Annotated in this window: 211 protein-coding genes, 1 pseudogene and 1 riboswitch (2 of these 213 running past the window's edge); of the genes and pseudogenes, 118 read left to right on the top strand and 94 right to left on the bottom strand. The window is 70.7% G+C overall.

All coding sequences use genetic code 11. The annotated features are described in order from the left end of the window. The 7 genes from trxB to AC1DYG_RS05020 form a co-directional block, all read right to left on the bottom strand. Positions 1-406, bottom strand: the beginning of a protein-coding gene (gene trxB, locus AC1DYG_RS05050; protein ID WP_477638796.1) for a thioredoxin-disulfide reductase. 599 nt of this gene lie to the left of the window's left edge; only the first 406 of its 1,005 coding nucleotides appear in the window; its start codon is at positions 404-406; its stop codon lies beyond the left edge, outside the window. Positions 407-542: 136 nt separating this feature from the next. Beyond that, complete coding sequence (locus AC1DYG_RS05045; protein WP_477638795.1) at positions 543-1,331, bottom strand: hypothetical protein; 789 nt, start codon at positions 1,329-1,331, stop codon at positions 543-545. An 85-nt stretch (positions 1,332-1,416) separates the two neighbouring features. Next, positions 1,417-1,965 (bottom strand): RNA polymerase sigma factor SigM, encoded by a 549-nt coding sequence (gene sigM, locus AC1DYG_RS05040; RefSeq protein ID WP_477617749.1) that lies wholly within the window; start codon positions 1,963-1,965, stop codon positions 1,417-1,419. Positions 1,966-1,993: 28 nt separating this feature from the next. After that, on the bottom strand, positions 1,994-4,102 hold the full coding sequence (locus tag AC1DYG_RS05035; protein ID WP_477638794.1) for a hypothetical protein: 2,109 nt from the start codon (positions 4,100-4,102) through the stop codon (positions 1,994-1,996). A gap of 78 nt (positions 4,103-4,180) precedes the next feature. Beyond that, positions 4,181-5,824, bottom strand: coding sequence for a murein biosynthesis integral membrane protein MurJ (gene murJ, locus AC1DYG_RS05030; protein ID WP_477638793.1), 1,644 nt, complete (start codon positions 5,822-5,824; stop codon positions 4,181-4,183). Continuing rightward, a complete protein-coding gene (locus AC1DYG_RS05025; RefSeq protein ID WP_477638792.1) occupies positions 5,821-7,863 on the bottom strand; it encodes a DUF6049 family protein in 2,043 nt (680 codons plus the stop codon). Before AC1DYG_RS05025 ends, murJ begins: the two co-directional genes overlap by 4 nt. After that, the gene (locus AC1DYG_RS05020) at positions 7,863-8,357 is read right to left on the bottom strand and encodes an NUDIX hydrolase (protein ID WP_477638791.1); all 495 of its coding nucleotides are present in this window, start codon (positions 8,355-8,357) and stop codon (positions 7,863-7,865) included. Before AC1DYG_RS05020 ends, AC1DYG_RS05025 begins: the two co-directional genes overlap by 1 nt. A 110-nt stretch (positions 8,358-8,467) precedes the next feature. On the opposite strand from AC1DYG_RS05020, the gene AC1DYG_RS05015 reads away from it, so the two are divergent. The 15 genes from AC1DYG_RS05015 (at position 8,468) to AC1DYG_RS04945 (ending at position 33,988) form a co-directional block, all read left to right on the top strand. Continuing rightward, complete coding sequence (locus AC1DYG_RS05015; RefSeq protein ID WP_477638870.1) at positions 8,468-9,901, top strand: CCA tRNA nucleotidyltransferase; 1,434 nt, start codon at positions 8,468-8,470, stop codon at positions 9,899-9,901. 195 nt (positions 9,902-10,096) lie between these two features. Then, positions 10,097-10,570, top strand: coding sequence for a hypothetical protein (locus tag AC1DYG_RS05010; RefSeq protein WP_477638790.1), 474 nt, complete (start codon positions 10,097-10,099; stop codon positions 10,568-10,570). Next, a complete protein-coding gene (locus AC1DYG_RS05005; protein ID WP_477638789.1) occupies positions 10,567-11,388 on the top strand; it encodes a PP2C family protein-serine/threonine phosphatase in 822 nt (273 codons plus the stop codon). Before AC1DYG_RS05010 ends, AC1DYG_RS05005 begins: the two co-directional genes overlap by 4 nt. Continuing rightward, the gene (locus tag AC1DYG_RS05000; RefSeq protein ID WP_477638788.1) at positions 11,385-13,058 is read left to right on the top strand and encodes an FHA domain-containing protein; all 1,674 of its coding nucleotides are present in this window, start codon (positions 11,385-11,387) and stop codon (positions 13,056-13,058) included. Before AC1DYG_RS05005 ends, AC1DYG_RS05000 begins: the two co-directional genes overlap by 4 nt. Further along, positions 13,055-14,746, top strand: a complete 1,692-nt coding sequence (locus tag AC1DYG_RS04995) for a serine/threonine-protein kinase (protein ID WP_477638787.1) — start codon at positions 13,055-13,057, stop codon at positions 14,744-14,746. The genes AC1DYG_RS05000 and AC1DYG_RS04995 overlap by 4 nt, the downstream gene beginning before the upstream one ends. 28 nt (positions 14,747-14,774) lie before the next feature. After that, the gene (locus AC1DYG_RS04990; protein WP_477638786.1) at positions 14,775-15,533 is read left to right on the top strand and encodes a hypothetical protein; all 759 of its coding nucleotides are present in this window, start codon (positions 14,775-14,777) and stop codon (positions 15,531-15,533) included. A 15-nt stretch (positions 15,534-15,548) separates the two neighbouring features. Continuing rightward, on the top strand, positions 15,549-21,890 hold the full coding sequence (locus AC1DYG_RS04985) for an Ig-like domain-containing protein (RefSeq protein WP_477638785.1): 6,342 nt from the start codon (positions 15,549-15,551) through the stop codon (positions 21,888-21,890). Between the two features lie 56 nt (positions 21,891-21,946). After that, on the top strand, positions 21,947-22,915 hold the full coding sequence (locus AC1DYG_RS04980; protein ID WP_477638784.1) for an AAA family ATPase: 969 nt from the start codon (positions 21,947-21,949) through the stop codon (positions 22,913-22,915). 2 nt (positions 22,916-22,917) lie between these two features. Next, on the top strand, positions 22,918-24,444 hold the full coding sequence (locus tag AC1DYG_RS04975; RefSeq protein WP_477638783.1) for a DUF58 domain-containing protein: 1,527 nt from the start codon (positions 22,918-22,920) through the stop codon (positions 24,442-24,444). Continuing rightward, a complete protein-coding gene (locus AC1DYG_RS04970) occupies positions 24,441-26,870 on the top strand; it encodes a transglutaminase-like domain-containing protein (protein WP_477638782.1) in 2,430 nt (809 codons plus the stop codon). Before AC1DYG_RS04975 ends, AC1DYG_RS04970 begins: the two co-directional genes overlap by 4 nt. Continuing rightward, positions 26,867-31,363 (top strand): FtsK/SpoIIIE domain-containing protein, encoded by a 4,497-nt coding sequence (locus AC1DYG_RS04965; protein WP_477638781.1) that lies wholly within the window; start codon positions 26,867-26,869, stop codon positions 31,361-31,363. The genes AC1DYG_RS04970 and AC1DYG_RS04965 overlap by 4 nt, the downstream gene beginning before the upstream one ends. A gap of 113 nt (positions 31,364-31,476) precedes the next feature. Continuing rightward, positions 31,477-31,746: a hypothetical protein gene (locus AC1DYG_RS04960; protein ID WP_477638780.1), complete on the top strand. Its 270-nt coding sequence runs from the start codon at positions 31,477-31,479 to the stop codon at positions 31,744-31,746. 43 nt (positions 31,747-31,789) lie between these two features. After that, on the top strand, positions 31,790-32,095 hold the full coding sequence (locus AC1DYG_RS04955; RefSeq protein ID WP_477638779.1) for a WXG100 family type VII secretion target: 306 nt from the start codon (positions 31,790-31,792) through the stop codon (positions 32,093-32,095). Between the two features lie 104 nt (positions 32,096-32,199). Further along, positions 32,200-33,378 (top strand): hypothetical protein, encoded by a 1,179-nt coding sequence (locus tag AC1DYG_RS04950; protein WP_477638778.1) that lies wholly within the window; start codon positions 32,200-32,202, stop codon positions 33,376-33,378. Between the two features lie 133 nt (positions 33,379-33,511). Next, complete coding sequence (locus tag AC1DYG_RS04945) at positions 33,512-33,988, top strand: hypothetical protein (RefSeq protein WP_477638777.1); 477 nt, start codon at positions 33,512-33,514, stop codon at positions 33,986-33,988. A gap of 257 nt (positions 33,989-34,245) precedes the next feature. Here AC1DYG_RS04945 and AC1DYG_RS04940 read toward each other — a convergent pair whose 3' ends face one another. Together AC1DYG_RS04940 and AC1DYG_RS04935 are read right to left on the bottom strand one after the other, a co-directional pair. After that, positions 34,246-35,337: an inositol-3-phosphate synthase gene (locus AC1DYG_RS04940; protein ID WP_477638776.1), complete on the bottom strand. Its 1,092-nt coding sequence runs from the start codon at positions 35,335-35,337 to the stop codon at positions 34,246-34,248. Between the two features lie 12 nt (positions 35,338-35,349). Further along, the gene (locus AC1DYG_RS04935) at positions 35,350-36,009 is read right to left on the bottom strand and encodes a PadR family transcriptional regulator (protein ID WP_477638775.1); all 660 of its coding nucleotides are present in this window, start codon (positions 36,007-36,009) and stop codon (positions 35,350-35,352) included. A gap of 268 nt (positions 36,010-36,277) precedes the next feature. Here AC1DYG_RS04935 and AC1DYG_RS04930 point away from each other — a divergent pair, with 268 nt between their 5' ends. The 6 genes from AC1DYG_RS04930 (at position 36,278) to rplI (ending at position 42,056) form a co-directional block, all read left to right on the top strand. Next, entirely contained in the window at positions 36,278-38,473 is a 2,196-nt protein-coding gene (locus AC1DYG_RS04930; RefSeq protein ID WP_477638774.1) for a transglycosylase domain-containing protein, read from the top strand. Beyond that, positions 38,470-39,948 carry a glycosyltransferase 87 family protein gene (locus AC1DYG_RS04925; RefSeq protein WP_477638773.1) on the top strand — a complete coding sequence of 493 codons (1,479 nt, stop codon included), beginning with the start codon at positions 38,470-38,472 and terminating at the stop codon, positions 39,946-39,948. The genes AC1DYG_RS04930 and AC1DYG_RS04925 overlap by 4 nt, the downstream gene beginning before the upstream one ends. A 288-nt stretch (positions 39,949-40,236) precedes the next feature. Then, complete coding sequence (rpsF, locus tag AC1DYG_RS04920; RefSeq protein WP_056921396.1) at positions 40,237-40,524, top strand: 30S ribosomal protein S6; 288 nt, start codon at positions 40,237-40,239, stop codon at positions 40,522-40,524. A gap of 86 nt (positions 40,525-40,610) precedes the next feature. Further along, positions 40,611-41,174 carry a single-stranded DNA-binding protein gene (locus AC1DYG_RS04915; RefSeq protein WP_477638772.1) on the top strand — a complete coding sequence of 188 codons (564 nt, stop codon included), beginning with the start codon at positions 40,611-40,613 and terminating at the stop codon, positions 41,172-41,174. Between the two features lie 172 nt (positions 41,175-41,346). Then, on the top strand, positions 41,347-41,583 hold the full coding sequence (gene rpsR / locus AC1DYG_RS04910; RefSeq protein WP_056884210.1) for a 30S ribosomal protein S18: 237 nt from the start codon (positions 41,347-41,349) through the stop codon (positions 41,581-41,583). A 26-nt stretch (positions 41,584-41,609) separates the two neighbouring features. Next, positions 41,610-42,056, top strand: a complete 447-nt coding sequence (rplI, locus tag AC1DYG_RS04905) for a 50S ribosomal protein L9 (RefSeq protein WP_477638771.1) — start codon at positions 41,610-41,612, stop codon at positions 42,054-42,056. 70 nt (positions 42,057-42,126) lie between these two features. Here the strand turns inward: rplI and AC1DYG_RS04900 are convergent, their stop codons facing one another. Further along, on the bottom strand, positions 42,127-42,957 hold the full coding sequence (locus AC1DYG_RS04900; protein WP_477638770.1) for a M57 family metalloprotease: 831 nt from the start codon (positions 42,955-42,957) through the stop codon (positions 42,127-42,129). A gap of 271 nt (positions 42,958-43,228) precedes the next feature. On the opposite strand from AC1DYG_RS04900, the gene AC1DYG_RS04895 reads away from it, so the two are divergent. Then, entirely contained in the window at positions 43,229-44,752 is a 1,524-nt protein-coding gene (locus AC1DYG_RS04895) for a gamma-glutamyltransferase (RefSeq protein WP_477638769.1), read from the top strand. Between the two features lie 201 nt (positions 44,753-44,953). On the opposite strand, the gene AC1DYG_RS04890 is transcribed toward AC1DYG_RS04895, so the two are convergent. From AC1DYG_RS04890 to AC1DYG_RS04870, 5 genes are all read right to left on the bottom strand, one after another. Beyond that, positions 44,954-45,997: a hypothetical protein gene (locus AC1DYG_RS04890; RefSeq protein ID WP_477638768.1), complete on the bottom strand. Its 1,044-nt coding sequence runs from the start codon at positions 45,995-45,997 to the stop codon at positions 44,954-44,956. Next, a complete protein-coding gene (locus AC1DYG_RS04885; protein WP_477638767.1) occupies positions 45,994-46,326 on the bottom strand; it encodes a PadR family transcriptional regulator in 333 nt (110 codons plus the stop codon). Before AC1DYG_RS04885 ends, AC1DYG_RS04890 begins: the two co-directional genes overlap by 4 nt. 87 nt (positions 46,327-46,413) lie before the next feature. Then, positions 46,414-47,766: an MATE family efflux transporter gene (locus AC1DYG_RS04880; RefSeq protein WP_477638766.1), complete on the bottom strand. Its 1,353-nt coding sequence runs from the start codon at positions 47,764-47,766 to the stop codon at positions 46,414-46,416. Positions 47,767-47,794: 28 nt separating this feature from the next. Further along, a complete protein-coding gene (locus AC1DYG_RS04875; RefSeq protein ID WP_477638765.1) occupies positions 47,795-48,430 on the bottom strand; it encodes a TetR/AcrR family transcriptional regulator in 636 nt (211 codons plus the stop codon). 130 nt (positions 48,431-48,560) lie between these two features. After that, positions 48,561-51,038: a glycoside hydrolase family 3 protein gene (locus AC1DYG_RS04870; protein WP_477638764.1), complete on the bottom strand. Its 2,478-nt coding sequence runs from the start codon at positions 51,036-51,038 to the stop codon at positions 48,561-48,563. Positions 51,039-51,233: 195 nt separating this feature from the next. Here AC1DYG_RS04870 and AC1DYG_RS04865 point away from each other — a divergent pair, with 195 nt between their 5' ends. Both AC1DYG_RS04865 and AC1DYG_RS04860 read left to right on the top strand, forming a co-directional pair. Beyond that, a complete protein-coding gene (locus AC1DYG_RS04865; RefSeq protein WP_477638763.1) occupies positions 51,234-52,046 on the top strand; it encodes a PIG-L deacetylase family protein in 813 nt (270 codons plus the stop codon). Then, positions 52,039-53,241 (top strand): MFS transporter, encoded by a 1,203-nt coding sequence (locus AC1DYG_RS04860; protein ID WP_477638762.1) that lies wholly within the window; start codon positions 52,039-52,041, stop codon positions 53,239-53,241. The genes AC1DYG_RS04865 and AC1DYG_RS04860 overlap by 8 nt, the downstream gene beginning before the upstream one ends. Here AC1DYG_RS04860 and AC1DYG_RS04855 read toward each other — a convergent pair. The 3 genes from AC1DYG_RS04855 to AC1DYG_RS04845 all read right to left on the bottom strand — a co-directional run bounded on the left by AC1DYG_RS04855 (position 53,228) and on the right by AC1DYG_RS04845 (position 55,203). Continuing rightward, positions 53,228-53,917 carry a DNA alkylation repair protein gene (locus AC1DYG_RS04855; protein ID WP_477638761.1) on the bottom strand — a complete coding sequence of 230 codons (690 nt, stop codon included), beginning with the start codon at positions 53,915-53,917 and terminating at the stop codon, positions 53,228-53,230. The two genes, AC1DYG_RS04860 and AC1DYG_RS04855, sit on opposite strands and share 14 nt — an antisense overlap. Positions 53,918-53,967: 50 nt before the next feature. Continuing rightward, complete coding sequence (locus AC1DYG_RS04850) at positions 53,968-54,810, bottom strand: hypothetical protein (RefSeq protein WP_477638760.1); 843 nt, start codon at positions 54,808-54,810, stop codon at positions 53,968-53,970. A 120-nt stretch (positions 54,811-54,930) separates the two neighbouring features. Then, positions 54,931-55,203, bottom strand: coding sequence for a DUF2277 domain-containing protein (locus tag AC1DYG_RS04845; RefSeq protein ID WP_477638759.1), 273 nt, complete (start codon positions 55,201-55,203; stop codon positions 54,931-54,933). A gap of 459 nt (positions 55,204-55,662) precedes the next feature. On the opposite strand from AC1DYG_RS04845, the gene dnaB reads away from it, so the two are divergent. Next, positions 55,663-57,030 carry a replicative DNA helicase gene (gene dnaB, locus AC1DYG_RS04840; RefSeq protein ID WP_477614185.1) on the top strand — a complete coding sequence of 456 codons (1,368 nt, stop codon included), beginning with the start codon at positions 55,663-55,665 and terminating at the stop codon, positions 57,028-57,030. Positions 57,031-57,105: 75 nt separating this feature from the next. Beyond that, positions 57,106-57,798: a hypothetical protein gene (locus AC1DYG_RS04835; RefSeq protein ID WP_477638758.1), complete on the top strand. Its 693-nt coding sequence runs from the start codon at positions 57,106-57,108 to the stop codon at positions 57,796-57,798. Between the two features lie 99 nt (positions 57,799-57,897). On the opposite strand, the gene AC1DYG_RS04830 is transcribed toward AC1DYG_RS04835, so the two are convergent. Together AC1DYG_RS04830 and AC1DYG_RS04825 are read right to left on the bottom strand one after the other, a co-directional pair. After that, positions 57,898-58,809 (bottom strand): DUF429 domain-containing protein, encoded by a 912-nt coding sequence (locus tag AC1DYG_RS04830; protein WP_477638757.1) that lies wholly within the window; start codon positions 58,807-58,809, stop codon positions 57,898-57,900. Positions 58,810-58,905: 96 nt separating this feature from the next. Next, on the bottom strand, positions 58,906-59,940 hold the full coding sequence (locus tag AC1DYG_RS04825; RefSeq protein WP_477638756.1) for a phosphotransferase: 1,035 nt from the start codon (positions 59,938-59,940) through the stop codon (positions 58,906-58,908). A gap of 160 nt (positions 59,941-60,100) precedes the next feature. On the opposite strand from AC1DYG_RS04825, the gene AC1DYG_RS04820 reads away from it, so the two are divergent. After that, positions 60,101-61,138 (top strand): fatty acid desaturase family protein, encoded by a 1,038-nt coding sequence (locus tag AC1DYG_RS04820; protein WP_477638755.1) that lies wholly within the window; start codon positions 60,101-60,103, stop codon positions 61,136-61,138. Between the two features lie 43 nt (positions 61,139-61,181). On the opposite strand, the gene AC1DYG_RS04815 is transcribed toward AC1DYG_RS04820, so the two are convergent. Further along, entirely contained in the window at positions 61,182-62,288 is a 1,107-nt protein-coding gene (locus tag AC1DYG_RS04815; RefSeq protein ID WP_477638754.1) for a DNA glycosylase AlkZ-like family protein, read from the bottom strand. After that, entirely contained in the window at positions 62,288-63,019 is a 732-nt protein-coding gene (locus tag AC1DYG_RS04810; protein ID WP_477638753.1) for a serine hydrolase, read from the bottom strand. The genes AC1DYG_RS04815 and AC1DYG_RS04810 overlap by 1 nt, the downstream gene beginning before the upstream one ends. Here AC1DYG_RS04810 and AC1DYG_RS04805 point away from each other — a divergent pair. From AC1DYG_RS04805 to AC1DYG_RS04790, 4 genes are all read left to right on the top strand, one after another. Beyond that, positions 62,997-63,302 (top strand): hypothetical protein, encoded by a 306-nt coding sequence (locus AC1DYG_RS04805; protein ID WP_477638752.1) that lies wholly within the window; start codon positions 62,997-62,999, stop codon positions 63,300-63,302. The two genes, AC1DYG_RS04810 and AC1DYG_RS04805, sit on opposite strands and share 23 nt — an antisense overlap. Before the next feature lie 23 nt (positions 63,303-63,325). Further along, positions 63,326-63,889, top strand: a complete 564-nt coding sequence (locus tag AC1DYG_RS04800) for a DinB family protein (protein WP_477638751.1) — start codon at positions 63,326-63,328, stop codon at positions 63,887-63,889. 44 nt (positions 63,890-63,933) lie between these two features. Continuing rightward, a complete protein-coding gene (locus AC1DYG_RS04795) occupies positions 63,934-64,950 on the top strand; it encodes a GTP pyrophosphokinase (protein WP_477638750.1) in 1,017 nt (338 codons plus the stop codon). 178 nt (positions 64,951-65,128) lie between these two features. Beyond that, positions 65,129-65,551, top strand: coding sequence for a VOC family protein (locus AC1DYG_RS04790; RefSeq protein WP_477638749.1), 423 nt, complete (start codon positions 65,129-65,131; stop codon positions 65,549-65,551). Here the strand turns inward: AC1DYG_RS04790 and AC1DYG_RS04785 are convergent. From AC1DYG_RS04785 to AC1DYG_RS04775, 3 genes are all read right to left on the bottom strand, one after another. Further along, a complete protein-coding gene (locus tag AC1DYG_RS04785; RefSeq protein ID WP_477638748.1) occupies positions 65,548-67,188 on the bottom strand; it encodes a glycoside hydrolase family 13 protein in 1,641 nt (546 codons plus the stop codon). The two genes, AC1DYG_RS04790 and AC1DYG_RS04785, sit on opposite strands and share 4 nt — an antisense overlap. Before the next feature lie 182 nt (positions 67,189-67,370). After that, a complete protein-coding gene (locus AC1DYG_RS04780; protein ID WP_477638747.1) occupies positions 67,371-68,858 on the bottom strand; it encodes a DHA2 family efflux MFS transporter permease subunit in 1,488 nt (495 codons plus the stop codon). A 163-nt stretch (positions 68,859-69,021) separates the two neighbouring features. Continuing rightward, on the bottom strand, positions 69,022-69,492 hold the full coding sequence (locus AC1DYG_RS04775) for a VOC family protein (RefSeq protein WP_477638746.1): 471 nt from the start codon (positions 69,490-69,492) through the stop codon (positions 69,022-69,024). Positions 69,493-69,582: 90 nt separating this feature from the next. On the opposite strand from AC1DYG_RS04775, the gene AC1DYG_RS04770 reads away from it, so the two are divergent. Together AC1DYG_RS04770 and AC1DYG_RS04765 are read left to right on the top strand one after the other, a co-directional pair. Further along, on the top strand, positions 69,583-70,503 hold the full coding sequence (locus tag AC1DYG_RS04770; protein ID WP_477638745.1) for an amidohydrolase family protein: 921 nt from the start codon (positions 69,583-69,585) through the stop codon (positions 70,501-70,503). 10 nt (positions 70,504-70,513) lie between these two features. Then, entirely contained in the window at positions 70,514-71,440 is a 927-nt protein-coding gene (locus tag AC1DYG_RS04765; protein WP_477638744.1) for a hypothetical protein, read from the top strand. Between the two features lie 41 nt (positions 71,441-71,481). Here the strand turns inward: AC1DYG_RS04765 and AC1DYG_RS04760 are convergent, their stop codons facing one another. Continuing rightward, positions 71,482-71,979, bottom strand: coding sequence for a DUF427 domain-containing protein (locus AC1DYG_RS04760; RefSeq protein WP_477638743.1), 498 nt, complete (start codon positions 71,977-71,979; stop codon positions 71,482-71,484). A gap of 88 nt (positions 71,980-72,067) precedes the next feature. Here AC1DYG_RS04760 and AC1DYG_RS04755 point away from each other — a divergent pair, with 88 nt between their 5' ends. Further along, positions 72,068-72,418, top strand: a complete 351-nt coding sequence (locus AC1DYG_RS04755) for a UBP-type zinc finger domain-containing protein (RefSeq protein ID WP_477638742.1) — start codon at positions 72,068-72,070, stop codon at positions 72,416-72,418. Between the two features lie 139 nt (positions 72,419-72,557). Next, positions 72,558-73,667, top strand: a complete 1,110-nt coding sequence (locus AC1DYG_RS04750; protein ID WP_477638741.1) for a lysylphosphatidylglycerol synthase transmembrane domain-containing protein — start codon at positions 72,558-72,560, stop codon at positions 73,665-73,667. Between the two features lie 78 nt (positions 73,668-73,745). Here the strand turns inward: AC1DYG_RS04750 and AC1DYG_RS04745 are convergent, their stop codons facing one another. The 4 genes from AC1DYG_RS04745 to AC1DYG_RS04730 all read right to left on the bottom strand — a co-directional run bounded on the left by AC1DYG_RS04745 (position 73,746) and on the right by AC1DYG_RS04730 (position 77,935). Further along, entirely contained in the window at positions 73,746-75,941 is a 2,196-nt protein-coding gene (locus AC1DYG_RS04745; protein WP_477638869.1) for a heavy metal translocating P-type ATPase, read from the bottom strand. Positions 75,942-75,976: 35 nt separating this feature from the next. Then, entirely contained in the window at positions 75,977-76,195 is a 219-nt protein-coding gene (locus AC1DYG_RS04740; RefSeq protein ID WP_477638740.1) for a heavy-metal-associated domain-containing protein, read from the bottom strand. Between the two features lie 31 nt (positions 76,196-76,226). Continuing rightward, positions 76,227-76,526, bottom strand: coding sequence for a metal-sensitive transcriptional regulator (locus tag AC1DYG_RS04735; protein ID WP_477638739.1), 300 nt, complete (start codon positions 76,524-76,526; stop codon positions 76,227-76,229). Between the two features lie 140 nt (positions 76,527-76,666). Continuing rightward, positions 76,667-77,935, bottom strand: a complete 1,269-nt coding sequence (locus tag AC1DYG_RS04730) for an NAD(P)/FAD-dependent oxidoreductase (protein ID WP_477638738.1) — start codon at positions 77,933-77,935, stop codon at positions 76,667-76,669. 102 nt (positions 77,936-78,037) lie between these two features. On the opposite strand from AC1DYG_RS04730, the gene AC1DYG_RS04725 reads away from it, so the two are divergent. Then, complete coding sequence (locus AC1DYG_RS04725) at positions 78,038-79,618, top strand: PucR family transcriptional regulator (RefSeq protein ID WP_477638737.1); 1,581 nt, start codon at positions 78,038-78,040, stop codon at positions 79,616-79,618. On the opposite strand, the gene AC1DYG_RS04720 is transcribed toward AC1DYG_RS04725, so the two are convergent. The 8 genes from AC1DYG_RS04720 to AC1DYG_RS04685 all read right to left on the bottom strand — a co-directional run bounded on the left by AC1DYG_RS04720 (position 79,603) and on the right by AC1DYG_RS04685 (position 87,933). Continuing rightward, entirely contained in the window at positions 79,603-80,091 is a 489-nt protein-coding gene (locus AC1DYG_RS04720; RefSeq protein WP_477638736.1) for a cupin domain-containing protein, read from the bottom strand. The genes AC1DYG_RS04725 and AC1DYG_RS04720 overlap by 16 nt on opposite strands. Positions 80,092-80,127: 36 nt before the next feature. Then, on the bottom strand, positions 80,128-80,583 hold the full coding sequence (locus AC1DYG_RS04715) for a MarR family winged helix-turn-helix transcriptional regulator (RefSeq protein WP_477638735.1): 456 nt from the start codon (positions 80,581-80,583) through the stop codon (positions 80,128-80,130). Between the two features lie 157 nt (positions 80,584-80,740). Continuing rightward, on the bottom strand, positions 80,741-82,156 hold the full coding sequence (locus tag AC1DYG_RS04710) for a xylulokinase (protein ID WP_477638734.1): 1,416 nt from the start codon (positions 82,154-82,156) through the stop codon (positions 80,741-80,743). Positions 82,157-82,214: 58 nt separating this feature from the next. Then, entirely contained in the window at positions 82,215-83,237 is a 1,023-nt protein-coding gene (locus tag AC1DYG_RS04705) for an NAD(P)-dependent alcohol dehydrogenase (protein WP_477638733.1), read from the bottom strand. A 4-nt stretch (positions 83,238-83,241) separates the two neighbouring features. Beyond that, entirely contained in the window at positions 83,242-84,777 is a 1,536-nt protein-coding gene (locus AC1DYG_RS04700) for a mannitol dehydrogenase family protein (RefSeq protein WP_477638732.1), read from the bottom strand. Further along, the gene (locus AC1DYG_RS04695) at positions 84,774-85,628 is read right to left on the bottom strand and encodes a carbohydrate ABC transporter permease (RefSeq protein ID WP_477638731.1); all 855 of its coding nucleotides are present in this window, start codon (positions 85,626-85,628) and stop codon (positions 84,774-84,776) included. Before AC1DYG_RS04695 ends, AC1DYG_RS04700 begins: the two co-directional genes overlap by 4 nt. Then, on the bottom strand, positions 85,628-86,569 hold the full coding sequence (locus tag AC1DYG_RS04690) for a carbohydrate ABC transporter permease (RefSeq protein WP_477638730.1): 942 nt from the start codon (positions 86,567-86,569) through the stop codon (positions 85,628-85,630). The genes AC1DYG_RS04695 and AC1DYG_RS04690 overlap by 1 nt, the downstream gene beginning before the upstream one ends. Further along, the gene (locus AC1DYG_RS04685; RefSeq protein ID WP_477638729.1) at positions 86,569-87,933 is read right to left on the bottom strand and encodes an ABC transporter substrate-binding protein; all 1,365 of its coding nucleotides are present in this window, start codon (positions 87,931-87,933) and stop codon (positions 86,569-86,571) included. The genes AC1DYG_RS04690 and AC1DYG_RS04685 overlap by 1 nt, the downstream gene beginning before the upstream one ends. A gap of 125 nt (positions 87,934-88,058) precedes the next feature. Here AC1DYG_RS04685 and AC1DYG_RS04680 point away from each other — a divergent pair, with 125 nt between their 5' ends. The 11 genes from AC1DYG_RS04680 to AC1DYG_RS04630 all read left to right on the top strand — a co-directional run bounded on the left by AC1DYG_RS04680 (position 88,059) and on the right by AC1DYG_RS04630 (position 101,667). After that, positions 88,059-89,000 (top strand): sugar-binding transcriptional regulator, encoded by a 942-nt coding sequence (locus AC1DYG_RS04680; RefSeq protein ID WP_477638728.1) that lies wholly within the window; start codon positions 88,059-88,061, stop codon positions 88,998-89,000. 145 nt (positions 89,001-89,145) lie between these two features. Continuing rightward, positions 89,146-90,174: a LacI family DNA-binding transcriptional regulator gene (locus AC1DYG_RS04675; protein WP_477638727.1), complete on the top strand. Its 1,029-nt coding sequence runs from the start codon at positions 89,146-89,148 to the stop codon at positions 90,172-90,174. A gap of 83 nt (positions 90,175-90,257) precedes the next feature. Continuing rightward, on the top strand, positions 90,258-91,535 hold the full coding sequence (locus AC1DYG_RS04670; protein WP_477638726.1) for a sugar ABC transporter substrate-binding protein: 1,278 nt from the start codon (positions 90,258-90,260) through the stop codon (positions 91,533-91,535). A gap of 2 nt (positions 91,536-91,537) precedes the next feature. Further along, positions 91,538-92,494 carry a carbohydrate ABC transporter permease gene (locus tag AC1DYG_RS04665; RefSeq protein WP_477638725.1) on the top strand — a complete coding sequence of 319 codons (957 nt, stop codon included), beginning with the start codon at positions 91,538-91,540 and terminating at the stop codon, positions 92,492-92,494. Between the two features lie 7 nt (positions 92,495-92,501). Then, a complete protein-coding gene (locus AC1DYG_RS04660) occupies positions 92,502-93,326 on the top strand; it encodes a carbohydrate ABC transporter permease (RefSeq protein WP_477638724.1) in 825 nt (274 codons plus the stop codon). A gap of 104 nt (positions 93,327-93,430) precedes the next feature. Next, positions 93,431-95,068, top strand: a complete 1,638-nt coding sequence (locus tag AC1DYG_RS04655; protein WP_477638723.1) for a glucoamylase family protein — start codon at positions 93,431-93,433, stop codon at positions 95,066-95,068. A 49-nt stretch (positions 95,069-95,117) separates the two neighbouring features. Beyond that, positions 95,118-96,968, top strand: a complete 1,851-nt coding sequence (locus AC1DYG_RS04650; protein WP_477638722.1) for a glycoside hydrolase family 3 protein — start codon at positions 95,118-95,120, stop codon at positions 96,966-96,968. Between the two features lie 25 nt (positions 96,969-96,993). Then, a complete protein-coding gene (locus AC1DYG_RS04645) occupies positions 96,994-98,190 on the top strand; it encodes an ROK family transcriptional regulator (RefSeq protein WP_477638721.1) in 1,197 nt (398 codons plus the stop codon). Positions 98,191-98,281: 91 nt separating this feature from the next. Beyond that, a complete protein-coding gene (locus tag AC1DYG_RS04640) occupies positions 98,282-99,370 on the top strand; it encodes a substrate-binding domain-containing protein (protein ID WP_477638720.1) in 1,089 nt (362 codons plus the stop codon). Between the two features lie 144 nt (positions 99,371-99,514). Continuing rightward, positions 99,515-100,393, top strand: coding sequence for an ATP-binding cassette domain-containing protein (locus AC1DYG_RS04635; protein ID WP_477638719.1), 879 nt, complete (start codon positions 99,515-99,517; stop codon positions 100,391-100,393). After that, positions 100,390-101,667, top strand: coding sequence for a sugar ABC transporter permease (locus AC1DYG_RS04630; protein WP_477638718.1), 1,278 nt, complete (start codon positions 100,390-100,392; stop codon positions 101,665-101,667). Before AC1DYG_RS04635 ends, AC1DYG_RS04630 begins: the two co-directional genes overlap by 4 nt. A 159-nt stretch (positions 101,668-101,826) precedes the next feature. On the opposite strand, the gene AC1DYG_RS04625 is transcribed toward AC1DYG_RS04630, so the two are convergent. Further along, positions 101,827-102,876, bottom strand: a complete 1,050-nt coding sequence (locus tag AC1DYG_RS04625) for an SGNH/GDSL hydrolase family protein (protein WP_477638717.1) — start codon at positions 102,874-102,876, stop codon at positions 101,827-101,829. A 118-nt stretch (positions 102,877-102,994) separates the two neighbouring features. Beyond that, complete coding sequence (locus AC1DYG_RS04620) at positions 102,995-103,342, bottom strand: glyoxalase superfamily protein (RefSeq protein ID WP_477638716.1); 348 nt, start codon at positions 103,340-103,342, stop codon at positions 102,995-102,997. A gap of 289 nt (positions 103,343-103,631) precedes the next feature. On the opposite strand from AC1DYG_RS04620, the gene AC1DYG_RS04615 reads away from it, so the two are divergent. From AC1DYG_RS04615 to AC1DYG_RS04605, 3 genes are read left to right on the top strand one after another with little or no spacing between them, the layout of a single operon-like run. Beyond that, positions 103,632-103,889 carry a hypothetical protein gene (locus AC1DYG_RS04615; protein WP_477638715.1) on the top strand — a complete coding sequence of 86 codons (258 nt, stop codon included), beginning with the start codon at positions 103,632-103,634 and terminating at the stop codon, positions 103,887-103,889. A 28-nt stretch (positions 103,890-103,917) separates the two neighbouring features. Then, positions 103,918-105,159 carry a cupin domain-containing protein gene (locus tag AC1DYG_RS04610; protein ID WP_477638714.1) on the top strand — a complete coding sequence of 414 codons (1,242 nt, stop codon included), beginning with the start codon at positions 103,918-103,920 and terminating at the stop codon, positions 105,157-105,159. Beyond that, positions 105,156-106,058 (top strand): sucrase ferredoxin, encoded by a 903-nt coding sequence (locus AC1DYG_RS04605; protein WP_477638713.1) that lies wholly within the window; start codon positions 105,156-105,158, stop codon positions 106,056-106,058. Before AC1DYG_RS04610 ends, AC1DYG_RS04605 begins: the two co-directional genes overlap by 4 nt. 66 nt (positions 106,059-106,124) lie before the next feature. On the opposite strand, the gene AC1DYG_RS04600 is transcribed toward AC1DYG_RS04605, so the two are convergent. Next, on the bottom strand, positions 106,125-106,736 hold the full coding sequence (locus AC1DYG_RS04600) for a DUF5701 family protein (protein WP_477638712.1): 612 nt from the start codon (positions 106,734-106,736) through the stop codon (positions 106,125-106,127). 33 nt (positions 106,737-106,769) lie between these two features. Further along, complete coding sequence (locus tag AC1DYG_RS04595; RefSeq protein ID WP_477638711.1) at positions 106,770-108,440, bottom strand: metallophosphoesterase family protein; 1,671 nt, start codon at positions 108,438-108,440, stop codon at positions 106,770-106,772. A gap of 90 nt (positions 108,441-108,530) precedes the next feature. On the opposite strand from AC1DYG_RS04595, the gene AC1DYG_RS04590 reads away from it, so the two are divergent. The 3 genes from AC1DYG_RS04590 to AC1DYG_RS04580 all read left to right on the top strand — a co-directional run bounded on the left by AC1DYG_RS04590 (position 108,531) and on the right by AC1DYG_RS04580 (position 112,445). Beyond that, the gene (locus AC1DYG_RS04590) at positions 108,531-109,223 is read left to right on the top strand and encodes an HAD-IA family hydrolase (protein ID WP_477638710.1); all 693 of its coding nucleotides are present in this window, start codon (positions 108,531-108,533) and stop codon (positions 109,221-109,223) included. Between the two features lie 9 nt (positions 109,224-109,232). After that, positions 109,233-110,888, top strand: a complete 1,656-nt coding sequence (locus AC1DYG_RS04585) for an FAD-binding dehydrogenase (RefSeq protein WP_477638709.1) — start codon at positions 109,233-109,235, stop codon at positions 110,886-110,888. A 111-nt stretch (positions 110,889-110,999) separates the two neighbouring features. Continuing rightward, a complete protein-coding gene (locus AC1DYG_RS04580) occupies positions 111,000-112,445 on the top strand; it encodes an LVIVD repeat-containing protein (RefSeq protein ID WP_477638708.1) in 1,446 nt (481 codons plus the stop codon). A 34-nt stretch (positions 112,446-112,479) separates the two neighbouring features. On the opposite strand, the gene AC1DYG_RS04575 is transcribed toward AC1DYG_RS04580, so the two are convergent. The 12 genes from AC1DYG_RS04575 to mobA all read right to left on the bottom strand — a co-directional run bounded on the left by AC1DYG_RS04575 (position 112,480) and on the right by mobA (position 125,420). Beyond that, a complete protein-coding gene (locus AC1DYG_RS04575; protein ID WP_477638707.1) occupies positions 112,480-114,135 on the bottom strand; it encodes a DUF885 domain-containing protein in 1,656 nt (551 codons plus the stop codon). A 120-nt stretch (positions 114,136-114,255) separates the two neighbouring features. After that, positions 114,256-114,849, bottom strand: a complete 594-nt coding sequence (locus tag AC1DYG_RS04570; protein ID WP_477638706.1) for a bacterial proteasome activator family protein — start codon at positions 114,847-114,849, stop codon at positions 114,256-114,258. Between the two features lie 66 nt (positions 114,850-114,915). Then, positions 114,916-115,734, bottom strand: a complete 819-nt coding sequence (locus AC1DYG_RS04565; RefSeq protein WP_477638705.1) for an ABC transporter permease — start codon at positions 115,732-115,734, stop codon at positions 114,916-114,918. Between the two features lie 7 nt (positions 115,735-115,741). Next, the gene (locus AC1DYG_RS04560) at positions 115,742-116,554 is read right to left on the bottom strand and encodes an ABC transporter permease (RefSeq protein WP_477638704.1); all 813 of its coding nucleotides are present in this window, start codon (positions 116,552-116,554) and stop codon (positions 115,742-115,744) included. Positions 116,555-116,564: 10 nt separating this feature from the next. Further along, a complete protein-coding gene (locus AC1DYG_RS04555) occupies positions 116,565-117,773 on the bottom strand; it encodes an ABC transporter substrate-binding protein (protein WP_477638703.1) in 1,209 nt (402 codons plus the stop codon). A gap of 51 nt (positions 117,774-117,824) precedes the next feature. Then, on the bottom strand, positions 117,825-118,862 hold the full coding sequence (locus tag AC1DYG_RS04550) for an ABC transporter ATP-binding protein (protein WP_477638702.1): 1,038 nt from the start codon (positions 118,860-118,862) through the stop codon (positions 117,825-117,827). A 101-nt stretch (positions 118,863-118,963) separates the two neighbouring features. Further along, positions 118,964-121,828: an ABC transporter permease gene (locus AC1DYG_RS04545; protein ID WP_477638701.1), complete on the bottom strand. Its 2,865-nt coding sequence runs from the start codon at positions 121,826-121,828 to the stop codon at positions 118,964-118,966. Positions 121,829-121,836: 8 nt separating this feature from the next. After that, a complete protein-coding gene (locus AC1DYG_RS04540) occupies positions 121,837-122,598 on the bottom strand; it encodes an ABC transporter ATP-binding protein (protein WP_477638700.1) in 762 nt (253 codons plus the stop codon). After that, on the bottom strand, positions 122,595-123,293 hold the full coding sequence (locus tag AC1DYG_RS04535; RefSeq protein WP_477638699.1) for a PadR family transcriptional regulator: 699 nt from the start codon (positions 123,291-123,293) through the stop codon (positions 122,595-122,597). Before AC1DYG_RS04535 ends, AC1DYG_RS04540 begins: the two co-directional genes overlap by 4 nt. Before the next feature lie 126 nt (positions 123,294-123,419). Beyond that, complete coding sequence (locus AC1DYG_RS04530) at positions 123,420-123,782, bottom strand: DUF1304 domain-containing protein (protein WP_477638698.1); 363 nt, start codon at positions 123,780-123,782, stop codon at positions 123,420-123,422. Positions 123,783-123,849: 67 nt separating this feature from the next. After that, entirely contained in the window at positions 123,850-124,827 is a 978-nt protein-coding gene (locus tag AC1DYG_RS04525) for an NAD(P)H-quinone oxidoreductase (RefSeq protein ID WP_477638697.1), read from the bottom strand. Further along, positions 124,824-125,420, bottom strand: coding sequence for a molybdenum cofactor guanylyltransferase (gene mobA / locus AC1DYG_RS04520; protein ID WP_477638696.1), 597 nt, complete (start codon positions 125,418-125,420; stop codon positions 124,824-124,826). The genes AC1DYG_RS04525 and mobA overlap by 4 nt, the downstream gene beginning before the upstream one ends. 100 nt (positions 125,421-125,520) lie before the next feature. Here mobA and AC1DYG_RS04515 point away from each other — a divergent pair, with 100 nt between their 5' ends. Continuing rightward, positions 125,521-126,987 carry a PhoX family protein gene (locus AC1DYG_RS04515; RefSeq protein ID WP_477638695.1) on the top strand — a complete coding sequence of 489 codons (1,467 nt, stop codon included), beginning with the start codon at positions 125,521-125,523 and terminating at the stop codon, positions 126,985-126,987. Positions 126,988-127,149: 162 nt separating this feature from the next. Here the strand turns inward: AC1DYG_RS04515 and AC1DYG_RS04510 are convergent, their stop codons facing one another. The 6 genes from AC1DYG_RS04510 to AC1DYG_RS04485 all read right to left on the bottom strand — a co-directional run bounded on the left by AC1DYG_RS04510 (position 127,150) and on the right by AC1DYG_RS04485 (position 131,984). Then, the gene (locus AC1DYG_RS04510) at positions 127,150-127,911 is read right to left on the bottom strand and encodes an IclR family transcriptional regulator (protein ID WP_477638694.1); all 762 of its coding nucleotides are present in this window, start codon (positions 127,909-127,911) and stop codon (positions 127,150-127,152) included. 126 nt (positions 127,912-128,037) lie between these two features. Beyond that, the gene (gene rraA / locus AC1DYG_RS04505) at positions 128,038-128,511 is read right to left on the bottom strand and encodes a ribonuclease E activity regulator RraA (RefSeq protein ID WP_477638693.1); all 474 of its coding nucleotides are present in this window, start codon (positions 128,509-128,511) and stop codon (positions 128,038-128,040) included. Continuing rightward, complete coding sequence (locus AC1DYG_RS04500; RefSeq protein WP_477638692.1) at positions 128,511-128,909, bottom strand: universal stress protein; 399 nt, start codon at positions 128,907-128,909, stop codon at positions 128,511-128,513. The genes rraA and AC1DYG_RS04500 overlap by 1 nt, the downstream gene beginning before the upstream one ends. Positions 128,910-128,911: 2 nt before the next feature. Next, the gene (locus tag AC1DYG_RS04495) at positions 128,912-130,474 is read right to left on the bottom strand and encodes a tripartite tricarboxylate transporter permease (protein ID WP_477638691.1); all 1,563 of its coding nucleotides are present in this window, start codon (positions 130,472-130,474) and stop codon (positions 128,912-128,914) included. Further along, a complete protein-coding gene (locus AC1DYG_RS04490) occupies positions 130,474-130,980 on the bottom strand; it encodes a tripartite tricarboxylate transporter TctB family protein (protein ID WP_477638690.1) in 507 nt (168 codons plus the stop codon). Before AC1DYG_RS04490 ends, AC1DYG_RS04495 begins: the two co-directional genes overlap by 1 nt. Continuing rightward, entirely contained in the window at positions 130,980-131,984 is a 1,005-nt protein-coding gene (locus tag AC1DYG_RS04485) for a Bug family tripartite tricarboxylate transporter substrate binding protein (protein ID WP_477638689.1), read from the bottom strand. Before AC1DYG_RS04485 ends, AC1DYG_RS04490 begins: the two co-directional genes overlap by 1 nt. 144 nt (positions 131,985-132,128) lie before the next feature. Here AC1DYG_RS04485 and AC1DYG_RS04480 point away from each other — a divergent pair, with 144 nt between their 5' ends. After that, on the top strand, positions 132,129-133,763 hold the full coding sequence (locus tag AC1DYG_RS04480; protein ID WP_477638688.1) for a sensor histidine kinase: 1,635 nt from the start codon (positions 132,129-132,131) through the stop codon (positions 133,761-133,763). Next, a complete protein-coding gene (locus AC1DYG_RS04475; protein WP_477638687.1) occupies positions 133,760-134,434 on the top strand; it encodes a response regulator transcription factor in 675 nt (224 codons plus the stop codon). Before AC1DYG_RS04480 ends, AC1DYG_RS04475 begins: the two co-directional genes overlap by 4 nt. Positions 134,435-134,442: 8 nt before the next feature. On the opposite strand, the gene AC1DYG_RS04470 is transcribed toward AC1DYG_RS04475, so the two are convergent. Continuing rightward, the gene (locus tag AC1DYG_RS04470) at positions 134,443-135,120 is read right to left on the bottom strand and encodes a GntR family transcriptional regulator (protein ID WP_477638686.1); all 678 of its coding nucleotides are present in this window, start codon (positions 135,118-135,120) and stop codon (positions 134,443-134,445) included. A gap of 68 nt (positions 135,121-135,188) precedes the next feature. On the opposite strand from AC1DYG_RS04470, the gene AC1DYG_RS04465 reads away from it, so the two are divergent. The 7 genes from AC1DYG_RS04465 to hutU are packed head-to-tail and all read left to right on the top strand — an operon-like array spanning position 135,189 to position 143,003. Next, positions 135,189-136,331 (top strand): Ldh family oxidoreductase, encoded by a 1,143-nt coding sequence (locus tag AC1DYG_RS04465; protein ID WP_477638685.1) that lies wholly within the window; start codon positions 135,189-135,191, stop codon positions 136,329-136,331. Further along, the gene (locus AC1DYG_RS04460; protein ID WP_477638684.1) at positions 136,328-136,642 is read left to right on the top strand and encodes a putative quinol monooxygenase; all 315 of its coding nucleotides are present in this window, start codon (positions 136,328-136,330) and stop codon (positions 136,640-136,642) included. The genes AC1DYG_RS04465 and AC1DYG_RS04460 overlap by 4 nt, the downstream gene beginning before the upstream one ends. Next, positions 136,639-137,796: an isocitrate/isopropylmalate dehydrogenase family protein gene (locus AC1DYG_RS04455; protein ID WP_477638683.1), complete on the top strand. Its 1,158-nt coding sequence runs from the start codon at positions 136,639-136,641 to the stop codon at positions 137,794-137,796. Before AC1DYG_RS04460 ends, AC1DYG_RS04455 begins: the two co-directional genes overlap by 4 nt. Further along, positions 137,789-138,223: a cupin domain-containing protein gene (locus tag AC1DYG_RS04450; protein ID WP_477638682.1), complete on the top strand. Its 435-nt coding sequence runs from the start codon at positions 137,789-137,791 to the stop codon at positions 138,221-138,223. The genes AC1DYG_RS04455 and AC1DYG_RS04450 overlap by 8 nt, the downstream gene beginning before the upstream one ends. Continuing rightward, positions 138,220-139,725, top strand: coding sequence for an aldehyde dehydrogenase family protein (locus AC1DYG_RS04445; protein ID WP_477638681.1), 1,506 nt, complete (start codon positions 138,220-138,222; stop codon positions 139,723-139,725). The genes AC1DYG_RS04450 and AC1DYG_RS04445 overlap by 4 nt, the downstream gene beginning before the upstream one ends. Continuing rightward, positions 139,722-141,287 carry a histidine ammonia-lyase gene (gene hutH / locus AC1DYG_RS04440; protein ID WP_477638680.1) on the top strand — a complete coding sequence of 522 codons (1,566 nt, stop codon included), beginning with the start codon at positions 139,722-139,724 and terminating at the stop codon, positions 141,285-141,287. The genes AC1DYG_RS04445 and hutH overlap by 4 nt, the downstream gene beginning before the upstream one ends. A 60-nt stretch (positions 141,288-141,347) precedes the next feature. After that, positions 141,348-143,003 (top strand): urocanate hydratase, encoded by a 1,656-nt coding sequence (hutU, locus tag AC1DYG_RS04435; protein ID WP_477638679.1) that lies wholly within the window; start codon positions 141,348-141,350, stop codon positions 143,001-143,003. 117 nt (positions 143,004-143,120) lie between these two features. Here hutU and AC1DYG_RS04430 read toward each other — a convergent pair whose 3' ends face one another. Next, positions 143,121-143,618, bottom strand: coding sequence for an aminoacyl-tRNA deacylase (locus tag AC1DYG_RS04430; RefSeq protein ID WP_477638678.1), 498 nt, complete (start codon positions 143,616-143,618; stop codon positions 143,121-143,123). A 155-nt stretch (positions 143,619-143,773) separates the two neighbouring features. Here AC1DYG_RS04430 and AC1DYG_RS04425 point away from each other — a divergent pair, with 155 nt between their 5' ends. Genes AC1DYG_RS04425 through hutI form a run of 3 tightly spaced genes read left to right on the top strand, consistent with a single transcriptional unit; the run spans position 143,774 to position 147,497 of the window. Then, a complete protein-coding gene (locus AC1DYG_RS04425) occupies positions 143,774-144,982 on the top strand; it encodes an allantoate amidohydrolase (RefSeq protein WP_477638677.1) in 1,209 nt (402 codons plus the stop codon). After that, on the top strand, positions 144,979-146,331 hold the full coding sequence (locus tag AC1DYG_RS04420) for a formimidoylglutamate deiminase (protein ID WP_477638676.1): 1,353 nt from the start codon (positions 144,979-144,981) through the stop codon (positions 146,329-146,331). The genes AC1DYG_RS04425 and AC1DYG_RS04420 overlap by 4 nt, the downstream gene beginning before the upstream one ends. Further along, complete coding sequence (hutI, locus tag AC1DYG_RS04415; protein WP_477638675.1) at positions 146,328-147,497, top strand: imidazolonepropionase; 1,170 nt, start codon at positions 146,328-146,330, stop codon at positions 147,495-147,497. The genes AC1DYG_RS04420 and hutI overlap by 4 nt, the downstream gene beginning before the upstream one ends. 4 nt (positions 147,498-147,501) lie before the next feature. On the opposite strand, the gene AC1DYG_RS04410 is transcribed toward hutI, so the two are convergent. Next, on the bottom strand, positions 147,502-147,780 hold the full coding sequence (locus tag AC1DYG_RS04410) for a DUF4235 domain-containing protein (protein ID WP_477624497.1): 279 nt from the start codon (positions 147,778-147,780) through the stop codon (positions 147,502-147,504). A gap of 117 nt (positions 147,781-147,897) precedes the next feature. Then, a riboswitch (TPP riboswitch) is annotated at positions 147,898-148,000 on the top strand. 89 nt (positions 148,001-148,089) lie between these two features. Here AC1DYG_RS04410 and AC1DYG_RS04405 point away from each other — a divergent pair. The 3 genes from AC1DYG_RS04405 to AC1DYG_RS04395 are packed head-to-tail and all read left to right on the top strand — an operon-like array spanning position 148,090 to position 153,219. Next, entirely contained in the window at positions 148,090-148,797 is a 708-nt protein-coding gene (locus AC1DYG_RS04405) for an ECF transporter S component (protein WP_477638674.1), read from the top strand. Positions 148,798-148,822: 25 nt separating this feature from the next. Beyond that, on the top strand, positions 148,823-151,072 hold the full coding sequence (locus AC1DYG_RS04400; protein WP_477638673.1) for an ATP-binding cassette domain-containing protein: 2,250 nt from the start codon (positions 148,823-148,825) through the stop codon (positions 151,070-151,072). 53 nt (positions 151,073-151,125) lie between these two features. Next, positions 151,126-153,219 carry an elongation factor G-like protein EF-G2 gene (locus AC1DYG_RS04395; RefSeq protein ID WP_477638672.1) on the top strand — a complete coding sequence of 698 codons (2,094 nt, stop codon included), beginning with the start codon at positions 151,126-151,128 and terminating at the stop codon, positions 153,217-153,219. A gap of 1 nt (position 153,220) precedes the next feature. On the opposite strand, the gene AC1DYG_RS04390 is transcribed toward AC1DYG_RS04395, so the two are convergent. From AC1DYG_RS04390 to AC1DYG_RS04370, 5 genes are read right to left on the bottom strand one after another with little or no spacing between them, the layout of a single operon-like run. Next, complete coding sequence (locus AC1DYG_RS04390; protein WP_477638671.1) at positions 153,221-153,550, bottom strand: type II toxin-antitoxin system PemK/MazF family toxin; 330 nt, start codon at positions 153,548-153,550, stop codon at positions 153,221-153,223. Beyond that, positions 153,547-153,795, bottom strand: a complete 249-nt coding sequence (locus tag AC1DYG_RS04385; protein ID WP_477638670.1) for an antitoxin MazE5 — start codon at positions 153,793-153,795, stop codon at positions 153,547-153,549. Before AC1DYG_RS04385 ends, AC1DYG_RS04390 begins: the two co-directional genes overlap by 4 nt. A 56-nt stretch (positions 153,796-153,851) precedes the next feature. Next, on the bottom strand, positions 153,852-154,493 hold the full coding sequence (locus AC1DYG_RS04380) for a DNA-3-methyladenine glycosylase family protein (RefSeq protein ID WP_477638669.1): 642 nt from the start codon (positions 154,491-154,493) through the stop codon (positions 153,852-153,854). Next, complete coding sequence (locus AC1DYG_RS04375; RefSeq protein WP_477638668.1) at positions 154,454-155,623, bottom strand: glycosyltransferase family 4 protein; 1,170 nt, start codon at positions 155,621-155,623, stop codon at positions 154,454-154,456. Before AC1DYG_RS04375 ends, AC1DYG_RS04380 begins: the two co-directional genes overlap by 40 nt. Further along, positions 155,620-156,678 (bottom strand): lysylphosphatidylglycerol synthase domain-containing protein, encoded by a 1,059-nt coding sequence (locus AC1DYG_RS04370; RefSeq protein WP_477638667.1) that lies wholly within the window; start codon positions 156,676-156,678, stop codon positions 155,620-155,622. Before AC1DYG_RS04370 ends, AC1DYG_RS04375 begins: the two co-directional genes overlap by 4 nt. Positions 156,679-156,861: 183 nt before the next feature. On the opposite strand from AC1DYG_RS04370, the gene AC1DYG_RS04365 reads away from it, so the two are divergent. Together AC1DYG_RS04365 and AC1DYG_RS04360 are read left to right on the top strand one after the other, a co-directional pair. After that, positions 156,862-157,653, top strand: coding sequence for a phosphatase PAP2 family protein (locus AC1DYG_RS04365; RefSeq protein ID WP_477638666.1), 792 nt, complete (start codon positions 156,862-156,864; stop codon positions 157,651-157,653). Further along, on the top strand, positions 157,634-158,335 hold the full coding sequence (locus AC1DYG_RS04360) for a response regulator transcription factor (protein ID WP_477638665.1): 702 nt from the start codon (positions 157,634-157,636) through the stop codon (positions 158,333-158,335). The genes AC1DYG_RS04365 and AC1DYG_RS04360 overlap by 20 nt, the downstream gene beginning before the upstream one ends. On the opposite strand, the gene AC1DYG_RS04355 is transcribed toward AC1DYG_RS04360, so the two are convergent. After that, on the bottom strand, positions 158,301-159,668 hold the full coding sequence (locus tag AC1DYG_RS04355; RefSeq protein ID WP_477638664.1) for a sensor histidine kinase: 1,368 nt from the start codon (positions 159,666-159,668) through the stop codon (positions 158,301-158,303). The genes AC1DYG_RS04360 and AC1DYG_RS04355 overlap by 35 nt on opposite strands. A gap of 289 nt (positions 159,669-159,957) precedes the next feature. Here AC1DYG_RS04355 and dnaK point away from each other — a divergent pair, with 289 nt between their 5' ends. The 4 genes from dnaK (at position 159,958) to AC1DYG_RS04335 (ending at position 164,106) form a co-directional block, all read left to right on the top strand. Beyond that, positions 159,958-161,865 carry a molecular chaperone DnaK gene (gene dnaK, locus AC1DYG_RS04350; RefSeq protein ID WP_477638663.1) on the top strand — a complete coding sequence of 636 codons (1,908 nt, stop codon included), beginning with the start codon at positions 159,958-159,960 and terminating at the stop codon, positions 161,863-161,865. Then, positions 161,862-162,509 (top strand): nucleotide exchange factor GrpE, encoded by a 648-nt coding sequence (gene grpE, locus AC1DYG_RS04345; RefSeq protein WP_477638662.1) that lies wholly within the window; start codon positions 161,862-161,864, stop codon positions 162,507-162,509. Before dnaK ends, grpE begins: the two co-directional genes overlap by 4 nt. Before the next feature lie 95 nt (positions 162,510-162,604). After that, a complete protein-coding gene (locus AC1DYG_RS04340) occupies positions 162,605-163,630 on the top strand; it encodes a DnaJ C-terminal domain-containing protein (protein WP_477638661.1) in 1,026 nt (341 codons plus the stop codon). 20 nt (positions 163,631-163,650) lie between these two features. After that, positions 163,651-164,106: a heat shock protein transcriptional repressor HspR gene (locus AC1DYG_RS04335; protein ID WP_477638660.1), complete on the top strand. Its 456-nt coding sequence runs from the start codon at positions 163,651-163,653 to the stop codon at positions 164,104-164,106. Between the two features lie 140 nt (positions 164,107-164,246). On the opposite strand, the gene AC1DYG_RS04330 is transcribed toward AC1DYG_RS04335, so the two are convergent. After that, the gene (locus tag AC1DYG_RS04330; protein ID WP_477638659.1) at positions 164,247-164,549 is read right to left on the bottom strand and encodes a helix-turn-helix domain-containing protein; all 303 of its coding nucleotides are present in this window, start codon (positions 164,547-164,549) and stop codon (positions 164,247-164,249) included. A gap of 147 nt (positions 164,550-164,696) precedes the next feature. Between AC1DYG_RS04330 and AC1DYG_RS04325 the strand changes: the two genes are divergently transcribed. From AC1DYG_RS04325 to AC1DYG_RS04315, 3 genes are all read left to right on the top strand, one after another. Next, positions 164,697-165,065, top strand: a complete 369-nt coding sequence (locus AC1DYG_RS04325; protein WP_477638658.1) for a helix-turn-helix domain-containing protein — start codon at positions 164,697-164,699, stop codon at positions 165,063-165,065. Further along, positions 165,031-165,483, top strand: a complete 453-nt coding sequence (locus tag AC1DYG_RS04320) for a hypothetical protein (protein WP_477638657.1) — start codon at positions 165,031-165,033, stop codon at positions 165,481-165,483. Before AC1DYG_RS04325 ends, AC1DYG_RS04320 begins: the two co-directional genes overlap by 35 nt. 85 nt (positions 165,484-165,568) lie before the next feature. Continuing rightward, positions 165,569-165,841, top strand: a complete 273-nt coding sequence (locus AC1DYG_RS04315) for a ribonuclease E inhibitor RraB (RefSeq protein ID WP_477638656.1) — start codon at positions 165,569-165,571, stop codon at positions 165,839-165,841. A 20-nt stretch (positions 165,842-165,861) separates the two neighbouring features. Here the strand turns inward: AC1DYG_RS04315 and AC1DYG_RS04310 are convergent, their stop codons facing one another. Further along, positions 165,862-166,383: a nitroreductase family deazaflavin-dependent oxidoreductase gene (locus AC1DYG_RS04310; RefSeq protein WP_477638655.1), complete on the bottom strand. Its 522-nt coding sequence runs from the start codon at positions 166,381-166,383 to the stop codon at positions 165,862-165,864. A gap of 26 nt (positions 166,384-166,409) precedes the next feature. Between AC1DYG_RS04310 and clpB the strand changes: the two genes are divergently transcribed. After that, positions 166,410-168,974, top strand: a complete 2,565-nt coding sequence (clpB, locus tag AC1DYG_RS04305; RefSeq protein ID WP_477638654.1) for an ATP-dependent chaperone ClpB — start codon at positions 166,410-166,412, stop codon at positions 168,972-168,974. On the opposite strand, the gene AC1DYG_RS04300 is transcribed toward clpB, so the two are convergent. Further along, entirely contained in the window at positions 168,961-169,806 is an 846-nt protein-coding gene (locus AC1DYG_RS04300) for an NlpC/P60 family protein (RefSeq protein WP_477638653.1), read from the bottom strand. The genes clpB and AC1DYG_RS04300 overlap by 14 nt on opposite strands. A 106-nt stretch (positions 169,807-169,912) precedes the next feature. Here AC1DYG_RS04300 and AC1DYG_RS04295 point away from each other — a divergent pair, with 106 nt between their 5' ends. The 3 genes from AC1DYG_RS04295 to AC1DYG_RS04285 are packed head-to-tail and all read left to right on the top strand — an operon-like array spanning position 169,913 to position 172,687. Next, positions 169,913-170,602, top strand: coding sequence for an LppX_LprAFG lipoprotein (locus AC1DYG_RS04295; RefSeq protein WP_477638652.1), 690 nt, complete (start codon positions 169,913-169,915; stop codon positions 170,600-170,602). After that, positions 170,583-172,238, top strand: coding sequence for an MFS transporter (locus tag AC1DYG_RS04290; RefSeq protein ID WP_477638651.1), 1,656 nt, complete (start codon positions 170,583-170,585; stop codon positions 172,236-172,238). The genes AC1DYG_RS04295 and AC1DYG_RS04290 overlap by 20 nt, the downstream gene beginning before the upstream one ends. After that, a complete protein-coding gene (locus AC1DYG_RS04285; protein WP_477638650.1) occupies positions 172,235-172,687 on the top strand; it encodes a hypothetical protein in 453 nt (150 codons plus the stop codon). The genes AC1DYG_RS04290 and AC1DYG_RS04285 overlap by 4 nt, the downstream gene beginning before the upstream one ends. Here AC1DYG_RS04285 and AC1DYG_RS04280 read toward each other — a convergent pair. Beyond that, entirely contained in the window at positions 172,659-173,531 is an 873-nt protein-coding gene (locus AC1DYG_RS04280; protein ID WP_477638649.1) for an alpha/beta fold hydrolase, read from the bottom strand. The genes AC1DYG_RS04285 and AC1DYG_RS04280 overlap by 29 nt on opposite strands. Before the next feature lie 4 nt (positions 173,532-173,535). After that, the gene (locus tag AC1DYG_RS04275) at positions 173,536-174,321 is read right to left on the bottom strand and encodes an exodeoxyribonuclease III (protein WP_477638648.1); all 786 of its coding nucleotides are present in this window, start codon (positions 174,319-174,321) and stop codon (positions 173,536-173,538) included. Positions 174,322-174,359: 38 nt separating this feature from the next. Here AC1DYG_RS04275 and AC1DYG_RS04270 point away from each other — a divergent pair, with 38 nt between their 5' ends. The 9 genes from AC1DYG_RS04270 (at position 174,360) to AC1DYG_RS04230 (ending at position 182,552) form a co-directional block, all read left to right on the top strand. Then, positions 174,360-175,127 (top strand): SDR family NAD(P)-dependent oxidoreductase, encoded by a 768-nt coding sequence (locus tag AC1DYG_RS04270; protein WP_477638647.1) that lies wholly within the window; start codon positions 174,360-174,362, stop codon positions 175,125-175,127. Between the two features lie 142 nt (positions 175,128-175,269). Next, positions 175,270-175,824 carry an orotate phosphoribosyltransferase gene (gene pyrE, locus AC1DYG_RS04265; protein WP_477638646.1) on the top strand — a complete coding sequence of 185 codons (555 nt, stop codon included), beginning with the start codon at positions 175,270-175,272 and terminating at the stop codon, positions 175,822-175,824. Positions 175,825-175,899: 75 nt separating this feature from the next. Then, a complete protein-coding gene (locus tag AC1DYG_RS04260) occupies positions 175,900-176,571 on the top strand; it encodes a LemA family protein (RefSeq protein WP_477638645.1) in 672 nt (223 codons plus the stop codon). Positions 176,572-176,722: 151 nt separating this feature from the next. Next, on the top strand, positions 176,723-177,619 hold the full coding sequence (locus AC1DYG_RS04255) for an ABC transporter ATP-binding protein (protein ID WP_477638644.1): 897 nt from the start codon (positions 176,723-176,725) through the stop codon (positions 177,617-177,619). After that, a complete protein-coding gene (locus AC1DYG_RS04250; RefSeq protein ID WP_477638643.1) occupies positions 177,616-178,419 on the top strand; it encodes an ABC transporter permease in 804 nt (267 codons plus the stop codon). Before AC1DYG_RS04255 ends, AC1DYG_RS04250 begins: the two co-directional genes overlap by 4 nt. Positions 178,420-178,426: 7 nt before the next feature. Further along, complete coding sequence (locus AC1DYG_RS04245; RefSeq protein WP_477638642.1) at positions 178,427-179,695, top strand: sensor histidine kinase; 1,269 nt, start codon at positions 178,427-178,429, stop codon at positions 179,693-179,695. 17 nt (positions 179,696-179,712) lie between these two features. Beyond that, on the top strand, positions 179,713-180,387 hold the full coding sequence (locus tag AC1DYG_RS04240; RefSeq protein WP_477638641.1) for a response regulator: 675 nt from the start codon (positions 179,713-179,715) through the stop codon (positions 180,385-180,387). A 199-nt stretch (positions 180,388-180,586) separates the two neighbouring features. Next, positions 180,587-181,072 (top strand): hypothetical protein, encoded by a 486-nt coding sequence (locus AC1DYG_RS04235; protein ID WP_477638640.1) that lies wholly within the window; start codon positions 180,587-180,589, stop codon positions 181,070-181,072. After that, on the top strand, positions 181,062-182,552 hold the full coding sequence (locus tag AC1DYG_RS04230) for a multicopper oxidase family protein (RefSeq protein ID WP_477638639.1): 1,491 nt from the start codon (positions 181,062-181,064) through the stop codon (positions 182,550-182,552). The genes AC1DYG_RS04235 and AC1DYG_RS04230 overlap by 11 nt, the downstream gene beginning before the upstream one ends. A gap of 22 nt (positions 182,553-182,574) precedes the next feature. Here AC1DYG_RS04230 and AC1DYG_RS04225 read toward each other — a convergent pair whose 3' ends face one another. After that, entirely contained in the window at positions 182,575-183,261 is a 687-nt protein-coding gene (locus AC1DYG_RS04225; protein WP_477638638.1) for a DedA family protein, read from the bottom strand. Positions 183,262-183,430: 169 nt separating this feature from the next. On the opposite strand from AC1DYG_RS04225, the gene AC1DYG_RS04220 reads away from it, so the two are divergent. The 10 genes and pseudogenes from AC1DYG_RS04220 (at position 183,431) to AC1DYG_RS04175 (ending at position 190,885) form a co-directional block, all read left to right on the top strand. Then, positions 183,431-184,099 carry a TrmH family RNA methyltransferase gene (locus AC1DYG_RS04220; RefSeq protein ID WP_477638637.1) on the top strand — a complete coding sequence of 223 codons (669 nt, stop codon included), beginning with the start codon at positions 183,431-183,433 and terminating at the stop codon, positions 184,097-184,099. A gap of 54 nt (positions 184,100-184,153) precedes the next feature. After that, positions 184,154-184,516, top strand: a complete 363-nt coding sequence (locus AC1DYG_RS04215; RefSeq protein ID WP_477638636.1) for a YciI family protein — start codon at positions 184,154-184,156, stop codon at positions 184,514-184,516. Between the two features lie 10 nt (positions 184,517-184,526). After that, entirely contained in the window at positions 184,527-184,889 is a 363-nt protein-coding gene (locus AC1DYG_RS04210) for a YciI family protein (protein WP_477638635.1), read from the top strand. Further along, on the top strand, positions 184,886-185,245 hold the full coding sequence (locus AC1DYG_RS04205) for a YciI family protein (protein ID WP_477638634.1): 360 nt from the start codon (positions 184,886-184,888) through the stop codon (positions 185,243-185,245). Before AC1DYG_RS04210 ends, AC1DYG_RS04205 begins: the two co-directional genes overlap by 4 nt. Before the next feature lie 230 nt (positions 185,246-185,475). Next, positions 185,476-186,024, top strand: a pseudogene (locus AC1DYG_RS04200) (DUF6596 domain-containing protein); the annotation flags it as partial. A 505-nt stretch (positions 186,025-186,529) separates the two neighbouring features. Beyond that, positions 186,530-187,558, top strand: a complete 1,029-nt coding sequence (gene fbaA, locus AC1DYG_RS04195; RefSeq protein WP_477638633.1) for a class II fructose-bisphosphate aldolase — start codon at positions 186,530-186,532, stop codon at positions 187,556-187,558. Beyond that, positions 187,555-187,959: a DUF3151 domain-containing protein gene (locus AC1DYG_RS04190; RefSeq protein ID WP_477638632.1), complete on the top strand. Its 405-nt coding sequence runs from the start codon at positions 187,555-187,557 to the stop codon at positions 187,957-187,959. The genes fbaA and AC1DYG_RS04190 overlap by 4 nt, the downstream gene beginning before the upstream one ends. Positions 187,960-188,241: 282 nt before the next feature. Next, on the top strand, positions 188,242-189,042 hold the full coding sequence (locus AC1DYG_RS04185) for a hypothetical protein (protein WP_477638631.1): 801 nt from the start codon (positions 188,242-188,244) through the stop codon (positions 189,040-189,042). Between the two features lie 97 nt (positions 189,043-189,139). Then, positions 189,140-190,441: an adenylosuccinate synthase gene (locus tag AC1DYG_RS04180; RefSeq protein WP_477638630.1), complete on the top strand. Its 1,302-nt coding sequence runs from the start codon at positions 189,140-189,142 to the stop codon at positions 190,439-190,441. A 30-nt stretch (positions 190,442-190,471) separates the two neighbouring features. Further along, positions 190,472-190,885, top strand: a complete 414-nt coding sequence (locus AC1DYG_RS04175) for a DUF402 domain-containing protein (RefSeq protein WP_477638629.1) — start codon at positions 190,472-190,474, stop codon at positions 190,883-190,885. 63 nt (positions 190,886-190,948) lie between these two features. On the opposite strand, the gene AC1DYG_RS04170 is transcribed toward AC1DYG_RS04175, so the two are convergent. From AC1DYG_RS04170 to AC1DYG_RS04160, 3 genes are all read right to left on the bottom strand, one after another. Next, the gene (locus tag AC1DYG_RS04170) at positions 190,949-192,463 is read right to left on the bottom strand and encodes a hypothetical protein (protein ID WP_477638628.1); all 1,515 of its coding nucleotides are present in this window, start codon (positions 192,461-192,463) and stop codon (positions 190,949-190,951) included. 240 nt (positions 192,464-192,703) lie between these two features. Further along, positions 192,704-194,926 (bottom strand): HelD family protein, encoded by a 2,223-nt coding sequence (locus tag AC1DYG_RS04165; RefSeq protein ID WP_477638627.1) that lies wholly within the window; start codon positions 194,924-194,926, stop codon positions 192,704-192,706. Between the two features lie 133 nt (positions 194,927-195,059). Continuing rightward, positions 195,060-196,157, bottom strand: coding sequence for a helix-turn-helix transcriptional regulator (locus AC1DYG_RS04160; RefSeq protein ID WP_477638626.1), 1,098 nt, complete (start codon positions 196,155-196,157; stop codon positions 195,060-195,062). 239 nt (positions 196,158-196,396) lie between these two features. Between AC1DYG_RS04160 and purD the strand changes: the two genes are divergently transcribed. Both purD and AC1DYG_RS04150 read left to right on the top strand, forming a co-directional pair. Continuing rightward, positions 196,397-197,680, top strand: a complete 1,284-nt coding sequence (gene purD, locus AC1DYG_RS04155; protein WP_477638625.1) for a phosphoribosylamine--glycine ligase — start codon at positions 196,397-196,399, stop codon at positions 197,678-197,680. A gap of 125 nt (positions 197,681-197,805) precedes the next feature. After that, positions 197,806-198,726: a phosphoribosylaminoimidazolesuccinocarboxamide synthase gene (locus AC1DYG_RS04150; RefSeq protein ID WP_477638624.1), complete on the top strand. Its 921-nt coding sequence runs from the start codon at positions 197,806-197,808 to the stop codon at positions 198,724-198,726. A gap of 12 nt (positions 198,727-198,738) precedes the next feature. On the opposite strand, the gene AC1DYG_RS04145 is transcribed toward AC1DYG_RS04150, so the two are convergent. The 3 genes from AC1DYG_RS04145 to AC1DYG_RS04135 form a co-directional block, all read right to left on the bottom strand. Further along, a complete protein-coding gene (locus AC1DYG_RS04145) occupies positions 198,739-198,990 on the bottom strand; it encodes a DUF4242 domain-containing protein (protein WP_477614057.1) in 252 nt (83 codons plus the stop codon). Between the two features lie 86 nt (positions 198,991-199,076). Next, positions 199,077-201,719 (bottom strand): ATP-binding protein, encoded by a 2,643-nt coding sequence (locus AC1DYG_RS04140; RefSeq protein WP_477638623.1) that lies wholly within the window; start codon positions 201,717-201,719, stop codon positions 199,077-199,079. A 52-nt stretch (positions 201,720-201,771) separates the two neighbouring features. Further along, the gene (locus AC1DYG_RS04135) at positions 201,772-202,185 is read right to left on the bottom strand and encodes a nitroreductase/quinone reductase family protein (protein WP_477638868.1); all 414 of its coding nucleotides are present in this window, start codon (positions 202,183-202,185) and stop codon (positions 201,772-201,774) included. Positions 202,186-202,355: 170 nt separating this feature from the next. Here AC1DYG_RS04135 and purS point away from each other — a divergent pair, with 170 nt between their 5' ends. The 4 genes from purS (at position 202,356) to AC1DYG_RS04115 (ending at position 206,212) form a co-directional block, all read left to right on the top strand. Then, positions 202,356-202,619: a phosphoribosylformylglycinamidine synthase subunit PurS gene (gene purS, locus AC1DYG_RS04130; protein WP_477638622.1), complete on the top strand. Its 264-nt coding sequence runs from the start codon at positions 202,356-202,358 to the stop codon at positions 202,617-202,619. Continuing rightward, on the top strand, positions 202,616-203,287 hold the full coding sequence (gene purQ, locus AC1DYG_RS04125) for a phosphoribosylformylglycinamidine synthase subunit PurQ (RefSeq protein ID WP_477638621.1): 672 nt from the start codon (positions 202,616-202,618) through the stop codon (positions 203,285-203,287). Before purS ends, purQ begins: the two co-directional genes overlap by 4 nt. Continuing rightward, positions 203,284-205,599: a phosphoribosylformylglycinamidine synthase subunit PurL gene (gene purL / locus AC1DYG_RS04120; RefSeq protein WP_477638620.1), complete on the top strand. Its 2,316-nt coding sequence runs from the start codon at positions 203,284-203,286 to the stop codon at positions 205,597-205,599. The genes purQ and purL overlap by 4 nt, the downstream gene beginning before the upstream one ends. 250 nt (positions 205,600-205,849) lie before the next feature. Continuing rightward, a complete protein-coding gene (locus AC1DYG_RS04115) occupies positions 205,850-206,212 on the top strand; it encodes a sterol carrier family protein (RefSeq protein WP_477638619.1) in 363 nt (120 codons plus the stop codon). A 32-nt stretch (positions 206,213-206,244) separates the two neighbouring features. Here AC1DYG_RS04115 and AC1DYG_RS04110 read toward each other — a convergent pair whose 3' ends face one another. From AC1DYG_RS04110 to AC1DYG_RS04100, 3 genes are all read right to left on the bottom strand, one after another. Next, positions 206,245-207,270: a Gfo/Idh/MocA family protein gene (locus AC1DYG_RS04110; RefSeq protein ID WP_477638867.1), complete on the bottom strand. Its 1,026-nt coding sequence runs from the start codon at positions 207,268-207,270 to the stop codon at positions 206,245-206,247. 90 nt (positions 207,271-207,360) lie between these two features. Next, positions 207,361-208,164 carry a spermidine synthase gene (locus tag AC1DYG_RS04105; protein WP_477638618.1) on the bottom strand — a complete coding sequence of 268 codons (804 nt, stop codon included), beginning with the start codon at positions 208,162-208,164 and terminating at the stop codon, positions 207,361-207,363. A gap of 56 nt (positions 208,165-208,220) precedes the next feature. Beyond that, positions 208,221-209,267 (bottom strand): zinc-dependent alcohol dehydrogenase family protein, encoded by a 1,047-nt coding sequence (locus AC1DYG_RS04100; protein WP_477638617.1) that lies wholly within the window; start codon positions 209,265-209,267, stop codon positions 208,221-208,223. Positions 209,268-209,335: 68 nt separating this feature from the next. Between AC1DYG_RS04100 and AC1DYG_RS04095 the strand changes: the two genes are divergently transcribed. Next, the gene (locus tag AC1DYG_RS04095) at positions 209,336-210,199 is read left to right on the top strand and encodes an LLM class flavin-dependent oxidoreductase (protein ID WP_477638616.1); all 864 of its coding nucleotides are present in this window, start codon (positions 209,336-209,338) and stop codon (positions 210,197-210,199) included. A gap of 93 nt (positions 210,200-210,292) precedes the next feature. On the opposite strand, the gene AC1DYG_RS04090 is transcribed toward AC1DYG_RS04095, so the two are convergent. From AC1DYG_RS04090 to AC1DYG_RS04075, 4 genes are all read right to left on the bottom strand, one after another. Further along, entirely contained in the window at positions 210,293-211,078 is a 786-nt protein-coding gene (locus AC1DYG_RS04090; RefSeq protein WP_477638615.1) for an anti-sigma factor, read from the bottom strand. Continuing rightward, positions 211,075-211,671 carry an ECF RNA polymerase sigma factor SigK gene (gene sigK / locus AC1DYG_RS04085; RefSeq protein WP_477617218.1) on the bottom strand — a complete coding sequence of 199 codons (597 nt, stop codon included), beginning with the start codon at positions 211,669-211,671 and terminating at the stop codon, positions 211,075-211,077. The genes AC1DYG_RS04090 and sigK overlap by 4 nt, the downstream gene beginning before the upstream one ends. Before the next feature lie 24 nt (positions 211,672-211,695). Beyond that, on the bottom strand, positions 211,696-212,325 hold the full coding sequence (locus AC1DYG_RS04080) for a fasciclin domain-containing protein (RefSeq protein ID WP_477638614.1): 630 nt from the start codon (positions 212,323-212,325) through the stop codon (positions 211,696-211,698). 155 nt (positions 212,326-212,480) lie between these two features. Beyond that, positions 212,481-214,094, bottom strand: a complete 1,614-nt coding sequence (locus tag AC1DYG_RS04075; protein WP_477638613.1) for a molybdopterin-dependent oxidoreductase — start codon at positions 214,092-214,094, stop codon at positions 212,481-212,483. A gap of 80 nt (positions 214,095-214,174) precedes the next feature. Here AC1DYG_RS04075 and AC1DYG_RS04070 point away from each other — a divergent pair, with 80 nt between their 5' ends. Continuing rightward, entirely contained in the window at positions 214,175-214,399 is a 225-nt protein-coding gene (locus AC1DYG_RS04070; RefSeq protein ID WP_477638612.1) for a hypothetical protein, read from the top strand. A 64-nt stretch (positions 214,400-214,463) separates the two neighbouring features. Then, the gene (gene purF / locus AC1DYG_RS04065) at positions 214,464-216,026 is read left to right on the top strand and encodes an amidophosphoribosyltransferase (RefSeq protein ID WP_477638611.1); all 1,563 of its coding nucleotides are present in this window, start codon (positions 214,464-214,466) and stop codon (positions 216,024-216,026) included. A 401-nt stretch (positions 216,027-216,427) separates the two neighbouring features. Here the strand turns inward: purF and AC1DYG_RS04060 are convergent, their stop codons facing one another. After that, positions 216,428-217,297: a hypothetical protein gene (locus AC1DYG_RS04060; protein WP_477638610.1), complete on the bottom strand. Its 870-nt coding sequence runs from the start codon at positions 217,295-217,297 to the stop codon at positions 216,428-216,430. A 99-nt stretch (positions 217,298-217,396) separates the two neighbouring features. Between AC1DYG_RS04060 and purM the strand changes: the two genes are divergently transcribed. From purM to AC1DYG_RS04035, 5 genes are all read left to right on the top strand, one after another. Next, positions 217,397-218,512 carry a phosphoribosylformylglycinamidine cyclo-ligase gene (purM, locus tag AC1DYG_RS04055; protein WP_477638609.1) on the top strand — a complete coding sequence of 372 codons (1,116 nt, stop codon included), beginning with the start codon at positions 217,397-217,399 and terminating at the stop codon, positions 218,510-218,512. A gap of 49 nt (positions 218,513-218,561) precedes the next feature. After that, complete coding sequence (locus AC1DYG_RS04050) at positions 218,562-218,915, top strand: hypothetical protein (protein ID WP_477638608.1); 354 nt, start codon at positions 218,562-218,564, stop codon at positions 218,913-218,915. Between the two features lie 106 nt (positions 218,916-219,021). Next, on the top strand, positions 219,022-219,513 hold the full coding sequence (locus AC1DYG_RS04045) for a hypothetical protein (protein WP_477638607.1): 492 nt from the start codon (positions 219,022-219,024) through the stop codon (positions 219,511-219,513). Between the two features lie 95 nt (positions 219,514-219,608). Then, a complete protein-coding gene (locus tag AC1DYG_RS04040) occupies positions 219,609-220,097 on the top strand; it encodes a hypothetical protein (RefSeq protein WP_477638606.1) in 489 nt (162 codons plus the stop codon). 28 nt (positions 220,098-220,125) lie between these two features. Continuing rightward, complete coding sequence (locus tag AC1DYG_RS04035) at positions 220,126-220,617, top strand: hypothetical protein (protein ID WP_477638605.1); 492 nt, start codon at positions 220,126-220,128, stop codon at positions 220,615-220,617. Here the strand turns inward: AC1DYG_RS04035 and AC1DYG_RS04030 are convergent. From AC1DYG_RS04030 to AC1DYG_RS04015, 4 genes are all read right to left on the bottom strand, one after another. Further along, positions 220,614-221,162, bottom strand: a complete 549-nt coding sequence (locus AC1DYG_RS04030) for a cysteine hydrolase family protein (protein ID WP_477638604.1) — start codon at positions 221,160-221,162, stop codon at positions 220,614-220,616. The genes AC1DYG_RS04035 and AC1DYG_RS04030 overlap by 4 nt on opposite strands. Continuing rightward, on the bottom strand, positions 221,159-222,622 hold the full coding sequence (locus tag AC1DYG_RS04025) for a purine-cytosine permease family protein (RefSeq protein WP_477638603.1): 1,464 nt from the start codon (positions 222,620-222,622) through the stop codon (positions 221,159-221,161). Before AC1DYG_RS04025 ends, AC1DYG_RS04030 begins: the two co-directional genes overlap by 4 nt. Positions 222,623-222,796: 174 nt before the next feature. Next, positions 222,797-222,994, bottom strand: coding sequence for a DUF3073 domain-containing protein (locus tag AC1DYG_RS04020; RefSeq protein ID WP_140739237.1), 198 nt, complete (start codon positions 222,992-222,994; stop codon positions 222,797-222,799). A gap of 208 nt (positions 222,995-223,202) precedes the next feature. Beyond that, positions 223,203-224,309, bottom strand: a complete 1,107-nt coding sequence (locus AC1DYG_RS04015; protein WP_477638602.1) for a Glu/Leu/Phe/Val dehydrogenase dimerization domain-containing protein — start codon at positions 224,307-224,309, stop codon at positions 223,203-223,205. A gap of 200 nt (positions 224,310-224,509) precedes the next feature. Here AC1DYG_RS04015 and AC1DYG_RS04010 point away from each other — a divergent pair, with 200 nt between their 5' ends. From AC1DYG_RS04010 to AC1DYG_RS04000, 3 genes are all read left to right on the top strand, one after another. Then, a complete protein-coding gene (locus AC1DYG_RS04010) occupies positions 224,510-224,698 on the top strand; it encodes a BldC family transcriptional regulator (protein WP_179421480.1) in 189 nt (62 codons plus the stop codon). A 67-nt stretch (positions 224,699-224,765) separates the two neighbouring features. Continuing rightward, a complete protein-coding gene (locus tag AC1DYG_RS04005; RefSeq protein ID WP_477638601.1) occupies positions 224,766-225,881 on the top strand; it encodes a CaiB/BaiF CoA transferase family protein in 1,116 nt (371 codons plus the stop codon). 120 nt (positions 225,882-226,001) lie between these two features. Beyond that, positions 226,002-226,394, top strand: a complete 393-nt coding sequence (locus AC1DYG_RS04000; RefSeq protein ID WP_477638600.1) for a hypothetical protein — start codon at positions 226,002-226,004, stop codon at positions 226,392-226,394. 171 nt (positions 226,395-226,565) lie between these two features. Here the strand turns inward: AC1DYG_RS04000 and AC1DYG_RS03995 are convergent, their stop codons facing one another. Then, on the bottom strand, positions 226,566-226,706 hold the final stretch of the coding sequence (locus AC1DYG_RS03995) for a response regulator (RefSeq protein WP_477638599.1). Its footprint extends 3,264 nt past the window's final position; 141 of the gene's 3,405 nt are visible here — the last part of the coding sequence; its start codon lies off the right edge, out of view; the stop codon is at positions 226,566-226,568.

The raw sequence follows: 226,706 nt of genomic DNA, 5'->3' as shown, positions 1-226,706 counted from the left end.
GGCCGGAGAGCCGCTTCTCGTCGGGCAGCCCGAGCTCGCGGTAGGCCGAACCCATCGCGAGGATCACGGCGTGCGCACGGTAGGTGTTGCCCTCGGCGTCGACGACCGTCTTGACCTCGCCCTCGAGGTCGACCGACTCGACGTCGTCGGTGATGATCTCGGCGCCGAACCGCTCGGCCTGGGCGCGCATGTTCTCCATCAGGTCCGGGCCCATGATGCCGTCGCGGAAGCCGGGGAAGTTCTCGACGTCGGTGGTGTTCATCAACGCGCCACCAGCGGTGACAGCGCCCTCGAACAGCAGCGGCTGGAGGTTGGCGCGGGCCGCGTAGACGGCGGCGGTGTAGCCCGCTGGACCGGAGCCGATGATGATCAGACTGCGGATGTCGGCAGGTGCGGTGGTGCTCACGCGGTTACAGCCCCTTGTGGTCGAGAAGGCGGTGCACCGCTACATACGGTGCCTGTGTCTGCAACCGATCGTAGGCCCTCGATGTTCCCCACCGGTGCGCTGTGCCACGACGCGCCGTGGGGCGCTGCACGCACGCTCAGCGGACGGCGAGCGGCCCGGCCAGCACGAGGGGGTGCGCGGCGTCACAGGCCGGGGAGACGGCATACACGGTCCGTCCGGTGTCGCTGCTGACCACGGCCACTACCGCGGGGGCGCCGTCGAGGGTCGCGAGGTCGCCGCGCACGGGCATCCAGGCCTGCACGCCGATCGCGGTGAGGCACGCGCGCAGTCCGCTCTCGGTGTCCGCGGCCCCGCGGCTGGCCTTGGGAGCCGCAACGCTGTCGTGGGCGGCGTAGGGCGCGGCGGCTGCCTGGGTGGCCAGCGCTGCCGCGGTGTATGCCGTGCCGCTGGCCGCCAGCGAGACCTGGCCGAGCGACCCGCTGACCCGCTGGTCCGCGCTGGGGGACGGCTGCGTGCGTGGTGCCACGCCCGGCCCGGAGTTCGCCTCCGACCCGCCGTCGGCCCCGCCTGCGGCACTGCTCGCGCTGTCTGCGGCGGATCCGCCGCTGAGGGACGCCATCACGTCGCCGGGACCCGTGCCGGTGAGCAGGGCGGGGAGGCCGAAACCGAGGATCGCGGCAGCGGCGGCGGCGACTCCCACGTGCTGCCAGCCCCAGCGGCGCGGCCGCAGGGGCAAGACGGTGGCCCCACCAGTGGTCGACTGCTCGCGGGCGGACTGCTCGGCGGCGATGGAGGCGTTGATCCGGGAGACGAGGTCGGCAGGCATGGGGCCGGGGTCCGGCAGGGCCGACAGCAGCTCGCGGATGCCGGTGGGGTCGTGCTCGGGGGCCCCCTTGTCCGCGGGGGGCACGGGTGGGGTGCTCACCACGAGAACCTCCAGACGTCGGGGACCAGCTTTCGGGACGCGCAGATGCCGGTGGACACACGGCAGGGGCGACATGTGTACGACGTCACGGCTGCCCCGATGGTTCCCTGAGCAGCTCGGCCATGGCATCACGGCCCCGGCTGCAACGCGACTTCACGGTGCCCTCGGCGACCTCCAGGACCGCGGCGGCCTCGGCCACGGACAGGCCGTGCATGTCGACGAGGATGAGCGCCATCCGCTGACCCTCCGGCAGCCGGTCGAGCGCCTCCCGCACGTCGAGCCTGGTGTCGACCGAGGCCTGGGCGTCGCGCTTGTCGGACAGCTCGTACTCGGGCAGCTGGCTGGTCGGCTTGTCGCGCCGCAGCCGGTCGAGGCAGGCGTTCACGACGATGCGGTGCAGCCACGTCGTCACCGCTGCGTCGCCCCGGTAGGACTCGGCCCTCCGGAACGCCGAGATGAAGGCGTCCTGCACGCAGTCCGAGGCCAGCTCGCGGTTGCGCGTGGTGCGCAGCGCCACCGCCCACATCCGGTCGCGGTGCCGGCGGAACAGCTCACCGAAGGCGTCCGGATCGCCCGCGATGTGGGCGCGGAGCAGGTCGCGGTCGTCGCGCTCGCGCAGCGGGAGGGTGCTCATGGGTATGCCGCCCTGCCGACCTTCCGGGTCAGCTGACCGTGACCTCGGCCAGCGTGGCGCGGAAACGCCCGTCGCTGACCTGGGTCACGCTCGTGAACCAGACGAAGACGAACTGGCCCTTGACCGGGGCCGGGGCGGTCAGCGTGATGGCCCCGTCCTTGTCCTTCGAGGACCCCACCTGTTGCGCCGCGCCCAGGTTGTCGCGGTCGTCGCCGACGTAGACCGTCACGTCGGAGGCGTTGGGCAGGACCAGCTTGACCGTGGACACGTCGCGGTTCTGGCCGAGGTCGAGCCGCACGCCGACGCCCTTCTTGAGGCCACCGAGGTTGGCCGACGCATAGCCCTCCGAGCTCCAGAAGGTGTTGTCCTTGCCGTCGAACACCCGGGCGGCTTCGCCGTTGCGCTCCGCACCGTCGCCCTCGGGGTCGAAGCCGGTGGCACTGAGGACGGCGAAGCTCTGGCTGCCGGAGTCGTCCGGCTGGGTCGGGGTGACGGTCACGGCAGGCGCGGTCACCTTGACGGTGCCCTTGGGCGTGGGGGGAGTACCGAGACCGAGGTCGGTGTTGGAACCGATCTTCGACGCTCCGTAGAAGCCAACCACGATGGCCAGGATGAGGAACGCCGCCACGACGGCCAGGACGAATTTCGACTGGTCGCGGGTGGGGGCCGCGCCGGTGTCGGCCGGGAGCATGGGCAGGGGAGGGCCCAGGGGCTCCTGTCCCTCCACCAGGGCCTGGTCGAGGGAGATTCGACGGTCTTCGGCCCGCTCCTCGGCAGCCTGGCGCTGCGCCCGCCGCGCCGCGGCCTTGTCCGCCGCGGCCCGAGCGAAACTGCCGACCCTGTGGGCGGCGGCGCCGGCCGCCTGGCCGGCTGCCTGGCCGGCGGTGCCGAGAGCGGATCCGACCGCGCTCGCGGCCGCCGCGGCCTGGGCGGCTGCCGCCGCGCCGGCGCCCGGCTCGCCAGGATCGGCTGACCCCTCTGCGGGGGAGGTGGCGCGAGCCGGGTCGAACCGCGTCGTGGTCGGGGTCGTCGCCGGGCTGCCGCCGCCTGCTGGACGAGGACCACCCGCGACCGGGAGCAGGGCCGTGTCCACGTCCGCACCGGTCCCCTGGTCCTGCCCGTCCGACGGGTCCTCAGGGCCGGTCGGCAGGGCGGCGGTGGCCGGGGTGGCCGGGGTGGCCGGGGTGGCCTGGGTGGCGTGGCTGCTCGGACTCGTCGGCGACGCCGTGGCGGGCCCCGATGCGGTGGCGGGCCCCGATGCGGGGGGCACCGGAGGGAGGGGCACCCCGGCGAGCTCGGCGCGCAGCTGGTCCATGGCCAGCGGGATGGTGCGGGTCGTGCCGTCGTCGACCGGGGTCGTCCCGCCGAGACCACTGACCTGCGCCATGGCCCACGGCGCGATCTGGGAGGCGAAGTCACCGGGGGTGAGTGGGCCCTGGTCCTCGTTGAGGGTGAGGCGGCACAGGGCGTCGAGGTCACCGGGGACACCGGCCGCGATCTCGGACGGGGCGGGGACACCCCCGACGACGTGCGGCGCGGACTCCAGGCCGGCGACCGAACCGGGCAGCGGCCAGCGGCTGGTCAACGCGGCATACGTCAGGGCCACGACGCCCACGGCGTCGAGGCGGGCAGCCTGCGTGGCGTCGAGGTCGTCCTCGGCAGCCATGGCGGCGAGGGTGGCCACCCCCCGGACCTTGATGGTGCCGTCGTGGGCGCGCAGGACCGAGTGCGGGGTGAGGCGCAGGTGGTGCAGCCCCCGGCCACGCGCGGCTTCGAGGCCGGTGGCGGTCTCGCCGACGACCCGGCGGACCTCCTCGGCGGGCAGTCCGCCCTGCTCGAGGATCTGGGCGAGGGAGTGGGCGTCGTGGATGGCTTCCTCGACGAAGAACGCGATCCCCTCGGACCGGCCGACGTCGAGCACGCGGACGAGGCGGTGGTTGTCGAGCCCGGCGACCCGACGGGCGGCGTCGAGGGTGGCATCGGCGTGCGACTCGTGCTCCGAGAAGCACACGATGACGACGTCGCGCTCGAGCGTCGTGTCGTGGGCTGACCAGCGTTCGGCCTTCGGCAGCTGCTCGAGCCGACGCTGCACGGCATAGCGGCCGCCCAGCACCGTCGATGGGCCTACCCCGTGCACGCTGCCTCCTACGGTGTCGATGGACGCGTCGCCCCTATTGCACCAGCTCGGTGCGGGCTCATCCTAGGGCGTGCCCGCTCAGGACGGGCGGCGCCGCAGACGCCGCAGCACAGGGTCGAACAGCTGGCCGACCTCCTCCACGCGCAGGAGGTGGGCGGTCCCGAAGCACAGGACGAGGAACAACACCCCACCCAGCACCATCTCGACGAGGGCCCCGGACCAGCGCTCGCCGTCGATGCCGAAACCCTCGAGGCCGACGAGCATGAAGGCCGTGGCACCCGCGGCGAGGATCGCCGCCAGCGCGAGCCTGACGTAGGTGCGGATGCTCGATCCGAGCCGCAGCAGACCCAGCCGTCGGCGCAGCAGCAGGAAGCCCAGCAGGGCCGCGGCGAGGTTGCTCACCGTCTGGCCCACTCCGACGACGATGCCGGCCCGCCCCGGATCGACGGTGAGTGCCGCGACGTTCACCGCGGTGGCGACGACCGTCACCACCACCTGCAGCAGGAACGGCGTTCTGGCGTCCTCGTAGGCGTAGAACACGCGCTGGACGAGGTACAGCCAGCCGAACGGCACCAGTCCCAGCATCATCGCCATCATCACGTGCGCGATCGCCAGGCTCTCGGCGTGGTCGTTGCCGGGGAAGGCGACGCGGACGGCCTGGGCACCGAGGACGAGCGCGAGGAAGGTGCCGGGGACCAGGAGCACCGCGGGCATCCGGATGCCGCGGCCGAGGTCGGCGACCACCTCGTCGGTGTCATCGCGGTGCGCCGCCTGCGAGAGCCGGGTGAACAGCGCGGTGACGAGGGAGACCGTGATGAGGGAGTGGGGGAGCATGAACAGCAGGAACGCCAGCCCGTAGGCCGTGACGCCTGCGCCGACCTGGCCGCGCTCGTCGAGCAGGTCACCGGCCCTGGTCATGACCTTCGAGGTGACGATGAACCCGAGCTGGCTGACGGCCACCGCCGCGAAGGTCCACAGCGCGACCTTGGAGGCCGACCGCAGCCCCACACCGCGAAAGCCCCACACGGGCCGGTAGCGGAAGCCGCTGCGGTGGAGCGGGAACCACAGCGCCAGGGCCTGGGCGGCGACGCCCAGGGTCGCGGTGCCGGCCAGCAGCCAGACCATCGCGCCCGACCAGTTCTCGACGCGAATGTCCTTGCCGTAGGCCGCACCGAACCAGAGCAGGCCGCCGATGGCGACCACGTTGGCCAGGGCAGGCGCCCACATGTATGCCGCGAACTGACCTCGCGCGTTGAGCACCTGTCCGAACAGGGTGTAGATGCCGTAGAAGAAGACCTGGGGAAGGCAGATGAAGGCGAAGGCGGTGGCCAGCCCCAGGGTCGTGTCGTCCCAGCGGTTGGAGAACAGCCGGACGAGCAGTGGCGCGGCCGCCGTGACGATGACGGTGGCGCCGATCAGCAGGGCGATCGAGAGGGTGAGCAGCCGGTTGACGAACTCGTGACCGCCGTCGTCGTGGCTGGCGGCCTTCGTGATCTGGGGGACCAGGACGGCGTTCAGGACCCCGCCGGCCAGCAACAGGTAGAACTGGTTGGGCAGGGTGTTGGCGACCTGGAAGGTGTCGGCCGCCAGGGCGATGCCCACGGTGGCCGCGAGCATCGAGGCCCGCGCGAACCCGAGCAGTCGCGAGGCAACCGTGCCGGCGGCCATGACGGCGCTGGAGCGGGCAAGGCTGCGCTCGGAGCCGGTGGTGGCGTCGCTCATGCGGGGATGGCCTCTCGGGGGAGCCGGGCGCCGGGGCGACGTCGGACGGTGCGCACGATACCGAGCAGCAGGATCAGGCCACCCACCCCGGCGAGCCCCCAGTAGACCCAGTTGCCCGTGGGCGTGACGCGGACCTGCACGTCGGCACCCTGTCCGATGACGGTGCCGTCCGGCGTGGTCAGGGTGGTCCGCAGCGGCACCGGGCCGGCGGCGAGCGCCGTGACGCTGACGGACACGGTGGCCCTGCTCTTGGGACCGATCCGCAGGATGGGTGGCTGGCTGTCGATCCGCAGGCGCGGGTTGGACGCCTCCACGGTGAGCTTGACGTTCTCGACCGGCACGGCCAGGTCGTTCGTCACGGTGATCTGCAGCCGACCCGAGTCGGCCAGGAAGTTGATCGTGCTGGCCGACACCTTGACCGACGTGGTCGTCTGCTTGGCGGCCTCGGTGACCCGGCCGCTCAGGGTGTCCCAGGCGGTCGGGGCGGCGCGCCAGCGGGTGGAGGCGAGCTGCTCGGCCGCCCGGGTCCAGGTGCGCAGGAACTCGTCACCGTCGTCGCGGATCTGGGCGACCCCCCGCACGGTGCGCACGGTCTGCTCCAGCTGCCTGATGCGGGCACTGGTGAGGACTGCCCGACCACCGCTCGGCGCGACCGTGGGACGGGTCACCAGGGCGGCTGGCGTGCCCACGGCCCGCCGGGCCCTAGCCAGCACGGCGTCGGTCGTCGTCGGGGTGAGCCACGGGATGCTGCCCGCGGCGGCGAAGAAGGCCCGGGCGGCAGTCGGGTCGGGGTTGAAGGAGCGGGGAGCCGCCACGAGGACACTGCGACCCTGCGTGCCGGGGAGCTCGTTGAGCAGCGCCACCGAGTCGGCGACGAACTGCTGGGTGCTCAGGACCCCTTCCGGTGCCGAGGTGGTCCGCCGCAGGAGGGTGCTCAAGGCGTCGTCGTAGGCCAGCAGCGGCAGCCCGGTCGTGCTGCGTTGCGCCGAACCCGGGGTCGTGGCGGCCCCCGGAGTGCTGAGCACCGCGGCCGAGGTGACCTGCCCTGCGAGCGCCGGCACGCGGAAGACCCTGCGCAGGGCCGTCTCGCGGCTCGCGGTGTAGCCGCCGTCGGCCGGCCACGCCACGTCCGCGCGGCCCCCCACCTTCTCGGCCACCGCCTTCGAGCGCCCCACCAGGGTGCGCATCAGGGACTGCCCCGTGCTGGCTCCGGCGACTGCCGCGAGGTCGGCGTCGGTGTCGGGCAACACCCACGGGGTATGCCGCGCGGCCGCCGTGGTGATGCGGGACTGGGTCGCGGCGCGCAGCGCCGTCTCCTGGTCCCCCTGGGTGGAGCCGTCACCGAGGTCGACGCCCTCGGGCAGCAGCCCGGGCAGGAGGGTCGGGTCGATGGCCCAGGTGACCGGCGCGTCCAGGGTGGCGTCGAGGATTCGGTTGACCCGGGAGCCCTCGGCGAGGGCCTCGCCCCAGGCGGTCTCGCGGCTCGCACCTCGGCCGCCGAAGAGGTTGGGGTCGGGGTCGAGGGTCAGCGGCACCGCCCAGCTGATCGACATCGGCTCGTACTGCTTGGTCCGCTGGTAGCCGGCGAAGGTCCGCACGCTCGACGTGCCGGTCTGGATGCTGAGCGGGATGGCGCCGTAGGCCGCGCCTCCCAGGGAGGCCAGCCGCGGCACCCTGATCGAGAACGACGCGGTCCCTCCCGCTGGGACCGCACCCGTCAGCCGCGTCTGACCGACGACGGTGCCCTCGGCCGGGCCGGTCGCCGTCGCCCAGCTCTGGACCGCTTCGCGGGTCGACCTCAGGGCGGTGTCGGCGGTGGGCATGACCACGGCCACGGTGGGCCGGTTCAGCGGCGCGGTGCCGTCGTTGTGCACCGTGCCCGTGACGACGAGGTCCTGGCCGGCCATCGCGACGGCGGGGGTCACGGCTGCGAGGGTGAGGTCGACGCCCGCGGCCGACGCCGGCCCCGACCCCGCCGCCCACGCGGGCAGCGCGAGCGCGGCCGCGGCGAGCACGCGGCATACGGATGCGCGGTGCATCACCCGTCTCCGGCCAGTCGCTGCCAGGCCTGCCGCGCGATGCGCCGTTCGTTGGGGAAGGTGAGGTGCTCGTGGGCCTCCCGCAACGGCAGCCAGGCGACGTCGATCGCCTCGTGGTCGGGGTCGTTCTCGATGGTGAGGCGACCGCCGGTGGCCTCGAGGAGGTAGTGGTGGACGAACTTGTGCACCCTGCGCTGGTCGGTCGCGAACCAGTAGTCGATGGTGCCGAGCTCGGTGAGGACGCGGCCCTCGATGCCGGTCTCCTCCTCGACCTCGCGGGCGGCGGCCTGCTGGAGGGTCTCGTCGTTCTCGAGGTGTCCCTTGGGCAGGCACCACTCGATGCGGCCGGCGCGGTTGCGCCGGGCGATCACGGCGATCCGGGCGATGCCCTCGTGCACGTCGACGACGATCCCCCCCGCCGAGCGCTCCTCGACCGCGGGCAGCCGGGGCCGGTTGGGCACCAGCCTTTCGGGGTCGCGAGCGGGGGAGGTCACCGTGCCACTCTAACGAGCGCCTACCCTTGTTCTCCGTGTCCACCGCCGATCCCCGCGAGCCGCAGACCGGCCCTCCCCCCGAGACCCGGGCACCGCTGCTGCCCGAGCTCATGCGCCGGGCCACTGCCCACCTCGCGCCGGTGGTGCCGCTGCTGACCGAGCTCGGCGACCTGTTCGTGGCGCAGGGTCACGAGCTGGCCCTGGTCGGCGGCCCGGTGCGCGACGCGTTCCTCGGCCGCCTGTCGCCGGACCTGGACTTCACGACCAGTGCCACTCCCGACCAGACTCTGGCGATCCTCAAGCCCTGGGCCGATGCCCACTGGGACATCGGACGCGAGTTCGGCACCATCGGCGCGCGTCACGGCGAGCACACGGTCGAGGTGACGAGCTACCGGGCGGACGCCTACGACGGCCAGACCCGCAAGCCCGTCGTGGCGTTCGGCGACAACCTCGAGGACGACCTCGTGCGGCGTGACTTCACCGTCAACGCGATGGCGATGCGGCTCCCCTCGATGGAGTTCGTCGACCCGTATGCCGGGTTGGCCGATCTCGCGGCCCGCCGCCTGCGCACGCCGGGGCCGCCCGAGGTGTCGTTCGGCGACGACCCCCTGCGGATGATGCGGGCCTGCCGGTTCGCGGCGCAGCTCGGCGTCGACGTCGCCCCGGAGGTGCGCGAGGCCATGTCGGCGATGGCCGGATCGATCGAGATCGTGTCGGCCGAGCGGATCCGCGACGAGCTGAGCAAGCTGGTGCTGGCTCCGGCACCCCGCGCGGGGCTGCGGCTGCTCGTCGAGTCCGGGCTGGCCGACCACGTGCTGCCCGAGCTCCCGGCGCTCAAGCTCGAGGTCGACGAGCACCACCGCCACAAGGACGTCTACGAGCACTCGCTGACCGTCCTCGACCAGGCGATCGCGCTCGAGGGACCGCCCGACGGACCCGAGTCCTCGGTGCCCGGCCCCGACCTGGTGCTGCGCCTGGCCGCCCTGCTGCACGACATCGGCAAGCCGGCGACCCGCAGGTTCGAGGCCGGCGGCGGGGTGTCCTTCCACCACCACGAGGTGGTCGGCGCCAAGCTCACCGGCAAGCGCCTCAAGGCCCTGCGCTACGACAAGGACACCGTCAAGGCGGTGTCGCGCCTCGTCGAGCTGCACCTGCGGTTCCACGGCTACGGCGACGGCGCCTGGACCGACTCCGCCGTGCGTCGCTACGTCAACGACGCCGGGCCGCTGCTGCAGCGCCTGCACCGGCTGACCCGCTCCGACTCCACCACGCGCAACGCCCGCAAGGCAGCGCGCCTCTCGCAGACCTACGACGCCCTCGAGGTCCGGATCGAGGCCCTGATGGAGGCCGAGGAGCTGGCCAAGGTGCGGCCCGAGCTCGACGGCAACGAGATCGCGGAGGTGCTGGGCATCCGTCCCGGCCCGGTGCTCGGCCGCGCCTACTCCTTCCTGCTCGAGCTGCGGCTCGACCGGGGGATGATCGGCCGCGATGCGGCGGTGGCTGCGCTGCGGGAGTGGTGGGTGCAGCAGCCCGAGTCCACCTAGCCGACGTGTTGTTGCGGCGCACGGGACGAGGGGTTTCGCCCGTTTGCCCACTTGTGGGAGTGTTGCCCTGACTGAGCCGACCAGGGGGTTGGCGGGGTGGGCGTAGGGGAGTGCTCCCCATTGGTCGCGGTCACCATCCGGCCTAGCCTTCGTCGGTGCACCCCCGGTTGTCGTGAGGTTCCCCGAAAGGTCCCGATGCCCACCCTGAAGTACCCCAGCGAGCAGTTCCCCGGCCCGCCGTCGGTCACCGTCGACATCCCCGAGGGCTGGTCCCCCGTGCGCGTGCCCGGCACCCTGCTCGCCGCCCGCCGCAGCGACACCGGCGGCCGGTTCGCCCCCAACGTCGTGGTGCGCGGCTTCACCCGCTCGGGCGACTTCACCATCGGTCGGGCGCTCGCGGAGCTGAAGGCCTACGTCGGTGAGCGCACCGACGGCGAGATGGATGCGCCCTTCACGCTCGAGATCGAGTCCGTGCCGTTCGTCGGGGTCAACGTCTCGTGGACCGACAAGGCGGTCGGTGACGTGGTGCAGGCGCACCTGTTCGCCGGGGCCCGGCGTGGGCAGGTCGTCGACCTGCTCCAGGTGACCGGATCGGTCGGCGGCGAGCAGGTGGACGTCGAGTACGACTCCCTGCAGCAGCTCATGCAGACCGTCCGGGTCACCCGGTGACCGCGCCCGCGGCCCCTCCGGGCGGCGGCCTGACCGTCCGGGCCGGTGCGGCCACGGACGTCGGACGGGTGCGGCAGCACAACGAGGACAGCCTCCTGGCCGACCGCACGATCTTCGTCGTCGCGGACGGCATGGGCGGTCATGCCGCCGGCGAGATCGCCAGTGGCATCGTGACGGCCACCCTGGGGGAGCTCGCCTCGGCGCCGCACCGACGCCGCGAGGACCTCGTCGAAGCCCTGGCCCTGGCCAACCGTCGCATCCTCGAGTCGGTCGCCCAGCACCCCGAGCAGACCGGCATGGGCACGACGGCTGCGGGCCTGGCCGTCGTCACGGCCGGGGGCTCGGACCACTGGGCGGTCTTCAACGTGGGCGACTCCCGGGTCTACCGCTTCCTCGACGGCCAGCTGCGGCTGGTGACCGTGGACCACTCCGAGGTCCGCGAGCTCATCGACGCCGGGTTGATCACCGAGGAGGAGTCGACGCGGCACCCGCTGCGCAACGTCGTCACGCGCTCCATGGGGTCCGAGGCGCAGCCGACACCCGACATCTGGGTCTTCCCTCCGCACGCGGGCGAGCGCTTCGTCATCTGTTCCGACGGCCTGTCCAACGAGCTGAGCACGGACCGCATCAGTCAGCTCGTCGCCGAGCACGACGACCCCCAGGCCTGCGCCGAAGCCCTCGTCACCGCGGGCGTCGAGTCCGGCGGCCGTGACAACGTGTCGGTGATCGTGGTCGCGCTCGACTCCGGTGACGAGGACCTCGACGACATCGACACCGCTCCGCGCGGCAGCGCCGCAGCGTCGGGCGGACGCGGATGACGGCGGTCCCCGTCGAGCTGCCCGACGAGCCGGGATGGTCGACGCTGTCGGTCGGCCGCATCCACGTCCTCGTCCGCGCCGGCGGCGCCCTCGTGGAACGCGTCCGTGCCGCTGCCGGCGACGGCGACCTCGACGAGGTGCTCGACGCGCTGTCCGCCGACGGGGTGCGCGCGACCCCTGATTTCGTGGCAGTGCTCGAGGGGTCGCCGCTGCGGGTGGTCACCCGTGGCAGCGCGTATGCCGTGGGCTCGGCTCCCGATGGTCCCTCCGAGCTGCGCGCCACCGGGCGCGGTCCCTGGGCCGACCAGGACGCCGAGCCGGAGGTCACCGCCCTCGTGCTGTGCACCGGGTCGCAGGCCGTTGCGGCTCCTTCGGCTCAGACGCCTCCGGCGGTCCCCGAGGCCCCCGAGGCCCCCGAGGCCACGACGCCACCCCCGGCCGAGCCGACGGCGAGCGGCGGGGGCGCCGGGTGGAGGTTGCCCAGCGTGTTCGGTCGCACCCGTGACCAGGGGGTACCCGAGGCCCAGCCCTCCCAGCCTGCCCCCACGGTTCAGCCCACTCAGCCTGCTCAGCCCGCTCAGCCCGCGGCGACCGTCGCAGAGGTGGGTGACGAGGTGGGTGATGGGGGTGATGGGGGTGAGGTGGAGGAGCTGCCGAGCTATGACCACCTTTTCGGCGCCACCCAGCACGACCGGCCGGCCTACATCGAGAAGCACGACACCCAGGGCATCCTCGAACCGCCCATCGGCCACGCCCCCATCGAGTCGGCCGGCGGCTTCGATCCCCGCGACGCCGTCGAGCAGCAGCCCGCTCAGCGCCACCCCGACCACACGCTCGCTCCGCCTGCCGACACCGGGCGCCCTACTCCTGCACCACCACAGGGCGGCCTGATCAGCTCGGTGCCGTGGCGCAGCGGTGGCTCCGCCGTTCCCGCCGCCGTTCCCGCCCCCGCGCCACCTACCGAACCCGCCCCGGCGCCCCGTAGCGAACCCGCCGCGGCCGCTCCACTTACCGAACCCGCCGCGCTCGCGCCACCAGCCGCACCTGCCGCACCTGCCCCGTCGCCCGCCCCGCTCCTGCCCGCCCCGCCGGTCACCCCCGCCGTCGATGCCAGCAGGGGCAGCTCCGACGACCCAGACACCGGCGGCGACTCGGACGCCACCGTCGACCGCAGTGCCCTCCTCGCTGGACGCGCCGCGGTGAGCGGTCCGACCGTGCTCGCCGTTCTCTGCCCGGCGGGCCACTCCAGCCCGCCGCACTCGGGCGTCTGCCGCCTGTGTGGGCGTGAGGTCCCGCCGCAGCAGCCGTTCCAGACGGCCCGTCCGCCGCTCGGTCTGCTCCGCCTCGCGTCCGGCGACGTGGTGCAGCTCGACCGAGGAGTCCTGCTCGGGCGCTCACCCAAGGTCAACGCGGAGCTCGGTGCCGCCGACCGACCGCACCTCGTCCGGGTGGCCTCGGCCCAGAACGACATCTCGCGCAACCACGTCGAGATCGTCCTCGAGGGATGGCACGTCCTGATCCGCGACCTGGGCTCCACCAACGGCACCACCGTCGCGCTGCCCGGACAGCACCCTGTCCGCCTGCGTCCCAGCGACCAGCAGGTGATCGAGCCGGGCACCGTCATCACCCTCGCCGACGAGGTCAGCCTGACCTACGAGGTCGGCTCGTGAGCACGTCCACGCCACCGGAGATTCCCGGCCTCGTCTACGTCCAGCCGGTTGGCTCGGGCGGGTACGCCGACGTCTTCCTCTACGAGCAGCAGATGCCCCGGATGAACGTCGCGGTCAAGGTCCTCAAGGGCGAGGGTCTGACCCCGGCCATCCGGCGCCAGTTCGCCGACGAGGCCGACACCATGGCCCAGCTGGCCGACCACCCCTACATCGTCCAGGTGTTCCGCGCCGAGACCGCCGCGGACGGTCGGCCCTACCTCGTCATGAAGTACTACCCGCCGCCCAACATGGCGGTCCGGGCACGGTCGGAGCGGTTCACGGTCGAAGAGGTCCTGCGCATCGGGATCCAGCTGGCCAGCGCCGTCGAGACGGCCCACCGGGCGGGCATCACGCACCGGGACATCAAGCCGGCCAACGTGCTCGTCAGCCAGTACGGCGCCCCAGGCCTGACCGACTTCGGCATCGCCGGCCGGGGTGGGGCCGCCGCCGAGGAGGAGGCCGACGACGTCGGGGTCTCGGTGCCCTGGGCCCCGCCGGAGGTCCTGTTCGGACAGTCCAACGGTGATGCCCGCGCCGACGTCTACAGCCTGGCCGCAACCCTCTGGCAGCTGCTCGTCGGTCGGTCGCCGTTCGAGGTCGCCGGTGGCGACAACTCGGCCTACGCCCTGATGCCCCGGATCCGCTCCAACCCGGTGCCGAGCACCGGTCGGGCCGATGTGCCGGTCTCGCTCGAACGGCTTCTGGGGCAGTCGATGGCCAAGGACGCCGGCAACCGCCCGGCCACCGCCCTCGCGTTCGCCCGGGCGCTGCAGGAGATCGAGCAGGAGCAACGTTTCCCGCGCACGGCGATCGTCGTCCTCGACGAGCAGGGCCAGACGACGCTGGCCGACCAGACGCCCTCCCCGGTCGACGACGACGAGGAGGACCGCACCCGGGTCCGCAGCCCTCAGGCGGTGCGCAGCGCCCAGGTCCTGCCGCAGCCGCGTCCGGCGCCCACGGCATACCCGTCGGTGCGGGGCTCCACCTCGATCCCGGCGGCGGGGCAGACCACCGTGAGCTCCTCCCGCGCCGGCGTGGCAGGCGCGGGCGCGGCGGTGGGTGCCGGGATCCCCGACGACCTCGCCGAGGAGGGGACGGTGCGGGTCGACCGTTCGCGCGATGTCGCGCACTCGCCCCATCACTCGCCCACGGCGACGTCGGCAGGCGCCCCCGCCACCGTCCCCGTGGACCGCGACGGTGGCAGCGACGGCCGGCACGAGATCAGCCCGGCGGCGTTGCTGACCCTCGTCGGGGTGGTCGTGGCGCTGCTCGCCGCGGTGGCGCTGTGGGCGGTCTTCGGTCGCAGCGACGGCGACGCCGCCACGCCGACGACCGCCAGGACGGTGGCCGGCCCGGGCGACGACAGCCCGCTCGACGCCCCGGAAGTCCCCACGATGAGCGTGAAACCGGTCGTCGGAGGGGTGGCCTTCTCGTGGAGCTACCCCGGTGCCCAGAAGGGCGACACGTTCAAATTCCGCTCCGCCGCGACCGTGGACGCAGTCTCCGAGGCCGGCCCGTCCCCGTCACTTCCGACCTCGACCAGGGTCATCAAGGGTGCCAAGGGGACCCAGGTGTGTGGTGAGGCGCGTGTCGTCAGGGGCGGTGCGGAGTCCAACTGGTCCGCTCCGACGTGTGAGAGGGCGGGCTAGTGATGGGCGAGATGACGTGGGGGATGAGATGGCGGGACCTGACATGGGGGTGACCGTGGACTTCTGCGGTGAGTTGTTCGTGGCGCAGGGGTCGGGTCCGCTCACCATCGGCCGGGTGGGGCACATCGAGATCGACGACAACCCCTACCTGCACCGCAACTTCCTCCAGATCGTCGAGGAGGGCGGGCTCTGGTGGCTGGCCAACGTCGGCACCACGCTCACGGCCACGGTGGCCGACAAGAAGGGGCTGTTCCAGGCCTGGCTCAACCCGGGCGCGCGGATCCCGCTGGCCCTCGAACGGCTCACCGTCTGGTTCACCGCCGGGCCGACGACCTATGACTTCGACATCCTCGTGGACTCGCCCGCCTTCACGTCCACAGGCACCGAGGACCGGGCGGACGACGACGCGACCGGCGAGACCACCGTGGGGCGGGTGTCGTTCACGCCGGACCAGAAGCTGTTGATCGTGGCCCTCGCCGAGCCGTTCCTGCGCCGGGGACAGGCCGGAACGGCCCAGATCCCCTCGTCGGCCGATGCCGCCGCGCGGCTGGGCTGGAAGGTCACGAAGTTCAACCGAAAACTGGACAATGTATGCCAGAAGGTCGCTGATGCTGGTACACGTGGACTGCACGGGGGACCGGGGAAGCTGGCCAGCAACCGCAAGGCCAGGCTCGTCGAGCACGCCTTGTCGACCCGTCTGGTGACCGACTCCGACCTGGTGCTGCTCGACGGCAGCACAGAAGGCACGGACGGCACGGACGGCAACACGGGGAACCAGGGGGAGTAGATAGTGGTGAGTCCGATGTCGACTCGACGGGTGGGGGTGGCGTCCGGTCTCGTGGTGGCGCTTGCCGCGACGAGCCTGACGTTCTTCGCGGTCACGTCCAAGGGCGAGACGGTGCACGAGACCGAGCTCAGCGACGGCGGGGTCTGGGTGTCGTCTGCCAAGGACGCCCGGTTCGCGCGGGTCAACAAGGCCGTGGGGCAGTTCGACGGTGGCGTTGCCGCCTCGAGTGGTTCCGGCGAGCCCGTCGACATCCTCCAGGACGACAACGCCGTGGCCGGCCTGGTCGTGGGGTCCGGGTCGCTCACCCCGATCGAGCCCAAGTCGGGTCGGCTCGAGGAGGGCACGGGGGTGTCCGCTCCTGCTGCGCAGGTCGGCACCAACCTGCAGGTGTTCGTTCCCCGCACCGTCGACCTGCGCGGCGGCACGGTCGCCATGGTCGACCCCAAGAGCGGCAAGGTCTGGGCCCAGACCTACGACGCCAAGGCGGGCCTGGTCACGCTCGAGGGCCTGACCACCGGGGCCAAGCCGTTGGCGACGGTGGGCGCTGTCGCGGCGGTCGCGGTGGACGTCAAGGGTGGCGTCCACGCGGTCTCCGGCGCGACGGGCAAGGTCGTGTCGATCGCCCGCACCGCAACGGGTTTCGCCAAGCCGGTGGTCGAGTCGGTCACGCTCAAGGACGCCAAGGTCGTCGACATCACCGCCGTGGGCACCCGCTGGGTCGTCTACAGCGCGGGAGAAGACAAGCTCTGGACCCAGGGCAGCGACAAGGCCGTCGACGGCGGCACCGCGCGCGCCGAGGGACAGCCTGCGTATGCCGCGTTGCAGCAGCCCGGTCCCGACGCCGACTCCGTGGGTCTCCAGGACTCGACGACGTTGCGGCTGATCGGCATGGGCGGCGAGGGCGCCGGCGGGGGTGTCCAGGTCACCATCGGCGACAACGAGACGCCGCCGCTGCCGTCACGTCCCCTGCGCACCGGTGCCTGCATCCACGCGGCCTGGGCCAGCGTGGTCAACAACTACTACGGCAAGGACTGCGGCTCCGGCCGGCCGAGTCCGGCCGTGACCATCGTGCGCGAGACCAAGGAAGCCGTGCGGTCGGGCGTCTCCCTGCGCACCAACCACGGACTCGTCGTGCTCAACGACCTCGACGGCGGTGAGGTCTGGGACCTCGACAGCAAGCCCAAGAAGCTCGACGAGTGGGACTCGCTCATCCCGCCGCCGCAGACCGACAAGACCACCAAGAAGAAGGACCCCAACCTCATCGACGAGACGTCGGTGGCCCAACCCCCGCAAGCCAAGCCCGACAACCTCAAGGCCCGTCCGGGTCGTACGTCCAAGCTGCACGTCCTCGACAACGACACCGACGCGGCCGGCTCGGTGCTGTCGATCGACCCGGCAGACCTGAGCCGCCCGGATCTGGGCGGGGTCTCGGCCAGCGTGGCCGCCGATGGTCAGAGCATCGACGTGGCGATCCCGGCGAGGCCGGAGCGCCAGTCGTTCACCTTCAGCTACAAGATCAACAACGGCAAGGCGCCCCAGAAGTCGGAGGCCAAGGTCACCGTGACCCTGGTCCCCGACGAGGTCAACAGCCCGCCGACGTTGCGACCGGGCACGGCGAACCTGTCCCGCACCGTCTATCCGGTCATCCGGGGCAAGCTGCTGCCCGTGCAGGTCATCGGCGACTGGCGCGACCCCGAGAGCGACTCCCTCAGCCTCGAGGCGGCGGCGGACGGTTCGTCGGTCGACGGCCTCGGCCGGCTCAACGTGCTGGCGCCGATGAAGCCGGGCACCCAGGGGGTGGAGTACTCCGTCAACGACGGGCGCGACAGCACCAAGGGCAGCGTGACGGTCAAGGTGATGGGTCCCGACGAACCGCTCCAGAAGCCGAAGACGCAGCCCGACGTCGTGCGCGGTGTCGTCGGCAAGCCGCTGCAGCTCGAGCCGCTCGGCAATGACATCCCGGGGGCCGACCCCACCGAGCCCGACGCCAGGATGCGCCTGAGCCGCCAACTCCAGTCCAGCACCGTGGACGTCACCACGAACCTGGACACCGGCGTCGTCACGGTCACCGGTGCGAGCGCCGGGACCTTCGAGCTGAGCTACGGCGCCCAGGTGGGCGGCGGCATCGCCGCGGGTCGGGTGCGCGTCGACCTGATCGCCGACCCGAGCCCCGACGCACCTCCCGTGGCGGTGCCCGACTCGGCGACCTTGCGCGACCAGACGCCGGTGCTCACCGACGTCCTGGCCAACGACTACAGCCCGCGGGCCGACGTGCTCGTCACCCGCTCGGTCACGGTCACCTCGGCCAACGCCTGGCTGCGCCCCTCGATCTACCAGGGCCGCTGGGTGCGGATCGAGGCCCTCGACCCCGCCAGCCCGGGCGGACGTCCCCGGACGGGCACCGTCTCCTACACGATCAGCGACGGCGTGAAGTCGACCACCGGCCAGGTCGCCGTGTCGCAGTTCCCGGCCAACGACCGCAACGTGCCGGTGGTCGGCGACGACCAGGCCGTGGTCCGCGCCCAGGACACCGTGACGGTGCCCGTGATGGACAACGACAGCATGGCGGACGGCATACCTCTGGTGCTCGACCCCGCCAGCGTCACGGTCATCAGCGGCGCCGGCGACGCGTTCGCCTCCGGCAACGTCGTGCGCTTCGTCCCCCGGAACCGCAGTCCCAAGGTCCAGGAGACGGTGACGGTCGAGTACGCCGTCTACCCCATCGGGGACAAGCAGAAGGCGACGACAGGTCGGATCGCCATCACCGTCATGCCACTTCCCTCCACCGGCACACCCAACCAGCCGCCGGTCGCGCGCAGCTTCTCCACCAGTGTCACCGCCGGCGACCCGCTCACGATCACGGTGCCCTCGTCCGGCGTCGACCCGGACGGCGACAGCGTGACCGTCGTGGGTCTGGTCGGGGACGACGGCGGCGCCGTCGACCTGCGGTACGGCCGGGTCACGGGGTTCGGCCCGTCGACGATCAAGTACGAGGCCTACCCCACGGCCGCGGGCACCGAGGTCCTGAACTACGAGGTCCGTGACCGGTTCGGCGCGACCAGCCGGGGCTTCGTGCGCATCGGGGTCGTGCAGCCCGGCGACCCGCAGCCACCGGTGGCCGTGGAGGACGAGGTCCGCGCCAAGCCGGGCAGGAGTGTCACGGTCGACGCCACCCTCAACGACCTCATCGCGCGGGGCGACAGCGTCGAGCTCGAGTACAAGGCGCCGCTGAACCCCGAGTCCGAGCTGGCCAAGTGGAAGGTCGACGAGGCCAACACCTACTTCACGACCAAGGTCCCCGACGTCAAGGCCGGGGTTCAGCACCTGACCTACGGCATCGGCAACGGCCTCTTCGACCCGTCGCGGTCGACGATCGCGGTCGTTCCCGACCCCACCGCCAAGAACCCGCCCGTCGCCGTCGACGACACGGCCAAGCCGACCCAGGGCGAGACGAGTGCCGTCGTCGACGTGCTCGCGAACGACCGCGACATCGATGGGAGCCGGGACTCCCTCAAGGTGTCGGCGGTGCTGTCGCCGGACGGCGCCATCGAGGGCAGGCAGGTCCGCGTCAACGTCAAGCCGTTCCCCTACACCGTGCCCTACGTCATCACCGACGAGGACGGCCTCACGGCGATGGCGCTGATCTACGTCCCCACGGGTGGGTCCGGGGTCCCGTTCGTCGTCTCCGGCGCGCTGATCGAGATGGACAAGGACTCGACCAGGTCCGTCACGCTGTCCGACTACGTGAAGTCGCCGCGCGCCCGGGTCGTCAGCATCACCACGGGCGACAACCTCAGCGCCTCGCCCAGGGACCGGCTGCGGGTCGAGGCCGACGGCCGCTCGGGACTGACGCTCACCTCCTCGGGTGGCTACATCGGGCCGGGCGCCGTGATGCTCGAGGTGAGCGACCAGGAGACCGTCGACCAGAAGGACTTCAAGACCGCGTACGTCTCGATCCCTGTGCAGATCGGTCCCAAGATCCCCCTGCTGCGCTGCCCTGACTATGCGGTGTCGCTCAACGCCGGGGGTCTGGCGCGCACCGTCGACATCCCCACCCTGTGCCACGCGTGGGTCCCGATCGGGATGACCCTCGACGACGTCGCGTTCGAGAGCTCCTGGCGGCCCGAACCCCGGGGGGTCGACCTGACCCGCAGCGGTTCGGGAGACCGGACCATCGGGCTGAAGGCGCGCAAGGACGCGCCGAGCAGCATCGACGGGCGGCTCGTCGTCAAGGCTCGGGGCGGCCCGGAATCCGTCGTCAAGGTGTCCGTCGTCGGGTTTGCCGAGGGCACCGTGGGCACCGACGCCAACGGGAACCCCCTTGCCAACCTGGGGCCGCCCCGGCTGCGTCCGTTCGCGATCGCGGGGCTGAAGGCCGGTTCGTCCCAGACGATCAGCCTCCGGTCCTACATCGACTCCCCGCTGGAGAAGCCCGAGTGCTCGATCTCGTCGGCCACCGTGCCGGCGGGTTCCGGCCTGACGGTGAGCTACTCCGGCTGCGACCTGACGGTCACGGCTGCGGCCACGGCCCGGGGGCAGGCGTCGGTGAACGTCTCGGTCGCCGACGGTCCGGGGCGCTTTGCCGCGGGCCGGGGGACCATCGAGATCCTCGGCAAGCCGGACGCGCCGACCGGCGTCGCCGCCGAGGCCGACCGGGTCAGCGGAGGCTTCGCCCGGGTGCGCTGGCTCCCCCCGGCCATCGACGGCGGTAGCCCCATCACGGGCTACCTCGTCGTCATCGCCGGCCCGGGAGGTCGCGAGCAGAGCTGCTCGGCCTCGCCGTGCACCATCACCGGGCTCCAGGACGGCGAGTCCTACACGTTCACGGTGTCCGCGGTGAACGCCATCGGCCGCAGTCCCGAGAGCGCGACCAGCAACGCCGTGGTCCCCGACACCCTGCCCAACCCGGTGACGGGTGTGCGCATGGCCGGCAGGGGTGACGGTTCGCTCGACATCGCCTGGAGCGCGCCGGCCAAGAAGGGCAGCGACGTCACGGCCTATGACGTCCGCGTCACCGACACCACCAGCGGCACGGTCAGGTCGCAGGCCGTCGCGGCGCCGACCCTGCAGGCCACTGTCGCCGGCTTGGTCAACGACAACGAGCAGACCGTCCAGGTGCGAGCCAAGAACAAGCTGGGCTACGGACCGTTCGGCCCGGCGGTCAGCATGCAGTCGGCCGGCACCCCACCGGCGGTCGCCGCGCCGAGCGTCTCCAACGCGGGCACCGGTCCGGCCGCAGGCTCGTCGAGGCTGACCATCTCGTGGTCGGCCGTGAGTCCCAACGGTCCGCCGCTGACCAAGTACACCGTCTACGAGAGCCGCAATGGCGGCGCGTGGGCAGCGATCGGCACCACCTCGCCCAGCACCCGGTCGCTCGGCCACACGACGGTGTATGACGGTGCGAGCTACCGCTACGTCGTGACGGCCACCAACGGTGCCGACATCGAGGGCCCCAAGGCCAACTCCACGCCGTTCTCGTCGGTCGGGATCCCGGAGGTTCCGGGTTCTCCCACGGTGACCACTCCCAACCCGAACCGCGACGCAGTGGTCCGGGTCAGCGTGGGCGACTCCAGGTCCACGGGGTTCACGCAGCTGCAGTGGCGCAGCAGCAACGGGCCCACCGGCACCGTCGCGTGCGCTTGTCCGGAGGGATCGACCAAGACGTTCACGCTGACCGCCCTGGGCACCTCCGTCGACCAGACCCTCTCGGTGCGGGCCTACAACGGCACCAGCTGGTCCAACTGGTCGGGGGCGAGCAACAACTTCCGGCCCTATGGCTCGACGCCGCGACCGACCGGCCTGAGCGGCACCCGCAGCGGCAACGACATCACCTGGCGGTGGAACAACCAGACCGACGGGCGGGCCATCACCGACGTCGAGGTCTCTCTCAACAACGGCGGGTGGCAGTCGCTCGGCGGCGCCCGAGAGGTCTTCACCGTCACCAACCGGCAGCCGGGCCGCTACCAGCTGGAGGTGCGGACGATCGCCAACCAGCGGTCGGGCGACGCCAACTCACCGAACTGGTGGACCAGCCCCGTCGCCGGTCCCGATGCGGTGACCATCCCCGACCCGACTCCCACCATCGGAGGCATCAGTCGCGGCCAGCTCCGGACCAGTGCCTGCGGCAACTGCCGCGAGATCAACTGGACGGCCCAGGACGTCAAGCCCGGCGGCTACACCATGCACTGCTACTACAACGGCGGCAGCGAGTTCTACAGCGGAGCCGTCACGGTCAACGCCAACGGCAGCCACAGCGGTGCCTGGTGTGCCGTCGACCCCAACCTGGCCAACACCGTCAAGATCACGATCACCGGCGGTCCGTCGGGGACGGCCACGTCCGGCTTCGTGAACTTCTGACCACGCGGCATACCCCCCATGAACCCCACACGAACACACCAAAGGAACAGGCACCGATGACCGTCACCAATGACCAGGCCCAGTGGTTCGCCCAGGCGTTCACCCAGATGGTCGAGAACGTCGACAAGGCCGTCCTGGGCAAGCAGCACGTCATCCGGCTGGCGCTGACCTGCATGCTGTCCGAGGGGCACCTGCTGCTCGAGGACTTCCCGGGCACGGGCAAGACCCAGCTCGCGCGGGCGATGGCCAGCACGGTGCAGGGCACCAACAGCCGGGTGCAGTTCACGCCCGACCTGCTGCCCAGCGACGTGACCGGGGTGACGATCTACGACCCGGCCAAGCAGACGTTCGACTTCCACCCCGGTCCGATCTTCGCCAACATCGTGCTGGCCGACGAGATCAACCGCGCCTCGCCCAAGACCCAGTCGGCGCTGCTCGAGGTGATGGAGGAGGGCCGGGTCACGGTCGACGGCGTGCCGCACCCGGTGGGCGAGCCGTTCATGGTCATCGCGACCCAGAACCCGATCGAGCAGGCCGGCACCTACCGGCTGCCCGAGGCGCAGCTCGACCGGTTCCTCATGAAGACGAGCCTGGGCTACCCCGACCACGAGGCGACCGTCGCCGTCCTCGCGGACGCCAAGACCCGGGACCGCACCAAGGCCCTCGAACCCGTCGTCACGAGCAACGTCGTCACCGACATGGCCGCGCTGGCCGACGAGGTGCACGTCGACCCGGCGATCCTGGCCTACATCTCGCGCATCGCCGAGGAGTCCCGTCGCCACGTGTCGATCAAGCTCGGCCTGTCGGTCCGCGGCTGCCTCGCCTTCGTGCGCTGCGCCAAGACCTGGGCGGCCAGCCAGGGACGCACCCACGTCATCCCCGACGACGTGAAGCTGATCAGCCACCCGATCCTGTGCCACCGCCTGCTGCTCACCGCCGAGGCGCAGTTCGCCAACATCACGGTCGACCAGGTCATCACCCAGATCCTGTCCGAGGTCGCGCCGCCCGCCGAGCGAGTCGCCTGAGCATGACGGTGCAGAAGCCAGGGCCGGCTCCGGGGCCGGACGCCCCGGAGCTCCCGGAGGACGTGGGCCACACGACCCGCCGAGCCGACCTCAAGCGGGGTCGGCGGACCGGACCTGCCCAGGCGCCTGCCTCGCCGTTGGTGACGCCGTCGCCGTTGGCGCCTCCTCCGTATGCCGGGTCGCCCGCTCAGTCGGGCGGTCGGCCAGCTGCGAGCGGTATTCGTCCCCGCCGGCTGCCCACGCTGCCCTCCATCACCGTGACCCGGCCCAAGCTGCCGACGTCGCTCACCCGTGCGGGGGCGCGTGCCTCGGGCGCGCTGGCGGGGCGCACCGAAGGGATCCGCAGCGCCACCCGACCCGGGTGGGCCCCCGTGGCGGCCTTCCTGGGGTGGGTGTCCTCGCTGGGCTGGAGCATCCTCTCGCTGGGACTGGCGTGCTGGCTGGTGGCTGCCCTGACCGACTGGGACGAGTGGGCCATGATCGGTGCGGCGGCGATCGCCCTCGTGGTGTGTTGTGCCTTGATGGCCGTGGGGCGCACCCGCGTGCGGATCGACACCGAGGTCGACCCGTTGCGCGTCACCGTCGGCGAGCCGGCCACAGGCCGCATCTCGGTCACCAACGAGTCCAGGCGCGGCATGCTGCCCCTGCTGGTCGAGCTGCCCGTGGGGATCACGGCGGCCCGCTTCACGCTGCCGCCCCTGGGGTCGGGCAAGGCCCACGAGGAGCTGTTCGTCGTCCCGACGGAGCGCCGTGGCGTCATCCCGGTCGGGCCGGCCTCGACCATCCAGGGTGACCCGCTGGGCATCGTGCGACGGGCCCTGCGCTGGACCGACGTCACCGAGCTCTTCGTGCATCCCCGGACGGTGTCGCTGGAGAGCCTCGGCGCGGGGCTGCTGCGCGACCTCGAGGGTGAGACCACCCAGGAGATGTCGATGTCCGACCTGGCCTTCCACGCCCTGCGCGAGTACCAGCCGGGCGACGACCGGCGCTACATCCACTGGCGCTCGTCGGCCAAGGCGGGTCGCCTGCTGGTGCGCCAGTTCCTCGACACCCGCCGCTCGCACCTGACGATCGTCGTCGACGTCGATCCCGAGAAGTACGCCGCCGGTGAGGAGGACGCCGAGACCGCGATCTCGGTGGCGGCCTCGGTGGGCAAGCGCGCCCACATGGACGAGCAGGACTTCACCATCGTCTGCCGCGACTCCACCGCCTCCCGCACGAGCGCGCCCCTGGCCATGGATGCGCTCGCGCGCGTCGAGCTCGGCCGCAGCGACCTCTACGCCATGGCCGGCGAAGGCCTGTCCCTCGCCCCCGACACCTCCATGGTCGTGCTCGTCACCGGATCGGCCACCCCGTTCATCCAGGTCCAGCGAGCCCTGGGCCGGTTCGAGACGGAGGTCCTGCGGGTGGCCTTGACCATCGACCGCGACCAGCGCGTCGGGGTCAAGAACGTCGGAGGCATCACCCTCATGAACATCCACGGCCTGGCCGACCTGCCTGCCGTCCTGATGGGGGTGATGGCGGCATGAGTGCCAACCCCCTCGCCCCTCCCCGCGAGTCGATGCTGCCCACCGAGCGCACCGGCGCCGACCGCCGGGCCAGCCTGCGCGCGACCCTGCTCCCCTCGCGTGACGACCTCGTCGACCTCGGGTTCACGGCGCTGCTGGTCGCCTTGGCGCTGTGGGGTTTCCGCACCGTGTTCTTCGGCTGGGAGTGGCTCCTCGCGGCCGTCGGCGGCCTGCTGCTCGGCCTGCTCGTCGCCCACGTGGTGACGGCCTTCCGGCTGCCGGCGGTGGTCACCATGCTCGGTCTCGCCGCGGCATACCTCGTCCTGGGCGGGCCGCTCGCGGTCCGTGACCACCTCGCCCTCGGGGTGTTCCCCACGGGGCGCACGGTCCACGACCTCGCAGCGGCCGCGGTGCACGGGTGGAAGCGCCTGCTGACCCTGCTCCCGCCGGTCGATGCCACCGTCACCCTGCTCGCCCTCCCGCTCATCGTCGGCCTGGTCGGCGCGGCCGTCACCTACACCGTGGCTCGCCGCCGCAGCCACGGGTATGCCGTCGTGCTGCCTCCGCTGGCCGCCCTCGCCCTGACCATCGCGCTCGGCACCCTCGAGCCCGCTTCCCTGGTCGCGCAGGGGGCCGCCTTCGGGCTGGCCGCGATCGGCTGGATGATCGTGCGCAGCACCCGGTCGCGCCCGCCCCTGCAGAACGGCGCGGGGCGCGGGGCCCGGCTGGGCATCGGCACCGGGCTGCTCGCCCTGGCCGCGGTCGCGGGACTGGTCGCGGGTCCGCACCTGCCGGGCACCGACGGGGAGCTGCGCCGGGTCGCCCGCACCGAGGTGGTGCCGCCGTTCGACATCGCTGCCTTCCCGAGTCCCCTGGCCGGCTTCCGCAAGTACACCGAGCCCAACGAGGCCAAGCTCTGGGACACCGCGCTGATGCGCATCACCGGAGCCCCCGCCGGGACCCCGGTGCGGTTCGCCACGCTCGACAACTACGACGGCAGCGTGTGGGGCGCCGGCTCGCGGGCCGGCGAGGACTCGCCCGATCCGGGCACCGCGTTCCAGCAGGTGGGGGAGCGGGTGAGCGCCCAGGGTGAGGGCACGCCGGCCACGTTGCGGGTGACCATCCCCGAGGGTGGTTACTCCGACGTCTGGCTGCCCACGGTGGGTCAGGTGACGGGGGTGCAGTTCGGCGGCGTCCGGGCCGACCTGCTGGCGTCGCGGTTGTGGCTCAACACCGACACCAGCACCGCGATCGTGCCCGACCGGGTCAGCCCTGGCGACCGCTACACGATGGACGTGCTGCTGCCGACCGAGGTCGTGCGCGACAAGCTCCCCGAGAGTCTGTCGCCTGCCAGCGGCAACCTCGCGCAGAGCCAGGAGCTCGGGTTCCTCGACTCCAAGATCGACGCCTGGACCGGCAATGCCGCGAGCCCGTGGGAGGAGCTGCGGGCGGTCGCCACCGCCATGCGGGGCGACGGGGCCTACACCGACGGAGGCACCAAGAACTCGGTCGAGAGCTACTACCTGCCCGGGCACTCCCGCGGACGCCTCGCCCGCTTCGTCGGTGCGACCCAGCTGGCCGGCAACGACGAGCAGTACGCCGCGACGCTCGCGCTGGTGGCCAACCGCTTCGACATCCCGACCCGCGTGGTCATGGGTGCCGAACTGCCCGAGGGCGGCGTCGTCAGGGGCCGCGACGTCCACGCCTGGGTGGAGGTGCAGGACAACACCGGTGTGTGGATCCCGTTGCTGTCCAAGACCTTCCTGCCCGACCGCAACCAGAAGCCCAACCAGCTGCAGTCCAAGACCGAGGAGCAGAAGGTCGGTGCGCTCGTGCCACCACCGGCAGGGGTCAACCCACCGAGCGTGCTGCAGGGTCCCGACCAGGCCCAGAACGCCGTCAACCTCAAGAAGCCCCCGAAGAAGCTGTTCGACCCCTCGGCCTGGCCGTCCTGGCTGCGGTTCCTGGTCTTCTACGTCGTGCTGCCGCTCCTGGTCCTCGTCGCGCTCTACGGAGGGATCCGCGGGGCCAAGGCCTGGCGCCGGCGCCGGCACGCCACCCGGGGCACCGCGACCGCGCGGGTCGCGTGGGCGTGGGACGACCTGATGAACTCGGCCAAGTCCTTCGGCCACTCCCTGCCACAGCGGTCGACCCGACTCGAGCAGGCCGCTGCCCTCCACCGACTGCCGACCGCGAACGCCCTTGCCGTGCAGGCGAATGCGTTGATCTTCGGCCCCGGCACCCCCGAGGTCGCCGATGCCGAGGGCTACTGGACCGCGACCAACCAGGCCCGCCGTGACCTGCGGGCCAACTGCGACTTCTGGCGACGCCTGCGCTCCGATGTCGACCCCCGTCCGCTGCTCGCCCGCGGGCCGGAGATCCCCGGCGCGGGCAGACGCTCGCTCCCGACGTTCGCCACCCTGACCCGGAGGACTGCCACCCCGTGAAGCTGAAGTTCACCCTGCGATCCCCCGGCGACGTCGACACCGACCTCGTGGCCACCGTCGACGGCACCACCACGGTGGGGCAGCTCGCCGAGTACCTCGTCCTCTCCGACCCGTCACGCGCAGCCGACGCCGCGGTGCCGGGTCAGGGGCATGGTCAGGGGCAGGGCCTCGGTGACCTCACCCTGTCCCACGTGGCCGACGGCTACCGCGCCGTCGACGCGCGCGCCACCATCGCCGAGAGCGGACTGCGCTCCGGCGCCCACGTCGCGGTCACCCGACGCACCGAGGGATATGCCGACCGCGGCCAGTCCGTGGCCACCGCCGTGATCGTGGCGGGGCCGGACGCCGGCCGCGAGGTCCCGCTCGGTGCCGGCACGGCATACCTCGGTCGCGGTCGCGGCTGCGAGATCCAGCTGGGCGACGCCCAGGTGTCGCGCCGCCACGCGCGGCTGCTGGTGACCGACATCGTCGAGGTCATCGACCTCGGCTCCTCCAACGGCGTGCAGGTGCAGGGGCAGCAGGTCGACCGGGCCGTGCTGCGCAGTGGCGACCGGTTCACGATCGGCGAGACCGAGGTCGAGGTGCGCATCGCCGGTGGCAACACCGGCCTGGCGGCCGCGCGGGGCACCTCCCTTCCGTTCTCGCGCTCGCCGCGGATCGCGCCGCTCTACGTCGGCCACGAGTTCCCGGTGCCGGCGCTGCCCGAGCGGCCCAAGCCGGAGCGACCCCCGTGGATCGCGGCCGCGGTGCCGATGCTCATGGGCGTGGCCCTGGCGGTGGCACTGACGAACCCGATGTTCCTGCTGTTCATCCTGCTCACCCCCGCGATGCTGTTCGGCCACTACCTCGAGGCCCGCCGCACCGCCCGCAAGGACTACGAGCAGGCCCTGGTCGAGTTCCGCGAGGACCTCGGGATCATGGTCGAGCGGCTCACGGAGGAGCAGGAGCGCGAGGTGGTCGGGCGGCAGGCCGAACACCCGGCGAGCAGCGAGGCGGTCGAGGCGGTCGGCAGCGCCTCGAGCCTGCTGTGGACGAGGCGCCCGGGTGACCCCGGGTTCTGCGAGTTCCGCCTCGGCCTGGGCGCCCTGCCCTCGCGCAACACGCTCAAGCTGCCCGAGCTGGGCCGCTCACGGGCCGAGGCGTGGCTCGAGGCGTCGCGCGCCGTCGAGGGCAGGGGTGCCGTCGACCCGGTCCCGGTCGTCGCCGAGCCGCTGCGCAGCGGCTCCATCGGCATCTCTGGTCCGCGCCAGCGGGCTCTCGAAGCCGCCAGGGCCGTCGTCGTCCAGGCCGTGGCCCTGCACTCCCCGGCCGACCTGGTCGTGGCGGCGGTCGGATCCCCTGCCACGGCCCGCGACTGGGACTGGCTCAAGTGGGTGCCCCACACCGCGTCACCGCACAGCCCGGTCGACGCTCGGCACCTGGCGAACACCGGCCCCGCGAGCCTGTCCCTCGTCACCGAGCTCGAGGAGCTGATCGCGACCACCGAGCCGGCCCGCGAGCTGGAGGACGACGCGACCGGCCCGGTGCAGGGTGCGTTCAAGCCGCCGCGCCTGCCGGTCGGGCGGCCGGTCATCCTCCTCATCGTCGAGGACGACGCCCCGGTCGAGCGCAGCCGGCTGGTCCAGCTGGCCGAGCGCGGCTGGCGCCACGGCATCGTCGTCCTCTGGCTGTCGCCGACGACCGCGACGCTGCCGGCGGCCTGCCGGACGTTCGTCGAGCAGGGTCCCGAGCCGGGCGACGCCGTCGTCGGCTACGTCGGCGAGGCTGTGGTGCGCCTGCCCGTCACTGCCGACGCCGTGGTGGCGGAGGAGGTCGAGCGACTCGGCCGTCAGTTGGCGCCGCTCATCGACTCCGGGGTCCCCGTGGAGGACGAGAGCGACCTGCCCAGGTCGGTGTCGTTCCTCGCCGTCGTCGGCCAGGAGCTCGCCGAGGCCCCCGGGCCGGTCATCGAGCGGTGGGGGGAGAGCAGGTCGATCCTCACCGGCCCCTACGCCGCAGCCCCCGTCGCCCGCCCGAAGCCGGGGAACCTCCGCGCCGTGATCGGCCAGTCGGCCGCCGGCACCTTCTCGATCGACCTGCGTGCCGACGGCCCGCACGCGCTGGTCGGTGGCACCACAGGTGCGGGCAAGTCCGAGCTGCTCCAGGCCTGGATCCTCGGCATGGCCGTGGCCCACTCCCCGCAGCGGCTCACCTTCCTGCTCGTCGACTACAAGGGCGGTTCGGCCTTCCGCGACTGCGTCAACCTGCCGCACACCGTCGGCCTGGTCACCGACCTCTCGCCGCACCTCGTGCGTCGCGCGCTCGCCTCCCTGTCGGCCGAGCTCAAGCACCGCGAGCACATCCTGGCCCAGCACAAGGCGAAGGACCTCGCCGAGCTCGAGCGCCGCGGTGAGGTGGCCGCTCCGCCGAGCCTGGTCATCGTGGTCGACGAGTTCGCCGCCCTGGCCCAGGAGGTGCCCGAGTTCGTCGACGGGGTCGTCAACGTCGCGCAGCGCGGACGCTCCCTCGGGCTGCACCTCATCCTGGCCACGCAGCGCCCCGCGGGCGTCATCAAGGACAACCTGCGCGCCAACACCAACCTGCGGATGGCGCTGCGGATGGCCGACGAAGCCGACAGCGACGACGTGCTCGGCACGCCCGTGGCCGCCTGGTTCGACCCCGCGCTCCCCGGGCGCGCCGTGTCCAAGTCCGGTCCGGGACGGCTCACGCCCTTCCAGACGGGGTATGCCGGTGGGTGGACCACCGGCGAAGCGCCGCCTGCGTCCCTGGACGTCGAGACGCTCGGTTTCGGGATCGGCACCTCGTGGGAGCTCCCGGTGGCGGAGGACTCACACGACGTGGTCCAGGAGGACCTCGGGCCCACGGACATCCAGCGCATCGTGGCCCAGATCGGCGCCGCGCGGGAGGCCGCCGAGATCCCGGCCCCGCGCAAGCCGTGGCTGCCCGAGATGGCGCCGGTCTACGAGCTGGCCGACCTGCCGACGAGGCGACGCGACGACGAGCTCGTCATCGGCATCAGCGACGACCCGGACAACCAGACGCAGCCGCCGATCAGCTTCCGGCCCGACATCGAGGGCAACCTCGCGGTGTTCGGCGCCTCCGGTGCGGGCAAGAGTGCCTTCCTGCGCACGGTCGCCGTCGCCGCCGGCTTCACCGTCCGCGGCGGACCGTGCCACGTCTACGGCCTCGACTTCGGCAACCGCGGGCTGGCGATGCTCGAGCCGCTGCCCCACGTCGGGAGCGTCATCTACGCGAGCGACCACGAGCGGGTCGTCCGGCTGCTGACGATGCTGCGCGAGACGATCGACGAGCGCGCGCTGCGGTACTCCGCCGTCAACGCCGCCACGATCACCGACTTCCGCCGTCTCGCCGACGCGCCGGACGAGCCCCGCATCCTGGTGCTGGTGGACGGCCTCACCAGCTTCCAGGCGGCCTACGACAGCCATGCGGGACAGCGGTGGCTCGACCTGTTCACCTCGTTGGCCGGCGACGGCCGACCCGTCGGCGTCCACTTCGTGGTGACGGCGGACCAGCGCAACGGTCTCTGGGGTGGCCTCTCCTCGGCGATCCAGAGCCGGGTCGTGCTGCGCATGGCGACGGTCGACGACTACCTGTCGCTCGACGTCGCCCCGGACGTGCTCTCCCTCCACTCCGCCCCCGGACGGGCCATCGTCCACGGCCGGGAGGTCCAGATCGCGGTGCTCGGCGGCTCCGCAGACTCCACCGTGCAGGCGCGGGCCATCAACGGCTTCGCCGAAGGGGTCCGCAGGGCCGGAGTGCCGCAGGCGCCGCCGATCCTGTCGCTGCCCGAGTCGTTGTCGCTGTCCTCACTGCCGGCCACCGACGAGTCCGGCCGTCCCGCCATCGGTCTGTCGTCCACGACGATGCGCCCGATCGGCTTCGACCTGCGCGGCAGCCAGATCGTCCTGGGGCCCTCGGGCAGCGGGCGCACCACCGCCGTCCTCACGATGGCGCAGGCCGCCCTGCGGGCCCAGCTGGGGCTGCGGTGCTGGCTGTTCAGCCCGCGTCGGTCGCTGCTCACCAGGGCGACGGGACTGTGGACCGAGACCGCGGTCGGCGTCGACGAATGCCGGGCCCTGGCCAAGCGGCTCAAGGACGCGGTCGTCGAAGCCGGACCGGGTGGAGCCTCCATGCTGGTCGTCGTCGAGCGCACCCAGGACTTCGACGGGTCGATGGCCGAGGACGAGCTGGTCGAGCTGTTCAAGGCACTCATCAACTCTGAGCAATGCGTTGTGACAGAGGCGGACTCGGGCTTCTACAACTCCAACTACGGCATGGCCGGCTCGCTCAAGACCTCTCGTTCCGGGCTGTCGCTGCAACCCAGTGGCGACGAGGCGTCGGCCTTCGCCACCGACTACCGCGGGGTCAGCCGGGACCAGCTCCTGGAGGGCCGTGGCTTCCTGGTCCGGCGGGGGAACCCGGGACTTCTGCAGGTGGCCCTGCCGCTGTCGGTGGGGAGTCCTCCCCATTGAGCCCACTGACGATCCACCCATAGTTTGTGCGCACCAAGGCTTTTCGCATCACCACCACATCACACACGACGGCGAGCGCAGCAGGCACTCGCACCGAGAAGAGGGGAACTGACATGGCTGAACTGTCCATGCAGACGGGCGTCGCCCGCACGCAGGCCGGCGTCCTTGACGACTCCGCGCAGAAGATCAAGAAGGCGAAGACCGAGATCGACGACCTGATCGGCCAGCTCAAGAGCAGCTGGTGGGGTGAGGACCAGAAGAAGTTCGAGACCAAGTGGAACGGCGCGTATGCCGCGGACCTCACCAAGGCCTCGACCGGCCTGAGCAAGGCCGCGGACCAGATCCGCACCGAGGCCAAGCAGCAGGACCAGACCTCCAACTGAACCAGCCCTGACCAACCACGAACTTCGTAGAAGGAGAACAACCATGCTTCCCACTCCCGATGGTGGCAGCGGCGGCGGCGGCGGCGAGAAGAAGGGAATGGACCCGGCCAAGGTCCAGGACATCGCTTCGCGCCTCGGCAAGGCCAAGGCCGACCTGCAGCACGCCAAGCAGGACGCCGACCAGGCGGCCAACAAGCTGCACAGCGCCTGGCACGGCCCGGACTCCAACCGGTTCCAGTCCTCGTGGAAGTCGGACTCGAACAACATCGACCAGTGCGTCCTCGACGTCACCGAGATGCACAAGCGGCTGCAGGCCGAGCTCGCCGAGCAGAAGGCCACCTCGAACTAGAGCCACGCACCCGGTGGCCGCCCCTTGGTTCACAGGGGTGGCCGCCGGCGTGACCTCGACCCACCACGTGCCCCACACGGCACCTCGCGCAAAGGCAGAGCACCATGGGCGGCACGGACAAGAAGGGCATGGAGAACCAGAAGGTTCGCTCCATCGCCGAACAGCTGTCTCGAGTGCACCGCGACCTGACCGACGCCACTGCCAACGCCGAGAAGGCCGTGCGACAGCTGCGCTGGGTGTGGGAGGGCGACGACGCGACCACGTTCTTCAACGCCTGGCCCACGACCAGGAACACCTTGGACCTCAGCACCGGGGGCGTCGACGAGCTCGCCAAGAAGCTGCGTGAGGAGGTCGGCGAGCAAGAGCTGACCTCTGGAGTCGCGGGCACCGGCGGCGACAGCGACGGTGACGGCATCCCCGACCGCGACGACCGCGACGACGACAACGACGGTGTCCCCGACGAGCGGGACGACGACGGCGACAACGACGGGGTCCCCGACGAGGAGGATCCCGACTTCCACGACTTCGACGGCGACCCCGACGTGGTGCCGGGCGAGGGTCACCCGCTCCCCGGCGACGAGGACGGTGGCGTTCCCTACAGCGGCGACCCGCTCGACGAGGACGGCGACGGCACTCCCGACACCGAGGACACCGACGACGACAACGACGGCATCCCCGACGAGGACGACCCGGAGCACCGGGACGACACGCCGAGTCCGTTCGACGCGGTCGAGGTGAACGTCGGCATGACGCTCGCCGAGGGCGACCAGGAGCTGTGGGACGAACAGCTCGCCGGTCACACCTGGGGCGACGAGGACGGAAACCACCTCTCCGTCGAGGCGCTGGGCACCGACGCCAGCGCGGACTACCAGGCCGGCTTCTCGCAGGACGGGCTCGTGCTCGCTGGCGGCGTCACGGCCGGCGCCTACGTCGCCAAGGTCAGTGGTGCCTACTCGAACAGCTACGGCACCGCCGCCGAGGGCAAGGCCTTCGTCGGTGCGGAGGGCAACGCTGACGCCGGCTTCACGCTGGGCGCCGACGGGGCCAAGGCCACCCTGGGTGGCGAGGCCTTCGCCGGCGGCAAGGCCGAGGGGTCCGTGAGCCAGGACCTCGGCCCGGTCGATGTCGGAGTCGGGGGCGAGATCTCCTACGGCATCGGTGCCCACGCGGAGGCTGACGCCGAGTTCAGCAGCGACAACATCGGTGTCTCGGTGGACATCGGAGCCACCCTCGGCCTCGGTGGTGGCATCAAGCTCGACATCGGGTTCGACCCGCCGTGGTAGCCCCACCCGCACGATGTGATGGCATGGCAGCACCCGCCCGGCAGACCCCACTCCTCACCCTGCGGTACGCAACACTCTCCCCCTGCGGTACGCAACACTCTCCCTGCGGTACGCAACGAAAGGTCCCGACGAGATGACCACCCTGACCTACCCCTCCGAGCGTTTCCCCGCACCCCCGTCGGTCAGCCTCGACGTCCCGGACACCTGGGAGCCGGTCTCGGTCCCCGCCGTAGCCCTCGCGGCACGGCAGGCCGAGCAGAACGCCGACTTCACGCCCAACGTCATCGTGCGCCTGGGGACCCGGCCGGCTCTCGACCAGGTCTCCGACGCGGTCATGGAGCTGCGGGCCAGCACCGAGAACCGGCCGGGGGCCCAGATCGCCGAGGCGCGGCCGATCCAGCTCGACGGGCTGGAGTTCCACCGCGTCGACCTGTCGTGGACCGATGCGCAGTTCGGCGTGATCCACCAGGTGCACGCGTTCGCCAGCCTCCAGCGCGACGAGGCCGTCCAGGACTTCGTGCACATCACCGGGTCGGCGGGCGGTCAGGGCGGCGAGACCGACCTGGCCCTCGTGGAGCAGGTCATCGCGTCCGCCCGCGTCACCCGCTGACCCGACCGCTCGCGACTTGTTGCGTCCTGCTGGTCACCCGACCCGCATTTGCGGGGTCCCGTGACAATCTGCGGGCAACAAGTCGAAGAGGGTCGGGACTTGTTGCCTCCTGCTGGTCACCCGACCCGCATTTGCGGGGTCCCGTGACAATCCGCGGGCAACAAGTCGCGGCAGCATGGTGCCCCCGCGGCATACGAAAGGGGCACCTCCCGCGTGGTGCGGAAGGTGCCCCTTTCGTATGCCGTGAGGCGCTGGGGTCAGCGCTCTTCGGTGCCGGCGATGAAGGCCTCGAGCTTGGTGCGGCCCTCGGTGTCCTCGCGCTGCACGGGCGGGGACTTCATGAGGTAGGACGAGGCGCTGATGAGCGCGCCGCCGATGCCACGGTCCTTCGCGATCTTGGCCGCACGGATGGCGTCGATGATGATGCCGGCCGAGTTGGGGGAGTCCCAGACCTCGAGCTTGTACTCGAGGTTCAGCGGCACGTCGCCGAACGCGCGACCCTCGAGGCGGACGTAGGCCCACTTGCGGTCGTCGAGCCACGCGACGTAGTCGGACGGGCCGATGTGGACGTTGCGGCTGTCGGTCAGACCCGCGAGGGCGCCCGTCAGGTTGGACGTGACGGCCTGGGTCTTGGAGACCTTCTTGGACTCCAGGCGCTCGCGCTCGAGCATGTTCTTGAAGTCCATGTTGCCGCCGACGTTGAGCTGGTAGGTGCGGTCCAGCGTGACGCCGCGGTCCTCGAACAGCTTGGCCATCACGCGGTGCGTGATGGTGGCGCCGACCTGCGACTTGATGTCGTCACCGATGACCGGGACGCCAGCGGCCTCGAACTTCGCGGCCCACTCGGGGTCGGAGGCGATGAAGACGGGCAGGGCGTTGACGAAGGCCACGCCCGCGTCGATCGCGCACTGCGCGTAGAACTTGTCAGCGACCTCGGAGCCCACCGGGAGGTAGGAGACGAGCACGTCGGCCTTGGTGTCCTTGAGGACCTGGACGATGTCCACGGGCTCGGCGTCGGACTGCTCGATGGTCTGGGCGTAGTACTTGCCGATGCCGTCGTAGGTGTGACCGCGCTGCACGGTGACGCCAGTGGGCGGCACGTCGGCGATGCGGATGGTGTTGTTCTCGGAGTTGCCGATGGCCTCGGAGAGGTCGAAGCCGACCTTCTTGGCGTCCACGTCGAAGGCGGCGACGAACTCGACGTCCTTGACGTGGTACTCACCGAACGTGACGTGCATGAGCCCGGGGACGTTGCCTGCCGGGTCGGCGTCCTTGTAGTACTCGACACCCTGAACCAGCGAGCTGGCGCAGTTGCCGACGCCAACGATGGCGACGCGAACGGATCCCATGGGAATACTCCTTCAGTTGTTAGAGGTGATGCTCGAGGGTGGTGCTAGGGGGGTTTGGGGCAGTGGTGCTTGGTCGAGAGATGGTGCAGGTGCAGCGGTATGCAGCGTGGTCGCCGAGGCGGGGACGTTGCGCTCGGCGGTGATCAGCTCGTTGAGCCAACGGACCTCGCGCTCGGCGGAGTCCAGTCCGTGCCGCTCGAGGGCGGTGGTGTAGGTGTCGAAGCGCTCGCGGTTCTTGGCCGAGCTGGTGCGGATGTTGTCCAACCGCTCCTCCAGCCGGCTGCGGCGTCCCTCGAGGATGCGCAGCCGGACCTCGGCCTCGGTGCGGGCGAAGAAGGCCAGGTGGACGTCGAAGGTGTCGTCCTCCCACGCGGTCGGCCCGGCTTCCTTGACCAGCTCCTGGAAGTGCTCCTTGCCGTCCGCGGTGAGCTCGTAGACGATGCGTGCCCGCCGGGAGCCGGAGGTGGCCGCCGCGTGCTGGGTGCCCGTCGCCTCGGCGATCAGTCCCTGGTCGGTCAGCCCGCGCAGGCACGGGTAGAGCGTGCCGTAGGACAGGGCGCGGAAGACGCCGAGCGCCGCGTTGAGGCGCTTGCGCAGCTCGTAGCCGTGCATGGGGCTCTCGTGCAGCAGCCCGAGGACGGCGAACTCGAGGAGTTCGGATCGACGGCTCATGACTGGTCAGCACCTCCCCTTCGCGATCGGCAGACGGACCTCGTCCGTGGTGGTCACCGGGTGTTCGACGACAGGGACAGCGTACACCAGATATATCGAGCCGATATATCTGGGGAACGCTCCGCGCCGAGCGGGCCCCGCGGCATACCCGGGGCACCGAATGCACGATTCAGATCGGCGGCAGTCATACTGAGGGCCACTTGACTGCGCGCAAGGGCGGCCCGAGGGCCGTGGCCTGCGCCAGCTGTATGCCGATCGGGAAGGTCACATGAGTACCTCACGTCCGAAGACGCGAGCCCAGGCCAAGGCCGGCCAGGCCCGCCGCGCCAAGGCAGCCAAGGCGGCCCAGCCCAAGGGTGGCGCCGGCAAGCGGTGGGCCAAATGGCTCGGCATCACGGCGCTGGCGGGGTTCCTGCTCCTCGCGATCGGCTTCTTCGTCGCCTACTCGATGATCGACGCACCCAAGCCGAACGACCTGGCGGCTGCCCAGGCCTCGATCATCTACTACGCCGACGGCAAGACCGAGATCGACCGGATCAGTGAGGTCAACCGCGAGTCCGTGCTGCTCAAGCAGGTGCCCAAGGCAGTGCAGGAGGCCCACCTGGCTGCGGAGGACCGCAACTTCTACCAGAACTCCGGGATCAGCCCGACCGGCATCCTCCGTGGTGCGTGGACGACCCTGCGCGGCGGCACCGCCCAGAGCGGGTCGACGATCACGCAGCAGTACGTCAAGAACTACTTCCTGACCCAGGACCAGACCCTGTCGCGCAAGGGCAGGGAGATCATCATCTCCATCAAGATCGCCAAGCAGCAGTCCAAGGACCAGATCCTCGAGAACTACCTCAACACGATCTACTACGGCCGCGGGGCGTTCGGCATCCAGACGGCGTCGAAGGCCTACTTCAACAAGGACGTCTCCAAGCTGACCCCGTCCGAGGGCGCACTGCTCGCGTCGGTCGTCAAGGGACCGTCCTTCTTCGACCCCGGTCTCGGGGACTCCCAGAAGGCCAACGCCGAGGCCCGCTGGAAGTACGTCATGGACGGCATGGTCACCGAGGGCTGGCTGACGCCTCAGGCGCGGGCCGAGGCGACGTTCCCGAGCAAGTCCTTGGTGAAGTACGCGCCCAACAAGAATGCTGCCGGACCCAACGGCTTCATCACCGACGCCGTCAAGCGTGAGCTGAAGGCCAAGCTCAAGCTCACCGACACCGACATCGACAAGGGTGGCTACCGCATCGTCACCACGATCGACCAGAAGGCGCAGAAAGCCGCGGTCGACGCCGTCAAGGCCCGGATGCCCAAGGGCAAGGGCACGTCCTCGCTGCGGGTCGGGCTGACCTCGATCAAGCCCGGCGACGGAGCCGTGGTCGCGATGTACGGCGGTGCGGACTACCAGAAGGAACAGTTCAACACCGCCACCCAGGCCACCATGCAGGCTGGGTCGACGTTCAAGATCTTCAGCCTGCTGGCCGCCCTGTCCCAGGACAAGCCGATCAGCACCAAGACCAAGTTCGACGGCCGGAGCCCGCAGTACTTCAAGGAATTCGAGGACTCCAAGGCCAAGACCGATTTCCTGCGCCGCGGGGGTGTCCGCAACTTCGGGCCGGGCTCGGGCGAGCAGTTCGGCAACATCGACCTGCGCACGGCCACCGGCCACTCCGTCAACACCGTCTACGCGCAGCTCAACATCAAGGTCGGGCCCAAGGCCACGCGCGACGCCGCGGTCGCAGCGGGTCTCCCGGAGAAGGGCCTGGGAACCAACTACGCCAACGTCCTCGGCACGTCGCACGTGACGGTGACGGACATGGCCAACGCGTACGCGACGATCGCGTCGCAGGGCACCAGGGTGACGCCGTACTACATCCGCACCGTGAAGGGTGGACCCGGCGACCTGAGCTACAAGGCCAAGCCGGTCAAGAAGGCGGCCTTCGACAAGGACGTCATGGCCGACACCGTCGATGCGATGGAGCAGGTCGTCAAGGACGGCACCGCCGTCTATGCCCAGAACCTCGGCCGCCCGGTTGCCGGCAAGACCGGCACCACGACCGACAACAAGGCGGCCTGGTTCGACGGGTTCACCCCGCAGCTGGCCACCGCGGTCGGCATCTACAGCACCGGCCCCAAGGGCGAGGAGCTGTCGATGAACGACGTCCCCGGCGTCGGGGAGCTCACTGGCGCGACCGTGCCGCTGCACATCTGGACCGACTTCATGACCGCAGCGCTCAAGGGCCAGAAGGTCGTCGACTTCCCCAAGCGCGCCGGCCTCGGTGACGACCAGGTGCCTACCCCGACACCGACGACCACGACCACGACGACGACCACCACCACGACGACCCCGCCGACGACCACGACGACGACGCCCACCCAGACCAAGACCAACGGCACCGGCAAGCCGACGGCCACCATTCCGGCGCCGACGACGATCACGCTCGGCGCCGGCGGACCACCCCCGACGACACAGTGACCGGGCCGTACGACCAGGCGCCGGCCGTCGCGTCGACGTCGGACCTGTTGCCCAGTGGTGCGCTGGCGGTCGCCGGCGGGCCACTGGGCCGGCACGCCTCGGCCCGGGCGGTCTCGTGGGCCGCCACCGTCGTGCCGCTGCTCGTCGCCACGGCTGCGACCATGGCGCTATCGGTGGCGGAGCGCGCCCACTGCATCCAAAAGGGCTGGAGCGGCTCGGACCAGTTCTGGCACGCCTGCTTCTCCGACCTGCCGGCGCTCTACCAGCTGGGCAACCTCGACGACGGCCTGGCGTCCTACCTCGGTGGCGACGGCGCACGGGCCGACCACCCGGTGCTCACGGGTTCGGTAATGGCCTGGGTGGGAGGTCTGGTGCCGGACGGGTCGTTCCTCGACCAGACCCGGTGGTACTTCGCCCTGTGGGCACTGCTCGGCACGGCCCTCGCCGTCGCCATCGTCTACCTCACCGCCGCCTCCCGGCCGCTGCACTCGACGAACGCGGCGCAGGTCGCGCTCAGCCCCGTGCTGCTGCTCACGGCGATGCTGTCGCCCGACATCTTCGGCGTGGCCCTGGCCAGCGCCGGCATCTGGGCCTGGAGCCGGCGCCGCCCCGCGCTGGCCGGCGCCCTGCTGGGTCTGGCTGTCGCCGCCCGCACCTACCCCGCCCTCATCCTCCTCGCGCTGGTCGTCCTGGGGCTGCGCACCGGTCGCCTCGAGGCGGTCGGCCGGACCCTGGTGGCCGCGGCCGGGGCCGTTGGCGTGGTCCTGCTGCCGTTCCTGGTCGCGAACCCGGGCGCCATCGTGGTCCCGTACGAGAGGTGGTGGGACAGCGCGGCCGGTCTGGGCTCCGTGTGGATGGTGCCCGATCTGGTCGGTCATCCCCTGCCGAACGGAGCCAGCACCCTGCTCGCGGTGGTCGGCCTGGTGCTGGCGGTGCTGACCGGCGCGCTGTTCGCGCTGAGCACCCGACGTCGGCCCACGCTGGCCGAGGTCGCCCTCGTCCTCGTCGCCCTCGCCCTCCTGTCAGGCAAGACCTTCCCGGTGCAGTCCTCGCTGTGGCTGCTGCCGCTGGTGGCGCTGTGCGGGCTGCGCTGGCGGGACCACCTGCTGTGGGCAGGGGCCGAGGCCCTCCACTTCGTCGCCGTCTGGCTCTACGTCGGCGGCCTGTCCAAGCCCGACCGGGGTCTCCCGGCCGGGTGGTATGCCGTGGCCCTCGCCTTGCGCGTCGTCGCCGTCGGCTACCTCGTCTGGCGGGTCTGGCACACCGCCGCCCAGCGCGCCGAAGCCCCCGAGCCCTCCCCCGAACTGGCGCCTGACGCGGCATACCCCGACGCCGGGAGTCTGAAGGATCACCCGGGTCTGGGTGCGGACGATCCTTCAGAGTCGGCGGGCAACGAGGACTCTGACGCGGTGGTGGACGAGCTCGCGGGCGACTTCACCGACGCCCCCGACCAGCTGCTCGTCCGCCTCGCCTAGCGGGCCGACGACGACATATTCGCTGCGCTGCGACGAAGGAGTGGCGCAGGGAGGAGTGGGCCCAAACCAGGCGGGCCGACCTGCAACCTGAGCACCCCAGGGGGCGCCCAGGTTGCAAGAGAAGTAGTGCCTGTGGATGACGATTCGGCGTTGTCCGTGCGGGCCGGTACTCTTTGTCAGGTTCCCCAGCGGCGCGCCTCGACGGTGCTTTCGCAGGGGATCGCACTGCAACCCTCCTGTCACGGAAACGCCGTGACCGCCATAGACCAAAGGAGGCGGGTTATCAGCATGCGTCAGTACGAACTCATGGTCATCCTCGACCCCGAGCTCGACGACCGGACCGTCGCGCCGTCGCTCGACAAGTTCCTCACCGTCGTCACCAAGGACAAGGGCACCGTCGACAACATCGACATCTGGGGCCGCCGTCGCTTGGCGTTCGAGATCAAGAAGAAGGCCGAGGGCATCTACGCCGTCGTCAACTTCACCGCAGAGCCGGCCACGGCCAAGGAGCTGGACCGTCAGCTCGGCCTCAACGAGTCGGTCATGCGCACCAAGCTCCTGCGCCCCGGCGCCTGAGCTGCACCGATCTGAATCTGTTCACTGAACTGAATTCGTTCCACTAGCTCCACCGACCTGACCCAAACGAACAGGGGACCTGCTCCATGGCTGGCGACACCATCATCACCGTCATCGGCAACATCACCGGCGACCCTGAGCTGCGCTTCACCCCCTCGGGTGCTGCCGTCGCGAACTTCACCGTGGCCTCGACGCCGCGGCAGTTCGACCGGCAGTCCAACGAGTGGAAGGACGGCGAAACGCTGTTCATGCGCTGCTCGGTGTGGCGTGACGCGGCGGAGAACGTCGCCGAGTCGCTGCAGCGGGGCACTCGCGTGCTCGTCACCGGTCGCCTGAAGTCTCGCTCGTACGACACCAAAGAGGGCGAGAAGCGCACCGTCATGGAGCTCGAGGTCGACGAGGTCGGCCCCTCCCTGCGCTACGCCACGGCGAAGGTCAACAAGACCCAGCGCGGCGGAGCAGGCGGCGGCGGCTTCGGCGGCTCCGGTGGCGGCCAGGGTGGTGGCCAGGGTGGCTCGCAGGAGGACCCGTGGGCGACCGGTCCGTCCGGTGGCCAGCAGTCCGCTCCGCAGTCGGCACCCCAGGGTGGCGGCCAGCAGGGTGGCGGGTGGGGCGGCGGCGCGCCGTCCTACGACGAGCCCCCGTTCTGATCAGTCACAGACACAGATCACTCGGTATACCGGGTGGTGAGCTTCCGCAGGGGAGCCGGCCACGCGGCATACCCACCGCTTGAACAGCTTTTTCTTTGAAGACGTGAAACACACCATCCCTGGGAGACCAGGGCTCATCCGCTGAGACTCTCAGCAGAAGGAGAGCACCACGATGGCCAAGCCCGTTGTGCGCAAGCCCAAGAAGAAGGCCAACCCGCTGAAGGCGGCGAAGGTCGAGAACATCGACTACAAGGACACTGCGCTGTTGCGCAAGTTCATCTCCGACCGCGGCAAGATCCGCGCGCGTCGGGTGACCGGTGTGTCCGTCCAGGAGCAGCGACTCATCGCCACCGCGGTCAAGAACGCCCGCGAGATGGCGCTGCTGCCCTACTCGAGCTCGTCCCGCTGAGCTCGGGCGCTAGGAGGATCTGAACCATGAAGGTGATTCTGACGCACGAGGTCTCGAGCCTCGGCAACCCCGGTGACGTCGTCGACGTCAAGGACGGCTACGCCCGCAACTTCCTGTTCCGCCGTGGCTTGGCCACCGCGTGGACCAAGGGTGGGCAGAAGCAGGTCGACTCGATCAACAAGGGCCGTGAGGTCCGTGCGATCAACTCCCTCGAGGAGGCCAAGTCGATCAAGGGCAACCTCGAGAACAAGGCCGTCAAGGTCGTGGCCCACGCTGGTGACTCCGGTCGCCTGTTCGGTGCCATCTCGACCGCCGACATCGCCGCTGCCGTGAAGGCGGCCGGTGGCCCGGAGCTCGACAAGCGCAAGATCGAGGTCACGACCCCGATCAAGTCCGTCGGCAGCCACGAGGCGCTCATCCGCCTGCACCCCGAGGTGCAGGCCAAGGTGACGCTCGACGTCGTCGCCGGCTGACCCAGCCGCTCAATCACGAAGGCCCGGCTCCCGCTGCACGCGGGGCSGGGCCTTCGTCATGCTGGAGGTGTCAGCTGCCGTATAGTGCGCGAACGCCGGCGCCGTCGCTGGCCTGGAACTGCAGGTTGGTCGAGCCGCCGTTGCACTGCGGGTAGTGCATGATCGAGGAGCTGTCGTACGGCGTCAGGGGACGCCAGTTGTTGTCCTCGAAGCAGGTGCCGGCCTCGGGGCGGGTGTGCTCGTGCCGGAAGCCGAGGGTGTGGCCGAGTTCGTGGCCGAGGATGTTGGCCGGGGTCCAGGTGCCGGACGTCCAGATCGAGTCGTCGACGAGCACGTTGCGCGAGCGCTTGGCGGTGCTGGGGAAGAAGGCGCGCGCGATGTACTGCGTGGTCGACACGGGCTCCACCGAGAACAGCACCGAGTTGTTGCGGGTGTTGCAGTTGCCGTCCTGGGCCGGCACGTAGACGAAGTTCACCTTCGAGGAGGCTGCCTCCCACAGGCCGGCGCCACCGGCCATGGCCTGGACGATGCCGCTGTGGTTGGTCCCGAACTTCGTGCTCACGCAGTAGGTCAGGTTGGCGACCTGCGACGCGCTCCACTTGTCGTCGGCTCCGCCCACCGTGTTGACGATGAGCGAGTCGGAGTCGGTCCTCGGGGCCTTGGGGTCGACCATGCCGTCGTAGAACTTGCGCATCCCGCCGTTGCTGGCCTCGGGCTCGTCACCGTTGACGATGTACTGGCCGTCCAGGTCGACGTAGCTCGAGCCGAGGAACTCCTGGAAGGACGGGACCGCACCGGTCGTGGCGTCCAGAGGTGCACCGGAGGCCGAGGTGATGGCTCCGGTCATGGCGAACGCGGCGGCGGCGGCCGCCGCAGTCATGCGAAGTGGAGTGCGAGTCATGGGGTTTCTCCTCTTGGGCGTGCGGGCCCATGGTGGGGTTCGCTGCGGTGGCAGCCCGGCCAACGCTAGGAATCGGTGCCCCGGCACGGGGCCAGCGGATGCCCCCAAATCGGCATAGTTCCGGCCAAGGGGTGGTCAAGCGGGCTGACCAGGGGGCCTGTGGAAGCGGCCGCGACCGGGACTGGATGACGAGAACGACGGGCGCGTCGGGGCTGACTGCCGGACGCCGGGCGCGATGGCACCCCCAGGGGCGATGGGACAGAATCGGCGCATGACACCACGCGTGGCGATCGCGGCGACCGGACCGGCGTCTGCCGAGGCCGGCCTTGCCGCCGCCGCAGCCGGGGGCAATGCCGTCGACGCGGCTATCGCGGCCATGGTCTCGGCGATGACGACGGAGCCAGGGATCGTGTCGGCCGCGGGTGGTGCGTTCGTCAGTGTCTGGCCCGCCGGGGGCGACCCCGAGGTGATCGACGGCAACGTCGAGATGCCCGGGCGTGGGTTGGACCCGTCGCGGTTCGGGGAGGGGTTGCGTGAGGTCACCACCTCCTACGGCGGCGGCCTCACCTTGTATGCCGGCCACGGCTCGGTCGCGACGCCCGGCGCCTTCGCGGCCCTGGGGGTCGCCCACGACCGGCATGGCGCGGCGACGTGGCGAGACGTGCTGGCCCCCAGCGTCGCCGCGGCCAGGACGGGCTTCGTCATCGGTGGCGCGGCGGCGAGCTATCTCGCCATCACCGGGGAGGCGGTCTTCGGGTGGGATGAACACACGCGTCCGCTCGTGAGGGGAGCCGACGGCACCATCGTCATCGCCGGACAGCAAGCGACGAATCCCGACCTGGCCGACACGCTCGAGCAGATCGGCGCGGAGGGGGCTCGTTCGCTCTACACCGGCGACCTGGCCGCCCGGATTGCGGAGGACAGTGAAGCGCGCGGTGGCCTGGTCACCGCGGCCGACCTCGCGGCCTACCGGGCGGTGGTCCGCACGCCGTTGCGGCTCACCCTCGGTGAGTGGGACCTGGCGCTCAACCCCCCGCCCTCGGTGGGCGGACCCATGCTCGCGGTGATGCTGCGCGAGCTCGCCGCGGGCGGCTGGGACTGGTCGCGCATCGTCGAGATCCAGCGGCGCGTGCTGTCCTACCGCCACCAGGTGCACGACCTGTCCACCGATCTGGAGGAGGACGGCTACGCGCTGCTCGAGTCGGTCGACCGCAACGGGCTGGCCAGCCTGCCGACCTCGTCGTCGACGGCGCACATCTCGGCGGTCGACAGCGACGGCACGTTGTGCGCGATCACGGCGTCGAGCGGATACGGTTCCGGCGCAACGGTTCCCGGCACCGGCCTCATGCTCAACAACTGTCTCGGGGAGCCCGAGCTCAACCGGCTGGGGCTGCACGCGCTGGCGCCCGGCACGCGGCTCGCGTCCAACATGTCCCCGTCCGTCGCTCGTTCGCTGTCCGGCGGAGCGCTCGCGATCGGCAGCCCCGGCGCCGACCGGATCACGACGGCCCTGATGCAGGTGCTGGGTCGCTACTGCCTCGAGGGACTGCCGATGCAGGAGGCCATCGACGCGACCCGCGTGCACGTGCGCATCCTCGAGGACGGCACCGCCCGCGTGGATCACGAGGACGACGACGCCGTGTCAGCTGCGGTCGAAAGCCTTGGGCTGCAGTCGTTCTCGCACGGTTCGAGGTCGATGTTCTTCGGTGGCGTGGGAGCAGCTCGCCGGCTCCCGGATGGCACCCTCGACGCGGCCGGCGACCCCCGCCGTGAGGCAGCGACGCGCGTCTCCTGAGTCGGCCTGCCACGCGCCAGCCCTCGGACTTGTTGCGCGCAGATCGTCACTGGACCCCCTCAACAGAGGTCGCGTGACCACCAGCCGGCAACAAGTCGGGGCGCCCCGGACTTGTTGCGCCGAGATCGTCACTGGACCCCCGAACCAGGCGTCACGTGACCAATAGCCGGCAACAAGTCGGGGGGCAGCGGGCCAGGCCGCTCACGCAGCGTCGGGCGACCCCGCACGACTCAGGACTCGGCGGCCTGCCTGACGTCCGGCCAGCCACACCAGACCCAGCACCGTCGCCCCCGCGAACAGCGCGACGGCCTCATGCAGTCCGGCCCAGGCGGTGTTGCCCACCCCCGCGAGGAGAGCGAACAGCGCCCACGCAAGCCCGACGACGAGTGCTGGGCCGGTCCACGCCCGCAGCGATCGACGCGTGGCCAGGAGGACGACGACAAGCACCGCTGGAGCGATGGCCCAGAGCAAACCGGCACCCATGGCACTCACACCCAGCTCGTAGGACCGGTAATAGGCGTAGCCGGGTTCACCGAACATCACGGCCTTGTCCGGGCGGGCGAGCACTCCCAGGGCGACGGCGAGGGCAACGGTCGCGCCAGCCGCTCCGAGGGCGCTCCGCGAGGACTGGTGGATCGGGGTGTTCGCGGCGAGCAGTGCGAACAGAACCAGGACGGCCTTGAAGTAGAGCGGTGGCTCGAGCGTCTCAGTGAATGACGCCAGCAGCGGGCTGCTGGCGGCGAACACGGCGCAACCGAGGATCAGGCCCCGAGCGATCCGGCCCCCAGCGATCCGGCCGCGGCCGATCAGGACCAGCAGGCAGGCGCTCAGCCACAGTGCGTAGAGACCTACCCCGGTTCCCGGTGAGGGTGGCAGACGGGGCGACTCGTCGGGGGACGTGATCAGATCCGGCGCGAGAGCCGGTGCCACCCACGGGAGGAGCTCGCCGAGCACCAGGCTGGTCAGCGCCAGGGCTGCTCCCGACCACAGGGCGAGCACTGCCGTGCGCCGACGACCAGACTCGGACACCAGCTGGGACAACCGGGTCGCCAGTGCGTGCCTGGCCAGGTCCCAGGCTTCGGGCCCGGTCGGGTGCGTGCGCCCCTCCTCGAACGCCCCCTCCATCAGGACAGCGAGCACCTCCTCCTCGCGGTGCTCGCGCCAGCTGCGCGGGTAGCGGCTCAGCAGCCTGCGGTAACTGGCTTCCAGCGCGTCCACACTCGCCCGGTCAACGTTGGCGGTCATGCCGTCACCCCTCGCGCCCGAAGGGCACGGGCCGCGTTGTCAGCGTTGGCCCGCAGCCGGCGGGTCTCCTGCGCGAGAGTCTGCAGACCCTGGTCGGTCAGGTCGTAGTAGCGGCGCAGTCTCCCGTCGACCACCTCCTCGCCCGATGCCCGGACCAGCCCCTCGGCCTGCAGCCGGTCCAGGGCTGCGTACAACGTCCCGGCCCGCAGGGTCACCCGTCCGTCGGACCCTTCCGACACGGCGCGCGTCACGGCATACCCGTGCTTGGGACCTTCGGCGAGGGCGGCGAGGACGAGGAAGGTGGGTTCACGCATCGCGGATGTCGTCATGGAGCGTGACTATAGTACGACCATCGGTATATATAGAGGACTTGAGCAAGCTGGCGTCGGGCTGTGCAACGGCGCCAGCGCCCGGGGTCAGCGGGCGGCGCCGGTCACGGCCCACGCATCGCCGCGGATCCGCCACCAGAAGAAGCACGCCCTGATCGCCATGAACGCGGTGAAGACGACCCACAGGACGGTCACCGCCCGCGGCGCGCCGTGCGCCAGCAGCTCGTCACTCGTCGCGTGCACCCAGACGGCCAGCGGCAGGTAGAGCGCCAGCGTCGTCGCCATCGCCCCGGCCAGCCAGCGTCCGTCGCCGGCGCCGATGAGGACGCCGTCCACGACGAAGACGTAGCCGGCCAGGGGTTGACCGAGTGCGACCACCACGAGCGCGGCGGACAACGCCGACCGCACCGCGGGGTCGCTGGTGAACAGCGCGGGCAGCAGCGAGTGCACCGCCAGGACGACCAGCCCGAGGAGTGCTCCTCCCCAGATGCCCCACCGGATCATCGTGGTCGTCGCGGCGCGCGCCGCAGCGACGTCGCCGGCACCGAGCGCTTTGCCCGTGAGTGCCTGGGCCGCGATGGCCAGGGCGTCGAGGGCGAACGCGAGGAAGCTCCACACCGTCGCCGCCACCTGGTGCGAGGCCAGGGGGACGTCACCCAGGCCGGCCGCGACCCAAGTGGTGACGAGCAGGATCGCGCGCAGTGCCAGGGTGCGCACGAGCAGGGGTATGCCGGTCAGCGCGGCGCGCAGCACGCGTCCAGGATGCGCGTGGAGAGTGGCCCCCGCCTCGCGCGCGTGGCGCACCAGGACGGTCACGAGTCCGATCGCCATGCCGGTCTGCGCGATGACCGTGCCCCACGCGGATCCCGCTATGCCCCAGCCGAATCCGTAGACGAACAGGAGGTTGAGCACGACGTTGGAGGAGAACCCGGCGACCGATGCCACCAACGGTGTCCGGGTGTCCTGCAGCCCTCGCAGCACTCCGGTGGCGGCCAACGCCACGAGCATCGCGGGGATGCCGAGCGCCGAGATGCGAAGGTACGTCACGGCATACCCGATGGCGTCGTCGGAGGCACCGAAGAGGCGGCAGAGCGGCTCGGCACTGAAGGCGACGGCGACGGCGGTGGCCGCACCGAGGACGACCGCGAGCCAGGTGCCGTCGATGCCCGCTTCCAGGGCCCCCCTCTCACTGCCCGCGCCGATCTGGCGCGAGACGATCGACGTGGTGCCGTAGGCGAGGAAGACGAAGATGTTGGCAGCGGTGATGAGCGTGGCGCTCGCGACTCCGAGGCCGGCGAGCTGAGCGGTGCCGAGGTGTCCGATGATCGCGGAGTCGGCCAGCAGGAACAGCGGTTCGGCGACGAGGGCGAGGAACGCAGGGACTGCGAGGCGCAGGATGTCGCGGCTCTGCCCCGACCGTGCTCCCAGGTCCCTGCTCACCGCGCCACGCTAACGGTTGGCCGCCGGCCTATTCGGAGGTGGTCGCCCAGCGGTCGCGCACCCCGGCGACATAGGACTCGGCGTCGGCAGCCATGTCCACGTCGGCGGGCGCCATCAGCCACTGCAGCTGGAGCCCGTCCATCAGGGCGACGAACTGCCGCGCGATGGTCGCCGCGGGCAGGTCGGGTGCTGCGGTGCCGTCGGCCACCGCGTCCGACAGGGCGCGGGTGAGCGATTCGACGGCACTCGCGTGGTGCCGCCGGAGCCAGTCGTGGCCCGGGTGGCCGGCGTCGATCGCCTCGCCGGCCAGGCTGGTGAACAGACGGACCATCGCTTCCCGGCCGGCGTTGAGCCGCACCAGCTCCACCATGTCGTCGAGGACCTCCCAGCCCCGGGCGGGCGTCCCACGTCGGGCCGACAGGCTCGCGAGGTCGCGGAGATCACGCTCCTCCAGCACTGCCGCGAGCAGGTCCTCCTTGGTGGCGAAGTGGTGCAGCAGGCCGGTCTGGCTCAGGCCCGAGGCCGTCGCGATGGCGGTCATCGGCGTCGCGTGGAAGCCGCGCTCGGCGAACAGCTCAGCCGCAGACGCGACGATCCGTTCGCGAGTCTCGCCCGTTCCGGCCGCACCCTTGGGCCGGCCCCGCCCCCGCCGTGCGGTGCTCACCAGCGCGCCCTCGGTCGCGACCGCCCTGCCCCCGCAACACGGCGGTTGCTCGACGAAACGGGGTCTACAGCCCCCGTCTCGTCGAGCAACGACCATTTTGCGAGAGGGGGGTGGGGGCGTGGCAAGCTGGTCACGCGAGGGGGAGTCGGGTGCGGATGTCGCCCAGACCACGGGCGACGAGCAGCTCGCCACCCGCGAGCGGACTGCCCCACTCGCCGGCCGCGGTGTCCCACCGGCGCCACAGCCGCGCGTCCGTCGCGATCTCCACGTCGGCACTCTCACCCGCGGCCACCGTGGCCGAGCCCCAGCCGACGAGCCGGACCGGCTGGTCGGAGTCGGCGGGCTGGAAGTACGCCTGCACGACCTCGCGGGACGTCCGGTCACTGGTGTTGCGCACCGTGACCCGCACACCGGTCTCGGTGAGCTCGGCCGACTCGTAGTCCCACGATCCGTACCCGTCGCCAGCGCCGAGCCAGTGGGCTGGGGCATCCGCGTGGCCGGCGTGGAAGCCGCGATAGCCGACGAACAGCCCGTCGGTGTAGTCGAGCTGCAGGTCGGTGGGCTCGACGTCCCACGCCGGTGCCGCGCCGTCCTGCGCCGGCCACGATGTCACGAGTCGACCGGCGGGCTCGCGCAGTCCGAGCAGGGCATCGGCCACGGCGTGGCCACCCTCCTGACCGGGCAACCCGACGACGAGGATCGCATCGACCTCGCCGGCCCACGGCATCAGCACGGGGGTGGCGGCGTTGACGACGACGACCGTGCGGGGGGCCGCGGCGGCGACGGCGGTCACCAGCCGGTCCTGCTCGCCCGGCAGCGCGAGGGTGGACTTGTCGGTGCCCTCGGTCTCCTGCTCCGGGGTGAGCCCGACGACGACCACGGCGACCTCGGCGCTGCGCGCGGCCTCGACCGCCGCCTCGATCACGTCGTCTGCCGACGGAGGCACCGGACCGGCGACGAGTGACTTGACGCCCATGCCGGAGGCGAGGACGTGGGACAGCGTGCTCAGCTTGCCGTCTGGGCCTGGCTGGGGCTCGGACCGCAGGATGGTCAGCACGGCCTCGACCAACGCGCCCGGCGCGGCGTCGACCTCCGTCGTCCAGAGCGGTGGCTTGAACATGCCCTCGCCCGGGTCGGCGCCACTGGCGGCGAGGTCTCCTCCGCCGAGCTCGACACCGTCGAGGCTGACTGTCCACCGGCCTGTGCCGAGGACACCGAGGCGCACGTGACCGCCCTCGACCAGGCGGGCGCGCAGCCGCAGCTGGTCGGTCGGGCGCGGCAGGGTCTCGTCCCAGCCCGTCGTCACGTCGGCGCCGTCCACGTGTTCGGCGAGCATGACCACGCCGTCGGCGTCGACGTGCTCGACCTGCATGCCGGGTGCGCCGCTGGCGGGGTCGCTGATCGCCGTGGGCGATGCGGGAAGCGGCCGCTGGCGGACCTCGACGCCATCGAGCACCGTCAGCCGGTCTCCGATCGTGGCACCCAGTCCTTCGGCGATGGAGACCTGGTAGGGCGGGTTGACCTGGGCCGAGCCACCACCCATGCAGACGGTTTCCACGGCGTGCCGCCCGATCAGCGCGACCGTGCCCGGGCCAGCCAGCGGCAGGACACCGCCCTCGTTGCGCAGGACGACCATCCCGTCGGTGGCCAGGCGCCGCAGCTGCTCGCGGCGTGAAGGTGCGTCCGGCGCCGGCGAGTCCGTCGGCCACGCCCGGTGCCCATCGGAACCACCGGGGCCGTCGGAACCACCCAGGGCGCCGACCCGCTCCGCGAGCCGGAGCAGCCGGCATACGTGCTCGTCGATGACGGACTCGGGCACGGCACCTGACTCGACGTCGGCCACCAGCGCCTCGCCCCAGGGTCCGTCCGGGCCTGGCATGACGAGGTCGAGGCCACCGAGGGCAGCCGGGGCGGAGGTCTTGGTGGCGAACCAGTCGCTCATGAGCAGGCCGTCCCAGCCCCACTCACCCTTGACGACCTCGTTGTTGACGTGGTCCTGCTCGGTGGCCGCGGCGCCGTTGACGTCGTTGTAGGCCGCCATGATCGACCATGGCTGCGACTCCTCGACGGCGATCTCGAACGGCAGGAGGTAGACCTCGCGCAGCGCCTCCTCGCTCACGATCGAGTTCATGTAGTTGCGCAGCGTCTCGGACTCGTTGGCCACGAGGTGCTTGAGACAGGCACCGATTCCCTTGCCCTGCAAGCCCTTGACGTATGCCGCCGCGAGACGACCTGTGAGCAGCGGGTCCTCGGAGTAGGCCTCGAAGAGCCGACCGCCCAAGGGTGACCTGTGCAGGTTGATGGTCGGCCCGAGCACGACGTGGATCTGCTGGCGCTCGGCCTCCTCGGCCAGCATCTCGCCGACCTCCTGAGCGGTGTCCTCGTTCCAGGCGCTCGCCAGCAGGGTGGCATTGGGGAACAGCGCCACGTGGTCGCCACCGGTGAACTTGAGGCCGCGGACCCCGGTGGGGCCGTCGGAGAAGGCCATCGGCGCGAGCCCGATCGAGTCCTCGCCGTGCAGGGTGAAGGAGGTGGCGCCGGTGAGCAGGCGCACCTTGGTGGGGAGGTCGAGCGTGGCGACGAGGGCGCTGAAGTCGGTGGAGGTCACGCCTCCCAGTGCAGCGGAGTGTCGGCAGGCAGTAAATAGTTAGAGCTAACTATTTCGCGGACTGAGACACCCACCCCCGCAAAACGGCCGTTGCGACGCAACACGGGGGTTGCAACTCCCGTGTCGCAGCGCAACGGCCGTTTTGCCGGGAAGGACCGTGTGCGCACCGTCGGTCGGCGTTGGCATGATGGCGACGTGTCCACGATCGTCTTCCTCCACGCCCACCCCGACGACGAGGCGTCCCAGACCGCCGGCGCGATGGCCCGCGCGGTCGCTGAGGGCCATCGTGTCGTCACCGTCTTCGCCACCAACGGCGACCACGGTGAGCTCCCGTCCGGCGGACTGCCCGAGGGCGAGACCCTGGTCCACTGGCGTCGTCGCGAGGCCCAAGCCAGCGCCGACGCCCTGGGCGTCCAGCGGATCGCGTGGCTGGGCTATCGCGACTCGGGCATGACCGGCTGGGCCCAGAACTCCGAGGAGGGCGCCTTCACGGGAGCCGACGTCGACGAGGCGGCCGGCCGGCTCGTTGCGGTCCTCGACGAGGAGGAGGCCGACGTCCTGGTGGGCTACGACTGGCACGGCGGCTACGGCCACCCCGACCATGTCAAGGTCCACGCAGTGGTCCACCGCGCAGCCGAGCTGGCCGCCCGCCGTCCGCGACTGCTCGAGTCCACGATGAACCGTGACGTCGTGCGGGGCGCCTTCCAGGCGGCCGTCGCCGCGGGGGCCGGTGACCAGGCCTTCGACCCCGACAGCCCGATGGACGACGGCAACCCGCTCGGCACCCCGGAGGCCGAGATCACCTGGCAGGTCGACGTGGGCGACTACCTCGACCAACGGCGGGCCTCCCTCGAGGCGCACCGCAGCCAGGCGACCGACATCGAGGGGATGCTCTCGATGCCCCCGGACTTCTTCGCAGTCTTCTTCGGGCTCGAGCACTACCTCGAGCCCGGCGTCGACCGTGCCCAGCACCCACAGATGCAGGTGGGCTGGCCGTTCGGTGACTGACGCCGCTCCTGAAGCCTCGTCGTCGCTCAGCCCCGCCGCCCTGCTCAGACTGCCCCAGGTCGCGCGCCTGCTGTTCTCCGCGCTGGTCGGACGCCTGCCCAACGGCATGGTGCCGCTCGCCCTGGTGCTCTTCGCCCGCGACGCCGGCAGCGGCTACGGCCGAGCCGGGCTGCTCACCGCGGCATACTCCCTCGGGTGTTGCCTGGGCGGGCCTGCCCTGTCGCGCGTGATGGACCTGCGTGGGCAACGTGCCGCGCTTGTCCTGGGCGGGCTGGTCTCCTCGTTCGCGCTCGCAGTGCTGCCGTGGGTGCCCTCCGCGGGCGCGCTGGTCGTGGCGCTGGTCGCGGGGCTCGCGACGCCGCCACTGGAGCCCGCGCTGCGCACCCTGTGGCCGTCCGTGCTGTCGCCGCGCCAGGTGCCGTCGGCGTTTGCGCTCGACGCGGCTGCCCAGGAGCTGATCTTCGTCCTGGGCCCGCTGGTCGTCCTGGTCGCCCAGTTGTTCGGCGGTGGGGGCGGGCTGGTCGCGGCCGGGGTCATCGGGTTGGCGGGCACGGCCTGGTTCGTCGCGTCGCGAGCGTCGGGTGCGTGGACGCCACCGGTGCACGAGGACCGGCACTGGCTGGGACCACTGCGTTCCCGTCGCCTGTGTGTCCTCTACGCCGCGGTCGCGCTGGTGGGGCTGACGATCGGGGTGCCGGCGGTCGCGCTGGTGGCCTACGCCGAGTCCACCGGCGACCGCGGGCTGGCGCCGTGGCTCGTCGCCGCCAATGCCCTCGGGGCCCTCGTCGGCGGGGTCGCCTACAGCCCGCGCGCGCCGCACCGCGATCCGCGCCGTGACCTGCTGCTCGGGCTGGGTGTGATCGCGCTGACGTATGCCGCCCTGGCCTGGGTGCCGTCGAACGCCCTGGTGATGGGGCTGCTCACCGTGGCGAGTGGGCTCGGGCTGCCGCCGGTGCTCACGTGTGTCTTCCAGCTGGTCGACCGGTTGGCGCCGCCCGGCACGACGACCGAGGCCTTCGCGTGGCTCATCTCGGCGTTCCTCGTCGGCTCGTCGGCAGGTGCCGCGGCCGCGGGGGCGTTGTCGGACTCCGGCCGGATCGGTGGCGCCTTCCTCGTGGCCGCGGGGTCCGCGCTGGCCGCCTTGGCGGTGGCGCGGTTCGTGGTCCGCCCGCACCGGTCGCTCAGAGGTGCTTGAGGGCCTCACGCCGGCTCAGCCCGCTCAGCCTGTCGCCGTACTCGGCCACCGCCGCGCGCACCCAGTCCGCGTCGGTCCGGGCGTGCTGACGCAACGCCCACCCGATCGCCTTGCGGATCCAGAAGCTGGTGTCCGCGAGGTTGGGCTCGATGGCGTCACGCAGCAGCGCGAGGTCGGTCTGCTCCTTGAACGTCAGCTGGCAGATGATCGCGGTCCGCCGCAGCCACAGGTCCTCGTCCGTCGCCCAGGCGCGCACGATCGGGGTCATGGTCGCCTTGTGGGACAACAGGATCGGGCCGATCCGGTTGCTCGCGACCTCGTCGACGTGGTCCCACCAGGCGCCGGTGACGACCAGGTGTCGATAGAGCGGCACCGCGTCCGGGTCCTGCCACTCGCGGTAGGCGCGGTGTCCCGTGAGCGCCGTCGCGGCATACCGCTCCTCACGGTGGGTGGCGCCGTCCCAGAGCTCACGCACCGCGAGCTCCCAGTCGTCGCGCTCCTCGAACCCGTAGGCCGGGTCGGCCAGGATCGGTCGCAGCAGCGCCTTGAGCTCGGGAGAGGTGAGGCCGCGGTAGGGCATCGACGACTTCATGTAGGCCTGCTGGCTGATCGCGCGCTGGGGGTCGCCTGCACCGGCGAGCGCGGTCCGGACGGCATCGATGACGGGGTGTGTCACGGAGCCAGCATGCCGTCCAGCTCGGACAGCGGCGCGGGACCACGCAGGGGTCACCCTCCGGTGGCGAGCACTTCGTCGCGTCGCGCCACGAGCGAGGCCCGCGTCGACCCGAGCAACGCGTCGGGCCGACCGGTCGGCCGCAGTCGTGGCGCGCCCGGTGGTGCCACCACCTGGTCGGCGCCGGGCGCCAGCCGGTCCAGCAGGGCGGCACCGCGCCCGGCGGCGGATGGTGCGACGCCCAGACGCGTCCACAGGTCGCGCGCCAGCAGGTGACCGGTGGGCCCGATCAGTGCGTTGGCCTGGGCCGCTGCCCACACCAAGGCCCCCATCGCGGTGTCGTCACGGGTGCTGCGCAGCAGCATGGCGGGGTCGGCGGTCAACGCCGCGGCGAGCAGGTGGCGCAGCGCCGCCACCAGCTCCTCGAGCCCGAACGCCTCGACCGCCAGCCGGTCGCACTCGGTACTGATCGCCCGCGCCCTGACCTGCAGGTCGATGGGCAGGTCAGGCAGGTCGAGCGGTCGCGTGACCAGGGGCTGGGCGTCGAGGTCGAGCAGCGCCCGGCGACCCCCGACGAGGCAGTCCAGCCACCGCAGCTCGCGGTCGCGGTGGTCGGTCGCCGTGCTCAGCGCCGGGCCGCGTCGTCGCCCCGGCCGGGAATTCCGCCGACTGTCGCTGCCGTCCTCGACCCAGTGGTCGGCCGGCAGTCCGTCGACGAGCACCAGGTGGGTGACACGCGGCCCCGGCTGTCGCGTCAGCGCGGTGACCCCGTCCGCCATGGCGTCGACCTCGTCGGACCACCGGGTGGACCAGTCCTCGACGTCCGTCGTGGGAATCGCGGCGACCGTGAGCGCGGGTGCCTCCGGGTGGATCGGCGAAGGAGGTAAGGACGTCATGCCCCCACGATGGCAGCGATCTCGGGACCTCCCCGGAGATATCCACAGCCCCGGCCGGGCGGCGCACCTGCTCGCCGGGGCGAGCACGCGGCATACCCCTCCGTTGGTATGCCGCGTGGGTCAGGCCGCGCCGTACCGCGCCTGGGCGCGGACCCTGGCCTTGGCTGCCTCGGTCTCGCGGTCCTTCGGTGGTGCCGTCGTGGTGAGGTGTTCGAGCAGGTGCTGGGTCGCGTGGGCGACCTCCGCGACGGCCTCGTCGAAGGCGGCCTGGTTGGCGGCGCTGGGCTTGGTGCTGCCGCTGACCTTGCGGACGTACTGGAGCGCTGCGGCGCGGACCTCGTCTGAGGTGGCGGCGGGCTCGAAGTTGTGCAGCTGGCGGATGTTTCGGCACATAAGGTCAGGCTACGTCGAGGCGGCCGAGTGTGTCGCGCGTCATGTGGATGAGCCACAGCATGGACACGCCCGAAAGTTTCCTGGGTCCACACCCGGTGGATCACGAACCTGCAGGTCAAGGCCTTGTTTTGGGACGGAGCGTCGCGAAATCCACAGGGTTATCCCCCGACTGTGCACAAGCAGGTCGGGCGTTGCGCACACGTTGTCCCCACCCTGTCCACAGGGACGGTTTGAGGTGTGGGGCGGGCGGCCATACGTTGTGCCGGGTCACGGGTTTCTGGTGTCGCAGACGCGCGATGTCGGTGGACGCTGGTGTACTCGAATCACACCGGTGGAAGTCGCGGCCGGGTGGGCGTCGGAGGCGGTGCCCGTGGAACGCGGTGACTGTGAAAAGCATGGTGGATGCGGTTCAGGTCGAACTGAAATGACAGGGGAGTTGCGCGAGTGTCTCTTGCGGAGTTGAGCACGAGTGCGTTCGGCACCGGGGGCGACGGGCCACCGCCGAGCGACGAGCGTGTCCCCCCGCAGGACCTGCACGCCGAGCAGTCCGTCCTCGGCGGCATGTTGCTGTCCAAGGACGCCATCGCCGACTGCGTCGAGGGACTGCGCGGCACGGACTTCTACCGACCCGCGCACGAGCTGATCTACGACGCGATCCTCGACCTCTATGGGCGGGGTGAGCCTGCCGACGCGATCACCGTCTCGGACGAGCTGTCCAAGCGCGGCGACCTGCAGCGGATCGGCGGCCAGGCCTACCTGCACACTCTCATCCAGGCTGTCCCGACGGCCGCGAACGCCGGCTACTACGCCGAGATCGTCAGTGAGCGAGCGGTGCTGCGCCGCCTCGTCGAGGCCGGCACCCGCATCGTGCAGCTCGGCTACCAGCAGGGCAACGGCGACGTCGAGGACATCGTCAACGCCGCCCAGGCCGAGGTCTACGCAGTGGCCGACAAGCGCGGTGGGGAGGATTACCACGCGCTCGGCGACATCCTCGAGGAGACGCTCAACGAGATCGAGGTCGCCGCGGGCCGCGACGCCAGCGAGATGCTCGGCGTGCCGACCGGGTTCATCGAGCTCGACGAGCTGACGCACGGCCTGCACCCGGGCCAGATGATCGTCCTCGCGGCCCGACCGGCAGTCGGCAAGTCGACGATGGGCCTGGACATTGCCCGGTCGGCCGCGATCAAGCACAAGATGGCGACCGCCGTCTTCTCGCTCGAGATGAGCCGCTCCGAGATCACGATGCGTGTGCTCTCGGCCGAGGCGCAGATCCAGCTGCAGGACCTGCGCAAGGGCACGATCGGTGACGCGGGCTGGAAGAAGCTCGCCCGCATCATGGGCCAGATCTCGGATTCCCCTCTGTTCATTGACGATTCGCCCAACATGTCGCTGATGGAGATCCGCGCCAAATGCCGCCGCCTCAAGCAGCAGCACAACCTCAAGCTCGTCGTCATCGACTACCTCCAGCTGATGAGCTCGGGCAAGAAGGTCGAGTCGCGCCAGCAGGAGGTGTCGGAGTTCTCGCGTGCGCTCAAGCTGCTCGCCAAGGAGCTCGAGGTGCCGGTCATCGCGATCAGCCAGCTGAACCGTGGTCCCGAGCAACGCACCGACAAGCGCCCGCAGATGTCCGACCTGCGTGAGTCCGGCTCGATCGAGCAGGACGCCGACATGGTGATCCTGCTGCACCGCGACAAGGCTGACCCAGGGCGTGAGGGCGAGGCCGACGTGATCGTGGCCAAGCACCGTAACGGTCCGACCAAGGACATCGTGCTGGCCTTCCAGGGCCACTACTCCCGCTTCGCCAACATGGCCCGCGACGGCTTCTGATCCCTCCTCTGTCGGCCCCGTGACGGTGGAACCGGCCGTGCCATATCGGCGTCCAGTGAACATGTCGGTGCCCTCATGACCAAGCCACTCGCACACGTGAACGACCGCTTCGTCTCGAGGCTGTGGGATGCGACCGACGGCGCCCGCGGCTGGCTGGTGGCGTTCGGCATCGTGGCCGCGTTCGGTCTCGGGTTGGGCTGCACCGACCTCCACGACCGCAACGTCGCTCGCGACGTTGTGCGTGACGGCTCCTGGGTCACTGTGTCCGACGTTCGGGTCCATGTGGACCACGAGCCAGCGAAGGGTGGCGGCTGGTACGAGGTGGACGGTGTCCGGGCGCGACTGCCTGGCAGCGACGGACTGGTCGATCTCGAGGCGGTCGCCAATGCCGGGACTCTGCCCGACACCATGGACTGGCAGGAGGGATGGCAGGAGCCGACCGCGACCACCGGCTACGACGGCACCCTGCGCGTGCGCGTCCAGACCGACGGTGAGGGCGCCGTCCGTCACGCGGTCGCCGAACCCGACGTGACCTACTGGACAGGCGACAACATCGACCCCGAGATCGGCATCGGCATCGGGCTCAGCTTCCTCGCGCTGATGGCGCTGACCATCCTCATCAACGTGCTTCGCCTCCGTCGACTTCGCGCTCTACGCATGAGCGGGAGCTATCCCGGCAGTACGCGCAGCGAACGCCGCGACGCCCGGGACCGCGATGTCACGGGCGCCTGGTCGGCAGGCAAGGGAAGGCGCCGGCAAGGGACGTGAGCAGGCCGCTATGCACTGCCCCACCCTTGTGGGGCAGTGCATAGCGGCCCCAGAAGACCATTCCGGCGCCCGACGGACCAGGAGCGCACGCCGAGGGCGTCAGACCCAGATCGCTGCGGGTATGCCGTCGGAGAAGGTTTCCGGTGACTCCGGCAGGGATCGTGCGACTCCGGTCGTGCGACGCGCTGCCGTCCACGCAGCCGCACAGGCGTCGAGGACGTCGTCCGCGGCATACCCGTCGCCTTTGAGCACCGATGGTGGGGCGATGCCGGCGGCGGCGAGGGCGGCGAGGCGGGCGGTGCGTCCCTCGTCGGTCTTCTTGGCGGCGAGCAGCGGTGCTCCGGCCATGACCGCGAAGCTGAGCTCGGGGTGCACCTCGAAGACGGCCACGGTCGGCCGGCTGCGCACCCACGCGTCGACCTCGAGGATCTTGTCGCGCAGCCCGAAGGCCTGCGCGCCCACTCCTTGACCGGACCGCGCCCGGTTGGCCGCATCCGCCGCCGCCCGGGTCTCCTCCTCGTAAGCCGCACGGGTCAGGGTGGTGAAGACCGAGGAAGCCTTGCCCTTCAACGCGTTTCGCGTCAGGACGTCCGCTTGTCGCGTGCTGTCGTCGGGGAGTCCGATGGGGATGTCGATCGCCACAGCCTGGAGGTCGAGGGTCTGGCGCACGGTCTCGACGAGCGCGGCGATGGTGGCCGCGACGGCGATGCGCGGGCGGGGCGCACCGGGGTCGAGGATGGCCCCCACCCACCCGGCCGAGCAGGCGTCGACGCCGAGCACGGGCACGGTCACGTCCACCGGCGGCGCTGGCGTCGGACCGCGGGGTGTCACCACCGGATCCGTGGGCCGAGTGGCGAGGCCGTCGACATCCACACCGAGCGCCACACCGAGGCGTCGCAGCGTGTCGGCGATCTCAGCCACCGCCTCCGCCGCGGCCACCTCGCCAAGTCGGCCCCCTCCGTCGAGCCGCTTCGCCAGGCTCGCGGCCTGCAAGGACAGCTCGATGGCCACGTCGTGCGCTCTCGGATCCTGCGCCATGTCTGCTCACCGCCCTTCGGGTCGTCTCCACCGTGCGCCAGCGTGCCACGACTCGCCCCGAACGTCGGATCAGGGTGTGCCTGAGCCTGCTCGAGCTGGAGCGGTGGGCCAGCACGAGCTGTGCCTGCGCGAACGCCTGGAGTCCGAGCTCTCGGAGCTCCCCAGCGCGACCCCGCACTCGCGGGCTGGCTCCGCACCCCGACCATCCTCGTGACCTTTGATGGCCAGCACAGCAAGGCGGTGTCCCGCCACGCTAGTCCGTCTCGGCGACGCGTCCGCGATCATCTGGTGACCGTGCACCTCGAACGCCTCGTCGCCGACCTGGTGGGCCCACACCGCTGTGCCGACGGCCTCGCGCACCCGGTTGCGCCGCCACGCGGCCGGATCCCGTGGGTCAGAGCCATAACCGTCGAGGAACGCCGCCTCGAGGGCAGCGTCACGGAGGAACTCCCGCGCCGCCATGCGCGCGAAGTCCGACATCGCAGGCCGCAGGGCAGCCCGGCCGAAGTCGATGACGCTGACCTGGCCCTCGTTCACGATCCAGTTGCGGGGCTGCCAGTCGCCGTGGGTCGGCACGAGCAGCATGGGCGCCACCGGCCACGTCGCGATCTCGGCCCGCAGCGCGTCCTCGACGTCCCGGTCGATCCGGTGCGGCTTGTCGAGCCAGGCCAGCGACTTCGCGTTCTCCGCAGCCTCGTAGGCGTCATCCCTCACGGACGTCTGCGAGTGCAGCAGAGCGAGCAGCTCACCAGCCTGCCGGTATGCCGCGGGGTCTGCTTCTTTGTCGGTCCCCTCGACGAGGTGGCCGGGCAGGAAGTGGGTCACCAGGAGGTTCACGGCCGCGTCGTGGTGGGCGAGCAGCGGGGCCCGCCCGCGCGAGGTCCACGGCTGCAACCAGTTCAGGTGAGCCTTCAGCTCGCGGGCCATGTGGTGATCGTCCGTCCCCCCGGCCTTGACGATGAAGCGGTGCGCCCCGTGGGTCACCTCCAGCACGACCCGGTCGACCAGGCCCCAGCTGTGGTCGCGCTCGACGACCGCGCCAGGCAACCACTGGTCGAGCAGCGCCCGCTGGTCGGGAGTCAGATTCTCGAAGCCGGATGCCATCAGCTGATCGTAGACAAGGGCGGCTGGCACGCCTCGGACACCATCGCGGCGCCGATTTGTCACCTGTCTGCGTCGCTGCTTCGCGCGTAGACTCGGGCGAGCAAGGCTGCCCCGGACCCGGTGGCGTACCACCACGGCGCATCACCACCGGGAGTCCGTCATGAGCACCCTTCCCAGCCCCGTCACCTCGACGGCGGACGTCCCTCGACGGTTGTACGCCGACGTCAACGCGGCGGTACGCGCTGCCGGACTGATGGATCGGCGGCTCGGGTCCTACGCCGGCCACTTCGCGTTCAACCTGCTCGGCCTCCTCGCCGTGGTGGCCGCGATGGTGCTCTGGCGCAACTCGTGGTGGCTGATCGCGTGGGCGGGGGTGCTGGCCGTGGTGTCGGTGCAGATCGGTTTCCTCGGTCACGACATCGCACACCGTCAGGTCTCGCGCCGGGCCAAGACGGCCACCCTGCTCGGCCTGCTCCACGCGAACCTGCTCAGCGGCCTCAGCTATGGCTGGTGGGTCGACAAGCACAACGCCCACCACGCGCACCCCAACGACCTCGACACCGACCCCGACGTGCGGGCCGGCGCACTCATCTTCGACGTCAGCCAGGCGATCGACCGCCGGGGGCTGGCCGCGACGGTCACGAGGTACCAGGCGTGGCTCTTCTTCCCCATGCTCACCTTCGAGGCAGCGAACCTCTATCTCGCCGGCATCCGAACGCTGGTCCGCTCGGGTTTCCGCCACCGCTCGACCGAGCTGCTGCTGATCGGCTTCCACACGGTGGCCTACGTCTCGCTCGTGGTGGTCACGATGACGTGGGTGCAGGGCCTTGTCTTCGTCGCGGTCCACCAAGGGCTTCGCGGCCTCTACCTCGGGGTGTCCTTCGCCCCCAACCACAAGGGCATGCCCGTGCTCTCCAAGGCCGACGAAGCCGACCCGTTCCTGCGCCAGGTGCTCACGTCCCGCAACATCCGCGGTGGCCCGGTGGTCGACTGGGCCCTCGGTGGGCTGAACTACCAGATCGAGCACCACCTCTTTCCGAGTATGCCGCGGGCGAACCTTCCGCGGGCGCAGGTGATCGTGCGCTCGTTCTGCGACCGCAACGGTGTGAACTACGTCGAGGCGTCGGCGCCGTCCTCGTACGCCGACGTGGTCCGCCACCTGCACGCCGTCGGCGCGCCCCTTCGTCTTCGCGGGTGACAGCGTCTTCGCGGGTGACGGGGCGTCAGCGGGTGACCCGGCCTCAGCGGGCGACGGCCAGGCCGAGCCAGTCCGCGAGATCCTCGATCTCGGCGTCGACCGCGGCCCGCAGCGCGGCAGGGAATGGCGCATCCTCGTGAACCGCAGCCACCCGCAAGACCCCGGCCGTCAGGTCGGCCGTCGCGTCGACCTTCCCGACGAGCCGGTCCTCGTGCAGGATCGGCAGCGCCCAGTAGCCCCATCGGCGCTTCTCAGCGGGCTTGTACATCTCGAGCTGGTACTCGAACTCGAAGATCTCGGCCATCCGCTTGCGGTCGAACACCAGCCGGTCCAAGGGGGACAGCAACACCGTGCGCCCGACGAACGGCTCGTCCAGCCGCTCCAGCTGCAGCGGGTCGACCCGCCACGCCCCACGCAGTCCCTCCACGACCGCCACCTCGCCGACCTGCCCCACGTCGTTCGGCTCACCGGGGGCCTCGACCGACTTCTCGCGAGCCAGCCCGAGCGCCGCCAGTCGCCGCTGGGCGCGCTCGACGAGTGCCTCGTCCACGGGCACGGCCTTGGTGTCGGGGAAGACCCGGCTGGCCAGGTCCCACTGCCGTTCGCGCCCCTCGCGACTCACGACGGCCACCTCACCGCGGGCCTCCATGAAGTCGAGCATCCGCTGGGTGTTCTTGTTGTTGGTCCAGCCGCTCGACCGCCACGGGACCACGCACGAGTCGGGCAGGCGTCGCGCCGACAGGGGCGCCTCGGACTCCAGCTGCTCGAGGATGTCGAGGCGACAGTCGTCATTGGCCGACACCCACTCGGCGACGTCCATCTGCCAGTCGCGCAGCGGTTCGGGGCCGGGCCACTGGTCCATCTCCGCGCGGAAGAGCGAGATGTCCTCGGCGGGCCGCAGGAAGCCCCTCAGCTCGACCACCGCCCGCTCCTGGAACAGCTCGTCAAGATCGCCCAGCGCGTAGCTTGCGCCCAGCCGGCTCCAGCACACGAGGTCCGCGCTCGGCGCGACCGCCGCCGTCAGGTCGACCTGGACCGCGCCCAGGCGTCGCACCACGTCGAGCAGGTCCGTGGGCCGCGGCGCGTCGAGCAGCTGCGCCCGCACCGCGATGCGTCGCGCTTCCGCGCGGGACAGCACGACGTCGCCCATCAGCCCCGGCCGGACTCCAGGGCCAGTCGCCGCTTCAGGATCTTGGCGAGGTAGTTCATCTGCGCGACGTGGGCCGAGTCGCCGTCGCTCTGGAGCACTGCCGGGCCCTGCGCGTCGGTGATGATCGCCACGGCATACCCGTCGACGATCCCCATCTGGCGGGTGACCGTGTCGCTGCGGAGCCAGCCGCCCTTGAACGGTCCGGCGCCGATGGTCCCGAGGCCCCAGCGGTGTGCGGAGATCGGTCGCATCGACGACAGGAGGTAGGAGCTGGACGCCTTGGACACGACGCGTCCCGCGCTCAGCGCAGCCATGAAGCGCACCTGTTCACGGATGGTCCACTGCATCCCGCCCTGCGAGGCGTCCGGGGCCACGGTGCGGGTGTCGCCGATGGACCTCAGGACCCGGTTGATGGCGGCTCCAGGGCTGCCGGGGATGGCGTCGCGCAGCGCCACCACCGCGTTCGCGTCGGAGGCGGTGAGGGCGGCGGTCACCCAGCGCTTCTGCTGAGTGGTCGCCCTGGCGGGGTCGCCGTCGCACACGGTGTCGAGGAAGGCGGCGACCACCAGCACCTTGGACGTCGACCAGGCCTTGTAGCCCGAGACCGACCCCTCGACGGTGACGTTGCCCGGGCTGCTGAGCGGCGCGAACGCGAACGCGTCGTTGGTGTCGCCCTTGAGGCTGGTGCGGAGCGAGGCTGCGGTGGGCGTGGGGGAGGGCTTCGGCTTCACCGCCTTCGCCTTCGTCGTCGCGGCGTGGCTCGGGGCGGTGGTCGTGGTGGTCGGCGCAGCCGTGGTGGTGCTGGTGGTGGTCGACGGCGTGGTCGTCGAGGTCGCGGTGACCGGACGCGGAGTCTGGGTCGCGCCCGCGCAAGCGCTGAGCGCGAGACAGGCTGCTGCCAACCAGACGGTATGCCGCATGGTCACCGAGGGTAACCCGACCACCCCCCAGCGCGAACCGAGCGATCACCCGGTGCCATCCGCGGGCGCCCGAAATGGAGTTGGTGCGGGCTGACCGGGCCGGACATGATCGAGCCCATGACTTCGAAGGCGCAGAAATACCCCGACATGTGGGTCGACCCCGACGACGACCCCCGCGAGGCGGCGAGCAGCAACGCGACCGACGAGCGCAGCGTCCTGCTCGACTACCTGCGGCACTACCGGCTGACCTTCGAGATGAAGTGCGAGGGTCTCGACGCCGAGCAGCTGGCCCGTCGGTCGGTCGAGCCGTCCACCATGTCGATGCTGGGGCTGCTCCGGCACCTGGCCGCGGTCGAGCATGCCTGGTTCCGGATCACGATGGCGGGCGAGCCGGTGCCGCGGTTGTGGGGCAAGGACGACGACGACGGCGACGCCGACTTCAACGGGGCGGTGGCCGACGACCAGGTGGTCGCCGAGGCCTGGCGGTCCTGGCGTGAGGAGGTCGCGTACGGCGAGGCGTTCGTCGACCACGCCGAGTCGCTCGAGCTGATGAGCACCCACCCGACCCGCGGCCCGATCTCCCTGCGCGAGCTCCTGGTGCACCTGATCGAGGAGTACGCGCGGCACTGCGGTCACGCCGACCTCATCCGCGAACGGATCGACGGCCGCACCGGACAGTGACCGCCTCCGCGCCGACCTGCGTCGGGCCCCATAGCCTGTGCAGCGTGAGCGACCAGGCCGCACGTCCCGAGCCCGTCAGCGTCCACGACGCCGTGCAGGAGTATGCCGCGCTGCAGCCCGCCCTGCGGGTGCACGCGGAGCAGTTCATCGCGCTCGTCACCTCGCTGCTCGACGACGCCGGCATCAACTACGTCAGCGTCACCGGTCGCGCCAAGTCGGTCGCGTCCTTCGCGGCGAAGGCGGGCCGCACCATCGACGGTGACCAGGTCTACGCCGACCCGCTCACCGAGATCACCGACCAGGTCGGGGTCCGCGTCGTGACCTACCTGCACGGCGACGTCGATGCCGTGGCCGGGCTGCTGTCCGACCAGTTCAGCGTCCTGGACGACCGCGACATGGGGCGCGAGACGGCCCGTCAGGGCCGGTTCGGCTACTCGAGCCGCCACCTGCTCGTGGCGGTCGACCCCGTCAAGGGCGTGCCCGCGGCATACGAACCGTTGAAGGGGCGCAGCGCCTCGGTGCAGGTGCGCACGATCCTGCAGCACGCGTGGGCGGAGTTCGAGCACGACGTGCGCTACAAGGGCACCATCCCCGAGGAGCACGTGCCAGACCTCGACCGCCGGTTCACGCTCGCGGCAGGGCTGTTGGAGCTGGCCGACCGGGAGTTCTCCGAGATCCGCGACACCCTGCAGGCGACGATGGGCGGGCAGCGGCTCACGATCGACGAGGACGACCCGCGGATCAGCGCTTCGGACCTCGCGACGTTCCTCGCCGGCCAGTTCCAGGAGGCCGGCTGGTCGCGCACCGACCACTACGCCTGGATCTCGGGGCTGCTGCTCGAGCTCGGAATCACCTCGCTCGACGAGCTCTCCGGTTTGCTGTCCTCGATCGACCTCGAGGGCATCAACGCCCGGATGGCTTACCGCTATCCAGCCGGCGTGGTCCGCCGCCTCGACGACGCCCTGCTCGCGGTCTACGGCTCGCGCTACCTCGCCCTGCACGGCAACGCGCATCGTGAAACCGCCCTGCGGACCAGGCTCGAGAAGCTCCGCGCCGTCTGAACCCACCAGAGGTCGCGGCGTGGCCGCTATGCGGTGCCCCACGCTCAGGGGCACTGCATAGCGTCCGCGAAGTGGGCTCGTCGGAAGCCTTGCCGCCCAAGCTCTGCCGCCACCCGACGATGTCACCGGTCGGCGCTAGTCTGCGAAGCCTCCCTCCCTTCTCACCCAGGAGCGCGTCATGGCCTCGATCCTCAACCCCTACATCTCGTTCCAGGACAACGCCCGCCAGGCGTTGGAGTTCTACCAGGAGACCTTCGGCGGCGAGCTGACGGTGAGCACCTTCGGCGAGTACGGCGACCCCAGCCAGCCGGGCGCCGACGGCATCATGCACGGCAACCTCAAGACCCCTGCCGGCTTCACCATCATGGCCGCCGACACCCCGCCCGGCATGGACTACACCCCGGGCACCAACATCTCGGTCAGCCTCTCTGGCGACGACGGCGACGACGGCGACGAGCTCCGTGGCTATTGGGACAAGCTGTCGGGCGGCGGCACTGTCTCGGTCCCGCTGGAGAAGCAGATGTGGGGCGACGAGTTCGGCATGTGCACCGACCAGTTCGGCATCGGCTGGATGGTCAACATCGCCGGGACCCCTGCCTAGGGGCGGAGCCAGGCCGTCGCGTCGGTGGGAAGCAGCCCGTCCTCGAGCGGGACGCTCGAGAGCAGCACCCGGTCCACGGGCAGCTCGACCGGCGTCCCCGACAGGTTGGCGACGCAGCGCAGCGCCTCACCGCGGTCGAAGTCGAGGACGTCTGGTGGGGACTCGCGCCACGCCAGCCCCGCGGCATGCAGGCCGTCGATCTCGCGACGCAGCCGCAACGCCTCGCGGTAGAGCGCCAGCATCGACGCGGGGTCGCCATCCTGGGCCTCGACGGTGAGGGCGCTCCACGACGGCGGCTGCGGCAGCCATGGCGTGACGCCGTCGGGGGAGAAGCCGAAGGGCGGCTCCTGCCCGCTCCACGGCAACGGCACCCGGCAGCCGTCGCGCCCGCGCATCACGCCGCCGCTGCGCAGGAACATCGGGTCCTGCAGCACCTCGTCGGGCAGGTCGTCGACGTTGGGTAGCCCGAGCTCCTCGCCCTGGTAGATGTACGCACCTCCGGGCAGCGCGAGCATGACCATCGCAGCTGCCCGCGCGCGTCGCGTCCCGAGGACCGGGTCGGAGACCTCGCCCTCGCCGTCGCTGATGAAGTACGAGCTGGTCGTCGGGCGGCCGTAGCGGGTGACGGGGCGGGTCTCGTCGTGGCTGGTGAGCACCCAGGTCGACGGCACCCCGATCGGCGCGAAGGACGACAACGTGTCGTCGATGACCTGGCGCAGCGGTCCGGCCTCCCACGGTCCCTTGAGGTAGGGGAAGTTGAACGCGGTGTGCATCTCGTCGGGGCGCAGGTAGGCGGCCAGCCGCTCCGGGGTGCTGACGACGGCTTCGGCCACGAACGCCCGGTCGCCGTCGTAGGTGTCGGCAATGGCTCGCCAGCGACGGAAGATGTCGTGCACCGTGTCGACGTCCCAGTGCGGGTTGTCGTCCCAGTCGACGGTGCGGAACTGGAGCACCCCGCCGTAGTCGGCGTCGGGCAGTCCGGCCTTCTTGGACATGGCGGGCGCCGCGTCGATGCGCAGCCCGTCGACGCCTCGGTCGAACCAGAACCGCAGCACGTCGTCGAAGTCGTCCAGCACCGCCTCGTTGCTCCAGTCGAGGTCGGGCTGCTCGGGGGCGAAGAGGTGCAGGTACCACTGCCCCGGCGAACCGTCCGCCTCGGCGATCCGCGTCCAGGCCGGACCGCCGAACGCGCTGATCCAGTTGTTCGGGGGTTCGTCGCCGTGGTCGCCGCGGCCGTCGCGGAAGAAGTAGCGCGCGCGCTCCGACGACTCCGGCCCCGCAGCCAGAGCCGCGAGGAACCACGGGTGCTGGTCGGAGGTGTGGTTGGGGACGAGGTCGATGATGACGCGCAGGCCGAGCGCCCGCGCCTCGCTCAGGACCGCGTCTGCGTCCTCCAGGGACCCGAACATCGGGTGTATGCCGCGGAAGTCGCTGACGTCGTAGCCTCCGTCAGCCATCGGCGAGGGAAACCACGGCGAGATCCAGAGCCCGTCGACGCCGAGGTCGGCGAGGTAGGGGAGCTTGGCCCGGAGGCCCTGCAGGTCACCCTCGCCGTCGCCGTTCCCGTCGGCAAAACTGCGCGGGTACACCTGGTACATCACAGCGGAGCGCCACCAGGGGGACGGCTCTTGGTCCACGGCCACACGCTGAACCTAGTGGCTCGGAGCTGCTTCCGACAGGGCTGGTCCGCCGGGGCTGGTCCGGCGGTGCCAGTCGCCAAGAACACGGCGCCGCCAGCGCATCGGCGCCCAACCCGGTGGGGTCGGACGCCGATGCGCTGGCGGTCTAAGGCCCGCGGACGGGGGCCGTGAAGTCGGCGTCAGTGGACCACCACAGGCGGCACGCCTTGCTCGTCGAGCAGGTGCGACTTCTCCTGCTTGCGTGGCAGGAAGTACGCCGGGATCAGCGTCAGGCTGACCAGGATCGCGGCCCACCAGTAGGTGTGCGCGAACGCGCCCGCAGCCGCGACCGGGGCCTGCGCCGGGCTGGACGGCGGGTTGTCCTTGAGGGCGTTGGTCAGGACCACCGAGAACAGCGCCACGCCGACCGAGCTCGCGATCTGCTGGGTGATGTTGAGCAGCGTCGACCCACGGGCCACTTCGTGGTGGGTGAGGGTCTTCAAGGCGGTGGTGAAGATGGGCATCATCGTGCCGCCCATGCCCAGTCCCATGACGAACAGCACCGGGATGAGGAAGCCCCAGTGCGAGGAGTCCGCCTCGATCTGGGTCAGGGCGAACATGCCCCCGATGATGAGCACCAACCCGAAGGGCACGATCCGCCCCACAGGGAACTTGTCCACCAACGTGCCGGCGATCGGCATGGTGAGCATGGCGCCCACGCCCTGCGGCGCCACCAGCCAGCCGGCGTTGAGCGGCGTCTCGCCCTGCACCTGCTGGAGGAACTGGGGCACGAGCAGCAGCCCGCCGAAGAACGACGCCGCGAAGATGAACATCGTGATCGTCGAGACGGCCAGGTTGCGGTTCTTGAACAGCCGCAGGTCGAGGAGGGGGTGCCTGGGCCGGAAGCTGTAGAACACGAACGTGACCATCAGCGCCAGGCCGATGAAGCCCGGCACGAGCACCTTGGCGTGGCCGATGCCGCCCTCGCCGGGGATCGACGAGACGCCATAGAGGAACAAGGCCAGGCCGGGGCTCATCATGAGCATGCCGACGAAGTCGAACGACTCGGAGGGCTGCGGGTTGTCCTTGGCCAGCGCGAACCCGGCGTAGACCAGGGCGACGAGCCCGATCGGCGCATTGATCAGGAAGATGTAGTGCCAGCTGAAGTGGTCGATCAGCCAGCCGCCGAGGATGGGGCCGAAGATCGGGCCGAGCAGCATCGGCACGCCGAGGATGGCCATCAGGCGGCCCATCCGGGCGGGACCGGCGGCGCGAGTCATGATCGTCATGCCCAGCGGCATCAGCATGCCGCCGCCGAGGCCCTGCAGGACCCGGAAGCCGATCAGCATGCCGATCGACGTGGCCGCGGCGCACAGCACCGAGCCGAGGGTGAACAGCAGGATCGCCAGCATGTAGAGGCGCTTGGTGCCGAACCGGTCGGCCGCCCACCCCGACAACGGGATGACCGTGGCGAGGGCGAGCGTGTAGCCGGTGACCGTCCAGGCGACGGTCGAGTAGGCGAGCGGCTCGCCGCCGAAGGCCGTCTGGAAGGTGCGCAGCGCGACGTTGACGACGGTGATGTCGAGGATCGACATGATGGCCCCGAGGACGACGACGCCTGCGACCTTCAGGACGGCGGCATCGATCTTTTCGGGGTAGAGCACGGGTGTCGTGGCAGGTGCAGACACTGGGAGTCCTCTCGGAAACGGGTGTGAGTCGTCGCGCTTCCCCCGCAACGGTGCGTGACGCAGGAAAAATCCTAGACCTGCGGACTGACAGCCCACACGCCCTTTTCGGCGGGTGCGGCATCGCTGCAGGTGGGAGGGCCTGAGGGGCGCTGGCGGCCGACCGTCAGGCGTTGCCGGCTGCCTCGAGGGTGGCGATGTCGAGCTTGCGCATCGTCATCATCGCGGCGAAGACCTTGGCGGCGCGGTCGGGGTCACCGCTCGCGATCTCGTCCCAGTTTTCGGGGACGACCTGCCAGGACAGCCCGAACCGGTCCTTCAGCCAGCCGCAGGGACCCTCCTCCCCGCCGTCGGCGCTGAGTGCCCCCCAGTAGCGGTCGATCTCGGCCTGGTCCTTGCAGTCGATCGTGATCGAGATGGCTTCGTCGAAGGTGAACTGCGGCCCGCCGTTGAGCGCCACGTAGGGCACCCCGTCGAGCTCGAAGCCCACCGTCAGCACCTCACCGGCCCGATCGCCGCTGCCCTCCGGATAGCGGGCGATCGTGCCGATGGTCGAGTTGGGGAACACCGAGGTGTAGAACTCCGCGGCGTCCTGGGCCTGTCGGTCGAACCACAGGCAGACGTACTGGCGTGGCATGACGTGCTCCTTTCGTGTGTTCGTGTCCTGCAGGTGTTGACCGCCGCCGGCGCGCAAACTCATCGGCGGGTATGCCGTAGCGTCGCCACCGTGACCCCGTCACCTCCGTCGCTGCTCACCGCACCGCGCGCCGACGCGGACGTCCCGGCCTACTGGCAGGCGCTCGGGGTGCCCGGTCTGGCCGACATCCACGTGCACTTCCTGCCCGAGCCGATGCTCGCCAAGGTGTGGGCCTACTTCGACGAGGCCGAGCGCAACTACGGCCAGGCGTGGCCGATCCACTACCGCGACGACGAGCCGACGCGCCTGGAGACCCTTCGCGCCCTCGGCGTCAGGGCCATCCCGGCGCTGGTCTACCCGCACAAGCCAGGGATGGCGGCCTGGCTCAACGAGTGGTGCGCCGACTTCGCGGCCAGGGTCGACGACGCAGTCCACTGCGCCACGCTCTTCCCCGAGCCAGGGGTCGGCGAGCAGGTGGAGCGGTCGCTGGAGTCGGGAGCCCGGCTGTTCAAGATGCACGTCCAGGTGGGTGGCTACAGCCCGGACGACCCGCTGCTCGACCCGGCCTGGGACGCGCTGGAGCGGGCTGGCGCGCCGGTCGTCCTGCACGCCGGCTCGGCGCCCAAGGAGGGCGCCTACACGGGCCCGAAGGCGGTGGCGGCGGTCCTCGACCGGCACCCCGAGCTGACCCTGGTCGTCGCGCACCTCGGCATGGACGAGTACGACGCGTTCGCGGACCTGGTCGAGGCCTTTCCGCGCGTGCACCTCGACACGACGATGGCCGGCACCGACTTCAGCAACCGGTTCGCGCCGCTGACGGCGGCCTACGTCGGGCGGCTCGCGGCCCTGGGTGACCGCGTCGTGCTGGGCACGGACTTCCCCAACATCCCCTATCCGTACGCACACCAGATCGAGGCCCTTCACCGCCTCGGGCTGGGCGACGAGTGGATGCGCAAAGTGTTGTGGCACAACGGTGCCCGCCTGCTCGGACTGGAGGACCAGGTTGCCTGACGAGACACCCGTGACCGATCGGCTCGCCACCGCCATGCAGAGCCTGTATGCCGCGACGCCCGACGAGTTCATGGCTGCGAGGTCCGCGCTGGTCGCCGCCGCCAAGGCGGGCGGCGAGGCCGAGGCCGCGGCCGAGATCGGCAAGCTCCGCAAACCCAGCCTCGCGGCCTGGGCAGTCAACCTCACGGCGCGCGTGGCTCCGGACGTGGTGTCGGCACTCACCGACCTCGGCGTGCAGATGCGGGCGGCGCAGTCGCGCATGGACACGGGCTCCCTCACCGCCATGCGCGGTGATCGAGATTCGGCCGTGGACTCCTTCGTCCGCGCCGCCGCCGAGGCCGTCGGCGGGTCGGGCCGCACCCTCAGCGCGGCGGCCCAGCAGGACGTCCGCTCGACGGCGATCGCCGCGCTCGCCGACGAGCGCGCTTCCGCCGCCGTGACGTCGGGGCAGCTCACGCGGGCCTTGTCCTACAGCGGGTTCGGCGAGGTAGACCTTGCCGAGGCAGTGGCGCGCACGACGGGGGGAGCGATCCTGACCATCCTCCCGGGGGGTAGGGGTCCGGGCAGAGGCCCGGGCCGGGTTTTGGGCGCCGGTGACGCCGACTCCACCGACGGCGCGGGACAGGACTGGGACGACGGCGAGGGCAGCGCACGCAGTGACAGTGACGAGGCGCCGTCCGCAGAGGAGCTCGAGGAGGCGTTGGCTCTTGCCGAGCGCCAGCTCGCCGACGCACAGGCCGCCGTCGACGCGGCACGGGAACGGGCGGAGGAGACGCGGGAGCGGCTGGCCGTCGTCGAACGCCAGCTCACCAAGGCCCGCGAGGCCGACGAACGGGCGTTGGAGGCGGTCACCGACGCGGTCCGGGCGCGCAAGCAGGCCGAGGCAACGCGGCATACCGCTCAGCTGGCGGTGGACGAGGCGCGGGGGCGCGACTGACGAGTGGCCGGCGACCGGCCCTCAGCCAAGGGCCGAAGCCGTCACCACCCGTGCGTGCCCGGTCCGCCCTTGAAGGGGCCGACGACGCGATCGGTGATCCACCCGCCGTAGAACCCTCCGGCCTGGGCGCGGACGACTTCGCCGTCCACGACGCACCGGTCCACCTGCCCCGGCATCACCGCCACCGCATCCGTGATCACGGCGAAGCCAGGTGTCGGCCGCGGGTAGGACCACCCGGCGCGCGGGGCGACCACCCCGCCGCCGGCGAGGTCGAGATAGGAGGCCTGACCCTTCCACTCGCACCACGACGATCCCTCGACCGGGTGCAGTGCCCCGTCGACGAAGGAGTCGCGCGGCAGGTAGTAGGTCGGCGGGTGGCTGGTCTCCAGGACGCGCCACGACGCCGTCGTCCGTGCGATGCGCACGCCGCCGAGCCACACCTCGACGGTCTCCGCACTGGACTCGATCCGAGGTGGCCGCGGGTAGTCCCAGGCCGACTCCTGGCCGGGCGAGGTGGGTTCAGGGGTGGGTCGGGCCATGGCCTCACGCTAGGCCCCTACCCGGGGAGCGGAGCCGGGCGCCCGCAGGTACGTTGGGCGGACGGGCGATGGCAGATGGAGGTGGCGGATGGCACAGCAGCGGACGGGCATCGACCCGGGCGTCGCCCCGAGCGGCGACGGATGCGTGGAATGCCTTGCAGCACAAGGGTGGTGGGTGCACCTGCGGCGCTGCGCCCAGTGCGGCCACATCGGCTGCTGCGACACCTCACCGAGCCAGCACGCGTCGCACCACTTCGAGGAGACGGGCCACCCGGTGATCCGGTCGTTCGAACCCGGGGAGGACTGGTTCTGGGACTTCGGTGAGGGCCGGGGGTTCGTGGGTCCGCGACTGTCCGAGCCCCTTCACCACCCGCTGGACCAGCCGACTCCCGGCCCTGCGGGCGCGGTCCCCGCCGACTGGCAGCAGCACATCCACTAGGCGATCCGGGCTGCTGTGGTGTCGGCCCGAAGGCGTCGGCCCGCTCAGGGTTGACCCTGAGATGACTAGTCAGGTTCCGGGGGTCATCTAGGTACGTTGCCGGATGTGGGGGGCGGCCCGTTCACGGGACGGTTCAGGTATGGCCCTCCACACCGAGCTGCTCCCGCCGACGGCGATGACCGCACCACTGCGGCCGTTGACCGCGCGGGTTCGGGTCGCCCGCCGCGCGCCGGGGGGCGGTCGCGGCGGGAGGGGGGCCGCCAAGCTGCTCGTCTCCGGTGCCCTCGCCACCGGCATCGTGGCGATCGCCCTGCCCAAGGTGGCTGGTGCCGAGTGGGTCGACATCGCCACGGCGCTCAAGGGACTGTCGATCGGTCAGCTCGCCGTCCTCGCGCTGCTGTGGATCGCTGGACTGTGGGTGCACACCCCCGCCCTCACCGCCGCCATGCCTGGGTTGTCGCACCGCCGGGCCCTCATGCTCAACCTGACTGGCTCCTTCGTCTCCAACCTGCTGCCCCTGGGCGGCGCAGCGGGCACCGTGGCCAACTGGCGGATGGCCCGGTCGTGGGGCTTCGAGTCACCCGCCTTCGCCCGGTGGGCCGTCCTGACCAACCTCGTCGACACGCTGCTCAAGTTCGTCCTGCCCGGTATCGCGCTCTGTTGGCTCGCTGTCGCCGGGGTCGAGGTGTCCAGCAACGTCAGCACCGCGGCCTACATCGGGCTGGGTCTGCTCACGGGCAGCGTCGCCATGGTGTGGCTCGTCGCGCGCGACGACCGGGCCGTGCGCTGGCTGGGCCGTGGCGCCGACCGTGTGGTCGCGCGGGTGCGGTTCCTCCCCGTTGCCGACGAGGGGTATGCCGAGCGGGCGGCGTCGTTCCGCCGCGAGAGCGCCGGGCTCGTTGCCGCCGGCTGGGGTCGGATGGTCGGCGCCAAGCTCGCGTATGCCGCGCTGCAGGCAGTGCTCCTCTGGGCCTGTCTGCGCGTGGTCGGGGCAGAGGTGCACCCGGCCGTGGTCGGGGCAGCCTTCGCCGTGGAGCGCATCCTGACCATGGTGGCGATCACGCCCGGTGCGACCGGCATCGTCGAGCTCGGCATGACCGGGGTGCTGGTGGCCTTCCACGGCGAACCCTCCGTTGCCGCCGCGGGCGTACTGCTCTATCGGGCGTTCATCTTCGGCATGGAGATCCCGGTGGGCGGGCTGTCGATGCTGGCCTGGTCGCTGCGCCGCCGCCCGGTCCCCGCCGCCTGACCTCCCTGGCGAGTCTGAAGGATCCTGTGGGTCAGGGTCCCCACGATCGTTCAGACTCGCGCGGGCGCGCCGACGGCTTCAGGGAGTGGGCCGGAACCCGCGCAGGCGCAGGCTGTTGGTCACGACGAACACCGACGACAGCGCCATGGCGCCACCCGCGATCATCGGGCTGAGCAGGCCGAGCGCGGCGAGGGGGATGGCGGCGACGTTGTAGGCGAAGGCCCAGAACAGGTTGCCCTTGATGATGCCCAGCGTGCGCCGCGCCAAGCGGATCGCGTCGGGGGCTGACCGGAGGTCACCGCGGACCAGCGTGAGGTCGCTCGCCTCGATGGCCACGTCGCTCCCCGTGCCCATGGCCAGACCCAGGTCGGCCTGGGCGAGGGCTGCGGCGTCGTTGACCCCGTCGCCGACCATCGCGACAGTTCTGCCTTGTGCCTGAAGGCGTTTCACGACATCGACCTTGTCCTGGGGCAGCACGTCGGCAATGACGTCCTGTATGCCGACCTGGCCGGCGATCTCGCGGGCGGCGGCTGCGTTGTCACCGGTGAGCAGGATCGGGTGCAGGCCCAGCGCCTTCAGCTCGCGGACAGCCTGGGCCGAGCTGTCCTTGACGGTGTCGGCGACGACGAGGACCCCCCGGGCGACGCCGTCCCAGGCGACCACCACGGCCGTGGCGCCGCGCTGCTGAGCCGCGCTCACGGCATACCCGAGCTCGTCGGGGACGGACACCGACCAGTCGGCGAGCAGGCTTGGCCGGCCCACCACCACTGCGTGGCCCTGGACCGTGCCGTGGACGCCGAGGCCCTCACTGTTCGTGAAGTCCTCGACCACCGGCAGGGCGCCGGCCTCGCGCGCGACGCTGGCTATGGCGCGCGCGATGGGGTGTTCGGAAGCGTCCTCGAGCGCACCGGCAAGGCGCAGCACCTCCTGAGCGTCTTCGCCGTCGGCGGGCACGACCTCGGTCAGCGACATCCGCCCCGTGGTGACGGTGCCGGTCTTGTCGAGCACGACGGTGTCGACGCGACGGGTGGACTCCAGGACCTCAGGTCCGCGGATGAGCAGGCCGAGCTGGGCGCCGCGCCCCGTGCCGACCATGAGGGCCGTCGGGGTCGCGAGGCCCAGGGCGCACGGGCAGGCGATGATCAGCACCGCGACCGCCGCCGTGAAGGCTGCGGTCCAGCCGCCGCCGATGGCCACCCAGACGAGGAGGGTGCACGCGGACAGCGCGATGACGACGGGCACGAAGATCCCGGAGACACGGTCGGCGAGGCGCTGCACGTCAGCCTTGCCGTTCTGGGCGTCCTCCACGAGCCGAGCCATCTGGGCCAGCTGGGTGTCCCCGCCGACCCGGGTGGCCCGCACGACGAGCCGGCCGCCGGCGTTGACGGTGGCGCCCACGACGGGGTCGCCCGGTCCGACCTCCGCCGGCACCGACTCTCCGGTGACCATCGACGCGTCCACCGCCGAGGTGCCCTGCACGATGGTGCCGTCGGTCGCGATCTTCTCGCCGGGGCGTACGACGAAGCGCATGCCCACGGCCAGCTGGTTGACGGGGATGCGCTCCTCGCGGCTGGTGTCGCCGTCCTCGCGCAGGACGGCGACCTCCTTGGCGCCCAGCTGCAGCAACGCTCGCAGGGCGGCGCCCGAGGCTCGCTTGGCGCGCGCCTCGGCGTAGCGACCGGCCAACAGGAAGGCGGTCACCCCCGCCGCGGCTTCGAGGTAGATGGTGTCGGCACCGTCGCTGCGCCCGAGGGTGAACCGGAAGGGGTGGGTCATGCCAGGGGTGCCGGCAGTGCCGAAGAACAGTGCGTAGACGGACCAGCCGAACGCCGCCAGGGTGCCGACCGAGATCAGGGTGTCCATGGTCGACTGGCCGTGCCGCAGGTTGGTCCAGGCCGCGCGGTGGAACTGCCAGCCACCCCAGAAGACGACCGGTGCGGCCAACGTGAGCGAAGCCCACTGCCAGTAGCGGAACTGCCACGCCGGGACCATCGCCACCGCGACGACGGGAAGAGCCAGCGCGACAGAGACCAGCAAGCGATGGCGCAGCGCCGCAGTCCCGTCCGGCTCCGTGCTCGTGGCCTCGTCGGGATCGGGCACCGGCAGGGTGGCGGTGTAGCCGGTGCGTTCGACGGTCTCGAGGAGGACGTCGGTCGTGATGCCGTCGGGAAAGGTCACCTTGGCCTTCTCGGTCGCGTAGTTGACCGTCGCGGTGACGCCCTCGATCCTGTTGAGCTTCTTCTCGATCCGGGTGGCGCACGACGCGCACGTCATGCCACCGATGACGAGCTCGACGCTGCTGGGGGCGCTCACGGCACGAGGCTGTAGTTGCCCGCCTCGTCGAGGGCAGCCGCCACCTCAGCGGGGGTGAGCTCTCGCGTCGCGTCCACGGTGACGGCGGAGGTGCCGCCGGCCACGAGGGCGACGCGCACGTCGGTGACGCCCTCGAGGGCAGTGAGCTCCTCGGTGACGGCGCTCGCGCAGTGGCCGCAGGTCATGCCGTCGACGGCGAAGTTCTGGGTGCTCATGGGGTCTCCTCGGGATGTGTGTCGCGGGCGGTCAGGACCGGACGAGCCGGGCGATCGCGTCGGAAGCCTCGCGGACCTTCTCCTGCGCCTCGGGTCCACCCTTGCGGGCGGCGTCGACGACGCAGTGCCCGAGGTGTTCCTCCAGCAGCTCGAGCGAGAACGACTGCAGGGCCTTGGTCGCCGCAGACACCTGGGTCAGGATGTCGATGCAGTACTTGTCCTCCTCGACCATCCGCTGCAACCCACGGACCTGGCCCTCGATGCGGCGCAGCCGCTTGAGGTGGTTGTCCTTCTGGTCGTGGTAGCCGTGGTGCGTTTCGCTCTCACTCATGCCACACACCATACCCCCCTATGGTATGCCGTCAACCCCGCCAACGACTTCTGGCCACCGATGTGGCACGGACGGCGGGAAATCCCGTCGGCGTGTCACACCCGTGGCCAGAAGTGGGGGGGTGGAGGGGAGGCGAGGGGTCAGCGCATCGGGTCGAACGGCTTGAGCTGCTCGACCTGCTTGCCCGTGACCATCGTCTCGGCGAGGAGCCGACCGGTGACCGGGCCGAGGGTGATGCCCCACATGCCATGTCCGCCCGCGGCGAAGACGCGGGGGCTCTTGGTGGCGCCGATCAGCGGGAGGCCGTCGACCGTGCAGGGGCGCGAACCGACCCACTCGTCCTGGCGGTTGTCGAGGTCGGCGCCACGCAGCAGCGGGCGGGCGGCCTCGGCGATGGCCTGGATGCGGCGCTGGTCGAGGGCGGCTTCAGGCTTGCGGAACTCCATCATCCCGGCGACGCGCAGCCGGTCACCGATGGGCGTGCAGGCGACGCGCTGGGCCGGGAAGTAGACCGGGCCGTTCGGCACGTGGTCGATCGCCACGGAGAACGAGTACCCGCGCCCGGCCTGGACGACGTTCTTCACGCCGAACTGACGAGCCAGCTTGCCGAGCCAGGCGCCGGTCGCGAGGACGGCAGCGTCGAACTCCTCGACCGAACCCTGCGCCGTGGTGACGACGACGCCGGTGCCGGTGTCGCGGATGTCGGCCACCGTCGAGGCGTCCATGATCTTGCCGCCGCGAGCCCTCACGGAGTCGGCGAGGGCGTGGACGTAGGAGCCCGGGTCGATGAACCGCTGCCCCTTGAGCAGGATGGCCGCGCCGATCTCGTCGGAGAGGCTCGGCTCGATGGCGCGGGCCTGGTCGCCGGTGAGGGCGTCGAACTCGATGTCCTGGCCGGCGGCGTGGATGTGCTCGATCTCCTCGAGCAGGGTCACCCGCTCGGCCTCGGTGCGGTACGACGCGAGGAACGACTTGGCCTCACGGGTGTCGGCCTGGACGCCGCCGTCACGCAGCAGGTCGAAGCTCTCGAGCGACAGGTCGTTGACCGGGACCAGCGATCCCATGGCCTTCTTCCAGGCCTTCATCGTCGAGTTCCGGGTGAAGCCGGTGACGAACTTGAGGAACTTGGGGTCGGCGCTCGGCGGCACGTAGACCGGCGAAGACGGCGACAGGACGGCGCGCAGGCCGTACTTCAGCACGGCAGGCTCGGGCAGCGGCGTCGCGATGCCCGGCGTCAGCCAGCCGGCGTTGCCCCACGACGAACCCGCCGCGACACCCTGGCGGTCGAGGACGGTCACCTCGACACCGTGCTCCTGGAGGAACCAGGCGGTGGACAGACCGACCATGCCGGCGCCGACGACGGCGACGCGCTGGGGGACGGGGAGACCTGCTGCGGTGATGGGAGCCATGCATCGAGAGTGACAGCGCACCGGGTATGCCGCCTTGTCCCAGCGGCACGAATCTCACCTTCCTACTTGTGTCCGCGACACAAGCCGCGAGAGGCTGGACAGGTGCTCGCCGTCACCGACCTCGTGGCCACCCTCGGTGGCCTCCTCGCCCTCGGCGTGGAGCGTGACGGCGCCGAGGTCGACGACCTCACCATCGCCGAACCGGGTCAGGGGATCGTGGGTCAGCCCGGTGACCTCGTGCTGGGGGTGGGCGTGGAGTCGGCGGAGGCCGCAGCCGACCTCGTGCGCCGTGCTGCGTCGGCCGGCGCAGGAGGTGTGGTGCTGCGACGGAGCATCGCCCGCCGACGCACCGTCCGCGACCGGGCCCGGCGCAGCGGGATCGCCCTGGTGGAGCTCGCCGAGCAGGCGTCCTGGGCCCACCTCGTCTGGCTGCTGCGCGGGGTCATCGACCGGGCGGCGGTCGGACCCGGGAGGCGCGACGACGCACCCGTGCAGGACGACCTGTTCGCCCTTGCCGACGCCGCCGCTGCACTGGTCGACGCCCCCGTCACGATCGAGGACGCCCAGTCGCGGGTGCTTGCCTACTCCTCGCGCCAGGACCTCGCGGACCCCGCCCGGGTGTCGACCATCGTCGGCCGCCGGGTGCCGGACGAGGTGCTCGCGACCCTGCGTGCCCAAGGCGTGTTCCGGCGGCTGGCCCGGTCGGCGGACCCTGTCTACGTCCCGGCCTCCGGAGGCACGAAACCTCGGCTGGTCATCCCCGTGCGCGCCGGCGGCGAGTGGTTGGGCTCCATCTGGGCCGTGGTGGAGGAGCGCCCGCCCGCAGCCCTCGTCAGCGAGCTGGTCCAGACCTCCTCGGTGGTCGCACTGCACCTCCTGCGCCTGCGCGCCCAGGCAGACCTCTCACGTCGCGTGGCGGCGGACCGCCTGCGCGGTGTCCTGTCCGGCAACGTCGCCGGCGCGGAGGACTGGCTGCCCCCCGGCCCGTGGCGGGTCGTCGCCCTCGGGGGCGAGGGCGACCCCGTCCGCCTGCTCGACCTGTGGGAGTCGGTCTGTCGTCGGCACGCGTGGAACCAGCCGCTGCTCGCCGACCTCGACGGGCGTGGGTATGCCGTGGTCCGAGACACCGAGGACGGCTCCCCGGGTACCTGGGTCTGGCTGAGCTCCGTGGTCGCCCAGGCGCGCGACGAGGCGGTGGCGCTGACGGCGCGAGCGGGCCGCACGGCATACGGGCCGGGGGAGCTGGAGCGCTCGCGAGGCGAGGCGCAGGAGACCGACCGTGTCGTAGGGCTGCGCGGCTCGGGCGGGCGGGGCGGTGGCGTGGGTGCGGACGACTCCGTGGTGGCGCACGAGGAGGTGTGGGCCGAGGTCACCGTGGCGCGGGCCGCGAGCACCCTGACGGGGGATCTCCTCGGACCACTGGCGGCGCTCCGCGACCACGACACCGAGCACCACAGCGACCATCTGCGCACCCTCGCCGCCTGGCTCGACCACCCCGGGTCACCGACCGCGGCGGCGCGGTCGATCCACGTGCACCCCAACACGATGCGCTACCGGATGGCCCGCATCGCCGACCTCGCCGGGCTCGACCTGGAGGACGCCACGGTCCGGCTCGCGACCCGCCTGCAGCTGGCCGCGCTGATGGGTGCCGGCAAGCTGGCGGCGCCTCAGTCCACCCAGTAGTTGTCGTGGTACCGCATGAACTCGTCGCGCTCCTGCTCGGTCATCGTCTCGCCGGCGGCGACGCGGGCCAGTCCCTCGAAGTAGCCCTCCCGAGGCGCGCCCGGAGCGAAGTGCAACAGCATCGACGCCGGCCCTGACTCGTTCCGGAAGCCGTGCAGGCCGCCCGGTGGGACGTGCGCGTAGTCGCCTGCCCGGGTGACGTTCCAGCGGGCTCCGTCGAAGATGCTGACCTCGCCGGACAGGATGTAGAACGACTCGGCGATGGTCTTGTGGAAATGCGAGTCCGGGCCGCTCGGCGGACCCGCGAACTCCCAGCGGTAGAGGCCGAAGAGCCGTCCGGTCGAGTCGCCGGTCGACAGGTAGTGGACCCGGTTTCCGTTGGGGTAGATGACATCTGGCGTCGCGTCGTTCAGTCGGATGGTCGCGCTGACCTCGCCGGTGCTGCCGTCGTACAGGGGCGGTGGATAGCTCATGCCAGCATCCTGCCCCGTCGTCATGGCGGACGCAGGTCAGACGGTGACGGGGGTGGGGAGGCGGTGCAGCGCGTCGACGAGGGGAGCCAGCTCTGGAGTCCCCTCGGCCTGGCGGAGGGCCTGCTCGAGCACGCGGTCATGGGTCGGCCGGGCCGCGTCACGCAGCGCGACGCCGGCTGGGGTGAGCTCGGTGTAGATGCCGCGCCGGTCATCGGCACACAGGATGCGCCGGATCAGCTGGCGGTCCTCCAGCCGGTTGACCAGCCGGGTGGTCGCGCTGTTGGACAGGGCGGCGGCCCTGGCCAGCTGCGACATCCGCATGTGCCAGCCGTCCTGGCGCGACAACGCGTCGAGCACGGTGAACTCCACGACGGACAGGTCGTGGGAGCTGGTCAGCTCACGCTCGAGGGAGGACTCGATCAGCCCGTGCAGCGCGGCGAGGGTCCGCCAGCCCTGGGCGCGGATCTCGACGGCGTCGTCTGCGATTCCCATGGACCGATCATAGCCCGCACATGCAACAATCCGCGCCTGCAACTAAGTCGATGCCCCGCAACACGGCCGTTGCTCGACAAAACGGGGTCTGTGGGACCCGTTTCCCCGAGCAACCACCGTTTTGCGGCGGCGCATCGGGGCTGAGCGGCGACGGGGCTCAGCGCTGGTGGAGGGCCCCCAGCAGGGCGGCGTACTGGGCCAGGACCTCGGCGCCGCGGCCGTCGGATGGTGGGTCCAGGGTCGTCTCTGTCCGCACCTCCCACGAGGGCGGCTCCGGTGCGCCGCCGAGGACCCACGCGGCCTGCCGGGCGGCGCCGAGCCCGACGTACTCACCCGGCGCGGGGATGGCGACCGGCACGCCGAACAGGCCGGGTGCCACCGCACGCACGGCTTCCGAGGCGGAGGCCCCGCCGATGAGCAGCACCCGCCGGACCGCGATGCCGAGGTTGCGCAGGTCGTCGACCCCCGCGACGAGGTTGGCGAGCATCCCCTCGACCGCGGCCCGGGCGAGGTTCTGCGGGGTCGTGTTGGCGCGAGTCATGCCGCCGAGCGTGCCCGTGGCCTCGGGTAGGTTGGGCGTGCGCTCCCCGTCGAGGTAGGGCAGGAGGGTCAGCCCGCCTGCGCCGGGCTCGGCGCTCAGGGCCAGCCGGTCCAGGCCGGCCAGGTCAGTGCCCAGGAGCTGGGCTGCCGCTGTCAGGACCCGGGCGGCGTTGAGCGTGCACATCAGGGGGAGGTGCCCTCCCGAGGCGCTGGCGAAACCGGCCACGTCGCCGCGGGGGTCCTTGACCGGGGTGGGGCAGTCGGCGAACACGGCGCCACTCGTGCCCAACGACACCACCACGTCCCCGGGACGCAACCCGAGGCCCAGGGCGGCGCCGGCGTTGTCACCCGTGCCCGGTCCGACGACCACGCCAGCCTCCGTGGTGCCGGCTGCCTCGGACGGCCCGAGCACGCGGGGCGTGCCGAACTCGCGTCCGAAGGCGAGCCGCTGGAGGTCAGGCAGGTAGACCCCCTCGGCCGGCGAGAAGTACCCCGTTCCAGAGGCATCGCCGCGGTCCGTCACGTGAGCGTCGAAAGCGTTGCCCTGCTTGAGGATCTGACCGGTCAGCCAGTCGTGGGGCAGGACCACCCGGGCGACGCGGGCGGCGTTCTGCGGCTCGTGCTCGGCCAGCCACCGGACCTTGGTGACGGTGAAGCTCGGCACAGGCACCGACCCCGTGCGTTCCACCCACGCGGCCGCCCCCAGCTCCTCGACCAGGTCCCGTGAGGCCTGTGCCGAGCGGGTGTCGTTCCACAGGAGCGCGTCGCGCACGACCTCGTCGGACTCGTCCAAGGCGCACATGCCGTGCTGCTGGCCGCCCACCGAGATGGCGGCCACGTCGTCGAGCAGCCCGTTGGCCGTCGCCGTCCCGAACGCCTCCCACCAGCGGTCGGGGTGGACCTCTGTGCCCTCGGGGTGTGGTGCGCGGCCGCTCCGCACGATCTCGCCGGTCGCGGCATCACAGACCACGACCTTGGTCGACTGCGTGGACGAGTCGACCCCGGCGACGAGGGTGCGTGGGGCGTCGGGCATGGGTTCCTCCGGTCGATGGTGCTGCGTCCGCTGGGTCGATGATGCTGTGTCCGCAGGGTCAGAGCTGCGGGGTGATGACGGACTTGATCGCACCGGGGGTGTCACGGGCCGCGGTCAGCGCAGCCGCCGTCTCGGCCAGCGGGAACCGACCGGTCACGAGCCGCTCCAGGTCGACCCGGCCCGAGGCCGCCAGGGCGATCGCGGTCGGCCACGTCCCGGCATAGCGGAAGGTGCCCGTGACGACGAGCTCGCGTTCCTGGACGACGGACAGGGGCAGGGGCAGCTCGTCGCCACCCATCCCGACCAGCACCGCCCGTCCGGCCGGAGCCAGTGCGCGGATGCCCTCCCCGGTTGCGCCGGGGTGCCCCGAGCACTCGAGGAGCACCTCGGGACCCGGCCGACCGGCATACCCGGCGGTGATGCTCTGGTCGCCGGAGGCGATCGTGCGCGTCGCGCCGAGGTCGATCGCCACGAGCAGCCGTTGCTCGTTGAGGTCGGCGACGACGATCTCGCTGGCACCGCAGGCCCGGGCCACCTGGACGCACACCAGGCCGATCGGTCCGGCACCGGTGACCAGCACCCGCGAACCCGGGCCGACCCCACCCTTGCGGCAGGCCCAGACCCCGACCGAGAGGGGTTCGAGCAGCGCCGCGGCCTCGTCGCTCACCGAGTCGGGGACCGCGTGGGCGAAGGCGTGGTGGATCGTCACGAGCTCGGCGAGCGACCCGTCGACCGGGGGCGTGGCGTGGAACCGCATGTCAGGACACAGGTTGTAGCGCCCGCCCAGGCACTGCTCGCAGGCGCGACACGGGACCCCGGGCTCGATCGAGACGCGCTGGCCCACCCGGGCGCTGTCCACGTCGTGGCCGACGGCTTCGATGACCCCCGACGCCTCGTGGCCGAGGACCAGTGGCGACTCCAGGACGAAGCGTCCGATCCGGCCGTGGTCGAAGTAGTGCGTGTCGGAGCCGCAGACGCCGACGGCGTGCACCCGGACCAGGACCTCGTCGGCGGCAGGGGTGGGTGTGGGCCGCTCGACCACCTCCACGTCGCCGGGCCGGTTCAGCACTGCGACGCGCATCGGCTCACCCTTCTCCGGCGCCTGCCGTGGCGCTCCAGGCCTCCAGCGTCGCCCGTGCCCCCAGGGTGTGCAACCGGTCCAGGGCGTGGAGGTATGCCGCGGCGAACCGTTCGTCGTCGGCCAGGTCACCGAACAGGTCGCGGTCGCGCAGGAAGGCGAGCGGGTCGTCCTGCCGCCTGGCCGCCGCGACCATCACGCGTTCCCTGAGACGGTCGACCACCTCGATGGGTTTGCCCTGCTCGTCGACGCCTTCGGCATAGCGAGCCCAGGAGGCCACCACCAGCGCGGACAGCTCGATCTCACCGCCGCTGCGCAGGTTGGCGTTGATGACCGGCACCAGCCACTTGGGGATGCGGTCGCTGGACTCGGCGCACAGCCGGGCGAGGGTGTCTCGCACCTCTGGGTTGGCGAACCGTTCGACGAGCTGGTGGCGGTAGGCGTCGAGGTCGACCCCGGGCACCCCGGGAAGCGTGGGGCTGCCCTCGCGCTCCATGTAGGACAACAGGAACGACGCGAACAGCGGGTCCTGGCACACCTCGTGGGCGTAGCGATAGCCGGAGAGGTAGCCGAGGTAGCACAGCGCCTGGTGGCTGGCGTTGAGCAGCCGCAGCTTCATCAGCTCGTAGGGCACGACGTCGTCGACCATCTGGACGCCGGCCTCCTCGAACGGCGGACGGCCCTGCCCGAAGCGGTCCTCCAGCACCCACTGGGTGAACGGTTCGCACACCACCGGCCAGGCGTCGGCGACGCCGAAGTCCTCCGCCAGCCGCTCGATGTCCTGCGCGGCCGTCACCGGCGTGATCCGGTCGACCATGCAGTTGGGGAAGTCCACCTCGGCCTCCATCCAGTCCGCGAGCGCTGGGTCCTTGAGCCGGGCGAAGGCACAGATCATCCGCCTGGCGACGTCGCCGTTGTCGGGCAGGTTGTCGCAGCTCATCACGGTGAACGGCGCGCGCCCCTCGCTGCGCCGGCGGGCCAACCCTGCCGTGATGAACCCGAAAACCGTTGCGGGAGAACCCCCGCCGGCAAAGTCGGCAGCCAGGTCGGCCTGGATCGACGGGTCCGACGCATCGAAGTCGCCGGTCGTCTGGTTGACGAGGTAGCCACCCTCGGTGATGGTCAGCGAGACGATCCGGGTCTGGTCGTCGGCGAGCCGGTCGACCACGGCCTTGGGGTCGTCGGGCGCGAACATCACGTCGACGACGGAGCCGATCACGCGCGGCTCGCGGTGGCCATCCGGGTGCTTCACGATGAGCGTGAAGAGCCCGTCCTGGGCCCGCAGGGTTTCGATGATCCTGCGGTCGTGGGGCAGCACGCCGATGCCGCAGAGCCCCCACTCGAGGGCCAAGCCTTTGTTCATCAGCGCATCGAGGTACATCGCCTCGTGGGCGCGGTGGAAGCCGCCCACGCCGAAGTGCACGATGCTCGCGGTGACCTTCGAGCGGTCGTATGCCGGCCGGCCCACCTCCTCTCCCAGCTCACCGACGGTGTTCTGGGACAGTGCTTTGGGGGAGGTGGCGACCGGAGCGGATTCCGTCACTTCACCGCGCCCATCGACAGGCCCTGCACCAGCTTGTCCTGGGCCGCGAACCCGGCGGCGAGGACGGGCAGGGACACGACGAAGGACGCAGCGCACACCTTGGCGAGGAACAGGCCTTGGCTGGTCACGAAGCCAGTCAAGAACACCGGCGCCGTTCCCGCCACCGTGCTGGTCAGGACCCGGGCGAGAAGCAGCTCGTTCCAGCTGAAGATGAAGCAGATCAGTGCGGCCGAGGCGATGCCCGGCATCACGACGGGGGCGACGATGTCCTTGAGCGTCCTGGTCAGGCTCGCCCCGTCGACCGAGGCGGCCTCGAGCATCTCGACGGGCACCTCCGCGAGGAACGAGCGCAGCATCCACACCGCGATCGGGAGGTTCATCGAGGTGTACAGCAGGATCAGCCACCAGATGTTGTCGAGCAGCCCGACCTTCTGCGCGAACAGGTACAGCGGCAGGATGCCGGCCACGATCGGGAGCATCTTGGTCGACAGGAAGAAGAACAGGACGTCGGTCCACTTCTTCACCGGACGGATCGACAGCGCGTAGGCCGCGGGGAACGCGAGCAGCAGCACGAGGATGGTGGACAGGACGCTGGCAGTCAGCGAGTTGAGCAACGGTGGCCAGGGGCCGGCGTCGAAGAAGGAGCGGTACCCGTCGAGCGAGAGGGGGGCGAAGAAGTCGGGTGGGTTCTTGGCCGCGTCGTTCTCGTTGTGCAGGGACGTGAGGACCATCCACAGCACGGGCAGTGCGAACAGGATGCCCACGATCCACGCAGCGGCCGACAGGATCACGCCGCTGCGTGGAGGCTTGGCGTGGTTGATCTCCTGCGTTGGGGTGGTGGTGGCGCTCATCAGGAATCCTCCCGGAACAGGCTGAACGCGGTCCGCAACGCGGCGGTCGCGATGATGATCGTGCCGATGACCACGACGACGCCGGCAGCCGACGCACGGCCGTAGTCCTGCGCCGTGTAGAAGGTCTGGTAGATGAAGTACGGCAGGTTGGCCGTGCCGAGGCCGCCGGACGTGATCGTGAAGACGTGGTCGAAGTTCTGCACCACGTAGATCGCCCCCAGCAGGCCGGACAGCTCGATGTACTGGCGCAGGTGGGGAAGCGTCATGGACCTGAAGATCTGCCAGCCGCTGGCTCCGTCGATGCGGGCGGCCTCGACGACGTCGAGCGGTCGGCTCTGGAGTCCTGCCAGCAGGATCAGCATCATGAACGGCGTCCACTGCCACACCAGCGCGGCGATGATGGCGGCCAGGGGGTTGTTGGTGATCCAGTCCGGCTGCGGGGCGCTGTCCCCGAAGAGCGTCTTGAGCAGTCCGTTGAACAGGCCGTACTCGGGGTTGTAGAGCGCGTGCTTCCACAGCAGGGCCGCAGCCACGGGAACGATGAGGAAGGGCGTGATCATCATCGTGCGCACCACGCCCTGCCCGCGGAACTTGCGGTCGAGCAGCAGGGCGATGCCCAGGCCCAGCACCAGGCAGATCAGGACGACCGAGACGGTCAGCAGGATGGTGACCCACACCGCCTTGCGGGTGTTGGTGTCGGTGAACACCCTGGCGAAGTTGTCCACGCCGGCGAAGCCGCGCTCGTCGGGGTAGTAGGCGTTCCAGTTCATGAACGAGATGACGATCGTCGCGACGAAGGGCAGCTGGGTCATCAGGATCGTGAAGATGAGCGCTGGCAGCAGGGGCGCCCTGCGGGCCCAGTCGCCCGAGCGCTGGAGTGCCTTGCTCGGTGCCGACGGCCCGGTGCCGGTCGCGGTTCTGGCGGCGGTCGTGGACGACATCACTGCCCCCTTGCCTGGTAGCGCTCGGCGACGTCTTCGGCGAGCTGCTGGCCCCGTTTCAACGCGTCGTCCACCGACGTCTTGCCGGCGATCGCCGAGCTGACGTCCTGGCTGACCTGGGTCCCGAGATCGGGGAACTCGGGGATGTCGACGAACTGGATCCCGATCGCGGGCCGGGGTTGCACTCCGGGGTTCTCCGGGTCGGCGGCCTCGATGGCCGCCCTGGTCGGGTCTGCGAAGGCCGAGGCGACCTTGAGGTACGCGGGGTTCTGGTAGGTCGAGGCACGCTTGCCGGCCGGGACGCTGGTCCAGCCGACCTTGCTGCCCACGAGGTTCTCGTACTTCTTCCCGCTGGCCCAGGAGATGAACTTCCAGGCGTTGTCCTTCTTCGCGCTGGCCTGCTGGATCGACCAGGACCACGCGTAGAGCCAGCCGGAGGAGTCGGTCTTCACCACGGGAGCGGGGGCGTAGCCGAACTTGCCCTTGTTGGGGGAGTCGTCCGCCTCGAGCGATCCTGCGGCAGACGTGGCGTCGTACCACATGGCCACGTTGCCCTGGACGAGGTTGTTGAGGCACTCGGTGAAGCCGGCCTGGGGTGCGCCCTTCTCGCCGTGGGCCCGCACGAGGTCGACGTAGAAGCGCACGGCCTCCTTGAACTCGGGCGCGTCGACCCCGGGGGTCCAGTCCTTGTCGAACCAGGTGCCACCGAAGGTGTTGACGACCGTCGTCAGCGGAGCGAACAGCTGTCCCCACCCGGGCTGGCCGCGCAGGCAGATCCCCTTCATGCCGGGCTCGGCCCCGTCGACCTTGGCCGCGATGTCGGCGACCTCCTGCCAGGTGGGCTTGGCGGGCATCGTGATGCCCTTCGCAGCGAGGACGTCCTTGCGGTACATGAGGAAGGAGGACTCCCCGTAGAACGGCTCGCCGTAGACCTTGCCCTCGCTGGAGAGCGAGGTGGTCATCGACTTGAGGATGTCGGCCTGGTCGAACTCGGTGTCCGACGCAAGGTAGGAGTCGAGCGGGGCGATCCACTTCGCCTTGGCATAGATGGGGATCTCGAAGTTGCTCAACGACGCCACGTCGTACTGGCCGGCCTGGCTGGAGAACTCCTGGCTGATCTTGTCCCGCACGTCGTTCTCGGGCAGCACCGTGAAGTTGACCCGGATGCCGGTCTCCTTGGTGAAGTTGTCGGCCGTCAGCTTCTGCAGGTCGACCATCTGGGGGTTGTTGACCATGAGGACGTTGATGCTGTCCGCGCCACCGCCTCCTACGCCGCCACCGCCCCACCCGGCACAGGCCGACAGGCTGAGCGCCAGGCCGGTCGCCCCCGCGACCAGCGGGGCCCTGGAGTTTCGACTTCGCACGCGTCCTCCTCCGTCGCCATTGACGGCGTCAGTTTGACTGGTGCTCATATGAGCGACACAATGCCCAAACGAGTAAGACGAGTAAATCCTCGCAACGCGAACCTGTCAACGGCAAGGATGTGCACGTGATCGACGACGGCCCCGCCGAGCTGGTGATGCTGGCTGCCGTGGCGCGTCGGCACTACCTGCAGAACCAGTCGAAGGTCGAGATCGCCGACGAGCTGGGGATCAGCCGGTTCAAGGTCGCCCGGATGCTGGAGGCCGCACGCGAGCGCGGGCTCGTCCGCATCGAGATCGTCCGCCAGGGCTCCCTCGACGTCGACGCCTCCGCGCGGCTCCAGGAGCGCTTCGGCCTGGCCCACGCCGTGGTCGTTGACACGGCCGACGCCGACACGGGGGCGGTCCGACACCTGCTGGGCCGCGCCGCCGCAGACCTGCTCTCGGAGGTCCTGGTGGACGGCGACGTCCTCGGGCTGCCGTGGTCGCGCAGCGTGCATGCCGTGGTCGCAGCACTGACGAGTCTCCCGCGCGTGGAGGTGGTCCAGCTGACCGGAGCGATCGCCCTGCCCGACTTCGACAGCAGCGCCGTGGACATCGTCCGCCGGGCCGCCCGGCTCTCCGGTGGCAAGGCCCATGTCTTCTATGCCCCCTTTGTCCTCGACACCAAATCCAGCGCCGACGCACTGCGTCGTCAGCCGGCGGTGGTGGACGGCCTGGCGAGGGCGTCGGTCGTGACCAAGGCCGTCGTCGGCATCGGAGCCTGGGAGCGCGGCGAGTCGACGATCCACGACCTGCTCGACGACGCGGAGCAGCGCGACCTCGCCAGCCGGGGAGTCATCGGAGAGCTGGCCGGGATCTTCTTCGACAGGAACGGAAAAGCGTTGCGGCCCAAGGTCGCTGCGCGTCTGATCACCATGGATCCCGACGACCTCGCCAGGGTGCCTGAGGTCATTGCGGTCGTCGCCGGAGCCTCCAAGGCGAAGGCAGTCAGAGCAGCTCTCGACGGCGGTCTGGTCCAGGGCCTGGTCGTCGACGCGACGCTCGCAGACGTGCTGCTCGCGAGCTGACGGACCCGCGGGTTTGGCGGGTCGGTAATCGGGTAGAAGGCATCTAATCCGACCAACGACGCGAACGGCACCTCTTGCGCTAATCGTCAGGTGCTGGCATGGTCGATCTCGGATGTAAGCGCTTTCAACGACGAGAGGCAGACCTGTGGCGACCGGTTCGACACCCACGAGCGGGACGACGATCTACTCCGTCGCCGAGCTTGCCGGTGTCTCGATCGCCTCGGTCTCCCGAGTCCTGCAGGGCTCCACCGCCGTGTCGGAGAAGACCCGCCAACGGGTCCTCGAGGCGGCCGACGAGCTCAAGTACGTCCCTCTCGCCGCCGCCCGCAGCCTCGCCGTGCGCCACCACGAAGCCCACGGCCTGGTCCTCCCCGAACTCTCGGGCCCCTACTACTCCGAGCTCCTGATGGGCTTCGAGTCTCGGGCGGCCGAACTCGGGCAGAGCGTCGTGCTGATGCTGGCGGAGGGCAAGGTCGACCTTGCCCGATCCGTCCGCAACCTGGCAACGCGCGTCGACGGACTGGCCATGCTGGGTTCGGCGGCCATCCCCGAGAGCACCGTGACGGCGTTGCACGGCTCCAAGCCCGTCGTCCTCATTGCCGGTGACCCGCGCCCAGACATCGACACGGTCACCTCCGAGAACTCCGGGAGTGCCGCGGAGATCACCAGCCACGTGCTGGCTCACGGTCGCCAGCAGCTCCTCTTCGCCGGCGACCCGGCCTCCGGCCCGGACGTGCGAGACCGGTATGCCGGCTTCGTCGCCGCCCACGAGGCGGCTCGCCGCGTTGCCGCCGAGCCATTGCGGATTTCCTTGCGGGAGAGCGACGGCACCGCCCTGGCCGACCGACTGTTGTCCGGAGAGCTGTCGGCTGACGCGCTCGTCTGTGCGAACGACGAGCTCGCCCTGGCCGTGATGAAGCGACTGCGTGAGGGCGGCAAGGCCGTTCCCGACGACCTCGCGGTGGTCGGCTGGGACGACGTCATGACTGCTCGCTACGTCGAGCCCGGCCTGACCACCGTGCGTCAGCCGGTCCGTGAGCTCGGCGCCCTCGCCGCCGAACGACTCCACCAGCGCATCACCGGTGCACCGGTCGGAGACGCGCCTCGGGTCATCCCGACCAGCGTGGTCATCCGATCGTCCTGCGGCTGCTCGCCCGGAGCCGCGCCCAGCTGAGCCAGCCGGGCGGCATACCTCCACGCCTCCCCCCGAAGCACAACTGCCGTTAGTCCCGTCCCCCGATGAAAGAGAGAAACCCGATGAGACGCACCTCCGCCATGGCGGTCGCGACGATTGCCGCCGCAGCGCTCACCCTGACGGCCTGCGGTCGTGATGACTCAGGCTCGACCGCAAGCGAGACAGGCAAGGACGTCAGCTCAGGCAAGGCCACCGGCACCATCACCGTGTGGGCGATGGGCGCAGAGGGCGAGAAGCTCCCCGCGCTCGCCAAGGAGTTCGAGACCGCCAACCCGGGCGCCAAGGTCAACGTCACGGCGATCCCGTGGGACGCGGCCTACCAGAAGTTCACCACCGCGATCACGGCCGGCACCACGCCGGACGCCGCGATGGTGGGCACCACGTGGATGGGTGAGTTCGCCGGCAACGACGCGCTCGACCCGACTCCGCCGGCGATCGACAAGTCCGTCTTCTTCGAGGGCGCCCAGAAGACGACCGAGGTCGGAGGCACGTCCTTCGGCGTCCCGTGGTACGTCGAGACGCGCCTCGTCTACTACCGCAAGGACCTCGCCAAGAAGGCCGGCTTCGACACCCCGCCCAAGGACTGGGAGGGCCTGAAGGCGATGGCCAAGGCGATGCAGACCAAGGCCGGTGCCAAGTACGGCATGGGCTTCCAGGCCGGCGGTGTCGGCTCCTGGCAGTCGATCATGCCGTTCGGCTGGTCCAACGACGCCGACCTCACCAAGGACGGCGGCAAGGCCTACAACTTCGACAGCCCCGAGGTGCTCGAGGCCGTGAAGTACTACCAGAGCTACTTCACCGACGGGATCTCGGACAAGGCGGCTCCGGCCACCCCGACGACCGAGCCCGACTTCGCCAGCGGCAAGGTGCCCATGTTCATCTCGGGCCCGTGGATGATGTCCGCGGTCGAGAAGGCCGGCGGCGCCGGCTTCAAGGACAAGTACGACGTCATGCCGATCCCGGCCAAGACCAAGTCGTCGTCCTTCGTCGGTGGCTCTGACCTCGTGGTGTTCAAGAAGTCCAAGCAGCGCGACACCGCCTGGAAGTTCATCCAGTGGCTGAGCGACCCGAAGACCCAGGTCAAGTGGTACCAGTCCTCCACCGACCTCCCGGCGGTCAAGTCCGCCTGGCAGGACCCCGCCCTCACCGCTGACACCAAGCTGGCCGTGTTCGGCCAGCAGCTCGAGACGGCTCAGGCACCGCCGAGCTTCCCCACCTGGGAGCAGGTCGTCGCCAGCTTCGACACCGAGATGGAGAAGGTCACCAAGAAGGGTGCGGACCCCGCTGCGGCCCTCAAGACCGTGCAGCAGCAGGCTGACTCGATCGGCACCGGCCAGTAGTCATGGCCACCACCACCGAGGTGACCCCGCGCGGGGAGACGGGCAACACCAGCCCGTCCCCCCGCCGGGGAGGCGCCGGGGGGAGCGCCCCGCGTGAAGGGCGGGCGGCCTGGATGCTCGCACTGCCGTTCTGCCTGCTCTTCCTGGTCTTCACCGCGTGGCCCGTGCTCCAGTCGCTCTTCATGAGCTTCACGGACACCAAGTCCCGCGACCTGCGGAGCCCCTTCTCGGTCAACATCGTGGGCCTCGACAACTTCACCAAGGCCTTCTCCGATCCGGTCTTCCGCAAGGCGGCCCTCAACACCGCCTACTTCGTCGTCATCGGTATGCCGCTCACCATGGGCATCGCGCTGGCGGCGGCGATCGCGCTGGACAAGGGCATCACCCGGTTCCGGTCGGCCTTCCGCCTGGGCTTCTACACGCCGGTGATCACCTCGATCGTTGCCGTGGCCGTCGTCTGGCGGTTCCTGCTCCAGGAGGAGTTCGGGCTCATCAACACCGTGCTCGGCTGGGTCGGCATCACCGGCCCCAACTGGCTCGGCGACCCGAACTGGTCGATGCCCGGTCTGATCCTGATGGCGGCGTGGCGCAACTTCGGCACCGCCATGATCATCTTCCTGGCCGGCCTGCAGGGCGTCCCGTGGGTGCTCCACGAGGCCGCCCAGATCGACGGGGCCGGCGCGTGGCAGCGATTCCGGCACATCACGCTGCCGACGCTGCGACCGACCCTGCTCTTCGTGTCGGTCACCACCTCGATCGGCTACCTGCAGTTCTTCGAGGAGCCGTTCGTCATGACCAACGGCGGTCCGCTCAACAGCACCATTTCGATGTCCATGTACACCTACAAGCAGTTCGGCTTCGGCAACTACGGCTACGCGGCCTCGATGAGCTACATCATCTTCATCGTCATCGCGATCGTGGCCGCCATCCAGTTCCGCCTGCTGCGTGACAACACGTGAGGTCGTCATGAGTGCACAGTCCCGCGGCCGCTGGTGGCTCTACGCCCTGCTGACCGTTCTCCTGATCGCCGTCATCGCGCCGTTCATCTGGATGATCCTGGGCAGCTTCAAGACCCAGGGCGAGCTGCTCCAGAGCCCGCCGACCTGGTGGCCGCAGTCGGCGACGCTGGACAACTACACGCAGCTGTTCTCCCGGCTCAACTTCAAGCAGTACTTCTACAACTCGACGGTCGTCGCGGTCGCCGTGACAGCGGGCAACCTGCTGTTCTGCTCCATGCTCGGCTACGCCCTGGCGATGCTCAACTTCAAGGGCAAGAAGGCGCTGTTCGGGGTGGTCATGGCCACGCTCATGATCCCGGGCGTCGTGACGTTCGTGCCGTTGTTCGTCCTCGTGGCCAACATCGGCCTGATCGACAGCCTCCCGGGCCTGATCCTTCCGTTCCTGGTGACGCCGTTCGGTGTCTTCCTCATGCGGCAGTTCTTCCTCGGGCTGCCGCGGGACCTGCTCGACGCGGGCCGGGTCGACGGTGCGGGGGAGCTGCGCATCTTCCGCCAGATCTTCCTGCCCCTGGCCGGGCCCGCCCTGGCCACGTTGGGGATCCTCACGTTCCTCGGCAGCTGGAACAACTTCCTCTGGCCGTTGGTCGTGGCCCAGCAGGAGCAGCACTACACGCTGCCGGTGGCCCTCGCGCTGTACTCCACCGGCCAGAACTCCACCCAGTACGGGCTCCTTCTCGCCGGCGCCACCGTCGTCGTGCTGCCCGTCCTGATCGTCTTCCTCGTCTTCCAGCGTCGCTTCATCGAAGGAATCGCGACCACCGGAATCAAGTAACCGCCGTCACCGGTGGGTCGTGCCCACCGGCACCCGCAGCCGCACCCGCAGCACTCGACGGCACCTGGCAACACAAGGAACCAACCCCGATTGGAGCCTCACCCATGGCCAGCACCTCCTCCCTCATCCTGCCCAGCCCCTCGCGCCGACAGCTGCTCGTCGGAGCCACCGCCGTGGCAGCAGCGGGCCTCACAGCCACGCGCGCCTCGGCGAGCGCCGCGGCGGCACCTGCCATGGCGCCTGCCGCGGCACCCGCCGCACCGGCTTTCATCCCGTCACGCACCTCGTTGGCCGCGGACCCCGTTCGCGTCCGCACCTGGGCGGCCGACACCTGGCACAGCCTGGTCGCGATGACCGACGAGAAGACGGGCCTGCCGGCGGACAACATCCCGGAGTCCCTTGGCGCAACTGATCGGTCGGGCTACACGTCGCCGACGAACATCGCTGGCTACCTGTGGTCCGCCGTCGTCGCGCGCGAGCTCGGCATCATCTCGAAGGCCGAGTGCAGCAAGCGCCTCATCCAGACCCTGACCACGGTGCTGCGCCTGAAGCACCACGATCCCAGCGGTCAGTTCTACAACTGGTACGACGAGGCCACCGGTGACGTCATCACCACCTGGCCGACCGACGGCAACCGCGTCTACCCGTTCTGCTCCTCGGTCGACAACGGCTGGCTGGGTGCGGCGCTGCGCGTGGTCATGTCGGCCGACAAGGGCGCCGCACCCCTGGCCCGACGGATCTTCGGCCGGATGCGCTGGGACATGTACTACGACACGAACGCCTCGCGGAAGCCCGGGCTCATCTACGGCGGCTTCTACCCGGGTACGCCGCCCGATACGACCAACTTCGCCCTCGGCAACACCATCGGCGTCGGACCGGACGTCTGGTACACGAAGAACCACCACTACGACACGACTGTCTCCGAGACGCGCATCACGAGCTACCTCGGCATCATCACCGGACAGATCCCGGCCTCGCAGTACTTCGCGATGTTCCGGACCTTCGACGCGAACTGCGGCTGGAACTGGCAGGAGATGCAGCCTGTCGGGCAGACCCGCACCTACCTGGGCGTCGACGTCTTCGAGGGCGCCTACACCTACCGGGGCATGCACATCGTGCCGGGCTGGGGCGGCAGCATGTTCGAGGAGCTCATGCCGGACGTGTTCGTGCCCGAGTCGAGCTGGGCGCCGCGTTCCTGGGGTCTGAACCACCCGCTCCACGTGCGCGCACAGCGGGAGCACGGGCTCATCGAGGCGGACTACGGCTACTGGGGCTTCTCCCCGTCGAGCAACCCCGAGGGCGGCTACCGCGAGTACGGCGTGGACGTGCTCGGTCTCAAGCCCGATGGCTACTTCTCCGACCAGGAGAACACCGACGTCAAGCTGGCGTACGACGGGTGCCGCGACGCGCTCAACCCCACCCCGACCTTCGGCGACGGCGTCGTGACCCCGCACGCGGCGTTCCTCGCGATGATGCACGAGCCCGACCACGCTTTCACGAACCTCGCGAAGATCCAGGACGAGCTGAAGGCCTATGGCAAGGGCGGCTTCTTCGATGCCGTGGCCGTGCGGTCGGGGACGATCGCTCGCCGCTACCTTGCCCTCGACCAGGCCATGGTCATGGGTGCGATCGGAAATGTCTTGGGTGACAACGTGATTCGTCGGGCCTTCAGCACCCCGGACGTCGAGCGGGCACTGCGTCCGGTCATCGGTATGGAAGAGTTCGGCGCCGGCATCGCGTAGCCCCCCGGGCACCACAGCCACGACACCCAGCCACGATTGAGAGGACCCCATGCACCCGGTCAGGAAGACCAGCCCCGAGGGAGTCGAGTACCGCGACCTCAACGGGAACGACCGCATGGATCCGTTCGAGGACCCCCGACTGACCGTCGAGGAGCGGGTCGCCGACCTCGTGCCCCGACTCTCCCTGGAGGAGAAGGTCGGCCTGATGTTCCAGACCGTCATCGAGGCGGGCGCCGACGGCACCGTCAAGGAGGCCCCGGGCGACATCAGCAAGTCGGGCACCTCCGACGTGGTGCTCCGCAAGCACCTCACGCATTTCAACGTGCACGCCCTCGACGACGCCCGCATGGCCGCCCGCTGGCACAACGCCCTCCAGGCCATCGCCGAACGGTCACCGCACGGCATACCGGTCACGATCTCCACGGATCCTCGGCACGCGTTCATCGAGAACGCCGGTGCGTCGTTCGCCGCCAAGGCGTTCTCGCAGTGGCCCGAGTCCCTGGGGCTGGCGGCCCTTCGCGACCCGGCGCTCGTGCGTGAGTTCGGTGACATCGCGCGCCAGGAGTACTGCGCCGTCGGGATCCGCGCCGCCCTGCACCCCACTCTCGACCTCGCCACCGAGCCGCGGTGGGCCCGCCAGTCGGGCACGTTCGGCCAGGACCCCGACCTCGTGACAGAGCTGGCCGCGGCGTATCTCCAAGGTTTCCAACAGGATTCGCTCGGACCCGGCAGCGTCGCCTGCACGAGCAAGCACTTCCCCGGTGGAGGTCCGCAGAAGGACGGCGAGGACGCGCACTTCCCCTACGGCCGCGAACAGGTCTATCCCGGCGATCGGTTTGCCGACCACCTCAAGCCGTTCCCACCGATCATCGCGGCGGGGACCGCGGCGATCATGCCCTACTACGGGATGCCCATCGCCCTCGAGGTCGACGGAGAGAAGATCGAGGAGGTCGGCTTCGGCTTCAACAAGCAGATCATCACCGGGCTGCTGCGCGGCACGCTCGGCTACGACGGAGTCGTCGTCACCGACTGGGAGCTCGTCAACGACAACCACGTGGCTGACCAGGTGCTGCCCGCGCGGGCCTGGGGGGTCGAGCACCTCGACCCGGCGGGCCGGATGGAGCTGATCATCGAGGCCGGGTCGGACCAGTTCGGCGGCGAGGAGTGTGTCGAGCTGCTGCTCGACCTCGTCGCCGAGGGTCGGGTGGCCGAGTCACGCATCGACGAGTCGGTGCGCCGCCTGTTGGCCGTGAAGTTCCGGCTCGGACTGTTCGACGACCCGTTCGTCGACGAGGACGCTGCCGCAGAGACGGTGGGGCGCAAGGACTTCCGCGATGCGGGGTATGCCGCGCAGGCACGGTCGGTGACCATCCTCCAGAACGGCGCGGAGCGGCATACCCCTGTGTTGCCGTTCGCCCGGGGGCAGCGCGTCTATGCCGAGAACATGTCACCCGAGGCCGTCGCGCTGCTCGGCGAGCAGGTCGACCGGCCCGAGGACGCCGACATCGCGCTGGTGCGGCTGATGGCGCCGTTCGACCCGAGGTCCGACCTGTTCCTGGAGTCGTGGTTCCACCAGGGTTCCCTCGACTTCCCGCCCGGCCTGGTGTCGCGGCTGGCCCGGATCGCCGCCCACTGCCCGTTGGTCGTCGACGTGGTCCTGGACCGACCCGCCGTCCTCACGCCGCTGCTGCCCCTGGCCAGTGCGCTGGTCGGCAGCTACGGCACGAGCGACGAAGCCCTCGTCGATGCGCTGACGGGAATCGTCGCGCCGGTCGGCCGGCTCCCGTTCGACCTGCCGCGCTCGATGGAACAGGTGCGCCGACACGGCGAGGACGTCCCCGGCTACGACGATCCGTTGTTCGCCTTCGGACATGGCCTGTCGGTGATCCCTACCGTTTGACCGCCTCACCCTTTATGTTTAGGCCGTGAATCCATCCCAGGCGGCCCCGGGCTCTCAGGCGTCCCTGCGTGAAGCCAACCGGCTGCGTGTCCTGGAGGCTCTTCGGGATCAGGGCGCGATGACCCAGGTGGAGATCGCGGGATTCACCGGACTCAGCCCCGCGACCGTCTCCAACATGGTCAAGGAGCTGGACACCTCTGGGGCGGTCGAGCTCGAGCCGAGCATCAGGAACGGTCGCCGGGCCGTGCTCGTCTCCCTGGCGACCGGCAGCACCCTCATCGCCGGCATCGCCTTCGGCGACCGCGACGTGCGGGTCGCGCTCGGCACCGGCCCCCGCGACATCATCGGCCGGCAGCGGATGCCGCTGCCCGCCGACCATGCAGCCGACGAGGGGATGGACCGCGCCTCACGGCTGCTGCTGGACCTGGTGGAGAAGGCCGGCAAGACGATGGCCGACGTGCGTGCCGTGGGTGTGGGCATCCCGGCACCGGTGGACTCCGTGTCGGGCCAGGTCGGCAGCGAGAGCATCCTGCCCGGGTGGCGCGGAGTGGCTGTGGCCCGCGAGATGGAGGGACGCATCCAGGCACCCGTGGCCGTGGACAACACCTCCAACCTGGCGGCCCTCGGCGAACTCAGATGCGGTGTGCTGCAGGGAGTTCAGCACGCCGTCTACATCAAGCTCTCCTATGGGGTGGGGGCCGGCCTGATCCTCGACGGAGACGTGTTCCGCGGGGCGGCCGGGACCGCAGGCGAGATCGGCCACTTGACCATCGACGAGAACGGCCCGGTGTGCCGTTGCGGCAACCGCGGCTGCCTCGAGACCTACATCGGCGCGCGCGGGCTGCTCGACGCGCTCGCCTCCTCGCACGGACCGCTGAGCCTGCGCGATGTCATCACCCGCGCCCTCGACGGCGACCCCGGGTGCCGGCGCGTGCTCGAGGACGCGGGACGCCACCTCGGCGTGGCCGTCGCGGGCCTGGTCAACCTGCTCAACCCCGAGGTCGTCGTGCTCGGCGGCCAGCTGTCGAAGGTGGGCTCGATCATCATCAGCCCGATGCGTGCCTCGCTCGAACGCTGCGCCATCCCGAGCGCCGCGGCGTCGGTCGTCGTCCGTGAGGGTGAGCTCGACACGGATGCCGACGTGGTGGGCGCGCTGGTCTGCGCCGCCGCCCTCCTGCCGGCCAGCGAAGCCGTTTTGGCCACTGCAGCGTCCATTTCTTGAATTCAACTCTTGACGTCAAGGGCGGTCAGCGATTAACTCAGGGAACGCCCACACCAACGTGGTTGTCGGCGCTGACCAAGGGAGTTCAGCTATGCCCACCCGTTCCATTCGTCTCGCCGGGGCCGCTCTCGTGGCTGGCCTCGGCATCGCGTCGCTCGCCGCGTGTGGCGGCAGCGGTGACTCCGGCTCCGGCAGCAGCAGCTCATCGTCCGGGGGCGGCGGGAAGAAGATCGCCCTCCTCCTGCCCGAGTCCAAGACCACTCGCTACGAGACCTTCGACCGCCCGCTGTTCGAGGCCGCCGTCAAGGCGGGCTGTGCCGACTGCACGATCATCTACAGCAACGCCGACCAGGACCCCGCCAAGCAGCAGCAGCAGGCCGAGGCCGCGCTGACCCAGGGAGCCAACGTGCTCGTCCTCGACCCGGTCGACGGCAAGGCCGCGGCAGCGGTCGTCGCCAGCGCCAAGGGCCAAGGCGTCCCTGTCGTCGCCTACGACCGGTTCATCGCCGGCGCCGACTACTACGTCTCGTTCGACAACGAGACCGTCGGCAAGATCCAGGCCCAGACCCTGGTCGACACGATCAAGGCCGGCGGCAAGACCTCGGGTGACATCGTGATGATCAACGGCTCGCCGACCGACCCCAACGCTGCGAGCTTCAAGAAGGGCGCCCACAGCATCCTCGACAGCAGCGGCTTCAAGATCGCGGCCGAGTACGACACCCCGGACTGGAGCCCGGACAAGGCGCAGGCCTGGATGGAGGGCCAGATCTCGGCCGTCAAGGGCAAGCTCGTCGGCGTGTATGCCGCGAACGACGGCACCGGCGGTGGCGCGATCGCAGCGCTCAAGGCCGGCGGCGTCACCCCGCTCCCGCCCGTCACGGGTCAGGACTCCGAGCTCGCCGCGATCCAGCGGATCCTCGCGGGCGACCAGGCCATGACCATCTACAAGCCGGTCCCGCCGGAGGCCGAGGCAGCGGCCAAGGCTGCCATCGCGCTGGCGAACAAGCAGAAGCCTGCATCGACCGGCGACACCGACGGTGTCCCCTCGACGATCCTCGACCCGATCGCGGTCACCAAGGACAAGGTCAAGGACACGATCATCAAGGACAACGTCTACAAGATCGCCGACCTCTGCACCGGTGCTTTCGCGGATGTCTGCGCGAAGGCAGGCTTGAGCTGACGCACCCCGCACCAGCGGGTGGGAGCAGCGCCTCGGCGCCGTTCCCACCCGCCGGCGCACGCGGCATACCGACACGACGGACCCGTTCCGGCGCAACGGCCTCCGCACCCGCTCCGGCCCCACCGAACCACTCGAAGGACTGACATGACCGCGACCCTCGCACCGCCGACGACAGCCGTCCTGGCGCTGACCGGTATCTCCAAGCGCTTCGGCGCCGTCCAGGCCCTCAAGGACATCGACTTCGACGTGCACTCGGGCGAGGTCGTCGCCCTGGTGGGTGACAACGGCGCGGGCAAGTCGACGCTCGTCAAGACCATCGCCGGCGTCTACACGCCCGACGAGGGCGAGATGACGTTCGACGGCAGTGCCGCCAGCGTCGCCAGCCCGGCGGAGGCGCAACACCTCGGCATCGCGACGGTCTTCCAGGACCTCGCCCTCTGCGACAACCTGGACGTCGTCGCCAACCTGTTCCTCGGTCGCGAGCTCTATCGCGGCCGGGCCCTCGACGAGGTGACGATGGAGCAGGAGTCCTGGCGGTTGCTGCGCCAGCTCAGCGCCAAGATCCCGTCGGTGCGCATCCCGGTGGCCAGCCTCTCCGGTGGCCAGCGCCAGACCGTGGCCATCGCCCGGTCGCTGCTCGGGGCGCCCAAGGTCGTGATGCTCGACGAGCCGACCGCGGCCCTCGGCGTCGCGCAGACCGCAGAGGTGCTGAACCTCGTGGAACGCCTGCGGGAGAACGGACTCGGGGTCATCCTCATCAGCCACAACATGTCCGACGTGATGGCCGTCGCCGACCGAGTGAGCGTCCTGCGCCTGGGTCGCAACAACGGCACTTTCAACGTCAGCCAGACGACCAGCCAGGAGATCATCGCCGCGATCACGGGTGCGACGACGAACGCCGTCTCGCAGCGGGCAGCCCGCCGCGCGGTGACCCCAGAACCCCTCGGCACCGAACCCATCGGCGCCGAACCCGCCGACTCAGACACCACCGGTCCCGCTGCCACCTCGGAGGAGCAGTCATGAGCACCCCCACGCCCACCCCCGAGCTGCAGTCGGTGGACGCCACCGCAGCGCTGCCTGCAGACCTGCAGGACGAGCGGCTGATCGCGTCGCAGGGCATCGGCGGCTTCCTGCGCGCGTTCCTGTCGCGGCTGCGCAGCGGTGACCTCGGGTCCCTGCCTGTCGTCGTCGGCCTCGTCGTCATCTGGGGTGTCTTCGCCCTGCGCAACGACGCCTTCCTCTCCAGCCGCAACCTCGTGAACCTCACCCAGCAAAGCGTCCCCACCGGGATCATCGCGCTCGGGATCGTGCTGGTGCTCCTGCTCGGCGAGATCGACCTGTCGGTCGGCTCGATCAGCGGGTTGTCGGCCGCGATCCTGGCCGTTGGCTTCGTCGGCCACGGTTGGTCGCTGCCCCTCGCGATCCTCGCCGCACTCGTCGCCGGGGCGGTCATCGGCGGGGTCTACGGCGTGCTCTACACGCGGTTCGGCGTGCCCAGCTTCGTCATCACCCTGGCGGGACTCCTCGGCTTCCTCGGCCTGCAGCTCAAGGTGCTCGGCAAGGAGGGGTCGATCAACATCCCGTTCGACTCCGCGATCGTGAAGTTCTCCGCCCTCAAGTTCCTGCCCGACGCGGTGGCCTACGGGATCGTCGTCGCTGCGGTGCTGATCTATGCAGCCCTGCGCCTTCGTTCCAACCAGCGTCGCTCTCTCGCGGGCCTGTCCACCACGCCGGTGGTCACGCTGGCCCTGCGTTCCGTGGCGCTGCTGCTGCTCCTGGGCATCCCGGTCTACGTGCTCAACCGCGACCGCGGGGTGTCGTACATGTTCGTGCTGTTCCTGGCGTTGGTCGTCATCTTCGACTTCGTCATCCGGCGAACGTCGTGGGGACGCTCCGTGCTCGCGATCGGCGGCAACGTCGAGGCAGCCCGGCGGGCCGGCATCAACGTCAAGCGGATCTACGTGACAGTCTTCGTGTTCTGCTCGACCCTCGCGGCCCTCGGTGGCCTCCTTGCCGCCGGTCGGCTGGCTGCCGCCAACCAGAGCAGCGGCGGCGGAGACGTCAACCTCAACGCCATCGCGGCCGCGGTCATCGGAGGTACGTCGCTGTTCGGCGGACGCGGCTCGGCGTACTCCGCCCTGCTCGGCATCCTCGTCATCCAGTCGATCTCGAACGGCCTGAGCCTGGTCAACCTCGGCTCGCCCGAGCGCTACATGATCACCGGCGGCGTCCTGCTGCTCGCCGTCATCGTCGACTCCCTGAGTCGCCGGAGCCGCGCCGCTCACGGCCGCGCCTGACACCCGACGACAGGAGGGGTATGCCGGGTGGTCACCACCCGGCATACCCCTCCCGTCGCGTGTCCCTCCTTTATCGGGTTACCCGATAAAGGKGCGCTTCACCCSGAAACGGTTCCCGGGTGAAGCGCAACAAAGTCCCTAGACCCGATAAAGGGGAGATCAGCGGGTGGCGAGCTCCGCGGCCTGGCGCTGGGACCAGGCCCGGTCGGCGGCATCGATGCTGGCGCGCGAGCCGAGGTCGACACCGGCCCGCTGGGCCGCCGCCTTGGCGGCAGCCGTCGTCAGGTCGGGCGCCCGGAACTGTTCGGGCGAGATCGAGGCGTCGGCGGCGGCATACCGACGCTGTTGGGTGGCCAGCCGGTCGGCCGAAAGCTCGGCCGTGCGCAGCGCGGCACCGCTGACCTTGAAGGCGCTCCCCGTCAGCGGGGTGCTCACGAGGGGGGCGTAGCCGTCGCGATGACCGGCGACGTTGGGGTGGTAGCTCTCACCGACCGGGTTGGACAGTCCGTTGAGCCACTCGACGTCGTCGCACACGGCGTGGCCGACGAACCGACTCGTCGGGTTGGCGAAGCTGAACCCCTTCGCGCTCGCCTGCGTCGACGTTCTGCTGTTGAGCAGGTCGGCGGTCTGGTTGAGTCGCGTCTCCTCCGCGGGGGAGAACCAGGTGAAGGCGTTGCAGTCCTCGCCCTGGAAGATCCGTGGGTAGCCGACGACGACGACCTTGGCGTTCGGCGCCTTGGACCTGATCGAGGCGTAGAGGGTCGACAGCCGCGCCGGGAGGGTGTTGTTGATGATGGACTGCGCGGCGTCGATCGCCCCGTTGCAGTCGCTCATCCAGCCGGGCTGGGCACACTCGGTGAGGACGTCCGCGAAGCCTGCGTCATTGCCACCGACCGAGATCGAGACCTGAGTCGTCGCGGTGCTGAGTGCACTCAGCTGGGTGTTGGTGACGTCGGCGACCGTGGCACCCGAGCAGGCCCGGAAGTTGAGGGTCAGCCCCTTGCTCGCCGAGATGAGCGACGGGTAGGCGTAGACCGAGCGCTGGCACGAGGTGCCGTCGTTGATGTAGGTCCGGGTGCCGGTGCCGGAGGAGTACGAGTCACCCAGTGCCACATAGGAGTTCGCGGCCTGGGCAGGTGCTGCTGAGACGGTGAGGGCGGCCGCGGCACCGAGTGCCGCGATCGCGCCGAACGTGCGGGTCATCGCCATTGACATCTCCCTGCAGTCCAGTGGATCGGTGAACGCACAGTAGGGCTGGGAGGGCGGTCGTGGCCGCCCAGCACGAAGTCGGGACGAACCCTTGTCAACTTCTTACCTGGGGGAGGAACTACCCCTCGGCCACCGAACCAGTCGAGGTGCCCACGCGAATCCGGTTGCCGTCGGGGTCGACCAGCTCGGTGTCGCGAGCCCACGGGTTGTCCTCGACCACCGTGCCGAACTCGGCGGCCACAGCGTCGACGTCGTCGACCCACAGGTAGGCCAACCCACCCGGCCTGGCGTCGCCGAGGTGCTCGGAAAGGTGGAGGTGGACGTCGCCACGGCGGACGATCAGGTAGACCGGCATACCGGGTCCGAAGCGGTGCGCGCTCACCTGCTCGAACCCGAGCCGTTCGTACCAGGGCAGAGCCGCGAGGGCGTTGGTCACGCGCAGGATCGGGCTGATGCTCTCGGCCACGGGGGCCTCCTGGGAGTCGGTCGAGGTCGGTGGGGCGCTCAAACCATCGTCGCAGCGCCCGCACCCGACCGCCCCTTTATCGGGTTTAGCAGGAAGGTTGCGCTTCACCCGAGAACCGTTGTCCCGTGAAGCACAACAGAGTCCCTAAACCCGATAAAGGGGTGGCGCGAGCGTGATCGACGCCCTGACCTGCGCAAACGTCGGGTTCTGAGTGGCGGGGCGGGGCTGCGTGGCATAGGAAGGGGGAGCGGCGTGACACGGCGTCGCTCGACGACAGGGAGAACCAGCCATGACCGAAACCCCCCTGAACGAAGCAAGCGACGACGAGGGCGGCATCGGACCGTCTGACGGTGGCGCGGCGGGCATGCCCGGCAGCGCCGACGACGGTGGTGCCGATGGCGGCGCCGACGGTGGTGCTGACAGTGGTGCTGACGGTGGCGCCGACGGCGGTGCCGGTGAAGGTCCCGCCGATGGCGGGGCGAACCCGGATGGCCACGACGGTGGTGCCGATGGCGGTGCTGATGGCGGCGCGGACGCCGAGGCGTAGCGACCCCACCCCCTGAGTCGGTGACTCGGTGACGACCACGTCGCCGCACCGGGTGCCCGCCACGAGCGGTGGGCGCCCGGTGCTGTCACGTCTGCTGGCCGTCTCTGCGGCCGAGTTCGCGCAGCGCTACTGGTCGCGTGAACCCCTGCTCAGCCGGGCGGCCGACCTGCCGACGTCCTTCGGCGACCTCTTCTCCGCAGATGCCGTCGACGAGCTCGTCTCGGGTCGCGGGCTGCGGACGCCGTTCCTGCGGATGGCGCGCGAGGGGACGACGCTCGAGGACCGCAGCTTCACCCGCGGAGGAGGGATCGGCGCCGCCATCGGTGACCAGGCCAGTGACGACGCGGTCCTGCACCACTTCTCCGAGGGCGCGACGTTGGTCCTGCAGGGCCTGCACCGGACCTGGCGCCCGATCATCGACTTCTCCCAGGCCCTGGCAGCCGAGCTCGGCCATCCGGTCCAGGTCAACGCCTACGTCACCCCACCCGAGAACACCGGCTTCAGTGACCACTACGACGTCCACGACGTGTTCGTCCTGCAGATCGCGGGTGAGAAGGTGTGGCGGATCCGGCCACCCGTGCACGAGCTGCCGCTGCGCGACGAGCCGTGGACGGACCGGCGAGCTGCCGTCGAGCACGCCGCCCAGGACCGGCCCCTCATCGAGGAGACCTTTGCCCCCGGTGACTGCCTCTACCTTCCTCGGGGCCACCTCCACTCGGCCACAGCGCTCGGCGGTACGAGTATCCACCTCACCGTCGGCGTCCACGCGTGGACCCGACGCCACGTGGCCGACGAGCTGGTTCGCGCCGCGGTGACCCGAGCCAGCCGGTCCCTCGAGCTGAGATCGGCCCTGCCGGTGGGCACGGACCTGGTCGCGACTGGTCCGGCTCCTGACGATGTCGAGGTGGTCCGCGCCGCACTGATCGAGGCCCTGGGACAGGTCGACGCCGCCGACCTCCGCGCCGGTCTGGCCGGTGCGGCCCGCGCCGCCCAACGCCCGGCGCCCCTGGCGCCGCTGGCCCAGGCCGAGGCGGCGAACGAGCTGTCGCAGTCGTCGCAGCTCGCGCTGCGCGCCCACGTCGCGGCGGCCCTCGTGCCGGCGGCCGGCGGACGCACGGTGCTGCGCAGCCGGGTCGGCGCGCTGCCTGTCGAGCGCACCGACCTTGCCGTTGTGGAACACCTCTTGGCCACCGGCTCCGCGACGGCGGGCGAGCTCGGGCTGGACCTCGCCCGGGCCCTCATGCGCTCCGGCATCGTCGTCCCCGGATGACGACGCCTCGGTGCTCGACGTCGGCCCGACGTCGCGGCGACCCCATGCTCGGCACCGCCGCACCCGCGACACGGTGGTTGCTCGTGGAGCACCCCGGCGGCTGGGCTCCGGCGGCCCTCGACAGTCCGGGGATCGCCTCCGCGGTTGCGGATCGCCTGCATCGGACCGCCCTGGAGGTCGGTGGCCGGGTCGTGCTGATCCGCCGACCCGGCAGGGCCGCGGTCCCGGCAGCACCAGAGGAGCGTCGCTGGACCGTGCTCGACCTCGACGGCCGACAGCAGTGGGGCACCTGGCGGCGGTCCGAGGACCTGCTCGCCGCCGGCTCGGCGCTGCTCCGCGGTCCCGTTGACTCGGTCGGCGGACCTCCCGCGGACCCGCTCCTGCTGGTCTGCACCCACGGCCGGCACGACGTCTGCTGTGCCGTCCGGGGGCGCCCGGTCGCCCAGGCGCTCGCGGTCCGCTGGCCGCAGCAGACGTGGGAGTGCACCCACATCGGCGGCGACCGGTTCGCCGCCAACCTGCTCGTCGTCCCTGACGGCACTGTCTACGGCGGCCTCGACGCGGCGAGCGCCGTCGACGTCGTGCAGGGCCACTTCTCGGGTTCGGTGGATCTCGAGCACCTGCGCGGGTTCTCGGCCCATCGCCCACCCGTGCAGGCCGCTCTTGCGGCGGTACTTCGCGCACACGGCCCGGCGGCCGCCCACGACGTGGTGCCCGGCGAGGTGGTCGCGGACGGCCAGCTCTGGCACGTCGAGGTGCTGGGCCGGGGAGCGGTGCCGGCGCGGTCGGCGGTGACCGTCCGACGCACCAGCCAGCCCGCCGCCCGGCTCACCTGTCGGGCCGACGCCAGCGCAACGGCATACGTGTGGACCGCTGTGGTCGCCGACCCGGCCGGCTGAGGAATCTCGGCCACGTGGCCCCGTTTCAGCCGCGTCCGCCGCGTCCGCCGCGTCCGCCGCGCCCGCTCAGGCCACGCGTCCACCGCACGAAGCCGACCCCAGCCAGGTGTGCGGATTCCCCTCCCAGCACCAGCCCAGCCGCGGGTGCCCCTTGCTCACCCAGAGCGCGGCCACCCGCTTGCTGCCGTCCCTCGCGCCGGGCACGAAGAACGCGTTGCGCTCCTTGAGGATCCCGGGCCACAGCGCGAGCAGGCTGACGCCCTCGTCGATGGTGAGCGGCGTGCGGCCCTCGGCCGCGATGAGCGGCAGCGCGTCCTTGGCCCGCACGTCGAGCGTCGCCTTCCCGGTGTCGACGTCCGTGACGAGGTATGCCGCGCGCTCCGGGACATCCACGCCGCGGATCGGGCGGTAGCCGGCGAGGTCGTCGGCGGTGTACTCGGTCCAGCCGGTGGTGGCCTTCCAGTGAATCGTCGGCATCGCCCGGTCCGGGCCCACCAACTGCGACGACACGACGAGCGCGAACGGGATCCGGTCCTCATTGCTGGCCATGGCGCGAGATGCCTTCTCTCGCAACGGTTCGACCAGTTCGAGGAACGCCGTCTCGTCGACCCCCGCGAGTGTGGGGTACCTGGCCTCGAGGTAGGTCTCGAGCTGTCGGTCGAACTCGGCTGCGGTCACGGTTCTCCTCGGTGCGGTGCGGGTGGCCGACGTTCAACGTGGGGCGACGGTCACCCGTTCCCTGGTCTGCTCCATGTCGGGCCCACAGACCCGGGTCGGCTTCGCGCTCCCGTCGGCGCCGTCGGTCCCGGCGGTGCCGCCCTCGCCGGCCGGCGGTGCCGGGTCGGGTGCGCGGCCCTCGATCCGCGACCCGTTGATGAGGGTGACGTCGTCGTAGGCGGGGCGTCCTTCGATGACGTTGCGGAACTGGTAGCGCGTGAGTGAGGCCAGCCGGCAGTCGGTGCCGAACGTCGCGATGTCGAACGCGGAGGGCTGGCCCGTGAGCTCGCCAGCGTCCGCCTTGTCGCCGTTGCCGGCGCCTCCCGCGTCGTCGCTCGCGATGAAGTGGCTGAACGGTCCACCGCCGGTGAAGGTGCCGACCCCGATCCGTGATCCCTCGAGCTGACTGGCGTGCAGGTGGCCGTTGACCCGGATCCCTGCCCTGGCAACGTCCTTGGCTGCCGACGGCTCGTGGGAGACGACGACGTCCGGGACGGGCTGGTCGGCCATCGCCGCGTTGAACCGCGCCGCCGCCGGCTTCTGCTTGGCGGCGTTGTTGGTGTTGTCGTCGCCGAACCACCGGGGATCGTTGAACCCGGCGATCCGCAGCCCGTGGATGCTCTCGACCGTGAAGGTCTGCGCGTCGGGCTCGAGCAGCACGACGTTGCGGATGCCGGCGAGCCGGTCCAGCACCTCGCGGTCGACGTCGGACCGCCCGTCGTGGTTGCCCTTGACGAACAGGTAGGGAACACCGAGGGAGGCAATGCCCTGGAAGAGGTCTGCGGCGTCCGCCTCGGTGGCGCTGCCGAAGTTCACCAGGTCGCCGGAGTCGATGACGGCGTCGATACGCTCCTGCTCGACGATGGTCTTCATCAGGGCGTACTGGTTGGCGCCGTGGATGTCCGACACCAGGAGGATCCGCGCGGCGACGGGCTGGTCGAGCACCTGCGGTGAGTACTTGTCCTGAAGCGCGGAGGACAGCGCCAGGAGGTTCTTGAGGTAGGGCGTGACCTGCTCGGCCCTGGTCTCGACCCCCTCCAGGAGGTCGGCGTTGCGCTGGACGGTCCCGAGGATGCCGGTCGTCGTGAAGCTGTCGAGCCGTTCCGGCTGGTAGGTCACCCCGATCACGCCGAACGTCGCGACGCACGACGCGACCCACACGGAGGCAACCACTGCGCTCCACCGCAGCCGCGGCGCGCGTCGCCGCCACGCGGCATACCCACCGAGACAGAGGAGGGCGACGGCGAGGGCGCCCGCTGCGAACCGCCAGGCCAGGGCGATGGCGCCGCCGCGGGCGGCGCGCTCGAGCTCGAGGGGGCCGGGTTGGAGGGACTGGACCGAGATGTTGGGGCGCGCGAGGAGATCGGTGATGCGTTCCTTGACGTGCACCTGGGCGACCACCCCGGGTGCCGGCACCAGTCCCGCGAAGTCCATCCGGATGTCGCCGAAGATGGTCGGGCTCTGGATGGCCGAGACGTCGCCGGGGTTGAGTGACAGCCGCAGGTCGGCGCCGTAGTTGAGGGTGTCGGCGCTGCTCGGGAAGAGCGTCGTGGCAGCCACGCCACCGCTGTTGCAGGCGACGAAGAGGACGACCAGCGCGCCGAGCCGCAGCAGCCACCGGGACGCACGCCTCCACCGACGTGGGCTCTCGGGGGGCGTGCTCACCTCTCCACCGTAACGGGCGGCACCCGTGGTCCCATCGCCACTCGCTGCAGTCACCTCCCCGTCACCTCAGGCACCTCCTAGGCTTGGGGTATGCCGCGCAGCCTGGGAACGCTCGAGGGCCGCACCTTCGCTGCGGTGCTGTTCGACATGGACGGGACGCTGATCGACTCGATCCCCGTCGTGATCCGGTCGTGGGTGCGCTGGGCCCAGGAAGAGGGCGTCGATCCGCGTCGGCTGGCCGGCTTCCACGGGGTGCCGGCGCGCGGGGTGATCTCGGCGTTGCTGCCGCCGGAGCGCGTCGATGCCGCGTTCGAGCGGATCGAGGCGATCGAGATCGCGGACACCGAGGGCATCGCGATCCTGCCTGGCGCCGTTGACGCGCTCAACGCGCTGAGCGCCGCGAGGACCGACGGCAGCGACCTGGCTGCCATCGCCACCTCGTGCACGACCCCGCTGGCGCTTGCCCGGATCGCCGCGACCGGACTCCCGGCGCCGGCCGTCGTCGTGACCGCGAGCGACGTGGCGCAGGGCAAGCCGCATCCCGACCCGTTCCTGCTCGCCGCCGCACGGCTGGGGGTGAACCCGGCCGACTGCCTCGTCGTCGAGGACGCGCCCGGCGGTCTCGAAGCAGCCCGGGCAGCGGGTTGCGCCACTCTGGCCGTCTCCACGACGACAGCGGTCGCGGACTTGATCGCCGATGCTGTTGTCGGCACGCTCGCGGACGTGCGGTTGTCCGTGGTGGCTGGCCGCGTTCGGGTGACGGCAGAGGTGACCGGCCCATAAGTTGGGTCCATGGACGCTGACGTCATCGTGGTCGGAGCCGGCCTGTCCGGACTCGTCGCTGCCGCCGAGATCGCGGATGCAGGGCGCCGGGTCCTGGTCGTCGACCAGGAGAGCGCAGCCAACCTCGGCGGGCAGGCGCACTGGTCGTTCGGTGGGCTGTTCCTCGTCGACAGCCCCGAGCAGCGGCGGATGGGCATCAAGGACACGGTCGACCTGGCCTGGCAGGACTGGCAGGGTTCGGCGGGTTTCGACCGGCTGGACGACGAGGACAAGTGGGGCTCGCAGTGGGCGCGCGCCTACGTCGACTTCGCCGCCGGGGAGAAGCGGTCCTGGCTGCACGAGCAGGGGATGCGGTTCTTCCCCGTCGTGGGTTGGGCGGAGCGGGGCGACGGCTCGGCGTCGGGGCATGGCAACTCGGTGCCGCGGTTCCACATCGTGTGGGGGACCGGGCCCGGGGTGCTCGCGCCGTTCCTCAGACGCGTCGCAGAGCATGTCGCAGCGGGTCGGGTCGAGCTGCGGCACCGCCATCAGGTCGACGAGCTGGTCACGAGTGACGGCGCCGTCACCGGGGTGCGGGGCACGCTGCTGGCCGACGACCCGGCCGACCGGGGCAGGCCCACCAACCGGAACGCCGTCGGCGAGTTCGAGCTGACCGCGCAGGCGGTGGTGGTGACCAGTGGTGGCATCGGCGCCAACCACGATCTGGTGCGCGCCAACTGGCCCGCACGACTCGGCAAGCCACCCGAGCACATGCTCACCGGTGTCCCGGCGCACGTCGACGGCCGGATGCTGGCCATCACCGAAGCCGCGGGTGGGCGCCTGGTCAACCGCGACCGGATGTGGCACTACGTCGAGGGCATCGAGAACTGGGACCCGATCTGGCCGTCCCACGCGATCCGCATCCTGCCGGGGCCGAGCTCCCTGTGGTTCGACGGGAACGGCGACCGCCTTCCGGCGCCGCTGTTCCCCGGCTTCGACACGCTGGGCACGTTGTCGCACCTGCGTCAGACCGGACACGACCACAGCTGGTTCATCCTCACGAAGAAGATCATCGGCAAGGAGTTCGCGCTGTCCGGGTCGGAGCAGAACCCCGACCTCACCGGCAAGTCGGTCAAGGACGTGCTGGGGCGTGCCCGGGCCGACATGCCCGGACCGGTTCGCGCCTTCCTCGACAAGGGTGCCGACTTCGTGTCGGCCGACACCCTCGGCGAGCTCGTCGCCAAGATGAACGCCCTGACCCCGGACGCCCCCCTCGACCTGGCCCATCTCGAACGCCAGATCGTCGACCGTGACCGGCAGATCGACAACGACTTCTGCAAGGACGCCCAGGTCACCGCTGTGCGTGGGGCGCGAAACTACCGTGGTGACAAGCTGATTCGCACGGCGTCGCCACATCGCATCCTCGACCCCAAGGCCGGCCCGCTCATCGCGGTGCGCCTCAACATCCTCACCCGCAAGACCCTCGGTGGCCTCGAGACGGACCTCTCGTCGCGGGTCCTGTCCGCGTCGGGCGAGCCGGTGCCAGGACTGTATGCCGCGGGCGAAGTTGCCGGGTTCGGCGGCGGTGGGGTGCACGGGTACCGCGCGCTCGAGGGCACCTTCCTCGGCGGCTGCATCTTCTCCGGGCGCACCGCAGGCAGGGCTGCTGCTGCCGCCGTCAGCTGACGGGGGTTCGCCGTTTCGTCGAGCGCGGCCCACGGGATCGACGCCCCTTTTCGTGACTTGTCCAGGCTGCGCCTCGTTGTCCCCCCAAGAGCCGCACCTCTGGAGGATCACATGCAGCGCATCAGCCCATCCGTTCGCGCCGTCCTGACCGGTCTCGCGGGCGCCGCCATCCTGGTCCCGTCGACGGCCGGCATCGCCTCCGCCCACGGAGACCATGGCAAGGACGCAGGGCGGGCGGCAGCAGCGCGTCAGGCCTATTCCGGCGGGACGAGCGTGCCCCTGGTGAACAGCCCGAACCTGCACCTGGCGGCGAACTTCCCGGAGACGGCCGGCATCTCCGGCTGCTTCCTCAAGACAGCTCCCCTGTTCGTCATGTCTTCGCTGGACTCGCTCAGCGTCTTCGACGTCAGCGATCCGGTCGCCCCCAAGCTGGTCGGCACCCTGCCCAACCTGGTCTTCGAGAACGAGGCCATCAACTGCGGCGAGCGCAAGACGAGTGCCGGGACCGAACGTTTTGCGCTCATCGGCGTGGACACCTACGACGTGTCCGCCGACATCCAGCACACCGCCGCGGCGGCTGGTGGCAAGGAGCTTATCGTCGTCGATGTCACTGACCCGACGAAGCCCCGACTGCGCTCGAGCGCGACGGCCACCACGAGCACGCACACGGTGGCCTGCGTCGACGACCGCGACTGCCGCTACGCCTACTCCGCGGGTGGTCGCACGAACTTCTCGATGATCGACCTCGACAACCTCGACGCACCGCACGAGGTCGACGGGGACCCGGCGACGGTCGGGGTGCAGCCCTTCGCCTCACCGAGCGGTGGGCACAAGTGGAACTTCGACAAGGCCGGCTACGCGACGCACACGGGCTACAACGGGTCGTCGATCTTCGACGTGCGGGACCCGCTCCACCCCCGAGTCGTCACCACCACTGGACTGGCCGGCCGCGGGTTCGAGGCGGACGGCACCACCAAGAACGGGTACAACGACTTCATCCACCACAACTCGTTCCGGCCCAATGCCGAGGCGTTCGTGCCCGACGCAGCACCCAGCCTCGCCAACGGCAACGTCCTGCTGGTCACCGAGGAGGACTACGAGCAGGTCGACTGCACCCAGGCCGGGTCGTTCCAGACCTGGTGGGTGAAGCGCCTCGACGGCGCCCCGGACGCGATCGTGCCGCTCGACAAGGTCGAGCTGTCCGACCTCGGCTCGTTCCCGCTGCCGGTGGGCGCGTTCTGCTCCGCGCACTGGTTCGACTTCCACCCGTCGGGAGTCGTCACCGTGGGCTTCTACGGAGGCGGGACCCAGCTGGTCGACATCCGCGACCCGCGTGACATCAAGCCCTATGGCCACGCCGTGTGGGGCGCATCGGAGGTGTGGGACTCCTACTGGGTGCCGGACTACACCAAGCACGATGTCCGAACCGACCGCAAGACCAACGTCGTCTACTCGGTGGACCTGGTTCGGGGGCTCGACGTCTACACCGCTGACCTGCCCGGTGGGCGCACCACGTCCACAGCGTCGTCGGTCCTGCCCAGCGGCCTGCTGCCGTAAGGGCAGGGCGCACCCCGGCCGGACTGGACCAGCCTCAGGGCAGGCGGTCGCGGACGACGTTGTCGAGGACGGCCAGTGGCACGCTGCCACCGTCGAGCACGGCGTTGTGGAACGCCTTGATGTCGAACCGGTCGCCCTGTCGTTCCTGCGCCTCCCCACGGATCCGCAGCACCTCCAGCCGCCCGATCATGTAGCCGCACGCCTGACCCGGCATCACGGCATACCTGTCGATCTCGGCCTTGACCCCACCCACGCTGAGCGGGCAGTTCGCGACCATGTAGTCGACGGCCTGCTGTCGGCTCCACCCCATCGCGTGCAGGCCGGTGTCGACGACCAGCCGGCAGGCGCGCATGGAGTCCATCGTGAGCATGCCGAGCCGTTCGAGCGGACTGGTGTAGAGGCCCATCTCGTCAGCGAGGCGTTCGGTGTAGAGCCCCCAGCCCTCGGCATAGGCGTTGAAGATCGTGAACTTGCGGTACTTCGGCACCTCGGTGAGCTCGCCGGCGATGGCCAGCTGGAGGTGGTGCCCGGGGATGCCCTCGTGATACGACAACGCCTCCAGCTCGAAGCGGCCCCAGTGCGCAGGGTCGGCGGTGTTGATGTAGAACGTCCCGCCGCGGCTGCCGTCGTCAGCGGGCGGGAAGTAGTAGGCCGCCGCGCCCACGTCGGTGGACTTCACCACGCAGTCCGCGACCGGCAGCCGGTCGAACCACTCCGGCATGACACCTCGCGCCTTGGCGAACGCGGTCTCGCAGGCGGCGACGATCTCGGTGGAGCTGGTATGCCGCAGTGCGGGGTCTTCGCGCAGGGCCCGGTAGATCGACGGCAGGTCGTCGGTACCGACCACCGCCGGTGCGAGGGTGCGGTACTCGTCCTCGAGCGAGGCGATCTGCTCCAGTCCGATCTCGTGGATCTGTGCGGCCGTGAGCGTCGTGGTGGTGTCGCGGGCGAGCAGGCGGGCATAGGTCTGCTCGCCGTCCGGGAGCCAGGACAGACCGCACTGCTCATCGGACCGCATGACCGGGGCGACCTCGTCTCGCAGTACGTCACGGAAGGCCTCGAGGGCCGGCCGGACGTCGGCGGCGATGACGTCCGTGAGGCGGCCACGCCAGGCCTCGACGTCATAGCCGGCAGGTGGTTCGGTCGTGGAGGTGAGGAGGACGTCCTCGTCGAGCGGACTGGCCAGCCACTGCTCGACCTGTTCGATCGCGCGTTCCACGGCGAAGGTCGCAGGGGTGCGCCCCGAGGCGACCCCCTCGCGGTGCCGCTCGGCGAAGTCGCGGATGCTCTGGCCGATGCCGCGGTACTTGGACACCATGGCGTCGGCGACCTCTGCCGTCGGGAGCGAGAGTCCGGCGACCGTGACACCGAGGGCGACCTGGACCCCGAAGACCGGGTCGACGCCGAACTCGGCCAGGTGCGACTCACCCACGTCGGCGGACGTCGTCGCGTCGAAGGCAACGACGTCACGGGTCACCTTGTCCGGTTCGGCCAGGCCCTCGTCGGGGATGGACTTGGCACGCGCGGCGAACTCGCGCAGGGCCGCGACCTCGGCGTCCTCGGCAGCCCGCGACCCGTCCTCGTACCGGTCGGCGAACCGGTAGTCACCCAGCATGTGCGCCCAGGTGGGCGAGGTCCGCATGCGGTAGTCGTGGAAGTCGTCCGCCAGCTGCTGCACCGAGTCGGTCATGACCCCGAACGTACCGGTCGCCCCCACCCCGCAAAACGGCGGTTGCGGGACAACACGGGGGCTACAACTCCCGTTTCGCCGCGCAACGGCCGTTTTGCGGGGGAGAGCGGTGGCGGCCGGTCAGAGGTACTGGCCCGTGGGTCCGCTCTCACCTGTGTGCGGAGGTAGGCCGGGTGCACCGGGCATGCCTTCGGCGCCCGGTCCGCCCTCGGCCGCGTGTCCGGGCGGAAGGGCGCGCCGCATCTGCTGGAGCTGCTGCTGGGCTGCCATCTGCTGGGCGAACAAGGCCGTCTGGATGCCGTGGAACAGGCCTTCGAGCCACCCCACGAGCTGGGCCTGGGCGATGCGGAGCTCGGCGTCCGTGGGTGGTTCGTTCTCGTTGAAGGGCAAGGCGATCCGCTCGAGCTCGTCGATCAGCTCGGGGGCCAGGCCGTCCTCGAGCTCCTTGATCGACCGACGGTGGATCTCGGCCAGCCGGACCCGGCCGGCCTCGTCGAGCGGGGCGTTGCGGACCTCTTCGAGCAGCTGCTTGATCATCGAGCCGATCCGCATGACCTTGGCCGGCTGCTCCACGAGGTCGGCCGGGTTCGTGGGTCCGTCCTCACCGTCACGGTGCGGCGCGACGCCCATGCCGTCCTGGGTCACGACCACGACCCGCTGCTGGTCGCCGTTGCCGGTCGGGTCGGTCTCGTGCTGGTGTGGCGTCTGGCTCATGCCACCCATCCTGCCCCACTGACCTCATCGCCGGGGCTCGCCCGCCGAGAGCGGGGACGCGGTGCCTCAGAGCCGGGACTCGGCCGCTTCGGCCCCGCTGAGGCGTTGCGCCAGCCACACCGGCACGATCGAGAAGGCCACCAGGACCACCGCCACGACGTTGACGACCGGGGCCTGGTTGGGCCGGAACAGGTTGTTGAAGATCCAGATCGGCAGGGTCGGGGTACCGGGGCCGGAGGTGAAGGTCGTCACCACGATCTCGTCGAAGCTGAGGGCGAAGGCGAGGAGCGCCCCAGCGAGGACGGCGGAACGCAACAAGGGGAAGGTCACCAGGCGGAAGGTGGTCAGGGGCCTGGCGCCGAGGTCGGCCGACGCGGACTCGAGCGACCCGCCCAGCCTGCGGAGCCGGGCCGTCACGTTGTTGAACACCACGACGATGCAGAAGGTGGCGTGCCCGACGATGATCGTGAACAGTCCCGCGTTGATCCCGAAGACGGGGTCGAGGACGTTCTGGATGACCGACTGCAGGGCGACGCCGGTCACGATGCCGGGCAGCGCGATGGGCAGGACCACGAGCAATGAGATCGCGTTGCGCCCGAAGAACCGGTAGCGAGTCAGCGCCAGGGCGAGCAGGGTCCCGAGCACCAGGGCCAGCGCAGTCGCACCGAGTCCGGCCTCCACGGAGGTGCGCAACGCGTCGCGTGGCCCCTGTGCCTTCGCGGCGATCGACCACCACTTCGTGGTGAAGCCGGGCGGCGGCCATCCGAAGGTCCGGTCACTGTTGAACGAGTTGAGGGTGACCACGCCCAGTGGCACGTAGATGAAGGCGAGCACGAGGAGGGCGAAGGCCCAGAACCCCGCCCGCGCACCCGATCCCGCCCTCATCGCCGACTCACAGGTTGTCCAAGGCGCCGGTGCGCCGGATCGCCAGCAGGTAGATCACCATGATGACGACCGAGGCGGTGCCCAGGGCGGCGGCGAAGGGCAGGTCGAGGGTGATGTTCTGCAGGACCGCGGTGCCGAGCACCTGCAGCTTCCCGCCGACGATCTGCACGGCGATGTAGTCGCCGAGGCTGAGGCTGAACGTGAAGATCGTCCCCGCCGCGATGGACGGCAGCATCGCCGGCACGATCACCCTGCGGAAGGTCAGCCAGCTCCCGGCGCCCAGGTCCGCCGACGCCTCGAGGTGGGATTCGGGGAGCCGCTCGAACCCGGCATACACCGGCAGGATCATGTAGGGGAGCCAGAGGTAGGTGAGGGTGAGGACGACGGCGGCGAAACCGTAGCCGGGACTGGACCCGAAAGTGCTGTCGAGCACCCCGCCGGGCTGCACCATCGTCCGCCAGGCGTAGGCCTTCACGAGGTAGGAGGCCCACAGGGGGACCAGCACGGCGGCGACGAGGAGCCCGCGCACCCGGCGCGGTGCGATCCGTGCCATGAAGTAGGCGAACGGCACGGCGATCGCGATGCACAGCAGCGTCACCACCACCGCGATCAGCAGGGTCCGACCGATGATCCGCAGGTAGGTCGGGGTGAGGATGCCGCGGAGGTTCTCGAGGCTGAAGGTGCGAACGACCTGGTTCGTGAACGGGTCGGTGGTGAAGAAGGCGGTGGCGAAGATGGCTGCCAGGGCGCCGAGGTAGGCCACGACCAGCCACACCAACGGCGGCCCCAGCAGGCCGGCCAGCGCCTTCCTCGAACCCATCAGGAACCCATCAGCTGTTGCGGATCTCGGTCCAGGCCTTGGTCCACTCGGCGTAGTCCGTGCACTTCACGTCGGTGCGTCCGTCGAGGCAGGCGGAGATCGGCGTGTTCCAGTAGTGCACCTTGGAGAAGTAGGTCTCGTCCTCCGCGTGGAAGACGGTGCAGTGGTTCTTGTCCGCCGTCTCGGCGCAGGCCTTCTTGTTGGCCGGGGCCTCGCCGAAGTACTCGGCGATGGCGGCGTTGACCTTGGGCGAGACGATGTGGTCGATGAACTTGTAGGCGCACGTCTTGTGCTCGCTCTTCGCGCCCACCATCCACGTGTCGGACCAGCCGGTCGAGCCCTCCTTGGGCAGCACCACGTCGACCGGTGCCTTCTCACCCTGGGCGACGTTGGCGATCACCTGCCAGGTGGTCCCGACGGTCGACGACCCGCTCTTGAAGGCCTGGACCTCCTTGAGGTAGTCCGACCAGTACTCCCCGACGTCAGCCTTCTGCTTCTTGAGCAGGTCCACGGCGGCGGCGAGCTGCTTGGTGTCGAGGGCGTAGGGGTCCTTGATGCCGAGGTCCGGCTTCGACGACATGAGGTAGAGCGCCGCGTCGGCGATGTAGATCGGCGAGTCGTAGGCCGTGACCTTGCCCGCCTGGCTGCCCGCCTGGTCGAAGACGGCGGACCAGCTGTCGGGGGCGGGCTTCACGAGGTCGGTGCGGTACATGAGCAGGTTGGCGCCGCGGCCGTGAGGGATCCCGTAGGCCACGCCCTTGACCGAGTTCCACGGCTTCATCTTCAGGCTGTCGAAGATGTCGCCGTAGTTCGTGATCAGGCTGGTGTTCATGGGTTCGACGTCGCCGGCGGCGATGAGGCGCAGGGTCGCGTCGCCCGAGGCCGAGACCGTGTCGTACTGGCCGGTGCGCATCAGCTGCACCGCCTCGTCGGAGGTGCCGAACGTCTTGACGGTCACCTGGCAGCCGGACTCCTTCTCGAAGTCGCTCACCCAGTCGACCTTGGGGTCGTTGCTGCCGTCCTCGACGTAGCCCGGCCACGCCAGCACGCTCACCTTGCCCTCCGGCGTGCCGAGCTTCTCGAGTGCCTTGAGGTCGGGCACCTTGAACCCGCCCGCGCCGGTCGAGGTGGTCGTGCCGTCCGAGCCGCCGCAGGCTGCGAGGGCCAGGGCGGCCACCGCGGTCAGGACCGTGGTCCTGAGACTGGTCTTGGTGCTCATGCTGTGCTCCTCTTGTCGTGCGGGACAGGGCGGGATGAGGCTGGGTGGGGATCAGGCAGGTGTCTCGGGGACCGCCATGACGTTGGCCGGGTCCCAGGCGAGTTCGACCTGGGCCCCCCGAATCAGGTCCTCTGCGGCCCCAGATCCGTTCTGCTGCAACGCAATCATTCGAGGGCCCGCGTCGAGGTCGACGACGTAGCGGGTGACCGGCCCGGCATACACCACCTCGCTGAGCGAGCCGGCCGCCCGCTGGCTGCCAGGCGGGGCGCTGGCCCCCCGGGCGAGCACGGTGAGCTTCTCCGGGCGTATGCCGTGTGCTCCGTCCCTGCCGAGCACCGCCTTCGCGGCGGCACCGGTCAGCAGGTTGGACGTCCCGACGAAGCCGGCCACGAAGGCGCTCGCGGGCTGCTCGTAGATCTCGAGGGCGGTCCCGATCTGCTCGACCCGACCGGTGTTGAACACGGCGATGCGGTCGGACAGGGTCAGGGCCTCCTCCTGGTCGTGGGTGACGAAGAGGAACGTGATCCCGACATCGCGCTGGATGGCCTTGAGCTCGACCTGCATCTGCTCCCGCAGCTTGAGGTCGAGGGCGCCGAGGGGTTCGTCGAGCAGGAGGACCTTGGGCCGGTTGACCAGGGCGCGCGCGAGCGCGACCCGCTGTCGTTGTCCCCCCGAGAGCTGGGCGGGACGGCGTGCCCCGAAGTCGCCGAGGCGGACCTGTTCGAGGGACTCGAGGGCCCGCTGGCGGCGATCCTGCCGCCCGACCTTCTTGACCCGCAGGCCGTACTCGACGTTCTCGAGCACGCTCATGTGCGGGAACAGTGCGTAGTCCTGGAACACCGTGTTGACGTCGCGGTCGTAGGGCGGCCTGGCGGTGACGTCCTCGCCCGCCAGCTGAACCGTCCCGGACGTGGGGGACTCGAAGCCGGCGATCATGCGCAGCACCGTCGTCTTGCCCGATCCCGAGGGCCCGAGCATCGAGAAGAACTCACCGTCCATGACCGACAGGTCGATGTCGTCGACTGCGACGACCGGTGGCGTGCCGGAGAACTCCTTGCGGAGCCGTGACAGCACGACTGCTGGCTGCATGTCGGGAGTCTAGGGAGAGTAGGGCCCCCGCGTCCGCAAACCGCGGGTGCGCCCCCTCTGGTCGGGCGCGCAGACCTGCACCAAACCTGCTGAAACCATGCCTAGTCGGCCCGGCGCGTCATCGCGGGGGCTCGGCGGATCGCGACGGCGGAGAGCAGTCCCGCGAGCAGCGGCACCCCGAGCACCACGAGCAGCAGCGGTGTCCACGGGATCGACAGGAACGGTCCGGACCACTGCTCGGCACCCGTGGCCGGATCCGTGTTGTACTCCGTGGTGAGGGGGTACGTGATCGCGATGCCGGGGACCAGACCGACGGCGATGCCGAGGATTGCCCCGATGAAACCGACCACCATCGCCTGGGCCGCGGCGAAGGCGCGCCGGGTGCGGCGGGTCGCGCCGACTGCGGCGAGCGTCCCTGAGTCGCCCTGCTGCTCGGCCATCGACAACGCCGTGGAGATGAGCGTGACGATGAGGAGCAGCAGCGCGGCGATGCCCATCATGATCCGCATGACCTTCTCGTCGTAGCGCTGGAAACCGCGCTCGACGTAGACGCCGCCGCCATCGCCGATCAGCTCGTCCAGGGTCTTCTGGGTCTCGGAGCTGATCGCGCCCCCGGCATCGCGGAGCAGGATCGAGTCCTGCTGCATCGGCCAGCCCAGTCGCGTCGCCGTCTCGGTGGCGACCAGGGCTCCGGACTGGCCCGGCAACGAGCCGTCCGTGAGCCGGTCGGCGGGCACGCCCACGACCGGCACCGAGGTGGTCGTGCGCTCGGTGACCTGGGTCGCGGCATACGTCTGGTTGTCGAGGACGAAGGTGCCGGCGACGACGGTCAGGGCCGGCTCGGCCGCCAGGTCCTTGACGGCGACCACCATGGCGCCCCGCTGGACAGCTGCCCGCTGCGGCTCCGTGAGCCCGAACCGCCGCGCGATCTCGGCGGCGGGGAGGGCCCCGATCTGCCCGTGGTCGGAGTAGGCCTGGCTGCCGAGGCGGACGCAGCTCTGGTGCTCACCCGTGCTGCTCGGGAGGGTGAAGGTCGCCGTGCACCCCTGAGGGACCACGGACACGAACTCGACAGCCTTGGCGGGTGCCGAGGTGCCCGCATTCATCATCGGGTCCTCCGCCGGGCGCACCAGGAACAAGGGCGTCTGGACCAGGTCCGGCACCCTTGTGAGGGCCGAGGCGGCCGACAGGCGGGTTTCTGGATCACCGGTGTGGATGACGCCTTCGCCCTGCTGCGCCTGGGGCTGGTAGGTGTCCATCTGCTGCTTGGTGTCGCTGGCCAGCCCGATGCTGAAGGCGGTCAGCGCGACGACACCGGCAAGGATCGCCGCCACGGTCGGGGTGGACCGGCTGCGGTGCCGAGCGGCGTCGCGGATGGCGATCCGTGGCGCCACCGGGAGCCGCGCGGCGAGCCTGCCGAAGGCGACCAGGATCGCCGGCACGAGGAGCAGGGTGCCGAGCACCAGTCCGATGGCACCGACGGCCACCCGGAAGTCGCCGCCGGCCCGGACCTGGGCCACCGACAGGACGACCGACCCGCCGAGGACGGCGAGGACCAGGCCGACGACGGGGACGACCCTGTTGAGCCTGGGCGACACGGTCTGGCCGCGCATCACGCCGATGATGTCGAGGCGACCGAGGCGCATCGAAGGCAGCAGCGCTGCGACGACCGCGCTGAGCACGGCGCAGGGCACGAGGATCGAGAACGCCCCCCACGGGAGGTCGGTGCCGAGCGAGGCGAACGACGTCTCCGGGTGAGTTCGCACCCACCACCAGAGGCCGACCGTCACCGCGGCGACCCCCAGCCCCACGCCGCCGAGAGCCGAGATGACGCCGAGGACGAGGGCCTGGGCGAGCACCGTGCGGCGCAGCTGGCGCGTCTCGGCGCCGTTGGTCGCAGCCAGCGCCAGGGTGCGCCGCTGTCGCGAGGCGCTCACCGCGAACGCCGGGCCGACGAGCAGCGTGGTGAGGATGAAGAGCATGACCCCGCCGATCACCGCGATCATCCGGCTGGTGTCCTGGGTGAAGTCGTTCTGTGGGCGCAGCTCGGCGGGCAACGAGCTCTCGGGCGGCGGGTTCTCGAGGACCGCCCGGCTGTAGACGGTCAGGCCGTAGGTGTTGAGCCGCTGGATGTCCTCCCACGTCACCGGGCCCCCGCCGACCAGCACCCAGGACCCCGTCGCCCCGAGCCCGCTTGCGCCGGCGCCGGCTCCCTCCGGCACCGAGGAGACCACGAAGTCGGGCATGCCGCCCCACTCGAGCAACGCGGTGGCGGTGCCGACGACCCGCACCGAACGCTCCGTGCCGCCGGCCGACAGCGTCACCGAGCCGGAGCGCGGCAGCCCCTTGCGCTCGCCTGCCGGGGTGATGACGATCTCGTCCGGCCCGGCCCCCCACGAACCGGAGGCGAGCCGCGCCTTGTCGCCGAGGTCCGCCACGCGCGGGTCGGTGACCAGCCCGGAGATGCGTACCCGGCGGTCTCCGACCACGAGCCGCATCTCGGTCTCGCCCACGGCGACGGCGGTCCCCGCGACCAGCTGCCCGATGGCGGCAGCGTTGTCCGATGGGGAGCCGGTCGCCGCGAACCCGGGGATGCTGGTGGCCGGGTTGTCGTCGCTCCAGCCCGTGCCGCTTCGGTTGGGGTCGGGGCCTTGCTGGATCTTTCCGAGCTGGGGACCCTGGACGAGCGCCTGACCCGGGCCCATCCGGGCGTTGACGAGATCGGCTCCGTCGGCCTGCTCGGTGGCGCCCAGGGTCGCGGCACCGGCCAGCAGCCCGACAGGGATGGCGACCATGAGGAAGACCAGGATCGACCGACCCTTGTGGCGACGCAGGTCGCGCCTGGCCATCCGCAGGGCGACCCGCCACGAGGCGCGCCATCGGGAGAGCCGCGAGTCGGCACCGTCACCGCTGTCGGCACCACCCGGCATACCGGTTGGGGCCTCCTGCTCCACGAGTGTCGTCATGGCCGGCGTCAGGCGGTCGGCTCGAGGAGCGTCTCGGCCGTCTCGGGCGATCCGGTGCTGTCGACGACGACGCCGTCGCGCAGGAACACGACCCGGTCGGCCCAGGCCGCGTGCCTCGCCTCGTGGGTCACCAGCAGTCCGGCCGCTCCGGCGTCGCAGCGCTCGCGCAGGACGCGCAGCACTCCTTCGCCGGTGTGCGAGTCGAGGGCCCCGGTGGGTTCGTCCGCGAGCACGAGGCGGCGGTCGCCGACCAGCGCCCGGGCGATCGCCACGCGCTGCTGCTGGCCGCCGGACATCTTGTCGGGGTAGCGGTCCGCGAGCTCCTGGACGCCGACCATGGTCAGCGCGTCGACAGCCCTGCGACGCGCCTTGGCGACGCGCTGGCCGTCGAGCTCGAGGGGCAGTGCGACGTTCTCCACCGCGGTGAGGGAGGGGATCAGGTTGAAGTCCTGGAAGACGAACCCGACTCTCCGCCGCCGCAGCCGCGCGAGTGCGTCGGCCTTCAGGCTGCCGATGCTCTGGCCCTCGATGATCACCTGTCCGCTGGTGGCGGCATCGAGTCCCCCGGCGAGGTTGAGCAGGGTGGACTTGCCGGAGCCGCTCGGACCCATGACCGCGACAAGCTCTCCCGCGCGGACGTCGAGGCTGACGCCGGCGAGGGCGCGGACCGCGGTGCTGTCGGTGCCGTGGATCCGGGTGACGTTGTCCAGGCGCAGGATCACGTCGGTGGTCGGCGGTGTGCTCGGTGCGTTGCTCGGTGCTTTCCTCATCGTGGTTCCCCCCTGAGTGCGGCGCTGCTGGTGTGGGTGGCGCTGTCCTTGGTGTTGCCGTGGGTGGCGGTGGCTGCCGTGGTGTCGTTGCCGGTGAAGGGCTCGTCGTCCACTGCGTCAGGTATGCCGCGGGCGGACCTGCGCGGGCGGGTCGCCTCGCGCACCAGCCGGGCTTCGACGTGGTCGAGCCAGCGGACCTCGGCCTCGCCGGCGTAGAGGAGGCTCTCGAGGACGAGTAGCCAGGCGAGGTCCACCTGACCGTCGCCGTCGGCCGCCGACTCGTGGTGGGTCGTGGCCCGCTGCTTGAGTCGGGTGAGGTCCTGGAGGTGGCGCAGGGTGGCCGTTCGCTGGGTCTGGACCACCCGGTTGACGTCGACGCCGTCGACCGTGACGGCCAGGGCGAGCTTGATGACCAGCTCGTCGCGAGGGGTGGTCTCCCGGCTGACGGGGGACGCCCACCACGTCGCGACCTCGGCGCGACCCGAGCGGGTGAGGCGGTAGGAGATCCGCCCCTCCGCGTCCTCCCCGATCGCCTCGACGAGTCCGTCGCGCTCCAGCCTGGCCAGGGTCGTGTAGACCTGCCCGACGTTGAGCGGCCAGGTCCCCCCGGTCCTGGCCTCGAACTCGGCACGCAGCTGCGCGCCATACATCGGCTCGGTCGCCAGCAGGGCCAAGAGCCCTTGTCTGACCGACATCCACCCCACCGTCCCCGTTGCTGGTGTCGCCTACATACCCAGTATCAGCACTGGTGTGGAGATGTATACCGAGTATGTAGCGGTCTCGTCAAGGGTTTCGCCCACGGCGGCGCGCGGGCGGCTGGGTCAGTGGGCCAGCAGGACGGCGGCCAGGGCGAGGGCGCCGGGGACCGCCTGGGCGACCAGGATCCTGCGACTGGCCGTGGCGGCACCGTAGAGGCCGGCGACGATCACACACAGCAGGAAGAACACCTGGAAGGCGAAGCGCAGGTCGTCGGGTCCGACGATCCCCCAGACCAGCCCGGCGGCCAGGAAGCCGTTGTAGAGCCCCTGGTTTCCGGCGAGCACCTTGGTCTGCTCGGCGAACTCCGGCGTGAGACCGAAGGCGGCCCGACCTCGAGGGGTGGTCCACAGGGCCATTTCGAGCACGACGATGTAGACGTGGATCAGGGCGACGACGGCGACGAGCACCGTGGCGACTGCGTTCATGGCCTCAGGGTGGCAGACCCAGCCAGCCGTGGGGTCCGACTCGCTCGGGCCGGGTGGTGAGGAGGGCTCAGGTGGTCAGCAGGATCTTGCCGATGTGCCCGCTGGCCTCGAGCTCGCGGTGTGCCTCGGCCGCCTCCGCCAGCGGGTGGCGGCTGTGGATGACCGGCTTGATCCGGCCAGCCGCGACGAGCGGCCAGACGTGTTCGCGCACGGCTGCGACGATGGCCGCCTTCTCGTCGGCGGGGCGGGCCCGCAACGAGGTGGCGATGACGGCGGCCCGCTTGCGCAGCAGCTGCCCGAGGTCGAGCTCCGCCTTGGCGCCGCCCTGCAGCCCGATCACGACGAGGCGTCCGTTGGGCGCGAGGGCGTCGACGTTGCGGGCGAGGTACTTCGCGCCCATGTTGTCGAGGATGACGTCGGCCCCGGCCCCGGCGGTTGCGGCGCGCAGCTCCTCGACGAAGTCCTGCTCGCGGTAGTTGACGAGGATCTCGGCGCCCAGCTCGCGACAGACCTCGAGCTTGTCCGCCGAACCGGCCGTGACGGCGACCCGCGCCCCCACCTCGCGGGCCAGCTGGATCGCCATCGTCCCGATGCCGGACGACCCACCGTGCACCAGAAAGGTCTGTCCCGGAAGGAGGTTCGCCGTCATGAACACGTTGGACCACACCGTGCTCACGACCTCCGGCAGGGCTGCCGCGTCCGCGAGCGAGACCCCGGTCGGCACGGGCAGGAGCTGTTCGGCGGGCACGCACACGAGCTCGGCATAGCCACCTCCCGAGAGCAGCGCACACACCTCGTCGCCGACACCCCAGCCGTCCACCCCGTCGCCGACCTCGTCCACCGTGCCGCTGACCTCCAGCCCGGGGTAGTCCGGGGTTCCCGGAGGTGGCGGGTAGAAGCCCATCCGCTGCATGACGTCGGCCCGGTTGACACCCGCCGCCACCACGCGGACACGGACCTCGCCGGGGGCAGGGTGCGGGTCGGGGACGTCGGTCGCCACGAGCGCCGAGGCGTCCCCCGGCTGCGGGATGGTGATCGCCTTCACGGGTCGAGCCTATGGCGCGCCGATTCGAGGTCCTCGGTGGTGTCGACGTCCAGGGCCGCGCCCTCGGGAAGGGTCACGACGAGGGTTTCCAGCGCATCGAGCAGCCGCATCAGCGGCGTGCCCGCTGGAGAGTCCGGCAGCGCGCCGCGCAGCGCAGCCGTTCGATATGCCGCGAGCAGCGGCTGCAGGCGGCCGTCGCCGTCCCGGCCGAGCACCGCTCCGAGGTCCGGGGCCTGCGCGAGGCGGGAGACGAGGCTGGGAGCCGGGCCCGCGGCATACGGCATGTCGCCGCCGAGGATGACGACGACGGGACCGTCGACGTGAGGGAGGGCGGCAGCGATGGCGGCGACCGGGCCGCCCCCCGGAGGGGACTCGCGGCACCAGGCCGCCGGCCGTCGGGTCGGCCGCGGGTCGCCCACGCAGACCACTGCCCAGTCCGACGGCAGGCCGTCGAGGACGTGGTCGAGCACCGGGCTCCCGGCCAGGTCGGCGCGAGTCTTGTCGCCCCCGAAGCGCCGTCCGGCACCGCCACAGAGCACCACGGCGGTCACGAGTGCTTCGACCGATGCGGGTGGGACGAAGGCCGAGGTCACGAGCCCATTGTGGGTGATCCGGGAGGGTGCTGTGGGGGTTCCGGTGCGCGCGGGTCGGGTCTAGGTTGGCGAGATTCGACGATCTCGAAGGGAAAAGATCATGACGCTCGAAAGACGCACATTTCTGAAGGGGAGCGCTGCGGTCGCGGGAGGGGCGGCGCTGGCCGGCCCGTTCGCCGGACTGGTCGCGGGGCCCGCATCGGCCATCGGGGCAGCGCCGTTCCGCGGGTTGCGGCCGACGCCCGACCTGCGTGACGACAAGGTGCGGCTGCACCTGCCCGAGGGGTTCAGCTATCGCTCGTTCCACGACACGCAGGCGGTGCCGCCGCCCCTCGTCGACGGCAAGACCATGCCCGGACGCCACGACGGCATGGGCGCCTTCGAGGGCCCGGACGGTGCCGTGACCCTCATCCGCAACCACGAGGTGAGCGGGACCGGGACTCCCTTCGGCGCCGTGGGGGCGTGGACCTACGACACGGGCGCCCGAGGGGGATGCATCCACATCGACGTCACCGGCGAGGGTGAGGTCCTGGCAACCCACACCGCCATCAACGGCACCGCGAACAACTGCTCCGGCGGCCAGATGCCCTGGGGCGCTTGGGTGACCTGCGAGGAGACGGTGAACGGCCCCGATGTCGGACCGGACTTCACCGGTGCGTCCAACGTGGCCTTCACCAAGAAGCACGGCTACGTCTTCGAGGTCCCCGTCACGGGCCACTCAGCGGCGATGCCCATCACCAACGCCGGTCGCTTCTCCCACGAGGCGGTGTCCTTCGATCCGCTGGAGGGACGGCTCTACCTCACCGAGGACAACTTCGCCTTCCCGTCGGGCTTCTACCGCTACACCCCGGTCACCAACCCGATGGAGAGCGGACACCTCGACAACGACGGCCACCTGCAGATGCTCGCCGTCAAGGGTCAGCCGAACGCCCACCTCGAAGGACACCAGGACAAGGGAGCCGTCTACGACGTCGAGTGGGTGGACATCGCCGACCCCGACCCGACGTTCCCCTACACGCCCGGCCAGCCGGCGCCGACGAAGAACGACGACGCACTGGTCCATGTCGGCAACCAGGGTCGCGCCCTGGGGGCGGCGGGCTTCTCCCGACTCGAGGGCCAGATCTACGACAACGGCGTCGTGTACTTCACCTCGACGCAGGGTGGTGGTGACGCCGAGACCGGGCCCGAGCTGATCGCCGGGTACGGCAACGGCTTCGGCCAGGTGTGGGCCTACGACACCCGGTCCGAGAAGCTGCGTCTGGTCTACCAGTCGCCCGGCAAGGAGACGTTCGACTTCCCCGACAACATCACGGTCAGCAACCGCGGCACCCTCGTCGTGTGTGAGGACAGCAACCAGGACAACTACATCCGGGGCCTCAACAAGGGCGGCCAGCTCTGGGACATCGCGCTCAACCGTGCGGCCAACGCCAACGGCACGCCGCGGTTCGACGACGAGTTCGCGGGGTCGACGTTCAGCCCGGACAAGTCGACGTTGTTCGTCAACATCCAGGCCAGCGCCGGTTTGACCTTCGCGATCTGGGGGCCCTGGCACACGATCGGCGTCTGACCCGCGCCGCCCCCCGCCCCCAAGTCACCTTTATCGGGTTTAGGGACAAGGTTGCGCTTCACCCGAGAACGGTTGTCGGGTGAAGCGCAACCTTCCTAGTAGACCCGATAAAGGGGTGGCGCTGCTGCGGCGTTGACGGCTCTGGCAGGCCGGGGGTGGATGTCAGCGGACCCCGCCGATCCGGGCGGACAGCGTGGCGGCGGCGCGCGACACGGCAGCGACGAGTCGACTGCGCTCTGCGTCGTCGACGCCGTCGTGGGGAAACGTCAGGGCCACGCCGGCCACGGGGTGCCCGGTGTGGTCGAGGACAGCCTGCGCCACCGACGACAGTCCCACGCTGACCGAGTCGTCCTCCAGGGCGTAGCCGCGGGTGCGGACCTCGGTCAGCTCGCGCCGCAGCTCACTGACCGTGGTGGGTCCGTGCCCATCGCGCTGCACCAGGGTGTCGCGGTGCGGGAACAGGGCGCGCACCTGGGCCGCCGGCAGCTGGGCGAGCATCGCCAGGCCGCTGGCGGTGAGGGTCGCGGGCAGTCGCACGCCGACATCGGTCACGAGCAGCGGTCGGCCGGGGGCGCGTTCCTCGATGACGTAGAGGACGTCGCGGCCGTGCAGGACGGCGAGGTGGGCGTTGTGCGTCGTCGTGTCGACCAGGCGACCGAGCAGCGGCCGGGCGATCCGCTGCAGCGGGGCCTGGCGCTGGTACGCCGAACCCAGCTCGAACGCCGCGACGCCCAGGCCATAGCGCCGCTCCTCCTCGAGGTGGGTCACGAAACCGTGGTCGCGCAGCACCGCGAGCAGGTGGTAGGTCGTCGAGCGCGGCAGGCCGAGCTCGCGCGCGATCGACCCCGCCGGGAGCGGTTCGGTGTGCCGGGCGAGGAGGGTCAGCAGCTGGAGGGTGTGCCCGGCTGCGGGTGCGTTGGCCACGTCGCCAGTGTCTCAGGTGTGAGACGCCTTCGGACAGGACCAGGGGCACGAACGAGCAGGTATGCCGCGAGCGCACGGTGCGCCCGCGGCATACCTGCTGCGGTGGTCGGGAGACAAGCGGTGCGGTCAGGCGCGGGTGACGAGGACCCCGTCCTCGTCGGCGAAGAGCCGTTGACCGGGGGGGAAGTCGACGCCGCCGAAACTGACGACCACGTCGCGCTCACCGACCCCGTCCTTGGCGCTCTTGCGCGGGTTCGAGCCGAGCGCGAGGACGCCGAGAGGGAGCTCGCGCAGGGCCGCAACGTCGCGGACCGCGCCGTGGATGACCACGCCCTCCCAGTGACCCGAGACCGCGCTCGCCGCGATGAGGTCACCCATCAGCGCCGACTCCAGCGACCCGCCCCCGTCGACCACGAGGACCCGGCCGGAGCCGTCCTCGGTGAGCGTCGACTTCACGATCGCGTTGTCGCGGTGGCAACGGATCGTCGTGATGACGCCCTCGAACGACAGGTGCGCGCCGAACTGACGGAACTGCACCGAGCAGGACTGCAGGTCGTCGCCGTGCTCGTCGTAGAGGTCGGCCGTCGACACCGGGGCCATCAGTCCCTGGCCGCCTTGACCGCGAGCACCGGAGCGTCGGCCTCGAGCAGCACGGTCTGGGCGGCGCTGCCCATGATGAGCTTGCCGACCGGGGTGCGACGGCGCAGCCCGATCACGATGAGCTCGGCGTTCGTCTCCTCGGCGACGCGTAGCAGCTGGTCGGCCGGGTCCCGGGCCTCGACGGCCTGGGCGACCTCGTGCTCGACACCCGACTCCTCGAGCTGGGCCTTGACCGCGTCCCAGTCCGACGACGACGCAAATCGCGAGTCGACCAGCGCGTCTCCCCGGCTCACGTTGAGCACGACCAGCCGGGTACCGCGCAGCTTGGCTTCCTCGATCGCTCGGTCGAGGGCGGCGTGACCCTCCGGACGGGGGACGAACCCCACGACGATGGCCATGACTACTGCCCTTCCTGGTTGGCGTGCTGGGTGCCGAACGGGGAGACGTCCTGGATGTCGTCGTCGCCGCGGTCGTCGCCGCCGCGCCGCGACCGCACGCGGTCGATGACCACGGGGACCACGAGCAGGAGGACGACGATGGCGTAGACGACCTTGGAGAACGGCGTGTTGATCAGGCCGGACAGCTCGCCGTCGCTGATCTGCAGCGCCCGCCGCAGCTGCTCCTCGGCCACCGGGCCGAGGATGATCGCGATGATGGCCGGGACGACCGGCAGGCCGAAGCGGCGCATGAAGAACCCGAGACCGCCGATGATGAGCAGCAGCCACAGGTCGAAGGTCGAGGTGTTGGCTGCATACGCCCCGATGCTGGCGAAGAAGAGGATGCCGGCGTAGAGGTAGGGCCGCGGGATGTTGAGCAGCCGCGCCCAGATGGTCGCGAGGGGCAGGTTCAGGGCAAGCAGGATCACGTTGCCGATGAACAGCGAGGCGATCAGCCCCCACACCAGCTCCGACTGGTCGTCGAGCAGGCGCGGTCCGGGCTGGATGCCATAGGACTGGAACGCACCGAGCATCACCGCCGCGGTCGCGGTGGTGGGGATGCCGAGGGTCAGTAGTGGCACGAGGCCACCGGCGGCCGAGGCGTTGTTGGTGGCCTCGGGCCCAGCCACCCCCTCGATGGCTCCGTGACCGAACTCCTCGGGGTGCTTGGTGAGCTTCTTCTCCATCGCGTACGACAGGAACGTGGGGATCTCCGCTCCACCTGCAGGGATGGCACCGAAGGGAAAGCCGATCAGGGTGCCGCGCAGCCAGGGCTTCCAGGAGCGCCGCCAGTCCTCGCGGTTCATCCGGGCGCCGTCGACATGGATGATCTCGGCGGGATTGCGGCGCAGGTGAGCAGCGATCCACAGCGCCTCGCCGACGGCGAACAGGCCGACCGCGACCACGACGACGTCGATTCCGTCGGCGAGCTGGGGGATGCCGAGGGTCAGTCGCTGCTGGCCGGAGGTCGGGTCGATGCCGACAGTGCCGATGAGCAGTCCGATGCCGAGCGAGGCGAGGCCACGGATCTTCGACGACCCCAGCACCGTGGTCACCGCGATGAAGGCCAACATCATGATGGCGAAGTAGTCGGGTGAACCGAGCTGGATCGCGAGCTTGACGATCTGGGGGGCGACGAGGGCGAGCGCCAGCGTGCCGATGGTGCCCGCGATGAAGGACCCGATCGCCGCAGTGGCCAGGGCGGCAGCACCCCTGCCTTTCTTGGCCATCAGGTTGCCCTCGATCGCTGTGATGACCGACGCGCTCTCGCCTGGCGTGTTGAGCAGGATCGAGGTCGTCGAACCGCCGTACATGCCGCCGTAGTAGATCCCCGCGAACATGATGAACGCCTGGGTGGGCTCGAGCGTGAACGTCAGCGGCAGCAGCAGGGCGATGGTCATCGCCGGGCCGATGCCGGGAAGCACGCCGATGGCGGTGCCGAGCACCACGCCGATGACGGCGTAGAGGAGGTTCGTCGGCGTCAGCGCGGTGCCGAAGCCGTCGATGAGAGCGTTGATTCCGTCCATCAGAGGATTCCCTTGAGCAGCCCGACCGGGAGCTTGATGCCCAGGCCGAGGAAGAAGAGGTACCAGGACCCCACCGAGAGCACGATCGAGATCACCGCCATGCGGAGGTAGTGGCGCGCACCGAGGGCGTAGGTGGTCCCGAAGAACAGGATCGCCCCCGAGATCGGCCAGCCGAGCGGGTCGATGAGCAGGGCGTTGGCGGCGAACGAGCCCACGAGCAGGCCGATCGTGCGCCAGTCGCTGCCGTGGCTGAGGTCGACGTCCTCGCCACCCTCGGCCTCTCCCCGCCCACCACGGATCAGGTCAACGGTGAGCAGGACTGCCATGAGGATGAGCAGCAGCCCGACCACGATCGGAACGGTGCGGGCATTGACGGGACCACGGGACGCGGTGTCGGTCACCCCGAGCGCGTCGACGATCGCCCAGGCGCCTAGGCCCAGCAGGAGGAGGGCCACCCCGTACTCGGAGCGGCCCCCCTTCTCTGCCGCAGTCGGGCTGCTGGACATCAGGCCAGTCCCAGTTCCTTGAGAACGCCGGCGACGCTGTCGTTCTGCGCGGTCAGGAAGGTCTTGAACTCGTCGCCGGTCTGGAAGGAGTCCGTCCAACCCTGGTCGGCCAAGGTCTTCTTCCACTGGTCGGTGCCGTGCATCTTGGTCAGCAGGTCCACGTACTCCTTGGCCTTGGCGTCACTGAGCCCGGGAGGCCCCACGATGCCGCGCCAGTTGGTGAACTCCATGTCGACGCCCAGGCTCTTGAGGGTGGGAGCATCCACGCCCTCCACCGGCTTGGCACTGGTGACCGCCAGGATCTTCACGTCGCCGGACTTCGCCTGCTCGGCGACCTCGCCGATGCCGGTCGCCGCGAAGGCGACCTTCTTGCCGAGGACTCCGGTGAGCAGCTCGCCACCACCGTCGTACGCGACGTAGTTGACGTCCTTCGGGGTGATGCCCACGGCCTTGGCGAGCAGCATCGGGGTCAGGTGGTCGGGGCCACCGGCGTTCGAAGCGCCACCCACGGGAACCTTGCCCGGGTTGGCCTTCCACGCCGCGACGAGCTTGTCGAGGGTGTCGTAGGGGGAGCCCTTCGGCACGACGATCGCCTCGGACTCCTCGATCAGCTTGGCGATCGGGACGGTGTCGTTCAGCGTGGCCTTCGACTTGTTGGTGTAGACGGCGCCCACGACCCCGAGCCCCATCTGCATGAGGATGTCGTCGTGGCCCTTCTCGTTGACGAGGCGCTGCAGGCCGACGGTGCCGCCAGCGCCTGCCGAGTTGAAGACCTCGATGGTCTCGCTGAGCTTGGCGTCCTGCATGGCCTTGGCCGCGAGACGAGCGGTGGTGTCGTAGCCGCTGCCGGGTGAGTTGGGCACCAGGATCCGCAGACCCTTGACGGGGCCGGAGGAGCTGCTCGTCTCCGTTGACGAGTCGTCGCCGCTCACGCCACAGGCGCTGAGGGCGAGGCCGGCGACCGTGGCGGCTGCCACGACCTTGAGGGGGGTCCGTACATGCACGGGAGACTCCTTTGTCTGAGGGGGTTCGAAGCACACCGTGCCGGGCCGCGGCCGCGGTGTCACGGTTAGGTGCGCAAACTCTGTTTTGTCCTTTGTGCTCACGCGGCGCTGGTCGGACGGGGGCACCCCAGACACAATCAACCCGTGGACGTTCGATGGCGCGCGTGGGTGGCACGTCGGCGGTGGCCCTGGCGGCGGCGCTGGACGCTCGCCAGCCGGATGCTGGCGATGCAGCTCGCGATCGTGTGCGTCGTCCTCGTCGGGGTGGCGGCGGTCTCCCTCGCCCAGTCCGACGCCCGCGCCCGCGAGACCGAGGGAAGCCGGGCCCTTGCCGTCGCGGAACGTCTGGCGGTCACCGCTGGTGTGCGGGAGGCTGCGGCATCGGGCGGCGAGGACTTCCTGGGACAGGCCCAGTCGGTGGTGGAGTCGGGGCGCACCTTCTCGAGCTCGACCACCGTGCTGCTCGCCCTGAGCGACCGCCGGGTCATCGCCTCGAGCGACGCCCTGCCGCGAAAAGCCTTGTACCTGCAGCAGACCGACGCCTTCGGGGGGCGATCGTGGGTCGGGGCGCAGGAGGGCACGGGAGCGGCGCTCGCGATGGCCCCGATCATCAACGTCGACACCCGTGAGACCGACGGTGTGGTGGCGGTCGTTCGCGCCTACCCCTCGATCCTCGACAACTTCGAGACCGCCCTGCCCAACCTGCTCACCTACCTGGGCATCGCAAGTCTTCTCGGGGTGGTGGGCTCGCTGCTCCTCGCCGGCCGCGTCAAGCGACAGACGTTGGGGCTCGAACCACGGGAGATCGCCGGACTGGTGGAGCAGCGCGAAGCCCTCCTGCACGGCATCAAGGAAGGCGTGCTCGCGGTCGACCTCGACCACCGCATCACCATGGTCAACGACGAAGCGGCGCACCTGCTCGGCATACCTCTCACGTCTGGTGGTCGGACGCTGTCGGAGGTGGACGACACGGGACGTGCGGTCCTGATCTTCGACGCGGGGACGGAGCTGACCGACCACGTCATGCCGGTCCGCGGTCGGGTGCTGACGGTCAACCGGATGCCGGTCACCAGCCGGGGCAGGCACATCGGCTGGGTGGCCACGATGCGCGACCGCACCGAGATGCTCGAGCTCCAGCGCGAGCTCGACCTGACCAAGAGCACCACCGACACGCTGCGGGCCCAGGCCCACGAGTTCAGCAACCGGATGCACGTCGTCAGCGGCCTGATCGCGTTGGAGGAGTTCGAGGGGGTGCGCAGCTACATCCGGCAGATCACCGACGACTCCAGCACGCTGACGACCAATGTCGCCGCCCACGTGCAGGATCCAGCCGTTGCTGCCCTGCTCATCGCCAAGGCCAGCCAGGCCGCCGAGCGCGGTGTGGAGCTGGTGGTCGACCCCAGCAGCAGCGTGCCCCCGCTCGACGACGCGCTCGCAGCGGACGTCAACACCGTGATGGGCAACCTCATCGACAACGCGTTCGATGCAGCCGCCGGTGGCGCCGATCCCGTGGTGCGGGTTGCGCTTTCGCACACCGGCGAGGCGATGACGGTTACCGTGCGCGACAGTGGCCCGGGGGTCGACTCCACGATCGGCGAGATGGTCTTCACCCGGGGCTTCAGCACCAAGTCCACGACGACGGCACAGGAGCGCGGCATCGGGCTCGCGATCGTCCGGGTGATCTGCCGCAACAGGGGCGGGGACATCGTGGTGGGCAACGACGAGGGCGCGGTCTTCGTGGCCACCCTGCCCGTCCTGGTCCACGAGGAGGCGTCGTGATCAGGGTGCTGGTCGTCGATGACGACTTCATGGTGGCGCGACTGCACTCCAGCGTGGTGGCACGGCACCCGGGTTTCGAGGTAGCGGGCATAGCCAGCACGGGCACCGACGCCCTCCGGGCGGTCGAGGTGACCCAGCCCGACCTGGTCCTGCTCGACATCTACCTCCCGGACATGACCGGGCTGGAGGTGCTTGCCCGCCTGCGCGAGGGAAGCGGCGAGGACGTCGACGTCATCGTGATCAGCGCCGCCCGCGACCTCGACACGTTGCGAACCGCCTTGCGGGGCGGGGTCTTCCAGTACCTCGTCAAACCGTTCGAGATCGAGTCCCTCCAACAAAGACTCGGTGAGTATGCCGTGCACCGGGCCGAGCTCGCGGAGCTCACCGAGGCGGGTCAGGACGACGTCGACCGGGTGTTCCGCGCGAGCGGGGCGCGCGTGGCGGGAATGTCACCCAAGGGCATCAGCCCGGAGACGACGGACCTGGTGCTGCAGGCCCTCGAGGCGGCCGACGAGGACGGGTTGTCGGCGATGGAGTGTGCGGAGTCGACCGGCCTGTCCCGCAGCAGCACCCGGCGCTACCTCGAGCACCTCGTGTCGGTCGGCACCGCGGAGATGCGACCGAGGTACGGCGCGGCCGGGCGGCCGGAGCGTCGCTACCGGATTCGCTGACCGGCAGCTCAGCCGGACTGGGCGAGGCGGTCGGAGATCGCGCTGAGCGCGGTGTCACGTGCCGCCAGCACATGGGCTTCCGCGACGGCGTGCGCGCGGGCCGGGTCGCGGGCTACCAGGGCCTCGAGGATGTCCTGGTGCTCGCGCAGGGCTGCGGTCCGACGTTCCTGGGACTGGTTGGTGAAAGCGCGGTAGCGCGCCATCTGCCCGTCGACCTGGGCGTGCAACCGGGAGGCCCACTCGTGCCCGGCGATCTCGGCGATGGCCAGGTGGAAGTCGTGTCCTGCGTTCATGGCGTCGGTCGGCAGGTCGACGAGCTTCTCGTTGCGGTCCACCAGCCGCCGCAACGTGGCTGCGCCCTCGTTGTCGAGCCGGGTCGCGGCCTCGGCGGCCATCAGGCCCTCCAGGGCGCCGCGCACCGAGTAGAGCTCCTCGATCTCGCGCGCGCTCAGCTGTCGCACGACCATCCCACCGGTCGGCAGCTGGTCGAGCAGGTCCTCGGCGAGCAGCAGCCGCAGCGCCTCACGCAGGGGCGTCCGGCTCACCTGCATCCGGGTGGCCAGATCGGGTTCGTAGAGCCGCTGCCCGGGCTTGAGCTCGAGGTCGAGGATCTGGCGGCGCAGCTCGGTGTAGACGAGCTGTCCGCCAGACGCCCGGCGTGGACGATCCACCATCTGGTCTCCCATCTTGCATACTTGTATACAAGTATGCTTTCCTTCACTCAGTCTTGCACAGTCTGACCAAGGAGCACCACGTGACACCGTCCGAGGCCGCCGGAGGCGCCGCCCCTCATGGGGCCATCTTCGCGGCCCCGGACCTGGCTGACTTCGCGACCCGCCTCCTGGTGGCCGAGGGAGTGCCAGCACAAGACGCCGCGCTGCTGGCCGATTCCCTCGTCACGGCCGAGCTGTGGGGGCATGCCTCGCACGGGATGCTCCGGCTGCCCTGGTACCTCACCCGGCTGCGCTCCGGCGCGATGGAGGCGGTGACCGCACCCGACGCGACGCGCGACAGCGGTGCCGTGGTCGTGCTCGACGGGCGGCACGGCATCGGTCAGGTCATCACGCAGCGGGCGGTCGGGCTGGGGATCGAGCGCGCCCGGACCCACGGCATCAGCGGGGTCGCGGTCCGCAACTCCGGTCACTTCGGCACGGCGGCCTACTTCACCCGGCAGGCGGCCGAGGCGGGCTGCGTCGCCCTGCTCGTCACGAACGCCAGCCCCGCCATGGCGCCCTGGGGCGGGACCGTGAAGAGCATCGGCACGAACCCCTGGTCCATCGCTGCCCCTGCAGGCCGCCATGGCGTGGTCGTCATGGACCTGGCCAACACGGCGGTCGCCCGCGGCAAGGTCTATCTCGCCGCCGAGCGAGGCGAGCAGATCCCGGATGGGTGGGCCGCCCGCGCCGATGGGACTGGCACGACCGACCCGGCGGCGGCGATCGCAGGGTTGATCCTGCCGATGGCCGGCCCGAAGGGCTATGTCATCTCGTTCATGATGGACGTGCTGGCGGGGGTGCTCACGGGCAGCGCGTTCGGTGACGGGGTCGCCGGTCCCTACGACCCGGAGCGTCGCAGCGGTGCCGGTCACCTCCTCATCACCATCGACGTGGCAGCGGTGTCCGACCCGACCGAGTTCTCGGCCCGCATCGAGGCGTTGGTCGACCAGACGCGTGGTGGCGCGCTCGCGACCTGGGCCGACGAGATCCTCGTCCCCGGCGAGCTCGAGGACCGCAACCGGCGCCGGCTGTCCGCCGACGGCATACCCCTGGCCGACACCACGACCGAAGCCCTCGCCGCCCTCGGCATGGAGGCGCACGTCGCCCTCCCTGCCCCGCTCGTCACGAACCCAGTCGCCCCGAACCCAGTCGCCCCGAACGGACCGGAGGTCCCCGCATGATCGCCCTCGTCGTCTCCCTCGAGGTCGTCCCCGGCAGGCTCGACGAGTTCGTCGCCGCCATCGCCGAGAACGCCGAGCGGTCGTTCACCGACGAGCCGGGGTGCCTCTACTTCGACGTCACCCAGGACCTCGCCGACGACCACCACTTCGTGTTCTACGAGGTGTACGCCGACGACGACGCAGTTGCCGCCCATCGCGCGACGCCGCACTTCGCCGACTGGCGCGCGGCTGCGGCCCGGTGCGTGGTGCCGGGCAGCCAGGTGAACACCCTCGCCACGCGACGGTTCCACCACTCCGGGAGCGGGCTGTGAGGATCCTCGTGCTGCCGGGTGACGGCATCGGCCCCGAGATCACCGACGCGACCGTGGACGTGCTGCGTGCCCTCGACGACCGGCTGGGTCTCGGGCTCGAGCTGGAGCGCCGTGACATCGGGCTGGCCTCGCTGGAGGCGGTCGGGACCACCCTGGCGGACGACGTCCTGCGGCGGGTGACCGAGGTCGACGGCACCATCCTCGGCCCGGTGTCGCACTACGACTACCCGGCACGGGACCAGGGTGGCCTCAATCCCTCCGCCGAGCTGCGCACCCGGTTCGCGTTGTATGCCAACATCCGTCCGTGCCGGTCGGTCGAGGGCCTGAGCGTGCTCCGCACCCCCATGGATCTGGTCATCGTCCGGGAGAACACCGAGGGCTTCTACTCCGACCGCAGCATGTATGCCGGCAGCGGCGAGTTCATGCCCGACGAGGACTCCGCGTTCTCGATCCGCAAGGTCACGGCGTCGGCGTCGCGACGGGTGGCCCGCGCGGCGTTCGAGCTGGCGCGCACCCGCCGTGGCCACGTGACGGCGGTCCACAAGGCGAACGTCCTGAAGCTGTCGGACGGGCTGTTCCTGCGCGCGGTGCGCGAGGTCGCGTCCGAGTTCCCCGACGTCGAGCTGCGCGAGCTCATCGTCGACGCCGCCGCCGCCAGGCTGATCCGCGACCCCGGGTCGTTCGACGTCCTCGTGACCACGAACATGTTCGGCGACATCCTCAGCGACGAGGCCTCTGAGCTGTGCGGCAGCCTGGGCCTCGGTGGCGCCGTGAATGCCGGAGACGAGATCTGCGTGGCGCAGGCCCAGCACGGATCGGCGCCCGACATCGCGGGGCAGGGCATCGCCAACCCCACCTCGCTGATCCTGTCGGCCGGGATGCTGCTCGACTGGCACGGCTCGCGGTCCGGCAGGCCGGAGCTGCGTGAGGCAGGGCGCCTGCTCGACGCTGCCGTGACCGCCACCATCGCCGACAGCGCCACTCGCACCCGAGACCTCGGCGGGACCCTCGGCTCCGCCGACTTCACCAGCGCGCTTCTCACCCGACTCGCCGCGATCCCGTCCGCCGCGATCCCGTCCGCCGCGGTCCCGTCCTCCGTGATCCCGTCCCCCGCGAACCCGCCCGCCCCGGTCCAGGAGGCCTCCCATGTCTGAGCACCCGCTGGCCCCCAACCTGCTCATCCGTCCCGACCAGGTGCAGCCCTTCGACCGTGGAAACGGCGTCCTGACGATCCCCTACGTGGGGAAGTGGAACTGCGAGTCCAACCGGGTCACCACCGGTCAGACCCAGTTCCAACCCGGCACCGGACTGCCGCTGCACAGCCACAACGTCGAGGAGTCCGTCCTGATCCTCGAGGGCGAGGCCGTCGCGGAGATCGGCGAGGAGTTGTTCGACCTCGTGGCCGGCGAGGCCACCTGGGTGCCGGCGGGCATCGCGCACCGCTTCTACAACCGCGGAGCCGGGCCGATGCGGATCTACTGGGTGTACGGCGGACGCGACGTGACCCGGACGATCACCGCGACCGGTCAGACGTTCGAGCACCTGTCCGAGAGCGACCGAGGCGGCTTGAGCACGCCATGAGCACCATCACGACCGTCAACCCCGCCGACGGAAGCGTCCTCGCGGGCTACGACTCCATGGGTCCCGACGACATCGAGAACGCGGTGGCGGCCGCCGCCGCCGCGGCCGGCGCCTGGGGTCAGGTCACCGTCGCAGACCGCGCGGGGCTGCTCGTCCGGCTGGCGGCCCACCTCCGCAGCGATGCCGAGCGGTATGCCGCCCTGGTCACCTCCGAGATGGGCAAGCCCCTCGCCCAGGCCCGCGGCGAGCTCGAGAAGTCAGCAGTCACCGCCGACTACTACGCGAGTCACGCGGCCTCAATCCTCGCGCCCCGTCACGTCGAGATCGACTCTCCCGCAGGGGTTTCCGCCTTCGTCTCGCCGGAGCCCCTGGGCCTGGTTCTGGCCGTGATGCCGTGGAACTTTCCCGTCTGGCAGGTCATGCGGTTCGCCATCCCGACGCTGGCTGCTGGCAACGGGGTGCTGCTCAAGCACTCGCTCAACGTCACGGGGTCGGCCCTCGCCCTCGCGGACGCCTTCGTCCGCGCCGGCTTCCCCCGTGATCTCTTCACCACCCTGGTCGTGGCAGAGGAGAACGTGCCCGCGACAGTGGGTCGGCTCATCGCAGACGACCGCATCGCGGCCGTCACCCTGACCGGCAGCAACCGCGCGGGCGAGATGGTCGGCGCTGCTGCGGGTCGTGCCTCCAAGAGGTCGGTCCTCGAGCTCGGTGGGTCGGACGCCTTCGTCGTGCTCGCCGACGCCGACGTGCCTGCCGCGGCGGCGGCTGCCGTCGGTGCCCGGTTCACCAACTCGGGCCAGAGCTGCGTCTGCGCGAAACGGTTCATCGTCGAGGCGCCGGTCGCCGAGGAGTTCACCCAGCTGTTCCTCGACGGGGTCCGTGCGCTGGTCGTCGGCGACCCCACGGACCCGGCGACGACCGTCGGGCCGCTGGCCCGGGCCGACCTGCGCGACGCCCTGCAGCGACAGGTCGACCTCTCGGTGGCGGCCGGGGCGACCCTCGCCGCCGGTGGGCACAGTGTCGACAGCGCGGGCTACTTCTACGCGCCGACGGTCCTGCTCGACGCGGGCCCGGGGATGCCGGCCTTCGACGAGGAGACCTTCGGTCCGGTCGCAGCCGTCGCGGTGGCCTCCGACGAGGCGGGCGCGATCCGGCTCGCCAACGAGACGCCCTACGGACTGGGCCTCAGCGTCTGGAGCCGCTCCACGGAGCGCGCCGTCGCCGTAGCGCGACAGATCACGTCGGGTGCCGCCTTCGTCAACGCCGTGGTCGCCTCTGACCCCAGGGTTCCCTTCGGTGGCACGAAGCGCAGCGGCTACGGCCGAGAGCTGGCTGACGCCGGCCTCCTCGAGTTCACCAACCAGCGCACCTACTGGGTCGATCCCGCCATCCCCCACCCCCAACACGTGCCGAGGTGGGGCAGCGCAAGTCTCGCATCCGAGACGGTATGCCGCGTGCGCAGGGCCCGCACGCGGCCTACCTCCGCTGCAATGGAGGCATGACCACCACTGCCACCACAGCCCCGACGGTCACCGTCGGGACCGGGCCCGTTTCGTTCGAGGACGTCGTCGCAGTCGCGCGCCACGACGCGAAGGTCGAGATCTCCTCCGAGTCGCTGACGGAGGTGCGCCGCACGCGGGCGGTGATCGAGGCGCTGGCCGACGACACGGTCGCGCACTACGGCGTCTCCACCGGGTTCGGTGCGCTGGCGACGAGGCACATCCCGGTCGAGCTGCGGGCCCAGCTCCAGCGCTCGCTGGTGCGATCGCACGCGGCCGGCTCTGGTGCGGAGGTCGAGCGCGAGGTGGTCCGCGCGCTCATGCTGCTGCGCATCTCGACCCTCGCGACCGGGCGCACCGGCATCCGTGAGGAGACCTTGCAGGCCTACGTCGCGATGCTCAACGCCGGCATCACGCCGGTGGTCCACGAGTACGGCTCGCTGGGCTGCTCGGGCGACCTCGCCCCGCTGTCCCACTGTGCGCTGGCCCTCATGGGTGAAGGCGTCGTGCGTGACGCGGCGGGCGAGAGGATGGAGACGGCAACGGCGTTCGCAGCCGCCGGCATCACCCCGGTCGAGCTGCGCGAGAAGGAGGGGCTGGCCCTCATCAACGGCACCGACGGCATGCTCGGCATGCTGGTGCTCGCGATCACCGACCTGCGCTCGCTGCTGAAGACGGCCGACATCTCGGCCGCGATGAGCGTCGAGGGCCAGCTCGGCACCGACGACGTCTTCGCCGCGGACCTCCACGCCCTGCGCCCGCAGCCGGGCCAGGGCAGGTCCGCCGAGAACCTGCGAAAGCTCATGCAGGACAGCGGGATCCGCGACAGCCACCGCGACCCCGAAGCCTGCACGCGCGTCCAGGACGCCTACTCGCTGCGCTGCTCACCGCAGGTGGCCGGCGCCGTCCGCGACACCGTGGAGTATGCCGCGACCGTCGCGGGCTTCGAGCTCGCCTCCGCGGTCGACAACCCCGTCGTCACGCCGGACGGCCGGGTCGAGTCCAACGGCAACTTCCACGGGGCTCCGGTGGCGTACGTGCTCGACTTCCTCGCGATCGTCGCCGCCGACCTGGCCTCGATCTCGGAGCGGCGCACCGACCGGTTCCTCGACGTCTCGCGCAACCACGGGCTCAACGCCTTCCTCGCGGACGACCCGGGCGTCGACAGCGGCCACATGATCGCGCAGTACACGCAGGCCGCGATCGTCTCGGAGATGAAGCGCCTGGCCGTGCCTGCCTCGGTCGACTCGATCCCGAGCTCGGCGATGCAGGAGGACCACGTGTCGATGGGCTGGTCCGCTGCCCGCAAGCTGCGGCGCTCGGTGGACGGGTTGACGCGCGTCCTCGCCGTCGAGCTGCTCACCGCCGCTCGCGCCATCGACCTGCGCGCCCCCCTGACCCCGGCACCCGCCACCGGGGCCGTCGTCACGGCGCTCCGTGACGCGGGTGCTCCCGCACCCGGCACCGACCGCTTCCTCGCCCCGGAGATCGAGGTGGCCGTCCAGCTCGTCGCGAGCGGCGCTGCCGTCGCCGCGGCAGAGTCGGTCACCGGCCCCCTCAACTGACACCACGGCATACCCCGCTCGTCACCGAACCGTCTGACCAAGGCACTGAAGGAGAACGACATGGAAGGCGCCCGCCCCGTCCGCTCACCCCGCGGCTCGCAGCTCACCGCCCAGCACTGGGGGGCCGAGGCCCCGCTGCGCATGCTGATGAACAACCTCGACCCCGAGAACGCCGAGCGCCCGGATGACCTCGTCGTCTATGGCGGCACCGGCCGGGCCGCGCGGGACTGGAAGTCGTTCGACGCCATGGTCCGCACGCTCACCACGCTCAAGCAGGACGAGACGATGCTCGTCCAGAGCGGTCGTCCGGTCGGGGTCATGCAGACCCACGAGTGGGCGCCGCGCGTGCTCATCGCGAACTCCAACCTTGTCGGCGACTGGGCGACCTGGCCCGAGTTCCGCCGGCTCGAGCACCTCGGGCTGACGATGTACGGGCAGATGACTGCGGGCTCGTGGATCTACATCGGGACCCAGGGCATCGTGCAGGGAACGTATGAGACGTTCGCAGCCATCGCCGAGAAGCGTTTCGGCGGAACGCTCGCCGGCACGCTCACGCTCACTGGCGGTTGCGGTGGCATGGGTGGCGCGCAGCCGCTCGCCGTCACCATGAACGAGGGCGCCTGCCTCATCGTCGACGTCGACGAGTCGCGGCTGCGGCGCCGCGTCGAGCACCGCTACCTCGACGAGGTCGCCTCCTCCCTCGACGAGGCGATCGACAAGGCCGTCGCCGCCAAGAACGAGCGGCGGGCGTGGTCGGTCGGCGTCGTCGGGAACGCCGCCGAGATCTTCCCCGAGCTGCTGCGACGCGGGGTGCCGATCGACATCGTCACCGACCAGACCAGTGCCCACGACCCGCTGTCCTACCTCCCCGAGGGGATCGAGCTCGGCGACTGGCACGAGTATGCGGAGAAGAAGCCCGAAGAGTTCACCGACCGGGCGCGCGAGTCGATGGCCAAGCACGTCCAGGCGATGGTCGAGTTCCAGGACGCCGGGGCCGAGGTCTTCGACTACGGCAACTCGATCCGCGACGAAGCCCGGCAGGGCGGCTACGAGCGGGCCTTCGAGTTCCCCGGTTTCGTGCCGGCCTACATCCGGCCGCTCTTCTGCGAGGGCAAGGGTCCCTTCCGCTGGGTGGCGCTCTCGGGCGACCCCAAGGACATCGCGGCGACGGACAAGGCGGTCCTCGACCTGTTCCCCGACAACGACCGGCTGCACAAGTGGATCCGCGGCGCCCAGGACCGGATTGCCTTCCAGGGCCTGCCGGCCCGGATCTGCTGGCTCGGTCAGGGTGAGCGCGACAAGGCGGGACTGGCGTTCAACGAGCTGGTCCGCACCGGGGAGGTGAGCGCCCCCATCGTCATCGGGCGCGACCACCTCGACACGGGCTCGGTGGCGAGCCCCTACCGCGAGACCGAGGCCATGCTCGACGGCTCCGACGCGATCGCGGACTGGCCGCTGCTCAACGCCCTCGTCAACACCTCGTCGGGCGCCAGCTGGGTCTCGATCCACCACGGTGGCGGCGTCGGCATCGGCCGTTCCCTGCACGCTGGTCAGGTCTCGCTCGCGGACGGCACCGAGCTCGCGGCCCAGAAGCTGGCCCGGGTCCTCACGAACGACCCGGCGATGGGCGTCATCCGCCACGTCGACGCCGGCTACGACATCGCGGAACGCACTGCCCAGGAGCAGGGCGTGCGGATCCCCATGCGCGAGAGCTGATCTCGCACGCCCGCGACGGTATGCCGGGTGGTCACCACCCGGCACACCGTGCGTTGGGGGCTGCGGCGCCATCGCATGCAAAAGGCGAGTTAGCGCCGCCAGCGGGTCGGATCGGGTTCAGGCGGGGTCGGTGACGTCGGCGACCTGGGCGCCCAGGGCGGCCACGACGTCGTCGGCCTGCACGGTCGCTGCGACACCGTGGGCTCCGGCGCCGATGGAGATGAGCCGCCCGGTCACGGTGGCGTCCGCCACGACCGGCCACGCGGTCAGCGAGCCGAAGGGCGTGATCGTGCCGCGTTCATAGCCGGTGACGTCCTTGGCGGTGGCCGCGTCGGGCATCGACATCCGGTTCACGCCGAGCAGGGCGCGCAGCTTGGGCCACGAGATCTCGCGACCGCCCGGCACGAGCACGAAGAGGTAGTCGTCCTCCGCCCGGCGCACGACCAGGGTCTTGATGATGTCGCCCGGCTGCACGCCTCGCGCCGCGGCCGCCTCCTCCAGCGAGTTGACCCGGCCGTGCCGCGTGATGGTGTGCGCGATGCCGCTCGAGGTCAGGGCTGCCGCCGCCCGCGTCGCGCCGTCGTCAGTCACGCGGCACAGCGTAGCCGCCGCCATCCGGCGCTTTCCCGCGTCATGCCAGTCTGTGATCCGAGACGGAATGGTGGGGGAGCCCCCACATCAACGCGTCCGCTGGTGTGGAATGGTCTGGTCGTCGGTCTGCGCCCCCCGCGGACCGGCCCATTCCTGCCGCCGCCGCCAGAGAGGGCACCGTGAGCTTCGAGTCGATGTGGGCTGACCTCCAGCCCGTCGGACGCAGCGCCCAGTCAGGTGGCTACCGTCGTTTCGCCTGGACCCGCGAGGACCACGACCTGCGCGAGTGGTTCTCCGGCGAGTGCGCCGTGCGCGGGCTCGACCTCACCGAGGACCGGATGGGCAACCAGTGGGCCTGGTGGGGCGACCCCGACGCTGCAGCCACGCAGGGGGACAAGGGCGTCGTCACCGGGTCGCACCTCGACAGCGTGCCCGACGGTGGGGCGTTCGACGGCCCGCTGGGGGTCGTCAGCGCCCTTGCGGCGATCGATGTGTTGCGGGACAAGGGGTTCGAGCCCTCGCGGCCGATCGGCGTGGTGAACTTCGTGGACGAGGAGGGCGCCAGGTTCGGCGTCGCCTGTGCCGGCTCGCGAGTGATCACCGGCGCCATGACCGCGCGGCGGGCCCGCAGCCTCACCGATGCCGACGGCACCACCATGGCTGACGCTCTGAAGGCAGCCGGTCGCGACCCGCACCAGATCGGCCGCGACGACGACGCCATGCGCCGGATCGGCAGCTTCGTCGAGCTGCACGTCGAGCAGGGCCGGGGCCTCATCGACCTCGACCACCCCGTCGCCGTCGGCAGCGACATCTGGCCCCACGGCAGGTGGCGGCTCGACTTCACCGGCGAGGCCAACCACGCGGGGACCACCCGGCTCGAGGACCGCCACGACGCGATGCTCGGGTATGCCGGCGCGGTGCTCGCCGCCCGCGAGGCCGCGATCACGAACGGCTGCGTCGCGACCATCGGCAAGGTCGTGGTGACGCCGGGCGGGGTGAACGCCATCCCCAGCTCGGTCACCGGCTGGCTCGACGCCCGGGGCGCCAGCCCGCGGGCCGTGCGCCGTGCGGTCGCCGACATCAGCGCGATGGTCGAGCAGTCGGGCGGCCGGATCACCGAGGAGTCCTGGACGCCCTCCACGCCCTTCGACGCCTCGCTGAGCGCGCGGCTCGGGACCCGGCTCGGCGGCATACCTGTCCTGGGCACCGGGGCCGGGCACGACGCCGGCATCCTCGCGAACGCCGGCATCCCCACCGCCATGCTCTTCGTCCGCAACCCCACGGGCATCTCGCACTCACCCGAGGAGCACGCCGAGCTCTCCGACTGCCTCGAGGGGGTGGCGGCCCTGACCGCCGTCCTCGAGGACCTGGCGGGGGCGCAGGCGTGACGACCGCCGGATCCACCAACGCCGGATCGACCCACTTCTGGGCCGAGCACGCGTGGCTGCCCAGCGGACTGGCCGCGGGAGTGCGGTTCGAGGTGGTCGACGGGGTCTTCGCCGGGGTGCACCGGGCCCGCCCCGAACCGGGCGACGAACGGCTGCACGGCGTGGTCCTGCCGGGATTCGCCAACGCCCACAGCCACGCCTTCCACCGCGCCCTGCGCGGGCGCACCCACGGAGACGGCGGCAACTTCTGGACGTGGCGACAGCAGATGTATGCCGTCACGCGGCACCTCACGCCGGACACCTACCTCGCCCTGGCCAGGGCGGTGTTCGCGGAGATGGTGCTGTCCGGGATCACCGTCGTCGGGGAGTTCCACTACCTGCACCACGACGTGGGAGGCAGGCCCTACGCCGATCCGAACGCGATGGGGGAGGCGCTGATCGAGGCTGCGCGGGACGCCGGACTGCGGCTCACCCTCCTCGACACGTGCTACCTGGCAGGCGGTCTGTCCGGCGACGGACACCTGCCGCTGGACGACGTCCAGCGGCGGTTCAGCGACGGCGACGTCGACGCGTGGGCGACCCGCGTGGCTGCGCTCGCTCCGGACGCCACGACCAGGATCGGCGCCGCCGTCCACTCGGTGCGGGCCGTGCCGCGTGACGACCTGCGGGCCATGGCCGAGGTGACCCGCGGCCGCACCGTGCACGCCCACGTGAGCGAGCAGCCTGCCGAGAACCTCGCGACGCAGATGTTCTACAACGCCACGCCGACCGAGCTGCTCGAGGACGCCGGTCTGCTCGGCGAGCGGTTCAGCGCGGTGCACGCGACGCACCTGTCCGACCGGGACATCGCCCTGCTCGGGGAGTCGGGCACGACGGCCTGTTTCTGCCCGACCACGGAGCGCGACCTCGCCGATGGCATCGGACCCGCGAGAGCACTGACCGCCGCGGGCGCGCGCCTGTCGCTCGGCTCGGACCAGCACGCGGTCATCGACCCGTTCGAGGAGGTGCGCGGGCTCGAGATGCACGAGCGCCTCGCCAGCAACGAGCGCGGTCGGTTCACCCCCGAGGAGCTGCTGACGGCGGCAACCGCTGACGGTTACCGCAGCCTCGGATGGCAGGACGCCGGTGTCATCGCAGACGGGGCAGTGGCTGACTTCGTCGTCGTCCGCACCGACACCGTCAACACGGCGGGCGCCAAGGCGGGCCAGATCCTCTACTGCGCCACACGTTCTGACGTCGACAGGGTGGTGGTCGGCGGCAGCACGGTCGTAGAGTCGGGCCGCCACCGGCTGGGCGACGTTGCCGCCTTGCTCGGCAAGTCGCTGTCCGACGTGAGGGAGCACCAGTGAGCAGCACGCTCGTCACCGACATCGCCGAGCTCGTCACCTGTGACGGGTCGACGCCCGACGGACTCGGCATCCTGCGCGACGCCGCGGTGGTCGTCGAGGACGGGCACATCGCATGGCTGGGCCCGGCGTCGGGCGCGCCGATGACCGACCACCAGGTCGACGTGGGTGGCCGGGCGGTGCTGCCCGGCTTCGTGGACTCGCACTCGCACCTCGTCTTCGCGGGGGACCGTGGGGACGAGTTCGCCGCACGGATGTCCGGCACGTCCTACGACGGTGGGGGCATCGCAGCATCGGTGGCCGCCACACGAGCTGCCACCGACGACGAGCTGCGGGCGCTCGTCGCGCTCCGGGTCGCCGAGATGCGTGCCCAGGGCACCACGACCGTCGAGATCAAGAGCGGCTACGGCCTGACCATCGAGGACGAAGCGCGGGCGCTGCGCATCGCCGGGGAGTTCACCCCCGAGACGACCTTCCTCGGCGCCCACGTGGTGCCGCGCGAGTACGCCGAGGACCGCGCGACCTACCTCGAGCTCGTGACCGGGCCGATGCTGGAGGCGGCGGCTCCGCACGCGAAGTGGGTCGACGTGTTCTGCGAACCCCACTCGCCCCACGCGTTCACGCTCGACGAGGCGCGGGCCGTGCTCGTGGCCGGGCGCGCCAAGGGACTCGAGCGGCGTGTGCACGGCAATCAGCTGGGTCACGGACCCGGGGTGCTGCTGGCTGTCGACCTCGGTGCGGCCAGCGTCGACCACTGCACCTACCTCTCGGCCTCGGACGTCGACGCGTTGGCCGGCGCGGCCGACACCACGGTGGCGACCCTGTTGCCCGGGGTGGAGTTCTCCACGCGCTCGCCCTACCCGGATGCCGGCGCACTGCTGCGGGCGGGGGTTTCGATCGCTCTCGCGACCGACTGCAACCCGGGCACCTGCTATTCGTCGTCGATGCCGTTCGTCATCGCGCTGGCGGTGCGCGAGATGGGCCTGACGCCCGGCGAAGCCGTGCTCGCGGCGACTGCCGGCTCGGCGAAGGCGTTGCGGCGTCACGACATCGGACGGATCGTGGTCGGGGCGCGAGCCGACCTCACGGTCCTGGATGCGCCGTCCCACGTGCACCTGTCCTACCGCGCAGGCGTCCCGATCGCCAAGGCCCTCGACGTGGAGGCCTGACGGGTCAGGCGTCGCCGTGCTGCATGGCCTTGGGCAGGTGTCCGGCGGACTTCTCGTAGTACTCGGCCGCCTTGCGGGTCGCGATCACCCGGGCAGCCCCCGCTGCCAGTCCGGTCAGCGCCGCGAACGCGATGGCGTCCTTCCACGGGGTGCGTGGGTCGCGCGGGTCGACGACGGCGTCGCGGCCGGCCTTCTTCCAGGCGGTGGTGACCAGCTTGTTGGCGACGACACCCGCGAGCACCGCCGATCCGGTCCCCAGCACTCGCCACACCAGTGGTCCCATGTCGCACTCCTCTTCCATACCCGTTGCGCACCCGTTGCGGGCCCGTCGCCCACAGCCGCGCGAAAATTGCCGCTGACCTGCGGCTCCACCCTGCCACACCCAGGAGTAAGGTTCGACGGGTAACGACAGGGGAGCGCGTGAGCGCTGAGAGTGCGGGAGACCGCAGACCCTCACACCTGATCCGGTTCGCACCGGCGTAGGGAGTCGAGAATCTCAGACACCTGTCGGGCGAAGTGCGCCACCACAGGTGTCTTCTCCCGGCAAGGGGTCTCCCCGAGGCATCCACCGGATTCCACGGGAGAAGAACACATGAGCACCACCAACACCCCGGCCACCTCGGCCGACGCCACCACCCCGGCCACCTCGGCCAGCACGACCTCGTCCACCTCGTCCACCACGACCCGCCGCGGCAGCATCCGCGCCAGCGGGAACCTCTGGGGTTGGCGCACCGTCGACCTCCTGACGGTCGCCTTCCTCGGCGCCGCGTTCGGTGTCGCCTACTGGGCCTGGGGTCTGGCCTACACCGCACCGGCGGCGGGGCTCGAGGCCCTCTTCCCACCGCTACAGGGCATCACGGGCGCGCCCTGGCTGATGGCCGGGGTGGTGGGCGGTCTCGCCATCCGACGCCCGGGCTCGGCCTTGCTCTGTGAGGTGGTGGCGGCCCTCGTCTCGATGCTGCCCGGCACCAAGTGGGGTTTCACCACTCTCATCTCGGGCATCTTGCAGGGTCTCGGCGCGGAGATCGCCTTCCTGCTCCTCGGGTACGCCGCGTTCGGCCTTGGTGCGGCGCTGCTTGCCGGCGCCCTCTCCGCTCCGCTGGAGGCCCTCTACGAGTGGCAGGTCTACTGGACCGACTGGGACATGGGCTACAAGCTCGCCTACGCCGGGATCCTCACCGTCGCGGGCGCGATCGTGGCCGGCGGTCTCGGGTGGCTGCTGACGCGGGGCCTGGCTCGAGCCGGGGCCCTGGGAGCGTTCCCGGCTGGGCAGGAAGCCCGGGAGTCACGCGCTGTCTGAGCACCCAGGCACAGTCGGGGCCACCGTGCCCGTGGCGACTCCCCAACCATCGGGACACCTCGAGGTCCGGGGACTGACCTGGCGTCCGTACGGCCGCCGCGAACCGGTCATCCCCGGCCTCGACCTGGACATCCCCCCGGGACAACGGGTCCTGCTCGTGGGTCCGAGCGGCTCCGGCAAGTCCACCCTCCTGCGTGGGCTTGCCGGGGTGCTCGAGGTCGCCGACTCCGGGGAACGTGGTGGCACCGTGCTGCTCGACGGCGCGGTTCCCGGGACGCGGGCCGGCGACGTCGGCCTCGTCCTCCAGGAGCCGGGCGCGGGCCTCGTGTCGGCCACGGTCGGACGTGACGTCGCCTTCGGCCTCGAGAACATCGGTATGCCGCGCGCGGACATGCCCGCGCGCGTCACCGCCGCGCTCGCCGCGGTCGGCCTCGACCTGCCCCAGGACACTCCGACGTACGCGCTGTCGGGCGGTGAGCAGCAACGGCTTGCCCTGGCCGGGGCGCTCGCCCTCGAGCCCCCGGTCCTGCTGCTCGACGAACCCACCGCGATGCTCGACCCCGCGAACGCCGAGTCGGTCCGCAGGACCGTCGACGACGTGACGCGGTCCCTCCGGCTGACGACGGTGGTCGTGGAGCACCGCCTCGGTCCCTGGCTCGACGTCGTCGACCGGCTCGTCGTCCTCGACCACAGCGGCCGGGTCGTAGCCGACGGCCAGCCATTCGCCGTCCTCGCCCAGCACGGAGAATCCCTTGCCGCCCAGGGCATCTGGGTGCCCGGGTTCCCCGACCCGCAACCACGCGGCATACCCGCGGGTGTTTTCGAACCGTCGACGGGAGCCAACCTGCTCACGCTCGACGCCGCCGACGTCACCATCAGCCGGTCCGTGCGAGCCCTCGACGGCTCGACCCGCACCACGGTCGCGGTGCGGGACCAGTGGTTCCAGGCACGCGCAGGGCAGGTGCACGCGCTGGTGGGCCCGAGCGGTGCGGGCAAGTCGACCTTCCTGCTGGCGCTGGCCGGGCTGCTGCGACGGCAGGCCGGTGAGGTGCGGCTGCGGCCCGACCTCGCGGTCGACGGCGAGCGCGACCCGCACGAGCTGGGCACCCTCGACCTGGCCCGGCGAGTGGCCTGGGTGCCCCAGTGGGCGAGCTCGACGATCGTCAGCCACACCGTGCTCGACGAGGTGATGACCACCTCGCGAGCCGTCGGGCTGGTCGAGTCCGAGGCGCTGGAGCGCGCCAGGGCCCTGTTGGCGCACCTCGGCCTCACCCACCTCGAACAGGCCGACCCCCGACACCTGTCCGGGGGCGAGCAGCGTCGGCTCGCCATGGCGTCCGCGGTGCTCCACCAGCCGGATCTCGTCTGCGCCGACGAGGCCACGGTCGGCCAGGACCGGCTCACCTGGGCCGCCGTCATGGGCATCGTCGAGGGCCTGCGGGACGCGGGTTCGGCGATCGTCCTGACCACGCACGACGACGCCGTCATCACCCGGGCCGACGCGGTGACGACGATCGACCGGCCCGTGCAACCACCGCCCGAACCAGCGCGTCGACGCCCGCTGGTGGCGCGAGCCGGCCCGCTCTCGCTGATGGCGGGGGCCAGCCTCGCGATACCCGCGGGCGTGGTCTCGCCGCGGTGGTCCACCAGCCTCGTCGTGCTCGCGGTGCAGGTCGCGCTCGCCGGGCTGGCCCTGTGGGCTCCCGGCGACGGACCGGCGCCCACTGGTCGGCTGCGCGGGGTGCTCCTGCGGCTCGGCCCCGGACTCCTCGGCGCGCTGTCCGTGGCGTGGTCGACGTGGCTGCTGGGCGGCCACGACCTCGACACGGCCTTCACGGCAGGACTTCGGGTGCTCATCATCGTGCTGCCCTCGGCGGTGCTGATCCAGCATGTCGACGCGGATGCCCTCGGCGACCACCTCGGCCAACGGCTGCGGCTGCCCGCCCGTCCCGTCGTGGCCGTGGCGGCGGCACTCCAGCGGGTGCACACGTTCGGCGAGATCTGGTCGGAGATCGCGCGGGCCCGCCGGGTGCGGGGGATCGGCGCGACGGCCCGGTCGCCCCGGTCCGTGCTGGCCGAGCTGTGGGCCCTCACCATCGGGATCCTCGTGCGGTCGCTCCAGGCCGCGGCCACGCTGGCCGTCGCGATGGACGCCCGAGGTTTCGCCACGGCATACCGACGAACGTGGGCGGCGCCGGCGCCGTGGCGCGGTGCGGACTGGCTGGTCATCGGCGCGAGCCTGCTGCCGGTGGTGGTGGCGGCCGGTTGGCGCTGACCCGCTGTCGTCCGGGTCTTGTGCGCCGTGGGTGACCGGAGCAAGGTGAACCCATGAACCGTGTCAGCGACGCTGCGGGTCCCCGTTCGCCCGAGCAGATCCGCAACGTGGTGCTGGTGGGGTCGAGCGGGGCGGGCAAGACGGCCCTGTTCGACCAGTTCGTGGCGGCTCGGATCCCGGGCCGCCGCGCTCGTGAGGGGGACTCGGTGGCGACGTTGTCGCTCACGGCCGCGTCGGTCCCGACCGGTGGCCTGACCGTGAACCTGCTCGACACCCCGGGTCACCCGGACTTCATGGGCGAGGTGCGCGCCGGGCTGCGGGCCGCAGACGCGGCCGTCTTCGTCGTGTCCGCAGCCGACGGCGTGGACGAGCCCACCCGGCTGCTCTGGCGCGAGTGCGACGTCCTCGGTATGCCGCGTGCGGTCGTCGTCACGCGCCTCGAGCAGGCGCGGGCGGACTTCGAGGCGACGGTGGACGCCTGCCAGCGCGCGTTCGGTGACGCCGAGCCGCTGGCCCTGCCGCTGATGGTCGACGGTTCGGTCACGGGCCTGCTCAACCTCCTGCGCCGCACCGTGACCGAGCAGCAGCCGGGAGGCGGTGAGGCCGACCGGGAGCCGAGCGTCGACGAGGGTGAGCTGATCGACGCACAGCGCGGTGAGCTGATCGAGTCCGTGATCGAGGAGTCCGAGGACGAAGGGCTCCTCGAGCGCTATCTGGAGGGCGAGGAGATCGACACCGAGGTGATCGCCGGCGACCTGCGCACGGCGGTGGCCACGGCCCGGTTCTTCCCGATCCTCCCGACGCATGCGCCCACGGGCGTGGGGATCGAAGCGCTGATAGAGCTGTGCGAGAAGGGATTTCCCTCCCCCGTCGGGGCTGCGGTGCCCACGGTCTACACCTCCGCGGGTGGGGACTTCGGTGCCGTCACCTGCGATCCGGCTGGTCCGCTCGTGGCCGAGGTGGTGCGCACGACGACCGACCCATTCGTGGGCCGGCAGTCCCTGGTCCGGGTGTTCTCCGGGACGCTGCGCCCTGACGATCCGGTGCACATCTCGGGGCACCTGCAGCACTTCGCGACCCACCTCGTGGACGAGCACGCCGACCACGACACCGACGACGAGCGCATCGGGCCGCTCGCCGCCCCCCTGGGCGACGAGACGCGACCGATCAGCGCCGGGATCGCCGGTGACATCGTCGTGGTCTCCAAGCTCGCCGGTGCCGAGACGTCCGACACCCTGTCCCGCAAGGACCGGGCCGCCCTGGTCGAGCCGTGGTTGCTGCCGAACCCGCTGCTGCCCGTGGCGATCCACGCCCGCTCGAAGGGTGACGAGGACAAGCTGGCCACCGCCCTGCAGCGGCTGGTCGCCGAGGACGTCACGATGCGGCTCGAGCACAACTCGGAAACCCACCAGCTGGTGCTCTGGGCGATGGGGCCGGCCCACGTCGACCAGCTCATCGCGATGCTGGAGTCGCGCTACCACGTGCCGGTCGAGGTGGAGCCCGTGCGGACGTCCCTGCGGGAGACGTTCGTGCGCCCCACCAAGGTCCAGGGTCGACTGGTCAAGCAGTCCGGCGGTCACGGACAGTACGCCGTGTGCCACCTCGAGATCGAGCCGCTGGAGCGAGGGGCCGGGATCGAGTTCGTCGACAAGGTCGTCGGCGGCGCGGTGCCCCGCAACTACATCCCCTCGGTGGAGAAGGGCGCTCGCGTCCAGCTGGAGAAGGGTGTGCTTGCGGGCTACCCGGTGGTGGATGTGCGGATCACGCTGGTCGACGGCAAGGCGCACTCCGTGGACTCCTCCGACATGGCCTTCCAGACCGCGGCCGGCATGGCACTGCGCGAAGCCGCCAACGACTCGACCGTCGCGATGCTCGAACCCGTCGACGAGGTGCACATCGAGGTCAGCGACGACGCCGTCGGCGGGGTCCTGGCCGACCTCCGCGGTCGCCGCGGGCAGGTGCACGGCACCGAGCCGGCCCAGGTCGCGGGGCGCACCCTGATCCACGCCGAGGTGCCCGCGCACGAGCTGGCCCGCTATCCGGTGGACCTGAGGTCGGTCTCCCACGGCACCGGTACGTTCACGCGCAGCTTCGTCCGCTACGACTACATGCCGCCGGCCCTGGCCAGGGAGTTCACTGCGGGCTGAGTCATCCGGGGCAGCCAGCGGCGACCGCGAGTGCGGCGCACGCTTCCCGCAGGCGCGCGTCTCCGAGGGTGCCGAGTCGCTCGACGAGCAACGACACCGAGACGTTCTCGACAGAGTCCAGGCTGGCCACACAGCGCCTCGGCACCGGGTCCAGCCCGGGGCTGAGCTCGACCTCGGTCGGCAGACCACGCACCGTCGTGGTGCACGGCGCCACGATCGTGCGACGGCGACCAGCAATGGCTGCATCACGGGACAGCACCACCACCGGGCGCCGCCCCACCTCTGGGACCTCGCACCACCACACCTCCCCGCGACGAGGCAGCAGACTCATCGTCGGTTCGACGCCTTGATGGCGTCGCTCCACGAGGCCAGATCGCCCCATTCATCGGGGGCCTCCAGCGGCTGGTCCGAGTAGGCCGTTGCATAGGCGGCATCGATCTCAGCCTCGCGGTGCGCGGCGAGGTAGGACTTCAGGGCGTCTTCGAGCAGGGACGCGTCGGTGGAGTCGCCGTGCGTGCGGCGGGCGCGTTCGAGCAGCTCTGCGTCCACAGTCGTGCTCACCCGGACCTTGGCCATGCCACCATCATGCCACGTCAATGCCACGCGCTGCGAGGAGCCGGCGCAGGGCGCCGTCAGGCGAAGAGGTCGCTGGGGGTCTCGACCCGGCCGCGGCGCACGAGGTAGCCGTGCCAGAGCAGGCGCGCTGCGGTGGAGCGGTGCGGCCGCCAGCGCTCTCCCAGCTCGTCGAGAGCAGCCTGGTCGGGGACGACGTCGAGCCCGAGGGTCTCGGCCGCGGCCACCTGGAGGGCGCGGTCGCCGACCGGCCACAGGTCCGGCCGACCCAGGCAGGCCAGCAGGTAGACGTCGGCGGTCCAGCGGCCGATGCCGGGCAGGGCCATGAGTGCGTCGCGAACGGCAGCGTCGTCGAGGTCGGCGAGTCCGTCGAGGTCCAGCGTGCCTGTCTCGACCGCCGTCGCGAGGGCGCGCAGATAGCGGTCCTTCTGCCGGGACACCCCGTCGAGCCGCAGCTCCTCCGGCGTGCTGGTGAGCAGGGCGCCCGGGGTCATGTCGCCGATCCGCTCCACGACCTTCCGGTAGGCCGCGGCGGCACTGGCGAGCGAGACCTGCTGCTCGAGGATGAACAGGACCAGGCTCGGGAAGCCGGTCGGCCGCAACCACAGGGCAGGGGCTCCGTGCGTCGCGACGAGCTCGGCGAGGTGGGGGTCGTCCGCCGTCAGCCCGGCCACCGTCCGCGCGAAGAGGTCGTCGTCCACGTCGCGACGCTACCCGAGGGGTGCCGACGGCCCGGAGGTGCGGCAGCGAGTTCGGCTGCCGCGTCGTAGGCGTACTCCGTGCGCCACAGGACGTCCGACCAGTCGTAGGCCGGGCGGACGGTGGTGTTGTGCCGCAGGATGCGAGTCCGCACCCCGGAGTCTGTGCAGAGCAGAGCCAGGTGGGCAGCCAGGTCGGCATCACTGCCGGCCAGCAGCCCCTCCACGCCGTCCGAGACGAAGTCGGCGACCCCCGTCCCGGCGCGGGCGACCACGGCCAATCCCGACGCGCGGGCTTCCAGTGCGGCGATCCCGAAGGACTCGAGCGTGGCCGGGGCGACGAAGACGTGAGCCTGCGCGTAGAGGGCACGAATCTCGTGGTGCGCCAGGGCTCCCGGGGCTTCCACCCAGTCGTCCATGCCCCAGCGCGAGATCCTGCGCCGCACCTGGCCGAGTCGGGGGCCGTCACCCACCAGCACCGCGCGGACGTCGACATCGGCCGGCACGGCCGCACGCATCCGACGCAGTGCCGCAACCAGCTGCAGGGGCCGCTTGCGACCCTTCATCCGCATGACGCTGACGATCGTGACCGGCTCACCATGCGCGGCGGACCCGCGGGTATGCCGCGTGGCCCCCCCGTCGACCGCGGCGGGTGCCCACAGCGCTGTGTCCACAGCGTTCGGGAGGACCAGCACGCGACGACCTCGCAGGGCGCGACGCAGCGGGTCGGACGCCGACTCGCTCACGGCTGCCCACTGGATCGGCAGGTCGGCCCAGCCACGCACGGTGGAGGTGGCGCGATACAGCGGCCAGGTGCCCGTCCACATCGAGTGGACCGTCGCCACGACTGGAATCCCTTGTGCTGCAGCGAATTCCGCGGTCCGCAGGGCGAGTGGGGAGATGGCCGAAACGTGCGCGTGGACGGTGTCCGCCTCCGCTGCCAGCCTCCACGCCGAGCGGACGTCGCGCACGACCGTCACCCCGTTCGAGCCGACTCCGGTCAGTCCCGCGGTGCGCGTCAGCACGGTGACCTGGTGCCCTGCGGCTGCCTGGCGGGCGGCGAGGTCGTGGACCATCACCTCGATCCCACCCACCGTGGGGGCGTACGTGTCCGTCGCACGCAGGATCCTCATCGCACCACCCGTGTTGCGCGGCTCCGGGCCACCAGCCAGCCCCCGAGCCACACCCCGCCGACGGGGATCTCGAGCAGGAAGATGAACCCGCGGTAGAGCAGCACGCCGGACGTGGCGGCCAGCTGGTCACCGCCGAGGGCGACCAGCGCCGCGACCGTCCCGGCCTCGGCGGTTCCCGCGCCGCCGGGCGTGAGGACCGCGAGCGAGAGCAGGCGCTCGACGGCGAAGGCGGCCAACACGGCATACCAGGGGACGGTCGTCCCGACCACGCGCAGGCACCCCCACAGGAGCGCCCCCTGGAGGAGCACGTAGAGGCCCATCCCCGCGGTCAGCTGCGGCCACGTCCTCGAGGCCAGGGCAAGGACCTGGGACCGCGTCTCGAGGACGCTGCGGGTGGCGCCCTGGAGCCAACGCTCGCCCCGACCGCGCAGCACCCCGCGGAGCACCCGCACGACGGCGCCGACCGAACGGCTGGCGGCTCGTTCGCTGCGCAGCGCCCCGAGGACGGTGGCCAGTGCTGCCAGCAGCAGCAGCGCGGCGACGGCTGCGGTGGTTCGCACGAGGTGGCCCGCGCCGTGGCCCGCGAGGACGAAGGCGGTGAGGGCGACGACGGGCAGGAGCAGCTTGGCGAGGACGTCCCAGATGTTCGTGACGATGGTGAAGGCGGCGAACGCGGTCTCGCGAAAACACCACGCCCGGACCATCGCCAGGTTGGTCGCCACGCCGAGCGCCCCTCCCATCGGCGCGACGTTCGAGACCGCGCTGCCCGTCAGGCTCAGGGTCAGCGCACGGCGTCGGCTGAGCCCGGGCAGGGCGCCGGTGAGGACGAAGGAGTGGGCGACGAGGCCACCCGCCCAGACCACGGCGAGGACGACGAGCTGAGGTGCCCCGACCGTGGCGAGCACGCCGCCGATCGTTGACCACCCGGCGCCGGCGAGGGTGGGGACGACCCACCAGAACATGGCGCCGGTGACGGCGACTGCGGCCACCACGCGGAGCGTGGCTCGCCCGGAGGGGGCGGCCCTGGGCGTCGGCGGCGCTGCCAGTGCTGCCATGGGCTCCCCTCGCTCGCCAGTACCCGCGGTGGCTACCGCGATCACCATGACGTCCCGACCCTGAGCCATTCCTGAGAGCCGCGTCGTCGAGTTCAACGGGAGGTCCCCTCCGGTGGCGTTCCTCAGGAATCGCTCAGACTCCGCCCCTGACACTGGTGGCCCGAACACCTGAGGAGTTCCCCCATGAGTCACCCGGCAGCCCTGCCGACGTCGGCCGGACGCAGGCCGCCAGTCCCCTCGGTCGCGTTCCGCGGCCGGTTCGTGGCGTATGCCGTGGCAGCCGCCTCCGCGGGGCTCGGCACCATGGTGCTCGCGGACGGGGCGGGGGAGCAGGGGGATCTCTCCGTCCACGATCCCGCCGTCACCGAGGCGGTGGTCAGCCATCGGACCCCGGTCCTCACTGTGCTGGCCCAGGTCGTGACCGCGGTCGGCAGCGAGGTCGCGATCGGGCTGCTGACCCTGATCGTCGTGACCTGGCTGGTGGTCCGGCGGCGAGACCGGGCGGCCGCGGCCGTCGTGGGCGGCGCCATGGTGGTCGGCGCTGCGCTGACCCTCGCGCTCAAGCACCTCGTGGGCCGGGCCCGCCCTCCGGCCTCGGTGATGCTGGGAGTCTTCGACTCCGGGTACTCCTTCCCCTCCGGGCACACCGCCTTCTCCACGGTGTTCTTCGGGCTCGTCGCCGGCCTGCTGCTTCGGGAGGCCCGGGGTGGGGCTCGACGCTGGCTCGTCGTGTCGGCGTGGGTCGCGGCCAGCGGCGCCATCGGGGCGACTCGGCTCTACCTCGGCTACCACTGGCTGACCGACGTGCTGGCCGGGTGGACCCTGGCAGTCTGCGTGCTGGCGGTGACTGCGGCGGCGGTCCTGGTGGTCGAGCGACGCCTCGAGGGCCGCGCTCAGCCCGGCCGCCAGCCCTACGCTGGAACCCCGCGGTCCGTCGACGGAAGGGCAGGGTTCGATGCGCGTCTTGCTCGTTGAGGACGAGCTGGCCCTGGCCGAGACGGTGCGGCGCGGCCTCACCAACGAGGGCTTCGTCGTCGACGTGGCGCACGGCGGCATCACCGGTCAGTGGATGGCGACCGAGAACCCCTATGACGTGATCGTGCTCGACATCATGCTGCCGGGGCGCAACGGCTATGACGTCCTGCGCAACATCCGCTCCCTGAAGATCTGGGCACCGACGCTCATGCTGACCGCCAAGGACGGCGAGTACGACCAGACCGACGCCTTCGAGCTCGGCGCCGACGACTACCTCACCAAGCCGTTCAGCTTCGTGGTCCTCGTGGCCCGATTGCGAGCGCTTGTGCGCCGTGGCGCCCCCGCCCGACCCGTCACGCTGACCGTGGGCGACCTCGAGCTGGACCCCACCAAGCGCACCGTATGCCGTGCCGGTCACCAGATCTCGTTGACGGCTCGCGAGTTCGCGGTGCTGCACTACCTGATGCGCCACCCCGAGGCTGTGCTGTCGAAGGCGGAGATCCTCGAGAACGTCTGGGACCCGGCGTTCGACGGCAGCGAGAACATCGTCGAGGTCTATGTGGGCTACCTGCGCAGGAAGATCGACTCGGCCTTCGGGGTGACCTCCGTCGAGACGGTGCGCGGCATGGGCTACCGGCTCATGCCGGTCACGACGACGGGCCCAGGTCCCGGGGCAGCCTGATCTCGAACCGGCACTGACCTGTCGCGGTGACGCCGGCCTGCACGCTGCCGCCGTGGGCCTCCACCACCGTGCGGACGATCGCGAGGCCGAGCCCGCTGCCACCGCGGTCGCGCTCCCGCGCCTCCTCGAGCCTGGAGAAGCGGTCGAACACCCGCTGCCGCTCGGTCTCCGGGATCGGTGGACCGTCGTTGTCCACGGTCACGACCACCTCGCTCCCGTCGACGTCCACGCCGAGGTGCACGCCTCCGGTCGTGTGCCGGGCGGCATTGTCGACGAGGTTGCGGATGGCCTGGCTGAGTCGCGCCGGGTCTCCCGTCACCCGGGCGGCCGCGATCGAGGCGGTGACCGGGAACTCCACCGTGGCGCGCAGCCGCCGCACCTCGACGTCGACCAGGTCGTCGACGTCGACCTCGCGCACGGACAGGGGGAGCCCGTCGTCGGCCTTCGCCAGCGTCAGCAGGTCGTCGACGAGCCGCTGCATGCGCAGCGCCTCGGACGCGATGACCTCGTCGCGGGTCGGGTCCGGCGTTGCGGCGCGGTTCGCGACGTCGATGGCGGCGATGATCGTGGTCAAGGGGCTCCGCAGCTCGTGCGACGCGTCGCTGACGAACTGTCGTGTCGTGGCGTCCGCCTGCTCCAGCCGGTCGAGCATGAGGTTCATCGTCTCCGCGAGCCGGGCTATCTCGTCCCCGGAGGGGGGGACGGTGAGGTGACCGCGACCGCGGACCCGGGTGATCCGCGCGACCTCGCTGCGGATCCGCTCGACCGGCTGCAGGGCCTGCCTCAGGATGCGCCAGATGAGGAACAGGAGCAGCACCAACATCGCGGTCGCCCCCACCGCCAGCAGGCCGGTCGCGATCTGCACCGTGTTGGTGGCGACGTCCAGCGGAGCGCCGACGACCACCACGAACTCGGCGCCGGCGGGATCCCGGACCCCCTGCGCCACGATGGCGTGCGGCTCACCGGTCTCCCCGGGTATGCCGGTGACCTGGTCGACCGAGACGCTGCCGGGAGCGGGGCGCAGCTTCGTGATCGGTGCCCGCTGGGCCACCTCGGACGAGGCCACGACGCCGCCGTGACGCTCGATGATCTGCAGGATCGAGCCCGAGCCGGGGATCTGCTGGAGGGCGGCCCCGGCCGGCGCCTCCCCGTCGCCCACGACCGCCGCCACCTGGGCCGCCTGGACCCGGGCGGCGTCCTGCGCCGAGCTGTAGAGGATGCGGTCCAGGGTCAGGGCGAACGCGGTCAGGCCCAGCACCAGCACCACGGTCGCGACCGCGGCGGCGACGACGAGCACCCGTCGATGCAGCGACCAGGACCGCCAGCGCTTCACGTCGGTCCCCCTTGGGCGTCTGCCGGGTGGAGACCGCGGCGGGTCGGATCGTGCGAACCGGACTCTACCTCCGAGGCCCCCTCCTCACCTGAAGAGGCGCTGAACACCAGGACCTCTGAACAGAAAATCCACCGTCTCGGGAACACCCGCGCCCCGCACGAAGTTGAGCCGAGTGAACGCAAGTTTGGCGCCTCGATTTGCCACGCGGCATACCGGCTCCTAACTTGAGTGCAGGCAACTCAACCCACGGACTCTCACAGAGCCCACCCAGACACACAGGAGATTCACCATGGCACGTGCGGTCGGCATCGACCTCGGTACCACCAACTCGGCCGTCGCCGTCCTCGAGGGCGGGGAGCCGACGATCATCGCCAACGCGGAGGGCGGTCGCACCACCCCGTCCGTCGTGGCGTTCTCCAAGGGAGGCGAGGTCCTGGTCGGCGAGATCGCCAAGCGCCAGGCCGTCACCAACGTCGACCGGACGATCCGTTCCGTCAAGCGCCACATCGGCCGCGACTGGGAGTCCCCGGAGATCGACGGCAAGACCTACACGGCGCAGGAGATCAGCGCCCGCATCCTCCAGAAGCTCAAGCGCGACGCCGAGTCCTACCTCGGCGAGGTCGTGACCGATGCGGTCATCACCGTTCCCGCGTACTTCGACGACCACGAGCGCCAGGCCACCAAGGAGGCCGGTGAGATCGCGGGCCTCAACGTCCTGCGCATCATCAACGAGCCCACCGCCGCGGCTCTCGCCTACGGCCTCGACAAGGGCAAGGAGGACGAGCTCATCCTCGTCTTCGACCTCGGTGGTGGCACCTTCGACGTGTCCCTCCTCGAGGTCGGCAAGGACCCCGACGACGGCTTCTCGACCATCCAGGTCCGCGCGACCAGCGGTGACAACCAACTCGGTGGCGACGACTGGGACGAGCGCATCGTCAACCACCTCCTCACCACCGTGAAGAACACCTCGGGTGTCGACCTGTCCAAGGACAAGATCGCCATGCAGCGGCTGCGTGACGCGGCGGAGCAGGCCAAGAAGGAGCTCTCCTCCTCGACCAGCACCAACGTGTCGATGCAGTACCTCTCGATGTCCGAGAACGGCCCGATCCACCTCGAGGAGACGATCAGCCGCGCCCAGTTCGAGCAGCTGACCAAGGACCTGCTCGACCGGACCCGTCAGCCGTTCCAGAACGTCATCAAGGACGCTGGCATCGCGCTGGCCGACATCGACCACGTGGTCCTCGTCGGTGGGTCGACCCGCATGCCCGCCGTGAGCACCCTCGTCAAGGAGCTCACCGGTGGCAAGGAGCCCAACAAGGGCGTCAACCCGGACGAGGTCGTCGCCGTGGGCGCGAGCCTCCAGGCCGGTGTCCTCAAGGGCGAGCGCAAGGACGTCCTGCTCATCGACGTCACGCCGCTGTCGCTCGGCATCGAGACCAAGGGTGGCCTGTTCACCAAGCTCATCGAGCGCAACACAGCGATCCCGACCAAGCGCTCCGAGGTGTTCTCGACCGCCGAGGACAACCAGCCGAGCGTGCTCATCCAGGTCTTCCAGGGCGAGCGTGAGATCGCCCAGCACAACAAGCAGCTCGGCACCTTCGAGCTGACCGGCATCGCCCCCGCCCCCCGTGGGGTGCCGCAGGTCGAGGTCACCTTCGACATCGACGCCAACGGCATCGTCAACGTGTCCGCCAAGGACCGGGGCACCGGCGTCGAGCAGAAGATCACGATCTCCGGCGGCTCGGCCCTCGCCAAGGAGGACATCGAGCGGATGATCAAGGAAGCCGAGGCCCACGCCGAGGAGGACAAGAAGCGTCGCGAGGAGACTGAGGCCCGCAACACAGCGGAGAACCTCGTCTACTCCACCGAGAAGTTCCTCGGTGACAACGCCGACAAGCTCCCGGCCGACGGTCGCGGCGACGTCGACACCGCGCTCGCGGACCTCAAGGAGGCCCTCAAGCCCGAGTCGGGCGCCACGCCCGAGGACATCTCGGCCAAGACGTCGAAGCTCTCCGAGGAGTCCCAGAAGCTCGGCACCGCGATGTATGCCGCGGCCGCCGAGTCCGAGCAGGCCGGCACCCCCGGTGACGGTGAGCCTTCGGGTGACGCCGGCTCCGCCGACGAGACTGCGTCCGACGACGACGTCGTGGACGCCGAGGTCGTCGAGGACGACGAGACCGATGGGGACAAGAAGTGACCGAGCAGCACCAGCCTGCTGACGGTGCCGAGGAGGTGGTGGGCGCCGACGAGTCGGTCGAGCCCATCACCGCCGAGGCGGCCGCCCTCCAGGGCGACATCCTCGACGAGAGCGATGCCGGCGAGGGCGGATCCGAGCGCGCGCCCGCCGACTCGACCCGCAACCTGGGCGCCCCAGAGGGTGCTCAGGATGCGGACCTCCACCCGGACACGTTCCTGGCGGCGGAACGCCTGAGCGACCTCCAGCGGCTGCAGGCCGAGTACGTCAACTACAAGCGTCGCGTCGACCGCGACCGGGCCGTCGTGCAGGAGCGCGCCGCCCAGTCGGTGATCGAGGCGCTGCTGCCGGTGCTCGACGACATCCACGCGGCTCGGGAGCACGGTGACCTCACCGAGGGGCCGTTCTCCGCCATCGCCGACAAGCTCGAGTCCACGCTCACCAAGTTCGGGCTGCAGCGCTACGGCGCGATCGGCGAGGAGTTCGACCCCAACCTGCACGAGGCGCTCATGCACACCGCCTGGCCGCAGGACGGCTCCGTGGAGCCGACCGGGTCGACCACCGTCGTGCAGGTCCTGCAGCCCGGCTACCGTGCCGGCGAGCAGATCCTGCGTGCGGCGCGCGTCGCCGTGGCCGATCCTGAGTAGGCACTGGATCATTCAGGGCAGGACCGGCATGACCGCAGGTTTCTCACCCCCTCGGAACGAAGCCTGCCTGACCCAGCAGAGAGGAGGGCGCCGACATGGCTAGCCAGGACTGGTTCGAGAAGGACTTCTACGCGATCCTCGGTGTCCCCAAGGATGCTGACGACGCAGCCATCAAGAAGGCCTACCGCAAGCTCGCCCGCAAGCACCACCCTGACCAGAACGCGGGGGACGCGGCGGCCGAGCAGCGCTTCAAGGACATCGGCGAGGCCAACTCGGTCCTGTCGGACGCCGAGAAGCGCCGCGAGTACGACGCCATCCGGCAGATGGCACACGGTGGCGCCCGGTTCACCGCGGGCGGTCCGGGCGGCGGCGCCGGGGGCTTCGACGACGTGTTCTCGGCGATGTTCGGGGGTGGTGGCGGCGCCGGTCGTGGCGGTGGCAGCAGGGTGCGCTACTCCACTGGCGGCGGTGGCGCTGAGCCGAACCTCGAGGACCTGCTCGGGGGGATGTTCGGGGCAGGTGCCGGCCCGGCATACGGAGGGGCTGGGTTCCGTGCGCCGCAGGGACCACGCAAGGGTGCGGACCTCACTGCTCGCACGAGCCTGTCCTTCCGCGATGCGGTCGAGGGTGCGACGGTCACGCTGAGCACCAACGGAGCCGGCCAGATCACCACCCGAATCCCCGCTGGGGTCAAGGACGGTCAGAAGATCCGACTGCGAGGCAAGGGCCAGCCGGGGGAGAGGGGAGCAACACCGGGCGACCTCATCCTCACCATCACGGTCGAGAAGCACCCCGTGTTCGGCCGCGACGGGGACAACCTCACGATCGAGCTGCCGGTGACCTTTGCCGAGGCGACCCTCGGGGCCACCGTCTCGGTGCCGACCCTCGACGGGTCGGCCGTCAAGGTGCGGGTGGCTCCTGGCACCCCCAGTGGCCGGGTGCTGCGCCTGAAGGGTCGTGGCGTGCCCCTGAAGGACAAGCCCGGCGACCTGATGGCCCGCGTCACCGTGGTGGTGCCGCAACGACTGTCGGACGAGGCGAAGGCCGCCGTCGAGACGCTGCAGTCGCTGGATGAGGGCTTCGACCCCCGGGCCGAGCTGTTCGCCAACGCGAGGGCGTGACCTGCGATGACTGAGGCGCGATGACTGAGGTGCGCGGGTTCTCTCCCGACGACGATGCCCCCATCTTCGTCATCTCCGTCGCGGCCACGCTGGCCGGCATGCACGCCCAGACGCTGCGCCAGTACGACCGGCTCGGGCTGGTCAGTCCGTCACGGACCCGCGGCGGCGGCCGTCGCTACTCCGGCCGTGACGTCGCCATGCTCCGAGAGGTGCAGCGGCTGTCGCAGGAAGAGGGCGTGAGCCTCGCCGGCATCCAGCGGATCCTCGAGCTCGAGAACCAGGTGGCGGCGTTGCGCGGCCGGGTGCTCGAGCTCTCGGACGAGCTCGAGCGTGCGCGCCTGTCGGCGGGGCTCCGCCCGGCCTCGAGGGTCTTCGCGGTCGGCCCCACCGGTGACGTCATCGCGGTTCGTGCCGGCCAGCGCCCCCGCCTGCAACGATCGCAGGCGCTGGTCGTCTGGCGCGCCTCGTCACACTGACGACGTCCCTGGGCGAGAGCCCTCACCCTGGGGTGGGGGGTCAGGGCTGAGGGTGAGGGCTCTCGCGGCTCACTGGGGAGGACTCGCCGTCCCCTGTGGTCGCCCGAAGGCGTGGATCCAGCCGGCTCCGGACAGGTCTGCTATGCCGACACCGTCTCCGACGCCGCCTCCGACACCGACTCCGACACCGCCGCCGCGTCGCGCAGCGGTGCGGTGGCCAGCAGTGCCCGGAAGTCGTCGATCTGCAGCTCGCGCAGGAGTGCCGCATAGAACTCCGGACTGACTCGCAGCTTGCTGCCGTTCTCGAGGTGCCTGATGTAGGACCTGTCGACCTCAAGGGCCGCCGCGAGATCCGCCACGCCACGGCCCCGTGCCTGGCGAATGACGCGGAGTGCGTAGCCGTGCACCTCGATCACGCGGTTCGGCGTCATTTCCCTAGACATGACCATGAAGATAGTTATATACGGTCATTCAAGCAAGAGTACAATCCAAGAATCCACAGGAAGGTGGTCCGAGGCTGAAGACGGAGGGACGTCTTGGGTGACTGAGCAGGACCAGCAGTGACTGGAGGTGACTGGAGGTGACTGGAGATGACTGGCAAGATGTCGGTCATGAACCCGCAGCAGCTCGAACAGCTCGGACACCGCGTCGAGCGCGCCCGGCTTGCCCGTGGTTGGAGCAAGGAGCAGGCGGCGCGGGAGGCCAGGATCTCCTCGATCACGTGGAAGCGCGTCGAGGACGGACTCGGGGTCCAGGACGTCAAGCGCGCCCAGGTTCTCGACGTGCTCGGGCTCGACGACCGCGGCGAGCCTGTCGGTGCGACGACGCACAATGAGGGCTTCGTGACCGCTCCCGGTCCGCGAGTCCGGCCAGGGGTCGGCGACGAGGAGGTCCTCGCGCTGATCGACGACGTGAGGAGCAGGCTTGACGCCCTCGAGCGACGCATCCGGGGTTCCTGACCCCTGGAAACTGCTGCGCGAGATGCGTGACGTCGTCATGCTGCGGCAGCCCATCGCCGAGCCCGCCCGCTACTACCACGGCCGTCGCGCGATCGTGCTCCGCTCCGGGCGCAGCCTCGAGGAGGAGCGGCGGTCCCTCTGGCACGAGCTCGTCCATGCCGAGCGCGGTGACACCGAGTGCACCGGCTGGGCGGCGTCGGCCATCGAGCGCCGAGTCGAGCGTGAGGCCGCACGCCGGGCCATGCCCTTGGGCGTCATGGAGCGCCGCCTCGCCGTCGCCAGCGACTGGGACGACTTCGTCTGGCACATGAAGGTGCCGGATGCCTGGGTCCGGTTCCGGCTCGCCCAGACCCGGCCGGCCGAACGGGCCCGACTGGAGCGGGCCTGCCGGTGGTCCGACTGGGCGGCCTCCGCCTAGGGGCGATATCCCCGCGCGCCCAGAGAGCGGCGACGGTGGACCTCCCGCCACGACGGGCGGGTGACCACGCGGCATACTCCTGTCTGTGAGTGAACACCTGCTGGTCTTCCCCGACCGTGAGACCGCCGACGACGTGGCTGCCGAGCTGGCCCACGAAGGCTTCTCGGAAGTCCGGGTCGTGAGGGAAGCCCTTGCGGGAGAGGACGACTCCGAGGACCACGAGTGGGCGGTCCACGTCGTCGAGGAGATGGTCGCCGACGAGTCGGGGCCGGTCGAGTCGGGACTTCGCGACCGGTTCAGCGCCCTCGCCGAGGAGCACGGCGGCTGGTACGACCCGGAGCCCCCGACCGACTCCTGAGGCCACCGCGGACGGACCCGTCAGGTCGCTCGTTCCAGGGGCACGAGCTCGAGGAAGTCCCGTACGTCGAGCAGCCCGAGGGCGGCGCGTTCGACGGGCCGGATGCCGTGCCGCTCGGGGTCCCGGTAGACCCGGGGCTGCCCGCAGGGGACCAGCCTGCCGCGGGTCTGGATCGTGCAGCCGCCGGCCGCCACCACGTTGCGCACCCAGTCGGTGCGCGGGCCGTAGACGAGCGCGACGACAAAGCGGTCGCCGACCGTGAACAGGTTCACCGGGGTCTGGTACTTCCGCCCAGACCGTCGTCCCCGGTGGTGGACGACGGCGAAGCCCGGCAGGTGCCGCGCCACGGGAGTGCTGAGCCGGTTGAACCCGACGCGGTTCCACCGCCCGACTGCGAGGGGGATGGGCACACCCCCACGGTATGCCGTGAGCTCGGCTCCCGCACCGCGCTCACCTCCCATCGCAGAGTTGAGCGGAATAGACTCAACTTTGACCCGGTTGTCGATGGTGAACCCGTCGCCGATCACAGATGGTGGACCCATCGCCGAACACAGGAGAACATCCACGCATGGACCTCAAGCCGACCGCGAAGGTGGCCGAGGCGCTCGCTCTCGCGCAACGTGAGGCGCAGAGCGCCGGCAACCCCGAGATCACGCCGGCGCACTTGGCGCTGGCCCTCGCCGAGCAGCCGGACACGACCACCGGTGCCCTGTTGACGGCGGCGGGCACCAGCGCCACGGCTGTGGCGACCGCGGCCCGCGCGACCCTGGCCGCCCTGCCGCGCACCTCGGGCAGCGCAGTCGCGACTCCCGGGTTCGGGCAGGCGGCGCTGCAGGTGCTGCAGCACGGCCAGACGGTCATGCAGGCCATGGGCGACACCTTCCTGTCGACCGACGTGCTGCTGCTGGCCCTCGCCGAGAAGGGCGCCATCAAGGCCGATGCCAAGGCTTTGGAGCAGCACATCCCCACCCTGCGGGGTGGTCACAAGGTGACGTCCGAGAACCCCGAAGCCGGCGGCGAGGCGCTCGCGAAGTACGGCACCGACCTCACCCAGGAGGCCCGGGACGGCAGGCTCGATCCGGTGATCGGGCGCGATTCGGAGATCCGCCGAGTCGTCCAGGTGCTCTCGCGACGCACCAAGAACAACCCCGTCCTCATCGGCGAGCCGGGTGTGGGCAAGACCGCGGTCGTCGAGGGGCTGGCCCAGCGGATCGTCGACGGCGATGTCCCGGAGTCGTTGCGCGACAAGCGGTTGATCAGCCTCGACCTCGGCGCCATGGTCGCGGGGGCGAAGTACCGGGGCGAGTTCGAGGAGCGGCTCAAGGCAGTGCTCGAGGAGATCCGCGAGAGCAACGGGCAGGTCGTCACGTTCATCGACGAGCTGCACACCGTCGTCGGGGCCGGCGCGACGGGCGAGGGCGCCATGGACGCGGGCAACATGCTCAAGCCGTTGCTCGCCCGCGGTGAGCTGCGCCTCGTCGGCGCCACGACGCTCGACGAGTACCGCCAGCACATCGAGAAGGACGCTGCCCTTGAGCGCCGCTTCCAGCAGGTGTTCGTCGGCGAGCCGTCGGTCGAGGACACGATCGCGATCCTGCGTGGGCTCAAGGAGCGGTACGAGGCGCACCACAAGGTGGAGATCGAGGACGCGGCCCTCGTCGCGGCCGCGTCACTGTCGGACCGCTACATCAGCGGGCGCCAGCTGCCGGACAAGGCCATCGACCTCGTCGACGAGGCGGCCTCCCGACTGCGGATGGAGATCGACTCCAGTCCCGTCGAGATCGACGAGCTCCGCCGCTCGGTCGACCGGCTCAAGATGGAGGAGCTGCACCTCGAGCGCGAGACCGACGACGCCTCCGTCGAACGGTTGGCCCGGCTCCGCGAGGACCTGGCCAACAGGTCCGAGGAGCTGGCCGCGCTCAACGCCCGGTGGGAGTCGGAGAAGTCCGGGCTCAACCGGGTGGGCAACCTCAAGACCCAGATCGACGAGGCGCGCACCAGGCTCGAGAAGGCCCGCCGCGAGTACGACTTCGAGACCGCCAGCCGGATCGAGTTCGGGGAGATCCCCGAGCTCGAGAAGGCCCTGGCCGTCGCGAACGAGGACGAGGTCGCGTCCGGCCGCGCCAGCGCCGACCTCATGGTCAAGGAACGCGTCGGCGCCGACGACATCGCCGAGGTGATCTCGGCCTGGACCGGCATCCCCGCCGGGCGACTGCTGCAGGGCGAGACCGAGAAGCTGTTGTCGATGGAGTCGATCATCGGTTCGCGGCTCATCGGGCAGGCCGCCGCCGTCGAAGCCGTCAGTGACGCGGTGCGGCGATCCCGTGCCGGCCTCGCCGACCCGAACCGGCCCACCGGTTCCTTCCTCTTCCTGGGACCGACCGGGGTCGGCAAGACCGAGCTCGCAAAGTCGCTGGCGGACTTCCTGTTCGACGACGAGCGGGCCATGGTCCGAATCGACATGAGCGAGTACTCCGAACGACACGCCGTCGCCCGTCTCATCGGCGCGCCCCCCGGCTACGTCGGCTACGAGGAGGGCGGCCAGCTCACCGAGGCGGTCCGCCGCCGCCCCTACTCCGTGGTGCTGCTCGACGAGGTGGAGAAGGCGCACCCCGAGACGTTCGACATCCTGCTCCAGGTCCTCGACGACGGGCGGCTCACCGACGGCCAGGGACGCACCGTGGACTTCCGCAACGTCATCCTCGTGATGACCAGCAACCTCGGCAGCCAGTTCCTCGTCGACCCCAACCTGGCCGACGAGGCCAAGCGCGAGGCCGTCATGGGGATCGTCCGGGCCAGCTTCAAGCCCGAGTTCCTCAACCGGCTCGACGAAGTGGTCATCTTCGACCCGCTCACCTCCGCCGAGCTCGGCCACATCGTCGAGCTCCAGGTCCGCGAGCTGGCCACCCGCCTGGTCGACCGCCGGATCACCCTCGAGGTCACCGACGCCGCACGCGAGTGGCTGGCGATCACCGGCTACGACCCGGCCTACGGCGCCCGACCGTTGCGCCGGCTCGTGCAGAAGGAGATCGGCGACCGCCTCGCCAAGGCCGTTCTGGGTGGCCAGGTCCGCGACGGCGACACGGTGACCGTCGACCTCGACGAGGCAGCGGACACCCTCACCCTGCGCTGATGGGGCGCACGGCGTAGGGCATGACGCCCGTCTCGGTCGTGGAGAAGGAGCGGACGCGAAGGTCCGGGCCGCTCACCCGGTCGGCCTCGACGACCTGGCCGTCGCCGACGTAGAGCGCGACATGGTGGATGGCGGACGCGGCCTTGCTGGAGTCGGACCAGAACACCATGTCCCCGGGGCGCAGCTGCGAGATCGGGACTCGGGGTCCGTCGGCGTACTGGCTGCGTGAGGTGCTCGACACCCTGAGGCCGGCGCCCTCGAAGAAGGCGTACTCCATCAGGCCGGAGCAGTCGAAGCCGACGGTATTGCGGTCGTCGATGCCACTCGGGCTGCAGCAGATTCCCCGGGTGGGGCCGGTGTAGTTGCCGCCGCCCCACGAGTACGGGTACCTGCCCGTCATCGACTTCGCCGCGGCGATGGTGGCCTTGGCCGCGGCGCTGGGGTTGGTGGGTTGGGTCGGGGTCGTCGTGCCGGGGCAGAGGGGCGCGACGAGGCCGTCTGACCCTGTCCTGAGGTAGGCGTCGCTGACGTAGCCGCCGCTCTTGATCCTGTCCCAGATCCTCGTCGTCGCATAGGTGCCGGTGACCTGCTGCCCGTAGGTCTGGCAGACGATGGTGACCGTGGCGCCATCGGCCCGCTTGCCGACGGCGGCGGACTGGGAGGTCGGCTCCGCTCGCACGGTGAGGGCAGGCCCCGGGCTGCCGATGGTGTTCACGGTGCCGGTCGCGGTTGCCGCGCTGGCGGCGACCGCGCCGACCAGCGGCACTGCGACCAGGGCCGCGGTCGCCACAGCAGTGGCGATCCTGCGTCGGCGGGTGCTGAGCAGCTGCATGAGAGTCCCCCTCGGTATGCCGGCCGGTGCCGGTTCGCCCGAACGCTAGGGCTGCGTGCCGCGTTGCGACCATGGGGAGCGGTCCCCTCCGACTACCGTGGGTGCCATGCGCCTCAAGGGAATCGCCATCGCCGCCATTGCGGTACTGACCCTCGTGGGGTGCTCGTCCAACGACAAGGCCCCGGCCAAGGAGGGCACCCCGGCCGAGCAGCTCGCCGCGGCGCGCACGAACCTCGAGAAGAGCCCGGCGGTGACCTTCACCCTCGAGGCGACCGACCTGCCCAGCAAGGCGGTCGGGGTGTCCGCTGCCAAGGGCACGGGACTGTTCACCCCGCCGTCGTTCCAGGGCACCCTCAACGCCACGATCGCCGGAGTGACGGGGACCGTCGACGTGATCGCCGTGGAGCAGGACGTCTTCATGAAGTTCTTCACCCCCGGCTACAACAAGATCGACCCGGCGACCTATGGGGCGCCCAACCCGGCGCAGCTGTTCAACAAGCAGACCGGGATCACCGCCCTGATCGGCAAGACCCAGTCCCTCGCCAAGGGCGACAAGGTGCGCGACGGCTCGGACGTGCTCGCGTCCTTCACGGGCAAGCTCCCGGGTGCCGCCGTGGCGGACCTGCTCGTCATCGGGGACCGCTCCGCGACGTTCGACGTGACCTACGGCGTCACCCAGAGCGGGCAGGAGCTGCGCACGGTCGTCCTCAAGGGACCGTTCTATCCCGGGGCCACCTCGACCTACTCCCTGCGCCTCAAGAGCCTGCCCCAGCCCGTTGCGATCACCCGCCCCTAGGGCGCTGCTCGCCACGGCGTCCGTGGCGGTGGCGCTGGCCGCGGCGGACACCTATGTCGTCGTCCTGGCCCTGACGGACATGATGACCGGCGTCGGTCTCGGCATCGACGCCCTGCAGAAGGCCACGCCGATCATCTCCGGCTTCCTGCTCGGCTACATAGCCGTCCTGCCCCTCATCGGCCGCCTTGCGGATCTCATTGCCAGACAACGGATCCTGGTCGCGTGCCTGATGATCTTCGTGATCGGGTCGGCGATCACGGCGCTCGCGGTCGAACTGCCAGTCCTGGTGACCGGGCGGGTGCTCCAGGGGATCGGTGGCGGTGGTCTGGTGCCCGCCACCCTCGCCATCGTGGCCGACCTCTGGCCAGCCGATCGGCGGGGCACCCCCTTGGGCGTGGTCGGGGCGGTGCAGGAGGTGGGCAGCGTCCTCGGGCCCGTCTTCGGCGCCGCGGTCCTCGCCATCTCCGGCTGGCGGATGATCTTCTGGCTCAACGTGATCGCCGGCCTCGTCCTGGCTGGTGCGGTGCTGGTCGTCGGGGGCGAGAAGCCGCGGCGACCACGCGGCCTACCCCTCGTGCTCGGCGCCTCGGCGCTGGTGGTGGGTGGGTTGGCGCTTGCCGCACCGTCGCGGCTGGCAGCCGACGTGACGCTGGGGGTGCCGTTCGTGCCCTTCGGCGACTCGACGTCGCGGGTCCTGACCCCGATCGGGGTGGTCGCCCTGACCCTCGTGCTGACCCTCGTCGCGGTGACGGCGCCCCGGTGGTGGGCGCTGCTGCGTCGCGTGGACCTGCCCGGTGCGTTGTTCCTCGGGCTGGCCCTCGGCAGCGTGGTGCTCACCTTTGCCGCCAGCGATCCCGAGCGCGAGGTGGTCGGGCCGCTGGGCTTCGCGCTGCTGCCGGTCGGGGCGCTCGCCCTGGGGCTCTACCTGTGGCGGCACCACACCGTCGCCGAGCCGCTCGTGGCTCGCGGCGTCGTGCGGGGTCGCGCGCGGACCTCCCTGGTCGTGAGCCTCTTGGTCGGCGCGGCGCTCGTGGCAGTCATCGTCGACGTCCCGGTGCTCGCACGGCTGACCCTGACCGACTCGCAGACGGTCGCGGCGTTCGTGCTGGTGCGGTTCCTGCTCGCTGTGCCGGTGGGGGCGCTGCTCGGGGGGTGGTCACTGCGCAGGTTCGGTGACGGGGCGGTGAGTGGGGCGGGTCTGATGGTGGCGACCGTCGGCCTGTTCGCCATGAGCCGGTGGGGGCAGGGCTCGCTCGACGGGCCGCTGGCCACGGTCGTCCTCGTGGCCGTGGGCCTCGGGATCGGGCTGGCGCTCGCACCGGTCAACAACGCGGCTCTCGCCGACGCCCCGGCCGACGCGCACGGCGTGGCCTCCGCCCTGGTCGTCGTGGCCCGGATGGTCGGGATGGTCGTCGGACTGGCCCTGCTGACCGCCATCGGCCTGCACCGCTACTACGACACGGTGGCGGCGCTGCCCGACCAGACCGACACCAAGGCGCTGCTCGCGGCCGGCCTCGTGCAGGTGCAGACGGTGTTCCTGGGTGCGGCGATCGCGGCGCTCCTGGGCGCGCTCGCCTCGGTGGGCCTCGGCCTGCGCCGGAACCAGGAACCCGCGGGCCGCATCCAACCTTGGTGAACCCTTCTCGTGCGCTGGTCCTCGCCCGCGTGGTCCGCGTGGTCGGCTTGGTCCTGACGACCGCCGCATGCGTCCCGCCGCCGAAGGCGTGCACGGAGATCGGGGCCACGAACGGTGTTCGCGTCACCGTCGTCGGCTTTCCCAGGGCGTTCGATGCCCAGGCCGTCGCGGACGACATCAGCGTGCGGGCCTGCGTAGGGGCCATCTGCGGGACGGGTGCCTTCAGGGGCGCCGAGGAGGATTCCGCGTGGGTCGACCTGCCCGCCATCGAGTCCACCGACCCCGTCGACGTGACCGTGACCGCGCGTGACAGTGCGGGCGCGGTGTTCGTCCCGGCCACCACCGTCCGCGTCGTCCCGCGCAAGGTCCAGCCCAACGGAGCAGGGTGCGAGCCCACGGCCTTTCAGGCGCAGGTCACGGTCACGCCACCGGCGAGAGCAGCATTCTGAACGCGTCGACGACCTCGTCAGTGGCTTCGTACACCAGCATGTGACCGCGGCCGGGCAGGATCCGCAGCTCGGCGTGGGGGATCAGCTCGGCGAGCCGCCGACCGTGCCGGGGCGGCGTGAGCCTGTCGCGGTCCCCGACGAGCACGACGGTGGGTATGCCGCCCAGCTGGCCCAGTGCCTCGCTCTCGTCGTGCTCGCCGAGGGCGCCGAAGAACCGACCCATGGTCGGCAGCGACGTGCCCGCCGCCATGTCGCGGGTCAGCTGCACGTGCGACGGGTCGGCATCGGCCCCGAACAGCAGTCGTCGCTGGCCGCGGGTGGTGACGAACCGCCCTGCCGGGATCCCCGGCATCCGCGACGCGAGGGCCATCAGGCGCGCCTCGAGCGTCGAGAGGCGGTTCTGCAGGTCGCCCGCGCTGGTCGCCACGAGCACCGCGCCGGCAACCCGGGAGCGAAACTCGTCGGGGTGCAGGCCCGCGTAGGCCATCAGCGTCATGCCGCCCATCGAATGACCGCCGAGGATGACCTGCCCCCGCGGCGCCACCACGTCGAGCACGACAGCCAGGTCGTCACCGAGCATCCGCACCGTCGGCTGCCCGCGCAACGGGCTGGAGCCGCCGTGCCCGCGCTGGTCGTAGGTCACGACCCGCACCCCGGCCTCGACGAGCTGCTCGGCAACCGGGAGCCACGATGCGCGGGTGAGCGTCCAGCCGTGTGCCAGGACGACGGTGGGGACGTCACCCGGGGCCCCGGACCCGCCCTGGGGAGCCGGCCCCGCGGCATACTCCTGCACCTGGAGCAGGGCTCCGTCGGGGGCGGCGACGGTGAAGGTGCGGGAGTTCATCCGCTCAGTCGTCCAGCTGCACGACGACGGGAGCATGGTCCGACGCGCCCTTGCCCTTGCGTTCCTCGCGGTCGATCACCGCGCCGGCCACCCGGGCCGCGAACGCCGGGGTCCCGAGGATGAAGTCGATCCGCATGCCGCGTCGTTTCTGGAAGCTCAGCATCTTGTAGTCCCAGTAGGTGAAGGTGCCGGGCTCGGGGGTGTGCGGTCGCACGACGTCGACGAACCCGGCGTCGAGCACCGCCTGGAAGGCCGCCCGCTCACCGGGGGAGACGTGGCTCTTGTCGAGGTAGTACTCCATCGACCAGACGTCCTCGTCGTGCGGCGCGATGTTCCAGTCGCCCATGAGCGCTGCGGTCTCGCCGGCCTCGACCGACGTCCTGGCCTGGTCGCGCAGCCGGGCCAGCCAGTCGAGCTTGTAGACCATGTGGGGGTCCTCGAGGTGGCGCCCGTTGGGGACGTAGACCGAGGTGACCTTGACGCCCCCACAGGTGGCCGTGAGGGCGCGCGCCTCGACCACGGGCGGATCGCCCCACGCGGGGGCGTGCGGGAAGGACGGGGTGACGTCCTCGATCCCGACCCGGGACACGATGGCGACGCCGTTCCAGTGGTTCAGTCCGTGGTGGGCCACCTCGTAGCCGAGGGCCTTCAGCGGGTCGAACGGGAACTGGGCGTCGGTCGCCTTGGTCTCCTGGATGGCGAGCACGTCGACGTCGCTGCGCTCCAGCCAGGCCTCGACACGGTCGATGCGGGAGCGGATCGAGTTGACGTTCCAGGTGGCGATGCGCACGCAGGCAACCCTATGCGGACCCGCCTAGAGTGGCAGACATGAGCACTGCCCTCGTCACCGGCGCCACCGCCGGCATCGGCCTGTCCTTCGCCCACGTCCTCGCGGAGCGGGGACACGACGTCGTGCTCGTGGCCCGCGACCGCGCGCGGCTGGAGAACGTCTCCGACGAGCTGCGGGCGAAGTACTCCGTCGGCACCGAGATCCTCGTCGCCGACCTGTCCGACCGGGCCGAGACCGGCAAGGTCGCCGAGCGCCTGGCCGACCTCGCCCGCCCCGTCGACCTGCTGGTCAACAACGCGGGCTACTCGCTCAAGGGCTCGTTCCTGCGCCACGACATCACGCAGGAGGAGGCCAACTTCGACGTCCTGTGCCGCGCGGTCCTCGTCCTGTCGCACGCGGCGGGCAACGCGATGCGCAGCCGCGGCCACGGCGCCGTCATCAACGTCTCGTCGGTCGCCTCCTTCATCACCGCAGGCACCTACTCGGCCAACAAGTCCTACGTCACCGTCTTCACCGAGGGTCTGGCCGCGGAGCTGCGCGGCAGCGGCGTGACGGCGACCGCCCTCTGCCCCGGTTTCACGCACACCGAGTTCCACCAGCGGGCCCAGGTCGACATGTCGAGCATCCCCGACTTCATGTGGCTCGAGTCCGACCGGCTGGTGCGCGACTGCCTCGACGACGTCGCCAAGGGTCGCGTCGTGTCGGTGCCGTCGGCGCAGTACAAGGCGATCGTCGCAGCCCTGCGCGTCGTGCCCCGCTCGCTGGTGCGCCGACGCGCCCGCGGCGTCCACCGTCCCGCCGAATGACCCGAACCCCCGAAAGCCCAGCTTTCGGGCTTCCGGCACCCTTGGAACGCCGAGAGCTGGGATCTCGGTATGCCGCGTGAGCCAGCCACGTGAGCCAGCCACGCGGCATACCTCAGCTTTGGCCTCGGTAGGCTGGCGAACCGTGACCGACACTGCCGCCGCCCGCGCCCGCCTGCTCGAGATCGTCAAGGACAAGGCCATCGTCCACGGCCGGGTGACGCTGTCGTCCGGCAAGGAGGCCGACTACTACGTCGACCTGCGCCGCATCACCCTGGACGGCGAGGCCGCACCGCTGGTCGGGATCGTCATGCGCGACCTCGTCAAGGACCTCGAGTTCGACGCGGTCGGCGGGCTGACGCTCGGAGCCGACCCGGTCGCCACCTCGATCCTGCACGCCAGCGCTGCCGCCGGTGACCGCAAGGACGCGTTCGTGGTGCGCAAGTCGGGCAAGGCCCACGGGCTGCAGCAGCGCATCGAGGGGCCCTCGATCGAGGGCCGCCGCGTCGTCATCGTGGAGGACACGACGACCACCGGCAACTCACCGATCGACGCCGTGGACGCCGCCCGCGAGGCCGGGGCGGAGGTCGTGGCGATCGCGACGATCGCCGACCGCGCGACGGGCGCCGGCCAGAGGTTCGCGGACGCCGGGCTCGAGTACCGCTTCGTCTACGGCCTCGACGAACTCGGTCTGGCCTAGGCTGCACTTCAGAAGCTGCACCGCTGTAGGCGAGACGCCGCACAGGACGACGCCGCCAAGACAAGGGGATTGCTCATGTGGGTCTGGATCATCATCGCGGTCGTGCTCGTGCTGCTCGTGCTGTGGGCGGTCGGTGTCTACAACGGGCTGATCAAGCTGCGCAACCTCGTGCAGGAGGCGTGGCGCCAGATCGACGTCGAGCTCAAGCGCCGGCACGACCTCATCGGCAACCTCGTGGAGACCGTCAAGGGCTATGCCGCCCACGAGCGCGGCACGCTCGAGGACGTCATGAAGGCCCGGTCCGCCGCGATGGCCGGTGGACAGAGCCCCGCGCAGCAGGCCCAGAGCGAGGGCATGCTGAGCCAGGCCCTCGGTCGGCTCATCGCCGTGGCCGAGGCCTACCCCGACCTCAAGGCCAACCAGAACTTCCTGGCGCTGCAGCAGGAGCTGACCTCCACCGAGGACCGCATCGCCGCGGCCCGGCGCTACTACAACGCCAACGTGCGTGAGCTCAACACCAAGGTCGAGACCGTTCCCTCCAACATCGTCGCCGGCCTGTTCAACATCGGTCGCGCCGAGTACTTCGAGGTCGAGGGCGAGGAGCGCGACCCCGTGAAGGTCGACTTCGGCCAGCGCGACGCCACCATCCCCCCGCCCAGCGGGTATGCCGGGGGCACGCCAGCGGGCGCACAGGCCTCGCCGCCGCCCGCCGCGCCCACGCAGGACACCCCGCCCACCCAGCCCTGAACGCCCGAGATCCCAGCTCTCGGCCTTCCGCACCTGCGGGAACCCAGAGAGCTGGGATCTCGGCGTGGGCGCGGGGGTCCACCGGTCGGTTGACGGGGAATCAACCGGGTGGGGCTGACGCAGGCCCCGGTGGGCACGACAGGCTGTAGCCATGTCAGCACCAGAGGCACCCATCCGCGTCACCGGCCTGCGCAAGACCTACGGAGCTCGCGAGGCCGTGGACGGCATCGACCTGCAGATCGAGCGGGGCGAGGTGTTCGCGCTGCTCGGGCCGAACGGCGCGGGCAAGACGACGACCGTCGAGATCCTCGAGGGCTTCCGCAAGCGGGACGGTGGCACCGTCAGCGTCCTCGGCGAGGACCCCCAGACGGCCGGCCTTGCCTGGCGCAACCGCCTCGGTGTCGTGCTGCAGTCGTCCACCGGGCTGGACCTCATCACCCCCCGTGAGGCCCTCGCCAGCACGGCCAAGGTCTATCGCACCCCGCGCGACGTCGACGAGGTCCTGGCCGCGGTCGGGCTCGTCGACAAGGCGGACGACCGGGTCGGCAAGCTCAGTGGCGGCCAGCGTCGCCGGCTCGACGTCGGTCTGGGCATCGTCGGCACCCCCGAGCTGCTGTTCCTCGACGAACCCACCACCGGCTTCGACCCCCAGGCTCGACGCGACTTCTGGGAGCTGATCGGGTCACTCGCCGACGGCGGGACGACGATCCTGCTGACGACCCACTACCTCGACGAGGCCGAGCAGCTGGCTGACCGCGTGGGCGTCATCGCCGCCGGCCGGATGCTCGCCCTCGACACCCCGGCCAACCTCGGCGGCCGGGCCTCGTCCGAAGCCACGGTGACGTGGGAGGACGACGCGGGCACGCGGCATACCGAAAAAACAAGCAGGCCAACGCAGTTCGTCGCCTCGCTGGCCGCCCGCGTCGGTGGCGAGGTGCCCGGGCTGACGGTGACCCGACCGTCCCTGGAGGACACCTACCTGTCGCTGATCGCACCGCACCTCGATGCCGTCGGCGCCGCTGCGCCCGAGCTGGAGGTCGTGCTGTGAACACCCTTGCCATCGGTGGGGACCGCACGATCCTCGAGCTGAAGATGTACTTCCGTGAGAAGGAGGCGGTGTTCTTCTCCTTCGTCTTCCCGATCATGATGCTCAGCATGTTCTCGGTGATCTTCAGTGAGGAATTCGGCGAGGGGAACACCGCCGGCGTCAACGCGGCGCGGTTCTTCCTCCCCGGGATGGTCGCGGCGGGCGTGATGCTGACCAGCTTCCAGACGATGGCCCTGTCCGTCGCGGTGGAGCGGGACGACGGCACCCTCAAGCGGCTGCGCTCCACCCCGATGCCGCCGGTCGCGTACTTCCTCGGCAAGATCGGCCTGGTCGCCATCACCAGCCTCGCGCAGTTCGCGTTGCTGATCGCGGTGGCCAAGGTCGGGTTCGGCGTGCAGCTGCCGGGCGAGGCGGCTCGCTGGGCGACCTTCATCTGGGTGTTCCTGCTGGGCGTCGCCTCGGGCACGGTGCTCGGGATCGCCTTCTCCTCCTTGGCTTCCTCGTCGCGCTCCGTCGGCGCCATCGTCATCGCCCCTACTCTCATCCTGCAGTTCATCTCGGGTGTCTACTTCGCCTTCACCGACCTGCCCGAGTGGCTCAAGCAGGTGGCGTCGGTGTTCCCGCTGAAGTGGATCGCGCAGGGCATGCGGTCCGTCTTCTTCCCCGGCGACTGGCAGACCCGGGAGATGGCCGGCGCGTGGGAGCACGGTCGCACCGCCCTCGTCCTCGCCGCGTGGCTCGTGGCCGGACTCATCGTCTGCGCCCGCACCTTCCGCTGGACCAAGCGCGGCACGACATGATGGTCAGGTGGGCACCGAGATGACCTCGCACGGGGACAGGGGTGGCGCTGACGTGGGGGCGGCGCAGCCGTCCGACTGTCGCCCCGAGCCAGGCTCGTCCGCCGATGGCCTCGACGAGATGTGGCGTGGCCAGCAGCGCTGGTGGCACGGACTGTTCGCCGCGCTTGTCGTCACCACCGTCGTGGTGATGGTCGCGGAGGACCAGGAGCACCTCGCGTGGCGGCTCGCGATCGTCGTCGCCATCGCTGCTGCGTATGCCGTGTGGGGACGACGCGGGATGAGTGAGCGTGATCCCGTGGCCGGCCTGGTCTACATGGGGCTCGCCTGGGGGCTGATGATCGTCCTGATGTCGCTCGACGGCACGGGCACCGCGTGGATCCTCACGTTCGGGCTGTTCCCCCAGACCTGGGCCATCCTGACCCGCAACAAGGCGGCCGTGACGGTGGTCCTGGCGGTCGTCGGGATCGGGCTCGTCCGCCTGTGGCAGGCGCCCCGCACCGGCGACGAGTTCGTCGGCATCGCGATCAGCACCGTCATCATGCTCGTGCTGTCCCTCACGCTGGGGCTGTTCATCGACCGGATCATCCGCGAGGCCGACAATCGGGCCCGAATCATCGACGAGCTGCACCGCACCCAGGCCGAGCTCGCCGCGGCAGAGCGCGCGCAGGGCGTCGCCGGCGAGCGGGAGCGCATCTCGCGCGAGATCCACGACACCCTCGCGCAGGGCTTCACCTCGGTCGTGACGCTGGCCCGCGCCACCGAGCTGGCGCTGGACCGCGGCGACCTCGCCGCCGTCCGCGAACGACTGCGGCTGATCGAGCAGACGGCCGCCGACAACCTCTCCGAAGCCCGGCTCATCGTCGCCGAGCTGACGCCCGGACACCTCCAGTCGCGCACGCTCTCCGAGGCCCTGCAGCGGCTCGTCGACGCGGTCTCGGCGGAGAGCGGCATGACCGGGTTGCTTCGCGTGGACGGAGAGCCGGTCGTGCTGTCGGCCAACTCCGAGGTGGTGCTGCTGCGGACCGCCCAGGAGGGCCTGTCCAACGTGCGGCGTCACTCGGGCGCGTCCGCCTTCGAGGTGGCCCTGTCGTATGCCGCGGACGGCCCCGTCGCGCTCGTGGTCACCGACGACGGCATCGGCTTCGACCCCGGTGCGGAAGCCCGGGGCTACGGGCTCGACGGAGCGACCGCTCGCGCTTCCGAGGTCGGCGGCCGGTTCGACGTGGACAGCGCGCCCGGCGCCGGGTCGCGACTGAGGGTGGAGGTCCCGCGATGACCGAGGAAGGAGCTGCCATGACCGAGAGCGGACGTGCCCCGAAGACTGGGGGTCAAGGTGGCTCGATGCCGTTGCGGCTCCTGGTCGTCGACGACCATCCCGTGGTCCGTATGGGCCTGGTGGCGATGCTGTCCGAGCACGCCGACTTCGAGGTCGTCGGCGAGGCCGCCGACGGAGCCGAGGCGGTGGTGCTGGCGGGCCGGCTGAGGCCCGACGTGGTGCTCATGGACCTGCGCATGCCGGTCATGGACGGCGCCGACGCCACGGCCAGGATGCGGGCGACCGAGCCTGCTCCGGCGGTCCTGGTGCTCACGACCTATGACACCGATGCCGACATCGTGCGGGCGGTGGAAGCGGGCGCCAACGGCTACCTGCTCAAGGACGCGCCCCGCGAGACCCTGGCCGACGCCATCCGACGCGCGGCGCGCGGCGAGACCGTGCTGGCGCCTCCCGTCGTAGCCCGGCTGGCCAGCCGGATGCGTGCGCCCGCGACGCCGACGCTGACCGACCGCGAGACCGAGGTGGTGCGCTGCGTCGCCAAGGGGCTGTCCAACGCGGAGGTCGGGCGCGAGCTGCACATCGGGGAGGCGACCGTGAAGACGCACCTGCTGCGGGCCTTCGAGAAGCTCGGGGTGACCGATCGCACGGCAGCCGTCACCGCGGCATACCGGGCCGGGCTGATCGAGCTCTGAGGATCCAGCTCTGGGGATCCAGCTCTGAGGCGCGCCGCGGGTGTCTCGCGGGCTGTTTGATCCCGGTACGCCCCGGTTCGTCCGATGCACCTGCGGTAGTACCAGTGTCCCTGTCGGCGTGCCCGCGAGCCCGCGACCATGGGTGATCGGCACGAGGCGCATCCGCACGCGCCCCGCCGCGACGGGAAGGGGTTTCGTAATGCGCACTGTCTACCGGGTGATGGCGTTCCTCGTGGCGATCGAGGTGGCCATCCAGGCGATGTTCGTCGTCTACGGCGACGCGGGGTTGGGGCTGTGGATCGAGAACGAGGGTGGCGTGGTCGACAAGGCGACGTTCGAGACGGCCTTCGACACCGGCGAGGCACCCTTCCCGGAGTTCCAGGCCCTGGTCCTGCACGGGATGAACGGGATGATGGTCATCCCCGCGCTGGCGCTGCTGCTGGTCATCTCGTCGTTCTTCGCGAAGGTGCCGCGCGGCATCCTGTTCGCCTTCGCGGTGCTGGTGCTCGTCCTGCTGCAGGTCACGCTGGGGCTGATGGGTCACAGCATCGCGGCCCTGGGCGCCCTGCACGGGATCAATGCGTTGGCCCTGTTCTCGACGGCGGCCTGGACCGGCATCAGGGTGAAGCGGGCGGCTCCGGCGAGGACCGGAGCGCGCGAGTCCGCTGATCGCGTTGCCGTCTGAGGGGCCTGCTCGCCGGCGGGGCCGGGTTCGCCTGGTCGTCGCGCTCGCGGCGACGCTCGCGGTCCTGGTCCCGCTCGCCTGGATGTGGGCCGCCAGCCTCGTGCCGTCGTCCTACTCGGTGATGGGGATGGGGCCGGTCGACCTCGGTGGCGTGGCCGAGCTGCACGCGCACGTGCCGGGCGCCACCGGAGGCCGCGACGTCACCACCCTCGTGGAAGCCGACGAGGGGACCCCCGACGTCGCGGTCACCCTGACGGCGCGCCGCCAGAAGGTGACCATCGCCGGCGGACCCACGCTCACGGCATACACCGTCAACGGCACGACGCCGGGGCCCACGATCCGGGCGCGGGAAGGTGACCTGGTGCAGGTGACCCTCGTCAACGAGTCGGTCCCGGGCGGCACGACCCTGCACTGGCACGGGATCGACGTGCCCAACGCCGAGGACGGCGTTGCTGGGGTCACCCAGGACGCGGTGCCGATCGGCGGCCGGCACGTGTACCGGTTCCGCGCCGACCAGGTGGGCAGCTTCTGGTACCACTCGCACCAGGTCTCGCACGAGCAGGTGGTCAAGGGACTGCTCGGCGCGGTCGTGATCACCCCTCGGGGTGGCCTCGGTGGCGATGTCGACGTGGTCGGGCTCGCGCACCTGTATGCCGGCAAGCGGGCTGTCCAGGGCAAGGCCGGCGATGTGCCGGTCGAGGTTGCGCCCGGGGCGAGTGCCAGGGTGCGGATCATCAACACCGACAACGGAATCATGCCGGTATGGGTGAGTGGGGCGGCGTTCGAGCTGGTGGCGGTTGACGGCACGGACGTGAACCAGCCGACGGCCGTCGAGGGCCGGAAGGTGCTGGTGCCGGCGGGAGGGCGGGCTGACCTGCGGGTCAGAGTGCCCACGTCCGGAGACGCGGTGCGGGTGGAGATGGGAGGAGCTGCGCTCGTGCTGGGGCCGGCCGGTCGCTCGGGGACCGCCACCCGCGCGCCACGGCCCGTCGTCGACCTGCTGACCTACGGCTCGCCCGCAGCGCTGCCCTTCGACCCGGCGAGTCCGGATCGGCGGTTCGACTACGAGATGGGTCGGCGCCCGGGCTTCCTCAACGGACGTCCCGGGGTGCAGTGGACGATCAACGGCCAGATGTTCCCCGCAGTCCCGATGTTCATGGTGTCCGAAGGCGACGTCGTGCTGGTGCACATCGACAACCACTCGGGCGAGACGCATCCGATGCACCTGCACGGGCACCACGTCGTCGTGCTCGCGCGGGACGGGGTGAAGGCCACGGGCAGTCCCTGGTGGACCGACTCGCTCGAGGTCAACAGCGGTCAGACCATGGACGTGGCCTTCGTCGCCGACAACCCCGGCATCTGGCTCGACCACTGCCACAACCTGCCGCACGCCCAGGAGGGTCTGGTCGCCCACCTGATGTACGAGGGCGTGACCACGAGGTTCCGACTGGGGCGGGACACCCCCAACAGTCCCGAGTAGGACAGCTCCGGAAGGCCTGGGGTCAGACGCGGTCGTCGCGCAGGTCGTCGATGGCCTCGCCGGTCTCGTCGACGATCTCCTCCGCGGCGGTCTGGCCACGACGGGCCCGGATCACCTCGACGACCATGGGGATCACCGACACGGCCACGATCACCAGGATCGCCAGCTCGAGGTGGTCCTTGAGCGCGGGGAAGGAGTTGCCCAGGAAGTAGCCGAGCAGCGTCACGACCCAGACCCACAGGACGGCGCCGACACCGCTCCACACGAAGAAGTGCCGACGGTCCATCCGGCTCACCCCGGCGACGACGGTGATGAAGGTGCGCACGATCGGCACGAACCGGCCGATGACCAGGGCCTTGGCGCCGTGCTTCTCGAAGAAGGCGTGACTGTCGTCGAAATACTTCTTCTTGAGGATGCGTCCGTCGCGCTCATAGAGCGGCCTGCCCACGGCACGGCCGATCTCGTAGCCGACGACGTTGCCCGCGAACGCCGCGATGCTCAGGACCACCAGGGCGACCACGAGGTTCATGGAGAAGTCGCCGGTGCTGATGAACAGCCCGATGGCAAAGAGCAGCGAGTCGCCGGGCAGGATCGGGAAGAGCAGCCCGCACTCGATGAAGACGATCGCCACGCTCACCCAGAAGAACTGGGAGCCGAAGTGGTCGAGGAGCCACTGGGGGTCCATCCAGTTGGTGCTGAGTGAGTGCATGGACTCAAGGGTATGCCGCGTGCCCACGCGCGCCCGAATCCTCACCTGAGAGGACCCTGTGAGGTCGCCCTCCACCCTCGCCCCACCGTCGGCGCGACTCTGAAGGATCGTGACGGTCCTGGCCCGCAGCATCCTTCAGAGTCGATGACGAGTGCCTATGGTTGCGGGCGTGAGCGACGAGGCGAGCCCGAGCGACGAGGTCGGCGTCGGGCCCTGGGTGGGCGAGCGGCCGGCCGGCGACCACTGGGATGCCGACCTGCTGCGCGACGGTGACCGCCGCAACGTCGTGGACGGCTACCGCTACTGGCGGCACGACGCGATCGTGGCCGACCTGGACGCCCGCCGCCACGACTTCCATGTGGCCGTCGAGAACTGGGGTCACGACTTCAACATCGGGTCGGTCATCAGAACTGCGAACGCGTTTAACGCCAAGGCGTTCCACATCATCGGCAAGCGACGGTGGAACCGCCGTGGTGCGATGGTGACCGACCGCTACCAGCACGAGCACCACCACCCGACGGTCGAGGACCTCGTCACCTGGGCCGCGACGGCGGGCCCGGGGACCGGCGCGGACGGCCGGCCACGCGGCATACCGCTAATCGGGATCGACAACCTCCCGGGCTCACTGCCCCTGGAGACCTACGACCTGCCGCGCGAGTGCGTGCTCGTCTTCGGGCAGGAGGGGCCGGGCCTCTCGCCGCAGATGCGTCAGGCCTGTGAGGTGGTGCTGCACATCGAGCAGTTCGGGTCGACGCGCTCCATCAACGCGGGTGCCGCGGCCGCCATCGCGATGCATGCCTGGGTGCGCCGGAACATTTTCGGGCAGGCTGTCGAATAGCACCCCGCTCGCCCGTCATCAGGGTGGAAGTACCCACCGATGAGAGGAACAGCCATGACCCAGTACATCGTCCTGCTGCCGGCCGACGAGGCCCGTTACGGGACCGCGTCGGAGCAGGAGCGCACCGACCTCACGGCAGCCCACGGAGAGTTCGTCCAGCTGCTGGCCGAGCGCGGACACAAGATGACCGGCGGCGCCCAGCTGATGCCGTCCAGCCAGACCCGCGTCGTCCGGGGCGCTGACGTGGACGAGGTCACCGTCACCGACGGCCCGTACGCCGAGAGCGCCGAGCAGGTGGGTGGCTACTACGTGGTCGAGACCTCCGACCCGATGGATCTTGGCAAGGTCTGCGGACGACTGCTCGCGACCCCGTTCCACGACGCGATCGAGATCCGACAGCTCGTCGAGGGCATGTGAGGAGGTCGTCATGACCGAGTACGTCGTCCTGATCGTCGGTGATGCCGACCGGTGGTGGACCACCATGAGCCCTGAGCGGCGCGAGGCCGGGTATGCCGAGTACACCCGGTTCGGGGCCGAGCTCACCCAGCGCGGCCACAAGATCACCGGCGGTGCAGAGCTGCATGCCAGCAGTGAGGCCCGACGGATTCCCGGTGGGGGCGGAGCGGTGACCGAGGGGCCGTTCGCCGAGATCACCGAACAGGTCGGAGGCTTCTACCAGGTCGAGACCGACGACCTCGACGACCTGTTGGAGTGCTGTCAGATCATCGCGGCCCTCGGCGACAGCATCGAGGTGCGGCGGGTGGTCAAGCCCGAAGACCGGGCACCGTGAGGTACGTCGTCCTCATCGCCTACGAACCGGGCCACTGGGACGGGACCGACGAGGCCGTGCGTCAGGAGTACTTCGACGCGCACCACGCCTTTGAGGCGTACGTCGAGCAGCACGGGCGCCGGCTCTCCAGCGCGGCCCTCAGCGACGCCGACCTGGCCACGACGGTGCGGCGCGACGGCACCTCGGACGTCGTGACGGACGGGCCGTTCGTGGAGCTCACCGAACAGATCGGTGGCTACTACGACGTGGAGCTGCCCGATCTCGACGCGGCCATCGCGGCGGCCAGGCTCCTGCCTCGGGCTTACACCATCGAGATCCGGTCCGTGGTCGGCGTGGAGGGCTACGAGAGCCGGTGAGCTCCGACCCGGCCGAGGTGTTGGCCACCGTCGTGCGGGAGGAGTGGGGACGGCTCACGTCCCTGCTGCTCGCGCGGTTCCGGCGGCTGGACCTCGTCGAGGACGCGCTCGCCGACGCGGTCGAGACCGCGACCCGGCGCTGGAGGCGGGACGGGGCACCCGACAACCCGGCGGGGTGGCTCCACACCGCGGCCAGGCGCCGCGTGCTGGACCGGCTTCGGGCCGAGTCGATGGCACAACGCAAGGCCCCGTTGCTGATCGTCGAGGCCGAACGCGAGGAGGGATCACCCGTGCGCGCCGACCCCGGCGACCTGGTCGAGGACGACCTCCTGCGCCTGGTCCTGATGTGCACCCACCCGGCTCTCGACCCTGCTGCCGCGAGCGCGCTGGCGCTGCGACTCGTCCTCGGCGTGAGCACCGCCGACATCGCGCGGTTGTTCCTGGTGCCGGAGGCCACCATGGCGGCCCGGATCACCCGCGCCAAGCGCAAGATCGTCACCGCCGGCATTCCCTTCGCGGTCCCCTCCGCGGAGGCGCTGCCGGAGCGGCTCGACACCGTCGCCCAGACCGCGTACCTCGCGTTCACGGCTGGCTACGCCCCCGGTTCCGGTCCGGACGCGGTGCGTACGGGCCTGGCCGGCGAGGCGATCCGGCTGGTCCGCGTGGTGCTCGCGCTGCGTCCGGACACCCCTGTGCTCGTCGCCCTCCTCGCGCTGATGCTGCTCCAGCACTCGCGTCGTGACGCGCGCGTCGACGAGATGGGCCGGATCGTGCTGCTGCCCGATCAGGACCGCTCCCGCTGGCACCGTGACGAGGTCGACGAGGCGGTGCGGCTGCTCGGGGCGCCGAGCCTCACCGGCCCGATCACCCTCCAGGCGGGTGGGTATGCCGTGCAGGCCCGGATCGCGGTCGAGCACGCCACCGCGCCGACCGCCGCCGCGACGGCGTGGGATCGGGTCGTGGCGCTCTACGACGAGCTCCTGGCGCTGACGCCCACCCCGAGCGCGAGGCTGGCCCGCGCTGTGGCCGTCGCCGAGGCGCGCGGGCCCCACGAGGGGCTGGCCGCGCTGGTGGGACTGGACGAGCTGCTCGCCCACAGCCACCGATTGCCCGCCGTCCGGGCCGAGCTGCTCACCCGCGCCGGCGACCCCAGGGGGCGCTCAGGTTGCGGGAAAACCAGCCTGAGACACGGGTGTCCGGTCGCGCGCGGGTCGTGCAAAGATCGGCCACGACGCAAGGACGACGCCACCGCGGCGCACCCCCGCCAGTCGAAGGAGACTCCCCATGCCCATCGCCACCCCCGAGGTGTACGCCGACATGCTGGACCGCGCGAAGGCCGGCTCCTTCGCGTACCCCGCGATCAACATCTCGTCCTCGCAGACCCTGAACGCGGCGATCCGCGGTTTTGCCGAGGCCGGCAGCGACGGCATCGTCCAGGTGTCGACCGGCGGCGCGGAGTACCTCTCCGGCTCGACCGTCAAGGACATGGTCACGGGTTCGATCGCGCTCGCGGCCTATGCCCACGAGGTCGCCAAGAAGTACGACGTCAACATCGCGCTGCACACCGACCACTGCCCCAAGGACAAGCTCGACGGGTTCGTCCGGCCGTTGCTCGCCGCGAGCGCCGAGCGGGTCGCCGCCGGTGGCACCCCGTGGTTCCAGTCGCACATGTGGGACGGCTCCGCGGTGCCGCTCGACGAGAACCTCGAGATCGCCCGCGAGCTGCTCGCCCTGGCCAAGGCCGCCCACGTCATCCTCGAGATCGAGGTCGGCGTCGTCGGTGGCGAGGAGGACGGCGTCGCCAACGAGATCAACGAGCAGCTCTACACGACCCCCGAGGACGCGGTCGCCACGATCCAGGCACTCGGTGCCGGCGAGAACGGCCGCTACCTCACGGCACTCACCTTCGGCAACGTGCACGGCGTCTACAAGCCCGGCAACGTCAAGCTCCGCCCCGAGATCCTCAAGACCGCCCAGGAGGCGGCTGCGAGTGAGCTCGGTCTCGGCGCCGACGCCCGGCCCTTCGACCTCGTCTTCCACGGCGGGTCCGGCTCCACCGCCGAGGAGATCGCTGCTGCGGTCGACTTCGGCGTCGTGAAGATGAACGTCGACACCGACACCCAGTACGCCTTCACGCGTCCCGTCGCCGGCTACATGCTCAGCAACTACTCCGGCGTCTTCAAGATCGATGGCGAGGTCGGCAACAAGAAGCAGTACGACCCGCGCGCCTGGGGCAAGGAGGCCGAGGCCGGCATGGCTGCCCGCGTCGTCGAGGCCTGCGAGAACCTCCGCTCGGCCGGGACCCACCAGTGACCGACAACCTGTTGGGCATCCCCCAGACGCTGCTTCCCGTCGACCCCGCTGCGGCCAAGCTCGAGGAGGGCGTCGCCGCCGACCAGGTGGCCGCGGCATACCCGACGTCGTCGCTGGCCTGGGCCACGCTGGCCGAGGATGCGCTCGCGGACGGTCGCACGGTCGAGGGCTACGCCTACGCGCGCACCGGCTACCACCGGGCGCTGGACTCGCTGCGCAAGAACGGCTGGCGCGGCCAGGGTCCGGTGCCGTGGGAGCACGAGCCCAACCAGGGCTTCCTGCGCGCCCTGGCCGCCCTGTCCAGGGCCGCCGGCGCGATCGGTGAGACCGAGGAGGAACTGCGCTGTGCGCAGTTCCTGCGCGACTCCTCCATGACGGGTGCGCGCGAGCTCGGTCTCTGACCGGTCGCGGCGGGCTGTCGCCGCTGCAGAGACAGTGACGCCGGGGGACCGGACCCGATTTCTCAGATCCCGTCCCCCGGCGTCGCCCCCTGCCGCGAGCCGGAGCCCGCGTGTGGCAACTCGTCAATGTCGTCCCCTGCCGCCTGACGAGCAGCGTTTGGTCATTGTGCACGCAGGAGGGGCGCGCAAGGTGGCACTATGCTGCCAAAGGACAGATGATGTCACTTCGCGTGGGGAGGCGTCTTGACCAGCGGCGATGCATCGTCTCGCGACGTGGAACGAATGCTCACCGATCCCATGGAGCGCCTGTTCGGGGTCCTCGAACGCGGCGAGCGCCAGCTCGAGGCCCGCCGGGCCGAGCTGGCCGAGGTCCGTTACGCGCTCTTCCAGCTCTCGGCAGGCGGGCGCACCCGGGACGCACGCAACAGCGGCGCCTTCGAACCGCTCGCGGCCGACATGGCGGCGCCGATGCTGCGCTACCTGCTCCAGAACACCCTCGGCATGTCCCGGGTCTGCACGATGAGCGTCGATGTGGGGGCAGGGCTGGAGCAGGAGAACTTCCGGCTCAACCAGGACCTGCTGGCGCAGGGGCGGTTCCGTCAGCGGACGATCTATCCGATGGACATCATGGACAGCGAGGACGGCCGCGCCTGGGTGCAGTCGTTTGCGGCGGCCGGCGAGGAGCAGCGGCTGTCGCTGGCCCCGCCGAGCGAGTTCACGATCTTCGACCAGCACTCGCTCGTGGCCGTGTCCGAGTGGGGCAACGTCCACAGCGACTACGTCATGGTGCGCGACCCGATGCTCATCGCGGCGTTCACGCAGCTGTTCGACCGGGCCTTCGAGCGGGCGCTGCCGGTCGCGCCCGACGACGGCCAGGACGACGACGACCAGCGGCTGGTGAAGCTGCTCGGACTCGGCCTGAAGGACGAGTCGATCGCGCGCTACCTCGGCTGCAGCCTGCGGACGGTGCGGCGACGGGTGGCCGCGCTGATGGCTCGACACGGCGTCCAGACGAGGTTCCAGCTCGGGCTGGCGGCGGCCAGCGGTGAACTCGGCTCCCCTCGCGAGACCGTGGACCGGTAGCCTTTCCCGGTACGGGCCCCGCGCGAACACCACGGGGCCTGCTGCATGACCACGGTGATCGACTCGGTCACCGACGCAGACATGGAGAGGTGCGGGTATGCCGGCAATCGTGCTCGTGGGCGCTCAGTGGGGCGACGAGGGCAAGGGCAAGGCCACCGACCTGATGGGCAGCGACGTCGACTACGTCGTGAAGTTCAACGGCGGGAACAACGCCGGCCACACCATCGTCATCGAGAAGGACGGCAAGCGGGAGAAGTACGCCCTGCACCTGCTGCCCTCCGGCATCCTCACCCCGACCTGCACACCGGTCATCGGCAACGGCGTCGTCATCGACCTGGCGGTGCTGTTCCAGGAGCTCGACGGCCTCGAGGCCCGGGGCGTCGACACCTCCCGTCTGCTCGTCAGCGCCAACGCGCACATCATCGCGCCCTACAACCGGGTCCTCGACAAGGTCACGGAGCGCTTCCTCGGGTCGCGCAAGATCGGCACGACCGGCCGCGGCATCGGCCCGACCTATGCCGACAAGATGGCGCGCAACGGCATCCGCGTCCAGGACCTCTTCGACGAGAAGATCCTGCGCCAGAAGGCCGAGGCGGCCCTCGCCTTCAAGAACCAGATCCTCGCCAAGATCTACAACCGCAGGGCCGTCGAGGTCGACGAGGTGATGGAGGAGCTCCTCGGGTATGCCGAGCGGTTGCGTCCCATGGTCGCCGACACCTCGCTCGTGCTCGAGCAGGCGCTCAACGAGGGCAAGACCGTGCTGCTGGAGGCCGGGCAGGCGACCCTGCTCGACGTCGACCACGGCACCTATCCCTTCGTCACGTCGTCCAGCGCGACGGCCGGTGGCGCCTGCACCGGCTCGGGCATCCCGCCGACGCGGGTGAACACCGTCATCGCCATTCTCAAGGCCTACTCGACGCGGGTGGGTGAGGGCCCGTTCCCGACCGAGCTGTTCGACGCCAACGGCGAGTTCCTGCGCAAGACCGGCGCCGAGTTCGGCACCACGACCGGTCGCCCGCGCCGCTGCGGATGGGTGGACACCGTGGTCGGTCGCTACGCCACGCGGATCAACGGTGTCACGGACTTCGTCATCACCAAGCTGGACGTGCTGACGGGGCTCGACACCATCCCGGTGTGCGTGGCCTACGACGTCGACGGCGTCCGGCACGATGAGATGCCGGTCAACCAGACCGACTTCCACCACGCCAAGCCGATCTACGAGGACCTGCCCGGCTGGTGGGAAGACCTCACCAAGTGCCGCACCTTCGAGGACCTGCCGGCGAATGCCCAGGCCTACGTGCTGCGACTCGAGCAGCTCATCGGCGCTCGGGTCTCCGCCATCGGCGTGGGCCCCGGCCGCGACGAGATCATCAGTCGTCACTCCCTGCTCGGCGCCTGACCGAGCTCTCCGCGTCTGATGGTGACCTCGGTGACTGAGCTCGCGGCCCGGTTCCCGCGCGGCCACCGCGTGCGCCTGCAGTTCACCAAGTGGGGCGGCCGGCGTCATCACGGCGCAGACCTGGTCTACCTCGGTGCCGACGAGCACGGCGACTGGCTCGGAGACCCCGTCGGCAACCAGTGGTCCGGCGGACCCAAGACGTTCACGAGCATCACCGACAACGTGCTCCTCGTGCCTCGCGCCCGGGGGATGACAGCGATGTTCTACGCCTACTCCGCCCAACCGGAGCAGCCGTTCGAGCTCTACGTCGACATCACGTCCGTCCCGCAATGGCACGACGATCTCGTGACCGCGGTGGACCTCGACCTCGATGTGATCAGGCTGTTCGACGGCTCCTGGTTCGTCGACGACGAGGACGAGTTCGCGGAGTCGCCACCCCCCTGAGTGGCGACTGACGCGACGAGCAGGAGCTCGTCCCCGTCGGGCCGGGCCCGCTGGCGCCGACGATCAGCCGGCGCCCTCTTCCCGGCTCCGGCGTGCGGCGACCATCACGCCGGCGCCGAGGAAGACGAGCGCGAGCCCGCCAGCGAGGTAGTTCCCGGTGTCGCTGCCGGTGAAGGCAAGCGCGGCCGGGATGGCACTGGCCGACCGCGGGCTGGCCGCGGGGCTGGCGGCAGGACTGGCCGCAGGGATGGCAGGGTCAGCGGGGCTGGCCAGATCGCCCGAACACGACGGGCTGGCGGGAACGGCGGGGGAAACCAGCCGCGTCTCGTCACCGGCCGGGATGGTGACCACGAGATCCTCCATGTGGAAGACCTCGTCGGTCGCCGGGATCTCGGGGGTGACCAGCACATCGCGCTCGCCCATCACGGCGGGGACTGCCGCCTGGCCAGGGGTCGTGACCACGGTGCGCGCCCACTCGTACTCGCTGTACGCGGGGGTGATCGTGGTGGTCACCTGCCCGGCCAAGTCATAGCCCTCCGGTGCCGGCGCGTCGCCGACGGTGTAGAGGGTGTCCGACTCGGTCGTCACGCGCGGGTCTGCGCTGCTGCGTGCCCAACCAGTGCCCGGCGCGTCTGTCGCCGAGCTGGTCCACACCCGCTCGTCGTGGCTCAGCTCGGGCACGTCGACGGTCTCGTCCCAGGCGGCTGTGACCAGCACCTGGACCGTGTGTGCCGGCACGTCCACGACCGTGTCGGTGTGACCAGCCACGTCGACCACGCTGATCGTGTGCTCGGGCACGTCGACGACGGTCTTGTAGGTCGCAGCCACTGCCTCGTCCCACCCGGGCGTGATGACCGGGTGCTGGGCAGGGGTGATCATGGTCCAACCGGCGTCGTGCTCGTCGGGCACGTTCCAGCCCAGGGCCTCGTACCTGATCGCACCGTGCTTGTTCACGTAGGCGAACAGGCTCAGGTCGTACACCGCGTCGTGGTGGACCGTGTGTGCGGGGACGTCGACGACCTGGGTGTAGGTGGCCGGCACCACGACGTCCTTGTACGTCGCCGGCACCACGACGTCCTTGTAGGTCGCCGGAATCGTGTCCGTGCGGTAGACGGCGTCGTGGTGCAGCACGGTCGTGTCGGCGGCCTGGTCGACCACCTTGAGCACCCACTCGTACTCGGACGTCTGCGTCACCTTGGTCCACTCCGACTGCACCTGCGTGACGGCGTCGTGGTCCCTCTTCTGACCGGTCAGCGCCCAGGCGTCGCCCGCGGGGCCGGTCGTGTTGCTGAGCGTCCACTCGGACTCGGTGCTCGTCACCTCTGGCACCGCCGGGACCGCCGGGGTGACCTCATAGGCCTCGGTGGCGAAGACGGCCGGCACGGCCGGCTGAGCCGGCACGTCGACCACCTTCTGCTCGCCGACGACCACGTCCTCGGAGTCGTGGTGGACCGTCTCGAAGACTGCCGCCTGGGCCGGCTCGCCACAGGTGCTCGCCGCGTGCGCCGTGGTGGCGATGAGCAGCGGTCCTGTCGCGAGTGTCAGGGCGAGTACGGCCTGCGAACGCCTGGACATCATGTTTTCCCCCTCAAGTGCGATTGGGCGCCCGTACCTTCAACTGCAGGTATAGGAATCCCCTTGAGAGGTAAAGTAATAGTAAAGAAAGAGTAAAGGCATGGGCCGAGCCGACAGCCTTGGGTAGTCCTTTTTGCGGATGACAAAGCACCGCAAACCAGCCCTAAACAGGACGATTCGATCGTCAAGACTTGGTCAAGACAAAGTCAAGCGTTGGTCAAGCGGAATGCAGGACCGTCGCGGTCAGGCGGGGCGCAGAACCGTCATGCGGTGGGCGGCACGGGTCAGCGCGACGTAGAGGACCCGCACGCCACCCGGGGACTCCGCCGCGATCTCGTCGGGGTCGACGATGACCGTGGCGTCGTACTCCAGACCCTTGGTCGACATGGGGTCGATCACGCCAACCCGGTCGCTGAGGGCGCCCAGGCCTGCCAGCGACGCGGCATACCTCGTCGGGGTGATGACCGCGATCGAGCCCTCCACCTCATCGAGCAGCGCCTCGACCGCCGAGGTCGCGGCAGCCTCCCAGCCACCGTCGGCGACGGTGGTGTCGACCGGGTCGAACCCGGTCTCGCGGACGGCCTGGGGGATGTCGGCATCCGGCACGTGGGCCCGGACGACCTCCGCCGCGTAGTCGAAGATCTCGCGGGCGTTGCGGTAGTTGGTGTCCATGTGGAAGAGGCGACGTTCCTGCGTGCCGAAGGCTTCCTCGCGGGCGCGCCCCGCCTCGACGGCGTCGGGCCACGACGCCTGCGCCGCGTCGCCGACGACGGTCCACGACGAATAGCGGCCGCGGCGACCGAGCATCCGCCACTGCATCGGCGACAGGTCCTGGGCCTCGTCGACGAGGACGTGGGCGTACTCGCCGGGGCCCTCGATGCGTCCCTGGAGGAGCAGCTCACGGGGGTCGGTCAGGGCGGTGCGTGACGACTTGGTACCGACGGCGCGGGAGTCCAGACCGGCGCGCACCTCGGCCACACCGAACTGCGAGACGTCCTCGAACTCCTCGATCTCGTAGAACCCGCGCTCCTCGGCAGGACCGTCCTGGACCGGACCGAGCCGGGCGGAGAGGTCGTCGACGAGGGCGGCGTCGGCGGCCGACCAGGTGCCGACCTCCAGCGCCTGCCGCATGGAGGCGGCGAACAGGTCGCACTCGCGGGGCGACAGGACACCGGTGCCGTGCTGGCGCGCTCGCTCGGGGTCGGCCAGCCATAGCAGCACGTCGCGGGGATCCACCTGTGGCCACCAGGCGGCGAGGAACGCGTCCACCTCGAGGTGGTCCTCGAACCGGTCCATGAACTCGGCCCGGTCGCCGTCCTTGACGCTCGCCCAGGCAGCCTCGGCGAGCGCGCTCTGGACCGCCTTGGCCGACAGGTTGCGCTGGTGGTTGCGCAGCACCTGGGCGCGGATCCGGTCGAGCGCGGGGGCATCGACCCGGACCGCCTTGCCGTTGACGAACGCGCGGAACGTCTGGGGTGCGTCCGGTGGTGCGTCCGAGGAGGCGCGGGCCAGCAGCCGCCGGATGCGCAGCGAGCCCTTGAGGGCGGCCACCTCGGGGGTGTCCAGCCGGGTCGCCGTCACGCCGTCGACGACGTCGCCGAGCGAACGCAGCGTCACCGACTCCTCGCCGAGCGAAGGCAGCACGCGTTCGATGTATGCCGTGTAGGCGGACGAGGGGCCCACCACCAGGATGCCGCCGGCCTCGAACCGACGGCGGTCGGAGTAGAGCAGGTAGGCGGCGCGGTGCAGGGCGACGACGGTCTTGCCGGTGCCCGGACCGCCGGTGATCTCGGTGACGCCGCGGGCCGAGGCCCGGATCGCCTCGTCCTGGTGGCGCTGGATCGTGGCGACGATGTCGCGCATCTGGGCGCCGCGGCTGCGGGTCAGGGCCGCGAGGAGCGCGCCGTCGCCGACGACCACGAGGTCGTCGGGGGCATCGGTGACCATGAGGTCGTCCTCGACGCCGACGACGTCCGGACCCTTGCACCGCAGGACCCGGCGGCGCAGCACGTCCATGGGTTCGACAGGCGTGGCGCGGTAGAACGCAGCGGCGGCGGGTGCCCGCCAGTCGATCACGAGGGGTTCGTAGTCGTCGTCGCGGACTCCGAGCCGGCCGATGTAGCGGGTCTCGCGGTCGGGGTCCTTGTCCTCATGGGCAAGGGCGTGGTCGAGGTCGAGCCGCCCGAACACCAGGCCTTCGTACTGGGTGTCGAGCGTCGACCGACGCCGGGCGGCATTGAAGACCAGGGCGTCGCGCTCGAACAGCCCCGTGAGCTCCTCGTCGCGGACGTCGCCGGTGCGGTCGGTGCGGCCACGGGCGAGACCATCGGCCTCGACCAGGCCGGCCCGGGCCTGGGCCTTGAGGAGCTCGGCATAGACCAGGTCGACGTGGGCCTGCTCGATGGCGATCTCACGGGCGACCTCGGCGCTTGACGCCTTGGCGCTCGAGTGGTCCGATCCCGTCACGGTGCAACGCTTCCTGGTTGTGCGGCTTGGTGTCGTGCCTTGGTCGTGCGGCTGGGGGTCCCCCGGGGGAGAACGCACGAGTCTAGCGAGCACGAGGGGCACCGCTGTGCACCAGTTCAATGGGTGGCGAGGGCTAGATCATCCCGCGGCGGGCAGCCTGGACGCCGGCCTGGAACCGGGTCCCCGCGCCGAGCTGGTCCATGAGGGCCCGGACCCGGCGTTCGACGGTGCGCTGCGACACCCCGGCCTGGCGCGCGATCGTCGCATCGGGAGCCCCCGCTGCGAGGAGGGCAAGGATCATCTGGTCGCGCCGTTCAGCCATCCCCCCGACCCCCAGTGGTGAGCCGAGGTCCCAGAGGTGGTCGGACAACGCGATCAGGGCCAGCACCATCGACCTGGCCCGGATCAGCGCCGACCCGAAGCCCGAGGGGTCGAAGGCACTCACGTCGACGATCGCCGCGGCCTCGTCGACGATCACGGCGGAGAACGGCACTGACGACGTCAGCCGGAACCGTTCACCACCGCGCTCGCGGGCCTCGAGGATCTCCAGCGCACCGTCGATCTCCAGGACCTCCGTGTCGTAGACCGTCGTGTAGTCGAGCTGGTTGCCACTCACGCCGCGAGTCGGCTCCTCGTGGCTGTGCAGCGGGCTGGCGAAGATCGCCCGAGTGCGCGGCGACAGGGACCGGAAGCTGCGGATCTGCCGGGTGCCGGCAGCCACGGCTTCCGCGGTGACCGCCGCGATCTCGTCGAGGGAGTTCAGGATCCGCACGGTGCCCACGTCGGGTGTGCGGGAGGCCGACCTCGCCTGGAAGAACACCTGCGCGAGCTCGTGGGCGGCAGAACGGGTTTCGCGCGCCCGACGCTCGTAGTCGAGGGCGAGGGCGGGCAGGGAGATGTCCGGCGGGATCACCTCGATCCGGCCGCCGGGGTGGACGCGGATCAGCCCGCGGCTGGCCAGGACCTCGAGCGAGTGGTCGATCAACGGGGCCTTCATGCCCTGGGCGATCAGCAGGGTCCTGGTCGGGTCCGGATGCTGCAGTGCCGCCAGGAAGACCCGGGTGATCACGCCTTCGGCCTCGTCGTCGTCGGCGGCGAGGTCGAGCTTGCCCGTCAGCGCGCGCTCGTCGATCGACTGGTCCGTCGTGGGGTCCGTCGTGTGGTCTGTCGTCTGGTCCGTCGTCTGGCTCGTCCCGTGCAGGGTCTCCGCTGACTGGCTCTCGACGACCATAGGCACATGCTTGTCTCCTGGCGAGATTCCGTCAATGACGCAAGTCCGCCACGTCTAGGCTTTACCTCCGGGCCAACCATGGTCCACTCTTGATTCAGTCGACAGCGTCGACCCACGTGCATGGTTGCAGGTTCCCCCGCCAGGCGACCGCACGTCGGCTGCGCGGCGTCCCCGGGAGATGTCCCCCCTGCCTCCCCGGGGCGCCGCGCACTCATGTCCGGCGCCGTACGCTGGGGCCCGTGAAGGTTCTCGTGGTCGGTTCCGGTGCTCGCGAGCACGCCATCGTCAGGGCGCTCGGCGCGGACCCGGAGGTCGACGCGGTCATCGTGGCCCCCGGGAACCCCGGCATGGACGCCATCGCCCTCTGCGAGGCTTTGCCCGGTGGGGTGCTCGACGGCGAGGGGATCGTGGAGCTGGCCCGGCGGCATACCGTCGACCTGGTCGTGATCGGGCCGGAGGCTCCGCTCGTGGCCGGGGTCGCGGACGTCGTGCGTGAGGCCGGGCTGCTGGCCTTCGGGCCGTCGGCGCAGGCCGCGCAGCTGGAGGGCAGCAAGTCGTTCGCGAAGGACGTCATGGCCGCCGCGGACGTGCCGACCGCCATGGCCCGCGTGTGCACCACCCTCGACGAGGTCGCCGACGCACTCGACGCGCTGGGTGCGCCGCACGTCGTGAAGGACGACGGACTGGCGGCCGGCAAGGGGGTCGTGGTCACCGACGACCGCGCCGAGGCGCTGGCCCACGCGGAGGGATGCCTCGCCAAGGACGGGGGAGTGGTGGTCGTCGAGGAGTTCCTCGACGGGCCCGAGGTGTCGCTGTTCTGCCTCTGCGACGGCAGCACCGTCGTCCCCCTCGCCCCCGCCCAGGACTTCAAGCGCGTGAGTGACGGAGACGAGGGCCCCAACACCGGCGGCATGGGCGCCTACAGCCCCCTCGACTGGGCCCCGGGCTCGCTGGTGGACGAGCTCGTCAGCCGGGTCGCGCAGCCGACCGTCGACGAGATGGCCCGGCGCGGCACACCGTTCTCGGGAGTGCTCTACATCGGCGTGGCCGTCACCTCGCGGGGACCGCGTGTAATCGAGTTCAACGCCAGGTTCGGCGACCCCGAGACCCAGGTCGTCCTGGCTCGGCTCCAGACCCCGCTCGGTGGCCTGTTGAAGGCCGCCGCCACCGGTGAGCTCGACCGCGTGGGTGCGCTCAACTGGTCCGACAAGCACGCCGTGACGGTGGTGGTGGCTTCGCACAACTACCCCGGCACGCCGCGCACCGGAGACCCCGTCGCCGGGATCGAGGAGGCTTCTGACGTGCCCACGGCCTACGTGCTCCACGCGGGGACCGCCCGCGACGAGGACGGTCTGCTCGTCTCGGCGGGCGGACGGGTGCTGTCCGTGGTGGCTCTCGGCGAGAGCCTCACCGAGGCGCGCGAACGCGTCTACGAAGCCATCGACCACATCGAGCTCGAGGGTTCGCACCACCGCACCGACATCGCCCTCGCGGCCCAGCGCAACGAGCTGCACGTCGGCTGAACCTCACCCGTCAGTCGGAGCACCTCGGGACTTGTTGCTCTGGGGTGGTCATGCGGTGGCGATATCGGGCCCCGGTGACGACCTGGGAGCAACAAGTCGGAGTAGTGGCTGGGAGGATGTCGGGCATGACGTCCTCCCAGGCCGACCCGGCGCCCGCGCCCCTCGCCCTCCCCGGCTACGCCCAGGTGTACTCGGGCAAGGTCCGCGACCTCTACGCCCCCCTGGACGCCTCCGGCGTGCCGCGCGACGACCAGCTCCTGCTCGTGGCCAGTGACCGGCTCTCGGCGTTCGACTTCATCCTCGACAGCCCCATCCCCGACAAGGGCGCGGTGCTGACCCAGCTGTCGCTGTGGTGGTTCGAGCAGCTGGCCGACGTGGTGCCCAACCACGTTGTCTCGACCGACGTCCCGGCCGAGGTGGCTGGTCGGGCGGTCCTGGTCAGGCGGCTGGACATGCTCCCCGTCGAGTGCGTCGCGCGGGCCTACCTCACCGGCGGTGGCCTGCGCGAGTACGTCACCGACGGCCACGTCAGCGGCGTGGCCCTGCCCGAGGGGCTGGTCGACGGTTCACGGCTCCCCGAGCCGGTGTTCACCCCGTCGACCAAGGCGCCCGTGGGCGAGCACGACCAACCCATGCCGTATGCCGCCGTGGAGCGTGAGCTGGGTCCCGATCTGGCCGCCCGCGCCAAGGACCTGACCGTGGCGATCCTCAAGCGGGGCAACGAGATCGCGGCCCATCGCGGCATCCTCATCGCCGACACCAAGGTGGAGTTCGGGCTCGAGGGCGACACGCTGGTGCTGGCCGACGAGGTGCTGACGCCCGACTCGTCGAGGTTCTGGCCGGCCGACCAGTGGGAGCCCGGCCACACGCAGCCGTCCTTCGACAAGGAGTTCGTGCGCGAGTGGCTGATCTCACCGGCCAGCGGCTGGGACAAGGCCTCCGGCGAGGCCCCGCCCCGGCTGCCCGACGACGTCGTGGAGCGCACCCGCGCCAAGTACGTCGAGGCCTACGAGCGCCTCACCGGACGCACCTTCGCGGCCCGCTGACCGGCATACCGATCAGGAGCCTTCCTGCACCGCGTAGATCTCGTCGGCGACCAAGCCGTGCGCTTCGCGGTGGACGGTGTTCGCCGCCTCGGCGTCGGGTGCGTCGACGAGGCAGAAGATCTTCCCTTGCGACTCGTCGACCCAGTAGCGCAGGTACTGCACGTCGTGGCTCGACTGCTCCTGCAGGTCGGCCATGTGGGCCTGGGCGACGTCGCCGATGGCAACCCCGCCGTCGATCGTGTGCACGTCCATGAACAGTGGCATCGCTCTCGCCTTTCCTTCGGGACCCCGGTGGCCCTCTCCCCGAAAGGTAGGAGTCGGCGCCACCAGGCCTCATCGGTGACCGGTGCCTAGATTGCGGCGACGGTGCCCATATCTGTCGTGCGCGGTGCGCCGGAGCTGGCTCCAACCACCTGGGCCCTGGCGACCGCCTCGGTGCGGGAGGCCGCGCCGAGCTTGGTGAGGACGGAGGCGACGTGGTGGTCCACGGTGCGTTCGGAGATGAACAGGCGGGAGCCCACCTCGCGGTTCGAGAGACCCTCGCCCACGAGGGCCAGCACCTGCTGCTCCCGGGCGGTGAGCCCGTGGGGGTGTGCCGTCGTGGCGGCACGAGGTCCACGGGGTATGCCGCGGGCCCCCGTCTCCTTGAGCCGGCGCCGCGCGAGGGCGGCGCCCGGTGCCGAGCCGACCGACGCGAACAGGTCGAGCCCCCGGCGCAGGTCCCCCTCGTCGTCGGAGGCCATCAGGGCGGCCCCAGCCTCGAAGGGGCACTCGAGCTCCTGCCACGAGGCAGAGGCCCGCCTGGGGTCACCGGCGAACTCGGCGGCATAGGGTACGGGGGCATCCTCCGGCGCCTCGGCGAGGAGCCCGGCGCGGACCAGCCACAGGGCGAGCTCGGCCCGGGTCCAGGGGCCCTCGTGCTCGGCTCGCCTCCACACGTCGAGCACCCAGGCCGGGTCGCCGACGTCGGCACCGGACAGCCACGCGTGCTGGAGCAGCGCAACGGCGGTGAAGGCCCGCCAGTAGGGCTCGTCGTTCGCATCGGCCAGCTCACGGCACTCGGCCAGTCGGGCCCCTGCGCGGGGGTCGCCCAACCGGGCGAGCGCCGGCCCCATGCCGACCAGGACGTGCAGCCGGTTCACCGGGGAGATCTGCTCGGCCAGCACCGTCGTGCACATGTCCACGGCCTCGGTCAGTCGTCCCATCCGCACGAGGGCCGTGACGCGTGACCCGAGCAGGCACCACCAGAACGTCGGCATCTCACAGTCCTGGTTGTAGGCCGCCCCCTCCTCGTACACCCATTCGTACTCAGCGACCCTGAGGTGGTCGACGGCCGCCTGGTAGAGGTTGGAGTAACCACGTGCCGCGTCTCGCTGGAAACCACCGTCCCGGGAGAGGGCCAGCGCCTCCTCCATCTGGGCCCAGCCGTCGCGCCCCTGGTTGATCAGGTCCCACGCGAAGTTCTGGAGTGCCCCGGCGTACAGCTCGTCCGACCCGAGCTCCTGTGCCATGGCGAGGCACTGCTCGGACATGGCGATCCCCTCGTCGGTGCGCCCGGTGTCCGACAGCAGACTGGCCTTGTACCCGTAGGCCATCACCTTCTCCGTCGACAGCGGCGCCTCGCTCATCATCGTGAAGATCTCCTCGACCAGGCCGCTGTAGCCCTGGCCGTCGCACAGCCGCCACCGCGTGATGGCCAGCGCGCGCAGGTTGCGGCACAGCGGCTCCAGCTCGCCACTGGCGCGAGCGAAGCCGACTGCGAGCTCGCGGGGCGCCGACGACTCCTCCCACCGGTCCATGAGCGAGAGGGCCTGCGCGAGGCCCTCGTGCAGCTCGGCGCGTTCGGCGTCGCTGGCCGACCCGGCATACCGGAGGGCCCGCGTGAACTGCGCCACCGCCTCGGTGGTGGACGAGAGGGCTGTCGCCTCGCGCGCGGCCCGGGTCGAGTGAAGAAGGGCCTCGTCGCCGAGGCCCGCGGCGGCGGCGTGGTGGGCGAGGCGCGCGTGGTCCGGCTCCGCAGCCTGCGCAAACCATCGGTATGCCGCGGCGTGCAGCTCGGTGGCTCGGTACGCGGGGACGTTGGTCTCGACGGCGAGCCGAGCCAGCTCGTGCCGGAAACCGAACAGGCGGGCGGGGTCGCCCTGCCCATCCGCCGCGACCAGCCCACCGGAGGTGAGGCACTCGTCGAGGTGGGCGGGCTCCCGACCGGCCACCCCGGCGATCGTCGCGGCCGAGGCGGGCCGTCCCAGCGCCGCGGCCGCCCACACGAGCTGCCGGGCGTCGTCGGTGAGCTGCGCCGTCCGCGCCGTGACCACGTCGCTGACGGAGGACGGGACCTGGTCGCTGGGGTTGCTCAGGAGCTCCTCGACATAGAAGGGGTTGCCGCCGCTCAGCCGGTAGATGGCGCTCGTGTCGGACCGGCCCTGCGACTGCGCGAGCTCGGCGACCGCGCCGGATGTCAGGGGCGGGAGCGTCATGCGCCGCGTCGGGCGCTGGGTGGTGATCGAGGCCAGCGCGGTGCGCAGTGGGCTGTCGGAGGCGACCTCCTCGTCGCGGTAGGTCAACAACACCAGGGTCGACCTGCTCTTCAGCCGTCGCGCCAGATAGGTCAGCCAGTCGAGGGTGGCCTCGTCGGCCCAGTGCACGTCCTCGACCACCACGGCGGTCGGCCCGCCCGCTGCCCCGAGCCGCTCAAGCGACGTGGCGAAGAGGGTGTTCCGGTCTGCTCCGGAGCGGAACTGGTCGAGCAGGCCGTCCCCGTCGGCTGTCGCGATCTCGAACAAGGGGCCTAGCGGACGCGGGGTGAAACCGCCGTCGCACGCTCCACGAAGCCATCTCAGGTCGGGCCGCTGCACGGCGAAGGTGTCGAGCAGCGCGGTCTTCCCGATGCCGGCCTCGCCGGCGAGCAGAACCAAGCGGCCGTGCCCACCTGCCGCCTCATCGGCATACTCGCCCAAGGTCTGCAGGAAAATGCCTCGTTCGAGCAGCTCCACGGTTTCGAGTGTAGGAGCGGACAGGACGGGCGAGACCCCCAAATGCAGGAGGTCAGGTCGCCGGGGTCAGGAGGGCCACGGGGATGGTCCGCCCCGCTTTCCGGGCGTACTTCGCGACTCCCGGGAGCCTGGCCAGGATGACGTCGTTCCAGGCCTGGTCGCGCTCCTCGCCGTGCAGCTCGCGAACCGAGGCGCGCATGGGTTCGGCACGCACCTGCAGCTCCGTCTCGCCGGCCGCCCGCAGGTTCCGGAACCAGTCGGGGTCCCTCGGGCTGCCCGAGGCGGTGCCCCACACCAGGTAGCCCTCGGGCTGCGGGATCGCCCTCACGCAGGTCGAATGCGGCTCCCCGGTACGGCGGCCCGGCGTGGTCAGCATGACCACCGGGGCATCCTTCGTCCCGCCCATGGCACGACCGTTCAGCCGGCGGTACATCCAGGCGCCGATCCTGGTCGACCACGAGGCCATGGACACGGTTCGAGTGTCCCGCTGAGCGCGCCGCCGGGGAAGAGGCGACCGACCGGGTCCTCGCCGGGCGTCCGGGAGGTGACCGCGCGGCATACCCACCGCGCGGGCGCGGATAGACTGCGCGTGCTTCCTTCCCCGCACCACCCCGCTGCAACCCAGGAGACACCCGAATGGGCCACGTCGTCATCGACGTCATGTTGAAGCCAGAGATCCTCGACCCGCAGGGTCAGGCCGTGAACGGGGCTCTTCCCCGGCTCGGCTTCGAGCAGTTCACCGACGTGAGGCAGGGCAAGCGGTTCGTCCTCACGGTCGACGGCGAGGTGACCGACGAGCACCTTGCGGCTGCTGCGGAGGCGGCCGAGAAGCTGCTGTCCAACCCCGTGATCGAAGACGTCGTCTCGGTGCGGGCGCAGGACCAGGACCTCGACCAGTGAAGGTCGGGGTCGTCACGTTCCCGGGCTCCCTCGACGACCGCGACGCAGCCCGCGCCGTGCGCGCCGTCGGTGCCGAGGCGGTCACCCTGTGGCACGGGGACGCCGACCTCAAGGGGGTCGACGCGGTGGTGCTGCCCGGAGGCTTCTCCTACGGCGACTACCTGCGCTGTGGCGCGATCGCGCGCTTCGCACCCGTCATGGACGCGCTCATCCCAGCGGCCCAGGGCGGCCTACCGGTGATCGGGATCTGCAACGGGTTCCAGGTGCTCTGCGAGTCGCACCTGCTGCCCGGCGCGCTGATCCGCAACGACCACCGCAAGTTCAACTGCGTCGACCAGCGCCTCGTCGTCGAGAACAACCAGACCGCCTGGACCTCCGACTTCGAGGCCGGCCAGGAGATCACGATCGTCCTCAAGAACGGTGAGGGCGGCTTCGTCGCCGACGAGCCGACGCTCGACCGGCTCGAAGGTGAGGGCCGTGTCGTCTTCCGGTATGCCGGTGACAACCCCAACGGCTCGTACCGCAAGATCGCGGGCATCACCAACGACCGCGGCAACATCGTGGGCCTCATGCCCCACCCAGAGCACGCCGTCGAGGAGGGCTACGGCCCCTCGACGGACGGGCTCCCGTTCTTCACCTCCGTCCTGAAGGCAATGGCCAGCGCATGACCGCACACCCCTCGACCACGCAGCTCCACAAGCCCACGCTCGACACCGTCTCGCACGCGGCCGACACCCCCGAGGTCGAGCAGCCGTGGGCCGAGCTCGGCCTCAAGGAGGACGAGTACGCCAGCATCCGCGAGATCGTCGGACGCCGCCCGACGAGCGCAGAGCTGGCGATGTACTCGGTGATGTGGTCCGAGCACTGCTCCTACAAGTCGAGCAAGGTGCACTTCTCCCTCTGGGGTGAGAACACGACCGACGAGATGCGCGAGAAGCTGCTCGTCGGCATCGGCGAGAACGCCGGCGTCGTCGACATCGGCGACGGCTGGGCGGTGACCTTCAAGGTCGAGTCGCACAACCACCCGTCCTACGTCGAGCCCTACCAGGGCGCTGCCACCGGGGTCGGCGGCATCATCCGCGACATCATGTCGATGGGTGCCCGCCCGATCGCGATCATGGACCCCTTGCGGTTCGGCAACCTCAACCACCCCGACACCCAGCGCGTGCTGCCGGGCGTCGTGGCGGGCGTCGGCGGCTACGGCAACTGCATCGGCCTGCCCAACATCGGTGGCGAGGTCGTCTTCGACGACTGCTACCAGGGCAACCCGCTCGTCAACGCCCTCTGCGTCGGCGCCATGCGCATCGAGGACATCCACCTCGCCAAGGCGTCCGGTGTCGGCAACAAGGTCATCCTCTTCGGTGCCAAGACCGGCGGCGACGGCATCGGCGGCGTCTCGGTCCTCGCCTCCGAGACCTTCGACGAGGGTGGCCCCACCAAGCGCCCCGCGGTGCAGGTCGGCGACCCGTTCGCCGAGAAGGTGCTCATCGAGTGCTGCCTCGACCTGTATGCCGCGCACGTCGTCGACGGCATCCAGGACCTGGGCGGTGCCGGACTCTCCTGCGCGACCAGCGAGCTTGCCTCCAACGGTGACGGTGGGATGCAGATCGAGCTCGACCGCGTACCGCTGCGCGACGCCTCGCTGCGGCCTGAGGAGATCCTCATGTCGGAGAGCCAGGAACGCATGATGGCGGTCGTGGCTCCCGAGCACCTCGACGAGTTCATGTCGATCACCGACCGCTGGGACGTCGAGGCCACCGTCCTCGGCGAGGTCACCGACGGCGAGCACCTCGTCATCACCTGGCACGGCGAGGTCATCGTCGACGTCCCGCCGCGGTCGGTCGCCCACGAGGGGCCGACCTACCACCGCCCGCTGGAGCGGCCGGCATACCTCGATGACCTGCAGGCCAACGGCACCGACACCCTGGGGCGCCCCGTCGACGGACTCGGACTGAAGTCCGACCTGCTGACGCTGCTGGCCTCCCCGAACCTGTGCGACAAGTCCTGGGTCACCGACCAGTACGACCGCTACGTCCTGGGCAACACCGCGCTCGCGATGCCCGACGACGCGGGAGTCGTGCGCGTCGACGAGGAGACCGGGCGCGGCGTGGCCGTCTCGACCGACTGCAACGGCCGGTTCGCCAAGCTCGACCCCTACACGGGTGCACAGCTGGCGCTCGCGGAGTCCTACCGCAACGTCGCGACGGCGGGGGCGACCCCGCTCGCCGTGACCGACTGCCTCAACTTCGGCTCGCCCGAGGACCCGGGCGTGATGTGGCAGTTCCGCGAGGCGGTCAAGGGCATCGCGGAGGGCTGCAAGACCCTGGGCATCCCGGTCACCGGCGGCAACGTCTCCTTCTACAACCAGACCGGTGACGTCGCGATCCACCCGACACCGGTGATCGGCGTCCTCGGCGTCATGGACGACGTGTCGCGGCGCACCCCGTCGGGCTGGAAGGCGGCCGGTCAGGTCATCTACCTGCTGGGCACCACGCGCAACGAGCTGGCCGGCGGCGAGTGGGCCCACGTCGTGCACGGCCACCTCGGGGGCCTCCCGCCCACGGTCGACCTCGGGGCCGAGCAGCTGCTGGGAGAGATCCTGGTCAACGCGAGCCGCGACGGCCTGGTCGACGCCGCCCACGACCTGTCCGACGGCGGCCTGGCCATCGCGCTCGCCGAGGCGACCCTGCGCTATGGCGTCGGGGCGCGGATCTGGCTCGACGAGGTGTGCGAGCGCGACGGCATCGACCCGTTCACCGCGCTCTACAGCGAGTCGACCGCCCGCGTCATCGTCTCGGTCCCCCGATCGGAAGAGGTGCGGTTCACCGACATGTGCACCGCCCGTGGGCAGGTGCACGCCCGGATCGGTGTGGTCGACGACGAGACCGACGGGCTCGACGTGCAGGGCCACTTCGAGGTGGCGCTGGCCGACCTGCGCGAGGCCCACACCGGCACGTTGCGAGCGGTCTTCGGCGGCTGATCGGCTCGCTCCCGACTCGATGTGAACCCGCCCGCGAACATCGGCGTGTTTCCATCGAACCGGGAAGCGCGAGCGGCCCGGTCGCGTCCCCCAACGCGTCCGGGCCGTTCGTTCCCCTGGGTGTCCCCGCAAGGAACAGTACGTCCGCGGTCTGACGGCGTCGATGGGTAGAAGTACTCATCTTCGCCCGACGAACGGCTATTTCCACGCTGGCGGCGGGCACCCGGGAACCTCGTGCGACGATGCCGGTATGCCGCCGCGCCGCCGAGTTCCCGTCGTCGACGGCCGCGCCGCCGTGGTGGCGTGGCAGGCCGAGGGTGAGTCGACGTCGCGGGCCGACGTCGCGACCGCCGTGCGCTACACGCTGGAGGAGCTGTCGGTCGTCGCACCGGGGCGCAGCGTCGAGGTGCGGGTGCCGCCCTTCGGGGCGGTGCAGTGCATTGCCGGGACCACGCACACCCGCGGCACCCCGCCCAACGTCGTCGAGACGGACGCGCAGACCTGGTTGGCCGTCGCCACCGGTGCCCTGAGCTGGGACGGCGCCTGGGAGGCGGGCACCCTCCGGGTGAGCGGGCACCGCGCCGACCTCGCGGCATACCTGCCCCTGGTCTGAGGCATGGCCCGGCTGAGGTGCGGTGGCCCGGATCACTCGCCCGGGTAGCGCACCCCGATCTGGGCCCGGATGTCGTCGAGCGCGTCCATGATCCGCAGGGTCTCGGCGTGCGGCATCAGGGGCGACTCCACCTCGCCGGCGGTGACCCGGCGCGCCACCTCGACGGCCTCGAAGTGCAGCCCGTGCTCGCTGTCCTCGGTGACGTAGCGGTCGAGCTCGGTGTCGTCGTTCGCCAGCAGCCGGACCACCGCACGGTGTCCGTAGAACGGGCCGCTGAGCTCCAACCGCGCCTGCGTGCCACAGACCGCCGCGGTCGTCGGGGTCCTGGTCACCATCGTGGTGCCGAGGACGCCCATCGCTCCGGAGCCGCTCGTGACGCCGATGGCGGCCTGCGCGTCAACGCCGGTGTCGGTGAGCACACCGGTCGCGGTCACGTCGACGAAGTCCCCCAGCACGAAGTGGGCGAACGACACCGGATAGATCCCGAGGTCGAGCATGGCTCCGCCGGCGAGGGCGGGGTCGGCGAGGCGTTGCGGGCCGTCGGGATAGAGCGCCTGGCCGTGGTCGGCGTGCACGGTGTGGACCTCACCGAGCAGCCCGTCCTCGAGACAGCGGCGCACGACGTCGATGTGGGGGAGGAACCGCGTCCACATCGCCTCCATGGCGAAAACCCCTGCGGCGCCAGCGGATTCGACGATGTCGCGGGCCTCGGTGGCGTTGCGGGCGAAGGCCTTCTCGACGAGCACGGGCTTGCCGGCACCGGCGGCGAGCAGCGCCTGGGTGCGGTGTTCCGAGTGGGGCGACGCGACGTAGACCACGTCGACCTCGGGGTCGGAGACCAGGTCGGCATAGGACCCGTAGGCCGTGTCGATGCCGAAGTCGGCGGCGAAGTCCTGCGCGCGGGGCAGGCTTCGGGACGCGACCGCCTGGAGGTGCTGGCCGGTGCGGGCCTGCAGTGCGCTGGCGAAGGCACGAGCGATGCCTCCCGGTGCCAGGATCCCCCACCGGAGTGTCGGCGCGTCGCGCGGATCGGGCGTGCGAGGAGGGGGCAGCGTCAGGGAAGGCACCGGCCCATCATCGGTGCTCGCCGGTCGCCGCGCACTCGGCATCCATCAGGTGTCGCGCGGGGCAGCGACGGCCCGGTTGGTTCAGCGGATCCGCCAGGCGTCGGGAGGAGTCGGCGGCGGGGGAGTCGGGACCGCATCGGCGTCGGTGAACGGCCGACCCGCACCCAGGGCCCGGGTGAGCGCGGCACCCTCACGCACGGTGCTCGGGAACGCGCCCTTGGCGATGCTGCGCACGATCGAGCCCATCAGCAGCGGCTGACGGGAGCCGACCAGCACGAGGTTGCCGAACCGGCGCCGTTTCCAGATGTCGACCTGTGCGATCGCGGCGGTGTGCGGCAGGTGGCGTGCCAGACCGGCATGGACGCGGGCCACGTGCCGGTGGTCGGGTTCGTCGGCGGTGTTCATCACGAGGACCCCACCGGGCCACAGCACTCTCGCCACGTCGGCGAACCACTCGGAGCTGGTGAGGTCGGCCGGCACCTGGCTGTCGGCATACGCATCCACGACGATCGCGTCCGCGCTGGACTCCTTCAGGGCAGCCACCCCCTCTCGACCCCGCTGCGGACGCACCCGGATGCGGTGCCCGCGCGGCAGGGGCAGCTCGCGACGCACCTCGTCGGTGAGCGCGGCGTCGGGTTCGAGGACGATCTGCGGTGACCCCGGCCGGGTGTGGTGGACATAGCGTGGCAACGTCATCGCAGCGCCCCCGACGTGGGTGATCGCCACGGGGCCCTCGGGCAGCGAGTCGATCACGGCGGCCAGGTGCTGGATGTAGCCGAAGACGAGGAGCTCGGGGTCGCTCAGGCTGACGTAGGACTGCGGGTAGCCGTCGACGAGGACCGTGCTCCCGCCGTGTTCGTCGACCTCGAAGCGGAACTCCTGCATCGCGTCAGCACTCCTGCATCGCGTCGGAACTCCTTGTGTCAGAACGCCGGCCCGCGTCAGGGACGGATCAGCGACTTGACGGCCCGCCGCTCGTCCATGGCGGCATAGGCCTCGGCGACCTCGGCCAGCGGGACCTCGAGGTCGAAGACGAGTCCGGGGTTGATCGCCCCCGACAGCACGTCGTCACGCAGCTGAGGGAGGTACTGGCGAGCCGGCGCGATCCCGCCGGCGATCCCCACGTTGCGGGCGAACATGTCCCGCACGGGGTACTCGATCCCGTGCGGCACACCCACGTAGCCCACCGTGGCCCCGGGCCGCGCGGCCGCAATGGCGGTCGACATCGACTCGTTGGTGCCGACGCACTCGAGGACGGCGTCCGCCCCCACCCCGTCGGTCAGCTCCTTGACCGCCGCGACGGCCTCGTCGCCGCGGACCTCGACCACGTCGGTGGCGCCGAACTCGCGCGCCATCCGCTGGCGGGGCTCGTGACGGGACATCGCGATGATGCGCTCAGCGCCCATCCGCGCCGCGGCGAGGACACCGCTCAGGCCCACCGCACCGTCACCGACGACCACGACCGTGTCACCCTCCTGCACCCGGGCCGCGACCGCAGCGTGCCAGCCGGTGCCCATGACGTCCGACAGGCTGAGCAGGCTCGGCACGAGGCTGTCGTCCGGCACCTCCCGCGTCGAGACGAGGGTGCCGTCGGCGAGGGGGACCCGCACGTACTCGCCCTGCCCGCCATCGACCATCGCGCCGTCCCGGTCGTTGCCGCCCCAGAACCCACCCGCCGAGCACCGCGACTGGATGCCCACCCGGCAGTGCGGACACGTGTTGTCGGAGTACATGAAGGGGGCGATGACGAAGTCGCCGGCCCGCACGCCCCGGACGTCACTGCCGACCTCCTCGACGATGCCGACGAACTCGTGGCCGATGCGGGTCGGCTCGGTGACCGCGTTGATCCCGCGGTAGGGCCACAGGTCGCTGCCGCACACGCAGGCGGCCGTCACCCGCACGAGGGCGTCGGTCGGCTTGACGATGGTGGGGTCCGGGACGTCTTCGACCCGGATGTCGCGGGGGGCGTTGAGGATGGTGGCCTTCATGCCTCCCAGCCTCCCACGCTGGCAGGAGGGGTATGCCGCGTGGTGACCACGCGGCATACGCTCGGTGCATGCGCTTTGGCATCACCATCCTCCCGGAGCACGGCTGGTCCGAGGCCGAGCCGCTCTGGCGGCGGGCCGAGGAGTACGGCTTCGACCACGCCTGGACCTACGACCACCTCGTCTGGGCGGGGCTCCAGGACTCGCCGTGGTTCGGTGCGCTGCCGACGTTGACGGCCGCTGCGATGGCGACGTCGACGATCAGGCTCGGGACGTTCGTGAGCTCTCCCAACTACCGCCATCCCTATGTGTTCCTTCGGGATCTGCTTGCACTGGAGGACATTTCGAACGGTCGGCTGATCTGTGGCCTGGGGACTGGTGGGGACCTCGATGCGTCGATCCTCGGCGAGCAGCGACCCCTGAAGGAGCGCGTCGACCGGTTCCACGAGTTCGTCGAAGTGCTCGATCGGCTGTTCCGTGAGGACCACGTGACGCACGACGGCAGTCACTACCGGACCGTCGACGCGCGCACCCTGCCCGGCTCGGTCCAACAGCCGCGAGTGCCTTTCGTGATCGCGGCCAACGGCCCGCGGTCACTGCGGCTGGCTGCAGCCCACGGCCAGGGGTGGGTGACCTATGGCAAGGGCGGCGAGACCCTGGACGAGTGGTGGACCGGGATCGCCGAGCTGAGCGCCAAGCTCGACGACGTCGAGGGTGCTGCGGGACGTCAGGTCCCGCTCGACCGATACCTGTCGCTCGACGGAGCGCCGCGGTTCTCGCTCGAGAGCGTCGAGCTGTTCACCGAGATGGTGGGACGGGCGGGCGAGCTCGGGTTCACCGACGCGGTGACGCACTGGCCCCGGGCCGGGGGCGTCTATGCGGGCCGGGAGTCGGTGTTGGAGAAGGTCGCCGCCCTGCTGCCCGGACTCAGGTAGGCCGGGTCTTTTCCCACTTCTGGCCACCCATCGCGCACCTGACCGGCGAGACGGCCTTTCGGTGCGGCATGGGTGGCCAGAAGTCGGGTGTGATCAGGAGAAGGCGAACAGCGCGAGCGGCGCTGACGTCGGTGCGGCCGAGCCACCCGCCGGTTCCACGGTGATCCCTGCGGCCGTGGCCGTGGAGGCGTCCCCACTCAGCACCATCGTCACGGTGGGAGCCGAGCCGTGCGGCATGAGCCCCGCGCTGACCATCCCCTTGTTGGGCTGGTTGAGCCAGAGCTGGAAGTCCTTGCCGTCCGGCGCGGCCGGCATGTTGTCCGCCACGATGACCGCGGTGCCGAGGGAGGCGCTGCGCACGATCGTGGCCTTCGCCCCACCGATGGTCCGCTCGAAGCGCTGGGCGTCCTTGGCCGCCAGCACCTGCGAGGCGGTCACCTGGTCGCTGGAGTTGTTGTCCCAAGGGCTCCAGGTGATGCCTCCGATGAAGAGCGCAGCAGCTGCTGCGGCGGTCGCGAGCCAGGTGGTGACGCGACGTCGCGGACGGAAGTGCAGCACGGTGGTCTCGGGCCGGGGCGGCGCATCAGCTGTGGGCGAGTCGTCGCCAACGGGTCCAGAGGCGACCGGGCCAAGGGACTGCGCCTCCAGAGGGGGCAGCGGCCGGACTGTCCTGATGCCGGCGAGCACTGCGTCGCGCATCGACGCCGGGGGCGCCGTCTGGCTCATCAAGGACAGCTGTGCTGCGGCTTCACGCAGGCTGACCACTTCCGCCTGGCACTCGGGGCACTCGGCGAGGTGCAGCTCGAAGGCGCTGCGCTCCTGCTCGTCGATCGCATCGACTGCATAGGCGCCGACCAATCCGTGGATGTCGGCACTCATGACTGCACCCCCAGGGTGTCTCTCAGGCGGATCAATCCGTCTCGTATTCGGGTCTTGGCCGTGCCGAGGGGCACGTCCAGGAGGGAGGCCACCTCGGTGTGCGTGTAACCGCCGAGGTAGGCAAGTTCGACTGCGCTGCGCTGGGTGTCGGTGAGCGAGTCCAGGGCATTGCGTACGCGTTGGGCGTCCAGGCGGCGGTCGACCGTTTCGGCCGTCTCGTCGTAGGTGCGCTCCTGGTTCCGTGAGCCGTAGGTGTGCTCGCGGTCCGTCGACGCCTGCGCCGACCGCACCCGGTCGACCGCCTTGCGATGGGCGATGGTGAGCATCCAGCTGACCGCGCTTCCTCGCGAGGGGTCGAACCGGGCGCTTGTGCGCCAGATGTCGAGCAAGGCTTCCTGGGCCACTTCCTGGGACTGCGCCGGGTCCCTCACGACGCGGAGCACCAACCCGTAGATCCGGGCGGACACTGCGTCGTAGAGCCGGGCGAACGCTGCCTCGTCACCGAGGGCGCTGGCCCGCAGGAGTCCGGCGAGGTCGGTGCCCACGGCAGCACCTCCCCAGATCGGTTCGGGACCTGGGGTGGTTGCTGCCATGGACACCATCATCGCTGATTCAGCTCAGCCGGGGAGAAGAACGCCGTCGATGATGTAGACCGTGGCGTTCGCGGTCTGCACGTTGCCGCAGATCACGTTGGCCTCGCCGACCTTGAACGACTCACCGGAGCCGGTGACCTTGATGGTGCCGCCGCCGAGGGTCTTGTGCTCGCCGGCGAGCATCTCCGGGGTGAGCTTGCCGGGCACGACGTGGTTGGTGAGCACCTTGGTGAGCAGACCCTTCGGGTCCTTCATCGCGGCATCCATCGTGGCCTTCGGCACAGCGGCGAAGGCGTCGTTGCTCGGGGCGAAGACGGTGATGTCCTTGGCCGAGTTCAGGGTCTCGCCGAGGCCGGCCTCGGTCACCGCGGTGACCAGGGTGGACAGGACGGGGTTGTTGCTCGCGGCGGTGGCGACCGGGTCGGTGGCCATGCCGGAGAACGAGCCCTTGCCGTCCGCGGGAACCGCGGAACAACCGGCACCGAACGGCTTGGCCGTCATGTCCTCGGACGTGCTCGAGGAGCTGGAGCTGGAGCTGGGCGCGGACGAGGTGCTGGAGGCCGCGGTGTCGGAACCGGAGTTCCCACAGGCAGCGAGGCTGAGCGGAAGGGCGAGGCTGAGGGCAGCAATGGTGCTGCGGCGTGCGAGTCGCATGATGGTGGCTCCTTGTTGTGGACTGTCTGACACCCGGTATTCGGACCTGCCCCAGGGGTGGATTGGTCGGATTGGCGCCGCACGACCAGACGTGCGGCGCCGGGAGCCAGGGCTGCCGGTGGAGGCGAGGCGGAACTCGACGCCACCGGCAGGGGTCAGGAGATGAGGACGACGATCGAGTGCCAGCCGGACGCGCCACCGGGGAAGGGGTCTGCCCGCTTCTCGGTCTGCACCTGGCCGGTCCCGTCGGTCGCGCGGACCGTCAGGTCGTGCCGTCCGGTGGTGGCGTCCCACACCCAGAACCACTGACGCCAGTAGTCGGTCCCGCCGTCGGGCCCCAGGGTCGCCTTCTGCCACGGACCGTTGTCGACCCGCACCTCGACCTCCGTGATGCCGCGGCGTTGCGCCCAGGCGACCCCGCCGATGGCGACCTTCCCGGGCTTGTAGGTGGTGAGCCCGGCGGGCGTGTCGATCCGCGCCTGGGTCTTCACGGTGCCGTCGATCGCCCAGTCGCGCTTGGTCCAGTAGGCCTTCTCCGCGGCATACGTCGTCGCCGTGAGCTTGGTCAGCCACTTGGTGGCGCCTACGAACCCGTAGAGGCCCGGGGTCACCATCCGCGCGGGGAACCCGTGGCGGGCCGGCAGCGGCTCGCCGTTCATCGCGACCGCGATCAGGGCGTCACGGTCGTCGGTCAGCGCCTGGATCGGCGTTGAGATCGTCATGCCGTCGGTGGACTCGCTGAGGATCTGGTCGACGCCGTCCTGCACGCCGGCCCGCTCGAGGAGGTCTCGCACCCGGACGCCCAGCCAGCGGGTGGAGGAGATGTAGGGACCGCCGACCTCGTTGCTGACGCAGTTGAGGGTGATGTCCCTCTCGATCATCGGCATCTTGAGGAGCTCGGCGAACGTGATCGAGAGCTTCTTGTCGACCTTGCCGTCGATCTCCAGGACCCAGTTGTCGACATCGATGCGCGGGATGACCAGGGCGGTGTCGACGCGGTAGAACTCCTTGATGGGCGTGCTGAACGCGCTGATGCCCTTGACCTTGCCCTCGATGCCGGTCGGCAGCGCGGCGAGGGTGTTCTGTGGCGTGGGCAGGGCGACTGAGGAGGGCAGCGTCGCGGGCGCGGCGAGCTTCTGGCCCAGGGCGCCGAGCGCTGCGGCGCCGACGGTGACCCCGGCGGCACCGATGAGGAAGTTGCGGCGGGCAGGGGCGCCCTCCGCCCCTTTCGCGTATGCCGTGTGGTCCAGCGGCGACTCGGGTGTCGCCTTGTCAGGGGTGATCTTGTCGGGGGTGACGGCCCCGGGAGTCGCCAGGTTGGGGATGAGCGCGCGCAGCCCGGTGAGCGTCGCCACCCCGATGGCCGCCGTGACGAGGGCGGGCACGATGTCGAACGGCGCGGACGCGGGGCGGAACCAGGCGGCCAGGCCGGCGAGCATGGCGAGACCGACCACGAGGACGTTGGCCAGGCTCGGCCTGGTGCGCGACACCAGCCCGATCCCTGCTGCGGCGATGACGACCACGAGCGTGACGCTGCCGAGCAGGATCGGCTTGTCGGCGGTGCCGAAGTTCTGGACCGCCCACTCCTTGACCGGTGTCGGGGTGGCGTCGATGACGGTGGAACCGACGGCGAGCACCGGTGAGGCCGAGGGATTGACGAACGCCGCCACGAGGTGACCCACCGCCATCCCGGCTGCGGCCGCGAGGACGCCGCTGACGGCATACCTGAGGCCTTGGCTCTTACCGGGGGACAGTCGGAGGTGTTCCATGATTGCTATTCGTACTCGCACCCTTACCGGATGGGGTGCCCGACCCGGTTACGGGATGATGACGCGGGTAGCGTGAGCACGTGCCACCGACCCGCCGCTACCCCAACTTCGTCGCCTTCATCTCGACCGGAGTCATCCTCGGCTTCGTCGCCGGCTCGGCAGTCGCCTACCTCAGCGACGACACCGCGACCTACGGCCACGACTACAGCGTGACGAGCGCGGTGTTGTTCCTCGGCGTCGTGGGTGCGTGCGTCTTCGGGCTCCTCGCCGCGATCGTCGCGGTGCTGCTGGACCGGCGCGGATGACGGCTGGAGCAACGCGGCTGGTCTCTGGAGCAACGCGGCTTGTCCCTGTGGGAGACTGAGCCACGTGGCACGCGGCGACGGACGGCTCTCGCATGATCTGCTTCCCGGCGAGAAGGGCCCGCAGGACGCCTGCGGGGTGTTCGGCGTCTGGGCTCCCGGCGAGGACGTCGCCAAGCTGACCTACTACGGGCTCTACGCCCTGCAGCACCGTGGGCAGGAGTCGGCGGGCATCGCCACCTCCGACGGGCGCTCGATCCTGGTCTACAAGGACATGGGCCTGGTCTCCCAGGTCTTCGACGAGCGCTCGCTCGCATCGTTGCGAGGACACCTGGCCGTGGGCCACTGCCGCTACTCCACGACCGGCGGCTCGACGTGGGAGAACGCCCAGCCGACCCTCGGCGGACACGCCGAGTCCACGGTCGCCCTGGCCCACAACGGCAACCTGATCAACTCTGCCGAGCTGCGCGAGCTGGTGCACGAGCGTCGCGCCGAGGGCTTCGGCGCCGACGGGGGGGAGCTCGGGCGCGGGAACACGACAGACACCGCGCTCGTCACGGCGCTGCTCGCCGACGACCCCGACCGCTCGCTCGAGGCCGCGGCGCTGGACCTGCTCCCCAAGCTGCGCGGCGCCTTCTGCTTCGTGTTCATGGACGAGCACACCTTGTATGCCGCGCGCGACCCCCAGGGAATCCGCCCGCTGGTCCTCGGTCGCCTCGAGCGCGGCTGGGTGGTGGCGTCCGAGACGGCCGCTCTCGACATCGTCGGCGCCTCGCTGATCCGTGAGGTCGAGCCGGGCGAGCTGATCATCATCGACGAGGACGGCCTGCGCTCCCAGCGGTTCGCCGAGACCGACCGCAAGGGCTGTGTCTTCGAGTACGTCTACCTCGCCCGACCCGACACCACCATCAACGGCCGGGGGGTCCACGAGTCGCGCGTCGAGATGGGACGCACCCTGGCCCGCGAGCACCCGGTCGAGGCCGACCTCGTCATGCCGACGCCCGAGTCGGGCACGCCCGCCGCCATCGGCTACGCGCAGGAGTCCGGCATCCCCTACGGCCAGGGGTTGGTGAAGAACTCCTACGTCGGGCGCACCTTCATCGCCCCCTCGCAGACGATCCGCCAGCTCGGCATCCGGCTCAAGCTCAACCCGCTCCGGGAGGTCATCAAGGGCAAGCGCCTCGTCGTGGTCGACGACTCGATCGTGCGCGGCAACACCCAGCGGGCCCTCGTCCGGATGCTCCGCGAGGCCGGGGCCGCCGAGGTGCACGTGCGCATCTCGTCGCCGCCGGTGCGCTGGCCCTGCTTCTACGGCATCGACTTCGCGACCAGGGCGGAGCTGATCGCCACCGGCATCGGGGTCGAGGAGGTCTGCACCTCGATTGGCGCCGACTCCCTCGGCTACATCTCGGAGGAAGGCATGATCGCCGCCACCGAGCAGCCCGGCAGCCAGTTGTGCACTGCCTGCTTCACGGGGACCTACCCGCTGGAGCTCCCTGACGCGAGCCGGCTCGGCAAGAACCTCTTCGAGACGCTGCCGATCGACGTGGGCGGGGTCGGCGGGGTCGACGTGGACGGCGTCTCACTCGGAGTCGCCGGCGGCGCCGCAGACGCCCTGACCCGCCCCTGACCCACCCCCGACCCACTTCTCAGCCCGCCCCAGCTGCGACTTGTTGCGCGCAGATCGTCACGGGACCCCCTCAAACGGGGCGTGGTGACCACCGGATCGCAACACGTCGGGATGGGCTGCGACTTGTTGCGCGCAGATCGTCACGGGACCCCCTCAAACGGGGCGTGGTGACCACCAGATCGCAACAAGTCGGGATGGGCTGCGACTTGTTGCGCGCAGATCGTCACGGGACCCCCTCAAACGGGGCGTGGTGACCACCAGATCGCAAGAGGTCGGGATGGGCTGCGACTTGTTGCGCGCAGATCGTCACGGGACCCCCTCAAACGGGGCGTGGTGACCATCAGATCGCAACACGTGGCTGGAGGACGGGTGGGCGAAGGGTCGGTCGGTCCGACAGTCGGTCAGGCGCCGGCGACGGGGGCGTCCGCGCGCCGGGGTTCACGCCACAGCTCGAAGGTCTGGGTGAGCCAGAACGTCCCGAACTGCGCGATCAGCGCGGCCTCCAGCCAGAACACCCAGTGGTCGAGCCAGCCCAGCCACGGCCCCGCGATCGCGATGACGGCGATCGAGGCGACCATCAGCACGAATCCCCAGAAGTAGCGGTTCCAGAAGTGGTCCCGCACCGGCCGGCCGTCCTCCTTGGCCTGCTTGGCGGCCAGGCCACGGGCGCTGACGAAGACGACGGCCACGATTCCGATGAACAGCAGGATCGCCGCAGTGTTGTGACCGTGGCACATGAAGGCTCCACGGTTGAACAGGTAGAACGCGACGAGCCCGAGGAACGCCAGCACTGACAGGGCGATCGCCACACCGACGCCCTTGGACAGCTCGCGCTCGGACTCTGGTGTCGCGAAGAACTGGATTCCCATGACTGCCGCGAAGGCCAGCACCGCGACGATGAACAGGGCGGAGACGTTGTTGGTGATCGCATCACGCACATCGGGCGCGATCGCCGAGGACACGCACGTCTCCTCGGGGCGGGTCGGCACGAACGCCACGATGAACGCGAAGAAGCCCGACCCGTTGAGCAGCACGTCCTCGAGCTCGGTGCTGCCCTGGTACACGATGAGGCAGGTCCCGATGGCACAGAGGCCGGCGACGAAGACCGCCCGCACCGGTGTGTAGTAGGACGCGCTGATGGACTGGAGCATGTGGTCGCTGGACCAGATGTAGGTCACGACCGAGATGAAGATCAGCAGGACCAGCAGCACCATGGCCAGCCGCAGGAATCGGTAGGTGCGCAGCAGGTCGAACTGGTAGCTCGTGGACATGGCAGATTCCCCTCACTGAGAAACGGTCCCTGCGTGAGCAGGATCCCGCCGCCCGGACCGCGTCGGCTCAGCCATTCGTACCGGTCTAGGGTGGGGCACGTGAGCGAGCCGATCACCTATGCCTCCGCCGGTGTCGACGTCGAGGCCGGTGACAAGGCCGTCGAGCTCATGAAGGCCTCTGTCCGCCGCGCAACCCGTCCTGAGGTCCTGGGCGGCCTGGGCGGTTTCGCCGGCATGTTCGACGCCTCCGCGATCGCGCGGATGAGCCACCCGGTCCTGGCGACCAGCACGGACGGCGTCGGCACCAAGGTCGCCATCGCCCAGGCGCTGGACAAGCACGACACCATCGGCTTCGACCTCGTCGGCATGGTCGTCGACGACATCGTCGTGTGCGGCGCCGAGCCGTTGTTCATGACCGACTACATCGCGACGGGCAAGGTCGTCCCCGAGCGCATCGCCGCCATCGTGTCGGGGATCGCCGCCGCGTGCGAGCAGGCCAGGGTCGCGCTCGTGGGCGGCGAGACCGCCGAGCACCCCGGGCTGCTGGAGCCCGACGAGTACGACGTGGCGGGTGCCGCGACGGGCGTCGTGGAGTATGCCGAGGTGCTGGGTCCCGACCGCGTGGTGCCCGGCGACGTGGTCCTGGCCCTCGGGTCGAGTGGTCTGCACTCGAACGGGTATTCATTGGTGCGCAAGGTGATTGGCGCCGCTGGCTGGCAGCTCGACCGCCACGTCGAGGAGTTCGGCCAGACCCTGGGTGAGGAGCTGCTCACCCCGACCCGCGTGTACTCCGCCGACCTGCTCGACCTGATCCGCACCGACGGCGTCGACCTCCACGCGCTGTCGCACGTGACCGGCGGCGGACTGGTGGCCAACCTCGCTCGCGTCCTACCCCCCACCGTGTTCGCACGGCTCGACCGCTCCACCTGGACCCCACCAGCGGTGTTCTCGACGATCGGCGGCCTCGGCCAGGTGCCGCGCGCCGACCTCGAACGCACCCTCAACATGGGCGTGGGCTTCGTGGCGATGCTCCCGGCCGACCAGGTCGACGCGGCGACGCGCGAGCTGGAGGCACGCGGCATACGGGCATGGGCGATCGGTGAGGTGACGGGTGCGGAGGAGGCACTCGCGGACGACAAGCATGAGGTGGTCCGCGGCGCCAAGGGCGTCGAGGGTGGCGCGGTCCAGCTCGTCGGCGACCACCCGACCGGCTGAGTACCCAACCCCATGCGGCGGGTGCAGGCCGCCCATCACACTGAGCGGCATGAGCACCCGCTCGCGCAGCACGGTGGCCTGGTCCCTCGGGGTCGGGTGGATCGGCGCGCTCGCCATCGGGGCTGCCGGGCTGGTGCTCATCGTGATGGTCGACGTCGTCTCGGCAGCTCTGGACGTCGTCGGCCACGCTCCGTCGGATCCGACGTCGAACGCTGACATCTGGGTGGTGACCGGCGCGTCGATGGCGTTGTGCCTTGCTGTCGCGGGCGTCGGGGGTTGGACCCTTGCGGGCGCGCCCGACGGCCTGACCCCGCGATGGCTGGCCGGGCTGGTGGCGGGACTGGTCGGCGTGGCCGCGGGGGCCGCCGTCTTCGCGATCATGTTCGGGTTCACCCCGATCTGAGCCCGATCGAGGTCCGGCCCTGATGCCAGCTCCTGCACCAGACGACGTGGCGCCGGACCCCTTCTGCGCCTTCCGCCGGCGGCTCCGGCGGGGTTACCGTCGGGCTGTGTGGGCGCCACAGCACGAGGACCAGTCGGTACGCCAGTACCGCTTCCTCCTGCGCACGGCCCCCCTCGACGCGCTCGAAGAGGCCCACGTCGAAGTGCTGGCGCCCATGGCGCGGGCTCGGCGGGCGATGGTCCTGTGGGCCGTCCAGGACGGGCTGGTGGCCGGACTGCGCCTGCGCCCGGAGGACGTCCGATCCATCGCCCATCTGGTCACCCTGGGGGAGCGCCGGCGCCCGGGTGACTTCTTGCGTGCGTGTCTGCCCAGCGTGCTGCTGGAGCTGGCCGAGGGCATCCTCGTGGCCGAGGCCATGTTCGGCCGCTTCGGCGGGTATGCCGCGTGGGACGGGGCCGAGCCCGAGCTCACCGAAGGTGGCGAGTGGGTGGACGGCGGCTTCGGCGAGCACTGGCACGACGCACTGATGGGCCATGTGATCTACCGCAACTTCGCGGGCGGGCCGAGCTCACCGGACACCGCTTTCGGCGGCCACTGAGACCCCTGTCCGTCGCTGAGATCCCCCATCTGGTGGAGTCCGAAAACGCATTCTGGGTGAGCCCCTTCGCACCCCGGCTGCCTAGCGTCGGACACGTGAGCTTGTTCAAGCGGCGGCAGGTCGATCCGGTGGGCCCGGTCGAGCGTCCCGAGGTCCGCCAGTACCGCTACCTGCTCCGCACGGCTGACCTCGAGACACTGGTAGCCGTCCATGGCGACGCGCTCGGTTCGCTCGACCTGCTGATCCGTGCGCACATCCTGCGCACCGCCCAGGACCGCCTGCTCAGCGGGCGAGAGCTCACCGTGGACGACGTCACGGGGATCGCCCACCTCGTCGCGGCCGGAGAGGTCCGCACGCCCGGGATCATCGTGTCGGCCCTGACCGATGCCGCGCTCGAGCGGCTCGCGACCAGGGTCATCACCCGGCCGGCGGCGGTTCCGCTGCTGGCGGGTCACGAGAGCTGGGACGGCCAGGACGCCGATCTCAGGGAAGCGGTCACCCGGTCGTCGCTGAGGGCAGCCTCGCGGGCCTCGCGGAGAACAGGGCCGGCACTGGCTCCGGAAGGCACCCCTCAGCGTGCCTGACCGCGGTCTAGCATGAGGCATGGGGACCATGGCTGATCGTGCACCCGAGGACCAGGTCGTCCGGCAGTACCGCTTCCTGCTCCGCACCGGGCCACTGGACGCACTGCTGGCCGCTCACCACGAGGCCCTCGGCGGCCTAGGTCAGGACACCCGTACCCGCGTGCTGACCGCCGTCCAGGACGGGTTGGTGGCCGGCCAGCGGCTCGGTCCGGGCGATACGGCGGCGATTGCCCGGCTGGTCAGCATCGGCGAGCGCCGCAACCCGCGCGGCTTCCTCGACGCCTGCGAGCCCGCGGCGCTGCGCCTGCTCGCCGACGGGGTCCTCCACGCCGAAGCCACCTTCGGCCTCTTCGCCGGGTATGCCGCGTGGGACGGGCTCGACCCCGAGCCCACGGACGTGGGGGTGGACCACGGTGGTGACCCGCAGTCGACCAGGCTCGAGGATGCCGGGGCCGAGGCCAAGGCATTGGCCCAGAGCCACGCCATGAGCGTGCAGCCGTGGGCAGGTGCCGGCTTCTAGGCCTCCGCCAGCAGCTCCGCCGTCGTCGCGAGTGACACCAACGGCGCGTAGAGCGACATCACGTCGAGCGCCTTCTGGTGGTTGTCGTCGGTCGATCCCGCACAGGCGTCGGTCACGACCGTGATCGACGCGCCGGCGTCGGCCGCGGCCAGCACCGTTGAGATCACGCAGCAGTCGGTCGCCACGCCGGCGACGAGCAGCGACGGCTGTTCGCCCACCACCGCCCGCAGGTCGGGGGTCCACTTGCCGAACGTCGTGGCCACGACCGTCGTGGTCGCGTGGCCCGCCACGTCGTCGGTCAGCTCGTACAACGGGTCGTCCGCAGGCCGCAGGGCCCAGGGGAACTCCTCGTAGTAGGGCAGCCAGGCCCCGGTGGGCTCGGCAGGCGCGACGAACCGGGTGAAGACCGACCGGTCACCGTAGGCCTCTGCGAGACGTACGACGTTGGCCGCGGCCGCGGCATACCGGGGAGCGCACCAGGCGCTGGACGGGTCGCCGAAGACGCGTTGCAGGTCGATCGCCACGAACCAGGGGCGACCACTCACGTGCCGGCCTCCTGGCGGCGCACCGTGCCGCGCCGCAGGACGAGGGCCAGCCCGAAGGACAGCACCAGGGCCACCAGCACGCCGAGGTTGGCGTAGGCCCAGGCGCCGTCCTTGCCGCCCAGCCCGAGCGGACCGAGCAGGTAGCCCTGCCAGTTGTTCCACGAAGCGTCGTCGGCGAAGAGGTTGATGACCAGGCCCCAGCCGATCACGGAGGTGGCGATCAGGATCGCGATCGAGGTCCAGTCCCACGCGCCGTAGACGCCCCGCACGTCGAACAGGGCCTCCTCGTCGTAGTCGCGGCGGCGCGCCACGATGTCGGCGATCATGATCCCGGCCCAGCTCGCGAGCGGCACTCCGAGGGTGATGAGGAACGACTGGAACGGGTTGATGAAGCTGTCGGCGAAGAAGACGACGTAGATCGTGCCGATGGTGAGGATGACGCCGTCGATCAGGGCCGCACGGGGGCGGGGGATCCGGACGCCGAGCGAGAGCAGGGTCAGCCCGGAGGAGTAGATCCCGAGGACAGCCCCGCTCACCAGGGCCAGGATGGCGGCCACGAGGAACGGCACGAGGAACCAGGTGGGCAGGATCGTGGCCAGCGTCCCGACCGGGTCGCTCTGGATGCCCTGGCTGAGCTTGTCGTCGGAGCCCGCGAGCAGGAGGCCGTAGACCACCAGCAGGACAGGTGCGAGGGCGCCGCCGAAGGTGTTCCACAGCACGATCGACGAGCCGGAGGCGTCCCGGCGCTGGTAGCGCGACCAGTCGGCGGCGATGTTGATCCAGCCGAGCCCGAAGCCCGTCATCACCAGGACGAGCGCCCCCACGACGGCCTGCGTGGACCCGGCCGGAATGGCGCTGACGGTGGACCAGTCGACGTCCTTGACCGTCAGGGCGATGTACACGACGGTCGCGACCCCGGTGATCCAGGTCAGCCACGACTGGAGCCGCATGATGATGTGGTAGCCGGCCACGGACGCCAGCACGATGAGGGTCGCGGTGACGACGCAGGCGACGATCTTGGTGCCCGTGCCGCCGCCCCAGCCGAGCTGCCTGAAGATGGTCGCGGTGGCCAGGGTCGCCGTGATCGCGAGGAACGTCTCCCAGCCGATCGACGTCAGCCAGGACACGACGCCCGGCACCTTCTGGCCGGTGACCCCGAAGGCGGCACGCGACAGCACCATGGTCGGGGCCGAGCCGCGCTTGCCGGCGATCGCGATGACCCCGCAGAGCAGGAACGACACGACGACTCCGACCACCGCGACCAGCACGGCCTGCCAGAACGAGATGCCGAAACCGAGCACGAAGCCGGCATAGCTGATCCCGAAGACCGACACGTTGGCCGCGAACCAGGGCCAGAACAGGTCCTGCGGCCTCGCGGTCCGGTCGGCCTCGTCGATGATCTCGATGCCGGTGGTCTCCACCCCCAGGCGCTGGGTCTGCGCGCGCGTGCCTGTGCTCATGACGCGAGCGTAGACCGCGGCCCGCGCGCTGCGTCGGCACCACGGCATACCGCGTCGGGGAACGGGCACGGCGACGCCACGGCATGCGGCGATGGCCGCACGCCGCGGCGCGGCGGAGGTGACACACGAGCCCGAGGGCCCGCGCATGAGGTGGAGGTCAGTCAGGACGTCAGGTCATTGCTGACCCGAGGCCCACTTTCCGTATTCGTCGTACTCGTCCTCACCCACGGAGCTGTCGGAAACAGGTTCCGGCTCCGCGTAGGAAGACCCGTGCAGTTCTCGCTCAAGCGCCGTCAGGTCGGTGTTGGGAGAGAAGTACTTCAGCTCCCGAGCGACCTTGGTCTGCTTGGCTTTGGCCCGGCCGCGCCCCATGGCGTGACCCCCTCATGCGTCTGCCGGGACGGCATCGCCTTGTCGAGTCACCATGTCGGCGCCTCGGCTCGACGGAGCGGTCCCGGGAATCGTGTATTTGTCGTGAGGACAACGCTACATGAGCGATGCAAGTTCTGTGGCGAGACCCGCGTCTCACTGGGCGATGTCGTGCTCAGATCACGCGCTCAGACCTGACCAGAGGTCGTGCTCAGCGCGCAGGCAGCCAGATCCCGGCCGCCTGCCTGGCCGCCATCCGCTCCTCCGCGATGTGGTCGGCTGCCGCCGCGGGCGTGATGTTGCGCGCATCCGCCGTCTCGAGCACTTCGAGGGTGTGGTCGAAGATCGCCGTGGCGCCCTTCTTGGCGCGCTCGAAGTCGAAACCGTGCAGCTCGTCACTGACCTGGATGACCCCGCCGGCGTTGACGAGGAAATCCGGGGCGTAGGTGATGCCGCGCTCGCGGAGCCGGTCGGCCGTGCCACCCTCCCCCTCGACCACCAGCTGGTTGTTCGCGCCGCCACAGACGACGGTGGCCCGCAGGGCCTCCACGGTGGTGTCGTCGAGCGCGCCGCCGAGGGCGCAGGGCGCGTAGACGTCGATGTCGGAGGCCACGAGGGTCGCGGTGTCGGGGACGACCTCGATCTCGGGGTGCAGGGCCGTCAGGGCTGCCAGGGCCTGCTCGTTGACATCGGTCACCACGACCGTGGCGCCGTCCTCCAGCAGGTGTCCAGCGAGGATGCGGCCGACCTTGCCGACCCCTGCGATGCCGACGGTGCGGCCCTTGAGGGTCGGCTGGCCCCACAGGTGCTGGGCGGCAGCGCGCTGGCCCTGGAAGACACCGAAGGCGGTGAGCACGGAGGAGTCGCCCGCCCCGCCGTTGGCCTCGGACCGGCCGGTGGCGAAGCGGGTGGTCTCGCTGACGATGTCCATGTCCGCGACATAGGTGCCCACGTCGCAGGCCGTGACGTAGCGGCCGCCGAGTGACTCGACGAAGCGGCCGTAGGCACGCAGCAGGTCGGGCGTCTTGTCGGTCGCGGGGTCGCCGATGATGACGGCCTTGCCGCCGCCGAGGTCGAGCCCGGCCACCGCGTTCTTGTAGGCCATCCCCTTGGACAGCCGCAGCACGTCGGCCAGGGCCGCGTCCTCGCTGGCGTAGGGGTAGAACCGCGTGCCGCCCAGGGCCGGCCCGAGAGCCGTGCTGTAGATCCCGATGATGGCCCGCAGGCCGGTCGCCCGATCGTGGCAGAAGACCACTTGTTCGTGCTGGGACGTCGAGGCGGAGGACATCGAGATGCTGGGCGGCGAGGACGCGGTCACGGTGGTGACTCCTTGAGCTCGGTGAGGCGCTGGGCGGGGAGGCCGGCGCGGATCGCGCGCCGGCACCCAGCGTAATCCCGCTCACGGGTTGGTCTGGTGACTAGTCCTAACGGGCCATATCGGATGACCCGTTGGGAATGTTCCCAAAGGGTCCCGCTTGTCCGATTATGGAAGCACGTCCCCTGCACTAGGAGTTAGACATGGTTACTCGCACCACCGAGGTCGAGAAGTTGCTCACGCCCGCGGAGGTGGCATCACTGTTCCGGGTCGACCCCAAGACAGTGACTCGTTGGGCCAAGGCGGGGAAGCTCAACTCCATCCGCACCCTCGGCGGGCATCGCCGCTACCGCGAGGTAGAGGTTCGCGCGCTGCTCACTGACGTCCTCTGACAGACGAGCGCGTCAGGGGCAGGGCCTGGCGCGCACCTGACAGTGGGGTGGCGGTACGTTCGGTCCCATGGACTCGGCGCGCCGTTCTGGCCCCCTCGCGGGCGTCCGGGTCGTCGAGGTCGGCGGTATCGGTCCGGGGCCCTTCGCCGCGATGATGCTGTCCGACCTGGGCGCCGACGTCGTGCGCGTCGACCGGCCGGGCGAGGACCTGAGATCTACCCATGCGGTGCTGCTGCGGGGGCGGCGTTCCGTGGTCGTGGACCTCAAGTCCGACGAGGGTCGCTCCGTCGTGCTCGGGCTCATCGCCCGGTCAGACGTCCTCATCGAGGGATTTCGTCCGGGTGTTGCCGAGCGCCTCGGCTTTGGTCCAGACGTTGCGCTGCAACGCAATCCGCGGATCGTCTATGGCCGCATGACCGGGTGGGGCCAGGACGGACCGTATGCCGCGCTGGCCGGTCACGACATCACCTACCTGGCCGTTGCCGGCGTTCTCGACGCGTTCGCCGGAGCCGACGGCCGTCCGGTGCCACCGCTGAACCTGCTCGGGGACTTCGGCGGCGGGGGCATGCTGCTGGCACTCGGGGTCGTCTCCGCGTTGTGGCACGCGCGCGAGTCCGGGCAGGGCCAGGTCGTCGATGCCGCGATCGTCGACGGGGTCGCGGCGATGACCGCGATGCACCAGTCGATGCTCGGGTCGGGGATGTGGCCCGCGGCAAGGGGGGCCAACCTCTTCGACGGGGGCGCGCCCTTCTACCGCTGCTACCGCACGAGCGACGACCGCTGGGTCGCGGTGGGGGCGATCGAGCCGATCTTCTACGAGCGGTTCCTCGGCGGGCTGGGGCTGGACCGCGCCACGGTGGGAGTCGACCAGATGGACGTCGCCTCCTGGCCGCGGGTCTCGGAGGTGATCGCCGACCGTTTCGCCGCACGGCCCCTCGCGGACTGGGTGGCCGTCTTCGTCGACCTCGACGCCTGCGTGGCGCCAGTGCTCACCGCCCAGGAGGCGCGCTCCGACGCCCACCTCGCCGCCAGGCAGGCGTATGCCGCCGTCCCCGGCGCGCCCGGAACGGTGCAGCCGGCGCCGGCCCCGCGGTTCTCGGCGACCCCCGCGGCGGCGGGGCAACCCGCGGGCCCGCCGGGGCGGCATACCGACGAGATCGTGCGTGGGCTAGCGGAACGTTAGGCGGATTGACGGTCCACCGAACAGCCGACCCAATGGTCAAGGCTTGTTAAAGTTCGTTCTCCACAGCGCAAATCCGCGCTTCCATCAAGGGGCAGACCTCTTCACCCCCTTGGAGCCCCAGTGACCAACAGCCTCGGCAGTTTCCTGCAGGAGCAGCTTCGCGTGCTCGGCTGGAGCCGTGCGACCCTCGCGATGCGCAGCGGTCTGGACGAGTGGACGCTGGAAGGCATCATCGACTCTCCGGTCCTGCCGGAGTGGCCCCAGCCCGACGAGATGCTCGCGCTGTCCCGTGCGCTGTGCCTCTCCGTCCGCGAGATCGTGCTGAGGTCTGCCGAGGCGTGCGGCCTGTCCGTCCTCGGCGGGATCGAGCACCCCGAGGCCGTACTGCTGGCCACCAACGACGAGCTGATGCGCGAAGTGCGCCGTCGGCTGGCCCTCGGTGCCCAAACGGGGCAGTACATCACCAGCGCACCCCAGCACTGGGGTGTCGACACCGGCGCACAGTCGGCGTAGCGGCGGCCGGCACCACCCCCTGCGGTGCCGGGTCGTTCGACAAACCCAGCCCTCGTCCCTCAGCCAGACGGGTGCTGGAACGGCAAGAGAGCATGTCCCTTCAACGGGAGCCACCGGCCATCTCACCAGATGGCCGGTGGCTTTCGTTGAGGCCTTGGTGGAGGCCGGTGGTCAGGACAGTCGGCGCAGCATGACGGCGAAGGCCTCGAGCGCCCGCACGGCCGCGTCGAGCTCACGTTCCACGGCCACCAGGGCCGGCTGGTCGACGACCACACCATCCTCGCCGCGGTGCTCGACGTCGGCGCAGAGCCG

It is taken from the genome of Pedococcus sp. P1_H8, from assembly GCF_056405175.1.
The sequence above is the reverse complement of the archived record's forward strand: the minus strand, read 5'-3'. Positions and strand labels throughout refer to the sequence as shown.

Excerpts from the sequence above, each read along its gene's own strand:
- dnaK (WP_477638663.1), top strand. The coding sequence starts at position 159,958 with ATGGCACGTGCGGTCGGCATCGACCTCGGTACCACCAACTCGGCCGTC.
- AC1DYG_RS04210 (WP_477638635.1), top strand. The coding sequence starts at position 184,527 with ATGACCGAGTACGTCGTCCTGATCGTCGGTGATGCCGACCGGTGGTGG.
- AC1DYG_RS04985 (WP_477638785.1), top strand. The coding sequence starts at position 15,549 with ATGTCGACTCGACGGGTGGGGGTGGCGTCCGGTCTCGTGGTGGCGCTT.
- AC1DYG_RS04340 (WP_477638661.1), top strand. The coding sequence starts at position 162,605 with ATGGCTAGCCAGGACTGGTTCGAGAAGGACTTCTACGCGATCCTCGGT.
- AC1DYG_RS04945 (WP_477638777.1), top strand. The coding sequence starts at position 33,512 with ATGACCACCCTGACCTACCCCTCCGAGCGTTTCCCCGCACCCCCGTCG.
- hutU (WP_477638679.1), top strand. The coding sequence starts at position 141,348 with ATGGAAGGCGCCCGCCCCGTCCGCTCACCCCGCGGCTCGCAGCTCACC.
- AC1DYG_RS04825 (WP_477638756.1), bottom strand. The coding sequence starts at position 59,940 with ATGGCATCCGGCTTCGAGAATCTGACTCCCGACCAGCGGGCGCTGCTC.
- AC1DYG_RS04215 (WP_477638636.1), top strand. The coding sequence starts at position 184,154 with ATGACCCAGTACATCGTCCTGCTGCCGGCCGACGAGGCCCGTTACGGG.
- AC1DYG_RS04005 (WP_477638601.1), top strand. The coding sequence starts at position 224,766 with ATGGACTCGGCGCGCCGTTCTGGCCCCCTCGCGGGCGTCCGGGTCGTC.
- AC1DYG_RS04705 (WP_477638733.1), bottom strand. The coding sequence starts at position 83,237 with ATGCGCGTCGCAGTGCTGAACCGGCCCGGCGACGTGGAGGTGGTCGAG.
- AC1DYG_RS04665 (WP_477638725.1), top strand. The coding sequence starts at position 91,538 with ATGGCCACCACCACCGAGGTGACCCCGCGCGGGGAGACGGGCAACACC.
- AC1DYG_RS04105 (WP_477638618.1), bottom strand. The coding sequence starts at position 208,164 with ATGCAGGAGTTCCGCTTCGAGGTCGACGAACACGGCGGGAGCACGGTC.
- AC1DYG_RS04760 (WP_477638743.1), bottom strand. The coding sequence starts at position 71,979 with ATGGCCCGACCCACCCCTGAACCCACCTCGCCCGGCCAGGAGTCGGCC.
- AC1DYG_RS04695 (WP_477638731.1), bottom strand. The coding sequence starts at position 85,628 with ATGAGCGCCACCACCACCCCAACGCAGGAGATCAACCACGCCAAGCCT.
- AC1DYG_RS04635 (WP_477638719.1), top strand. The coding sequence starts at position 99,515 with ATGACCGCGACCCTCGCACCGCCGACGACAGCCGTCCTGGCGCTGACC.
- AC1DYG_RS04325 (WP_477638658.1), top strand. The coding sequence starts at position 164,697 with ATGACTGGCAAGATGTCGGTCATGAACCCGCAGCAGCTCGAACAGCTC.
- AC1DYG_RS04720 (WP_477638736.1), bottom strand. The coding sequence starts at position 80,091 with ATGAGCTATCCACCGCCCCTGTACGACGGCAGCACCGGCGAGGTCAGC.
- AC1DYG_RS04930 (WP_477638774.1), top strand. The coding sequence starts at position 36,278 with ATGAGTACCTCACGTCCGAAGACGCGAGCCCAGGCCAAGGCCGGCCAG.
- AC1DYG_RS04960 (WP_477638780.1), top strand. The coding sequence starts at position 31,477 with ATGGCTGAACTGTCCATGCAGACGGGCGTCGCCCGCACGCAGGCCGGC.
- AC1DYG_RS04240 (WP_477638641.1), top strand. The coding sequence starts at position 179,713 with ATGACCGAGAGCGGACGTGCCCCGAAGACTGGGGGTCAAGGTGGCTCG.
- AC1DYG_RS04390 (WP_477638671.1), bottom strand. The coding sequence starts at position 153,550 with ATGAGTCTGCTGCCTCGTCGCGGGGAGGTGTGGTGGTGCGAGGTCCCA.
- AC1DYG_RS04560 (WP_477638704.1), bottom strand. The coding sequence starts at position 116,554 with ATGGGTTCGAGGAAGGCGCTGGCCGGCCTGCTGGGGCCGCCGTTGGTG.
- AC1DYG_RS04755 (WP_477638742.1), top strand. The coding sequence starts at position 72,068 with ATGGCACAGCAGCGGACGGGCATCGACCCGGGCGTCGCCCCGAGCGGC.
- AC1DYG_RS04535 (WP_477638699.1), bottom strand. The coding sequence starts at position 123,293 with ATGTCGGTCAGACAAGGGCTCTTGGCCCTGCTGGCGACCGAGCCGATG.
- AC1DYG_RS04405 (WP_477638674.1), top strand. The coding sequence starts at position 148,090 with ATGAGCACCACCAACACCCCGGCCACCTCGGCCGACGCCACCACCCCG.
- AC1DYG_RS04090 (WP_477638615.1), bottom strand. The coding sequence starts at position 211,078 with ATGAGTGCCGACATCCACGGATTGGTCGGCGCCTATGCAGTCGATGCG.
- AC1DYG_RS04790 (WP_477638749.1), top strand. The coding sequence starts at position 65,129 with ATGGCCTCGATCCTCAACCCCTACATCTCGTTCCAGGACAACGCCCGC.
- AC1DYG_RS04955 (WP_477638779.1), top strand. The coding sequence starts at position 31,790 with ATGCTTCCCACTCCCGATGGTGGCAGCGGCGGCGGCGGCGGCGAGAAG.
- AC1DYG_RS04075 (WP_477638613.1), bottom strand. The coding sequence starts at position 214,094 with ATGGAACACCTCCGACTGTCCCCCGGTAAGAGCCAAGGCCTCAGGTAT.
- AC1DYG_RS04820 (WP_477638755.1), top strand. The coding sequence starts at position 60,101 with ATGAGCACCCTTCCCAGCCCCGTCACCTCGACGGCGGACGTCCCTCGA.
- AC1DYG_RS04775 (WP_477638746.1), bottom strand. The coding sequence starts at position 69,492 with ATGCCACGCCAGTACGTCTGCCTGTGGTTCGACCGACAGGCCCAGGAC.
- AC1DYG_RS04845 (WP_477638759.1), bottom strand. The coding sequence starts at position 55,203 with ATGTGCCGAAACATCCGCCAGCTGCACAACTTCGAGCCCGCCGCCACC.
- AC1DYG_RS04730 (WP_477638738.1), bottom strand. The coding sequence starts at position 77,935 with ATGGCTCCCATCACCGCAGCAGGTCTCCCCGTCCCCCAGCGCGTCGCC.
- AC1DYG_RS04180 (WP_477638630.1), top strand. The coding sequence starts at position 189,140 with ATGCCGGCAATCGTGCTCGTGGGCGCTCAGTGGGGCGACGAGGGCAAG.
- AC1DYG_RS04360 (WP_477638665.1), top strand. The coding sequence starts at position 157,634 with ATGCGCGTCTTGCTCGTTGAGGACGAGCTGGCCCTGGCCGAGACGGTG.
- AC1DYG_RS04800 (WP_477638751.1), top strand. The coding sequence starts at position 63,326 with ATGACTTCGAAGGCGCAGAAATACCCCGACATGTGGGTCGACCCCGAC.
- AC1DYG_RS04660 (WP_477638724.1), top strand. The coding sequence starts at position 92,502 with ATGAGTGCACAGTCCCGCGGCCGCTGGTGGCTCTACGCCCTGCTGACC.
- AC1DYG_RS04025 (WP_477638603.1), bottom strand. The coding sequence starts at position 222,622 with ATGAGCACAGGCACGCGCGCGCAGACCCAGCGCCTGGGGGTGGAGACC.
- murJ (WP_477638793.1), bottom strand. The coding sequence starts at position 5,824 with ATGAGCGACGCCACCACCGGCTCCGAGCGCAGCCTTGCCCGCTCCAGC.
- AC1DYG_RS04575 (WP_477638707.1), bottom strand. The coding sequence starts at position 114,135 with ATGACCGACTCGGTGCAGCAGCTGGCGGACGACTTCCACGACTACCGC.
- AC1DYG_RS04540 (WP_477638700.1), bottom strand. The coding sequence starts at position 122,598 with ATGAGGAAAGCACCGAGCAACGCACCGAGCACACCGCCGACCACCGAC.
- AC1DYG_RS04990 (WP_477638786.1), top strand. The coding sequence starts at position 14,775 with ATGGCGGGACCTGACATGGGGGTGACCGTGGACTTCTGCGGTGAGTTG.
- AC1DYG_RS04715 (WP_477638735.1), bottom strand. The coding sequence starts at position 80,583 with ATGGGAATCGCAGACGACGCCGTCGAGATCCGCGCCCAGGGCTGGCGG.
- AC1DYG_RS04330 (WP_477638659.1), bottom strand. The coding sequence starts at position 164,549 with ATGTCTAGGGAAATGACGCCGAACCGCGTGATCGAGGTGCACGGCTAC.
- AC1DYG_RS04460 (WP_477638684.1), top strand. The coding sequence starts at position 136,328 with ATGATCGCCCTCGTCGTCTCCCTCGAGGTCGTCCCCGGCAGGCTCGAC.
- AC1DYG_RS04310 (WP_477638655.1), bottom strand. The coding sequence starts at position 166,383 with ATGGGTCCACCATCTGTGATCGGCGACGGGTTCACCATCGACAACCGG.
- AC1DYG_RS04515 (WP_477638695.1), top strand. The coding sequence starts at position 125,521 with ATGACGCTCGAAAGACGCACATTTCTGAAGGGGAGCGCTGCGGTCGCG.
- AC1DYG_RS04950 (WP_477638778.1), top strand. The coding sequence starts at position 32,200 with ATGGGCGGCACGGACAAGAAGGGCATGGAGAACCAGAAGGTTCGCTCC.
- AC1DYG_RS04470 (WP_477638686.1), bottom strand. The coding sequence starts at position 135,120 with ATGGGAGACCAGATGGTGGATCGTCCACGCCGGGCGTCTGGCGGACAG.
- AC1DYG_RS04750 (WP_477638741.1), top strand. The coding sequence starts at position 72,558 with ATGGCCCTCCACACCGAGCTGCTCCCGCCGACGGCGATGACCGCACCA.
- AC1DYG_RS04690 (WP_477638730.1), bottom strand. The coding sequence starts at position 86,569 with ATGTCGTCCACGACCGCCGCCAGAACCGCGACCGGCACCGGGCCGTCG.
- AC1DYG_RS04580 (WP_477638708.1), top strand. The coding sequence starts at position 111,000 with ATGCAGCGCATCAGCCCATCCGTTCGCGCCGTCCTGACCGGTCTCGCG.
- AC1DYG_RS04555 (WP_477638703.1), bottom strand. The coding sequence starts at position 117,773 with ATGAGCACCAAGACCAGTCTCAGGACCACGGTCCTGACCGCGGTGGCC.
- AC1DYG_RS04605 (WP_477638713.1), top strand. The coding sequence starts at position 105,156 with ATGACGACGCCTCGGTGCTCGACGTCGGCCCGACGTCGCGGCGACCCC.
- AC1DYG_RS04280 (WP_477638649.1), bottom strand. The coding sequence starts at position 173,531 with ATGAACTCCCGCACCTTCACCGTCGCCGCCCCCGACGGAGCCCTGCTC.
- AC1DYG_RS04225 (WP_477638638.1), bottom strand. The coding sequence starts at position 183,261 with ATGCACTCACTCAGCACCAACTGGATGGACCCCCAGTGGCTCCTCGAC.
- AC1DYG_RS04170 (WP_477638628.1), bottom strand. The coding sequence starts at position 192,463 with ATGATGTCCAGGCGTTCGCAGGCCGTACTCGCCCTGACACTCGCGACA.
- AC1DYG_RS05000 (WP_477638788.1), top strand. The coding sequence starts at position 11,385 with ATGACGGCGGTCCCCGTCGAGCTGCCCGACGAGCCGGGATGGTCGACG.
- AC1DYG_RS04115 (WP_477638619.1), top strand. The coding sequence starts at position 205,850 with ATGCCGCCGCGCCGCCGAGTTCCCGTCGTCGACGGCCGCGCCGCCGTG.
- AC1DYG_RS04915 (WP_477638772.1), top strand. The coding sequence starts at position 40,611 with ATGGCTGGCGACACCATCATCACCGTCATCGGCAACATCACCGGCGAC.
- AC1DYG_RS04640 (WP_477638720.1), top strand. The coding sequence starts at position 98,282 with ATGCCCACCCGTTCCATTCGTCTCGCCGGGGCCGCTCTCGTGGCTGGC.
- AC1DYG_RS05025 (WP_477638792.1), bottom strand. The coding sequence starts at position 7,863 with ATGCACCGCGCATCCGTATGCCGCGTGCTCGCCGCGGCCGCGCTCGCG.
- AC1DYG_RS04895 (WP_477638769.1), top strand. The coding sequence starts at position 43,229 with ATGACACCACGCGTGGCGATCGCGGCGACCGGACCGGCGTCTGCCGAG.
- rpsF (WP_056921396.1), top strand. The coding sequence starts at position 40,237 with ATGCGTCAGTACGAACTCATGGTCATCCTCGACCCCGAGCTCGACGAC.
- AC1DYG_RS04430 (WP_477638678.1), bottom strand. The coding sequence starts at position 143,618 with ATGGCGGCGGCTACGCTGTGCCGCGTGACTGACGACGGCGCGACGCGG.
- AC1DYG_RS04395 (WP_477638672.1), top strand. The coding sequence starts at position 151,126 with ATGAACCGTGTCAGCGACGCTGCGGGTCCCCGTTCGCCCGAGCAGATC.
- AC1DYG_RS04035 (WP_477638605.1), top strand. The coding sequence starts at position 220,126 with ATGGCTGATCGTGCACCCGAGGACCAGGTCGTCCGGCAGTACCGCTTC.
- AC1DYG_RS04970 (WP_477638782.1), top strand. The coding sequence starts at position 24,441 with ATGAGTGCCAACCCCCTCGCCCCTCCCCGCGAGTCGATGCTGCCCACC.
- AC1DYG_RS04135 (WP_477638868.1), bottom strand. The coding sequence starts at position 202,185 with ATGGCCTCGTGGTCGACCAGGATCGGCGCCTGGATGTACCGCCGGCTG.
- AC1DYG_RS04495 (WP_477638691.1), bottom strand. The coding sequence starts at position 130,474 with ATGGACGGAATCAACGCTCTCATCGACGGCTTCGGCACCGCGCTGACG.
- purS (WP_477638622.1), top strand. The coding sequence starts at position 202,356 with ATGGGCCACGTCGTCATCGACGTCATGTTGAAGCCAGAGATCCTCGAC.
- rplI (WP_477638771.1), top strand. The coding sequence starts at position 41,610 with ATGAAGGTGATTCTGACGCACGAGGTCTCGAGCCTCGGCAACCCCGGT.
- AC1DYG_RS04335 (WP_477638660.1), top strand. The coding sequence starts at position 163,651 with ATGACTGAGGTGCGCGGGTTCTCTCCCGACGACGATGCCCCCATCTTC.
- AC1DYG_RS04735 (WP_477638739.1), bottom strand. The coding sequence starts at position 76,526 with ATGAGTGAGAGCGAAACGCACCACGGCTACCACGACCAGAAGGACAAC.
- AC1DYG_RS04630 (WP_477638718.1), top strand. The coding sequence starts at position 100,390 with ATGAGCACCCCCACGCCCACCCCCGAGCTGCAGTCGGTGGACGCCACC.
- AC1DYG_RS05010 (WP_477638790.1), top strand. The coding sequence starts at position 10,097 with ATGCCCACCCTGAAGTACCCCAGCGAGCAGTTCCCCGGCCCGCCGTCG.
- AC1DYG_RS04570 (WP_477638706.1), bottom strand. The coding sequence starts at position 114,849 with ATGAGCCAGACGCCACACCAGCACGAGACCGACCCGACCGGCAACGGC.
- AC1DYG_RS04295 (WP_477638652.1), top strand. The coding sequence starts at position 169,913 with ATGCGCCTCAAGGGAATCGCCATCGCCGCCATTGCGGTACTGACCCTC.
- AC1DYG_RS04375 (WP_477638668.1), bottom strand. The coding sequence starts at position 155,623 with ATGAGGATCCTGCGTGCGACGGACACGTACGCCCCCACGGTGGGTGGG.
- AC1DYG_RS05015 (WP_477638870.1), top strand. The coding sequence starts at position 8,468 with ATGCGCCGGGCCACTGCCCACCTCGCGCCGGTGGTGCCGCTGCTGACC.
- AC1DYG_RS04670 (WP_477638726.1), top strand. The coding sequence starts at position 90,258 with ATGAGACGCACCTCCGCCATGGCGGTCGCGACGATTGCCGCCGCAGCG.
- AC1DYG_RS04010 (WP_179421480.1), top strand. The coding sequence starts at position 224,510 with ATGGTTACTCGCACCACCGAGGTCGAGAAGTTGCTCACGCCCGCGGAG.
- AC1DYG_RS04020 (WP_140739237.1), bottom strand. The coding sequence starts at position 222,994 with ATGGGGCGCGGCCGGGCCAAAGCCAAGCAGACCAAGGTCGCTCGGGAG.
- AC1DYG_RS04185 (WP_477638631.1), top strand. The coding sequence starts at position 188,242 with ATGCTCACCGATCCCATGGAGCGCCTGTTCGGGGTCCTCGAACGCGGC.
- AC1DYG_RS04270 (WP_477638647.1), top strand. The coding sequence starts at position 174,360 with ATGAGCACTGCCCTCGTCACCGGCGCCACCGCCGGCATCGGCCTGTCC.
- sigM (WP_477617749.1), bottom strand. The coding sequence starts at position 1,965 with ATGAGCACCCTCCCGCTGCGCGAGCGCGACGACCGCGACCTGCTCCGC.
- AC1DYG_RS04545 (WP_477638701.1), bottom strand. The coding sequence starts at position 121,828 with ATGACGACACTCGTGGAGCAGGAGGCCCCAACCGGTATGCCGGGTGGT.
- AC1DYG_RS04145 (WP_477614057.1), bottom strand. The coding sequence starts at position 198,990 with ATGCCACTGTTCATGGACGTGCACACGATCGACGGCGGGGTTGCCATC.
- AC1DYG_RS04080 (WP_477638614.1), bottom strand. The coding sequence starts at position 212,325 with ATGCGACTCGCACGCCGCAGCACCATTGCTGCCCTCAGCCTCGCCCTT.
- AC1DYG_RS04490 (WP_477638690.1), bottom strand. The coding sequence starts at position 130,980 with ATGTCCAGCAGCCCGACTGCGGCAGAGAAGGGGGGCCGCTCCGAGTAC.
- AC1DYG_RS04710 (WP_477638734.1), bottom strand. The coding sequence starts at position 82,156 with ATGCCCGACGCCCCACGCACCCTCGTCGCCGGGGTCGACTCGTCCACG.
- AC1DYG_RS04500 (WP_477638692.1), bottom strand. The coding sequence starts at position 128,909 with ATGGCCATCGTCGTGGGGTTCGTCCCCCGTCCGGAGGGTCACGCCGCC.
- AC1DYG_RS04850 (WP_477638760.1), bottom strand. The coding sequence starts at position 54,810 with ATGACGTCCTTACCTCCTTCGCCGATCCACCCGGAGGCACCCGCGCTC.
- AC1DYG_RS04565 (WP_477638705.1), bottom strand. The coding sequence starts at position 115,734 with ATGAGGGCGGGATCGGGTGCGCGGGCGGGGTTCTGGGCCTTCGCCCTC.
- AC1DYG_RS04900 (WP_477638770.1), bottom strand. The coding sequence starts at position 42,957 with ATGACTCGCACTCCACTTCGCATGACTGCGGCGGCCGCCGCCGCCGCG.
- AC1DYG_RS04410 (WP_477624497.1), bottom strand. The coding sequence starts at position 147,780 with ATGGGACCACTGGTGTGGCGAGTGCTGGGGACCGGATCGGCGGTGCTC.
- AC1DYG_RS04260 (WP_477638645.1), top strand. The coding sequence starts at position 175,900 with ATGTGGGTCTGGATCATCATCGCGGTCGTGCTCGTGCTGCTCGTGCTG.
- AC1DYG_RS04300 (WP_477638653.1), bottom strand. The coding sequence starts at position 169,806 with ATGCAGCTGCTCAGCACCCGCCGACGCAGGATCGCCACTGCTGTGGCG.
- AC1DYG_RS04365 (WP_477638666.1), top strand. The coding sequence starts at position 156,862 with ATGAGTCACCCGGCAGCCCTGCCGACGTCGGCCGGACGCAGGCCGCCA.
- AC1DYG_RS04625 (WP_477638717.1), bottom strand. The coding sequence starts at position 102,876 with ATGGCGATGACCCGCACGTTCGGCGCGATCGCGGCACTCGGTGCCGCG.
- AC1DYG_RS04740 (WP_477638740.1), bottom strand. The coding sequence starts at position 76,195 with ATGAGCACCCAGAACTTCGCCGTCGACGGCATGACCTGCGGCCACTGC.
- sigK (WP_477617218.1), bottom strand. The coding sequence starts at position 211,671 with ATGGCAGCAACCACCCCAGGTCCCGAACCGATCTGGGGAGGTGCTGCC.
- AC1DYG_RS04385 (WP_477638670.1), bottom strand. The coding sequence starts at position 153,795 with ATGGCCAAGGTCCGGGTGAGCACGACTGTGGACGCAGAGCTGCTCGAA.
- AC1DYG_RS04530 (WP_477638698.1), bottom strand. The coding sequence starts at position 123,782 with ATGAACGCAGTCGCCACGGTGCTCGTCGCCGTCGTCGCCCTGATCCAC.
- hutH (WP_477638680.1), top strand. The coding sequence starts at position 139,722 with ATGACCACCACTGCCACCACAGCCCCGACGGTCACCGTCGGGACCGGG.
- AC1DYG_RS04095 (WP_477638616.1), top strand. The coding sequence starts at position 209,336 with ATGCGCTTTGGCATCACCATCCTCCCGGAGCACGGCTGGTCCGAGGCC.
- AC1DYG_RS04100 (WP_477638617.1), bottom strand. The coding sequence starts at position 209,267 with ATGAAGGCCACCATCCTCAACGCCCCCCGCGACATCCGGGTCGAAGAC.
- AC1DYG_RS04445 (WP_477638681.1), top strand. The coding sequence starts at position 138,220 with ATGAGCACCATCACGACCGTCAACCCCGCCGACGGAAGCGTCCTCGCG.
- AC1DYG_RS04050 (WP_477638608.1), top strand. The coding sequence starts at position 218,562 with ATGAGCACCCGCTCGCGCAGCACGGTGGCCTGGTCCCTCGGGGTCGGG.
- purL (WP_477638620.1), top strand. The coding sequence starts at position 203,284 with ATGACCGCACACCCCTCGACCACGCAGCTCCACAAGCCCACGCTCGAC.
- AC1DYG_RS04935 (WP_477638775.1), bottom strand. The coding sequence starts at position 36,009 with ATGAGCCGTCGATCCGAACTCCTCGAGTTCGCCGTCCTCGGGCTGCTG.
- AC1DYG_RS04160 (WP_477638626.1), bottom strand. The coding sequence starts at position 196,157 with ATGGTCGTCGAGAGCCAGTCAGCGGAGACCCTGCACGGGACGAGCCAG.
- AC1DYG_RS04815 (WP_477638754.1), bottom strand. The coding sequence starts at position 62,288 with ATGGGCGACGTCGTGCTGTCCCGCGCGGAAGCGCGACGCATCGCGGTG.
- AC1DYG_RS04615 (WP_477638715.1), top strand. The coding sequence starts at position 103,632 with ATGACCGAAACCCCCCTGAACGAAGCAAGCGACGACGAGGGCGGCATC.
- AC1DYG_RS04975 (WP_477638783.1), top strand. The coding sequence starts at position 22,918 with ATGACGGTGCAGAAGCCAGGGCCGGCTCCGGGGCCGGACGCCCCGGAG.
- AC1DYG_RS04650 (WP_477638722.1), top strand. The coding sequence starts at position 95,118 with ATGCACCCGGTCAGGAAGACCAGCCCCGAGGGAGTCGAGTACCGCGAC.
- AC1DYG_RS04885 (WP_477638767.1), bottom strand. The coding sequence starts at position 46,326 with ATGACGACATCCGCGATGCGTGAACCCACCTTCCTCGTCCTCGCCGCC.
- rraA (WP_477638693.1), bottom strand. The coding sequence starts at position 128,511 with ATGGCCCCGGTGTCGACGGCCGACCTCTACGACGAGCACGGCGACGAC.
- AC1DYG_RS04835 (WP_477638758.1), top strand. The coding sequence starts at position 57,106 with ATGACCAAGCCACTCGCACACGTGAACGACCGCTTCGTCTCGAGGCTG.
- AC1DYG_RS04060 (WP_477638610.1), bottom strand. The coding sequence starts at position 217,297 with ATGTCCACGAGCTACCAGTTCGACCTGCTGCGCACCTACCGATTCCTG.
- AC1DYG_RS04585 (WP_477638709.1), top strand. The coding sequence starts at position 109,233 with ATGGACGCTGACGTCATCGTGGTCGGAGCCGGCCTGTCCGGACTCGTC.
- AC1DYG_RS04980 (WP_477638784.1), top strand. The coding sequence starts at position 21,947 with ATGACCGTCACCAATGACCAGGCCCAGTGGTTCGCCCAGGCGTTCACC.
- AC1DYG_RS04235 (WP_477638640.1), top strand. The coding sequence starts at position 180,587 with ATGCGCACTGTCTACCGGGTGATGGCGTTCCTCGTGGCGATCGAGGTG.
- AC1DYG_RS04890 (WP_477638768.1), bottom strand. The coding sequence starts at position 45,997 with ATGACCGCCAACGTTGACCGGGCGAGTGTGGACGCGCTGGAAGCCAGT.
- AC1DYG_RS04745 (WP_477638869.1), bottom strand. The coding sequence starts at position 75,941 with ATGACGTGCGCGTCGTGCGCCACCCGGATCGAGAAGAAGCTCAACAGG.
- AC1DYG_RS04370 (WP_477638667.1), bottom strand. The coding sequence starts at position 156,678 with ATGGCAGCACTGGCAGCGCCGCCGACGCCCAGGGCCGCCCCCTCCGGG.
- clpB (WP_477638654.1), top strand. The coding sequence starts at position 166,410 with ATGGACCTCAAGCCGACCGCGAAGGTGGCCGAGGCGCTCGCTCTCGCG.
- AC1DYG_RS04255 (WP_477638644.1), top strand. The coding sequence starts at position 176,723 with ATGTCAGCACCAGAGGCACCCATCCGCGTCACCGGCCTGCGCAAGACC.
- AC1DYG_RS04940 (WP_477638776.1), bottom strand. The coding sequence starts at position 35,337 with ATGGGATCCGTTCGCGTCGCCATCGTTGGCGTCGGCAACTGCGCCAGC.
- AC1DYG_RS04150 (WP_477638624.1), top strand. The coding sequence starts at position 197,806 with ATGACGTCCTCCCAGGCCGACCCGGCGCCCGCGCCCCTCGCCCTCCCC.
- AC1DYG_RS04550 (WP_477638702.1), bottom strand. The coding sequence starts at position 118,862 with ATGCAGCCAGCAGTCGTGCTGTCACGGCTCCGCAAGGAGTTCTCCGGC.
- rpsR (WP_056884210.1), top strand. The coding sequence starts at position 41,347 with ATGGCCAAGCCCGTTGTGCGCAAGCCCAAGAAGAAGGCCAACCCGCTG.
- AC1DYG_RS04450 (WP_477638682.1), top strand. The coding sequence starts at position 137,789 with ATGTCTGAGCACCCGCTGGCCCCCAACCTGCTCATCCGTCCCGACCAG.
- fbaA (WP_477638633.1), top strand. The coding sequence starts at position 186,530 with ATGCCCATCGCCACCCCCGAGGTGTACGCCGACATGCTGGACCGCGCG.
- AC1DYG_RS04590 (WP_477638710.1), top strand. The coding sequence starts at position 108,531 with ATGCCGCGCAGCCTGGGAACGCTCGAGGGCCGCACCTTCGCTGCGGTG.
- AC1DYG_RS04655 (WP_477638723.1), top strand. The coding sequence starts at position 93,431 with ATGGCCAGCACCTCCTCCCTCATCCTGCCCAGCCCCTCGCGCCGACAG.